Raw genomic sequence first — 225,314 nt, forward strand, 5'->3', positions numbered from 1 at the left:
TGAGGACGTTCGCGACGCGCTTGACCTCGTCGGTGAGCTCCGCGTAGGTGATGCGGCGCTGATCGCCCGGCTCGCCCTCGAAGAAGAGCGCGACGCGGTCACCGTTGCCGGCTTCGACGTGACGGTCGAGGCAGTTGTACGCGACGTTGATCTCGCCGTCGTCGAACCACTTCGCGAAGGGGGGCGTCGACCAGTCGAGCACCTGCGTGAAGGGCGTGTGCCAGTGCAGCAGCTCGCGGGACTGATCGGCCCAGAAGCCTTCGCGGTCAGCCGCTGCGTGCTCGTAGAGAGCGGGCTGTGCGACGGCCTGTGCAGCGAACTCAGCGGACGGGGGGAAGTGACGGGATTCGTCCAGCAGGTGATCGATCTGGCTGCTCATACGAGGACGCGCTCCTTTGCGACGGGTATTTCGGGTCACCACAAGACGGCGACATCGAGAATCTAGTGGTGGGGCCGACGCGCGCATACTGTCGAAAGTTGGTAGTCCGATGCTGAGTTGCGTCCGCAGTTCGGATGCGTACACTCTCGGTCAGCCGATTTCTTCACAGACGGCATGACGCCGCGGTCCCTCCCTTCCGCGGCGTGAGGGCGGCATCCCATTCCCCCCGTGGGGTGCCGCCCGTTCTTCTCCCCGCGTGTCGAGTTGTGCACAGGCGTGACCTGAGCGGTGTTGTCCACTGAGCGCGTATCGCGGCGTGAGGCGCAGTCGCAACCTTTCTAGCGTCGAGGCATGCCTGAGCCCTTCGTCATCACGCCGCGCACTTCTCCCGCGCCACGGCCTGTCGGCGCGCCCGACGCGACCACGGCGGAGATGGCCGGTGAGTCGTTCGTGGCGACGGGTGCCGGCCAGCATCGAGAGCGGTCGGATGCGGCGCTGCCGCAGCATCCGCTGTTCATCCGACACCCCCTTCTGGCGGACGCCTGGAGCGATGAGCAGGTGACCGATCTCTTTGTCAACGGCGGCACCGGAATGTTCGTCGACCGCGGCGCTGGTCCCGAGCGCGTCGAGCGCTGGTCGGCGGCCGAACGCGAGGTGCGCGAGATCGCCGTGGAGCTCGTCGGTCTCGGCGGACGGCACCTCGACGATCAGGCGCCCTGCGTCGATGTGCGGTTGGGAGCAGGCGTCCGTGTGCATGCGGTTCTCGCGCCGGTCGCGACCTCCGGCACAGCGGTGTCGGTGCGCATCCCACGCGTGCGGGCGGGCGACCTGGAGGGGCTTCAGGCCCGGGGGCTCTGCGACGACCGACAGCGGTCATGGATCGCGCGCATGGTCGCAGCTCGGCGGAACATCCTGATCACGGGAGGAACCGGCAGCGGCAAGACGACCCTGTTGTCGGCGCTGCTGACCGCGGTGCCCCCGGCGGAGCGGATCGTGACGATCGAGGATGTCGCCGAACTGCATCCGCTGCATCCGCACCACGTGTCGCTGGAGGCGCGCCAGCCCAATCTCGAAGGAGCCGGAGGGATCTCGGTCGCGCGCCTGGTGCGCGAGTCGCTGCGGATGCGTCCCGATCGCCTCGTCGTGGGGGAGTGTCGCGGAGAAGAGGTTCGTGATCTGCTGACCGCGCTGAACACCGGTCACGATGGTGGCGCAGGCACCCTGCATGCCAGCAGCCTCGCCGACGTCCCCGCTCGTCTGGAGGCGTTGGGTGCGCTCGCGGGAATGGATGCGCCCGCACTCGCACGGCAGTGTGTCAGCGCGTTCGACGTCGTGCTGCATCTGGCGCGAGATCGCGACGGCGTGCGCCGGCTGCAGGACGTGGGGCGGTTGCGGCTCGCGGACGACCGGCTCGCAATCGAATCCGTGCGCCCCTGGGATGAGCCGGGGCTGGACGGAGCTGGCACATGGTGAGCCTGCTCCGGCGAACGCCCCCGCCCGCCTCCGCGCGCCCGGAGCTCGTGCGAACGCTGGCCGTGCTCTTGCAGGCGGGTGCCCGGCCGGTCGTCGCGTGGCGACATGTGGCCGAGGGCGGCGATGCCGATGCGCAGGCGGTCGTCGCCGCGAGTGAGACCGGGCAGGCACTGCCGGATGCGATTCGTGCGCGGGGCGTGGGGTGGGCTGAGGTCTCGGCCGCCTGGGGGATCGCGGCGACGGTCGGTGCTCCGCTCGGAGACGTGCTGCGCGGCATCGCCGACGCGCTGCAGGATGCGGAGGCGACGTCGGATGATGTGCGCATCGCGCTCGCGGAACCGGCGAGCACCGCCCGTCTGATGCTCTGGCTGCCGCTCGTCGGGGTGCTCCTCGGTATCGCGCTCGGCTTCGACACGCTGGCTGTGCTCACGACCTCGCCGCTCGGCATCGCCTGTCTCGTCGCAGGAGTGCTGCTGACGGCGCTCGCGCGCATCTGGACATCCGCCCTCGTTCGTCGTGCGCAGCCGGCCCCCGGCATCCCGGGGATGGACGCCGAACTGCTCGCCGTGGCGCTCACAGGAGGCGCGTCGATCGCCCGGGCGCGCCAGCTCGTCGCGGACGAGCAGCTCGGCGACGCCGTTGACGGGGGCGGGTGCGAGCGAGTCCTGCGGCTGTCGCAGGTGGCCGGCGTTCCTGCCGTCGAACTTCTCCGGGCGCATGCTGCCGAGAGTCGTCGCTCCGCGCGCGTACACGGCAGAGTCGCCGCCGCGCGGCTCGGCTCGCGACTTCTCCTTCCTCTCGGCGCGTGCACGCTGCCCGCCTTCCTCCTGCTGGGTGTCGCACCGCTCATCCTGAGCGTCTTCCTGTCGACGCCACTCCCACTGGGGCCCTGACCGGGACCCTCCCACAAAGAAAAGGAACCACCATGCTCATCTCTCGACTCACCCGCACCTCCCGCTCCGCCGCGCTTCCGCCGCTGACCCGCGGCCGCGCCGTCGACCTCTTCGCCGACGACACGGGCGCGGCGACGGCCGAGTACGCCGTGGCCACGATGGCGGCGGTCGCGTTCGCGGGCCTTCTGGTCGTCATCATGAGGTCGGATGAGGTCCGCGGCATCCTCACCGATCTCGTCCGCCGCGCACTCACGGTCTCGTGACGTGAGGGGTCGAGGTCTCTCCCGGCGCCTGCGAGACGATCGGGGCGCCGCGACCGCGGAACTTGCCGTCGCGCTTCCCGTGGTCGTGCTCACGCTGCTGCTCGGCGGCGGTGCACTCGCCGCGGGAACACGGCAGGTCGCGATGCAGGATGCGGTTGCTGATGCGGCGCGTCTGCTGGCCCGCGGCGAAGGAGATGCGGCGGCCTCCCGCACCGTGCATCGCGCGGTCGCGGGGGCGCAGACGAGCGTCGGACGGCACGACGGTCTCATCTGCGTCTCCGCGGAGGCGGTCGTGCCGATCGCCGGAGCCCTCACGCTGCCGATCCGCACCTCCAGCTGCGCACTCGACGGGGGACTGTAGCGCTGTGGCGAGCGTGACCCTCACCGTCGGAGCGGCGGCCACAGCGGCAACCCTCGCGATCGCCGCCGCTCTGATCGGAGGTGCCGCCACGGCATCCCAGCGTCTGGCGAGCGGGGCGGACGCCGCCGCACTCGCGGCCGCCGACGTCGCATCTGGCGCCGTGGCCTCTGCGGGCAGCCCCTGCGAGGTTGCGGCCGCGGTAGCCGCTGCATCCGGAACGCGCCTCGATGACTGTCGCTTTGACGGCTTCGTGGCGATCGTGCAGGTCTCCGCGGCGTACGCTGGAATCACTGCCGTCGCCCGATCCCGAGCTGGACCACCCGAGGTCGCCGCGGACGACGGATAACCTCCGCATGGGAATCCCTCCCGAATGTGGTGTGTATGGTGTGCTTCGAAGAAAGGACGCACCCGTGGCGCAAGGCAAGAAGCTGGTCATCGTCGAGTCCCCGACCAAGATGAAGTCGATTCAGGGGTACCTCGGCGACGGCTATGAGGTGCTCAGCTCGGTCGGTCACATCCGTGACCTCGCCGACAAGAAAGACATCCCGGCCGCCGACAAAGCCGCCTACGGCAAGTACTCGATCGACGTCGAGAACGACTTCGACCCGTACTACGTGGTCAGCGACCGCAAGACCAAGACGGTCGCAGAGCTCAAGCGCGCGCTGAAGACGGCCGACGAGGTCCTGCTCGCCACCGATGAAGACCGCGAGGGCGAAGCCATCGCGTGGCATCTTCTCGAGACGCTCAAGCCGAAGGTCCCGGTCAAGCGCATGGTGTTCCACGAGATCACCAAGGACGCCATCCAGGCGGCCGTCGGCAACACTCGCGAACTCGACGTCGCTCTCGTCGACGCCCAGGAGACCCGGCGCATCCTCGACCGCCTCTACGGGTGGGATGTCTCGCCTGTGCTCTGGTACAAGGTCAAGAGCGGCCTGTCCGCAGGGCGCGTGCAGTCCGCTGCGACGCGCATGATCGTCGAGCGCGAGCGCGAGCGCATGGCGTTCGTCTCCGCGGAGTACTGGGACGTCGAAGCCGCCGCATCCAGCACCGGATTCACCGTCCGCCTGGTGCGCGTGGACGGCGGCCAGCTCGCCCGCGGCACCGACTTCGACGACACCGGAAAGCTCAAGAAGGCCGTCGTCATCCTGGACGAGCGCGCGGCCACGGCGCTCGCCGAGGCGGTCGACGCCGCCGGCACAGGAGAGGTCACCAAGGTCGAGGCGAAACCGGGCAAGCGCAGCCCGTACGCCCCCTTCACGACCTCCACGATGCAGCAGGAGGCCGGACGCAAGCTCTCCATGAGCGCGAAACAGGCGATGAGCGTCGCCCAGCGTCTGTACGAAAAGGGTTACATCACCTATATGCGTACGGACTCGATCTCGCTGAGCACCCAGGCTGTGCAGGCGGCACGCTCACAGGCCGTCGCGCTCTACGGCGACCAGGCGGTGCCGCTCAACCCGCGCGTCTACAAGTCCAAGTCGAAGAACGCGCAGGAGGCGCACGAGGCCATCCGTCCCTCGGGCGAGGAGTTCCGCACCCCGGCATCCGTCGCGAACGAGCTCGACCGTGAAGAGCAGCGCCTCTACGACCTGATCTGGAAGCGCACCGTCGCGAGCCAGATGTCCGACGCGAAGTACGAGACCACGACCGTCACGATCGCCGTCGACGCCGGCGGACAGAAGGCGGAGTTCACGGCGTCCGGCACGGTCTACACGTTCAAGGGCTTCCTCGAGGCCTACGAAGAAGGACGCGACGAGAAGCGCAGCGACGCGGATGCCGCCGAGAACCAGTCGCTTCCGGCTGTCGCCGTCGGCGACGCCCTCGCGATGAAGGACGCTGTCGCGAAGGGGCACAAGACCACCCCGAAGCCGCGCTTCACCGAAGCATCCCTCGTCAAGGCCCTCGAAGAGCACGGGATCGGACGCCCGTCGACCTTCGCCAGCATCATCGGCACCGTGATCGACCGCGGCTATGCAACCAAGCGCGGCCAGGCGCTCGTTCCGACCTGGCTGGCATTCAGCGTGGTGCGTCTCATGGAGGAGCACTTCGCCGAGCTGATCGACTACGACTTCACGGCATCTCTCGAAGATGACCTCGATGCGATCGCGCGCGGAGAGCAGAACCGCGTCGAATGGCTGCGCTCCTTCTACTACGGGTCCGAGGCGCAGGTGGGTCTGCGTCAGGTCGTCGACAACCTCGGCGAGATCGACGCGCGTGCACTGAACTCCACCCCGATCACCGACACGGCGACCCTCCGCTTCGGCAAATACGGTCCCTACCTGGAGGTTGTGGACCCGGCGAACCCTGAGGCGAAGCCGCGCATCGTCAACGTCCCTGAAGACCTCGCGCCGGACGAGCTCACCGCGGCCAAGGCGCAGGAGCTCATCGACGCGCCCGTCGCGGGAGACCGCGTCCTGGGCGAGAACCCCGCCAACGGCAAGATCATCGTCGTCAAGGACGGTCGCTTCGGCCCGTACGTGCAAGAGAACGAGCCCGAGGCTGAGGTCGTCGACGAGGCGACGGGCGAGGTGCTTCCGGCGGATGAGAAGCCCAAGAAGAAGAGCGCGAAGAAGGATGCGGCGCCCAAGCCGCGCACCGGATCCCTGTTCCGCTCCATGTCGGTCGACACGATCGACCTCGAGACCGCGCTTCGGCTGCTCGACCTGCCGCGGGTCGTCGGCACCGACCCCGAGAGCGGTGACGAGATCACCGCCCAGAACGGCCGCTTCGGACCGTATCTGAAGAAGGGCACCGACTCGCGTTCGCTGGAGAACGAGCAGCAGATCTTCGACATCACCCTCGAACAGGCTCTCGAGATCTACGCGCAGCCGAAGTACGGCGCCCGCAAGGCGTCGAGCGCGCTCGTCGAGTTCGAGGCCGACCCCGAGAGCGGCAAGCCGATCCGAATCCGCGACGGGCGTTTCGGCCCGTACGTGACCGACGGTGTCACGAACGTGACGATCCCGAAGGCCGAGAAGCCCGAAGACATCACCTTCGAGCGCGCTGTGCAGATGCTCGCCGACAAGCGGGCGAAGGGACCGGCTCCCAAGCGCGGCGCCAAGAAGGCACCGGCGAAGAAGGCTCCCGCCAAGAAGCCCGCCGCAAAGAAGGCTCCCGCGAAGAAGACGTCTGCGAAGACCGACGACGAGAAGGCTGCGGCGCGCTCGGCGGCGGCGAAGAAGGCCGCGGCGACACGTGCGGCGAACGCGGCGAAGAAGGCTGCCGAGGCGAGTTCGTGACATCCGGTCTCTGGATCACCCTCGAAGGCGGCGATGGTTCGGGCAAGACCACCCAGGCGGAGCTGCTCACGGAACGGCTGCGCGCTGACGGTCGGACGGTGGTGCGCACCCGCGAACCCGGTGGCTCGGAGGTCGGCCAGCTGATCCGCGACATCGTGCTGCACCACCGCGGCGACATCGCTCCCCGCGCGGAGGCGCTGCTGTATGCGGCGGACCGCGCACACCATGTCGCGACGGTGGTGCGCCCCGCGCTCGCCCGCGGCGAGGTCGTGCTGCAGGATCGCTATCTCGATTCGTCGGTCGCCTACCAGGGTGCTGGGCGCGTGCTGGACGCCACTGAGGTGCGCGAGCTGTCACTGTGGGCTGCCGAGGGGGCGCTGCCCGATCTGACCGTGCTTCTGGACCTGGATCCGACGACGGCGCGGGAACGCCTGGACTCGGCCGACAAACCATTCGATCGACTTGAGGCCGAGCGGGAGGAGTTCCACGCGCGCGTGCGGGGCGCGTACCTCGCGCTCGCGGCGGCGGAGCCCGGGCGTTTTCTCGTGGTGGATGCGGCGCAGCCGCCTGCGACGATCGCCGAGCGCATCCACGAGCGCGTCGCCACACTCGTGCAAACGCACGAACTGCGCTGAGACCCTCAGATCCCCTTGTCCGTTCGAGGTGATGTCCGGCACCCCGACTAGGCTGAAAGCATGCCAGACGCCGCGACCGCCCCGTTTCCGTGGACGGACGTCTGGGGGCAGGACGCCGCGGTCGAGATTCTCCGTGGCGCTGCATCCGACCCTGCATCGCTCTCGCACGCCTGGCTGATCACCGGTCCGCCCGGATCCGGCAGATCGACGCTCGCCTATGCGTTCGCGGCAGCGCTGATCGCTCGCGATCCCGGCGATGAGGCGACCATGCGCCAGGTGCTCGCCCGGACGCATCCGGATGTCACGGCGCTGCGCACCGACAAGGTGATCATCACGATCGCCGAGGCGCGCGCGCTTGTGGAACGCTCCTACTTCTCGCCGTCGGCGGGGCGCTATCGGGTGATCGTCGTGGAAGACGCCGACCGCATGGTCGAGCGCACATCGAACGTCCTGCTGAAGGCGCTGGAAGAGCCGCCGGAGCGCACGGTCTGGATTCTCTGCGCGCCGAGTGAGGCCGACCTGCTGCCGACGATCCGCTCACGCGTGCGGTCGCTGCGCCTGCGCGAGCCCGACGTCGATGACGTCGCACGTCTGATCGCGCATCGCACCGGCGTCGACGACGCCACCGCAGAGCAGGCGGCACGGCACGCGCAGCGGCACATCGGCATGGCTCAGCGTCTGGCGACCGATGAGGCGGCACGACGCCGCCGTGACACGACACTGCGCGCCGTTCTGCGCGTGCGCGGTGTGGGCGATGCGGTGACCGTGGCCGGCGAGATCGTCCAGGCGGCGACCGAAGACGCCAAAGCGCTGACCGTCGAACGCGATGCGGCCGAGCGCGCCGCGCTGCTGCGGGCGGTGGGGTTGGCCGAGGGGCAAGCGGTGCCGCAGGCGCTGCGCACGCAGTTCTCCGCGCTCGAAGACGACCAGAAGAAGCGGGCGACGCGCAGCCTCCGCGACGGCATCGACCGCGTCCTCACCGACCTGCAGTCCCTGTTCCGCGATGTCGTGATGCTGCAGTATGGGCGCGGAGACGAATTGATCAACCGAGAACTCACTGACGATCTGCGCGCGCTCGCCGCTGCGTGGGATGTGCCCCGTACGCTGAGAGTTCTTGACCACCTGGCCGAGACACGGGAGTCGTTGGAACGCAACGTCGCCCCGACCCTTGCCCTCGAGAGCTTGCTCGTCACCGTGACGAGCGGGAGGACACCGTGAAGACTCGTATGCGTCGCGTGATCGCGGCCGTGGCCGGCGTGGCCGTGGCATCCCTCACCCTTTCCGGGTGCCTGTACGCGATGATCCCGGAGAGCGGCGGGCCGCTTCCGGAGCGCACGACCGAACCCGACACGTCCGGCGTCTCGCCCGAGCTTCTTCCGTTCTACTCGCAGACTCTTGAGTGGCAGCCCTGCGGGGCGGGCATGGAGTGCACCGACGTCGCCGCTCCGCTCGACTGGGAGAATCCGACAGTCGGAGAGATCTCGCTCTCCGTCGTCCGGTCTCAGGCGACCAACACTCCTCTCGGCTCGCTCCTCACCAACCCCGGCGGCCCTGGTGCGAGTGGTGTCGAGCTGATCCGCGACAGCCTGAGCTTCGCCGTCGGCACCGCCCTCATCGAGAACTACGACGTCATCGGCTTCGACCCGCGCGGTGTCGGAGAGTCGACCGCCGTGACCTGCTTCGACGCAGCCGCGATGGACGAATTCCTCTACAGCCTGCCCAGTGCTCCTCGCGGAACGCCCGAGTGGGAGGCCGAGGGCGAGGCACAGGCGGCCGAGTTCGCCGCGGCCTGCGAGGCGAACAGCGGCGGAATCCTCCCGTACATCACGACCGTCAACTCGGCGCGTGACATGGATCTGCTGCGCGGAGTGCTCGGCGACAAGAAGCTCCACTACCTCGGATACTCGTACGGCACGTTCCTCGGCGCGACCTACGCCGAGCTGTATCCGGATCGTGTCGGACACCTTGTGCTCGACGGCGCCATCGACCCGTCGATCCCGGGGCGCGACGTCGGCACGACGCAGGCGCTCGGGTTCGAGTCTGCGCTTCGGGCCTACATGCAGGACTGCCTCGACACCCGCGGCTGCCCGTTCAACGGCACGGTCGACGAGGCGATGGCAGACCTCGGTGCGCTACTCGCGAGCGTCGACGCGGTGCCGCTGAAGAACGGAGACGGCCGGATGCTCGGCGCGGACTCGCTCATGACAGGGATCATCGCCGCGCTCTACGCGCAGGACAGCTGGCCCTACCTGACCGATGCGCTCGCCGGAGCACTGCAGGGCGATCCGTCGACGGCATTCTTCCTCGCAGACTTCTACAACGGACGCGAGGGCGGACGCTACCTCGACAACTCGACGGAGGCGTTCACGGCATACAACTGCATGGACTACCCGCTCGAAGTCGACGAGGCCGCCGACGAGGCCGCGCGGGCCAAGGTGCGAGAGGGCGCGCCCACGATCGCCCCCTACTGGGATGGCGTCGACGTGTGCGCATCCTGGCCGTACCCGGCGACGGGCACCCGTTCCGCCCTCACGGCGGAGGGCTCCGGCCCGATCCTCGTGATCGGCACGACCAACGACCCTGCGACGCCCTACGAGTGGTCGGTCGCGATGGCGGAGCAGCTCGACGGCGGTGTCCTCATCACCCGTGTGGGTGAAGGCCACACCGGCTACAACAAGGGCAACATGTGCGTGGATGACGCGGTCGAAGCGTTCTTCCTCGATGACGTCGTGCCCGAGAACGGCCTCCGCTGCGAGTGAGTCGCGCTCGATTCGCGGTGGACGCCCAATCAATGTAATATCGTTTCTCGTGCCACTGATGTGACACAGGCCGCTTTAGCTCAGTCGGCAGAGCGTTTCACTCGTAATGAAAAGGTCGTCAGTTCGATTCTGACAAGCGGCTCCGCAAGCCCCGTGATGTGAGAACATCACGGGGCTTTCTCGTGTCCGAGAAGCGTAGGCTCGAAGCATGAGCAGAGCACTCCTGATCATCGATGTGCAGAACGATTTCACCGAGGGCGGGGCACTGGCCGTCGCCGGCGGCGACGCCGTGGCATCCGGAATTACCGCATTCCTCTCAGCCCACGCCACTGATTACACGCTCGTGCTGGCGTCGCGGGACTGGCACGACGCCGACAACGACAATGACGGGCACTTCGCGGCGGGGGAGCCGAACTACGTCGACTCCTGGCCGGTGCACTGCGTGGCCGAGACACCCGGAGCCGCCTACGATCCGCTGTTCGAGACGACGGCAGTGACGCACCATGTGCGCAAGGGGCAGGGGGCGAACGGGTACTCGCTGTTCGAGGGCACCACCGACGACGGCGAACAGCCCGGCGTGGTTCTGGCGCAGGCGGGAATCCTCGACGTGGACGTCGTCGGGATCGCCACCGACTACTGCGTGCGGGCGTCGTCGCTCGACGCGATCGCCCACGGCCTGCGGGTGCGCGTGCTCACGGATCTCATCGCAGGAGTGGACGCGGAGGCCAGCGACGCCGCTCTGGCGGAACTGGCGCACGCCGGAGCGGAGCTCGCCACTTCTGAGCGCAACGCATGACTCGCAGTGCCCTGTTGCTGCGCGCCGTGAACGTGAGCGGACGCAACCGCGTGCCGATGGCGGAGCTGCGTGCCCTGCTCGCGGAGCGGACCGAGCTGGAGGAGATCGCGACCTACATCGCGAGCGGCAACATCGTCTGCGCGACACCGCCGGACGTGACGGCGGTATGCGCGACAGTGCGTGCGCTGATCGCCGAGAGCTTCGGTGTCGACACCCCGGTCATCGCCCGTTCGCATCGCGAGATCGAGCGGATGCTGCAGCGCAACCCTTTCGTGCACTCCGACATCGCCGAGAAGCTGCTGCACGTCATGGTGCTCGAGCGGGCCCCGAAGCCGGGAGCGCTCGACCTCCTGCGGGAGCGCCTCGTCCCGGGCGAAGAAGTGGAACTCGTGGGCGATGATCTCTGGATTCACTACTCCGCGGACGGCGTGCATGCGACCAAGCTCACGACGTCCGTGCTCGACCGGGCGTTGGGCGTCTCCGGGACGGCACGAAATCTCCGGACAATGACGAAGCTCGCGGAACTCACCGCGTGACGCCGCGCCGCGGGCTCAGCGGATCGATGCGAGCGTACGACGCACAGCATCGACGGTGCGCTGCGCCTGGGGCGCATCCGTCCTCCAGTTGCTGACGGAGAAGCGCACGACCGTGCGTCCAGCCCACTGCGAGGTCATCGCGAGCACCTCACCGTCCTCCCACAGCGCCGCGCTCAGCCGCGCGGTGGCCTCGTCGCTCTCGAGGGCGACACACACCTGGGTGAAGACGATCTCGTTGAGCACCTCGACGCCGGGAAGCTCCGCGAGTCCTTCCGCGATCATGCCCGCGGATGCCGCGAGCCGGTCGATCAGAGCGATCACCCCCTCGCGGCCGAGTGCGCGCAGCACCGCCCAGGTCGGCACCCCGCGTGCGCGCCGAGAGAGCTCAGGAGCCTTCTCATGCGGGTCGGCGCCCACCATGGTCGCCTGCAGATAGCTCGCGTGCATGCCGAGCGCGCGGTGCATCGCGGCCGGGTCGCGCACGATCGCGATCCCGCAGTCATAGGGGACGTTGAGGGTCTTGTGCGCGTCGGTTGACCAGGAGTCCGCGCCCTCGAAGCCTGCCGTGAGGTGTCGAAGCGATGGCGACGCGGCCGCCCAGAGCCCGAAGGCGCCGTCGATGTGCACCCAGGCGGATGCAGCGTGCGCGACGGCGATCGCCGCCGCGAAGTCGTCATAGGCGCCGGAGTGGATGTTGCCAGCCTGAAGGGCGACGATCGCGGGCCCTTCACCGGCATCGAGCACATGGCGGAGGGCATTCACGTCGATGCGGCCCTGACCGTCGGCGGGAACGACCAGCGGACGCCCGAGACCCAGATAGCGGGCGGCGAGGTCCATCGTCGCGTGCCGCTCCTCCCCGGCGATGTAGCGGACGCGAGGTGCGCCGGAGAGTCCGTCGACCTCGACGTCCCACCCCACCGCGGCCAGCACCTCGTTGCGGGCGGCGGCAAGGCAGGAGAACTGGGCCATCGTCGCGCCTGTCGTGAAACCGACCTCGCACTCGGCCGGAAGGCCGAGCAGATCGAGGAGCCATTCCCCGGCGAGCTCCTCTGCGGCCGCCGCTCCGGGGGTGATCGCACGCAGCCCTGCATTCTGATCCCAGGCGGACACCAGCCAGTCTGCTGCCAGCGCCACCGGCTGCGTGCCTCCGATCACCCATCCGTAGAAGCGCGGTGAGCCGATTGCGATGAGCCCCGGCTCGACATTCTCGACGAGATGCTCCAGCACAGCAGCATCCGCTGTGCCCTGCACCGGCAGCTCGCGTCCCAGTCGGTTCTTGATGTCATCGGGGGAGGCGTGCGGCGGAATCGGTCGTTCGTCGACCCCGGCGAGCCACGCGAGAGCGTGTCGGTGTGCGAGCGCGAGTGCGCGTTCGTAGATGTCGGCGTTCGGCTCTTCCCTGACCATGGCACACCTGATTCCGTGCGCGACGCGCACATCTCAGATTGTCCGCTTCGTGAGCGGTGAGGTCAACGCCCGGTGCAAGGCGGACAGCTCAGCGTGAGGGAGGAATGGTGGGCCCGGAGGGGCTCGAACCCTCGACCCGCGGATTAAAAGTCCGATGCTCTGCCAACTGAGCTACAGGCCCTACCTCTCTAGTCTATGGGGTCACAAAGGGGCCGCCGACGAGGTGAATCGTCGACGGCCCCTCTGCCCCCTCGCCCCGAAAGCCCCAGCCATGCGCGGCGTGATCGTGCGGGTGCTTACTGTGCAGGAGGCATGAGCACCGAGTCGACCAGGTAGACGACGGCGTTCGCGGTCTGCACGCCACCGCAGATCACCATGGCGTCGTTCACCATCCAGTTGTCACCGCTGCCGGTGACCTCGAGCTCAGCGCCCTGAACGGTCTTGTGCATGCCCGCGATGTCGGCCGGTTCGATCTGGCCGGGAACGACGTGGTAGGTCAGGATCGACGTCAGCGTCGCGGAATCCGTCTTGAGAGCCTCGATGGTTGCGGGATCGATCTTGCCGAAGGCCTCATCGACCGGGGCGAAGACAGTGAACTCGTCGCCGTTGAGCGTGTCGACGAGGTTCACGTCCGGGTTGAGCTGACCGCTCACCGCGGCCACGAGCGTCGTCAGCAGCGGGTTGTTGGACGCGGCGACAGCGACCGGGTCCTGCGACATGCCCTGAATCGAGCCGGCGCCGTCAGGCACCTGGTCCGCGTAGGCGGAACATCCGGGGCCGACGAGGTTCGCCGCCGGATCCATCATGTCCGGTTCGGATGCTGTCGTCTCCGGTGCCTTCGGCGGGGTGGTCGTCGTCTCTGCGGTGCCTCCGCCGCCCATCGTGCACGCCGACAGCGCGAATGCGCTCGCCAGTGTCAGCGTGAGGACTGCGGTGGCCTTCTTCGTGGTGCGGAACATCTCAACCTCCGGGAATCGGTGTCACGGTTTTCCGTGGCGTTGACAGGTGTTCGGCGCACGGCGGAGAACGGATTGGATGAATTTCGCTCCCATCCGAAGCGCGCCCTGCGCCGAAGAACTCGCAACAGAAGCGAGGACACCATGGATCTCATCGTCATCGGCCTGCTGGGCGGCCTCATCACAGGAATCTCGCCGTGCATCCTTCCGGTGCTGCCGGTCATCTTCCTCACGGCGGGCGCGCAGTCCGCCCGGTTCGAGGGCGGCGAAGGCGTCGTTCCCGCGCGACGCAGCCGTCCATATCTGGTGATCGCAGGGCTCGTCCTGAGCTTCACGCTCGTCACGCTGGTGGGGTCCGTGGTGCTGGGGCTGCTGAACCTGCCGCAGGACATCATCCGCTGGGCAGGAATCGTCGTGCTTCTCGTGATCGGCATCAGTCTGCTGATCCCGAGATTCGAGCAGCTGTTGGAGAAGCCCTTCCAGTGGCTTCCGCGCAAGGAAGTCGCCAACAGGGGCAACGGCTTCGGCGTGGGGCTCGCGCTGGGCGCCGTCTTCGTTCCCTGCGCGGGCCCGGTTCTGGCTGCGATCATCGTCGCAGGAGCAACGGGCCAGATCGGTGCAGGGACCGTGCTGCTCACGGTGTCGTTCGCCGTGGGAGTGGCTGTTCCGCTGCTGGTTTTCGCCTTGGCGGGGCGGAGCGTGGTGGAGCGCATCCGCGCCTTCCGTGCCCGTGAGCGTGGGCTGCGCATCGCTGCGGGCATCGCGATGATCGCACTTGCGGTGGGGCTGGTGTTCAACGTTCCGCAGGCGCTCCAGCGGCTTCTGCCCGACTACACGGCAGGACTTCAGACGGAACTCACCGAGAGCGACCAGGCCGAGCGTGCGCTGGGTCTCGGCGGCCTGGTCACCGACGAGAATCGCGACCTCGAGAACTGCACGAACGGCGCGACCGTTCTGGAGTCGTGCGGGACAGCACCGGAGATCCGCGGCATCGATGCCTGGCTCAACACCCCGGACGGTACAGCGGTCACACTCGACGAGCTGCGGGGGAAGGTCGTGCTGATCGATTTCTGGGCGTACTCGTGCATCAACTGCCAGCGTTCCATTCCCCACGTGGTCGCCTGGGATGAGGCCTATCGCGATGCGGGACTGCAGGTGATCGGCATCCACTCGCCGGAGTACGCGTTCGAGAAGGACGCGGGCAACGTCGCCGCGGGTGCCCGTGACTTCGGCATCGAGTACCCGGTGGCGCTGGACAACTCCCTGGCCACCTGGACCGCATACCGCAACAGGTACTGGCCCGCGCACTACCTGATCGATGCGGACGGAACGGTGCGGCACATCTCGTTCGGTGAGGGCAACTACGCGGCGACGGAGAGCATGATCCGCGAGCTGCTGAAGGATGCCGACCCCGACGTCGACCTTCCGTCTGCGACGGAGATCGAAGACGAGACGCCGGACCTCGGGTCGACGACCCGGGAGACCTTCCTCGGCTCGTCCAAGGACGTCAACTACGGCGGGGCAGACGCGTACCGCGCGGGAGAGCGCGACTTCGCGTTTCCCGAGGACCAGCCGGAGGACACCTTCGCGCTCGACGGGCGTTGGAAGGTGGAGACACAGTACGCGACGCCGACGGAGGAGTCCGCCCGCATCCGGCTCAACTACCGCGCGGCGGAGGTGCGCATCGTCGTCTCCGGTTCCGGATCGCTCGTGCTCCGCGCAGACGGCGAATCGCCGCGAACGATCATCGTCGACGGCACCCCGCGCTCCTACAGCCTCCTCGACGCCGCTGAGGTCGGCACAGGAACACTCACCCTCGAGGTGACGCCGGGCGTCAACGTCTACTCGTTCACCTTCGGTTGAGCGTGTCGCGGGCGAAGGCGCGTACGGGAGAGCGGGGATAAGGCATGCTGGAGGCAATGGTCATCGACGGCATCGACACAGCGGAGGACGGCAGCGCGGGTGACCTCGCGGCCGAACTTCTCGCTCGTGTGGCATCCGGCGACCAGGACGCGTTCGCCGAGCTCTACGATCTGCTCTCGGCGCGCGTCTTCGGACTCATCCTCCGCATCGTCGTGAACCGGGCGCAGAGCGAAGAGGTGCTGCAGGAGGTCTTCTTCGAGATCTGGCAATCCGCTACGCGCTTCGCTCCGAACAAGGGACAAGGACGATCCTGGATCCTCACGATCGCCCACCGCCGGGCGGTCGACCGGGTTCGCGCCTCGCAGTCCAGCAACGACCGGGACGTGCGGGTGGGGATGCGGGACATCGAGGTCGCCCACGACTCGGTCGCAGAGCAGGTGCAGCTGTCGATCGAGGGAGAACGAGTCGGTCGCGCGCTGACCCAGCTGCCCGAGGCGCAGCGCGAGGCGATCGTTCTCGCCTATTACGGCGGATACAGTCAGAGCGAGATCTCCGTGCTGACGGGTACTCCACTGGGCACGATCAAGACGAGAATGCGCGATGGGATGTCGCGCCTGAGAACCGCAATGGGGGTGACCGCATGACCGATCAGAACACGAACTCCGCCGAGTTCGCGGAGTTCGAGGAGCTTTCCGCAGGGCACGCCGTGCGGGCGCTCTCGGCGACGGAGGCACAGCGATTCACGGAGCTGCGCGTAGCGCATCCGGAATGGGAGGCGACCGCCCGCGCGGATGCCACTGTCGCCGCGCGGCTGGGCGAGGGCGTCCTGCCTGTCGAGCCGCCAGCGGCCATCCGTGCGCAGCTGCTTGCTCAGATCGCCGGCTCCCTGCAGACGACCTCGCAGGCGGATGACGCGCGAGCCGATGACATCCAGACCGGCGGTGCGGCCTCGGCTGCTGCGCCCTTCTCCGCGGATGCTGCCGCGGCCCCGGAAGAGGCACACCGGCGTCGTTCACGTCGCGGGCGCCTCTTCGCGCTTGCTGCGAGCCTCGTTCTCCTGGGGGGCATCGCGCTGGGAACCGTCGCACTCACGCAGTACCTGACGCGGCCTGCGGCGGTCGTGGCGCTCGATGAGGTGCGGGCGGCTCCGGATGCACAGAGCGCGAGCGTCGATGCGGCAGGGGTGGCCGCCACCGCCTACTGGTCGGCCGAGAAGCAGAAGGCCGTCCTGGTGGCAGAAGACCTTCAGCCCCTGAGCGCGCAGCAGTCCTACGAGCTCTGGTTCGTCCGCGAGGGTGTGCCGATCTCGGCGGGTGTCTTCGAGGTGGAATCGGGGACGACGACCGCCCTGCTCGACGGCGACATGCACAGCGGTGACGTCATCGCCGTCACCGTCGAGGTCGCCGGCGGCTCGCCCACCGGGCAGCCCACGAGCGATCCGGTGATCGCGATTCCGACCGCCTAGATGGGTGCGCGCGAGACGGCGTAGCCTGGAGGGATGCCTGAGCACTTTCCGCGCCCTGTCCGCCTGCCACCGGTGTCGTTCGACCGGGTGATCGGCGCGCATGATCCGGCGGAGGAGACGCGGATCGCGCACGCCACGGCGTCCGGGCTGCTCGCGCGCGTACGCGCGGATGACAGCGGCGTGAGCGCGGAGCGCCTCATCGCCTTCACCGCGGAGCATGGCATCGACGAGATCGCCGAGCTCTGGTCGAAGGCGCCCGCGCGCTCACTTCCGGGCGCGCTCTGGGAGCTGTATCTGCTGCAGCTTGCCATCCACACGGATGCCCCGACGGCGGCGTTCCTCTACGAGCGCGGGCGCGCCGAGCTGGCGACAGCGGACGCGGCGATCGCGGGCGCCCCGGCCCCGGCGAGTCCCGAAGAGCTTGTCGCGCTCATCGACACGATCCTGCGCGGGGTGTTCCGCGGGGACTTCGCCGTGGCGCTGGAGCGCGCGGCCGCCTTCTGCCGCGTGCAGGCATCGGGGGCGACACACGCGGCCGATGACTACGAACTCACCGAGCCGAACCGGGCGAGTGATCTCACCGCGCGGGCACTGCGCCTGTCCACCTACGCGGAAGACCTTGCTCAGTCTGCGGCGCTCTGGCGGCGCGGCGCGCTGGTCTGAGCGCACTCGGGCATGAGAAAGCCGGGCCGCAAAAACGCCTCTCGGCGGAAGGCCGCTCGCAGCGGCGAAAAATGGAGCCCGGGGTTATGCGGCCCGGCCCATCAAGTGTAACGCGTCGACGGTCTGCCTATTCCCGTTCGCCCTATGCTGTGGACATGGCCCAGTGCTTCGCCCTCCTGATCACCCCGGTCGCCGCCGACGACACCCGCTCCGACTACTCCGACACGTTCCGCGCGATCGATGTGACCGCCCCGGCGCTCAGCGTCGGCGAGCTCAGCACGCAGCGCGGCGACGGCGTCTTCGAATCGATCGGTGTGATCGACGGTCACCCGAACGAGGTCGAAGCGCATGTCCAGCGGTTGGCGCACTCTGCGGCGCTCTGCGACCTGCCGGCTCCGAACCTCCCGCAGTGGCGCGAGGCGATCGCCGCTGCCGCGACCCACGCACCCGCCGGCGAAGCCGTCATCAAGCTCATCCTCAGCCGTGGCGTCGAGCATGGTCCCGCGCCGACCGCATGGGCGACGGTCTCGCCGGCTGCGGACAACAGTCTCGTCCGGGAGAAGGGGGTGCGGGTTGTCACGCTGGACCGTGGATACGATCTCGAGGCGGGCGAGCGCGCGCCGTGGCTGCTCCTCGGCGCCAAGACGCTGTCGTACGCCGTGAACATGGCGGCGCTGCGTGAGGCGCGACGACGGGGTGCGGACGACGCGATCTTCGTCACCCGCGATGGCTTCGTGCTGGAAGCGCCGACGGCGTCGCTCGTCATCCGCACGAACGGTCGCTTCCTCACGCCGTCGCCGTCGGGGGGCATCCTGCACGGGACCACGCAGCTGAGTGCTTATGAGTTCCTCACGGCGCGCGGGCATGAGGCCGACTACGCGACGCTGCGGCTGGAAGACCTGCAGTCCGCGGATGCGGCATGGCTGCTGTCCAGCATCCGCCTTGCCGCCCCGATCACCGCGGTCGACGATGTCGAGGTCCCCACGGATGCCGCGCTGACGCGTGAGCTCAACGCTTTCCTGCTGTCGCCGCGCTGAGCGTTCCTTCCTGCGGGAGATCCGTGCGGCAGCTCCAACGACTGTGCGGCGTGTCGAATCCGACACGCCGCACATCAGGGCAGAGCTCCCGCAGGAGCGAACCCGCCGTTATCCGAAACGACCGGAGACGTAGTCCTCCGTGGCCTGCACGGACGGCGTCGTGAAGATCGTCGCGGTGTCGTCGTACTCGATGAGCTTGCCCGGCTTGCCGGTGCCGGCGATGTTGAAGAACGCCGTCTTGTCGCTCACGCGCGACGCCTGCTGCATGTTGTGGGTCACGATCACGATCGTGTACTCGTTCTTGAGCTCGGCGATCAGCTCTTCGATCGCATAGGTGGAGATCGGGTCGAGGGCCGAGCAGGGCTCGTCCATGAGCAGCACCTGCGGCTCGACGGCGATCGCACGCGCGATGCACAGACGCTGCTGCTGGCCACCCGAGAGACCCGAGCCGGGACGGTCCAGGCGATCCTTGACCTCGTTCCAGAGGTTCGCACCGCGCAGCGAGCGCTCGACGAGGTCGTCGGCGTCGGACTTCGCCATGCGCGTGTTGTTGAGGCGCACACCGGCGAGCACGTTCTCACGGATCGACATCGTGGGGAACGGGTTCGGCCGCTGGAACACCATGCCGATCTGGCGGCGCACGAGCACGGGGTCGACACCGGGACCGTACAGGTCGTCGCCGTCGAGCAGGACCTTGCCCTCGACGCGGGCGCCCGGGATGACCTCGTGCATGCGGTTCAGCGTGCGCAGGAACGTCGACTTGCCGCAGCCCGACGGGCCGATGAATGCGGTGACGCTGCGCGGCTCGATGTCGAGGGCGACACCCTCGACGGCCAGGAAGTCGCCGTAGTAGACGTTGAGGTCATTGACTTCGATGCTCTTGGACAATTCGGGTTCCTCAGATCTGTGAGTCGAGAGAAGTGGGCGCTCAGCGGCTCGTGGCCGGAGCGAAGAACTTGGCGATGAGGCGGGCGACGAGGTTCAGCAGCATCACGATGAGGATGAGCACGAGCGCTGCCGCCCAGGCGCGGTTGACGTACGCCTCGGCCGGAAGACCCTGGTTCATGTACTGCGTGTAGACGAACACCGGGAGCGTCATCATTCGGCCGTCGGTGAGGTTGTAGTTCATCGACGCGGTGAATCCGGCGGTGATGAGCAGCGGGGCCGTTTCGCCGATGACGCGGGCGATGGCGAGCATGATGCCCGTCGTGATACCCGCGATCGAGGTGGGGAGCACGACCTTGAGGATCGTCAGCCACTTGGGCACACCGAGCGCGTAGGACGCCTCGCGCAGCTCGTTCGGGACGAGGCGCAGCATCTCTTCGCTGGAGCGCACCACGACCGGGATCATCAGCACGGCGAGCGACAGAGCGCCCATGATGCCCATGCGGACACCGGGGCCGAGCAGCAGCGCGAACAGCGCGTAGATGAAGAGACCGGCGACGATGGAGGGGATGCCGGTCATGACGTCCACGAGGAACGTGATGCCGCGTGCGAGCGGACCGCGACCGTACTCGATGAGGTAGATCGCCGTGAACAGGCCGATCGGGATCGAGATGACCGCGGCGGCCAGGGTGATCAGGACTGTGCCCATGATGGCGTGCAGAGCGCCGCCGCCCTCGCCGACCACGTTGCGCATCGAGCTGCTGAAGAACTCTGCCGTCAGACCCGCGACACCGTTGGAGATGACCGTGAAGCCGACGGAGATCAGCGGTACGAGCGCGATCGCGAAGGCGGAGGTCACCAGGCCCGTGACCAGGCGGTCGGTAGCCTTGCGGCGTCCCTCGACCACACCGGAGATGACCGTGATGAGCACAAGGTAGAGCAGGACGCCGATGACGGTCGCGCCCACGACGTTCGGGCCTTCGCCGGCGGTGGCCCCCAGCAGGGTGAAGACCGCGAAGGAAATCGCGAGCGACAGACCGAGCAGTGCCCAGGGAGACCACTCGGGGAGGCGTCCGCTGGTGAGGCGCGTCGGCGGCGAGAGCACGACGGCCGACGGCGCAGGGGTGAGGTCGGTGAGAGTCATGTCAGTTCGCTCCCGAGAAGTCCTTGCGACGGTTCACGATCATGCGCGCGATGGCGTTGACCAGGAATGTCACGACGAAGAGGATGAGGCCGGTCGCGATCAGCACGTTGACGTTGACGCCGTAGGCCTCAGGGAACGTCTGCGCGATGTTGGCCGGGATCGTGTTGGGGTTCTCAGCAGTGAACAGGCGGAAGTTGATGCCGCCGGACGCCGACAGCACCATGGCGACGGCCATGGTCTCTCCGAGCGCGCGGCCGAGGCCGAGCATAGCGGCCGAGACGATGCCGCCGCGGGCGAAGGGCAGAACCGCCATGCGGATCATCTCCCAGCGCGTGGCACCGAGGGCGAGAGCGGCTTCCTCGTGCAGGCCAGGAGTCTGCAGGAAGATCTCGCGGCAGATGGCGGTCATGATGGGCAGCACCATCACGGCGAGGACGATGGCTGCGGTGAAGATCGTGCGGCCGGTGCCCGAGACCGGGCCGGCGAAGAGCGGGAACCAGCCGGCGTTCTCGACGAGCCAGGAGTATGCAGGCTGGACGGCGGGTGCGAGCACGCCGATGCCCCACAGGCCGAAGACGACCGAGGGGACGGCCGCGAGCAGATCGACGACGTAGCCGAGCGACTGCGAGAGCTTGCGGGGTGCATAGTGCGAGATGAAGAGCGCGACGGCGACCGAGAGCGGCACGGCCATCAGGAGCGCGAGTGCCGCAGCCCAGACGGTGCCGAAGGCGAGAGGGGCGACGTAGTCCCAGAAGTTCCCGTCACGAAGGACGCTGGCGTCCTCGCCCGTCGCGGTCATGCCCGGGATCGACTGGACGACGAGGAAGACGGCGACCGCTGCGAGGGTGACGAGGATCATTGAGCCCGCGAAGAGCGCGGAGCCGGAGAACCAGCGATCGCCGGCGCGCTGCTTCGCCTTGGCGGGGGCCGGGGCCGTGGTTGTCATCTCGGGGCTTTCCCTCATTCAGGTCGGGTGGAGCGGGAGGGTGGTGGTGGGCTCGACAGGATGCCGTCGAGCCCACCGGGTGGCTTACTTCGCCGAGATCAGGTCGATCGCGGTCTGTGCCTTGGTGCGGATCGTGTCCGAGATCGGTGCGCTGCCGGCGGCGGCTGCGGCGGCTTCCTGGCCCTCGGCGCTGATCGCGGTGGTGAAGAAGCCCTTCACCAGGTCAGCCTGCGCTGCGTCGGCGTAGTTCTCGCACGCGATGAGGTAGCTCACCAGGACGATCGGGTACACGCCGGCCTCGGCCGAGGTGCGGTCGAGCTTGACGGCGAGGTCACCCTCGCCGCGGCCCTCTTCGAGCGGCGATGCGTCAACGATGGCTGCTGCGGCCTCGGGGGAGTACGGGACGAACTCGTCGCCGACCTTGATCGAGACGGTGCCGAGCGAACCGGCGCGCGAGGCGTCGGCGTAGCCGATGGTGCCGGCGCCACCCTCGACGGCCTGCACGACGCCCGAGGTGCCCTGCGCGGACTCGCCCGAGGCGATCGGCCACTCTTCGACGGAACCGTGGGTCCAGACGTCGCCTGCGGCAGCCGCGAGGTAGTCGGTGAAGTTGCCCGTGGTGCCCGACTTGTCGGCGCGGTGGACGGGGTTGATCGCGAGGTCGGGGAGCTTCGCGTCGGGGTTCTCCGCCACAATGGCCGGGTCGTTCCACTTCGTGATCGTGCCGGCGAAGATGCCTGCGACGGTCGCCGCGTCGAGGTTGAGCGAGTCGACGCCCTCGACGTTGAAGATGATCGCGATCGGCGAGATGTAGGCGGGGACCTCGACGATGCCCGAGTCTGCTGCGCAGCCCTCGAACGTCAGCTCGTCCAGCTCAGAGGTCTTGAAGGCGCGGTCGGAACCGGCGAATGCGAAGGCACCCGCGGCGAAGGACTCGCGGCCCGTGCCGGATCCGGCCGGGTCGTAGTCGACGGTCACGTCGGGGTTCGCGGTCTGGAAGGACTTCGTCCACGCGGCCACGGCGACTTCCTGCGAGGAAGCGCCACCACCGACGAGGTTGCCGGAAAGCGTGGGGCCCTCGGGGGCGGTGCTGCCCTCGGGGGCTGCCTCGTTCGCGGCACAGCCGGCGAGTGCGAGAGCGGCCACCGCGCCGATGGCGGTGATGCGAGCAATGCGAGAGATCTTCACTGTGGATCCGTTCGATTCAGTGGATGGGTTAGGCCCGGTGCAGGGCACTCACTGACGTTAGAAGCGTGTGTTAACCAGAGTGATCCCCCCGGGTAAACGGAAGGTGAACGGCAGGCGGCGAAGCAGAGACCCCCCGCGGATTCACGCGTTGGGCGCGTGCGTCTCGATCGAGATGATTCCGGATCCGGGGTTCGTCGCCGACAGATGCACGACGCTGAACGCTCCGACGGGAAGGTCGGCGGCGCTGCTCAGGTACGAACCCTGCATGGTGCCGGTGGCGAGGGCGATCTCGCGAAGGATGTCGGGGAGGACCGGGCCGTGGCTGCAGACGACCGCAGCTTTGCCGGATCGAATGCGCTTTCCGATGACGGTGCGGACATCGGATGTGCCGTCCTCCCAGGCATCCTGACTGAGGAGCGCTGTCTGCCGAGGCGTGCGCGAGAGCGCGCGGGCGAGAGGCGCGACGGTCTCGACACAGCGGACGGCGTCACTCGTGACGATCCGTCGCGTGCCGAAGGCACGGAGCGCGCCGACGATGTTCTGGGCCTGTGCCTGCCCGCGGGGCGTCAGAGGACGCGATGCATCCGCGCCGTCCCACTCCGAGCGCGCAACCGCCTTCGCGTGACGCAGCGCGATGATCGGGAAGGTGTGCAGGATGCCGTCGGCGATGAGGCGTTCGAACTCGTCGAGGATCTCGACATCGACGGGGTAGCTGAGCCGGGCGCGCGCCTTCTTGAGACTGACCCACTCGATCGCGGCGATCTCGCGGTTCGGCACGAACGCCGACTGCCGGATCGCCTGATCGGTCGCCTCGGCCGACCAGTAGTGCACGACCTTCGTCTTGCGATTGGTCATCTGGTAGCGCGAGACACCGACCGGAACGCCGAGGATGACGCGGATGCCGGTCTCCTCGAAGATCTCTCGCGCCGCGGTCTGCGCGAGCATCTCCCCGGGGTCGACCTTGCCCTTGGGGAGAGTGACGTCGCGGTACTTCGTGCGGTGGATCAGCAGCAGCCGCAGTTTGCCGTCGATGAGCCGCCAGACCACCCCGCCTGCGGCGTAGACCGCAGATTCGCTCATCGCACCGACCGCGTCCGACGGCGCCGCTGGATCTGCGACATCGTGCGGTTCTGCAGATCGACGAGCGGCTTGCCGGTGGCGCTGACCGTGTGACGTTCCCACACGCCGCCTTCGCCGAGCCGCCAGGCGAGCGTGTTCTCATCGAAAGCGCCGTCGAAGAAGGACAGCAGCTCTTCGACGTGAGCGGGCGCCGAAACGCGCACGAGTGCCTCGATCCGGCGGTCGAGGTTGCGGTGCATCATGTCGGCGCTGCCGATGTAAACCTGCGGGTCGCCGTCGTTGTCGAACGCGAAGATGCGCGAATGCTCGAGGTAGCGGCCGACGATGCTGCGCACCGTGATGTTGTCGCTCACGCCGGGGAGGTCGGTGCGCAGGCTGCAGATGCCGCGTACCCAGACGTCCACGCGCACGCCCGCTTCGCTGGCGCGGTAGAGCGCGTCGATGATCTGCTCGTCGACCATCGAGTTGACCTTGATGCGGATGTGGGCGGGCTTGCCGGCGATGGCGTGCGCCCGCTCGCGGTCGATCAGGCGCAGCAGGCCCTTGCGCAGGTGCAGCGGGGCGACGAGAAGCCGCTTGAACTTCTTCTCGATCGCATAGCCGCTGAGCTCGTTGAACAGACGGGTGAGGTCTTTTCCGACCTGCGGGTCGGCAGTGAAGAGCCCGAGGTCTTCGTACACACGGCTCGTCTTCGGGTTGTAGTTACCCGTGCCGACGTGCGAGTAGTGGCGCAGCATCCCGTCTTCCTGGCGGATGACGAGTGCGAGCTTGCAGTGCGTCTTCAGGCCGACGAGGCCGTAGACGACATGCACGCCCGCCTTCTCGAGCTTGCGCGCCCAGACGATGTTGTTGGCCTCATCGAATCGGGCCTTGACCTCCACGAGTGCGAGGACCTGCTTGCCTGCCTCTGCCGCGTCGATGAGCGCCTGCACGATGGGACTGTCACCGGAGGTGCGGTAGAGCGTCTGCTTGATGGCGAGCACGTGCGGATCACGGGCAGCCTGCTCGAGGAACGCCTGAACGCTCGTCGTGAACGACTCGTACGGGTGGTGCACGAGCACATCCGCCTTGCGCAGCGCGCGGAAGATGTCGCCGCGCTCACGCCCGTCGCCCGGCTGGAACGCGACGGCCGTCGTCGGCACGTGCGGCGGATAGTGGAGATCAGGGCGGTCGATCCGCGCGATGTCGAAGAGCCCGCCGAGATCGAGCGGACCGGGAAGTCGGTAGACCTCCTGGTCGGTGATGTCGAGCTCCTTGATCAGCAGATCGAGGGTGACGTCATCCATGTCATCGGTGATCTCGAGGCGGATCGGTGGACCGAAGCGCCGACGCAGCAGTTCGGCTTCAAGAGCCTGGATCAGGTTCTCGCTCTCGTCCTCTTCGATCTCGACGTCCTCGTTGCGGGTGAGGCGGAAGGCATGGTGGTCGAGCACCTCCATCCCGGGGAAGAGGTCGCCGAGGTGGTTGGCGATGAGCTCTTCCAGGCGGATGAAGCGCAGACCGCCATCACTGCCCGGCACCTGCACGAAGCGGGGGAGCATGGGCGGGACCTTGAGGCGCGCGAACTCCTGGCGACCCGTGCGCGCGTTGCGAATGCGGATCGCGAGGTTGAGCGAGAGACCGGAGATGTAGGGGAACGGATGCGCCGGGTCGACCGCGAGCGGCATGAGCACCGGGAACACCTGCAACTGGAAGTACTCGGTCAGCGCCTCGCGCTCGTCGTCAGCGAGCTCGTTCCACTCGCAGACCTGGATTCCGGCATCGGCGAGGGCCGGGCGCACGAGGTCGGTCCAGGCCGCCGCGTGGCGGAGCTGAAGCTGGTGTGCCTCTGCCGAGATGTCGGCGAGGGCGTCAGCCGGGGCGCGGCCGACATTCGTCGGCACCGCGAGACCCGTGATGATGCGGCGCTTGAGCCCCGCGACGCGCACCATGAAGAACTCGTCGAGGTTGCTCGCGAAAATCGCGAGGAAGTTGGCGCGCTCGAGCACCGGGATCGTCGGGTCCTCGCCGAGTTCGAGCACCCGCTGGTTGAACGCCAGCCAGCTCAGCTCACGATCGAGATAGCGGTTCTCCGGCAGATCCGAATCCGGCGCCTCGAAGGCCACGTCGAAGTCGTCATCCTCAGCGTCGCCGAGGCCGGAATCTGCGAGTGCGGGATCCATCATGTGATTCATCATGGCACCCGTCGGTGACGCGCGAGTGAACTCGGTCGCGTTGTGTCGGTCATGCCACGGCTCAGTCGGCCGCCCGCGCCGTGGCATGACTGTCATCGTCGTAGACATTGAAGCGGTAGCCGACGTTGCGCACCGTGCCGATGACCTGCTCATGGTCGCCGAGCTTGGCTCGCAGACGACGCACATGCACGTCGACCGTGCGTGTGCCGCCGAAGTAGTCGTAGCCCCAGACCTCGCTGAGCAGCTGTTCGCGCGTGAAGACGCGAGACGGATGCGTGGCGAGGAAGTGCAGCAGCTGGAACTCTTTGTAAGTCAGATCGAGTGCGCGGCCGTGTAGCTTCGCCGAGTAGGACTGCTCATCGATCGTGATTCCGGATGCCTGGACGCGCACGGGCTCGTCGTCCGTGGCCGCTTCCCGCGAGAGGGCGAGGCGGATGCGGGCGTCCACCTCCGCGGGGCCCGCGGTGTCGAGGATCATGTCGTCGATTCCCCAGTCACCGTTCACCGCGCTCATACCGCCCTCGGTCACGACCAGGAGCAGCGGTGCACGGTGGCCCGTGGTGCGGATGAGCGTGCAGAGTGACTTCGCGGCGACGAGCGCCGTGCGGGCATCCACGATGACGAGGTCGGCATCCGGTGCCGTGACGAGTTCTGCGGGCTGTGCCGGAATGGTGCGGACCTGGTGGCTCAGGAGTTCGAGCGCGGGCAGGACACTCTCCGTGGTCGGAGATGATGTCAACACCAGCAGGAGAGCCAAGCGAGTCCTTTCGTGCGCCCCATGATAGCGCCGGCATGCCCACGGCCTCGCGCCATGAGTCACAATGGACACATGTCAGAACCGGCTCTCGCTCCGCGCAACGCCCTCGGTGGCATGGCGATCGTCTGGGTCGTGGGCGCTGTTGCGGCTGTCGCGATCGGGCTCTTCGTCCCGGAAGCCCTCGTCATGCCCTGGATGGTGATCGCCTTCGGCGGGTGTCTGCTGCTGTCGTTCGGCGTGCAGCTCGTCTACGGACGCACGCAGGGCTTCATCGTCCGCGTGGCGGGCAGCGCGCTCGGGGCGCTGCTTCTCATGGGGCTGTCCTCGGTGGGTTTCGCGCTCGCGACGATCCTGCACGTCTGAAACCTGCGATCGGCACGTCGCAGGCGCGGGAAAGCGCGGTAGAGTGGCCGTATGGACCTCGTCGCGCTCGAACTCTTCTTCGTTGGCCTGCTCGGCCTCGCCGGCCTCGCCATCGCCTTCGTCTCGGGCGCTGTGCTCGTCAACCTCTTCCGCGGCCAGCGCTGACCGGAGGATCGGCATGATCGACCTTCCGACCGATCTGCCCGCCGATCTGGCTCCTCTCTCGTGGCTCCTCGGTGTCTGGGAGGGCACGGGCGTCATCGAGTACGAGGCGGGCGGACACCATTTCACGGGTGAGTTCACGCACCGCGTGAGCTTCAGCCATGACGGTGGTCCCTTCCTGAACTACGCGGCGACCGCGTGGATGGCCGCCGAAGAGGGCGAGGCATCCGTTCCTCTTGTCGCTGAATCCGGGTTCTGGCGTCTCAGCCGTCCCGCGCTGCCGACCGATCCCGGACCCGCGCTGCTCCCGCCGATCGGCACCGCCCCCGCGCGCACGGTGCACGATGTGGAAGAGCTGCGCAGCGAGCGCGGTGGGTTCCCGATCGAGGTCTCGATCGCGCATTCCGACGGCGGGCTTGAGCTGTACCTCGGCGAGGTGAACGGACCGCGCATCGATATCGCCTCTGACGCGATCGTGCGCGCCGCGACCGCCAAGGTCTACGGAGCGGCCAGCCGTATGTACGGTCTCGTCGACGGTCACCTGCTGTGGGCGTGGGACATCGCGGCGCTCGGCACCGAGATGCGCTCGCACGCCTCGGCACGCCTCGCCCGGATGCCCTGATGTCCGCCTTCTCGCAGATTCCCGGCGCTGTTCTCGACCACGACGTGGTGAGCCACTTCGGCGATCCGACGCGCGAGCAGCGCGCGCTTGATCGCGGCACGGCGCTGTCGCCGCTCGGCGACCGGACGATCGTCGAGGTCGAAGGCGCGGACCGCCTGACGTGGCTTGACTCGATCACGTCGCAGTCGCTGCTTCGCCTGCACCCGGGCGACAGCACCGAGCTTCTCGTGCTAGATCCGCAGGGGCGCGTCGAACACGCGGCCGGCGTCGTCGACGACGGCGTGAGCACCTGGCTGATCGCAGATGCGGGGGATGCCCCTGCGCTCGCCGCGTGGCTGAAGCGGATGGTGTTCCGCGCACGTGCGGTCGTGACGGTGCGCGACGATCTGAGCGCTGTCGGCGTCATCGCCGGAGGCGTGGCGGAGGAGCTCGCGGTGGGCGCGGCCGTCACCCCGCACGAGGTGCCTCTGGTGTGGAGCGACCCCTGGAACGCCGTGCAGCCGGGCGGTCACCAGTACCACCTCGGTGAGGATCACCCCGGTGCGGAGTATGCCTGGCGGATCGCGATCGTCGACGCAGATGCCACTGCCGCGCTGGTCGCGCGCGTCGATGCGCGTGCGGATGCCACGTGGGCGGGTGCTCTCGCCGCGGAAGCGCTGCGTGTGGCCGCCTGGCGTCCGCGCTGGGCGCGTGAGGTCGATGACCGTTCGATCCCGCATGAGACGGACTGGATTCGCAGCGCCGTGCACCTGTCGAAGGGGTGCTACCGCGGGCAGGAGACGGTCGCGAAGGTGCACAATCTCGGGCACCCCCCGCGTCGTCTGACCGCGTTGCACCTCGACGGCAGCGACAGCATCTTCCCCGCGCCCGGTGACGTCGTGCTCGCGGGGGACGACGAGGTCGGGCAGATCACCTCGGTCGCCCGGCACCACGAGCTCGGGCCGATCGCGCTCGCGATCCTCAGCCGGCGTGCACCTGCCGACGCCCTCGTTGTTCGCACCGCACACGGTGATGTCGCGGCCTCGCAGGAGATCATCGTTCCCGCAGAGGCGGGCGCGACCGCGAACGTTCCGCGACTGACGCGACTTTCGCGACGCCCCACCGCACCCGACCCGCGCGACGCCTGACGTCAGGGGAGCGGAGCTACTGCGTCCCACGGCACGGTGAGTTCGCCGAGGCGCCAGCGCGTGCGACCCCCGAGGATTGGCCAGCCCTGTGCGCGTAGCGCGGTCACGACCGCCAGGTAGCGCTGCACCGGTCCGAAGGTGCCGACGCCGGCGGCGCGATTCCACTCGCGGTCGAGGTCGCCCAGCAACGCATGCACGCGCTCGCCGGGCACGTTGCGGTGGATCAGCGCCTTCGGCAGCCGTTCGGCGACGATGCTCGGCTGCTCCAGGCCGCGCAGACGCAGGGAGATCGTGAAGCGCTGCGGCGCCGCATCCGCCCCCACATCCACCCAGCTGGACACCCGGCCGATCTCATCACAGGTGCCCTCGATCAGCAGCCCGTCGGGCGCGAGACGCGAGGCCATCTGCGCCCAGGCACCGGGAACCTCCGCCTCGTCGTACTGCCGGAGCACATTCATCGCGCGGATGATCGCCGGACGCCGTCCGACGGGGGCGGGCACCTCGAAACCGCCCCGCGCGAAGGAGACCGGAAGATCTGGCGGAAACGGCCGTCCGCCCCCGCGGATCTCGGCCAGCTGCTCACGCGCGACGCGGACGCGATCCGGATCGAGCTCCAGCCCGAGCACCTCGGCATCCGGACGCACGCGCACGAGCCGCGCGGCGAGCTCGAACGCGGTCACGCCGCTCGCTCCGTAGCCCAGATCGACGACGAGCGGATCAGCGGCGCGGCGGAAGGCCGCTGAGGCGGCGATCCACCGGTCATTGCGGCGGAGTCGATTCGTGCCCGTCGTCCCTCGCGTGGGGTGACCGAGAGGGGAGGGCGCCATTGCTCCATTCTCCCGCACGGTGCCCGGACGGATCGTCACGGGGGCGTCGCTGGCAGCGGCCGTCGATAAGCTGGAGGCATGACTTCTCCGCGTACCCTCATTCTGCTCCGCCACGGCCGCAGCGAATGGAACGAGCTCAACCTGTTCACCGGCTGGGTCGACGTCCGCCTCAACGAGCAGGGCCGTGCTGAGGCCCAGCGCGGCGGCGAGCTGCTGGCCGAGTCCGGCATCCTGCCCGACGTGCTGCACACCTCCATGCTGAGCCGCGCGATCCAGACCGCGAACATCGCGCTCGACGCGGCCGACCGCCTGTGGATCCCGGTGACCCGCAGCTGGCGCCTCAACGAGCGCCACTACGGTGCGCTGCAGGGCAAGGACAAGGCCCAGACGCTCGAAGAGTTCGGCCCCGAGCAGTTCCAGCTGTGGCGTCGCTCGTTCGACGTTCCGCCGCCCCCGCTCGACGACGACAGCGAGTTCAGCCAGGTGAACGACCCGCGCTACGTCGGCATCGACGGCGAGGTGCCCCGCACCGAGTCGCTCTCGATCGTCATCGATCGTCTGCTGCCGTACTGGAACGACGCGATCGTCCCCGATCTCGAGGCGGGCAAGACCGTCCTGGTCACGGCGCACGGCAACTCGCTGCGCGGTCTCGTCAAGCACCTCGAGAACATCAGCGACGAAGACATCGCCGAGCTCAACATCCCGACCGGCATCCCGCTGGTGTACGAGCTCGACGAGAACAACGTGCCGCTCGCCCCGGGCCGCTACCTCGACCCCGAGGCGGCAGCCGCCGGCGCCGCAGCCGTCGCCTCGCAGGGCAAGAAGTAATCGGCCATACGGCTGAGATGACGAAGGGGCGGATGCTGCAGCATCCGCCCCTTCGTCATCTCTCACGCCGCGGCGCGAGAGATGACGCGTCCTACGCCTGGTCCTTCGTGATCGCGATGTCGATGGCGTCCGTGTCGGCGGCCCAGTCGCCGGTCGCGAGGTAGACGACCTTCTTGGCGACGGAGACCGCGTGGTCGGCGAAGCGCTCGTGGTAACGGCTGGCCAGCGTCGCATCGACGGTCGCGGTCGCCTCGCCACGCCAGTTCTCGCTCAGCACCTTCTCGAAGACGCGGGCGTGCAGCTCGTCGACGGCGTCATCCGCGTTGCGGATCTGGTCGGCCAGGCGAAGGTCCTGCGTGCGCAGCAGCTCCGACAGTGTGCGTGCGATCTCGACGTCGCGCTCGCCCATGCTGACGAACGTGCTCTTCAGGCCCTTCGGAATCGCGCGCTCCGGGAAGCGGTAGCGAGCGAGCTGCGCGATGTGCTCGGCCATGTCGCCCATGCGCTCCAGCGACGCGCTGACACGCAGCGCCGTGACGACGATGCGCAGGTCACGAGCGACCGGCTGCTGGCGGGCGAGGATCTCGATGGCGATCTCGTCGAGTTCCAGAGCGCGCTCGTCGATGTGTGCGTCGTCGGCGATGACCTCCTCGGCCAGAGCGACATCGCTCGTCGCGAAGGCACGGGTGGCCTTGTCGATCGCGACGGCGATGAGGTCGGCGATCTCGACTAGACGGGACTGCACGTCCTCGAGGGACTGATGGAAGACCTGGCGCATGGTGACGAACCTTTCTCGTCTAACGCCTCGCACATGCGCGAGACGCGGCGGATGAGCGGCACTCGACCGCACTCAGCGATTCTGTGCGCCGAAGGTTAACGGATGGTGCCGTGCACGTGAATACTAGGCCTCGACCTGCCTGATCCCGGGGCTACCCGCCGTTCATGTGCCGTTTCGACGCCTACGCTGGAGGCATGAACACCACGCAGCTGGCGCTGCTCGCCCTGATTCTCGGGGTGGCGATCGGGGCAGGGGTCACGGCGATCATCGTGGCCGCGTTGCGCGCCCGCGCACAGGCGCTCGTCCAGACGAGCTCGGAGCTGCCGGACGGACTCGCCGCCGTGCTCTCCGGAATGGATGATGCGGCGTGCGCTGTGGACTCCTCCGGACTCGTGGTTGCGACTTCCGCGGCGGCGTCGCATTTCGGGATCGTCGCGGGAACCACCCTTGAGAACCCCGACCTGCGCGCGCTCATCCGTGCGGTCCGCACCACCGGCGCGACCGACTCGCAGACGCTCCGGCTCGCCCGCGGCGGCATCAGCGTGGACTCGCGTCTCGTGTCTGCCCGTGCCAGCACGCTCGGGCCGCGTCTCAGTCTTCTGATCGTGCGGGATGTCACGGAGCAGGAGCGTCTGGACCAGATGCGCAATGACTTCGTGGCGAACACGAGCCATGAGCTCAAGACGCCGGTGGGCGCGGTCACACTGCTCGCCGAGGCGATCGAGATGGCCGCGGACGATCCCGCTCAGGTGCGCCAGTTCGCCTCCCGCATCACTGCGGAGGCCGGACGCCTCAACCAGCTCACCGGGCGCATCATGAGCCTGTCTCGGCTGCAGGCCGCCGACGGGCTCGGCGAGTTCGGTCCGATCGCGCTCGACGAGGTCATCGCCGCGTCCGTCGAGGCGCATTTCGTGCAGGCCGATGGCGCAGGCGTCGAACTCTCCCGGGGCGGTGACCGCGGTGTGTGGGTACGCGGAGACGCGCAGATCCTCACCGAGGCGGTCGGCAACCTCATCACGAACGCGATCGCCTATTCGCCGCGCGGTTCCCGCGTCGGCGTCGGCGTCCGCTCCGACGGCGACATCGTCGAGATCGCCGTCACCGATCAGGGCATCGGCATCGCCGAGAGTGATCAAGAGCGCATCTTCGAGCGCTTCTACCGCGCCGACGAGGCACGATCGCGCCGGACCGGCGGAACCGGCCTCGGGCTGTCGATCGTGAAGCACGCCACGCAGCGACACGGCGGCGAGGTGCGCGTGTGGTCACGCGCCGGTCGCGGTTCGACCTTCACGATGCGCCTGCCTCAGGTCGACGCTCCCGCAGCCGATCCGCACGACAAGAAGAAGCACAAGCGGAAACGGCGCGACGAGCGCAAGACCGCCAAGGGCGCGAAGGGTGCTGCCGCATCCGCCCGCTCGAACAAGAAGAAGTCCCGCCCCTCTCACGGAGATCAAGAATGACGCGCATCCTCCTCGTCGAAGACGAACCCGACCTCGCCGATCCGCTCGCCTACCTGCTGCGCCGAGAAGGCTACGACGTCGAGATCGCAGAGGACGGGCCGTCCGCGATCGCCGCCTTCCGTGACAACGGCGCGGATGTCGTGCTGCTCGACCTCATGCTCCCGGGCGTTCCCGGGACCGAGGTGTGCCGCCAGATCCGCACCACCTCGAACGTGCCGATCATCATGCTCACTGCGAAGGACACCGAGGTCGACATCGTCGTCGGTCTCGAGCTCGGCGCGGATGACTACATCACCAAGCCGTACTCGTCGCGTGAGCTGCTGGCGCGGATGCGCGCTGTGCTGCGCCGCGTCGTGCAGGCGGATGACGAGGTCGATGAGCGCGTGCTGGAGGCTGGCCGCGTCACCCTCGACATCGACCGTCACACCGTCGCCGTGGACGGCGAGGTCATCAACATGCCACTCAAGGAGTTCGAGCTTCTTGAGGTGCTCATGCGCAACGCGGGGCGTGTACTCACGCGCGGTCAGCTCATCGACCGTGTGTGGGGGAGTGACTACTTCGGTGACACCAAGACGCTCGATGTGCACATCAAGCGCATCCGGTCACGCATCGAGCAGAGCCCGAGTGAGCCCGTGATGCTCGTGACCGTGCGCGGGCTCGGCTACCGCTTCGAGGGCTGAGCGCTCGCGTCAGTCGACGGTGAGGGTGGCGAGAACGGCGAGATGATCGCTGGTGCCGGCGCGGAGCGTGTCGGAGCGGGCCACGGCGAAGCCTCGCTGGAACACGTGGTCGATGCGCACGACCGGGAACGTGGCGGGCCAGGTGAACCCCGTGCCGCCATCGGTCGACCGTGCCCGAGTGAGCTCCGCGGACAGTGGGAGCAGCGCAGGGTCGGTGGTGGCGGCGTTGAAATCGCCGAGAGCGATCACTCGCGGAGCATCGTCGTCGCCGATCGTTGCGGCCAGCTCCGCGAGCATCTCGTCTCGGGCGCCCTGCGCTCCGGGTCGCACCGACGCCGCGTGGACCAGGTAGATGACGGTATCGCCGGTCGGTGCCTGCACGGTGACTCGCAGGGCGCGGTTCCAGCCCAGTCCGAGGTCGAGCGGCTCGCCGTCGGTGAGGGGATGCCTGCTCCACACGCCCACGGTCCCGACCGCGTAGGAGTAGGGGTAGGACTCTTCGAGGACATCGGCGGCAGCGGTGCGGCTCTCCGCGTCGAGCTCGGTGAGGGTCACGACATCCGGATGCTGCGCGATGAGGTCCTGCGCCGATGCGGCACCGCTGCCCGACTGTGCGCGCACGTTCTGGCTCACGATCGAGATCGACGTCGTGCCGGGAGTGGAGGCGAATGCGGGCATCGCCGGAGCTGCGGCGATCAGGAACACGGCGACGGCCGCGGACGCGGGGATCGCCGCGCGACGCACGAGGAGGAGGGTGGCGAGGGTCACGACGATCGCGATGACGCCGAGTCCGGGCAGGAGCACGGCAACGGCCGTGCCGACGGGCCCGGGAATCCACCCGCAGAGCATGAGTGCGGCGAGGGCGAGATTGACGCCGACCAGCACGCGCGCACCGCGGCGGCGCTTCCGGCGAATCGCAGGCGTAGACATGGCTCCCCTCTCAGGCGGGTTTCATCATGGCGCACGGCAGCTGTGCGTCACCCGAGGCGCCGGACACATCGACGAAGGGCCCGTGCGCGATGCACGGGCCCTTCGTCGTGAACTCTGGTGTTACTCGCTCGGAACGAGGTCGGCGTACTGCGCGAGCGATCCGTCGAGCACGGGAACCTGCACGAGCTGACCCTCGGCGTCGCCGGTCTGGAAGTAGACCGCGACCGTCGAGCCGGGCATGACGTCCAGGCCCTCGAGCAGCAGCGGCTCTGCGCCGGCGCCGAGGCTGACCGGGTTGCCGGGCTTGACCTTGACGGTTGCGGGGGCGAGGCCTTCGACCTCGATCGTGATGCTGGCCGTCTCCTGGGTGTCGTTGACGAGAGCCGCGACGAAGTTGCCGACGGTGCCGTCTTCGTTGGCCACGATGAGCGCGTTGCGCACGAGCACGGGGCCGTCACCGGGAACGTTGACGCCGTCCGATGCCGAGTACTGGATCTGAGTCGCCACAGGCGAGATCATGGAGCAGCCGGTTGCGCCGACGATGACGGCAGCGCTGATGGCGAGAGACGCTACAAGGCGCGATTTCACGGGTCCTCCTGAGGTGCGGCGTGACAGTCCTCGACCATTCTAGGCCTTCCGCAGAGCTCGCCTGTGTTGCACCTCCGCGCGATGTGCTCGGCAAACCCTAGTGCATGCCCGCTGTGGTATCCTGGAGATTGCCGAAAGGACACGACTTTATGCTTTTTGAGGTTGGCGAAACAGTCGTCTACCCGCACCACGGGGCCGCCACGATCATCGAGGTCAAAGACCGCGTGATCAAGGGTGAGACGAAGAAGTACCTGAAGCTCAATGTCACCCAGGGCGACCTGATCATTGAGGTTCCCGCCGAGAACGTTGATCTCGTCGGTGTCCGCGATGTCATCGGCCAGGAGGGTCTCGACCGCGTGTTCGAGGTTCTGCGCGCCCCCTTCACCGAAGAGCCGACCAACTGGTCGCGTCGGTACAAGGCGAACCTGGAGAAGCTTGCTTCGGGTGACGTCATCAAGGTGAGCGAGGTCGTCCGCGACCTCTGGCGCCGTGATCAGGATCGCGGTCTCTCCGCAGGTGAGAAGCGCATGCTGGCGAAGGCTCGTCAGATTCTGACGTCCGAACTCGCTCTCGCCGAGAAGACCGACGAAGAGAAGGCCGGAGCGCTTCTCGACGAGGTGCTCGCTTCCTGAGCGACGACACGATTCACGAAAGAGGCGGATGCTCCGGCATCCGCCTCTTTCGCGTTGTGGGCACGGGTCTCGACCGCGGGTAACGTGAGAGCGTGACTCTCCTCGCCGTACCGCAGACCGCGATCATCATCGTCGCCGGGGGCTCCGGCACCCGCCTTGGTGCCGGAGTGCCGAAGGCCTTCGTGGGCATCGATCAGCGCAGCATCCTGCGGCATGCGCTCGACGGCGTCTTCGCCGCTGCGACAGCCCAGGTGATCATCGTCGCGCCCGCCGGCTACGAGGGTGAAGCGGAAGCGGAGGCACAGGCGGCCGCAGGAGACCGGATGCCCCTGGTCCGCGTCGTCACAGGAGGCGCTACGCGACACGATTCGGTCGCGGCAGGACTTGCCGAGGTCTGGGCGGACATCACGACCGTTCTCGTGCACGATGCCGCGCGCGCGCTCACGCCGCCGGAGCTGATCGATGCCGTCGCCGCCGCGGTGACACCCGACTCCGGGGTGATTCCTGCGCTCGCCGTGATCGACACACTCAAGCGGGTAGAGGCCGACAGCGTGACCGCGGCGGTGGACCGCTCGGTGCTGGTCGCCGCACAGACGCCGCAGGGGTTCCCGCGGGCGCTTCTCGTCGCTGCGTTCGCCGCGGCCGAGCCGGGCGTCGAGTACACCGACGACGCGCAGCTGTTCGCCGCGTCCGGCTATCCGGTGCGACGTATCGAGGGCTCCGAGAGGGCGTTCAAGATCACGACGCCTGCTGATCTGGAGCGCGCGCGGATGCTCCTGGCCTCGCGGGGTCCGGCTGCGGCGATTCCTCGGGTGGGCATCGGCACCGATGTGCACGCCTTCGGCGGTGAGGGCTTGCTGTGGCTGGCGGGGCTGGAATGGCCGGGGGAGACGCCGCTGTCCGGGCACTCCGACGGTGACGCCGTGGCGCACGCGATCGTGGACGCGCTTCTCGGCGCGGCAGGGCTCGGTGACATCGGTCAGCACTTCGGCACGGCGCATCCGGAGTTCGCCGGTGCGCATGCCGATGTCTTCCTGCGGCGCACGCGTGAGCTGCTGCACGAGGCAGGATTCACGATCGGCAACGTGTCCGTGCAGTTCCAGGCGAATCGCCCTCGTTTCAGTGCACGTCGGGCAGAAGCCGAAGCCGTGCTCTCAGCCGCGCTCGGTGGCGCACCTGTCGCGGTCGGGGCGACCACGACGGACGGGCTCGGCTTCACGGGGCGCAGCGAAGGCATCTCCGTGACCGCGGTTGCCGTCGTTTTTCCGATCTGATCTGGGTCGCGCGCGACACGCTCAGGGGAAGCGGCGGCGGGCAAAGTAAGCTTGAGCGGTGACTCTCCGCCTCTACGACACCCGCGCGCAGCAACTGCGCGACTTCGTTCCGCTCGACGCCTCGAACGTGACGATGTACGTGTGTGGACCCACGGTGCAGTCCGGCCCGCATATCGGGCATGTGCGCGCGGCGCTCAGCTTCGACATTCTGCGGCGCTGGCTCGACCGCAGCTACGGCCGAGTCACGTTCGTGCGCAACGTCACCGACATCGACGACAAGGTTCTCGCGAACGCGAGTGACACCGAGTCGTGGTGGGCTCTGGCGTACCGGATGGAGCAGGAGTTCAGCGCTGCCTATGCGGCCGTCGGCATCCTCACGCCCACATACGAGCCGCGCGCGACTGCATCGATCCCACAGATGCAGGAGCTCATTCAGACGCTCATCGAGCGCGGACACGCGTACGCGGCCGCGGGAGATGTGTACTTCGACGTGCGCTCATGGGCAGACTACGGTGCCCTCACCCGCCAGTCCGTGGATGCCATGGAAGCCGCCGCCGACGCGGATCCTCGTGGCAAGCGCAATCCGCAGGACTTCGCGCTGTGGAAGGGCGCCAAGGCCGGCGAGCCCGCGGATGCGACCTGGCAGTCGCCGTGGGGTGCGGGGCGCCCCGGCTGGCACATCGAGTGCTCGGCCATGGCCAAGCGCTACCTCGGCGCAGAGTTCGACATCCACGGCGGTGGCCTCGATCTGCGCTTCCCGCATCACGAGAACGAGCTGGCTCAGTCGAGTGCGGCCGGTGACGGCTTCGCCCGGTACTGGGTGCACAACGGCCTGGTGAATGTGAATGGCCAGAAGATGTCGAAGTCGCTCGGCAACTTCCTCCTCGCGGAGGATGTACTGGCGGCACGGGATCCGCTCGTCGTCCGCTACGCGCTCGCGGCCGCCCACTACCGCTCCAGCCTCGATCTCACCGAAGGGTCGTGGCAGGAGGCCGAGGCGGCGCTCGGCCGCATCCGCTCGTTCCTGGAGCGCGTCGCACGCGCTGCGGGGGACAGTGAGCGCGAGGGCTCCGTTCCGGATGCGTTCGCTGCGGCCATGGATGACGACCTCGGCGTCCCGCAGGCACTCGCCGTCGTCCACGAGACCGTGCGCGCCGGCAACTCGGCACTCGACGCCGGAGACAGTGCGACAGCCCTCGGACACGCGGCGTCGGTGTCGCGCATGCTCGGCGTGCTCGGACTCGACCCCGCCGCCCCCGAATGGGCGCACGCACAGGGAGGAGCCGAGGCATCCGCTCTCGACGTCCTCGTGCAGACCATGATCACCCAGCGCGCCCAGGCGCGCGCAGACAAAGACTGGGCCGCAGCGGATCGCATCCGCGATGCGATCGCCGCAGCGGGCATCGTGCTCGAAGACGGCCCCGACGGAACACATTGGAGCATTGATGGCTAAGTTCGGAAACCCCTCTGCGGGCAAGAAGAAGAAGGGCCCGTCGAAGGGCACAGGCGGCCTCGGCCGCAAGGCGCTGGAGGGACGGGGTCCGACCCCGAAGGCCGAGGATCGCGCCTGGCACCCGGCGGGCAAGCGCAAGGCCGCGGCGGAGCGTTTCGCGGCAGCCGGTGGAAAGGGCAAGCCCGGTCAGCGTCCGCAGTCGGGCAGCAACCCGAACCGTCAGGTGCGCGCGAAGGATGCGGCCGCTGACATCGAGACCGTCACCGGACGCAACTCTGTGCTCGAAGCACTGCGCACGAAGATCCCCGCGACGGCACTGTACGTCGCGCAGCGCGTCGAGATGGACGACCGCGTCAAGGAGATGCTCTCGATCGCCACCAACCGGGGTATCCCGGTCATGGAGGTCACGCGCCAGGAGCTCGACCGGATGGCGGGCTTCGACGGCGTGCACCAGGGCGTCGCCATCAAGGTGCCGCCGTATGAGTACGCCCACCCGCAGGACCTGCTCGAGAAGGTCATCGACCGCGGCCAGGTTCCGCTGTTCGTCGCACTCGACGGCATCACCGACCCCCGCAATCTCGGCGCGATCATCCGCTCGACCGCAGCCTTCGGCGGACACGGCATCATCCTGCCGCAGCGCCGCTCCGCCGGCGTCAACTCTGCCGCGTGGAAGACGAGCGCCGGCGCGGCTGCGCGGCTGCCCGTCGCGCTCGCCGCGAACCTGACCACCATGCTGAAGGAGTTCAAGAAGCAGGGCGTCTTCGTGCTCGGCCTCGACGGCGACGGTGACGTGTCCCTGCCCGCGCTCGAGCTCGCCGACCGCCCGGTCGTGATCGTCGTCGGCTCGGAGGGCAAGGGGCTCTCGCGCCTGGTCACCGAGACCTGCGACCAGATCGTCTCGATCCCGATCTCCACCGCGACCGAGTCGCTCAACGCCGGTATCGCGACCTCCGTCGCGCTGTACCAGGTTGCGACGACGCGAGCGGCGAAGTAAGACACGGAAACGTCGTGAGAACGCCGCGGTCGGTTCGGGAATACCCGATTCGAACGCGGCGTTTCGATTGATATTGCGCCCGATCGGAAGGACACCACATGGCTCGCATCGTCGTCATCGGAGGAACCGGCTACGCCGGAGGACACATCGTCGCAGAGGCGGTGCGTCGTGGGCATGAGGTCGTGGCGTTCTCCCGCTCTGCCCCTGAGGCTCCGGTGGAGGGTGCGCGCTACGTGCAGGGCTCGGTGCTCGACCCTGAGGCCGTGCGTCAGGTCGTCGACGGTGCGGATGCGGTCATCTCGTCGCTCTCTCCTCGGGGAGACATGAGCGACCTGGCTGTCGACGCCCTCGGCGGAGTCGCCGCAGCGCTCACCGGCACGTCGACTCGACTGGGCGTCGTGGGTGGTGCGGGCGGAAGCCTGACCGCGCCGGGCGGTCCGCGTCTGTTCGATCTCGAGTTCCCCGAGGAGTACAAGCACGAGGCGCAGGCCGGAATTGACGCACTGGCTCTGCTTGAGGCATCCGACCCGTCGCTGGACTGGTTCTTCGTGCACCCTGCTGAGGTCTTCGGGCCGTGGGCCGAGGGTGAGCGCACCGGGCACTACCGCCGTGGTGACGACGGCGTGCTGATCCGCGACGCGGACGGCACCTCCACGATCTCCGGCGCCGACTTCGCCATGGCGATCGTCGACGAGATCGAGCGCCCCGCGCACCACCGTGCGCGTTTCACCGTCGGCTACTGAGCTCCGTTCAGACCAGATCGCGCCAGTCGACCGCATCCGCGTCGTCGTCGAGATTGATCATCCCGGTGATCACCGGCAGCGACATCGTCTCGGTCGGTGGTCCCATGATCGTCGCCTCGTCTCGACGGTGGCGCAGCACCTGATCGATGTATGACGTGAGCACCTCCGCCAGCGCGACAGAGCGCCCTTGCGCCTGCGAGAGGTACCAGCGGTGCTCCAGCACCTGGTGGAACACCTCCGCCGGTTCGAGCTTCGCCCGCAGATCGTAGGGAATCGCGCGCACCACCGGCTCGAAGACGCGGGTCAGCCACTCGTGCGCGTACATCTCCTCGTCGACCCAGTCCTTGGTGGATCGGGCGCGGAACTCGTCGAGATCGTTCAGCAGGCGGCGCGCCTGGTTCTCCTCGACGTCGAGACCGGTGAGGCGGATGAGGCGTCGCTGGTGGTGTCCGGCATCGACGACCTTCGGCTGGATCTGCACGCGTGTGCCATCCGCCGTCGTCTGAATCGACATCTCGCCGATGTCGAAGCCGAGCGCGTTGAGTTTCTCGACGCGCTCGGTGATGCGCCAGGTCTCACCGGCGGCGAAGGACTCATGCGCAGTGAGCGCTGCCCACAGCGAGTGGTATGAGGAGACGATGCCATCGGCGATCGCGACGGCGTCCACGCCATGCTCCAGCCGTCCGCCCGCCGCCAGATCCATGATCTCCCCGGCGATGTTCGTGCGCGCGACATCCAGGTCGTGCAGGCGCTGTCCGTCGGTGAGTCCGCTCTCATGCAGCTCGCCCGTCTCCGCGTCGACCAGGTAGGCGGCGAATGCGCCGGCGTCGCGGCGGAAGAGGGCATTCGAGAGGGAGACGTCGCCCCAGAAGAACCCGACGTTGTGCAGGCGCACGAGCAGGAGTGCGAGGGCATCGACGAGTCGGGTGGCGGTGTCCGGGCGCAGCACCTGGGTGAACAGGGCGCGATAGGGCATCGAGAAGCGCAGGTGGGTGGTCACGAGAGCCGCGGGCAGGGGAGCGCCCGAGGCATCCGCGCGACCGGCGATCACCGCGACCCGCTCGACGCACGGCACCGCAAGACGCGCGAGGTTGCCGAGCATCTCGTACTCACGCCGGGCCATCTCCTCGGTCGTCTCTTTGACGGCCACGACGCGACCCGACAGATCGGCGAATCGGACCAGATGCCGAGACAGGCCCTTCGGAAGCGACACGATGGTCTGCGATGGCCACTTGGCCAGCGGCGTCGACCACGGCAGCGCCAGCAGCCCGGGATCGACCGTGCTCGCCGTGATGCTCAACGATTTCTGCATCCGAGACCTCTCGTGCTCGCCAGACGAAAAGAGCGCGGCACGGGAGACCGAAGTCTGCCCGTGCCGCGCTCCGCGAGAATTACGCCGAAACGATCGGCGCGGCGTTCAGGCGGCTGCCCGACTCCAGGTCGAACGCGTGCACGTGACCCGGGTTCGCGGCCAGCGTGACCGTCTCGCCCGCGTTCGGGTGGTTACGGCCGTCGACACGTGCGACGATCTCGGTGCGCTTGCCGGCGACCTCTGCGTGACCGTAGAGGTATCCGTCGGCGCCGAGCTCCTCGACGAGGTCGACCGTGACCGAGAGGCCCTTGCCGTCGGCGGGGCCGACCGTGATGTCCTCCGGACGCACACCGATCGTGACCTGCGAACCGCTCGCGCGGCCGACCGTGTCGCGGTCGAGCGGGACGACCTCCGAGCCGAACTGCACGCCGCCGTCGACGAGGTCAGCCGTGAAGAGGTTCATCGCGGGGGAGCCGATGAAGCCGGCGACGAAGACATTCTCCGGCTTCTCGTACAGGTCGCGCGGGGTGCCGACCTGCTGCAGCAGACCGTCCTTGAGCACGGCGATGCGGTCACCCATGGTGAGCGCCTCGGTCTGGTCGTGCGTGACGTAGACCGTGGTGACGCCCAGGCGGCGCTGGAGCGACGCGATCTGCGTACGGGTCTGGACACGGAGCTTCGCGTCGAGGTTCGACAGCGGCTCGTCCATGAGGAACACCTGGGGCTGACGCACGATCGCGCGCCCCATGGCGACGCGCTGACGCTGACCACCCGAGAGGGCCTTCGGCTTGCGGGTCAGGTAGTCCTCGAGGTCGAGGAGCTTCGCGGCCTCGAGCACGCGAGCGGCACGCTCGTCCTTGTTGACGCCGGCGATCTTCAGGGCGAAGCCCATGTTCTCGGCGACCGTCATGTGCGGGTACAGCGCGTAGTTCTGGAAGACCATGGCGATGTCGCGGTCCTTCGGCGGAACGTCCGTGACGTCGCGGTCGCCGATGAGGATGCGTCCGGCGTTGACCTCTTCGAGGCCGGCGAGCATACGCAGCGAGGTGGACTTACCGCAGCCGGAGGGGCCGACCAGGACGAGGAACTCGCCGTCGCCTACTTCGAGGTTCAGCTTGTCGACAGCCGGGCGGGTGCCGCCGGGGTACAGGCGGGTTGCGTCGTCAAAAGTGACAGATGCCATGGCATTTTCTCCTTCACCGGCGGTACGTGCCGGGCGATCCTTCGTGATGGAAGCGGCGGTGCGATCCGCCGTGGCCCGTCTTTGGGCCAGGTTCAGTATGGCATGACCGGCCGTGTCTGGGAATTTCTCAGCCTGTCTCGTTAACATCGATCTATTGCTTCGCGCAATCCACCGGGGGAAACCCATCCCCGCAAACTCTCAAGAGGAACGATGTCGAGCGACGAGACGCCGAACGTCCCCACCACCCGCAATTCGCGCGAGGCGGTCCGGGAAAAGGCCCAGCAGGTGCATGCCCAGCAGTCCAGAGCCCGCGTCATCCGACGCTCGGTGCTCGGGGTCGTGGCGGTGCTCGTTGTCGGTGGCATCGCGGCCGGGGTTGTGTGGGCCGTCAGCTCCTCGGCGTCCAAGCCCGAGCTCACACCTTCAAACATGAAGGACGACGGCGTCGTGCTCCGCGCGGTCAGCGCGGAAGACACGGGTGAGATCCCCGCGACGCCGACTCCGGATGACGCGACTGCCACGCCCGCTCCCACGGCGTTGCCGACGGTGGCCGCGGGTGCGGTCGACATCCACGTGTATGTGGACTACCTCTCGCCGGGTGCCGGTCAGTTCGAGCGCGCCAACGCGCGCCAGCTGGCGAGCTGGATCGACCAGGGCGCGGCGACCGTCGCGTACCACCCGGTCGCTCTCCTGACGGCCAACTCCAGCGGTACCAAGTACTCACTGCGTGCGGCTGCGGCCTCGGCCTGCGTGGCCTCGTTGTCGAACGACAAGTTCGCCGCGTACAACCACGAGCTGCTGCTCAGCCAGCCGGAACTCGACACCGCCGGAAAGAGCGATGAAGAGCTGGCGGACATCGCGGTCGCCGTCGGAGTGGAACGACCGAAGGACGTGCGTGCCTGCATTCAGGGCAAGGACTTCGCCTCCTGGGCGAAGGACGCCACGGCCCGTGCGCTCGAGGGGCCGCTGCCCGGATCAAAGGATCTCGTTCTGAACGGCGCCCCGACGATCGTCGTGAACGGCCGCGCCTACGTGGGCGCGCTCGACGACCCGGCGGAGTTCTCGCAGTTCGTGCAGGACATCGCCAGCGATGCGTACTTCTCCACGCCGACTCCCACGCCGACCCCGACTCCGACCGAGACGGTTCCGGCGAGCTGAATCTGCCCCGTAGACTGGGGACGACCCCGCACCGGAATCGGAGCGGACGGTCTCGCCGACTTGGCGCAATTGGTAGCGCACCGTACTTGTAATACGGGGGTTGCAGGTTCAAGTCCTGTAGTCGGCACCTCAAGGATCTCCCTCGTTCTCTGCGAAGAGCGAGGGAGATTCTCGTCAGAACAGAGTGTGGTTCTGCTGCTGCGGTCGCTGCGGCTGCACTTCGATGCGTGACGCCACGCCGGCGGATGCCCCGGCGGCGGCGCTGATCAGCTCGCCTGCGGGGGCATCGCTGGAGAGCCACTCCTCGGCGAAGCCCGCGGGGATGAGCAGGGGCATCCGGTCATGGATCTCGCGGACGCGGTCTCTGGCGTCTTCCATCACGATGCTGAAGCAGGTGACCTCCAGCCCGTCTGCGGTGCGACCCGGGCGCGTGACGGCGGCGAGGCCGAGCATCTCGTCGCCGGGGAGTGCGAAGTGCTGCCAGATGCGCGAGGGCTTCTGCATCTCACGCCAGTACGACGCGGGAACGATCGCGCGCTCGGGAAGGGCCCCGCGTGCGGATGCCAGTCGCTCGGAGCGCGTGTTGATGGACGCGAAGCCTGCGGGTGCGCCGTTCACGAGGTACCCCCACCAGCCGAGCTCCCAACGATCGGAGCCGCGGATGATCGGATTCAGGTTGCGGCGGTTCTTGCCCGTCGGGAGAAGGACCTCGCCCGCGTTCTCGCGTGACCAGGCACGCAGGCCCTCGAGCATGTTCGCCTCGAGGGCAGCGCGGTACTCCTCGTCGTTGTAGCGGGGATCCAGCCCATAGCTCGCGCACATGACGTCAGAGTACGCGCGGGCGCCGACATCCGACAGGACATGCCGCGACCGGCGGTAGCCTTGGACGAGTGACCGAGAACTCCGCCGCCCGCATGCCCACGATCGTCGCGGTCGGCAGTGCGGTGTCGATCGGCGTGATGACGGCCATACAGGCGCGGATCAATGGCGTCCTGGGCGTCACGCTCGACGATGGGATCCTCGCCGGTTTCGTCTCCTTCAGCGTCGGCCTGATCGCGCTCGTCGTTCTCCTGCCACTCATGCCGCGTGCGCGACGCGGAGTCGCCGCACTGTGGTACGGGTTGCGCACGCGCAGCATCCCGTTCTGGATGCTCCTCGGCGGCGCCTGCGGTGCGCTCACCGTCTCGACGCAGGGGCTGGTTGCCGGCGCTCTCGGCGTCGCGCTCTTCACCGTCGGCGTGGTTGCCGGTCAGACTCTGCACGGCCTCGTGCTCGATCGCATCGGCTTCGGGCCGGCCGGTGTCGTCGCCGTGACACCCGGCCGGGTCATCGGCGGCGCTCTCGTGCTCGTCGCGGTGGGGATCTCGCTCGGCGGCGACGTTCTCTCGCAGGCGCCCCTGTGGATGCTGCTGCTGCCGTTCGTCGCCGGCGTCGGCATCGCCTGGCAGTCCGCCGCCAACGGGCGTCTGGCGCAGCGTGTGCAGTCGCCGATCGTGGCGACCTTCGCCAGTTTCTTCGGCGGTGCGATTCTGCTCGCGGTCGCCGCGATCGTGAACATCGTCGTCACGGGTCCGCCCGCGCCGTTCCCGACGGAGCCATGGCTCTACGTCGGGGGCCTGATCGGTGTCGTGTACATCCTGCTCGGCACGTTCATCGTCGCGAGGATCGGTGTGCTCCTGCTGGGGCTCGGCTCTGTGCTGGGTCAGCTGCTGACGTCCGCGATCATCGACCTCGTCTGGCCTGCGGCGGCAGGTCCCGCCGTATGGCAGATCATCACGATGGTCCTCGTCGGGCTCGCGGCCGTGTTCGTGGCGATGCCCCGTCGTCGCCGCGGCTAGGACTTCTTCTTCGCCTTCTTCTTATTGTTCTTCTTGTCCTTCTTGGCCTTCTTCACGGGCGCCTCGACGTGCGCAGCATCCGCGTCCTTCTTCGGCTTCGGCGCGGGCATCCGCGACATCAGCTCGCGCGCTTTGACCTCTTTGCGTCGGCCGGGCTTTCCCGCGGGCTTTCCGCCCACGTACAGCCAGCCGAGCAGCTGCTCGTTCTTGCCGAGGCCGTGCGCCTTCGCGACAGCCCGCGAGCGGGTGTAGTGGCCTGTGCGCCAGATTACGCCCCAGCCCGCCTCATCAAGCAGCAGGCTGAGCATATGGGCGACGCCGGATGCGACAGCCTCCTGCTCCCACATCGGAACCTTCTCGCTGGGGCGGTAGCTGGCGACCACCGCGATCAGCAGCGGCGCGCGCAGGGGCTTGCTCGAGGGAGACTTGTCGCCCTGCGCTTTCGCGATCGCCGCTCCCAGCGCGAGGCGGTCGTCGCCACGCAGTTCGATCAGACGCCACGGGCGCAGCGAGGAGTGATCCGCGACGCGACCGGCTGCAGCGACCAGAGTGACGAGATCCTCGTGCGAGGGGGCGACATCGGTGACCTTGGACCGGGACTGGCGTGCGCGGATCGCGTCGAGTGCGGTCACGACTCGGGAGCGGCGTCGGGCTGGAAGTTCAGCGCAACCGAGTTCATGCAGTAGCGGTCGCCTGTTGGTGTGCCGAAACCGTCGGGGAAGACGTGGCCGAGGTGTGAACCGCACGCGGCGCAGCGGACTTCGGTGCGCACCATGCCGAGGGTCGTGTCTTCGATGAGCTCGACGGCCTCCGGTCGGATCGACTCGTAGAAGCTCGGCCAGCCGCATCCGGAATCGAACTTCGTGCCGCTGCGGAACAGCTCCGCACCACACGCACCACAGGCGTAGAGGCCTGCGCGCTCTTCGTCGAGAAGTGCGCCGGTCCAGGGACGCTCGGTCGCGGCCTGGCGCAGGACGGCGTAGCTGGACTCGTCCAGCTCGGCGCGCCATTCGCTATCGGTCTTGTTCACGCGGTACGACATGGATCCTCCTGTGTTGCATCTATTCTCAACCCATTTCGGCGTGGTCGGGGCAAGCGGATGCCACGCGAGCGCGCCTGCGGTGATGCGAGACCCGCCCGCCGTAGCCTGGATGCATGACCGAGGAGTTGAGCGAGCGCGAGCGTGAGATCCTCGCGCTGGAGGCGCGCTGGCCGCAGCACAGTGGCGCGAAAGAGCAGGTGATTCGCGTCGATCTGGAGCTTGCGCCCGCCCGCTACTACCAGCTCCTCGGACGTTTGATCCTCACCGAGCGTGCCCTGGCGCACGACCCGATGCTCGTTCGTCGCCTGCGCCGACGCGAGGAGCAGAGCGCCGAGCGTCGCGTCGCCCGAAGCGCCGGATACCGCGGCTGAGAGTCTGATCGTCACGCGTACAGGTCGGTGCGGATAGCATCGAGGGGTGCCAGCACCCGTAGTTCGTGACCGATTCGATGATGTCCCGCGTACGCAGGGACGCGTAGGAGCGCACCGCGCAGAGAACCCCGGCATGAACGGCGCTGTCGTCCTGCTGTGGTCGGCGGTCGCCGTCCTCGTCCTCGTCGTCGCCGGAATCTTCGGAGCGATGATCGTCATGGGGAAGGTCTCGCTGTTCCCGCAGGCGGTCGAGACCATTGCCCCGCAGCCCAAGGAGACCGGTGTCATCGACACGACGTACTCCGTGATGGTGCTGAACGCGACGACGACGCCGAACCTGGCCGCGACCACTCGCGACACGATCGTGAACGCAGGCTGGCCGGCGACTGCGGTTATCGCCGGCGATGCGAACGCCCAGGACTTCGCGACGACGACGATCTACTACGTCGCCGATGCGGACCGCCCCGCGGCGCTCGGACTCGCCGAGGTCCTCGGGGGCGTGCCTGTCGCGCAGAGCGATGTCTATGCGGGCGATGTCGTCGAGGGTGGAAAGCAGCTCACGGTCGTGATCGGACTGGATCGTGCGGGCGAGGCGCCCGCGGAGGCCCCGGAAGAGGCCCCGGAGGATGCCCCTGCGGAGTAGTCCGCGCGCTGTTTCGCCAGGAGCGGAGTTGGCTTGCACTCGGTAGGGTCGAGTGCCAGAATGGCATTAGCACTCGCTATCAGTGAGTGCTAAATCCTCAACTTCCACGTCCAGGAGGGACGACAAGACTCATGGCAAAGATCATCGCTTTCGATGAGGAGGCCCGTCGCGGCCTCGAGCGCGGCCTGAACATTCTGGCTGACGCTGTCAAGGTGACGCTCGGCCCGCGTGGCCGCAACGTCGTTCTCGAGAAGAAGTGGGGCGCCCCCACGATCACGAACGACGGTGTCTCGATCGCCAAGGAGATCGAGCTCGACGACCCGTACGAGAAGATCGGCGCGGAGCTCGTCAAGGAGGTCGCGAAGAAGACCGACGACGTCGCCGGTGACGGTACGACCACCGCGACCGTCCTCGCTCAGGCGCTCGTGCGCGAAGGACTGCGCAACGTCGCAGCCGGCGCCGACCCCATCTCGATCAAGCGCGGAATCGAGAAGGCTGTCGCCGCCATCACCGCCGAGCTCCTCGCCAGCGCGAAGGAGATCGAATCGAAGGAGCAGATCGCCGCGACCGCATCGATCTCGGCAGCAGACGCCGCGATCGGCGAGCTCATCGCCGAGGCGATCGACAAGGTCGGCAAGGAAGGCGTCGTCACCGTCGAGGAGTCGCAGACCTTCGGCACCGAGCTCGAGCTCACCGAGGGCATGCGCTTCGACAAGGGCTACCTGAACCCCTACTTCGTCACCGACCCCGAGCGCCAGGAAGCGGTCTTCGAAGACCCGTACATCCTGATCGCCAACCAGAAGATCTCCAACATCAAGGACCTTCTGCCCGTCGTTGACAAGGTGATCCAGGACGGCAAGGAGCTCGTCATCATCGCCGAGGACGTCGAGGGCGAAGCTCTCGCGACTCTCGTGCTCAACAAGCTCAAGGGCATCTTCAAGTCGGCCGCCGTCAAGGCTCCGGGCTTCGGCGACCGTCGCAAGGCGCAGCTGCAGGACATCGCGATCCTCACGGGCGGCCAGGTCATCACCGAAGAGGTCGGCCTCAAGCTCGAGAACGCCACGCTCGACCTGCTCGGTCGCGCACGCAAGGTCATCATCACGAAGGACGAGACCACCATCGTCGAGGGTGCCGGCGACGCAGAGCAGATCGAGGGTCGCGTGACCCAGATCCGCCGTGAGATCGACAACACCGACAGCGACTACGACCGCGAGAAGCTCCAGGAGCGCCTCGCGAAGCTCGCCGGTGGCGTCGCCGTCATCAAGGCGGGCGCGGCCACCGAGGTCGAGCTCAAGGAGCGCAAGCACCGCATCGAGGACGCCGTTCGCAACGCGAAGGCAGCCGTCGAAGAGGGCATCGTCCCCGGCGGTGGCGTCGCACTCATCCAGTCGGGCACCAAGGCGCTGGATGCGCTGGAGCTCACGGGTGACGAGGCCACGGGCGCGAACATCGTTCGCGTGGGCATCGAGGCTCCGCTCAAGCAGATCGCGCTGAACGCCGGTCTCGAGCCGGGCGTCGTCGCACACAAGGTGGCATCGCTTCCTGCCGGCCACGGCCTCAACGCCGCCACGGGCGAGTACGGTGACCTGTTCGCACAGGGCATCATCGACCCGGCGAAGGTCACGCGTTCGGCTCTGCAGAACGCGGCGTCCATCGCTGCGCTGTTCCTGACGACCGAGGTCGTCGTCGCGGACAAGCCCGAGAAGGCCGCCGCTCCGATGGGCGACCCGACGGGTGGCATGGACTTCTGAGTCTGAACAGACCCACGGTCTGAACACGAGAAGGGCCCCGGCATCGCGCCGGGGCCCTTCTTCGTGCGCGCGGAGAGTGCGCGCTCCATCCCTCAGCGGAAGAGTCCCGCTGAGTACTGATCGGCATCCGCGTACTGCGTGGCCGCGTTCGCCATCGCCACGCTGATCGACGCGAGCGCCTGCTCCAGGTGCGCCTGGGCGCCCCGCCACTCCTCGACGCACGCCTGGAAGGCGTTGGCGGCGGTTCCGGTCCAGGAGCTCTGCAACTGTGTGAGCTGCGCCATCATGGCGGTGGATTCGGCCTGCATCCGGTCGGAGGTGCCTCGCACCGAGTTGGTAGTGGCGATGACGGCATCGGTGTCGACGGTGAAGACGGTCATGGGTACTCCTTTCGCAAGTACCTCGACGCTACGGACGTCCTTCAGCGGCGCGCGCAGTGCGCACGCCAGCCGTGCAGAGCCTCTGCAGAACGCTGGCTGTGCAGGAAACGCTGATCACCGTCAGCGGATGAGCGGGGCCAGCGGCTGGGTGTCCTCGTAGAGATGGCTCGCCGTCGCGAGCGGTGCGAGCGGGAACGAGACCCGGAAGGTCGCACCTCCGCCGGGGGTCTCATCGACCTGCACGGAGCCGTTCAGGGCGTGCACGATCGATGCGACGATCGCCAGGCCCAGACCGGAGCCGCCCGTCTCACGGGCTCGCGAGTTGTCCGCCCGCCAGAAGCGCTGGAAGATCTGCTCACGGATCTGCTCGGGGATGCCCTCGCCGTGGTCGACGACCGAGACCCAGCCGATGCCGGCACGGCGGTCCGCGCCGAGTACGATCTCGATCGGCGACTCCTCGGGGGAGAACCGGCGGGCATTGCCGAGCAGGTTCGCGATCACCTGACGCACCTTGTTCTCCTCGCCGAGGATGATCGGCGGTGTCAGCACCGGTACGACCTCCGCCTCCGAGAAGTCGATCGTCGGAACCGCGGGAGTCTCACGAGGGCGACGCAGGAGACGGCCGAGCGCATTGCCGGGGCGCGTGCGCGGCGGGACCGGGCCGACGGGCCGCTCCGGGCTCAGCACGGGGTCCGAGGGCGGGAGAGGTGCCGTGTCGGCTGTCGTGTCGATCACCGTCACGGTGCGTCCGGGTGAGGCCGCCCGGACATCGAGTGCGGCATCATTGGCCAGCGGCCGCAGATCGAGCGGAGCGATCGTGAGGGGACGCTGTTCGTCGAGACGCGCGAGAGCGAGAAGATCTTCGACGAGGACACCCATTCGCACGGCCTCCTTCTCGATGCGCTCCATCGCTCGGGCCGTGTCCTCCTCGCCGCGAATCGCGCCCATCCGGTACAGCTCTGCATAGCCGCGCACGCTGACGAGCGGAGTGCGCAGTTCGTGGCTGGCGTCACCGATGAATCGACGCATGTGCTGCACGGTCCGCTCGCGTTGCGCGATCGAGCGATCCAGCCTGTCGAGCATCGTGTTGATCGCGGCGTTGAGACGCCCCACCTCTGTGGTGGGTTCAAGGTCGGTCAGGCGCTGGCTGAAGTCGCCCGCTGCGATCGACATCGCGGTGGATTCGACCTGACCCAGACGGCGGAACGTGAGCGTGACGAGCCCGCGCGTGAGCAGAGCGGCTACAAGGATCGTGATGAGCGCGATCGTCGTGAACACCCCGAAGTAGGTGCCGATGATGTGGTCGACCTCGGTCAAGGACATCGCCGACATCTGGGTGTACGTGACGTTGGATCCCAGCGTCTCCCGAACCGCCACTGCCGCGCGGAACTCGGTGCCGTCCGTGCCCTCGAGCACATGGATCTTGCCGCGTTCCGCATCGACGCTCGCCTGCGCGAGCGTGTACGTCGTCGGGAAGATCGGTAGCTCGGCGCCCGCGGGTCCGCCGGCGGTCGCCCGGAGCACGCCCTGCGCGTCGTAGATGGCGACGAAGTCGTCGGCGAACCGCGGAGCGTTCGGCGACGCCGTCGCGGTGAGACCACCAGCGCCGTCACCCTCGATCGTGAAGAAGCGTTCCGCGCGATCACCGGCCGCGATCGACGCGACCTGCGTCTCCACGTTGTTGATCAAAGAGGAGCGCAGGATCGGCACGGTGCCGATTCCCGTGACGATCAACCCGAGGGCGAGAACAGCGACCGTCACACCGGTGACCTTCGCACGGAGGCTGATGCGCCGCCACCAGCGGGTGACGGCATCGGGCTGGGAGGACATGCTCAGGCTGACTTGCCCACCTTGAGCATGTAGCCGAAGCCGCGCTTGGTCTGGATGACCGGCTCTTCCGTGTGCGGGTCGATCTTGCGACGGAGGTAGGAGATGTAGCTCTCGACGATGCCGGCGTCACCGTTGAAGTCGTACTCCCAGACGTGGTCGAGGATCTGCGCCTTCGAAAGCACCCGATTGGGGTTCAGCATCAGGTAGCGCAGCAGCTTGAACTCGGTCGGGCTCAGTTCGATCGACGTCGACCCGACCTGCACGTCGTGCGTGTCCTGATCCATGGAGAGCTCACCGGCGCGGATCATCGACTCTTCGTCGGCCTGCATCGTGCGACGAAGAATCGCCTGCGCGCGGGCGACGATCTCATCGAGGCTGAACGGCTTGGTGACGTAGTCGTCGCCGCCGGCGTTGAGACCCTCGATCTTGTCTTCTGTGTCGTCCTTCGCGGTGAGGAACAGGATGGGGGCGGTGAAGCCCGCGCCGCGGAGACGCTTGGTCACGCTGAAGCCGTTCATGTCGGGCAGCATGACATCGAGGATGATGAGGTCGGGTTCTTCTTCGAGAACGGCCGAGATCGTGGCCGCGCCGTTGCCGACCGTCTTCACCGTGAATCCGGCAAAGCTCAGGCCCGTGGAGAGCAGGTCGCGGATGTTGGGCTCGTCGTCGACGACCAGGATGCGCGCTTCAGTCATGACCCCATTATGGTGACTTCCGCCCTGTAACGGCTGAACTCCGTGTGACGTTGCGCGAATCCATCAGTTCCGGAGGGGCATGCCGGGGCGATGACGGCGAGCCGACACGCCCGCGGGAGTAGCATCCAGCGCATGGATGATGACATCGGCGACTCGGCATGCTGGCTGTCTCGCGTGTGCCCCGAGTGCGGCGCGATGCTCGACGACCGCACCAGCCCGTGCTGGCGGTGCGGGATGAGGCCGGGCGCGGAGGCTACGCCGAGATGAGCTCGTCGGCGTCCATGATCGTGTAGCTGTAGCCCTGCTCCGCGAGGAAGCGCTGTCGGTTCTGTGCGTAGTCCTGGTCCACCGTGTCGCGTGCGATGAGCGTGTAGAAGCTCGCGGTGTGCCCGGACTGCTTGGGACGCAGGAGCCGTCCGAGTCGCTGCGCCTCCTCCTGACGGGACCCGAAGGAACCCGACACCTGGATGGCGACGGATGCCTCGGGAAGGTCGATCGAGAAGTTCGCGACCTTCGACACCACGAGCAGCTCGATCTCGCCGTCACGGAACTGCTGATACAGCTCTTCTCGTTCGTCGACGGGCGTCGCGCCGGTGATCTGCGGTGCGTTCAACGCTTCGGACAGCGCGTCGAGCTGGTCGAGGTACTGGCCGATCACGAGCACCCGCTCACCGGGGTGCTTGGCGATGAGATCGCGCACAGCTCCGATCTTCTGCGGGGCGGATGCGGCGAGGCGATAGCGCTCGTCGTCGGTCGCGGCCGCGTACTCCATGCGCGCGTCCGGCGGCAGATCCACACGCACCTCGAAGCAGGCGGCGGGAGAGATGTACCCCTGTGCCTCGATCTGCTTCCAGGGGGCGTCGAAGCGCTTCGGTCCGATCAGGCTGAAGACGTCGCCCTCGCGGCCGTCCTCGCGCACGAGTGTGGCGGTGAGGCCGACGCGGCGACGTGCCTGCAGGTCTGCGGTGAGCTTGAAGACGGGCGCGGGCAGCAGGTGCACCTCGTCGTACACGATGAGACCCCAGTCGAGTGCATCCAGGAGCGCGAGGTGCGCATAGGCGCCCTTCCTCTTGGCGGTGAGGATCTGGTAGGTCGCGATCGTGACCGGCTTGACCTCTTTCGCCTGACCGGAGTACTCGCCGATCTCCTCGGGGGTGAGCGAGGTGCGCTTGAGGAGTTCGTCGCGCCACTGGCGGGCAGACACGGTGTTCGTGACGAGGATCAGCGTCGTCGTCTTGGTCGCAGCCATGGCGCCCGCACCGACGATGGTCTTGCCGGCGCCGCAGGGGAGCACGACGACACCAGAGCCGTCCTTGGCGAAGGCCTCGACGGCCTGGCGCTGGTACGGGCGCATCTCCCAGCCGGACTCGGCCAGGTCGATGTCGTGCGGCGTGCCGGGGGTGTAGCCGGCGAGGTCTTCCGCGGGCCAGCCGATCTTCAGCAGCTCCTGCTTGATCTGGCCGCGCGCCCACGCGTCGATGACGTAGGTCTCGGGGCTCGGGTGGCCGATGAGCAGGGGCGAGATGCGCTTGTTGTGTGCGACCTGCGTCAGCACCGCCGGGTCGGACGAGCGCAGGATGAGCGTTCCCTCGTCGTCGCGTTCGATCACGAGCCGGCCATAGCGGTCGACGGTCTCGCGGATGTCCATTGAGACGCTCGGCGGCACGGGGAACCGGGACCAGCGATCCAGGGTGTCGAGCATGTCGTCCGCCGTGTGGCCTGCCGCTCGCGCGTTCCACAGACCGAGGCGAGTGACGCGGTAGGTGTGGATGTGCTCGGGTGCCCGTTCGAGCTCGGCGAAGATCGCCAGCTCGTGGCGTGCGGACTCCGCGTCGGAGTGTGCCACTTCGAGCAGCACGGTGCGGTCGCTCTGGACGATCAGGGGGCCATCAGACATAGCCCACCATTCTACGTGCCTCCGTCGGGGAGGGCGTCAGTCTTCAGCAGGTCGTGTGGAGCGGATGCTGCGCACCGGCAGTGTGCGCTCGACATCGGCCGCGCGGTCGCGGCCTCGCAGGCGACCGCCGCCAAGGCCGGTGACTTCGAGCGTGAGTTCGCGCGTGGACCCGTCCGGCATGCCGACTTCGACGATGAGTGCTGCGCGGCGTCGCACGGCGTTCTCGAGTTCGCGATCGAGCCAGGCCGCATCCGCATCCGCACCCTGTGCGGCCCGCAGCCGCGCGATGAGCTCTGCGAAGCGCTCATCGGCGTCGGGTGAGTCGATGGGAGGCGTCTCGGTGATGCGTGTGCGCAGTGCGCGCGTGTCGTTTCCTTCGGCGTCGACCGCGGATGCCGGATAGCGCGCGTCGGTCAGCGCCCAGAAGACTGTGTCACGCCCGACCTTGGTCGTGAGGTGATCGCCCTCGCGGACGAGCCCGAGCGGCCGCAGGCTCTGGTCGACGCCCATCGTGTCGATGAGGTGCGGATCGGAGCTCGCGACCGTGGTGCGTCCTGTGTCGGGATCCGTGGCCACGCGGATGAGCCCGTGGCGCTGCGCGGACTGCGCGACCAGGTAGCGCAGCGGCTGCGGGACGCCGGTGAGCGAGATCTGATCCAGAAACGCCAGCACGCTCTCTTCCGTCTCGCCCTCGGCGAAGGCGAGTGTCAGAGACTCTGCGGTGAAGCGGTACGACGAGGCCTGCGTCGCCGACTCGCGGTGCGCGAGGCGACGCAGGCGGAGGTCCATTGCCGGAACCAGCGGCCCCGGAGCGATCGCCGTCAGATCGTTCTGCAGGAAGATGCGATCGACCTCGACGGGAAGCAGCGTCCGCAGGGCGTCCACGTCGGCGGTGCCCGTGAGGCGCAGGGGGCGTGCCCACGCGGGCTCGCCGGACGCGGTCGTCAGACCGAGGAGCGCGGCGCGATGCTCGAGCTCGGCGCTGACGGCGGGCCAGTTCGGATCCCAGGGATGGGCATCGGCCCACAGCGAGGGGGCGATCCATCCGCCGCTCGACGTGCGAAGGGCGGGAGCGAGGTGCGTGCGGAAGCTCTCGGCGAGAGCGGCCCAGCGTTCGATGCCGGGCAGGCGAAGCCAGGTGTCGCCTCGAGCGGTGAGGGTCAGCGTGCGGCCGGAGGCGTGCAGCAGACCCGCATCGAGCGCGAAGGAGATGAGCGCATCCAGATCGGCCGTATCGTCCAGGATGCTCCGCTCTGCGAGCCGCCGACGCTCCGTCGCGCTGAGTGCGCCGGTGCTGAGCAGGGCAAGTGGTGTCTCCGCGGCCGTGAGCAGGACATCGGCGAGAGCGAGGACCACCGTGAAAGCGCGCTCGGCGGCATGGGCGGCATCGATGTCGGTCGACGGCGCCACCGGATGCTCCGCAGCGGCGGGTTCAAGCTGGCGCGTCGCGAGAGCGTCGGCGACCTCAGGGTAGGGGGTGCCGTCGCTGCGCAGGAGCGCGGTGCGTGCGAGAAGGTCGTCTCCGGCAGCCCGTGAGTCTGCGTCGGCCCGGGAGGACGACGACTCAAGCAGTGCCTGTGCTTCCGCGCGGGTCAGTCGGGGGAGGAACCGCTCGATCGCGGCGGGTTCCAGCAGAGACTCCGCCGCATCGAAGAAGTCATGCCAGGAGACCTGCGCCGAGATGCCGCGACGCGTGAAGAGCACGGCGAGGGCATCATCGCTCTGCGCGGCGAGCCAGTCGGCCAGGGGGCGCGCGTGCGTGCTCATGGAGTGACGTGCTCGACGGGCTCCGTCAGGAGCGTCGCGCCGCGCGTCCTCTCCGGACGAAGCTCGTGATGAGGAGAGTCAGGATCATGACCATGGCCAGCGGGAGGCCCCACAGGGGGATGGCTCCGACGAGCGGCCACATGCCGACCGAGAAGTCCTCCTGTGACATTCCCATCGCGGAGGCGATGATGATCGTGAAGAAGCAGAGCACAGCCGCCGTGGCAAGGCCCAATGCCGTCACAGCCAGGAATCGGTCGAGCCGACGGATCGGAACCTCAGGGGAGTTCTTCGGGGCGCTCATCTCTCCCAGCCTAGCCGCTCCCTGGGCGGTAGGCTGGATGCGCGCATGCCCGGCATCCGCACTCTGTTTTTCCACCTCGACCCTCGGGTCGATTGCACATCCAGCGAGGTTCTCCATGCCCACCGGCAAGGTCAGGTTCTACGACGACGAGAAGGGGTTCGGCTTCATCGCCTCCGATGAAGGCCAGGACGTCTTCCTGCACGCCTCTGCCCTCCCCGCCGGCGCCACTGTCAAGCAGGGCGCTCGGGTGGAATTCGGCGTCGCCGACGGCAAGCGCGGACTCCAGGCACTGTCCGTGCGCGTGCTGGACGCTCCGCCGAGCCTCGCGAAGGCGAAGCGCAAGTCCGCCGATGACATGGCGATCATCATCGAAGATCTCGTGAAGCTCCTCGACACGATCGGCGGCGACATGCGCCGCGGCCGCTACCCCTCGTCGAGTCAGGGACACAAGATCGCAGCCGTGCTGCGGAAGGTTGCTGATGACCTCGACGCCTGACGCCGACGAGCGTCTGATCAACGCGCGTGATCTCGCGCTCGCAGCGCTACACGAGATCACGCCCGCGACGACGGTGGGCCCGCCCGCGGGCTACCTCGTCGAGGACGACGGCTCGGTGTCGCTGCGGTTCGAGAACCGCCTGCCCGGATACCCCGGCTGGTTCTGGACAGTCACGGTCGCGCGCGTCGAGGGCGAAGAGCCGACGGTTCTCGAAGCGGAGCTGCTGCCCGGCGACGGCGCGCTGGTCGCGCCCGAGTGGGTGCCCTGGGCGGAGCGACTCGCCGAGTACCGCGCGCACGCCGCAGAGCTCGCCGCGCAGGCCAAGGCGGCTGAAGTCGACGGTGATTCCGATGACGACGCGGACGACGATGAGGCGGACCTCGATGACGTCGACCTGGGCGACGAGGACTTCCTCGAAGATCGCGACGAGCGGCAGCTGCACGCCGGCGACGTCGACGGTGTCGACATCGATGAGCTCGATGACGAGTCAGACGAAGACGACTCGGATGATGACGACGACTCGGATGACGACGACCGCGACGCCGACGAAGAAGAGTGACAGCACGAAGGCGGCTTCGCTACGCTGAAGCAGCCTTCGAAGAGAACTGCCCCGCACGGATCACCGTGCGGGGCAGTTCTGTGTTCAGGAACCGCTGTTCTCGATCACGTAGTCGAGGGAGCGGATGAGCTGACGCACATCGTCGGGCTCCACCGAGACGAACGTGGCGATCCGCAGCTGATTGCGGCCGAGCTTGCGGTACGGCTCGGTGTCGACGATGCCGTTGGCGCGCAGCGTGGCGGCGATCGCGGCAGCATCCACCGAGTCGTCGAAGTCGATCGTGACAACGACCTGCGAGCGGTGTGCAGGATCTGCGACGAAAGGCGTCGCGATCGACGAGGCCTCAGCCCAGTCGTAGAGCGCCTGGGAGGACTCTGCTGTGCGCGATGCCGCCCAGGACAGTCCGCCGTTGTCGTTGATCCACCGCAGCTGGCTGTCGAGCAGGTGCAGGGTCGTGAGGGCAGGCGTGTTCAATGTCTGGTTGAGTCGCGAGTTGTCGAGCGCCTGCTTCAGGCTGAGGAACTCCGGGATGTAGCGGTCGCTCGCGGCGATGCGCTCGATGCGCTCGATTGCGGCGGGGGAGACGGCCGCGAACCACAGTCCGCCGTCCGAGCCGAGGTTCTTCTGGGGGGCGAAGTAGTAGACGTCGGTCTCGGTGGCGTCGAAGTCGATGCCGCCGGCGGCGCTGGTTGCGTCGATCACCGTCAGCGCGCCGTCTGTGGTCACGCGGCGGATGGGAGCTGCGACACCGGTGGAGGTCTCGTTGTGCGGCCACGCGTACACGTCGACGCCCTCGACGACCTCGGCGTCGATCAGCGAGCCGGGCTCGGCGGAGCGGACATCCGGACCCGTCAGCCACGGGGCAGCAGCCGCCTTCGCGAACTTGCCGCCGAACTCGCCGAACACGAGGTTCTGGCTGCGCTGTTCGATCAGACCGAATGCGGCCGCATCCCAGAACGCCGTCGAGCCGCCGTTGCCGAGCACGACCTCATAGCCGTCGGGAAGTCGGAACAGCGACGAGAACCCCTCCCGCACGCTTCCCACCAGGTTCTTCACCGGCGCCTGCCGGTGCGATGTGCCCAGCAGGGACGAGCCCACGGCGGCCAGCGCTTCGACCTGCGCCGGGCGCACCTTCGAAGGACCGCAGCCGAAACGGCCGTCGACGGGCAGAAGTTCGCGGGGAATCTCGATCGCCATGGCTTGATTCTAGGGGAGCGCGGCGGGCCGTTCCGCCGCGCGCGCCTCCGAGGGTGACACAGAATGTAGGCTTGCCTAAGCCCGTGACTAGGAGAACGCGATGACCGATCTGATCGACACCACGGAGATGTACCTCCGCACCATCCTCGAGCTCGAGGAGGAGAACATCATTCCGCTGCGCGCGCGGATCTCCGAGCGACTCGGTCACTCGGGGCCCACGGTCTCGCAGACGGTCGGCCGCATGGAGCGCGACGGACTCGTCGTCGTGTCCGAGGACCGCACGCTGGAGCTGACGGACGCCGGTCGCCGCAAGGCCGTCGACGTCATGCGCAAGCACCGTCTCGCCGAACGCCTGCTCTCTGACGTCATCGGCCTCGACTGGGCGTTCGTGCATGAAGAGGCCTGCCGCTGGGAGCACGTCATGAGCGAGCAGGTGGAGCTGCGCCTCATCGAGCTGCTCGGCCACCCCACGGAGTCGCCGTACGGCAACCCGATCCCCGGCCTCGACCAGCTGGGCAGCGCCACCGCCCGCACGTTCGATGAGGGTGTCGTCGGTCTCGTGGTGAAGCTGAAGGACGCGGACGGACCCATCGAGGGGACTGTCCGACGCCTCGCCGAGCCGGCGCAGGTCGATCCCGAGCTGCTGCAGCAGCTGCGCGAGGCCGGCGTCGTTCCCGGCGCCCACGGCTCGTACCGCTTCAGCGAGGGCTACGTGCTGATCGAGATGGACGGCCAGGACGAGGGCCTCGAGCTTCCCGTCGAGCTCGCTTCTCACATCTTCCTCGTGGCGATTCCCGACGCCCAATAATCCGCGTGATTCCGCGGCTTTTCGGCGTTCTGCGCGGATTGTCAGGTTCTGAGGGTGACATAAACGTTATCTTCCGGTAACGTCAAACCGTCATCAGCGAGAAGCCAGTTGATGATCACCGTGATGGTTGCCTCACCGGCTCGTCACCATTACGGAGACCAACGCACATCGTGCCCGAAGATCACGCGTGCCCAGAGAAACGAGTGACGAGCCTGCGCAACCCGAGCGCTGAGGTGCTGGAGGACCAGCTTTGGCTGTAGAGATCGCAACGCCCGAGAACGACGACAACCCAAATATCGAGAACACGCAGAACCGCGGAGTCACCCGTCGGAGTCGCGCCAAGGGCGTGGCCATCCTGCGTGAGACGAAGGCGTCGCGTCCCAGCGGTCGTTCGCTGGTCAAGCCCTTGCGCTCGATCGCGATCTTCGGTGCCGTCGGCGCTCTCGTCACGGCCATCGCCCTGCCGGCCTTCGCAGCCAGCAAGCCGAGCGATGCCGCCCCTGCAACGCTGCAGCAGCTCGCGGCGGAGGACGCCCAGTCCATCGTCGTCGCTTCCGAGGCCACGGCCGCTCCCCTCGACATGGGCACGTTCAGCGCCACCACTCCGGAGGAGATCGAGAAGGCGAAGGCAGAAGCGGCCGCTGCCGCCCGTGCGGCCGCAGTGGCCAGCTCCGGCGGGGCCTCGCTGGCCGGCATCGATCTGTCGATGGTCGCTCCCGGCTCGGGTGAGGTTCGGTACCCGCTCGCTCAGGGATCCTTCACGTCCGGAGAGGGCCCGGGTTCGGGCCGCGGCCACCAGGGCTGGGACATGCTCGCCCCGACCGGAACCCCGATGTTCGCTGCCGCTTCCGGCGTCGTCCGCGTGTCCAGCGAGGGCTACTACGGCTACGGCGTCGCGATCGTGATCGACCACGTCATCGGCGGACAGTCGGTCTCGACGCTCTACGGTCACATGGACTACGGCAGCCGCCTTGTCAGCGCCGGAGAGACGGTCTCGGCGGGTCAGCTGATCGGCGTCGTCGGCAACACCGGCAACTCCTACGGTTCGCACCTGCACTTCGAGGTGCACATCGGCGACGGCATCGTCGACCCGGCTTCCTGGCTCGCGGCGAACGCCGGCTGATCCGCCCCGTCGAGGCGGACACGTTCATCTCAGATTCATCCATCTCCCACGAGGATGAGCTAGCCTGATTCCGTCGTCGTCAGGACGGAGGAAGCTGATGGAGCGAATACCGGGCATCCGAACCACGGATGCACTCGGACACTTCGCTCTGCAGCATTGCATGCAGGACTTTCACGGTGTCACCGTGCAGAAAGGCGCTGTCTTAGAGACAGCGCCTTTTTTCGTCCCTGCAGGTCCCTTCGCGCTGCGCGGCGGCAGAGAAGTCGAGAGTGCCGGGAAGCCGTCCCGGCGGATCGAAGGGATGCAGGATGCGCACACTCGTGCTCAACGCGGGCTATGAGCCCCTCGCGATCGTGTCGTTCAAGCGCGCGCTCGTTCTCGTCATGAATGAGAAGGCGTCGGTGATCGAAAGCGTCATCGGCGATCCGGTCTGGACCACGCGCGCGGTGTACGAGCGTCCCGCGGTGATTCTCCTGACCCGCTACGTGCGCATTCCGCAGGCGAGACGGGTCCCGGTGACGCGACGAGGGGTGCTGCGGCGCGACAATCACCGATGCGGGTACTGCGCGAAGCCGGCATCGACCATCGATCATGTGCTGCCGCGCTCGCGCGGCGGGCAGGACTCCTGGGAGAATCTCGTCGCCTGCTGCCTTCGGTGCAACAACACCAAGAGCGACAGGACGCCCCAGGAGATGGGGTGGGAGCTGCGGATGGCGCCGCGTGCCCCGCACGGCGCCGCCTGGACGGTGCGCGGCACCGAGCGTGGTGACCCGCAGTGGGCACCGTACCTGGGGCTCGCAGCCTAGAGACAATCTGGCCAGAAGGCCGATGCTCGGGCCGTGCTGTCCGTCCAAAGGATGACAGGCGAATGGTCCCGTAGGGGGAAGCGCGTCACGCGGGGTGCCGGAAACACTGGAAGGGTCCCTCTTCCCGTCAGTTGACCGCAAAGGCCCCCATGACGTCTCTCACCCGTGCCAGCGTGAAGAATCGCCTTCTCGTCGCGCTCCTCACCGCCGCCGTCGCTCTCTTCGGACTGATCTCGATGGGAGCCCTCAAACAAGAGCTCATGCCATCCATGACGGTGCCGATGGCGGCTGTGTCGTTCACCTCCGACGGGCTGAGTTCCGCCGAGATGTCGCGCAGCGTGACCGAGCCCGCGGAGAAGGCGCTCATGACGGTCCCCGGAGTGAAGAACGTCACCTCGACGACGAGCGCGGGGAGCAGCCTGATCCAGGTCGAATGGGCGTTCGGCAAGGACGACGAGGAGACCCTGCGCACACTGCGAAGCACAGTCGACGCGTTGAAGCCGGTGCTGCCGACCGGCAGCGAATCGCAGGTCCTCTCCGGAGGGATGGACGGCATGCCCGCGATGGTGGTCAGCGTCGCGAGCACGAAGGACGACCCGGCATTCGGCGAGACGATCCAGACCACGGTCGTGCCTGCGCTGCAGGGCGTGGCCGGCGTGCAGCGCGTGGAGGTCGCGGGTCGCGACGAACAGCGGATCGTGATCGCGCTGCGTGCCGCGGATGTCGCCCGCCTCAAGGTGGAACCGGCGGGGATTCCCGCCGCGCTGCAAGCCTTCGGGGCCACCGCCCCGGCCGGCGAGGTCGCCGGCGCGGATGGCAAGGTGTCGGTGACGGTCGGCCAGGGCCTTGCCTCCGTGGAAGACATCCAGGCGCTGCCGATCGCTACCGCGGACGGCGTCGTGGCAGTGGCGGACTTCGCCGATGTGGCCCTTGAGACGGTTCCGCAGGGGAGCCTGTCGCGCGTGAACGGCAAGAGCGCGCTCACGCTGCAGATCCTGCCCGCACAGGGAGCGAACGTCGTCGACATCTCGCACGGCGTCAACGCGGAGCTGGATCGACTCGCACCGACGCTGCGTGCTGACTTCGTGACGGTGTTCGATCAGGCCCCGTACATCGAGCAGTCGATCAAGGACCTTTCGGTGGAGGGCGGGCTCGGCCTCATCTGCGCCGTGCTGGTGATTCTCGCGTTCCTGGGTTCGTGGCGTTCGACGATCATCGCGGCCGTGTCGATTCCGCTCTCGCTGCTGATCACCCTGATCGGGCTGCTGTGGAGCGGCAACACGCTCAACGTGCTCACGCTCGGCGCGCTCACGATCGCGATCGGGCGCGTCGTGGATGACTCGATCGTGGTGATCGAGAACATCACGCGCCGCCGCGGCAGCGGTCCACTCACGATCGAGGGCGTCGTCGCATCCGTGCGCCAGGTCGCCGGAGCGATCACGGCATCCACACTCACGACCGTCGCGGTCTTCGCGCCCATCGCGCTCGTCTCGGGGCTCACCGGTCAGCTCTTCCGGCCGTTCGCCATCACCGTGACGATCGCACTGCTGGCGTCTCTGCTCGTCGCTCTCACCGTGGTTCCCGTGCTCGCGTACTGGTTCCTCCGCAATCGGCCGGCGCATGGTGCGGCGACGGAGGATGCGACGACATCCGCTGAGCACGAGGACGACCTCGCCGAGATCCACACGCGGCCGGATCGTCTGCAGGGGGCGTTGATGCCTGCGCTCGCGGCGACGCGACGCCATCCGATCATCACCGTGGCAGCGGCGAGCGTGATCCTCGTTGCGACCCTCGGTATGAGTTCCCTTCTCCGCACTGACTTCCTCGGCTCGTCGGGGGCGGAGACCCTGCAACTGGTGCAGACGCCGCCGACGGACGCGAAGGCGGATCCGCTGGAGGTCGTCGAGCCCGTCGAGCGTGCGCTTGCGGAGGTGAAGGGTGTGCGTGATGTGATCACCGCCATCCCCGTCGCCAAGTCCGGTGAGCGCATGAACATCACCTACGACGTGATGCTGGCCAAGGGCGCGACGGTCGAGCAGGTCCGAGGTGATGTCGACAAGGCGCTGAAGAGCGTGAAGAATGCGGGCGACGTGCAGGTCGTCACACAGGATTCCTTCGCCGCCGGTGGGGCGATGACACTCCAGATCCGCGGCAATGACGCGGATGCGCTCGCCGCGGCGAGCGACCAGCTGCAGAAGCGCCTCGCGGATGCGGACGGCGTGCAGTCGGTACGCAGCGATGCCAAGGGGGAGCAGACGGTCGTGCGGGTGCAGCTCGACAAGATGCTGGCGGCGCGCCTCGGATTCGATCCGGGCAGCATCGCACAGACCATCCACGCCGCACTCGAAGGCCAGACCGTGGGGCAGATCGTCCTCGATGGGCGCGAGCACGCGATCCTCGTCCGCACGCCGGGCATGGAGAACACCGCGGACGCGCTGAGCACGCTCATGCTGCCGGTCACACCGCAGCAGACCGCGGAGGCGCGAAAGGTCGCCCAGGACCAGCTGACGGCGAAGGCAGAGGCGGAGATGGCGCAGGCGCGCAGCAAAGCCGAATCGCAGCTGAACTCGCAGATCTCGGATGCCGCCGACCAGCGCGCCCAGTTGGTGAGCCAGTCACAGGAGCTGAACGCGCAGTTGCAGGCGCTTGCGGCCGCTCCGATCGTGCCGGCCCCCTATGACGATCTGGATGAGGAGGCTGTGGCTCGCGCGCACCAGGAGCGCGCGGAGCAGCTGGCGGCCCTGCAGGGGGCGATCGCGGGAATGCAGGACGGGATCGCGGGCATCGACACGCAGATGTCGAGCCTGCGTGATGCGCAGCGTGAGGCATCCGATGCCGCCGCGGCGCAGGACGCCGCCACGCAGGAGCAGCGCGCGGCCATGGACATCACTGGCGCACCGATCCCGCTTTCGGCGATCGCCACGGTGACGGAGGAGAAGACCGCGCCCACGATCACGCGGGCCAACGGGGAGCGGCAGGTCGAGCTCACGATCGAACCGAAGAAGGGGGCGTTCGACGCCGCGGATGCCGCGATGCAGGACGCGATCGCGGAGGCCGAGCTTCCCGCGGGAGTCAGCTTCGTCGTCGGTGGCGTCGGCGCTGATCAGGACGAGGCGTTCGCTCAGCTGGGACTCGCGATGCTGGCCGCCATCCTCCTCGTGCTGCTCGTGATGGTGGCGACGTTCCGCAGCTTCCGCGGCCCGCTGGTGCTGCTGATCTCGATCCCGTTCGCCGCCACCGGCGCGTTGCTCGGTCTGCTTCTGACCGATACGGCGCTGGGCCTTCCGGCGATGATCGGTCTGCTCATGCTGATCGGCATCGTGGTCACGAACGCGATCGTGCTCATGGATCTCGTGGGACGCCTGCGAGCGGCCGGAGCCACACTGGACGAGGCGATCGAGCACGGCACGCGTCTGCGCCTGCGCCCGATCCTCATGACGGCAGCCGCGACGATCTTCGCGCTCGTGCCCATGGCCCTGGGGCTTACCGGTGGTGGGGTGTTCATCTCCAAGCCGCTTGCCATCGTGGTGATCGGCGGGCTCATCTCGTCGACGCTGCTGACGCTCATCCTCGTGCCGATTCTCTACGGATTCGTCGAGCGGCGCCATGACCGTGCCGTCGAGCGCCGTCTCGCCCGACGAGAAGCACGGCAGGCGCGGGCGCAGCGCGACAGCGAGGTGCAGATGGAGGAACTGCTCGAGACGTAGCGGTATCGGTGGTGCCCTCGACAGGATTCGAACCTGCGACCTGCCCTTTAGGAGAGGGCTGCTCTATCCTGCTGAGCTACGAGGGCATTGCGTCCGCATGAAACGACGAGGGCGCCCCGCCAGTCTAATCGACCGGTGCGGGGCGCCCTCGTCGCGTCGAGTCAGTGCGCTGCGGCGTACGCAGCCGTGATGTCGGCGGGGATGCGGCCTCGCTCCGAGACCTTGTAACCGTTGTCGAGCGCCCACGCACGGATTGCGGCGATCTCGTTGTTGCGCGGAGCGCGCTTCGCGGGAGTGGATGCTGCACGTGTCGCCGCGCGCGGTGCCCGGCGACCTGCTGAGATGTAGGGCTTCAGCGCATCGCGCAATGCCTGTGCATTGGCGTCGGTCACATCGATCTCATAAGCGGTGCCATCGAGTGAGAAATGTACTGTTTCTCCTTCTCCGGCCTCAAGAACGGTCCCGTCGATATCGTCGACGAGCTGATGAATGATTTTGCGTGCCATTCGGCAACAATACGTGCCGCAATTCGAGACGCGCAACGCGACGCACGGTGAATATCGTGCGCATCGGAGAATTCTGTTTTCGTCAGATACCTGAACAATTGGTTCAGGGGAGGAGTCCGCGCCTGCGCGCTCCCGCGACGGCGGCATGACGGGTGGAAGCCCCGAGCTTTGTCATCGCCGTTCCCAGATAGGCCTTCACCGTTCCTTCGCGAAGGCTCAGTTCTGCAGCGATTTCCGCATTTGTCAGGCCGAGCGCGGCGCAGGCGAGAACGTCGATTTCGCGCGGAGAGAGATGAATTGTCGTGACCGGCTGCGTGGCCGCCGATTCGGTATCGCCGGAGAGGGAGAGCAGACGATTCTCCAGAGAGGCGAGACGTGCTCTCAATGACGCATCTTTCAAAGCGGCCGAAATACTGCGCAATTCGGCGTAGCTCTCGCGCAGTTCTTCGCGCTGCACGGGAGTCAATGCGGGCGGCGCGGTGGCCGGAGTCGGCAGCGTGCGCATCCTCCGCTCGACTTCTTCGCGGACGCGGATCTCCGATGCGAGGAGCTCTGCGACCTGCACGGCTGGGGCTGTGCTGAGATCGCCCACCGGTGTCTCGGCCCACGCCCCCGCGTAGAGGACCCCACGGGAGCGTCCGCCCACGATGACCGGGATGGCCAGCAGTGTGCGCAGTCCCTCGCCGAGGACGAATCCGTCGTAGTCGTGCGTGATGAGCTGGGAGCTGCCGTAGTCGTGGGTCATTCGGGGGCGCAGCTCGGTCATCGCGCGGCCGCCGAGCCCGCGCTGTGGCTGCACACGCAGGCCCTCGAGGCTTCGCGTGCGGTTGCCGATGATGGCTGTGACGGCGACGGAGTTGCCGTCGAGCAGCCCGCCGAAAGCCACAGGAAAGCGGGTACGGCGAGCAAGCTCGCGTACTGCGTATGACAACAGCTGCGCGTCGGTGCCCATAGTTTCCATGGGATACATCGACTACCTACTTTCGGGAGTGTTGACCCGCTCCCCGGATTCGTAGCGTCGACGCTACCACTCGGATGCGCACGATGCACCGGGTGACTTTCCGACCATGTGGCAAGGAGGCCCCATGACCGAAACGACCGGAGAACCTGTGGCGACAGGTATTGATTATGTGGGCGTGCAGGAGTCGCCTCAGTTCCAGAAGCTGAAGCGGAATCAACGCTCGTTCATCTTCCCGCTCACGGCGATCTTCCTCATCTGGTACTTCGCCTACGTGCTGCTCGCGGCATTCGCGCCGGAGTTCATGGCGCAGCGCGTGTGGGGCGATGTCACCATAGGCCTGCTGTTGGGGCTGGGGCAGTTCGTGACCACATTCGCCATCACGATGGGTTATGTCGCTTTCGCGAACCGCACGCTTGACCCGCAGGCGCGGGCAATTCGCGAAGAGCTCGAAGCACAGGAGGCCCGCGCATGATGGTCTCGTCGGCTGCCGGAGGGACTCTCATGGAGAGCAATCCCGTCCTGAACATCTCAGTGTTCCTCGCGTTCGTCGCGGTGACCCTCTTCATCGTGATCCGCGCGAGCCGCAACAACAAGACAGCCGCGGACTACTACGCGGCCGGTCGCTCATTCACCGGCCCCCAGAACGGTTTCGCGATCGCGGGAGACTACCTGTCGGCCGCATCCTTCCTCGGGATCTGCGGAGCGATCGCCGTGAACGGATATGACGGATTCCTCTATTCGATCGGCTTTCTCGTCGCGTGGCTGGTCGCGCTTCTGCTGGTCGCGGAGCTCATGCGCAACACCGGCAAGTTCACCATGGCAGATGTGCTGTCGTTCCGCCTGAAGCAGCGTCCGGTGCGCATGGCGGCGGCGATCACGACGCTCGCGGTCTGCTTCTTCTATCTGCTCGCCCAGATGGCCGGTGCCGGCGGACTCGTGTCGCTGCTGCTCGGCATCGACGACAAGCTGGGCCAGTCGCTCGTCATCGCCATCGTCGGCGTGCTGATGATCCTGTACGTGCTGATCGGCGGCATGAAGGGCACCACCTGGGTGCAGATCGTGAAGGCGTTCCTGCTGATCGGCGGTGCGGCGGCGATGACGATCTGGGTCCTGGCGCTCAACGGATTCAACCTGAACACGCTGCTGGAGAGCGCCGTGGCGGCATCGGTGTCCGATCCGAAGGATGCCATCCTCGGCCCGGGTCTGAAGTACGGCGCCAACCCCTGGGACTTCATCTCCCTCGGACTCGCCCTCGTGCTCGGCACCGCGGGTCTGCCGCACGTGCTGATGCGCTTCTACACGGTCCCGACCGCGAAGGAGGCGCGGCGCTCGGTCGTCTGGGCGATCTGGCTGATCGGCATCTTCTACCTGTTCACGCTCGTGCTGGGCTACGGAGCCGGCGCGCTCGTCGGGCCTGACGTGATCGCAGCGGCACCCGGCGGCGTGAACTCCGCCGCGCCGCTGCTCGCGCTGTATCTCGGCGGACCCGTGCTCATGGGATTCATCTCGGCGGTGGCGTTCGCGACGATCCTCGCGGTCGTCGCCGGACTGACGATCACGGCTGCGGCGTCGTTCGCCCATGACATCTACGCCAACGTGGTGAAGAAGGGCAAGAACGGCGACGGTGTCTCTGATTCGGACGGCGAGGTCAAGGTCGCTCGCCGCACGGTCATCGTGATCGGCGTGCTGGCGATCCTCGGCGGCATCGGTGCGCAGGGTCAGAACATCGCGTTCCTCGTGGCGCTCGCGTTCGCCATCGCGGCGTCGGCGAACCTGCCGACGATCGTGTTCTCGCTGTTCTGGCGTCGATTCACGACGCGCGGCGCGGTGTGGAGCATGTACGGCGGTCTGACGGCGGCGGTCGTGCTCATCATCCTCTCGCCGGTCTTCTCGGGGTCCCCGACGTCGACCCTGCCGAATGTCGACTTCGCGATCTGGCCGTTGGAGAACCCGGGCATCCTCTCGATTCCGCTCGGTTTCTTCCTCGGATGGCTCGGATCCGTCACCGACAGGACCGTCGAGAGCCGCACTCTCGCCGCTGAGATGGAGGTGCGCTCGCTCACCGGCTTCGGTGCCGAGAAGGCCGTCGAGCACTGACGACCGTGTGAGGACGTGCCCGGTGAGCCCCGACCGAGAGGTCGGGGCTCACCGCTGCGAGGCGGGGATGCCGCGCTGGCGGGCAGAGTCGGCTTCAAGGTCGAGAAGGTAGCGCTTGCGCTCGGGGTGAGCGCCGTAGTGACCGGGGGAGCCGTCGCTCCGCACGACGCGGTGCACGGGAACCACGATCGAGAAGGGAGTCAGCCTGCAGGCTGTGCCGACAGCGCGGGCCGCTCCCGGGCTGCCTGCGAGGACGGCGACTTCGCCGTAGCTCGCGGTCTCGGCCCACGGGATCTCGCAGACCTCCTGGAGGGCACGCCTCGTGAAGCCGTCGGTGAGGGACCAATCCAGCGGGATCTCCTCGTCGAATCGCACCGGCTCGCCATCGAAGTAGGCGTCGAGGAGGTCGTTCAATGCCGCCGCATCGCCCGGGGCCGCGACCGGAGTGGAACGCAGCGCCCGACTGGCGCCGTCGAGGAGCCACGTCGCGGGGAAGTCGGACTCGGGAAGGTCGAAGCGAACGAGTCCGGCATCGGAGAACACGGCCAGCGCGTCGCCGAAGGGCGTCGGTGCGAAGTCGTAACGAAATGTCATGGATCCATCCTGCGTCGGCGCCGCACAGGTGGCGCGGTTGTCCGCGCGTCCGGGGAGAAGTCGAGAGAACGCCTCATCGGTGCAGAAAACGGCACGAATCGGGTGAAACTCGCTCACCTTACCGGAAGTCCGGGCAAGTCACGCATACTCTCTAGATGTGTGGCGACGTGACGGAAAGACCGCTGAAGCGGTAGAGGCAGAGTCCTCGACGACGCCAGCCGACGTCGAGATCGTGGAGGTGCCCGCTCCGCGCAGCGTGCACGCGGCTGCGGCCGAGCGACGTCGTCTGCGTGCGGAGGCGAAGGAGCTGGGAGGCTCTTCGCCGCTCATCAGCTACGTCGACACGGCGGAGGCGGGGATCGACATCTCCCGTGCGCACCCGGGCAGTCTGCCCCAGTTCATCACCGGCCGTTCGACGCTCCTCTCCAATCTCTTCCGTGACGAGGTCGGCCTGCGCACGGCCCGCTTGGCCGCTGAGCGGATCACCGCGAAGAACACCGAGCTGCGCACTGTGCGGGGCATCGAAGCCGTGCACCTCGCCGTCGGTCTCGCTGCATGGAAGCTCGGCGGTCGCTCATATGCGGCACCGGTGCTGCTGCGACCGCTGGCGATTCGACGGCACCACTCCGACTTCGAGCTGAAGTTGCACAGCGGCTTCTTCGTGAACCCCGAGCTCGTGCGCATTGCAAGTGAGCACTTCGGCATCACGATCGATCCGGATGCGCTCGCTGCGCTCGCGTACGACGGCGGCATCTTCAAGCCGCAGCCGGCGATTGACCAGCTTCGTGCCGCGACCGAGTCCATCGACACCTTCTCGGTGCAGCCGCGGATCGTCGTCTCGACCTTCGCGGACGTGGGGGCGGCGATGGCACGGGACGCGCACGATCTCGACCACACGCTTCTGAACGCTCTGGCCGGCCACGCCGCCGACCGTGAGGCGGTCACGGCGCCGCGGAAGACACCGACGATCATCAGCCCGGACGATCGCGCACCGGCATCCGACAACCTGCTGCTGGACGCGGATGACGAGCAGGAAGCGGTCCTCGCCAAGATCGCCGCCGGTCACTCTCTGACGATCGCGACGCTGCCCGGCACCGGTGGCACGCAGACTGTGATCAATGCGGCCGGCGAGCTCGTCCGCGCGGGCAAGCGCGTGCTGATCGTCTCGGCTCGCCGTTCGACCCTCGACGGCGTCCGGCATCGGCTCAGCGGCATCGGTCTCGACGGCTTCGCTGTCTCGCCGACGACGGTGCGTCGCGACCTCGTGCGCGCGATCGGCCGCAACGAGAAGGCGAAGGCCCCCAAGCTCGCGGAGATCGACGAGGCGCTCGTGCGTCTGCGCACGGTTCTGCGGGACTATCGCAGTGCGCTGGTCGACCGTGATCCGCAGCTCAAGGCCTCTGTCCTCGACGCCACCCGGGTGCTCACCCGTCTGGCGTCGCTGGAGACGCCGCCCACGACGACCGCGCGCCTCGATCGGCAGGCGCTCGCACGGCTTGCCGGCGACCGCACCCGCGCCGCGGAGGCGCTCGCGCTCGCCGCACGACTGGGCGAGTTCCGCTTCGGACCGGATGACTCGCCCTGGTACGGGGTCACGTTCTCTTCGACGGATGCGGCGCGCGCTGCGCACGCCCTCGCCGAGCGTCTTCACGGCACGAGCGTCCCGACACTGCTGGAGCGCGGCTACGAGATGGTCGCGCAGACGCATATGCGACCGTTCTCGACTATCAGCGAGCTGGGCGACTATCTGCGGCTTCTGCAGGGTATTCGTGACTCACTTGACCGCTTCAGTCCGACCGTCTTCGAGCGCCCTCTGGGGGAGCTGATCCAGGCGCACGGCTCCCGTCGGGATGCGCCGAACATGACGGGCGCGAACAGGCGGCGTCTGCGTCGCCTCGCGAAGGAGTACGTCCGCCCGGGCGCGCACGTCAGTGACATGCATGAGGCGCTGACGCGTCTGCAGATGCAGCGCACGCAGTGGCAGCGTCTGGTCAACGCCGGTGTCGCCCCTGAGGTGCCGCTGGGTCTGGCGGATGTGCAGGTGGCGTGGCAGCACGTGGAGGCGCAGCTCGCCGAACTCGATGCCGCCCTCGGGCGGCGTGAGCCTCTCGCGACGCTTCCGGTCGCGCGCCTCGTCCGCACGCTCGCCGGGCTCGCGGCGAAGTCGGATGTGTTCGACAACCTCGTCGAGCGCGCGCAGATCCGCGATGAACTCGCGGGACTCGGCCTGGAGCCGCTGCTCGTCGATCTGTCGGTGCGGCATGTCGCAGAAGACCGCGTCGGCGAAGAGCTGGAGTTCGCCTGGTGGCAGTCGCTCCTCGAACTCTCGCTGCAGCAGAACCGCGCACTGCTCGGTGCGAACACTGCCGTCGTCGATCGGCTGGAGAAGGACTTCCGACTCGTCGACGACGCCCACACGGCGGAGTCCGGCCCCCTGCTCGCCTGGCAGCTCGCGGGGCAGTGGCGCATCGGAATCGTCGACGAGAAGCAGGAGGCGGCGAACCTCCGGCGCGCGCTGACCGAGGGCAACGCCTCGACGGCAGAGATCGTCAGCGCCGCTCCCACCCTCATGCGTGCGCTGGCGCCGGTCTGGATTTCCTCGCCGTACCACGTCGTCGACATCCCCGACAGCGTCGAGTTCGACACGGTGCTGCTGGTGGATGCCGCAGCGATCAACCTCGCGGAGGCGACGCCGGCGATCCGTCGTGCCCGCCAGGTCGTCGCGATCGGGGACCCGGTCACGCAGCGGCCGACACCGTTCGAGGTCGCCACCGTCGCGTCTCCGGAGTGGGAGAGCGAGACGGCCTTCGATACCGTCTCCGCCTTCGAGCGTCTTGCGGAGCTCCTTCCGATCGTCACACTGACTCGCAGCTATCGCGCCGGTGGCGAAGACCTCGCAGAACTCATCAACGACGCGTTCTACGGCGGCGAGATCGTCTCACTGCCCTGGGCGGGCTCATACCTCGGGCGCGGCAGCCTGACCGTCGACTACGTCGAGGGCGGCACCGGAACTCCTGACCCCGTCTCGGGGGCCGTGGAGAGCCCGGATGCCGAGGTCGCCCGCGTCGTCACGCTTGTCGTCGAGCATGCGGTGCACCGCCCCAACGAGTCGCTCATGGTGATCACGGCGAGCCGCCGGCACTCTGAGCGCGTTCTCGCCGCCGTCACCGAGGCGTTCGCCGGTCGGGCGGACGTCGCAGACTTCGTGGGCCGCGATACGCCCGAGGCGTTCGCCGTCCTGACGCTCGAGGAGTCGGTGGCGGAGAGCCGCGACCGCGTCGTGTTCTCGCTCGGATTCGGTCTCACGAAGCACGGTCGCGTGCTGAGCGACTTCGGCGACCTCTCGACGCCGGACGGGGAGCGTCTGCTCACCGTCGGCATGACGCGCGCGCGTCGCTCGATGGTCATCGTCTCGTCGATCCGCCCCTCGTCGTTCGACGACGGCCGGCTCTCGCACGGGGCGGCCACCCTGATGTCGATCCTCGGGGGACTCGCCGCACGGGCCCGCGAGGCGCGTCTGGAAGATCTCGCCGATCCGCTCACGCTCGCTCTCGCCCGCGAACTGCGTCGCCTCGGCGCGTCCGTCGACGTCGACTACCGGGGTCTGCTGCCACTGGTCGCCCAGCACAAGGGCAAGGCGGTCGTGATCGAAGCGGATCCCGAGTCTCGTGGCGAATCGCTGCGTGAGTCGCTGCGTCTGCGTCCGCAGGTGCTACGCCGACTCGGCTGGCACTACATCCGTGTGCACGCCTTCGACCTGTACAGCGACCCGGCCTCGGTCGCGCGTCGGATCGCCGAGGTCCTCGGCATCTCCGCGTCCGCGCCTCCCGCCGAGACAGACACGCAGCCGATCGCGACGGTGCCGTCGAACGATGACTGAGTCCGAGCCGCGTCAGCGGATCGTGCGTGTCGCAGGCTCTCGTCGAGCGAAGCTGACCCCTGTTGCCGGCTCAGAGCCGGAGCCGGCTGTTGCGCGTGAGAACGACGAAGCGGCTGTATCCTCCGCCGGTGCGAAGGACACAGCCGCTTCCGGGCCGAACGATGCGCGTCTGCGCAATGAGGTTCCGCCCCACTACTGAGCGCGCCGCGCGGGACGTGTTTAGCTGCGGGCCTGGTTCTTCTCGAGCAGGTCGCGGATCTGGATGAGCAGCTCCTGCTCACTCGGGACGACCTCTTCGTCTTCGACGCCGGCCGCGATCTTGGCGGCACGGTGCTCCTTCCACTTGTTCATGGGAAGAACGAAGACGAAGTAGACCACGAGCGCGACCGCGAGGAAGCTGATGATCGCGGAGATCAGGTCGCCCAGCGGGAACGTGACGGGATCGCCGTAGATGTTGGTGATCGTGGGGCCGAACTTGCCCGCCTCATCCGCCTGGAAGAAGAGCGCGACGAGCGGGTTGATGATGCTGGCGACGACCGCGTTCACGATGGCCGTGAATGCACCGCCGATGACCACGGCCACGGCCAGGTCGATGACGTTGCCCTGGGCGATGAACTCCTTGAAACCCTTGAACACGGGTCCTCCTTTGACGTCGAACCTCAGGAAGTCGAGGTGCCGGTCGAGGCAGGCGCCGGGCTGGTGCTGCTCTTCGACTCAGACTTCGATGATGCCGAAGCGACGCTCGAATTGCCACCAGTGCCACGCGAATCGGTGCGATAGAAGCCGGAGCCGTTGAAGGTCACGCCGATGGATCCGTACTCTTTGCGCAGCGCGCCATGGCACTCGGGGCACTCTGTGAGTGCGGCGTCGGAGAAGCTCTGGACGGCGTCGAAGCGGTGCTCGCAGGCGGTGCAGCGGTAGGCATAGGTGGGCATGGTGATTCTCTGCGTTCTGTGCGGGGTGAGTCAGCGCGCGGATGCCGCGAGCGTGAGCGTTCGGGTGGGGGTGACGACACCCGTGACGGGCTGGTCGTGGAGGTCGGCGGGGACGCCGGGCAGGAACTCGGTGTCGTAGATGACCGCATACACCGGGGGAGTGCGCTCCATCGATCCGAGGGTCTTGTCGAAGTAGCCGCGTCCCCACCCCAGGCGCATGCCGGCTTCGTCGACCGCTGCGGCGGGAATGATCATGAGATCGACATCGCCGACCGCGATCGGTCCGAGCACCTCGCCGGTCGGCTCGTCGAGACCGTAGGCGCCGACGATCGTATCGTCGATGCTGCCGGCGACGGCCCAGTCGAGCAGTCCGTCGGCGCGGGTGATCGGTAACAGCACGCGGATGCCACGGGCAACAGCGGTCGCGAGGAACTCACGGGTTCCGGGCTCGGTCATCATCGACAGATAACAGGAGATCGACTGCGCGCCGTGCGCGCTGATCAGCTCATCGAGCTGTGCGGCGATGCCGACAGAGGCCGACTCGCGCTGCGACTCCGAGAGCAGCTGTCGGCGCTCGCGAATCTCCGCGCGGAGCGCACGCTTCTCATTGTCGATGTCATCGGACATGCCAATGAGTCTACGTCGGGCCCACGGGCTAGGCTGAGCGCCATGGGTTCACACAAGATCAAGGCCGTCATCCCCGCTGCAGGGCTCGGAACGCGGTTCCTCCCGGCAACGAAGGCGATGCCGAAAGAGATGCTCCCCGTCGTCGACAAGCCAGCCATCCAGTATGTGGTGGAGGAGGTCGTCGAAGCGGGCATCGAAGACATTCTTGTGATCATCGGGCGCAACAAGAACGCGATCTCCGACCACTTCGACTCCGTGCCTGAGCTCGAGGTCAAGCTGCAGCAGAAGGGCGACACCGGTCGCCTGGAGCGCGTCATGAAGTCCAGCGACCTCGCCGATATCCACTTCGTCCGCCAGGGTGAGCCGAAGGGCCTGGGCCACGCGGTCCTGCGCGCCCGCACCCACGTCGGCGACAGCTCCTTCGCTGTCCTCCTCGGCGACGACCTGATCGACGAGCGCGACCCACTGCTGACCACCATGCTCGACAAGCACGTCGAGACCGGAGCGACGATCATCGCGCTCATGGAGGTCGACCCCTCCAGCATCCACCTGTACGGTGCGGCCGCGGTGGAAGCCACGGGTACGGACGACTTCGTCCGCGTGACCGGGCTCGTCGAGAAGCCCGCCGCCGAAGAGGCGCCCTCGAACCTCGCCGTCATCGGACGCTACGTGCTTCCCCCCGCCGTCTTCGACATCCTCGAGCGCACAGAGCCGGGCAAGGGCGGAGAGATCCAGCTGACCGATGCGCTGCAGGAGCTCGCCGCCGATCCGGCGGGCCCTGGCGTCTACGGCGTGATCTTCCGCGGACGTCGATACGACACCGGCGACCGCGTCGACTACATCAAGGCGATCGTGCAGCTGGCATCCGACCGAGACGACCTCGGTGAAGACCTCCGCCCCTGGCTGAAGGAGTTCGCTCAGACTCTCTGAGAGCCGGAGCGGAGAAAGGCGGACCGTGGACGCTCTTGCACCTCGCCAGCATGGCGCGATCAGCATCCGCCTCGTGCGCACGCGCGACGCGCGGGTGCTGCAGCAGGAGCTGCTGTCGAACCGTGCCTGGCTGCACCGATGGGAGGCGACGCTTCCGGGAGCCCAGGTGGGTTTCGACATGCGGGTCAGCATCCGCCGCCTCCTGCAGCAATACCGTGACGGCGGCGGGTATCCCTTCGTCATGGAGTACGAGGGTGAGGTCGCGGGGCAGCTCAACATCTGGGGCGTCGCGCGGGGCTCCCTCTGCTCTGCGACGATCGGCTACTGGGTCAGCGAGCGTTTCGCCGGCCGGGGGATCACTCCGACAGCGGTCGCGTTGGCGACGGACCTGGCCTTCACCGAGCTGGACCTGCATCGGATGGAGATCTGCATTCGTCCCGAGAATGCCGCGAGCGTGCGAGTCGTGCAGAAGCTCGGCTTCCGCTATGAGGGCGTGCGTCGGCGGTACATCCACATCGACGGTGACTGGCGGGATCACCTTGCCTTCGCGCTCGTGAAGGAAGATGTGCCGCAGGGTGTGCTCGCACGCTGGCTGGCTGGGCAGGTGCCGGCGGATGCTTCCGCTGTTCCGCCCGCGGATCTGCCCCGCTGAGCGCGACACGCGAGGCGCCTGTTGGCAGACGAGGGGTGTTGTCCCATACCGTGGACGTATGGATGGGCCAGTGCTGAGTGGGGGCGTGATCGTCCTCGTCGCTGTGCTCCTCTGGGTGCTGTATTTTCTGCCCTCGTGGCGAGGTCGGCACCAGTTCGAGGCGGCAGAGCGCAATGCGGTGCGCCTGAACCGGGCCCTGCGTGTCCTCGCGGAGACCAGCGAGACTCCGGAGGAGGTTCGCCTGGAGCTCACGGCCCGCACGGCCCTCGCGCAGCAGCGTCTGGCCAAGCGCGTTCAGTCTGAACGTGAAGCCGCCGAGCTTGAGAAGCTACGTCAAGAGCTCGCTGCGACGCGGGCTGATCCGGCGGTGCGACAGGCTCGCGCGCGCCGTCACACGCGCATGACCGCGACCGTCTTCCTCGTTCTCGGGTTGACGGCGGTGGGACTCGGCATCTGGCAGCTCGTCGTCGCCGGAGCATCCGTCGCGCTCTGGGTGGGCGCGGGCGTCACGGTGCTCAGCGCCGTGGTGTTGCAGCGGATGGCATCTGTGGCGTCGAAGATCGCGCGTCGCGCGCATCAGGAGAAGGCAGCACTGCCCGTCGCCGTCGAACGGGTCGCGCCGCCGCTGCATGATCAGGGGCGCCCGGAATGGACGCCTCGCTCGTTGCCGCAGCCCATGGTCTCCGTGGCGGGATCGCGCGCGCAGGCCGCGCGTGCTGCCATCGAAGCACGTGAGGCTGCCGTGCGTGCGGCGCGTGCCGAGGAACTCCAGCGTCGCGCGGCCGAGATGGCCCCGCAGGCGCCTGCCGTGCTGGCTCCCGCGGCAGAAGCGACCTCGCCGTACGCGACGATGGGCTTCGTCGACGACGAAGAGATCGAAGCGCACGTGCGCCAGCTGCTTGAGCGTCGCGTCGCAGGGTGATGGGCGTGATAACCTAACTGAGGTTCACGGGCCTATGGCGCAGTTGGTAGCGCGCCTCGTTCGCATCGAGGAGGTCAGGGGTTCGAATCCCCTTAGGTCCACACTGTGTTGAGACAGTGAAAGAAGCCCCGCATTCGTGCGGGGCTTCTTTTCTTATGGGACGCGCCTCCGCGCCGAGAGTCGAGACGCGCCTTGGGGGCTCGCGGTCTGAGGAACTCGGCTATGGTCAGGTGCCATGAGCGTGCGTGGGTGGCGGATCATCGTCGGCGGAGTGGCGCTTCTGGTCGCAGCGCTCATCATCTGGGTGGACCTCGCAACGGATGTCTGGCAGAAGTACGTCGTCATCTCCGGGCTCGCCGGCGGACTGGTCACTTTCACGTTCACGGCGTTGATCGTGGATCGCTTCATCGCGAGGGCGGCCCACGAGCGCTGGGAGCCGGTGACACGTCTGGCGCTGGGCGATTTCCGTCGCCGACTGAGCGATCCGCACGAGGAGCGGCGTGAGCGTCGACTTCCGGATCCGCGGCGCGACCGCATTGCGCTGCGTGCGTTGCGCGAGGCGTCGGAGCGAGAGCGGGATCGGCTGATCGGGGCATTGGCGCGCTGGTCGTCTTTCCTGTCGTCGAGCGCGGATGTCGAGGACATCATGGATTCGATCGCCCTCGTGGCGACGGAGCTGGATCGTGTGGACGCGGAAGCCCGGATGCTCACGCAGCCGGATGCCTCCGAAGACGGGTGGGCTCGGCTCTCCTCGGCGATCGAGGAGTATCACCGCACCGCTGAGGAACTGATCGCGCACATCGATGCGGCGCTCGCGCGGGTCGAGAGGACTGCCATTCGCTGATCCCCGCTGTCGGAGCACGGCGGAATATACCGATCCCGGCTGGACGGTGCCGACCGTGTGATCTATCATCAATGGAATCGATTCCAGGAATCGATTCCATTCTTGAATTGCTGATTCACTTTCGATGAGGAGAACCATGAACAGCACGGCAGTATCGGCACCCGCGGGACAGAGCTCCGCCCGCACCGCTCGCACAGCGGTCGCCGCGAGCACGATCGGCTCGATTCTCGAGTACTACGACTTCTTCGTGTACGGGACGCTGTCGGCGCTCGTGTTCGGTCAGCTCTTCTTCCCCTCCGACAACGCCGCCGTCTCCACGCTGCTGTCGCTGGCCAGCTTCGCGGTCGGCTTCGTCGCGCGCCCGCTCGGCGGGATCCTGCTCGGCCACTTCGGCGACCGCATCGGGCGCAAGCCGCTGCTGCTGTTCACATTCCTGCTCACCGGCGTCGTCACGGTCCTCATCGGACTGCTGCCGACCTACGCACAGATCGGCCTCGCCGCTCCGCTGCTGCTCGTCTTCCTGCGCATTCTGCAGGGGATCGGCATCGGCGGCGAATGGGGTGGCGCAGCGCTGCTCGCTGTCGAGCACGCACCCGCCCACAAGAAGGGCCTCTACGGAAGCCTGGTTCAGGCCGGTGCGCCGGTCGGTGTGATCCTCTCGTCGGGAAGCGTCGCGCTGCTCACGGCGACGCTCACTCAGGAGCAGCTGCTCAGCTGGGGCTGGCGCATCCCGTTCCTCGCGAGCGCGCTGCTTCTGCTCGTCGGCCTCTTCCTGCGCTTCAAGGTGGCGGAGTCCCCGGAGTTCGACATGATCAAGAAGACCGGCACCAAGGTCAAGCAGCCGGTCTGGCAGGCGATCCGCACGTACCCCAAGCAGATCGTCACCGCGATCCTCATCCACATGAGCGACACGACCCTCGGTCTCATCCAGGGTGTATTCATCCTGGGCTACGCGTCGGGCGTGCTCGGCATGAACCCCACCATCGTGCTGCTGGCCAACATCTTCTCCTCGGTCATGAACCTCATCACCACCCCGCTCGCCGGCATGCTGGGTGATCGCATCGGTCAGAAGCGCGTCGTGATGATGGGTCTGGTCGGGCTCGCGCTCTGGGCTTTCCCCATGTTCCTGCTGATCGGCACGGAGACCGTCGTCGGGCTGTTCATCGCCATGGGCGTGGGCGGCATCCTGGTCGGCTGGCTGTTCTCGGGCCAGGCGACGCTGTTCGCCGCGTTCTTCCCCGCGGAGGTGCGCTACTCGGGCATGTCGCTCGGCTTCCAGATCGGTACGGTCTTCGGTGGCGGCTTCGGCCCCCTGATCGCGCAGGCGCTCACCGGTGCGACCGACGGCGCCACCTGGTCGGTGTCGCTCTACATGCTGATCATCGCGATCGCCGCACTGATCGCCACGAGCACCGTCAAGATGCAGCCGCGCGCCGCGCGCCCGACGATCGGAGCGGATGCCGCATGAGCGCGTCTATTCCGGCTTTCGAAGGCACCGTCCGCACCACCGTCGCGGAGTCGACGCCGTGGTGGCCCTCGACGAACGGCACGAAGAAGCCCAACGTCGTCATGGTCATCCTCGACGACACCGGCTGGAGCGATCTCGGATGCTACGGCTCGGAGATCCACACGCCCACCCTGGATGGCCTGGCGCAGGGCGGCGTGCGCTTCACCCGCTTCCACGTGACCCCGCTGTGCTCACCCACCCGTGCGGCACTGCTGAGCGGTCGGAACCACCACTCGATCGGCATGCGCTTCCTTGCCGACACCGACACCGGCTTCCCGAACTCCCGCGGCAGCATCCGTGACGACGTGCGTCTGCTGCCGCAGATCCTCGGGGAGAACGGCTATGCGTCGTACCTCGTGGGCAAGTGGCACCTCGCACCTCTGCACGAGATCACCCCCGCGGGCCCGCACCACAACTGGCCGCTCGCCCGCGGGTTCGACCGCTACTACGGTTTCCTCGACGGGTGCGTCGACCAGTATGAGCCCGAGCTCTACGCGGACAATCACGCGATTCCGGTTCCTCAGCGTGAGGGGTACCACCTCAGCGAGGATCTCGCCGACCAGGCGATCCGCCTCGTCACCGATCACACGACGTTCCGCCCCGACGCGCCATTCTTCCTCCAGTTCGCGATGGGGGCCACGCACGCACCGTTCCAAGCGCCGCGCGAGTACATCGACAAGTACGTCGAGGTCTTCACGAAGGGCTGGGACCAGACGCGTATCGATCGCCTGCAGCGGCAGATTGACATGGGCATCGTTCCCGAAGGCACGAACCTCGCCGAGCGCAACGACGGCGTGCTGCCCTGGGACGAGCTGGACGACGAGCAGAAGCACGTCTACACCCACCTCCAGGCGGCGTTCGCCGGATTCCTGGAGCACGCGGACGCACAGGTCGGGCGTGTGCTCGCCACCCTCGACGAGCTCGGCGTCGCCGACGACACGATCGTGCTGGTGCTCTCCGACAACGGCGCAAGCCGCGAAGGCGGCCCCACCGGCGATGTCGACACGAACGCCCCCTACAGCGGAGTGCGCCGCACGCCCGCCGAGCAGATCCCGCTGCTCGACGAGCTCGGCTCGCTCACCGGGGGTGCGCACTACCCGGAGGGCTGGGCGATGGCGGGCAACACCCCCTTCCGCCACTACAAGCAGTTCGTCGACCTCGGCGGTGTGCGCTCGCCGCTCATCGTCTCCTGGCCGGGAGCGGGCGAAGCCATGCGCGGCGTGCGGGAGCAGTTCGTGCACGCCGTTGACGTCACCCCCACGCTGCTGGAGATGCTCGGTGTTGCACCGGAGCGCGGTGTTGACGGCGAGAGCGTCGCGGCAGGGATGACCGATCCGGCTGCTGTCGCCGGCCGCGAGACGCAGTACTGGGAGACGCTCGGGCACCGGGCGATCTGGAACGACGGCTGGAAGGCGGTGACCGCGCACGTGGCCGGCGTGCCGTACGAGGCGGATGCCTGGCGCCTGTACGACACGCGGTCAGACTTCTCCGAGTCGCGGGACGTCGCGGCGGAGCATCCTGAACGGCTGCAGATGCTGCAGCAGCTGTGGTGGCGCGAAGCAGGTCGCAACGATGTCTTCCCGCTGGATGATCGTCCCCTACGCGAGCTGATCGAGGAGCGCGGTCCCATCGGGCTGTTCGCGCAGACGCACATCACGCTGCGCCCCGGGCAGTCTCACGTCCCGTATCCGAGTGCGATCACCGGATCCAACCGGAACATCGACGTCACCGCACACGTCTCGCCGCTCGCCCGCTCGGTGAACGGCACGCTGCTCTCCAGTGGAAACGCTCAGGGTGGTTACCTGTTCTCGCTGCAGGACGGCGCCCTGTGCTTCGAGCACGGACATCTCGGCGAGACCGTGCTCGTGCGTGCTGAGCTTCCCGAATCGTCCGTATCGGAGCTGGCCTTCCGGCTTCGCACCGCCGACGACGGCTCCGTGACCGTGCAGCTTTTCATCGACGGTGAGGCCGTCAACGACGCGCGTATCCCGCGGTACTCGAGCCACCTCTCCTTCTGGGGACTCGATGTCGCACACATCCCCAACAGCACATTCAGCTCGCGTGTGGCAGCGCCCTTCGCTCTGCCCGCGCGCATCCTGGACCGGATCGACATGATCGTGCATCCGGCGGCCGACGATGCCGCCGAGTACGCGGAGGTTCTCCTTGCCAGCGAATAGCATCCCCGTCATCCTCGACGTCGACACCGGGATCGACGACGCACTCGCCCTGCTGCTCGCGGTGCGGCACCCGGCACTCGACGTGCGGGCCGTCACCTGTGTCGGCGGCAACGTGCCGCTCGCGCAGGTCGTGGAGAACACCCTGGGCGTGCTCGCGCTGGCAGGTGGGGAGGACATCCCCGTCGCCGCCGGGATGAGCGCGCCGCTCATCGAGCCCGCCCGCGACGCCAGCTATGTTCACGGCGAGAACGGTGTCGCCGATCTCCGGTTCCCTGCGCACACGATGAGTCCCGTGCCCGTGCACGCGGTCGAGCTTCTGCGCCGCACGCTCATGGACGCCGACGAGCCTCTGACGATCATCGCGCTCGCACCGCTGACCAACATCGCCGTGCTGCTGCGGATGCACCCTGAGGTGACGAACAAGATCGAGCGCATCCTCTTCATGGGAGGGGCCGTCGGAGCAGGCAACGCGACGGCCGCGGCCGAGTTCAACATCTGGCACGACCCCGAGGCGGCCGACATCGTCGTGCGCAGCGGAGTGCCGACCACGATGTACGGGCTCGAGCCCTTCTACCGGGTGTGCTGCGACGCCGAGACGATCGCGTCGTTCGACGGCGCAACGGATCCGGTGGGGGCGACGGTGGGAGCGCTGCTTCGGCACCTGGCGCAGGTCACAGAAGACGAGGCGCGCATCGTGCATCCCTCCGGTGCCGCGATCGGCGATGCCGGCGCCGTGTGCGCCGTCATCGACCCCGCAGGCGTCACGGTGCGGCGTGCCCCTGTGTCCGTGGCGCTGCACGATGTCCAGACGCGCGGGCAGACGGTCGTGGATCTCCGCTCCGGGCTCGGAGCGGGCGGCGAGGTCACGAAGGACGCGCAGGGCAACATCGACGTGGTTCTCGAGGTGGATGGCGACCGCTACGCGCGGCTGTTCCTCGACGCGGTGTGCTGATGGGGCGCGTCATCGTCGTCGGCTCGCTCAACATCGACACGGTTCTGCGGGTCGTACGCCACCCTCGGCCGGGCGAGACCGTGCATGCGCTCGGTGCCCAGAGCGTGCCGGGCGGCAAAGGCGGCAACCAGGCCGCTGCCGCGGCGGATGCCGGTGCGGAGACGGTCTTCGTCGGCGCGGTCGGCGACGACGGCGCACGCTACCTGCGGCACCTTCAGGCCGGCGGCGTCGACGTCTCCGGTGTCCAGCGCTGCACGGACATCGGCACAGGGGCGGCATCAGTGGTCGTCGACGATCGCGGTGAGAACTCGATCATCGTCGTCGAGGGTGCCAATGGACGGGTGCGGGCCGCACAGCTCGACGCCCTCGACCTGCGCGAGGGGGATGTGGTCTCGTTGCAGTTCGAGCTGCCGGACGCGGTGAACGCCGAGGTCGCGGCGCGGGCTTCCCGTCGTGGCGCCACGGTGCTGATCAACCCCTCGCCGTGGCGGGAGTCGCGCACGGATGTGCTCGCGCTCGCGGACGTCGTGATCGTCAACGAGATCGAGGCCGAGCAGCTCGGCGATGTCGTCTCCGCGGATGTTCTCTGCATCACTGCGGGGGGAGCCGGGGCGCGATGGGGTGGCCTCAGTGCCGCAGCTCCTCGTATCGAGCCGGTCGACACGACGGGTGCGGGAGATCGCTTCGCCGGCACCCTGGCGGCGATGCTCGCACGCGGGAGCACACGGCAGGAGGCGCTGGAGCACGCCGTCGCCGCGGCGAGTGAGGCCTGTCTGCGTCACGGCGCTCAGCAGTGGCGTTCAGTATGATCACACCGTGAGCAAGCCTTCCGAGAGTGCGACGATCCTCGACGTGGCGCGACGCGCGGGAGTCTCGCGGACGACGGTCTCCCGTGTGCTCAACGAGCCCGATCGCGTCTCACCCGACACCTTGAAGCGTGTGCAGGACGCGGCGGAGGCGTTGAACTACGCGCCGAACAGCTTTGCGCGGGGTCTGCGCAGCGGCCGCACCGGTGTCATCGCGCTCCTCGTCGGCGACATCTCGCAGCCGTTCCATGGCAGTCTCGCCCAGGCGGTTGCGGCAGCCGCAGAGGAGCGCGGGCTCGGAGTCATGCTCTACGACCTCGGGCACAGCACGGCACGGCTGGAGTCGGTGCTGCGCAAGCTGCCGCGACAGGGCGTGGACGGCCTGATCATCGCGACCGCAGATGACATCTCCACCGCGGCTGTGGCAGACGCGGTGGCGGATGCGCGCGCTCAGGGGCTCGCCGTGGTCACGGGCGTCGAGCAGTTCGGCGTCGAGGGGATCGCCTTCGTTCGCACGGAGCACGCAGAGGCACCCCGCCTCGCTCTGGAGAAGCTGGCCGCTGCGGGTGCGCAGCGTCCTGCCCTGCTGCTCGGCGACAAGCATGGACCGATCGGTCGACAGCTCGTCCTCGGGGCGGGGGAGGCCACCGTCATCGAAGCGGGCTACTCCTTCTCGCGCGCGGCCGATGCGGTGCACGCTCTCAGCCCCGAACATGATGCGCTCGTCGTCACGACGATACCGATGGCACTCGGCGCGATGTCGGCACTCGCAGCGATCGGTCGACAACTGCCGATCATCGTCTGCGAAGAGGTGCCGTTGGCGGCCCATGTGACACCGGCCTTCTCGACGGCAGCGGTGCCTCCGGAAGAGACGGGGCGCGAGATGGTGCGGCTCATGGCAGCGCTGCTGGACGGCACGCAGGTCGAACCGCGTGTTCTCCGTCCGGTGTACACCGGGCGGGAGTCCTTCCCGTCATAGTTAGGTAAGCCTGCCCTAACTATGCCATGCTGGTGGCATGGTCAGAGATCGCACCCATTTCCTGCTCGTCGGCGATGAGGGTGACATCGCCATGATCCACACGATCCTGCGCCGTCTGCCGGTCGACGCCTACGGGCAGGTCTACATCGAGGTCGACGGGGCGAAGCCTCTTCCGTCGCTGGCCATGCCGGAGGGCATGGTGCTCACCTGGCTGCGTCGTGATTCGCGGGTGCGCCGCGGGGGGAGTGTCCACGATCACGGGGCCCTGGCTGCGGGAGTCATCGATGTCTGGCTGCAGGAGTGGATGCCGGATGCCGACGCCGCGGAAGAGCCATACGTGATCTGGATCGGATGCACGGCGAGCGGCCGTGTGGACCTGCTCTACCGCGACCTACGTGCGCGCCTGCCGATGCTGCACGTCCATCATCCGCACTACGACAGTCCCCGCTGACGACCGGGCGCGCGGGGCGACGCGTCCGAGCGCAGCCCTACGGCACCCGATCCGATGCTGCGTTCCAGCTCTCGGCCGCGATCTTTCATCTCCGCGACGATCTCCGTCACATCACGGTCGTCCGTCGACGCATCGACGGGGGTCTCCCAGGTCACCGCGATCGCGGCGACGGGCCACCCGGTGTGGTCGTGCACGGCGACTCCGACGGAGGAGAAGCCGTCGGTGACCTCCCCGTCCTCAGAGGCGTACCCCGCGGTGCGCACGGCACGCAGCAGTTCCCGCAGCTCGGAGGGGCGCGTGGGGCCGCGCCCCGTGCGCAGGGTGAACGCCGAAGCATCCGGGTACAGCGCGCGCACCTGTGGGCGGGGGAGTGCTGCGAGCATCGCACGCCCCGTCGCCGTGAGGTGCGCCGGCAGGCGCACTCCGACATCCGTGACCAGCGCCGCGCGGCGCATCGCGCGTTCCTCGACGATGTAGAGCACGTCCCGGCCGCTCATGACCGCGAGGTGCGCGCTCTCGCCGAGTCGGTCGGCGAGCGTTGCGAGAAGCGGTCGGCCCAGGCGGGCGAGGGGTTCTTGTCGCGCGTAGCCTCCGGCCAGTTCGAACGCCGCCGTGCCCAGTCCCCAACGTCGCTCCTGCGTGAGGTGGACGACGAAACCGTGGGATTCCAGCGTCGCGAGGAGGTGATAGACGGTCGAACGCGGGATGTCGAGCTCGCGGGCGAGTGTTGACGCGGCGACGGGGCCCGGGCGGCGTGCGAGATGGCGCAGGATGCGCAGGGTCTGATCCGCCGCCGGTACCTGCGGGCGTCCCGGTGCGCCCTCATCGCTCTTGTCTGGGATCACAGACACAGAATGCCATGGATGCCTGTTGGCGGGAAAGCCGCCACGGTGGAATGAAGCCATGACCGAAGTTGCTCCCGTTCTCGTCGGCGCCGCCCCGCTGCCTCCCGCCGCCGTCGTCGCCGTCGCTCGCCACAACGCCCCTGTCTCGCTCGACGCTGACGCCCTCACTCGCGTCGCACAGGCGCGCGCTGTGATCGAGTCGCTCGCGGTCGATCCCGTGCCGCACTACGGCGTCTCGACCGGATTCGGCGCGCTCGCGACCACCTTCATCGCCCCGGAGCGTCGTCACCAGCTGCAGGCGAGCCTCATCCGCTCGCATGCCGCAGGCACAGGTGCCGAGGTCGAGACCGAGGTCGTACGCGCGCTGCAGCTGCTGCGCCTGCAGACCCTCGCCTCCGGGCACACGGGAGTGCGTCCGCTCGTCGTCGAGACTTACGCGGCCATGCTCAATGCGGGGATCACCCCGGTCGTGCGCGAGTACGGCTCGCTCGGATGCTCGGGTGATCTCGCCCCGCTCGCGCACATCGCACTGGCCGCGATGGGCGAGGGCGACGTGCGCGATGCGTCCGGCGCGCTCGTCCCGGCATCCACCGCTCTCGAGGCCGCGGGCATCGAACCGCTCGTGCTGCTCGAGAAGGAGGGACTCGCCCTCATCAACGGCACCGATGGCATGCTCGGGATGCTCGTGCTGGCACTGCACGATCTGGAGATGCTGCTCACGACCGCTGACCTGGCAGCGGCGATGTCGATCGAGAGCCAGCTCGGCACGGACGCCGTCTTCGCCGCCGACCTCATGGCGCTGCGACCGCAGAGCGGGCAGGGGGAGAGCGCGGCGAACCTGCGCGCCTTCCTCGGCACGTCGCCGATGGTCGCCAGCCACAAGGGGCCGGAAGACGGCCGGGTGCAGGACGCGTACTCGCTGCGCTGCTCGCCCCAGGTGCACGGCGCCGCCCGCGACACGATGGCGCACGCCGCGATGATCGCCGGCCGCGAGCTCGCCTCGGTCATCGACAACCCCGTGGTCACCAGCGACGGTCGCGTCCAGTCGAACGGCAACTTCCACGGAGCGCCCGTCGCGGCGGTCCTCGACTTCCTCGCGATCTCGGTCGCCGACGTGGCATCCGTGGCCGAGCGACGCACCGACCGCGCCATGGACCCGGCTCGCAACCACGGACTGCCGCCGTTCCTCGCGCATGAGATCGGCGTCGACTCCGGTCTCATGATCGCCCAGTACGCCGCAGCCGGGATCGTCTCCGAGCTCAAGCGGCTCGCGACGCCCGCGTCCGTCGACTCGATCCCCTCGTCCGCCATGCAGGAGGACCACGTGTCGATGGGGTGGGCGGCTGCGCGCAAGCTGCGCCGCGCGATCGACGGCCTCGGCCGGGTGCTCGCGATCGAGATCCTGACGGGAGCTCGCGCCCTCGACCTGCGCGCCCCGCTCCTCGCCGGCCCCGCCACGGGAGCGGTGCGCGACCTCGTCCGCACCGTCGCCGAGGGCCCTGGACCCGACCGCTTCCTCTCGCCCGAGATGGAAGCCGTCACCGAACTCGTTCTGTCGGGCGCCGTCGCCCGCGTCGCAAAGGAGCACATCGCATGACCGAGAACGTCGATCGCCGCAGCATCCGCGCCGCCCGCGGCCCCGAGCGCACCGCGAAGAGCTGGGGTGCCGAGGCCGCCAAGCGGATGCTCATGAACAACCTCGACGCCGAGGTCGCCGAGCACCCCGAGGACCTCGTCGTGTACGGCGGCACCGGACGCGCGGCGCGCAGCTGGGAGGCGTACGACGCGATCGTGCGGACGCTCGACGAGCTCGAACCCGACGAGACGCTGCTCGTGCAGTCGGGCAAACCCGTCGGCGTCTTCCGCACGCACGAGTGGGCACCGCGGGTGCTGATCGCGAACTCGAACCTCGTGGGGGACTGGGCCACCTGGCCGGAGTTCCGCAGGCTCGAGGAGCTGGGCCTCATGATGTACGGCCAGATGACCGCGGGCTCGTGGATCTACATCGGCACGCAGGGCATCCTGCAGGGCACGTACGAGACCTTTGCCGCCGTCGCCCGGTCGCTCGGGCGAGAGTCGCTGCGCGGCACGCTGACCCTCACCGGTGGTGCCGGAGGGATGGGCGGTGCCCAGCCACTCGCCGTGACGATGAACGACGGCGCCGTGCTGATCGTCGACGTCGACGAGACCCGCCTCGCCCGCCGCGTCGATCACGGCTACCTCGACGAGTACACGACCTCGCTCGATGACGCGGTGGCACGGGTTATTGCAGCGAAGGATGCCGGGGAAGCGCTCTCGATGGGCGTCGTCGGCAATGCGGCCGAGGTGTTCCCCGAGCTGCTGCGACGGGGCGTCCCGATCGACATCGTGACCGATCAGACCAGCGCCCACGACCCGCTCGCCTACCTGCCGATCGGCATCTCAGTCGCTGACTGGAAGGCGGAAGCCGAGCGCGACCCGGAGGTGTTCACGCGTCGCTCGCGGGAATCGATGGCGGCGCATGTCGCGGCGATGGTCGCTTTTCAGGATGGGGGTGCGGCCGTCTTCGACTACGGCAACTCGATCCGTGCGGAGGCGAAGCTCGGCGGCTTCGAGCGGGCTTTCGCCTTCCCTGGCTTCGTGCCGGCGTACATCCGCCCCCAGTTCGAGGAGGGCCGCGGCCCGTTCCGCTGGGCGGCGCTGTCGGGCGACCCGGAGGACATCTACAAGACCGACCGGGCGATCGCGGAGCTCTTCCCGGAGGACGCCGCCCTGCACCGGTGGCTGGCGAAGGCCGGCGAGAAGGTGCACTTCGAGGGCCTGCCCGCCCGCATCTGCTGGCTCGGCTACAAGGAGCGCCACCTCGCGGGATTGAAGTTCAACGAGATGGTCGCCTCGGGCGAGCTCAAGGCGCCGATCGTGATCGGCCGCGATCACCTCGATTCGGGATCAGTCGCATCCCCGTACCGCGAGACGGAGGCGATGAAGGACGGCTCCGACGCGATCGCCGACTGGCCGTTGCTCAACGCGCTGCTCAACACGGCGTCGGGGGCGTCCTGGGTGTCGCTGCACCACGGCGGTGGCGTCGGCATCGGACGCTCGATCCACGCGGGACAGGTGACCGTGGCGGACGGCACAGCGCTCGCCGCGGAGAAGCTGGAACGGGTGCTCACGAACGACCCGGGCACCGGGGTCATGCGCCACGTGGACGCCGGCTACGAGCACGCCCGCGACATCGCTCGCGAGCGCGGCCTGAAGGTGCCGATGCTATGAGCGTCCTCCTCACGAACATCGGCGAGCTGACGACGAATGTCGCGACCGGCGACGACCTGCTCGGCACGCTGCATGGCGCCGCGGTGCTGATCGACGGCGAGCGGATCGCGTGGGTGGGGCAGGCGTCGGATGCCCCCGCGGCCGACGAGGTCGTGGATGCCGCAGGCCGAGCCGTCCTTCCCGGCTTTGTGGACAGCCACAGTCACATCGTGTTCGGGGGCGATCGTGCCGCCGAGTTCGAAGCGCGCATGGCGGGGCAGAAGTATGCCGCGGGCGGCATCCGCTCGACCGTCGCCGCGACGCGCGCCGCGAGCGATGACGAACTGCGTGCGCGCCTGCGCGGCTTCCTCGCAGAGATGCGCGCGCAGGGCACGACGACCGTCGAGATCAAGAGCGGCTACGGGCTCGATGTCGAGACGGAGGAGCGTCTCGTGCGTCTCGCCGCCGAGGTCACCCCGGAGGTGACGTACCTCGGAGCCCACGTCGTGCCCGCCGAATACGCCGACCGCGCGGACGAGTATGTCGACCTCGTCACCGGCCCCATGCTCGATGCCTGCGCCCCCCACGCCAAGTGGATCGACGTGTTCTGCGAGACCGGCGCTTTCACCGTGCCGCAGTCACGCCGTGTTCTCGAAGCGGGCATGGCCCGCGGGCTCGTGCCCCGCGTGCACGCCAGCCAGCTCGGACCCGGCGAGGGCGTGCAGCTCGCCGTCGAGCTGGGCGCGGCATCGATCGATCACGGCACGTACCTCACCGACGCGGATGTCGCCGCGCTCGCCGCTTCCGACACGGTGCTCACCCTGCTGCCCGGCGTCGAGTTCTCGACGCGCCAGCCGTATCCCGATGCGCGTCGACTGATCGACGCGGGCGTCACCGTCGCGATCGCCTGCGATACGAACCCCGGATCGAGCTTCACCTCGTCGATGCCGTTCTGCATCGCGGTAGCCGTGCGCGATATGGGCATGACGCCGTCCGAAGCCGTCTGGGCGGCGACGGCGGGCGGCGCGCGAGCCCTGCGACGGGACGACATCGGTGTGATCGCTGCGGGGATGCGGGCAGATCTCGCGATGCTGGTGGCACCGAGTCGCGTGCACCTCGCCTACCGTCCCGGTGTGCCGCTCGTCACGAAGGTCTGGAAAGACGGCGTCTGCTCGCGCGGCGCCGCCGGGGGAGGTGCCGCATGAGTCTGTCGCGCGACGAGCTCTGGCCGCGCGCGGGTGGCTGGCCCGCGCATACGCCGGGAGAGCGGGCGGATGCTGTGCTGCTGGGCGTTCCCACGTGGCGTTCGTCGCTCTCGCCGACCGGCGCGCATGCGACGCCCACCGCGATCCGCGAGGCGCTTCCGCGCTACAGCGCGACCCTCATGGGCCCGCCGATCCTCGACCTCACCGAGGCTCTTCGTGTCACGGATGCGGGCGACATCACCGACCCCGACGGGGAGGACGGGATCGCCGAGACCGTTGGCAGAGTGCGCTCTCTCGCGCACGACGCGGGCCTCGTGATCGCCCTCGGCGGTGACAACTCGCTGACCTACCCGGTGGCACGAGGAGCCGGAGCATCCGGTCTCCTCACGATCGATGCGCACTTCGATCTGCGCGACGGCGTCTCCAACGGATCACCCGTGCGCCGCCTCGTGCAGGACGCTCCGGACGGCGAGCGGATCGATCCGACACGGATCGTGCAGATCGGCATCGCGGATTTCGCGAACTCGGCGGCATACGCGCGGCGCGCCGCGGACTGGGGCATCCGCGTCATCACGCTCGACGAACTGCGTCGTCGCGGCGTCACGGATGTCGTGGCCGAAGCCGTCGAGATCGCCGGAGCCGGTGTTGACGCGCGGGTGCACCTCGACATCGATGTGGATGCTGCCGACCGTGCTGTCGCCCCGGGATGCCCGGCAAGCGTACCGGGTGGGCTGCAGGCGTGGGAGCTGCGTGCGCTCGTGCGGGCGATCGCCGAGGATCGGCGGATCGTGAGCGCCGACATCGCCGAGGTCGATGCCACCGCCGATGCCGACGATGCACGCACCGTGCGCCTCGCGGCCCTGTGCGTGCTCGAACTGCTGGCGGGCCTCGCCCGGCGTTGACGCTTCGCGCTCCGGGCGTGGAGCCCCGGGGCCGTGCTCATCGACGTTGCACCGTGCTGATTAGCATGGGGTGATGACGACGCTTGTGTGGTTTCGAGACGATCTGCGACTCAGCGACCACGCGGCGTTGCACGCCGCCGCCGAGAGCGGTGACGACATCGTGGCTCTCTTCGTGCTGGAGGACGAGTCCGCGCACGTGCGCGCCCTCGGAGGTGCCGCGGCGTGGTGGCTGCACCACTCTCTCACCGCACTGCGCGCAGCCCTTGCCGAGCGCGACGTGCCGCTCATACTGCGGCGAGGGGCGGCAGAGCAGATCGTGCCCGAGGTCGTGCGTGAGAGCGGAGCGTCGCGCGTGCTCTGGAACCGCCGCTACGGACAGGCACGCCACCATGACGCCGCGCTCAAGATCGCATTGCGCGAGACCGGCTGCGACGTCGGCTCGTTCGCCGGCGACGTGCTGTTCGAGCCATGGACCATCGCCACCCAGGACGGTGGCGCCTACAAGGTCTACTCCGCCTTCTGGCGGGCCTGCACGGCTGCTCCCGCTCCCGCCCTCCCGCTTCCCGCGCCTTCCGTCCTCGTCGCGGCAGCCACGCAGCCGCGCAGCGAGAACCTCGACTCCTGGGAGCTGCTGCCGACCGCGCCCGACTGGGCAGGCGGACTCGCCGAACGGTGGACGCCGGGCGAGGCGTCCGCTCAGCGCACTCTCGACGAGTTTCTCGAAGAACGTCTGGCCCACTACGGTGAGCGGGATTACCCGGCCGAACAGAACTGCTCAGAGCTTTCGCCCCACCTGCGCTGGGGAGAGATCAGCCCCCGCACCGTCTGGCACCGGACGCTGCGGGCCACGGGAGACGTGGGGCTGTTCCTCTCGGAGCTGGGCTGGCGCGAGTTCGCGAAGCACACCGCTTTCCACGTGGGACCCCTGCATCGCGAGAACATCAACCGCCGGTTCGACGGCTTCCCCTGGCGCACGGACGGCGATGACGCTCTCTCCGCCTGGCAGCAGGGGCGGACCGGATTCGGCCTGGTCGACGCCGGAATGCGCGAGCTCTGGCAGACCGGGGTGATGCACAACCGGGTGCGCATGGTCACTGCGTCATTCCTCACCAAGAATCTGCTGCTCGACTGGCGCATCGGGGAGGCCTGGTTCTGGGACACGCTCGTCGACGCGGACGAGGCGAGCAACCCCTTCAACTGGCAGTGGGTTGCGGGATGCGGCGCGGATGCTGCTCCGTACTTCCGTGTCTTCAACCCCGAACTCCAGCAGAAGAAGTTCGACCCCGAGGGGCGCTATGTCGCGCTGTGGGCACCGGACAGCGCCATGCTGCCGCCGATCGTCGACCTGAGAGCGACCAGAGCGCAGGCACTGGAGGCGTACCACTCGCTGCCTCGGTAGCCCTCTCAGACCGGGATGATCGCGTGGGCGACGGCGAAGATCGCCAGCCCCGCCAGCGCGCCGACGACGGTGCCGTTGAGGCGGATGTACTGCAGGTCGCGGCCGACCATGAGCTCGATCTTCTCTGTGGTCTCGGCCGGGTCCCAGCGCTCGACGGTGTCGGTGATGATCGAGGCGATGTCGTGGCGGTAGCGATCGACGAGGAAGACCGCCGCATCGGACACCCAGGTGTCGACGCGCGTCTGCAACGCGGCATCCGTCGTCAGCCTCTCACCGATCTCCTGAAGCGCCTGCCGCGCCCGCTGGCGCAGACCGCTCTCAGGGTCTGCGAGGGCCGCGAGCAGTCCCGCCTTGGCGGTGTTCCACGCCTCCGCGGCGAGAGCGCCGACGCGAGGGCTGTCGAAGAGTGCGGCTTTCGCGTTCTCGAGCCTCGCGCGCGTGGCGGCGTCGTGCTGCAGGTTGTCCGCGAGGCGCGCGAGATACCCGTCGAGGGCCCTGCGGGCGGGATGGTGCGGATCGGCCTGCACCGCCTGAACGAACTTCACGGCCTCGTGATAGACGGTGTCATCGACGAAGCGGTGCGCCAGCTTCGGCACCCATCCGGGCAGCCGTCGCGACACGAGCCCGGTGAAGGCGGTCGCATTGGCGTCGAGCCAGCGGGCGATCGAGTCGACCGCGAGGTCCACGGCACCGTGGTGGGCGTCCGCGTCGACGATCGTCCGGAGCCACGCACCCGCGGGAGGCCCCCACTCGGGCGTGAGCAGGTGCTCCCGCGCGAGGTCGGAGATGAGATCGCGCACGTCATCGTCGCTGAGTGCGTGCAGCACGGCGGTGGCGATCGTCGCGCCCTCGGCAGCGACCCGCTCCGCGTGCTTCTCCTCCCGCAGCCACTCGCCGGCGCGACGCGCGATGTCGGTCTGCGCGAGCTTCGTGCGCACGACGTCGGATGCGAGGAAGTTCGTCTCGACGAACTCGCCGAGGCTGCGGCCGATCTCATCCTTGCGGGTGGGGATGATGGCCGTGTGCGGAATCGGGAGCCCCAGCGGGCGTCGAAACAGCGCCGTGACGGCGAACCAGTCCGCGAGGGCGCCGACCATGCCGCCTTCGGCTGCGGCGCGCACGTACCCAAGCCACGGATGCTGGCCCTGCAGCCAGAACGCGACGACGAACACGCCCGCCATGACGAGCAGCGCACCCAGGGCGACGGCCTTCATCCGGCGCAGCGCGCGCAGGCGCTCCTGATCGGCGGGAGAGAGCAGTGCCAGAGGAGTGCGCGGCATGCGGCTATCCTCCCATGCTCGTTCTCGGCATTCCTGCCTCCAGGGGGAGTAGCCTCAAGTGGTGATCGAAGACATCAAGAAGCGTGCTCTGCACCGGACGAGCATCCTCGAAGGCCAGCTGCGTGGCATCACGCGCATGATCGAGGGCGAGGAGTACTGCATGGACATCATCACGCAGACCCGCGCGATCCAGAAGTCACTCGAGTCCCTCAACCGCCTGCTGCTGGAGAATCATCTCCGCACGCACGTGACGCACATGATCGAGGCCGGCGGAGACACCCGCGACCAGGCCGTCGCCGAACTCATGAAGGCGTTCGACTTCCAGGGCAAATAGCCGAGACTCAGTCCTCGATCGGTCCCAGCAGGGCGCTCGCGACGGTGGAGTGCGCCGACTCCGGGTCGGAGGGATGGAACGCGCCTGCCAGCACATCGCGGTAGATCCGCGACAGCTCGTGCGCGGAGAAGTATGAGCTTCCGCCGGCGACGAGCATCGCCTCGTCGGCCACCTGCTTGGCCATCACCGTGGCACGGTGCTTGAGCCCGGCGAGCTGCGGGAACCACCGCGTGCCGTGATCGACGAGCTCATCGACATCGCGCGCGAGTGCGGCGATCTGCGGGGGCAGCGCGTCGACGGCGAGGCCCATCTCCGCAATCCGCCAGCGAATGTCGGGGTCCTGTGCATAGCTCTTGCCGGTCTTCTTCGATCGGCGTTTCTGCGCGGTCTCGACCGCCAGCTCCAGCGCACGCTGCGCGATACCGGTGTACACCGAGGCGAGCAGGATCTCGAACACCGAGAAGATCCCGAAGATGATCGGATCAGGCGTGGGGCCCGGATCGATGCGGCGCACGATGCGATCGGCGGGGGCGACCGCGCCGTTGAGGCGCGTCGTGCGGCTCTGCGTGCCGCGCATGCCGAGGGTGTCCCAGTCGTCGCCGGTCACCACCGCGTCGGTGCGGTCGATGAAGGCGAACACGAGTTTCGGGGCATCCGGGCTCGTGGTGTCGAGGCCGTGCAGGCCCAGGCGCGTCCAGACGGGTGCCAGTGAGGTGAAGATCTTCAGGCCCGTGAATGCGTAGGAGCCGTCTGCCTGCGGCACAGCCTCCGTGTCGCTGCCGAAGAGCACGAGGTCGTTGCCGCCCTCGCTGATACCGAAGGCGAAGACCTCGCCGGCGGCCGCGCCGTCCTGCACGAACTCCATCCCAGGGACACCGCGATCGGAGAAGACCTTGGCGACGCCCGTCCACACGAGGTGCATGTTGATCGCCAGCGCCGTGGCGGGCGCGGCGCCAGCGAGGCGCTGCTGGAGGATCGCCGCCTGGGTGAGGCTCAGCCCTGCGCCGCCGCGCTCGGTCGGCACGAGGATGCGAAGGTAGCCGGCGTCGCGCAGTTCATCGAGGTCCTGCTGCGGGAACGTGTTCTCGCGATCGTGGATCGGCGCGCGCTCGCGGATCCGGGCAAGCAGGTCGTCCGGAAGGAAGGCGGTGGGATCGAACGGGGCAGGGGCGGCGACCGAAGCGGACATGCCTCCAGCCTATGACCGTCAGCGCAGGGGAGGCAGGTCGTGCGGCACGACCAGAACCCGCGCGGCGGCGGCGTGGCCGGCGGAGAGACGCTCGGCGTAGGGGAGGTCCTGCAACGTCGCGGTGAGGAAGCCCGATGCGAAGGCGTCGCCGGCGCCGACGGGTTCCACGACCTCGACCGTGGGGGCCGGAACGAACACCGGCGCCTCCGCGCCGACGAACGCCGTCGCGCCCACATCGCCGTCCTTGACGATGAGGACCGCGCAGTCAGGAAGATGGCGGCGGATGTCTTCTGCCGTCGCGGTGCCCCAGAGACGCTCGGCCTCGTCGCGGCCGACGAAGGTGAGGTCGGCGGCGTTGGCGTAGTGCGCGAGTGCGGATGCCGCCTCGTCCAGGGACCACAGTGCGCGGCGGTCGTTCACGTCGAAGGAGACGAGAGCGCCGGCGGCGCGAGCATCCGCGAACAGCTGACCTGTCATCTCGGCGCAGGACGCCGACAGTGCCGGAGTGATGCCCGTCGTGTGCACGATGCGCACGCCCGCGAGCTGCGCGGTCGAGAGGAAGCCGCCGGCCATCCGCGAGGCGGCGGAACCCCGGCGGTAGTAGTAGACATCGGAGCTCTCGGCGCCCGGGTCCTTGAACATGACACCGGTGGGAGCGTCGGAATCGCGCTCCGCCCATGCCTCGACGCCGCGCGCCTCCAGCTCGGACAGCACGCGCGTGCCGAGCGGGTCATCGCCCAGACGAGACGCCCACACCGCGCGGTATCCGTTCGCAGCGACCTGCGCGGCGACGTTCGATTCTGCTCCCGCCAGGCCGACCGTCGCCGTGTGCGCGCTCGAGAGCGGGGCATCGGTGGGGGTGATGAGTGCCATGCACTCGCCAACGCAGATCAGATCGGGGGCAGGAACGGAAGCAGGCGACGACGTCATGATGAAGGAAGAATGACCGGTTCTGTGTCGGGGATCGGACTGGGATCCCGATCGCGAAGATCGGGGAAGGCTCGCACGAAGACTATCGAAACCAGAAGCCCCACGGCGGCGAAGAGCGTCGCGGCGAGATATGCGCCCTGCGCGCCGCCGGTCTGGTCGATGAGGACCCCGGCGGTCGCGGATCCGGCGGCGGCCCCGATGAGCTGTCCGGTGCCCACCCAGCCGAAGGCCTCGGCCGACTCGCTGAACTTCACGCTCGCCGTCGTGATGGCGAAGAGGACGGCGAGAGCGGGGGCCACGCCGAGACCGGCGAGCAGCAGCGATCCACCCAGCCAGAACACGTTGAGGGAGATCATCGTGAGCGCGAGGCCGACCGTCACGATCGCGAAGCGGCGGGCCATCGCCCAGGGGCCGATCGGCACGCGGCCGCTGGCCAGGCCACCGGCGAGGCTGCCGACGGAGAACACTGCCAGGACGAGGCCCGCTTCCAGTCCGCCGTGGTCGAAGGTCGCGACGACGCCGACCTCGACCGAGGCGCAGGCGCCGATCAGGAGGAACCCGATGACGGTCGCCAGCATGACCGGCGGCTTGAGGACGACAGCCCCGAAGCCCCGTCGGCTGCGAGGAATGCGCACGCGTCCGACCTCGCGGGAGAGGATGAACCACGCGCCTCCCAGCACCTGGATCGTCGCGACGAGGAGCAGGCCCTGCACAGTGCCCACCTGCGTGGACACGAAGGTGATCACGACCGGGGCGACGATCCAGATGATCTCCTGCAGCGATGCATCCAGCGAGAAGAGAGGTGTGAGCTGCGAGGAGTTGACCATCTTCGGATAGATGGTGCGCACCGCCGCCTGCACCGGCGGAGTGGAGAGCCCCGCGATGAGCCCGAGTGCCATGTACCCGGCGAGGTGGAGCGGGGCGAGTGCGAGGGTCGTGACGGCGAGAACGCAGATGAGCAGGGTGAGCGTGAGGACACGACGCATGCCCCACCGGCCCATCCAGCGGCTCGTCACGGGGCCGGCGACCGCCTGGCCCACGCTGGTCGCGGCGAGGACCAGACCTGCCGCACCGTACGAGCCCGTCGTGTGCTCGACGTGCAGCAGGATCGCGAGACTCGCCATTCCGCTGGGGAATCGGGCGGTCAGCTGTGCGGCGATGATGCGCCCCACCCCGGGGGTGCGCAGGAGTTCGCGATATCCGGATGCGGCCACCTGACAACGGTACTCGCAGCGACACGCCCACGACACGCCGAACCGCGGATTCCACACCCTGAGGAATGTCCGAAGCCCGCTGTAGCGTCCGATCTGTGGATGGATCCGAATGCGGTCGTTCCGAGGCGCGGGAATCCGCGCTTCGCGACCTCCTTCGGGGTGGTGTCGGCTGTGGATGAAACCGTGGAGAACCTGTGGGGGAACCCGTGGAAAGCGGTGGAAAACTACAGAGATGTAACTACTACCCCTTGTGGTCGCCCCTAATGTCCGTCCCTATATGTAGTATTGAAGTCCTGGTGGGGGGCCTGCCGGGAAACATCAGGTTCAAGGGAAGAAGAGGCGCAATTATGTCGATTACCGTCTACACGAAGCCGTCCTGCGTCCAGTGCAACGCGACCTACCGCGCGCTTGACGCGAAGGGCATCGAGTACGACATTCTCGACCTGTCGGAAGACCCGGCAGCGCTCGAGCAGGTCAAGGCTCTCGGCTACCTGCAGGCACCCGTCGTCATCACCGACGAGGACCACTGGTCGGGCTTCCGTCCCGACAAGATCGACGAGCTCGCATCGCGGCTCGCATAGTCTGCCGGCGGGTGTGCGATGAGTGCGGTCACGACCGCCGTTCCCCTGCTCGTCTACTTCTCGAGCATCTCGGGTAATACCGCGCGCTTCATCGAGAAGCTCGGCCTCCGCGCCGAACGTATTCCGCTGTACCGCACCGACGAAGAGCTCCTCATCGAGGAGCCCTTCGTTCTCGTCACCCCGACATACGGCGGGGGACTGGGGCGAAACGTCGAGACGGGAGCTGTACCCAAGCAGGTCATCCGGTTCCTCAACGATGAGCGCAACCGCCGACACATCCGGGGAGTCATCTCCACCGGAAACACCAACTTCGGCGACTCCTTCTGTCTCGCCGGAGAGATCATCAGCCGCAAGTGCCACGTGCCTCACTTGTATCGGCTTGAAGTATTCGGCACACAGGAAGACGTCGAGCGCGTAGGCGACGGATTGGAACGATGGTGGAATCGACAGTGACAGACCCGGTGGCGTTCAAGATCAACCCCAACTATGAGGGTCTGGACTACCACGCTCTCAACGCGATGCTGAACCTGTACGACGCGAACGGACAGATCCAGTTCGACGCCGACCGTCGTGCCGCGCGGGAGTACTTCCTGCAGCACGTCAACCAGAACACCGTGTTCTTCCACTCGCTCAAGGAGCGGCTCGACTACCTCGTCGAGAAGGAGTATTACGAGGCCGCGGTTCTCGACCAGTACTCGTTCGAGTTCATCCAGAAGCTCAACGACCTCGCCTACTCGAAGAAGTTCCGCTTCGAGACCTTCCTCGGCGCGTTCAAGTACTACACGAGCTACACGCTGAAGACGTTCGACGGCAAGCGCTACCTCGAGCGCTTCGAAGACCGTGTCGTCATGACCGCCCTCGGTCTCGCCTCGGGTGACGAGCAGCTCGCCATCAACCTGGTCGAAGAGATCATCTCCGGTCGTTTCCAGCCGGCGACGCCGACGTTCCTCAACTCCGGCAAGGCGCAGCGCGGCGAGCTCGTCAGCTGCTTCCTGCTGCGCATCGAAGACAACATGGAGTCGATCTCGCGCGGCATCAACTCCTCGCTGCAGCTGTCCAAGCGCGGCGGCGGTGTGGCGCTGCTGCTCTCGAACATCCGCGAGGCGGGTGCGCCGATCAAGCAGATCGAGAACCAGTCGTCGGGCATCATCCCCGTCATGAAGCTCCTCGAAGACAGCTTCAGCTACGCCAACCAGCTCGGCGCACGTCAGGGCGCAGGGGCCGTGTACCTCTCGGCGCACCACCCGGACATCATGAAGTTCCTCGACACCAAGCGCGAGAACGCGGACGAGAAGATCCGCATCAAGACGCTCTCGCTGGGCGTCGTCGTTCCCGACATCACGTTCGAGCTCGCCAAGAAGGGCGAGGACATGTACCTGTTCTCGCCGTACGACGTCGAGAAGGTCTACGGCGTGCCCTTCGGTGACATCTCGGTGACCGAGAAGTACCACGAGATGGTCGACGATGCGCGCATCAAGAAGACCAAGATCAACGCGCGCGAGTTCTTCCAGACGCTCGCCGAGATCCAGTTCGAGTCGGGCTACCCGTACATCATGTTCGAGGACACGGTGAACAAGGCGAACCCGATCAAGGGCCGCATCAACATGTCGAACCTCTGCAGCGAGATCCTGCAGGTGAACACCCCGACGACGTACAACACCGACCTGTCCTACGACCAGATCGGCAAGGACATCTCGTGCAACCTCGGTTCGATGAACATCGCCCTGGCGATGGACGCGCAGAACCTCGGCGCCACGGTCGAGACCGCGATCCGCGGCCTGACCGCGGTCAGCAACCAGAGCCACATCAGCTCGGTGCGCTCGATCGAGGATGGGAACGATCGCACGCACGCGATCGGTCTCGGCCAGATGAACCTGCACGGCTACCTCGCTCGCGAGCGCGTGTTCTACGGTTCGGAAGAGGGCCTGGACTTCACGAACATCTACTTCTACACGGTGCTGTTCCACGCGCTGCGCGCCTCGAACAAGATCGCCATCGAGCGTGGCGTCGCATTCGAGGGCTTCGAGGACTCGACCTACGCGTCGGGGGAGTTCTTCGACAAGTACACCGAGCGGGCATGGGTTCCCGAGACCGAGAAGGTCAAGGAGCTCTTCGCGGGGCACCACATCCCGACCCAGCAGGACTGGGAAGAGCTGAAGGCGTCGATCCAGAAGCACGGCATCTACAACCAGAACTTGCAGGCGGTGCCGCCGACGGGCTCGATCTCGTACATCAACAACTCGACGTCGTCGATCCACCCGATCGCGTCGAAGATCGAGATCCGCAAGGAAGGCAAGCTCGGGCGCGTCTACTACCCGGCGCCGTTCATGACGAACGACAACCTGGAGTACTACCAGGACGCATACGAGATCGGCTACGAGAAGGTCATCGACACGTACGCCGCCGCCACGCAGCACGTCGACCAGGGTCTGTCGCTGACGCTGTTCTTCAAGGACACCGCCACGACGCGCGACATCAACAAGGCGCAGATCTACGCATGGCGCAAGGGCATCAAGACGATCTACTACATCCGTCTGCGCCAGCTCGCCCTTGAGGGCACCGACATGACCGAGTGCGTCAGCTGCATGCTGTGATCGCCGCTCACTGATTGATTCAAGGAACAAACGATGACTCCTACCCCGAAGCTGCCGCTGATCGATCACGTGCAGGCGATCAACTGGAACCGCATCCAGGACGACAAGGACCTTGAGGTCTGGAACCGTCTGGTGAACAACTTCTGGCTGCCCGAGAAGGTGCCGCTGTCGAACGACATCCAGTCGTGGCAGACGCTCACCGAAGACGAGAAGCTCATGACGATGCGCGTCTTCACCGGGCTCACCCTGCTCGACACGATTCAGGGCACGGTCGGTGCGGTGTCGCTGATTCCGGATGCGGTCACCCCGCACGAGGAGGCCGTTCTCACGAACATCGCCTTCATGGAGTCGGTGCACGCGAAGAGCTACTCGTCGATCTTCTCGACGCTGTGCTCGACGAAGGAGATCGACGAGGCGTTCCGCTGGTCGGTAGAGAACCCGTATCTGCAGAAGAAGGCGCAGATCATCGTCGACTACTACCGTGGCGACGATCCACTCAAGCGCAAGGTCGCCTCGACCCTGCTGGAGTCGTTCCTGTTCTACTCGGGCTTCTACCTGCCGATCTACTGGTCGTCGAAGGCGAAGCTCACGAACACGGCCGACCTCATCCGCCTCATCATCCGTGACGAGGCCGTGCACGGCTACTACATCGGGTACAAGTTCCAGCGTGCGCTCGAGAACGAGACCGAAGAGCGTCGCCAGGAGCTGAAGGACTACACCTTCAACCTGCTGTTCGAGCTCTACGACAACGAGGTGCAGTACACGCAGGACCTCTACGACGGCGTCGGGCTGACCGAGGACGTCAAGAAGTTCCTGCACTACAACGCCAACAAGGCGCTCATGAACCTCGGCTACGAGGCCATGTTCCCCTCGACGGTCACGAACGTGAACCCGGCGATCCTGTCGGCGCTCTCGCCGAACGCAGACGAGAACCACGACTTCTTCTCCGGGTCGGGCTCGTCGTACGTCATCGGCAAGGCCGAGGCCACGGAAGACGACGACTGGGACTTCTAAAAGCCCAGATTAGAGGCTAAAAACAGAAACAAGCCCCTGCGGTGCTGAGAATCCTCGCTCAGTGCCGCAGGGGCGTCTTCGTGCGCGCTGACTGTGAGAATGCGAGTGCCTGCGCGTGAGCGGTGCCAACCGGCCGGACGCCTGCGTCAGGTGGCGCTGTCGTGGCCGCCCTGTGGAGTCGATGCCTCGAGCGGTGTGGCGAAGATCGAGGCGACCGGTGGAATCCAGAGCGCCGAGGCGATGGCTGCGGAGACGACGACTGAGATGATCGCCCACACGTCCCAGGCGTCTCCGGCCAGGATGCCGATGATCCCGAGCAGTGCGAGGATCGTGGCGTAGATCGTGATCAGCACCCGCGTCGGACGGCTGCCTCGGAGCACACCTCCGGAGACAGCCACCACGAAGAGTCCGAAGAGGGTGATGCCCGCTCCGACGAGAGAGAGCGCGACCACTTCCGCGTCGTCTGCACCGGAGTATCGGTCGAGGAGGAGCAGCACTCCGAGCAGACTCGTGAGCAGGCCGTGCGCGAGCACCACGAGAGTCACGATCCGTGCCACCGTCGTGGCGACCAGTGACCTGCGTGCTCGCCGTCCCGTCGGGCCCGTTGCGTCGCTCGTCACGGCGGGCGCTGCAGCCATCCCGCGCAGTACTCGCCTGTGAACGAGGCGCACGATCTCGATCCCGCAGACCATCAGAATCGCGATGGCTGCGACGAGCGTCGCGGCGTCGCGGCCGGGGTCGACCAGCGCGAAGAATTGCGTCGACAGGGGGAGGGTGAAGACCCCGATCAGTGCGAGGAACATCGCCCCGACCACAATGATCTTCACGGCGCTGAGCGGCCTCGCCAGCACGCTGAGCACCCAGATGCCGACGACGGCAAGAATGATCGTCGCCCCTGTGCGCAGCTGCTCCTGACTGATCCCCAGATCGCGTGCGGCAAGGGTGTACGCCGTGATCCCGACCGCCACGATGATGCCCGCGGGGATCGCGAAGCTCAGCGATCGTCGGAGGAACCCGGGGACATAGCGCTGCGCGTTCGGCAGGAGCGCGAGGAAGAAGGCCGGGATCCCGATCGTGAGCCCGTCAGTGATGGACAGCTGGCGCGGCAGGAACGGGAACTCGAGGAGGAGCACACCGAAGAGCAGCGCGAGGCCGGTGGCGTACACGGTCTTGGTGAGGAAGAGCATCGAGACGCGTTCGATGTTGGCGATCACCTGGCGCCCCTCGGCCACGACATCGGGGAGGTGGGAGAACTGGCCGTCGAGCAGCACGAGTCGTGCGACGGCCTTGGTCGCCGGCGAACCCGAGTTCATCGCGATCCCGATGTCGGCCGACTTGATCGCGAGCGCATCGTTCACACCGTCGCCCGTCATGGCCACGGTGTGACCAGCCTGCTGCAGCGCGGAGACCATCAGCTTCTTCTGCTCGGGCGTGACTCGGCCAAAGACGGTGTGCTCGTCGAGCACGCGGGCGAGCTCTACGAGATCCTCGGGCAGTTCACGGGCATCGAACCCGTCCGCGGCGTCGAGTCCAACCTCGCGAGCGATGGCCGCAACGGTCCGTGGGCTGTCACCGGAGATGATCCGGACCCCCACGCCCTGTCGCCGGAAGTACTCGAGGGTGCGGGCGGCGTCCGGGCGCACCTGTTCGCGAAAGGTCAGAACCGTGACCGGGCTCAGATCCGCGGGCAGACGCTCCGCCTCGGCATCCCGTTCGTCGAGCGACGCGGGCGCATAGGCGAGGACGAGCGTCCTGCGCCCGGTTTCGGCCAGACGGATGACCTCCGCGCCGAGGGCCGTCGACTCGGAGGTGGCCAGATCTCCGAACACCATCTCCGGGGCGCCGAGAACCCATGTTCCCGAACGCTCGACGAAGGAGACCGCGCTCCACTTTCGCGCGGATGAGAAGGGAACGTACTGGGCGGGTGTGCGCGAGGCGGCGTCACCGACGAACCTCGACCGCAGGGCCCGTGCGGTCGCGTTGGCGTCCGGAGCGCTGCCGTACCATCCCAGCGCGCCCTCCCACCCGTCCTCGGGGCTCGAGAGAGGATGCGCGTCGTCGAAGACGATCTCGCCGAGTGTGAGCGTCCCCGTCTTGTCGAGACAGATGATGTCGACGCGGGCGAGGCCCTCCACCGCCGGCAGCTCATTCACCAGGACCTGCTGTCGGGCGAGCTTGGCAGCCCCGACCGCGAACGCGATGCTGGTCATCAGCACCAGACCCAGCGGAACCATCGCCGTCAGGGCGGCGATCGTGTTGACCACGGCCTGCACCCATGTTCCGGTGGTGAACGCGGCCTCGTATCCTCCGGCCACGATCACCTGCGCGTTGAAGACCAGCAGGCCGATCGGCCCGATGCCCCAGCTCACCCACTTCAGCACCCGGTTGACGGACGAGCGCAGTTCGCTGGCGACGAGCGAGAATTTGCGCGCCTCACCCGCGAAGCGGTTGGCGTAGGAGTCCGCGCCGACGCGCGAAACCCGAGCCACCCCCTCACCTCCGACGACGATCGACCCCGAGAGTGCGAGCTCTCCTGGCCTCTTGTCGACGGGATCGGATTCTCCGGTCAGCATCGACTCGTCGAACTGAAGCCCCCGAGACAAGCTCACCTCCGCGTCCGCAGGCACCTGGTCGCCCGCTCGGAGGATGAGGGTGTCGTCGAGCACGACATCGTTCGGCGGCACCTCGATCTCGGCGCCGTCCCTGCGCACGCGCGCGGGCGCAGCGCTCAGCAGCGCCAGTCTGTCCAGTGCGGCCTTGGCGCGGAACTCTTGGATGCATCCGATGATCGCGTTTCCGAAGGCCGCAAAGCCGAAGAGCGCATCCTGCCACCGCCCGACGAGGAACAGGACGAAGAAGCAGGCGAAGACGATGCCGTTGAACAACGTGAAGACGTTGGAGCGGACGATGTTCCACGCGCTGCGGCTGGTGTCGGCGTCGTAGGCATTCGTCTCGCCGCGGGCGATGCGATCGGCGACATCCGCGGACGTCAGACCGGCGTCTGGGCTCGTCGCAACAGGGGCGCTCATGCGCTCAATGTAGCGTGGCCCGCGACACGGGCGCAGCGCGCCTGCGAGTCGCTCGGCAGATCGGTGGTCCCTCACGCACCCGTTTGCTTGCGCGTTCGTCGAACGCGGCCTAGCTTGTTCACATTCGAGCAGACGGCGTGGAACCGATTTGGCTTGATCGGACCCTCGCTGTCGGCGCACATGCGGAACAAGGAGACGACATGACCAGCGATGATTCCTTCAGCCCGGCTGCCCCGCTTTTCACGAGGCCGGTAGAAGCGGCGGGGGCTCCGCGTCACGTCATCCCGGCGACCGAGACCCTTCCCGCCACGGCGAAGCAGATCATCGAGGACGAGACGATGCTCGACGGCAATGCGCGCCTGAATCTCGCGACGTTCGTCAGCACGTGGATGGACGACGATGCGCGACAGGTCTATGAGGCATCGTTCGACAAGAACATGATCGACAAGGACGAGTATCCGCAGACGGCCGCGATCGAAGACAACTGCTGGCGGATGCTGGCGAATCTCTGGAACGCCCCGGATGCCGCGCGCAGCATCGGCACTTCCACGATCGGCTCATCCGAGGCGTGCATGCTCGGCGGTCTCGCTTTCAAACGGCGCTGGCAGCAGGCCAGGCGTGCGGCAGGCAAGGACACCTCCTCGCCGAATCTCGTGATGTCGTCCGCCGTGCAGGTGTGCTGGGAGAAGTTCTGCAACTACTTCGACGTCGAACCGCGCTACGTGCCGATCAGCGAGGAGCACAAGACGCTCGACGGGCACGACCTGGCGAAGTACATCGACGAGAACACGATCGGCGTCGTGGCGATCATGGGGGTCACCTACACCGGCATGTACGAGCCGGTCGCAGAGATCGCCGCAGCCCTCGACGAGATCCAGAGGACGACGGGCCTCGACATCCCCATCCACGTCGACGGCGCATCCGGAGCGATGATCGCGCCGTTCCTGCAGCCGGACCTGGTCTGGGACTTCCGCCTCGAGCGGGTGCATTCGATCAGCACATCGGGACACAAGTACGGTCTGGTGTACCCGGGACTGGGGTGGGTGATCTGGCGGGACGCGAAGTGGCTGCCGGAGGATCTGGTGTTCAAGGTCAGCTATCTGGGCGGAGAGATGCCCACGTTCGCCTTGAATTTCTCGCGCCCCGGTGCGCAGGTCGTGTTGCAGTACTATCTGTTCCTCCGGCTCGGCTTCGAGGGATACCGTGCCGTGCAGCAGGAATCTCAGGATGTGGCGAAGTTCCTGTCCGCGGGCATCGCGAAGCTCGACGCCTTCGAGCTGTGGAATGACGGCAGCGATATCCCCGTCTTCGCGTGGCGGCTCAAAGACGGGCACACGCACAACTGGACCCTCTACGACCTGCAGGACCGTCTGCGGATGCGCGGCTGGCTGATCCCGGCGTACCCGATGCCCGCTGATCTCGAGCAGATCACTGTGCAGCGCATCGTCGTCCGCAACGGCCTCAGCATGGATCTGGCTCAGTCTCTGCTGCAGGAGATCGAGAACGAGGTCGCCTATCTCGACAACCTCGACGCGCCCATGCCCCGTGAAGCATCCCACGCGGCGTTCCACCACTGAGGCGTGCCGACATGTCCACTTCGAAGACACCGGCTCCTCGCACCCCGTCCGGCACGCCTGGGGCGGTCTCGAATCACCCTCTTGCGCCGCGTTCCGCCGTGACGAGCTTTCTCGGCGTGGGCCAGCTCGCCCTGCTCACCCTCGTCGTCGTCGCGAGTCTGCGGTCGCTTCCGGCGATGGCGGTCTTCGGCCTCGGAAGCGTGACGCTGTACATCATCCCGGCGATCCTGTTCCTCATCCCCACGGCGCTCGTGGCGGCCGAGCTGGCCACCGGGTGGAAGGGCGGTGTGTACATCTGGATCAGAGAGGCGATGGGCAACCGCTGGGGCTTCACCGCCGTCTGGCTGCAGTGGATCCAGAACGTCGTCTGGTACCCGACGCAGCTCGCGTTCATCGCCGGCGCGCTCGCGTTCGTCGTTCTCGATCCCTCCCTGTCGAGTTCCGGCTTCTTCACCGCAGTGGTGATTCTCGTCCTCTACTGGGGCTCCACGCTGATCGCGCTGCGCGGAGGGAACCTCTTCGCGAAGCTCGGCTCCTGGGGTGGCATCCTCGGAACCCTGCTGCCCGCTGCTCTGCTGATCGTCTTCGGAGCGATCTGGGTGTTCAGCGGTGAGAAGACGCAGGTGCCGCTCACTCCGGAGGCGGTGATTCCGCCGTTCACCGGCATCGCGTCGATCGTGCTCATCGTGTCGAACTTCCTCGCCTACGCCGGCATGGAGGTCAACGCTGTGCATGTGAATCAGATGAAGGATCCGGGGCGCGGGTTCCCGCGTTCGATCTTCCTTTCCGCGATCCTCATCCTGCTCGTGTTCATCCTGCCGACGATCGCGATCGCCGTGGCGGTGCCACAGAAGGAGCTCGGCTTGACCAATGGCATCATGCTCGCGTTCCAGGCGTACTTCGGACACTGGGGTGTCGGTCAGTGGGCGACAGCTGTGGTGTCGGCGCTGATCGCCGCCGGCGCGCTGGCCTCGGTGATCACCTGGATCGTCGGTCCGTCGAAGGGCGTGCTCGCTGCGGCGGAGACCGGCCTGCTGCCGCGCTGGCTGCAGAAGAAGAACAAGGCCGGCGTGCAGTCCGGGATCCTGATGCTGCAGGGGACGATCGTCACGCTGCTGGCCGCGATCTTCATCATCGTCCCGAACGTCAGCGCCGCGTTCGTCGCGCTGATCGACATGTCCGCCGCGCTGTATCTCATCATGTACATGATGATGTTCGCGTCTGCGCTCATCCTCCGACGGACGCAGGGGGGAGTGAAGCGCGCGTATCGCGTGCCCGCGCTCGGGCTGGTGGCGGGCGTCGGGTTCCTCGCGAGCGCGACGGCATTCCTGTTCGCCTTCATCCCGCCGCAGGGCTTCACGGCCTTCCCGCCGGCGCTCTACCCGTGGATCGTCGCGGCGGTGATCGTGGTTCTCGGAGGCCCACCGCTTCTCTTCTACGCATTGAGGAAGCCCTCCTGGGATACTCGCAGCGATGCAGAGAAGGCCGCGCACGGCACACACGATGAGGACACCACCTCCACGGCCTGAGATTTCCTGGAGCAGATCACATCGGGCATGGATTGTCGGGTGTGCGCGCTGGCGCGAGGACAGACTCGATCTCGAAGGGGGACACCATGATCTCTGAGCTCAACGGACTCATCGACGAAGTCGGGGTGCGCCTGGCTGAGGATCTTGATGTGCCTGCTCTTGCTCGTCGCCTCGGCACGACGGAGTATCACCTGCGACGGATGTTCTCGTCGCTCGTGGGAATGCCGCTGTCCGAGTATGTGCGGCGGCGTCGGATGACGGTTGCGGCCGCCGATGTCCTGGCGGACGTGCCGTTGCTCGACGTCGCCGTCCGCTACGGGTATGGCTCGACGGAGGCACTCAACAGGGCGTTTCGTGCGGTGCACGGTATCAGCCCTGCAGAACTGCGTCAGCATGGTGGGCCCCTTCGCTCTCAACCGCAGCTCAGGCTCCGCCTGACGATCGAAGGACGCTCCACCATGGACTCTCGCATCACCGACCACCCGCCGTTCCGCCTCGTCGGCCATGCCGTACAGGTGCCGCTCATCCACCAGGGGGTCAACCCGCACATCCAGGCGCACATCGCATCGCTTCCCCTGGCGGAGCATGAGCGACTCAAGCAGCTCAGCGACAGCGAGCCCGCAGGGCTCCTGCAGGTGAGCGCCGACGTCGACCCCGACTTCACCGAGGGCAGCACGCTCACCTATCTGCACGGCGTCGCCATCGATCGCGCCACAGCCGTTCCGGATGACCTCGACGTCATCGACGTTCCGGCCGGATCCTGGGTCGTGTTCCGCTCATCGGGCCCATACCCGGAGGCGTTGCAGGAGACCTATGCGGCATCGGCCGCGGACTGGTTCCCTTCGAACCCCTGGCGTCTGCGCGAGGGGCCGTCGATCGTCGCCGTCATCGACCGCGCTGAGGATTTCCGCACCGCGACGACGGAACTCTGGATGCCGATCGAACGTCAGGCCTGAGATAACGGGGCGGCCGGGTCGGAACTGACATTCCGACCCGGCCGCTTCTTAGGTCAGGCGCGACTCAGTCGTTCCACGACCAGATGTCGTCGCCGCGCAGTGTGGCGTCGGCGCCCCCGTCGACGTAGATCGTCTGGCCGGCCATGTGCGTATTCTCGACGCTCGTGAGCCAGATCAGAAGAGTGGCGATCGACTCGGCGGGCTGATGGTAGTTGAGCGGCATCGGCACGTGGGCGTCGACGAGCGCCAGGCCCTCGGGGTTGTTGAGCAGCTCCTGTGTCATCGGCGTGATGACGGTGCCGGGGGCGACGGCGTTGAGGGGGATGCCCGCGCCGGCCCAGTTCTCGGTGATCGACTCACGGCGCACCCATCGTGAGATGGCGCGCTTCGACGAGGGGTATGCGGCGCGACCCGCACGGGGATCCTGCGCGATGAGGTCTTCGGCCACGGCCAACGTCGCCGCTTCGTCGCCGGAGAGCGCCGCTTCGACCAGACGTGCAGAGTTCGGCTGCAGCGAGGCCATCGACGACACGACGGCCGCTCGCGGAGCATCCGATGCGCGCAGCGCCGGAAGCAGGCCCTCGAGCACCTCGGTGACGCCGAAGTAGTTGACCGACATCGTGATCGGCTTCGGTGCGGAGATGCCGGCGCAGGCGATGACACCGTCGATGACCCCACCCGACGCCTCGATCGCCTGCGCAACCGCCGCGGTTCGACCCTCGGCCGTGGAGAGGTCGGCGTCGATGTCGGCACCGCGCAGGTCGATGCCGATGGTTCGCTCGCCGCGTTCCTGCAGAAGGCGCACGGTGGTGGCGCCGATTCCCGAGGCAGCTCCGGTGACGACGTAGGTGCGGGTCATTGTGATTCCCTTCGGTGCAACAGTGTGTGCACCGAGCCTACGCTCGTGATCTGGTTGCCAGCCGTGCCTCGAGGCCTGCCTTCACTGCCGGCCACTCGGGTTCGATGATCGAGTACTCGACGCTGTCACGCAGTGCGCCGTTGCGGTAACGGCTCACCGCGCGCATGACGCCGTCCTGCTTCGCGCCGAGGCGCTCGATCGCCGCACGGGACTGCTGATTCACCCACTGCGTCGTGAGTCCGACACGGAAGACCCCCAGCGTCTCGAAAGCGTGGCGAAGGAGCAGCAGCTTCGACTCCGCGTTCGTTCCGGTGCCGTGCGCGGAGGGCCGGTTCCACGTGTAACCGATGTGCAGCCGCGGTACCGTCTCTTCGATGTCGTAGTACGAGGTCATCCCGATGATGCGGCCGGTGGCGTCGAAGGTCGTGAAGGGGATCATCTCGCCCTTCTCCAAAAGGCCCAGGCGGCGCTCGATCTCGCCCTCCAGGCCGTCGGCCGTCGGGACCGAGGTGTACCAGGAGCGCGCGCGCAGATCGCCTTCGCCGGAGGCCTCGAGCAGACCGTCGTAGTGCGCGCGCTCGAGCGGGCGAAGCTCGACGAGCGAGCCGGTCAGAGTCAGCGGTGCGGGCGGGGTGCGAAAGGTCATGCGCACATTCAACAGGAGCAGCGCGGGTATCGTGAAACAGGTGAAGACTGTGCCTTTCGCCGGAGCATCCGCCGCTGCCCTGATCGCGGGGATGATGCGGATTCCCGACAAGTCGGATGCCGAGATCCGTGAGCTCTATAACACTGCGCGCGGTGCCGGAATCGACTTCTTCGATCACGCCGACATCTACGGCGGACAGATGCACCTGTGCGAAGAGCGCTTCGGCGCAGCGCTGCGCCTGAGCGCGGCTGAGCGCGCCGAGGTCATGATCCAGACCAAGTGCGGCATCGTGCCGGCGCAGGGCATGTTCGACTTCTCCTACGCGCACATCGTGCGTCAGGTCGAGGACTCGCTGCGCGCCCTGCAGACGGACTACGTCGACGTTCTCCTGCTGCACCGACCCGATGCCCTCGTTGAACCCGAGGAGGTCGCGCGCGCCTTCGACGAGCTCGAAGCGGCCGGAAAGGTGCGCGCCTTCGGCGTCTCGAACCATACGCCGCGCCAGATCGACCTGTTGAAGACAGCCGTACGGCAGCCGATCGTGGCCAACCAGCTGCAGCTGTCGATCACGCACGCCCCGATCATCGCGCAGCCACTGGCGGCGAACATGGAGGGGCTGGCGCAGAGCGCGGTGCTCGACGGCGGCGGCATCGTCGAGTACTGCCGCATCAACGGGATCACGATCCAGGCGTGGTCGCCGTTCCATGCCGGATTCTTCACGGGGGTGTTCCTCGACAACCCGGAGTACCCCGAACTCAACGAGGTCATCGCCCGCCTTGCCGCCTCGTACGGCGTGACGCCCATAGGAATCGCGACGGCCTGGATCACCCGCCACCCCGCGAAGATGCAGGTCGTGCTCGGCACGACCACAGCGCAGCGGATCGAGGACGCTGCGGCGGGTGCCGACATCGAACTCACCCGCGCGGAGTGGTACGAACTCTTCCGTGCGGCCGGACACCTGCTTCCCTAGGCTGAAATCATGTACATTCTGCTCTCGCTGCTGATGCTGGCCCTCATGGTCGGGGCGATCATCGACATCATGCGTCGTGACGACAGCGAGGTGAAATTCCTGCCCAAGATCGCATGGGTGCTCATCGCCGTTCTGATTCCGTTGGGCGGGCTGCTCTGGTTCCTGCTCGGACGCGAATACAACGGATCCGGGGTCTCGCTGCCGCGGATGGCTCGGCGAGAGCGCGCGCCGAGGAGGCCACAGACGCCCTCTGCGCCGGCGCGGCCCACCGACACGCGGTCGACGGAGCAGCAGATCGCGGATCTCGATCGTGAGATCGAGGAGTGGCGGCTGCGCGCGGAGATCGAGAAGCGTCGCCGCGAGGGCGGCGAGAGCGACCCGGTCTAGGCGCGGGCGAAAGCGTCGCGCAGGGCCGGCTCCAGCTCGGGGTAGTGGAACGAGAACCCGGCGGACAGCAGGGTCTCCGGAAGCACCCAGCGGCTTTTGAGGATGAGCTCTGTCTCGGTGCGGATGCCGATGGCGCCGAGCTCGAGCATCCATCGCGGCATGGGCGGACCGAACGGCACGCCCAGCACGTTGCGCACGGTCGCCATGAAGGTGCGGTTGTCGACGGGGTGAGGTGCCGCGGCGTTGATCGGCCCGTGCAGCCAGGGCGTCGACTCGAAGAAGTCGAGCATGCGCGCGACATCGTCGATGTGCACCCAGCTGAAGCGCTGCGTGCCGCGAGGAGCGCCGAAGTCGTGCGCCGTTCCGGCGGCACGCCGCGCGGCGCTGACGGGCCATCGTCCGTCGTGCTGCGCGCCGCCGAGACCGAGCCGTGCAAGGGTGCGCAGAGGGCCGAGGACGCCGCCGTCACCGAGCACGATCGCCGTGCGCAGCGCGATGCGTCGTGTGGCGGGCAAGGGGGCTGCGAAGAGTTCGCGCTCCCAGCTCTTGGCCACATCGACGGAGAAGCCCGTGCCTAGTTCGCCTGTCGACTCCGTCATCGGGCGGTCTTCTGCATGGCGGTAGATGGTCGCCGTCGAGGAGTTCACCCAGAGCGCAGGCGGGGCGGATGCGGACGCGATCGCCGCGCTGAGGGCTGCAGTGGTCGCCTCGCGGGAGCGGAAGATCTCCGCCCGGTTCTCGGGGGTGTAGCGGCAGTTCACGCTCTTGCCGGCCAGCCCCACGACGAGGCTTGCGCCGTCGACAGCCTCCGCGATGCCGACGGAGTCGTCCCAGCTGAGGTCGGCGCCACGGCGAGAGATCGTCACGACCTCGCGACCCGCAGAACGATAGCGCTCTTGCAGCACCCGACCCATGAACCCGGTCGATCCGCCCAGCACGACGCGTCCGTCGGTCATCCGTTCTCCTTCTCGATGCGGTAGTCGAACCAGCCCTCGTATTCGTACACGCGCCCGATGAGCGGCGCGTCGACCGTGAGGGTCACGTGCTGTTGCGCCCGCTCGTCGTCGAAGCGTTCGATGAGGCGGACCGTCGGGGAGAGGAGGCGCGGAAGGCGCACCCGCAGGCGTCCCCATCGCACTCCGACCCGAACGCTCGTGAGCAGCAGTGCGCCGTCGCGGACATCGACATCGAAGGATGCGGCGATCGTGCCGGGTTCGCCGAGCTCGTCGACGATGCGTCCGTAGCGGCCCAGGGCGACGGCATCCTGCATGATCCAGGTACCGGAGGGACGGTGGAACTCGCGCTCGGCGATCGCGCGGAATACGATGGTGCGGTTCAGGACACGGAACGGGACGTCGCGCTCCCATCCGGCGAAGAGCACGCCGCGCTTCTCGAGCGGGCGCAGAAACGGCCACAGCCAGCGGCGGGGTGTGCCGGCGCGAGTGAACACGCCCTCGCCGACGCCGACATGGCCTGCCGGAATCGCAGAGAAGTACAGCCGGAGGCGGGGATGCAGGTCGGCTTCGCGCGCCCCGATCGCCCGCCGATACGGGGATTGCGGGATCGCGGTCACCTCACGAGCGTATCGTCACCGGTCGGCGTGCGCGGCGACGTAGGCGTCGACCCGGGCGGGGGAGAGGATCTCGTTCGCCACCATGATCGCGGCCCCGAACACGGCGGCGCGCTCGCCGCCCTGCGACTGCACGATCGCGAGATGCTGTGTGGCCAGCGGGATCGAACGCCGGTAGACGACCTCGCGCACCCCGGCGAGCAGGTGCTCGCCTGCGCGCGCGATGCTGCCGCCGATCACGATGGTCGACGGATTGAGCATGTTCACCATGGTCGCGAGGACTTCACCGACGTCGCGTCCGGCCTGCCGCGTCGCGGTGATCGCTGCCTGGTCTCCGGCGCGCACGAGCTCGATGACGTCGGCGCTGCGATGCGTGTCGTAGCCCTGGTCGCGAAGCACTGCCGCGATCGCGGGCCCGCTCGCGAGCGCTTCGAGGTCGCGGTCGTCGGCGGGGTCACGCCCGGAGTCCTGCCGGTAGGGGACGTGCACGTGGCCCATGTCGCCCGCCGACCCCTGGGCGCCGCGCTGCAGCTGTCCGCCCGCGATGATCCCCGCGCCGATCCCGGTGGAGACCTTCACGAAGAGGAGGTCATCGACGTCCGACCAGCGCAGTGCGTGCTCGCCGAGCGCCAGGATGTTCACATCGTTGTCGACGAGGACGGGAACGGCGTGCGTGCGCTGCACATAGGACGGCACGTCGAAGCGGTCCCAGCCGGGCATGATCGGCGGGTTCGTCGGACGCCCCGTGGAATGCTCGACAGGGCCAGGAACACCGACGCCCACGCCGAGCAGCGGTCGCTGCGGCGTGATCAGGTCGGCGAGCAGCTCCGCCCCGTCAGTGAGGATCGAGTCGAGGACGCGTTCGGGACCGTCGGCGATGTCGATCGCGCGGGTGCGCGCGTCGAGGATGCGCCCGGAGAGGTCAGCGACGGCGGCGGTGCCGTGGGTTGCGCCCAGATCGAGGGCGAGGACGACGCCGGCCTCGGTGTTGAAGGCGATGCGTGCAGGAGGGCGGCCACCCGTGGACACGGCTTCGCCCGCGGGGTGCAGCAGTCCCGAGGCCACAAGGGCGTCGATGCGCAGAGCCACCGTAGAGCGCGCAAGCCCGGTCATCGCGGCGAGCTCGGCTTTCGTGCGTGCCTGTCCGTCGCGGAGGATCTGGAAGATCTCACCGGCGCCGGAATTGGCGAGAGTCGTCGCAGTCATTCGGTCAGTAAACCACACCCCTTATGGGGAACATCCGTCTTCTTCTGATTGTCGTCAAAATACTTTTGACAAAGAACTAGCAAAAGTTGTCGAAGTTGTGTCAGAATCATCGACATGACAACGGACGTCACAGACACCGGCGTCGGAACGATCCGATCCGGCATCCTCGGTGGGGGCTTCATGGCTCGCGTGCACCGCGCAGCGGTGCGCAACGCGGGCGGCGAGGTCACCTCGCTCGCCACCTCCTCCCTCTCCAGCGCGGAGCGCGTTGCGCGCAGCCTCGGAGTGGAGCGCGCGCAGAGCGCGCCCGATCTGCTGGCCGATCCCGGCATCGATCTCGTCCACGTCTGCACGCCGAACGCCACACACGCGCAACTGGCGCTCGCGGCCATCGCGGCGGGCAAGCACGTCGTCTGTGAGAAGCCCCTGGCAACGACCCCTGCGGATGCCGACCTCCTTGTCGAGGCCGCTGCGCGCGAGGGCGTCGTCGGAGCCGTCCCCTTCGTCTACCGGTATCACCCTATGGTCAGAGAGGCGCGAGCCCGCGTCCTGGCGGGACAGGCCGGCGCGCTGCTCTCCCTGGACTGCGGATACCTGCAGGACTGGATGCTGCACGAGAGCGATGACGACTGGCGCGTGCAGAGCGCCACGGCCGGAGATTCTCGGGCCTTCGCGGACATCGGTTCGCACCTCTGCGACCTCATCGAGTTCGTGACCGGTGAGCGCATCATGCGCCTCACCGCTCGCACGCGCCGCGTCTTTCAGGACCGGGGCGGCAACACCGTGGACACGGAAGACATCGCAGCCGTTCTCGTGGAGATGGAGAGCGGCGCGCTCGGCAGCCTCCTTGTGTCCCAGATGGCGCCGGGGCGCAAGAACGCGCTGACACTGGAGATCCACGGCAGCCGCGAGACCCTTCGCTTCGAGCAGGAGCGTCCCGAAGAGCTCTGGCTCGGCGGACGTGAGAGTTCGGCGCTGCTGCTGCGCGACCCCGCGACGGCGAGCGCCGACTCCGCCCGTCTGCAGACCCTGCCCGCGGGGCATGCGATGGGCTACCAGGACGCGTTCAACGGCTTCATGGCGGATGTGCACGCCGCGATCGCCGGCGCGGAGCCCGAGGGCCTGCCCACCTTCGCGGACGGACGCCGTGCGGCGATCATCACGGATCTCGTGCTGCAGTCGGCGTCGACGAACTCGTGGATCGAGGTACCCGTATGAACGCGCAGATCGGTGACCTGGTGCTGCGGACGCGGGGCGTCGGCAAGTCGTTCTTCGGCGTCCGCGTGCTCTCCGACATCGACCTCGAGGTGCGGCGAGGCGAGGTGCACGGCCTGGTCGGCGAGAACGGCGCGGGCAAGTCCACCCTCATGAAGATCATCGCCGGCGTGCAGCCGGCCGACGAAGGAGTCGTGGAATACCGCGGCGAACCGGTGCGGTACTCACATCCGCGCCAGGCCATGGATGCCGGCATTGTGACGGTGTTCCAGGAGTTCACCCTTCTTCCCGAGCGGACGGTCGCACAGAACGTCTACCTCGGGCGAGAGCCCCGCCGCGGCGGATTCCTCGATCAGAAGGGCATGGTGCAGCGCACCCGCGCGCTTCTGGAGGACCTCGGTGTCTCCTTCATCGACCCGACGGCACGGGTCGGGTCGCTGACGGTCGCCGAGCAGCAGATCGTCGAGATCGTCAAGGCGCTGTCCTTCGACGCGCAGGTGATCTCGATGGACGAGCCGACCGCCGCCCTCAGTGACAACGAGGTCGAGCTTCTCTACGCGATCATCCGCCGGCTCACGGCCCGAGGCGTCGCTGTCATCTACGTCTCCCACCGTCTCAAGGAGATCTTCGACCTCTGCGATCGCATCACGATCCTGAAGGATGGCGCCCACGTCTCCACGGACAATGCCGCCGACCTCACCACCGACGAACTCGTGCGGCGAATGGTCGGACGCTCGATCCAGTCGTTCTTCCCCGATCAGGTTCCCGGAACCGAGCGCGGTGCCGCCCGTCTCGAACTGCGGGGCGGTGGCAACGACTACGTCGACGGTGTCGACCTCACCCTTCATGCCGGAGAGATCGTCGGTCTCGCGGGGCTGCAGGGCTCAGGGCGCACCGAACTTCTCGAAGCCCTCTTCGGCGTGCACGGCTTCACCCGTGGCAGCGTTCGATTGGATGGCGCACCGGTGCGCATCACCAGCCCACGGAAGGCGATCAAGGCAGGTCTCGCCCTGGTCACCGAGGACCGGAAGGCGCAGGGCCTCGCGCTCGGACAGTCCGTCCTCGACAACGCGCTGCTCGTCGTGCGCGGTGTCTTCGCCGGCCGCACGGCGAGCGCGCGGCGCGAGGTGCCCGGCATCCTGAGCACCCTCGAAGTCAGCTCCCGCAGCTCCGACCGCGAGGTGCGGTTCCTCTCCGGCGGAAACCAGCAGAAGGTCGTGCTGACCAAGTGGCTGTTGACGTCGCCGCAGATCGTGCTCTTCGATGAGCCGACTCGCGGCATCGATGTCGGAGCCAAGTACGCCGTCTACGCGCTCATGCGGCAGCTCGCCGCAGACGGGTGCGCTGTGCTCATGGTCTCCAGCGAGCTGCCGGAGGTCATCGGCATGAGCGATCGCATCCTCGTGATGCGGGACGGACGCCTGGCCGGCGAGCTCCCGGCCGGCGCGGAGGAGCACGAGATCCTCGGAGCCGCCACGGGTGCCACATCGCACACGCACACGGAAGGGGACGCGCGATGAAGCGCATCCGGATCGACTCGACGCTCATCGTCCTGGGCATTCTCGTGCTGACCCTCATCGTGGGAGCAGTCCTCGTCGCGAGTGTCGGGCGCAACTTCTTCAGCGACGGCAACATCCGCGACATCCTCACCGGGATGAGCGTGCTGGGCCTCGTCGCCATCGGTCAGACGTTCGTGATCCTCGGGGCGTCGCTGGATCTCTCGGTCACCTACGTGATCAGCCTTGCGAGCCTGCTCGCCGCGACGATCATGAACGGGCAGGCAGCGAACATCCCGCTGGCTGTCGCGATCACGCTGCTCGTCTGCGCCGGCATCGGCCTCGCCAACGGGCTCATCGTGACCGTCCTCAAGGTCAACGGCTTCATCACGACTCTCGGTGTCGGACTCATCCTGCAGGGCATCCTGAACACGAACTTCCAGGGTTCGGCCGGAAGCATCCCGTGGGAGTTCCAGCTCATCGGCGCCACCGGCGTCGGGCCGATCCCGGTATCGACGATCATCATGCTCGCTCTCGCGGCGATCATGTGGTTCCTGCTCAACCGCACCCGCACCGGCGCGCACCTCTTCGCCGTCGGAGGGGACCCCGAGACGGCTCGCCTGTCCGGTGTGCGCACCCGCCCGCCGCTGATCGCGGCACACGTGCTCAGCTCGCTGTTCGCCGGCCTCGCCGGGCTCCTGCTGGCCAGCCGCCTCGGTGTGGGGACACCGACGGTGGGGCAGCAGGGCGGCTACGACCTGCTCTCGATCGCTGCGGTCGTCCTCGGTGGCACGCTGCTGCTGGGTGGTCGTGGCTCGATCTGGGGCTCGATCGGGGGCGTCGCGATCCTTGCGGTCGTCGACAGCGTCATGAGCGTCATGCAGGTCAACCCCTTCCTCAAGGACGTCGTCCGCGGCGTCGTGATCGTCGCCGCGGTGGCCGTCTACAGCCGCCGGACCATCAGCCGCCGCAGGGCGCGCTTCGGAGCCGCCGTCCCGGCATCTGCGCCCGAAGCCAGCCCCGTCACCGCAGGAGCCCGCTCATGAACATCGTGCGCACACTCATCAGCCCCCGTGGCGCGGTCTTCCTCCTGCTTGCGGTGCTGCTCATCGCGGTCATGATCCTGAACCCGAACTTCGCGGATGCGGGGCAGCTCATGCGCTTCATCCAGCGCGTCGCCCCGGTCGCGATCGTCGCGATCGGCCAGTTCTTCGTCATCGTGTCGGGGGAGTTCGACCTCTCGCAGGGCTCACTCATCACGGCACAGGTGATCATCGCCGGCAACGTCGTGGGCCAAGACGATTCCCGCACAGTTCCCGTGCTCATCCTGATGATCGTCTTCGGACTCGTGATCGGGCTCATCAACGGTCTGCTGGTGACGCTGCTCAAAGTGCCGTCGTTCATCGTCACCCTCGGCATGATGCTTGCCCTTCTGGGCGCCGTCATGTGGTGGACCGGGGGAGCGGCCACAGGCAACCCCGCCGACAGCTTCCGCGAGATCGGACGCGGCGGCATCCGCAACGTGCCGGTGCTGGAGTTCATCCCCTGGGCGGCGATCATTCTCGCCGTCTGGCTCACGCTGGCCATCTGGATCACCCGTCGCCCGCTCGGCAAACTGCTGATGGCCACCGGAGACAACGCCCGCGCCGTCGACTTCGCCGGCGCGCGCCGGACGCGTGTGACGATCAGCGCGTTCATGATCTCCTCGGTCTCGGCCACGGTCTCCGCCGTGCTCCTCGTCGGCTACGCCGGCGTGCACCCCTCCGTGGGACGCGGATACGAGTTCGTCGCGATCACCGCCGTCGTCCTCGGTGGGGTCGTGCTCGGTGGCGGACGCGGATGGGTCGTCGCAGCCGTCGCGGGAGCCTTCGCGCTGGAGGCGCTGTTCATGCTCCTCAACATCGCCGGCGTTCCGTCGACCCTCCGCCCCGCGGTCCAGGGCGCCATCATCATCGCGGCCGTCGCCTACTCGGCCGTCGCTCTGCGCAGCCGCCGCGGCCGCGCCCCCACTTCACCCGAACAGGGAACTGCTTCACCCGACCAGGGGAAGGAGCCCGACGCGTCGCCCGACGCCATGGCTCGTACGTCTGCATCACCTGCCCTCGCCGCCGAGGGTTCCACAGAAACCAGAGGAGACTAGCAATGCGACGATCAGTGAAGATCGCCACCGCCGGGGTGGCCCTCTTCGGCCTCATCGCGCTCGCCGGGTGCACGACCGACCCGAGTGTGGCGCCGCCCACGACCGAGGAGTCCGAGGCGCCGGCCGAAACGAGCGAATGGTTCGACCAGGCGCTCTTCGACAAGCAGTTCGCTGAACGGGACGTGACGCCGCAGGGTCCTGCCGACGAACCGTACCTGCAGCACATCAACGCCGAGATGGTCGACACGAGCGGCTTCGCGAGTGCCGGCGCCAAGAAGGCCTGCTTCGCGAACGCATCGATCTCGAACCCGTGGCGCCAGACGGGCTGGATCACGATGAACCAGCAGCTGAAGGTGCTGCAGGAGGCCGGTGCGATCAGCGAGATGGAGACGCGCGACGCGCAGGACTCCGATGATACGCAGATCGCCGACATCGACTACTTCATCGCCGAGGGCAACTGCGACGTGTTCCTCATCTCGCCGAACTCCACGGCGGCGATGACGCCCGCTGTCGAGCGTGCCTGCGCCACCGGCAAGCCGGTCGTGGTCTTCGACCGCGGCGTGAACACGGACTGCCAGGTCACGTTCATCCACCCGATCGGCGGCTTCGCCTGGGGCATCGACACGGCCGAGTTCCTGATCGACAACCTGAAGGAAGGCGACAAGGTCGTGGCCCTGCGCATCCTTCCGGGCGTCGACGTTCTCGAGCACCGCTGGGCGGGCGCGAAGAAGCTGTTCGACGAGGCCGGCATCGAGGCCGTCGACTACTTCACGGGCGCTGACCCCGCAGAGATCAAGAGCATCATCAGCGATGAGCTCGCCAAGGGCGACGTCCAGGGCATCTGGATGGATGCCGGTGACGGTGCCGTCGCGGCGATCGAGGCGTTCGAGGACGCAGGCGCGGACTACCCGGTCATGACCGGTGAGGACGAGATGAGCTTCCTCCGCAAGTGGAAGGACACGGGACTCACGGGTCTTGCTCCGGTGTACTCCAACTTCCAGTGGCGCACGCCGCTGCTGGCCGCACAGATGATCTTCGCGGGCCAGGAGGTTCCGAAGGAGTGGGTGCTGCCGCAGAAGCCGATCACGAAGGATGAGCTCGACGACTACCTCGCAGCGAACGAGGGCATGCCCGACGGTCACTACGCGAAGTTCGGCGGCGAGAACCTGCCGGGCTACCCGGAGGTCTGGCAGAAGCGTCAGATTCCGTAAACCGACACTCGCTCTCACCCTCCCGTCCCGCGCCCGCGGGGTGGGAGGGTGAGAGCATCACGATGCAAGGGAGCAGGATGCTGCGCACGATCGCCGTCAACACGTGGGTGTGGACTTCACCCCTGACCGATGAGACCCTCCCCGCTCTCGCTGTGATGGCACGGGATCTCGGCTACACCGCGCTCGAGCTGCCACTGGAGGGTGTGGGGGACTGGGATCCGTCCCGGGCCCGGCGCGTGCTCGATGACCTGGGAATGGGGGCCATCCTCGTCGGAGCGATGGGGCCGGGACGATCGCTTGTCTCGCAGGCGGGCGACGTCGCGGCCACCCAGGACTACCTGCGCACCTGTGTGGATGCCGCGGAAGTTCTGGGATCGAAGATCGTGGCGGGGCCGTTTTACTCCCCGACCGGGGTGACCTGGCGGATGGACGCCGCCACGCGAGCGGCCGTGATCGCCGAACTGCGCGAAAATCTGGCACCCGTGGCCTCGTACGCGCAGAGCGCTGGCGTCACGCTCGCCGTCGAACCGCTCAACCGCTATGAGACGAGCATCCTGAACACGGTCGAGCAGGCGGTCGAGGCACTCGCGCCGCTGTTCGATGAGGGTGTGGGCCTCGCGCTGGACACGTATCACCTGAACATCGAGGAGAAGAGTCCGCCGGACGCGATCCGTCACGGCGGCTCGGCCGTCGCCCACGTGCAGGTGTGTGGCAGCGACCGCGGTGCCGTCGGCGACGACCACACCGACTGGCCTGCGATCATGCAGGCACTCGATGACATCGGCTACGACGGGATGCTCGGGTTGGAGAGCTTCACGGGGGAGAACGCGACGATCGCCGTCGCCGCGTCCGTCTGGAGGCCGCTCGCCCCGTCGCAGGATGAACTGGCCGCACGAAGCATCCGCGCGCTGCGCGCACTCGGCACGGTCCGCGAAGGGAACCACCAATGAGCACTCGCCCCGTCACCCTGTTCACCGGCCAGTGGGCCGATCTGCCCTTCGAGGAGGTGGCGCGGCTCGCCGCATCCTGGGGGTATGACGGTCTGGAGGTCGCCGCATCCGGGGATCACCTCGACCTGCGTCGCGCGGACGAGGACGACGCCTACCTCGCCTCCCGCAAGGAGATCCTCGACCGCCATGGCCTCAAGATCTTCGCGATCTCGAACCACCTCGCAGGGCAGGCGGTCTGCGATGCGCCGATCGACTTCCGCCATCAGGCGATCCTGCGCGACTACGTCTGGGGAGACGGAGACGCCGAGGGTGTGCGTCAGCGCGCTGCGGACGACATGAAGCGCGCCGCCCGCGTGGCCCGGAAGCTCGACATCGACACGGTCGTGGGATTCACTGGGTCCTCCGTCTGGCCGTACGTCGCGATGTTCCCGCCCGTGCCGGCCGACGTCATCGAGGCGGGCTTCGATGACTTCGCCGCGCGGTGGAACCCGATCCTTGACGTCTTCGACGGGGAGGGCGTGCGCTTCGCGCATGAGGTGCACCCCGGCGAGATCGCCTACGACTACTGGACGAGCGTGCGCTCGCTCGAGGCGATCGATCACCGCAAGGCTTTCGGGTTCAACTGGGACCCGTCCCACATGATGTGGCAGAACATCGACCCGGTCGGATTCATCTGGGACTTCAAGGACCGGATCTACCACGTGGACTGCAAGGACACCCGGATGCGCCCGCAGAACGGCCGCGCGGGAGTTCTGGGCTCGCATCTGCCCTGGGGTGATCCGCGACGGGGCTGGGATTTCGTCTCGACAGGGCACGGCGACGTGCCCTGGGAGGATTCCTTCCGGGCGCTGGAGGCCATCGGCTACTCCGGTCCGATCTCCATCGAGTGGGAGGACGCAGGGATGGATCGTCTGCACGGCGCCGCCCAGGCGGTGGAGTTCGTCCGCTCACTCCTGTGGCCTCTGCCCACCGCCTCCTTCGACGCGGCGTTCAGCAACCAGTAGACGGCAGGTGGCTCAGACCTCGCGCAGCCTCACCAGGCGCTCGTGCCCGGTCTCTTCGAGCTCGGCGATGTCGTCACGCGACTTCAGGAAGTCGGAGAAGGAGCGGTAGCCGAGTGCCTTCTCGCTGAATGACGGGTCCATGCGGCGGATCTGCGTCTTCACTGCGGAGCTGTGCAACCATTCGTCGGCGTCGCTCTTGTCGTGGCCGAGGCGCAGAGCGCGCTCCAGCGTCTTCGTCGCCTGCTCCTGGTCTGTCAGCGCCGGCGCATCCGACGCCGCAGCCTTCTCAGCCCTGGTCTTGGCACGTAACTGCGGCTTGGCCTTGGCTGCTTTCTCGGCCTTCGTGGGTTCCGGGCGCTCGACGCCCGGGAGTGAGTCGTAGGCTTCGAACTCGTCGCATGCGGCTGCCAGAGACTTCGCCGTGGAACCGGCCACCCCGACCCCGATGACGTAGCGGCCGAGGCGCTTGCAGCGCTGGGCGAGCGGCACGTAGTCGGAGTCGCCCGCGACGATCACGACATGCGTCAGATCGGGAAGCCGGAACATGTCCTCGACCGCGTCGACGGCGAGGCGGATGTCGGCGCCGTTCTTCGCGTACGCGGCGGCCGGGAACAGCTGCACCAGATCGACCGCACGGGCCACGAGCTGCGACCGGTAGACGGCGTTCACCGGTGAGGACCAGTCGGCGTAGGCGCGGGTCAGCACGAGCGTGCCGAACGACGAGGCGTAGTCGATGATCGCGCCCACGTCGATCGTGGCGCGGGACAGACGCTCGGCGACCTCCGCATCGTTCGGGTCGTCGGCGATCCGCTGACGGTCTTTGCCGTAGGCGTTGCGGCCGTGCACACGGTCGTACCAGGAGATGACGATGTTGTCGAAGTCCAGGTACACCGCGACGCGAGCAGACTGCGAATCGTTCATACTGCTATTCCTTCGGATAGGAGACGCCGATTTGTGTGCGGATCTCGTCGAGGCATCCCATGATGGCGACGCTTTCGGCGATCGGCAAGCGGTCGCTGTCGAGGGTACCGTCTGCGACGAAGCGCTCGGCGGCCGCCGCCTGCATCTGCATGCCGCGTCCGGCCGTTCCCGCGTCGTAGGTCTCGAGCACGGTTCCGTCGGTCGCGATGACGGTGAAAGAGGTCGGGGCATACCAGACGCGATCGATCTCGATCCGCGCCTCGGTGCCGATGATCGTGGCGGTGTTGCGTCCCGCGGCGCGTGACGAGGACAGCGTTGTGGAGACAGCGCCGCCCGCATGGGTCATGACGGTGGCGACCTCGGTGTCGGCGCCGGTTTCGCCGAGACGGCCCACCGCACGGATGGAGGTCGGAGCGCCCAGGATGTCCCACACGAAGGAGACGGGGTAGATGCCGAGATCGAGGAGTGCTCCGCCGCCCAGCTCGAGTGCATTGAGGCGGTGCGACGGGTCGGTGGGCAGGGACTGCGTGTGATCGGCGGTCACGGCGCGGATCTCGCCCAGGGTGCCTGCGGCGATGATCTCATGCACGCGGGCGATGTGCGGCAGGTAGCGCGTCCACATCGCCTCCATCACGAGCAGCCCGCGCTCCCGACCCAGATCCTGGAGCTCCTTCGCCTCTGCCTGATTGAGCGTGAACGCCTTCTCGACCAGCACGTGCTTTCCTGCGGTGAGCGCAAGGCGTGCGCCGTCGACGTGCATCGGATGCGGCGTCGAGATGTAGATGATGTCGACATCGCTGTCGGCGACGAGATCTTCGTAGCTGCCGTGCGCGTGCGCCGGATCGATGCCGAAGCGCGCAGCGAAGGCATCCGCAGACTCCTGCGTCCGGGAGCCGACCGCCACGAGGTCGTGGCCGGCGGTGCGCAGATCAGTGGCGAAGGCGGTGGCGATGCCACCGGTGGCGAGGATGCCCCAGCGAAGTCCAGTCATGACTCCAGCGTAGGGGTTGAGACAATGGTGCTCATGAGCTTCATGCCGCTGACGACGCCCCTCATCTCCGTCGACCACCTGCGCACCATGATCGACGCGAACGTTCCCCTGCATCTGTTGGACGTGCGCTATCGTCTGGGGCACACGGATGGGCACGATCTCTACCGTGCCGGGCACATTCCGGGGGCCGTCTACGTCGACCTCGACACCGAGCTCGCCGGACACGGTGAGCCGCAGGAGGGGCGACACCCGCTGCCGGCGCACGACGAGCTGCAGGCCGCAGCGCGCCGGTGGGGAATCTCAGCGGGCGACACGGTCATCGTCTACGACGATGCGCGGATGCTCCCCGCGAGCCGTGCCTGGTGGGCGCTGCACCGCACCGGGGTCGATGTGCGCGTGCTCGACGGCGGTCTCGCCGCCTGGCGCGACGCCGGCGGTGAGATCGAGACCGGCGAGGTGCTGCCTGAGCCGGGTGACGTCACCCTGAGCGAGCCCTCCGGTGACGATGTGATCAGCACCGCCGAGGCCGCGCAGTGGCCGGCCCACGGGGTGCTCCTGGATGCGCGCGCGAGCGAGCGCTATCGCGGCGAGACCGAGCCGATCGACCCGATCGCCGGTCACATCCCCGGGGCCCGCAACCTGCCCATCGCGGACCTTCTGACATCCGATGGCCACTTCCGCGACGCGGACGAGATCACCGAGGCGTTCGAGGAGCGCGGTGTCGCCGAGCGGACACGGGTGGCGGCCTACTGCGGCTCAGGGGTCACCGCTGCCCAGCTGGCACTCGCCGGAGCGATCATCGGACGCGACGTGAGTGTGTACGTCGGATCGTGGAGTGCCTGGTCGAACACGCCGGACGCGAAGATCGCGACGGGTGAGGACTCTTAGAGACCCTCGATGACCTCGCGCAGGACATCGGGGTCGTACCAGGCGATGTCGCCGCCGGCGAGGGCGTGATAGCGCTCGTGGCCCTTGCCGAGAACGACCACAGTGTCTTCGGGGCGGGCCATGCGCACAGCAGCGGCCATCGCCTCGCGGCGGTCGCCGATCTCGATGATCTCGGATGCCGATGAGCGAGCGCCGTCGATGATCATGGCGCGGATCTCAGCCGGATCGTCGTCGTAGGGGTTGTCGTCCGTGACGACGAGCACATCGGCGAACATCGCGGCGAAGCGCCCCATCATGCGTCGCTTGGAGGTGTCGCGGTTGCCGTTCGCGCCCAGCACGGCGATGAGCCGGCCCTCGGGCGACGTGGTGCGGATCGCGCGCAGCGCCGCGTTGATCGCCTCCGGCTTGTGCGCCGAGTCGACGATCGCCGTGAAGGGCTGACCGAAGTCGAAACGCTGGAGGCGTCCCTCGACGCTGGGAAGCGCCGCGATGCCCTCGACAAGCGATTCGAGGGGCTGGCCGATCTCGGCGAGACCTGCGACCGCGGCGAGGATGTTGTTGACGTTGAAGGCGCCGGTGAGCTGGGTCGTGAAACGGACGCGCTCGCCACGCGGCGACAGGACGACGAAGGCGGATCCGTCGGGGCGCAGCTCGATCTGCTCGGCGCGCCAGTCGGCCTCGTTTCCGGCCGCGGACACCGTGCGCACGGGCACTGTGGCCTGCTCGGCCATGACTCGGCCCCAGTGCGAGTCGACGTCGACGATGCCGAGGCCTGAGCGCTCGGGCGTCAGCAGGATCGCCTTCGCGGCGAAGTAGTCGGCCTGCGTGGGGTGGTAGTCGCGGTGATCGTGACCCAGGTTGAGGAAGAGCCCGACGTCGAAGGTGAAGCCCTCCACGCGGCCGAGCATGAGTGCGTGACTTGAGGCCTCGACGGCGACCGTGCCGAGGCCCTGCTCGCGCATGACGGCGAAGAGCGCCTGAAGCTCCGGGGCTTCGGGGGTCGTGAGCTTCGGGGGGAAGAAATCGTCGCCGACGGTCGTGCCGATCGACCCGATCGTGCCGGAGCGCTGCATGCCCATGGCGGCCGCGACGTAGAACGCCGTCGTCGTCTTGCCCTGCGTGCCGGTGATGCCGACCGTCTGGAGGGCGGAGGCCGGGTCACGGTACAGGTGTGCGGACGCGGGGCCGACCGCACGTCGCGGATCGCCGACCACGAGGGCCGGCAGGTCTGCGGGGAGCAGGGCCGCGCCCGCGGCATCCGTGAGCACGGCGCTCGCGCCGCCCTGGCGTGCCTTCTCTGCGAACCGTGCGCCGTGCGCGTTCTCGCCCTGCACGGCGACGAAGAGGTCGCCAGGTCGCACGTCGTCGGTCGCCATCGCGATACCGGTGAAAGCGGCGTCGGGGTGCGGGGGAGTCTGCGTCGGCTGCGCCTCTGCCGCCTCTGCGCGAAGGCGCTCAGCGACGTCGCCGAGGGTCGATCGGAAGATCTCGGTCGGTCGGGCGTCGAGGCGCGGAGTGGGGTACTGCGAAGCGGAAGGCATAGCAGCCCAAGTCTACGTGGACTACCTCGCAGATCCGACGGGAACCGGCACCAGTGCGAGGGCGTTCTCGAAGTCGGCGATGATGTCGCCCGTGTCTTCGATGCCGATCGACACGCGGATCGTGGTCGACGAGATGCCCGCTCCTGCGCGCTGCTCGGCGTTCAGATGCGAGTGCGTCATAGAGGCCGGGTGCGCGACCATCGAGCGGGCGTCGCCGATGTTGGCGATGAGGCGCACGACGCGAAGCGCGTCGATCACGCGCTCGATCTGGTCCTGGTCGGCCTGCTCATCGCCCGTGGAGACGAGGTCGATCGAGAACACCGAGGGCACGCCCCGCGGTAGGTAGCGCTGCGCGAGCGGGTGCCAGCGGTTGTCTTCCAGGCCGGGGTGGTGCACGGCAGTGACGGCCGGATGCTGCTGCAGCCGCTGTGCGACCGCGAGCGCCGATGCGCTCTGCCGAGAGACCCGCAGGTCAAGGGTCTCGATACCCTGCAGGATCTGCCACGCGTTGAACGGAGACAGAGAGGGCCCGAGGTCGTGCACGTACTTCGACTTCACCAGCGCGGCGAAGGCGAAACCCTGACCGAAACGCTCCCAGAGGACGAGTTCGCCGAAGCGGGCGTAGGCGGCGGTGAACTGCGGCCAGCGCTCGGGGTTGCGGCCGAAATCGAACGTGCCCTGGTCGATGGCGACGCCACCGAGCGAGGTGCCGTGGCCGCTCAGGAACTTCGTGGCCGAGTGCACGACGAAGTCCGCGCCGTGCTCGCCGGGGCGGATCAGGTACGGGGTGCCGACGGTGTTGTCGATCACGAGGGGGATGTCGGCGGCGTGCGCGATGTCGGCCACGGCGCGGACGTCGAGCACCTGAGCGATCGGGTTCGCGACCGACTCGGCGAAGAACGCGCGGGTGCGCGGGGTGATGGCCGCACGCCAGGCGTCGAGATCGTCCTGGTCGACGAAGGTGACGTCGATGCCGAAGTCGACGAAGGTCTCCTGCAGCAGGTCGACGGATCCGCCGTACAGCTGCGTGGCCGCGACGATGTGCCCCTGCTGCCCGGCGAGTGCGAGGAGGGTGACGGCGACGGCGGCCTGACCGGAGGCGACAGCCACTGCCGAGACGCCACCCTCAAGGGCGGTGACGCGGTCTTCCAGAACCTGCTGCGTGGGGCTGGCGTTGCGGCTGTACAGGTTGCCTGAGCGGCGCAGCGCGAACAGGTCTCGGGCCTCGCTGAGGGAGGAGAACTCGTAGGCGGCAGTCTGGTAGATCGGCGGCACGGCGCTGTTCTGCGGAAGCCCTGAGACGTAGCCGCCCTGCACCTGGCGGGTGGCGAAGTTCAGAGGCGGACAGTCAGAGGAGTCGTGCGCGGCGGTCATGCCTCCATCATCCGGCCACGGGAAGAAAGTCGGTCGGCATGTGTCGCTCTGTTGCGACGCGGGAATAGGCGTCAGGGACGCAGAATGATCTTGCCCGGCGTGTTCGCCTCGACCAGACGGTGCGCCTCGGCGGCATCCGCGAGCGGCAGCTCGGGGCCGAGCTCGACCGAGAACCTGCCGTCGGCGATCAGCGCGAGCGCACGCGGGAGGGCGTCAGCGCGCAGCTGCTCCTCTTCGTCCGTCAGCGGGTGCGGGCTGCCGCCGCTGAATGCGCGGATGCCGAAGTCGGCCGCGTCCGGACCGCGCACGATCGTGGCGATGCGCTCGCGGTCGGGGACCAGCGCGAGGGAGGCGGCAATCGCCTCATCCGTACCCGCCGCGTCGACAGCGACCGTGAACGGAGCGGGGGCGGCGTCGCGCAGCCGCTGTTCCAGGCCCTCGCCGTAGGTGACGGGGATCGCGCCCAGCGTGCGCAAGCGCTCGTGGCGCGCGAGGCTCGCCGTCGCGACGACGGTCACCCCTTCTGCCACGGCGAACTGGATGAGCGCCTGTCCTACGGCGCCGGAGCCAGCGTGCACGAGGAGCACATCATCGGGCTGCACGTTCAGCGAGCGCAGCACCTGGTAGGCCGTACCTGCGGGGATGCCGAGCGAGGCCCCCAGTGCGTCGCTCACGCCGGCGGGCAGCAGCGCCACGTCGCGAACGCCGACCGCGAGTGCGCTCGCGTAGCTGCCGAAGGTGTCGCGCACGGCGACCCGGTCGCCGACGGCGAAGCCGGTCACCCCCTCGCCGACCGCGGTGATGATGCCCGCGGCGTCGAGTCCGAGACGGTGCGGCTCATCGCTGGGCGGCAGCGGCCGCACGCCGCTGCGCACCTTCACGTCGCGCGGGTTGACCCCCACAGCGGTCAGCTGCACGACGACCTCGCCAGGACCTGCGGTGGGATCGGGGATCTCGACCAGACGCAGAACCTCCGGCGGGCCGACATGCGTGAAGACGATTGCGTGAGCCATGCCTCCAGGCTAGCTGCGCGCGAGCGACCAGGGGTCAGCGGCCGGCCAGCACCTTCTGGATGCGCTGTGGCGACACTGGCTGCGCGGTGCCGAGACGCTGGGCGAACAGGCTCACGCGGTACTCCTCCAGCAGCCACCGCACCTCGACGAGCGCGGGCGGAGCATCCGGCGGGAGCGGAATCGTTCCGCCGGCGTCGGCGAACACCTGCGCCATGCGCTCGAACTCGCTCATGCGACTGCGGTCCTTGCCGGGGGCATCGGCGAGGCTCTTGAGCCGATCCTTCATGCCCTCCAGGTAGCGGGGCAGATGGGCGAGTCGCGCGACCCCCGTCGCCGAGACGAATCCGGGATGAATCAGCCCTGCGAGCTGTGTGCGGATGTCATTCAGGGGACCGAGCAATGACAGCGAGTTCTGCGATTTGATGCCGCGCTCGACATCGCGCACGGTCGTGAGCACGCGTGCCACGAGGGAGACGGTCGCGAAGAGCTGATCCACGAGCCCCGCCGAGACGATGTCGCGGATGCGCATGAACTCGGCCTCGGTGCGGATGACGCCGCTCGGCACCTCGCTCTCGACGATGCCGCGGATCACAGCGGCACGGCAGTCCTCGATGAGCGCCGCTGCCGACGGGTAGGGGGAGGCGGCCAGGGCGAGCTTCTCTGCCGAGGTCAGGTGCCCCTGGACGTAGGTGGCGGGCGAAGGGATCGCGAGCAGGAGCAGCCGCAGGATGCCGTCGCGGGTGGCGGATGCTGCGGCCTCCGCCGTCGCCTCCACGCGCACGGCAACGGTCTTGCCCTGGTCGACCACGGCGGGGTACCCGCGGACGATACCGCCGGCGACCTTCGTGTCGAGCACCTCGGGAAGGTCGCCGAAGGTCCAGCTCGTCAGGCCGTCCTGTTCGATCGGTCCGCGTGCGGATGCGGCGGCGACGCGCTCGGCGGGTGCGGGCCCGCGCCCGGGCTTTTCGGGGCGGGCGATGGAGCGGGCCACCGAGGCGCGTGAGCGGTCGGAGAGTTCTTCCTGGAGCCTGGCGAGCTCACGGTGCGATCCCGCGATGCGCCCGCGCTCGTCGACCGCGCGGAAGTTCATCTGCAGATGGCCGGGGACGCGCTCCATATCGAAGTCGGACGCGGAGACCTTCTGATTCGCGAGCGGCTGGATGAGACGGGCGAGCGCCTCGCGCAGTGAGCGCTCAGGGATCCCGCCATGAGACTCCGGTCCGCTGCCGGTGAGCTCTGCGCCGAACTTGTCCGCCCAGTCCGCGGCGGGCACGACGTGTCGGCGGATGGCCTTGGGCAGGGCGCGCAGAAGCCCCGTGATGAGTTCCGCACGCAGCCCAGGCACCTGCCAGTCGAAGCCGGTGTCCTGGATCTGCTGCAGCAGCGGAAGCGGAATCACGACGCTCACGCCGTCATCCGGCGCGCCGGGCTCGAAGCGATAGGCGAGGCCGAGAACCTGGTCGCCCTGCGTCCAGCGCGTGGGGAAGTCGTTCTGGTCGGCGCGGTCATCGCGGTCGATCAGGTCGTCCTCGCGCATCACGAGGAGCTTGGGCGTGCGCTCCAGCGCCTCGCGCCACCACTTCTCGAAGGAGCGCACGTCGAACACCTCTGCGGGGACGCGCTCGTCGTAGAAGCGGAACACTGCCTCATCCCCGGCGAGGATGTCGCGGCGTCGCTCGCGCTCTTCGAGCTTCTCGAGGCGCCGACGCAGCTCGGTGTTGCTGCGCCAGAAGGCTGAGACGCGCTTGTCGATGCGGCTCGGATCCCATTCGCCTTCGACGAGTGCGTGGCGCAGGAACATCTCGCGGGATGCCGCGCGGTCGATCCGCGCGAACTGCACCCGGCGACGGGGGATGATCTCCAGCCCGAAGAGCGTCACCTTCTCGTAGGCGACCGCGGCACCGGCATCCTTCGACCAGTGTGGCTCCGAGATCTGACGCTTGGCGAGATCGCCCGCGAGCGGCTCTGCCCAGGCCGGGTCGATTTGCGCCACCGTGCGGGCGAAGGTGCGTGAGGTCTCGACGATCTCTGCGGCGATCACCGCGCGCGGGGCCTTCTTGCGCAGGGCGGACCCGGGGAAGATCGAGAACCGGATGCCCCGGGCGCCGCGGTACTCGGCGGCGCGGCGCTGGGCGTTCGTGACCTTCGCGCCCGCCTTGGTCTCGCGCTCGTCGAGGAGGCCGATCTGCGAGAGGAGGCCGGCGAGGAGCGCGCGGTGAATTGCGTCGGGATCGGGCTCGCCGGTAGCATGCGGAGCCTGCAGCTTGGCGCCCGACAGCAGCGAGCGCAGCTGGCGGTGCACGTCGAACCACTCGCGCACACGCACGTAATTGAGGTACTCGGCGCGGCAGAGTCGGCGGAAGGCGCTGGAGCCGAGCTCGCGCTGTTTCTCGCGCAGGTAGTTCCACAGGGCGAGCAGCGAGAGGAAGTCGCTCGTCGGGTCGGTGAAGCGCGCGTGCTGCCGGTCGGCATCCTCGCGGCGCTCCTCGGGGCGTTCGCGCACATCCTGGATCGTGAGGCCCGCGACGATCGCGAGCACGTCGCGCGTCACGATCGTGCCGCCGGGTGTCGATGGGCGGCCCGCTTCGATGAGCATGCGGGCGAAGCGCGGATCGATCGGCATGCGGGCGATGTCGCGGCCGATGCGCGTGAGTCGGGTGCCGTCGACGGCGCCGATCTCGGTCAGCAGGTCGAACGCCGCCTTCACGCCGCGAGAATCCGGCGGGGTGAGGAACGGGAAGGCAGCGAGATCGCCGAAGCCGAGAGACAGCATCTGCAGCGTCACGGATGCGAGCGACGTGCGAAGGATCTCCGGCTCGGTGAACTCCGGACGCTTCTCGAAGTCCTCCTCGCTGTAGAGGCGGATCGCGATGCCGGGGCTCGTGCGGCCCGCGCGCCCGGAGCGCTGGTTCGCCGATGCCTGCGAGATGGCTTCGATCGGCAGGCGCTGCACCTTCGAGCGCGTGCTGTAGCGCGAGATGCGGGCGGTTCCGGTGTCGATGACGTAGCGGATGCCGGGAACCGTGAGGCTCGTCTCGGCGACGTTCGTTGCGAGGATCACCCGACGGCGGATGCCGGCGACGCGACTGGTCTCGAAGACGCGATGCTGCTCGGCGGAGGAGAGACGACCGTAGAGCGGAAGCACCTCGGTGGGGGAGGCGTCCTTCGCGTATGCGCCGCGGATCGCGTCGGCGGCGTCTTTGATCTCGGCCTCGCCGGGGAAGAACACCAGGACATCGCCGCGCTCTTCTCGATCGAGTTCGCGCAGCGCCGTGACGACGGCCGAGACCTCGTCGGCGGGGTCGGCGGCGGCATCCTCGTCTTCGTCATCGACCAGCGGGCGATAGCGGATCTCGACCGGGTAGGTGCGGCCGGAGACCTCGATGATCGGCGCCGGGGTGCCGTCTGCCGCCGCGAAGTGCTTCGCGAAGCTCTCCGGGTCGATCGTGGCCGAGGTGATGATGACTTTGAGATCCGGGCGTTCCGGAAGGATGCGGGCCAGATAGCCGAGCAGGAAGTCGACATTGAGCGAGCGCTCGTGCGCCTCGTCGATGATGATCGTGTCGTAGCGGCGCAGCAGACGATCGCGGTGGATCTCGTTGAGGAGGATGCCATCGGTCATCAGGGCGATCGCCGTGGAATCCGACACCTGATCGGTGAAGCGCACCTTGTAGCCGACGAGCCCGCCGAGCTCGACGTTCAGCTCTTCTGCGACGCGCTCGGCGATCGTGCGTGCGGCGAGCCGGCGCGGCTGCGTGTGTGCGATCTTCTCTCGACCGAGTTCGAGGCAGATCTTCGGCAGCTGCGTCGTCTTGCCCGAGCCTGTGGCGCCTGCGACGATCACGACCTGGTGGTCGCGGATGGCGTCGGCGATCTCCTCCCGCGCCGCGCTGACGGGCAGCTCGGGCGGATACGTGATCACAGGCAGGGCGGAAGACATAGCCCTCCATCGTATGACGCCCGGGCGCGGCGGGCATACCGATCGTAGGATCGGCCTGTGACGACCCTCAGCCCCGCGCCCAGCCCGGCATCTCTCACCCTCGCGCAGCGCCCGGCGCACTGGTGGCGCACATTCGGGCGACCCCCGCGGCTCATGGGTCTTGATGTGGCGCGTGGCCTCGCGATCCTCGGGATGGTGGGCGCGCACATCGGTGGCGTCGGCGACCTGGTGATCTTCGACGCGAGCACCTGGGCGGGGATCGTGCACGGGCGCCCTTCGATCCTCTTCGCCGTGCTGGCGGGCGTGTCCATCGCGCTGATGACCGGTCGCACGCAGCCGCCGTCCGTCGACGCGCTGCCGCGCATTCGCCTGCAGCTCGTCGGTCGCGGCGCGGTGATCTTTCTGATCGGACTGTTCCTGGAGCTTCTGCACTCACCGGTCGCGGTCATCCTCACCCTTTACGGTCTGCTCTACGTCGTGGCGATCCCTTTTCTGCGCTGGCGCATCCGAAGTCTGCTTCTTTTGGCGGGCGCGCTCGCACTCATCGGACCCGCCCTGCTGGCGGGTCTGCACGCGCTCATGCTCGTGCCGACGGGCCCCGGGCTCGGTCTCACCCTCTACGGGATGTACCCGCTGACCGTCTGGGCGACGCTGATGTTCGCAGGGCTCGCCCTGGGGCGGATGCCGCTGGGACGCGCGCGCGTCCAGGTCGGATGTCTGGTCTCGGGGGCACTGCTCGCGATTGCCGGCGGCGTGCTCGGCGCGTGGGGGCACGCGGCGGCCGCGGAGATCGGCTGGATGACGGAGCCCTCCGGCATCACGACGACCTGGGAGGACTACGGAGAGCGCCTCGCGTCGCTGGATCCGTGGTCGATGGTGATCGGTGCGATCACAGCGGGTGCTCCGCACTCGGCGGGTACCGCAGAGATCATCGGCTCCGGGGGATTCGCGATTCTTGTCATCGGAGCCTGCCTTCTGATCAGCGGACCACTGCGGTGGGTCCTGCTCCCACTCGCCGCGCTCGGGTCGATGCCGCTGACGGCCTACACCGCGCACGTCATCTCGATCGTGGTGGTCGGCAGCCCCGGCGGGTTCCCCGTCGATCCGGCGTTCTGGGGAGCGACGACGGTGGCTCTGCTGGTCGGGGCGACGGCATGGTCGATGTTCGTCGGACGAGGTCCTCTCGAGCGTCTCACCGGGGCAGCGGCTCAGGCCATGGCAGGACGAAGCCATTGACCGGGCCCAACGGCATGCAGCCGTCATAGGCTGATGTCATGACGATTCCTACGGTTGAACTCAATGACGGTCACCTCATCCCGCAGCTGGGCTACGGAGTCTTCAAGGTTCCGGCCGCCGACGCCGAGCGCGCGGTGAGCGACGCGCTGGAGGTGGGCTACCGTCACATCGACACGGCGGCGATCTACGGCAACGAAGAGGGCGTCGGTGCGGCCATCGCGAAGAGCGGCATCGCGCGCGACGAGCTGTTCATCACGACGAAGCTGTGGAACGACCGTCACGACGGCGACGACCCGCATGCGGCGATCGCAGAGAGCCTCGAGAAGCTGGGCCTCGAGCAGGTCGACCTCTACCTCGTGCACTGGCCGACGCCCGCCAACGACAACTACCTCAACGCCTGGCAGAAGCTCATCGAGATCCGCGACGCTGGCCAGGCCCGCAGTATCGGCGTCTCGAACTTCCTCGTGCCGCACCTGGAGCGCATCATCATCGAGACCGGCGTGACGCCGGCAGTCAACCAGATCGAGCTGCACCCGGCATACGCGCAGCACGAGACGGTCGAGTATGCGACCTCGCGGGGCATCCGCATCGAGTCCTGGGGGCCGCTCGGCCAGGGCAAGTACGACCTGTTCTCCGTCCCCGCCGTTGCCGAGGCGGCGGAGGCCACGGGCAAGACGCCCGCGCAGGTCGTCCTGCGCTGGCACCTGCAAAAGGGCTTCATCGTCTTCCCGAAGTCGGTGCGCATCGAGCGTCTGCGCGAGAACCTCGACGTCTTCGACTTCACTCTCAGCGATGCGCAGATGGCGGCGATCGATGAGATCGACCCGGGTGACGGCTCGGGTCGTGTCGGCACGCACCCGAACGATCTGAACTAGTGCGAGAGAGGTAGGGGCATGACGAACCGGCTCGCTGACACGCTCAGCCCCTACCTGCGCGCGCATGCCGACAACCCCGTCGACTGGTACCCGTGGGGTGAGGAGGCGTTCGCCGAGGCGCAGCGCCGCGACGTGCCGCTGCTCATCTCGATCGGCTATTCGACGTGCCACTGGTGTCATGTGATGGCGCGTGAGTCCTTCGCCGATCCCGTGACGGCAGCGGCCATCAACGCGGGCTTCGTCGCGGTGAAGGTCGATCGCGAGGAGCATCCGGATGTCGACAGTGCCTTCATGGCAGCCGCATCCGCTTTCACACAGAATCTCGGCTGGCCGCTGACGGTCTTCGCGACACCCGCAGGACGCGCGTTTTACGCCGGCACCTACTGGCCGCCGGTTGCGCGGGCATCCCTTCCCGCGTTTCGTGACGTGCTTGCGGCGGTGCGCGAGGCGTGGACGGTACGACGCGCGGCGGCGGAGGAGTCCGCGGACGCCGTCGCTGACGTCTTGCGGTCCGCTGCCGCATCCGCCCCCAGCGACCTGCCGACGGCTGCGCAGCTTGCCGATGCGGCACGGACGATCGCCGCACGCGAGGACTCCACGTTCGGCGGGTTCGGCGGCGCGCCGAAGTTCCCCGTCGCGACGACCCTGCGCTTCCTGCAGGCACCGTTGGTCCGTCGGGAGGCCCCGGATGCAGCCGCGAGCGCCGCGCGTGCGCTCGCCGCGATGGCCTCGTCCGAGCTGCGTGATGAGATCGACGGCGGCTTCTTCCGGTACGCGACGCAGCGCGATTGGAGCGTTCCCCACTACGAGCGGATGCTGATCGACAACGCGCAGCTGCTCGATGTCGCCCGTGATGAGCGGGATACACCCACCGCGCGGGGCATCGCCTCGTTCCTGCTGGCCGTGCTGCCGCGCGCAGGAGGGGGCTTCGGCGCCGCGCAGGATTCGGAGTCGTGGATCGACGGGGAGCGCAGCGAAGGCGGCTACTACGCCCGCGGAGCCGCCGCGCGGGCGCTGCTCGATGCGCCCGCGGTCGACGGCAAGGTCATCACCGGCTGGAACGGCCTGGCGATCGCCGCGCTCGCGCGCGCGGGTGCAGCCCTCTCCGAGCCCGGATGGATTGCGGCCGCCGCCACCGCGGCCCAGGCGGTGCTGCGCGACAACACCGTCTCCGGCGTGCTCGTGCGGGCCTCTCTCGACGGCCATGCTGGCGACGCCCCTGCCACGCCCGCCGATCACGGCCAGTTCGCTGAGGCGCTCTTCGAACTGGCCGTCGCCACCGGAGACGCGCAGTGGGCGGTGACGGCGCGCACGCTCTTGGATGAGGCGCTCGCGCGCGCCGCTGTCGGTGCCGAGGAGATGTCGCTCGTCGTCGACCCCGTGCTGCAATCCCAGGGGATCGTCGCCTCGCCCGACGTCAGCGACGGCGACCTGCCCTCAGGGTTGTCCTCGCTCGCCTCCGCGGCGCTGGCCGCCTGGCGGTTGGGGGCGGGGGAGCGCTACCGCGACGCATCCGCCCACCTCGTCCGGCAGCACGCGGATGCTGCGCAGAAGCAGCCCTTCGCGCACGGCGCACTTCTGCGGATCGCGGCGGCGCTCGTCGATCCGCCGCGGCAGATCGTCGTGGTGACGGACCACCCGAATGCGCCGCTCGCGCAGGCCGCACGCGACGCCGATGCGGACATCTTGACGATCGTCTCTCCTGCGCAGGCGCGTGCCTTCGCGGATGCCGGATTCGAGCTCTTCGACGGCAAGGACGCTCGCACCGGCCTCGCGTACGACTGCCGCGCGTTCGTCTGCCGGCTGCCCGTCGGTGACCCTGCACAGCTGCACCCATCACGGGAGGGACGCAGCACATGAGTGAGGTGCCGACGACCACGACAACGACGACGGGGTTGCACGCAGGACTCACACGCCGACAGATCTCGATGATGGGTCTCGGCGGAGCGATCGGCGCCGGGCTCTTCGTCGGATCCGGGCAGGCGATCGGCATCGCCGGCCCCGCCGTGCTCGTGTCGTACCTGGTCGCGGGCGGCATCGTCGTGCTCGTCATGGCGATGCTCGCCGAGATGGTGGCGGCGAATCCCAGCTCGGGCGCCTTCAGCTCGTACGCGCAGAAAGCGATGGGGCGCAGCGCCGGCAGCGCGGTCGGCTGGCTCTACTGGCTGCAGCTCATCGTGGTGATCGCCGCCGAGGCGACCGGGGCCGCGCTCATCACCGAGGAATGGGTGCCGATGGTACCCGCGTGGGTATGGGTGCTGATCTTCATCACGGTGTTCACGGCGGTCAACCTCTTCGGCGTGCGCAACTACGGCCGCTTCGAGTTCTGGTTCGCGGCGATCAAGGTCGCCGCGATCATCGCGTTCCTCGTGATCGGGGTGTGCGCGATTCTCGGGCTGTTCCCCGGAGTGCCCGCCACGGGCATCAGCAACCTCTTCGACAACGGCGGCTTCGCCCCGAACGGCATCGACGGCATTGCCGCAGCCCTCCTGATCGTCGCCTTCGCGTTCGGCGGCACCGAGGTCGTCGCGATCGCGGCCGCGGAATCCGACGACCCCGCCCGCAACATCCGCCGCATCGTGCGCGAAGTGCTCGTGCGCATCATGATCTTCTACGTCGGTTCGATCTTCGTGATCGTGGCGGTGCTGCCATGGAACGACGAAGACGTGCAGGAGGGGCCGTTCTCGGCCGTGCTCGCGACGCTCGGCCTGCCGGGAGTCGACCTGGTGATGTCGCTCATCGTGATCATCGCGCTGCTCTCGGCCATGAACGCCAACATCTACGGGGCCTCGCGCATGGCCTTCTCGCTCGGCGAGCGTCGGCTCGCGCCGCAGGCCATCACCCGCACGAGCGTCAGAGGTGTGCCCTTCGTCGCGGTGCTCTCCTCGGTGTCGTTCGGCTTCGTCGCGGTCGCACTCAATTGGGCATTCCCTGACCTCGTGATGCCGATCCTGCTGAACATCGTCGGGTCGACCGTGCTGGTGATCTGGGCGGCGACGGCGATCTCGCAGCTGATCCTGCGCCGTCGCGCCGACCGCGCCGGAACGCCGATGCCGATGCGCATGTGGGGATTCCCGTGGCTGTCGTGGCTGTGCCTCGTGCTCCTCGCGGGGATGTTCGTTCTCTCGTTCACCAACAGTGTCGCGGGCACGCAGCTGCTGCTCACCCTCGGCCTCACCGCCGTGCTGCTGCTGATTGCGCGCCTCACCCGGGGCACGGCTCGCTGAGCGTCAGCGTCCGCGAGAGGAGCCGCCATTGCGCGGATGCTGCGCGGCCGCGCGTTCATTGCCGCGTCGGTAGTTTCCGGTGAGCCGTGCCATGAGGAGCTGGGCGTCCTCCGTCTCGACGCGGGTGAGGAAATCCGCGGCACGGGCGCCGCGCAGTGTCGCCGCGGGGCGCCCGTGATGCAGGAGGATGACGTCCTCGCCATGCGTCTCGTAAGTGAAGCCAGCGGGCCCGCCCATCACACCCACCCCGGCAGCCAGTTGTGAATGAGCCAGAAGTCGTAGGGAACGGTCATGCCGACCCACGACGGGTAGAAGAACACGGACACGGCGAGGATGACACCGACGACGACCGCGACGACGCGCTGCCCGGATTGTCTGCGCGAGAGGGGGGCATCCGCACGCCCTGCGAGCTCGCGCAACGCCAGCACGAGCGCCAGCACCAGGAACGGGACCATCGCCACCGTGTAGAACTGGAACACCGTGCGATTCGGGATGAGCAGCCACGGAATCCAGGTCGCAGCGAGTCCGACGAGGGGGATCGCGTACGTCCACGACATCGGGCGCCGCTCGATGAGGCCGAGGGCGAACCGGTACAGCAGCCATACGGCTGCGGCGACGCCCAGGTACCACAGCACCGGGTTCGGCACGGTCGAGATCACCGCGATGCAGTGATCGGAGCCGAAACAGGTCTCGTCGCCGCCGACCCAGACGGCCGTGGGCCGCAGCAGGAGCGGCCATTCCCACGCCGCGCTCGCGTAGGGGTGGCCGCTGGTGAGGCCGGAGTGGAAGCCGAGGATCGACTCGTGGTACTTCCACAGCGCCACCAGAGGATTGTCGGAGGCGGCGCGATCGTAGCCGCCGGCCGTCACGAACCATCCGGTCCAGGACGCGAGATAGGTGAGGAGCGCTGCGGGAACGAGCAGCAGGAATGAGACGGGCCCCTGACGGAAGGCGGCATCCGTAGGCCACAGCAGCACCCCGGCGCGGCGGCGTGCGAGTGCATCGGTCACGACCAGGTACAGCCCGAGCGCCGCGAGCGCATAGAGTCCTGACCACTTCACCGCCGCGGCTGCGCCGAGTGCGACTCCGGCCGCCACGACCCATGGTCTGCGCCACAGCACGCGCCCCCACATCGGGAGTGGGCCGTCGTCGGTCAGGCCATGGGTCGCAGGGTCCTCCAGCAACGGCATCGTGCGTCGACGGTCGAGGAGGATGAACCAGAACCCGAGCAGAATGAAGAAGGTGAGTGTCGCGTCGAGCAGCGCGATGCGGCTCATGACGATGCTGAGTCCGTCGACGGCGAGGAACAGTCCTGCGAGAGTCGCGAGCGTCGTCGAGCGCGTGAGCGTGCGCGTCACGAGGTACAGAAGGAGCACCGTCGCGGTGCCGATGAGCGCCGTCGTGAGGCGCCATCCGACGCTCGATCCGGGGCCGAGCAGCCCCATGCCGAGCGCGATGATCCACTTGCCGAGGGGCGGATGCACGACGAAGCTGCCGGTGGCTGTCAGCGCGCTCGTGTCGCCGTCCGCGAACATCTCATTGGCCCCAGAGTCCCAGGTCCCCTCGTAGCCGAGCGTCCACAGCGACCACGCGTCTTTGACGTAGTAGGTCTCGTCGAAGGCGAGTGTGCCGGGGTGTCCGAGATTCGTCAGGCGCAGGATGCCCGCGAACACCGTCAGCAGCAGCGGAATCAGCCAGGATGCCGCACGCGAACGGCGGATGCTGTCGCGCAGTCGCTCCGCAGCGGTCGAACGCTGCTCGACAGGCGGTAACAGGGGCGCGGTCACCGCACCAGCCTATGCTGGGCGGGTGATCATCCTCGCGGCGACCCCGATCGGAAATCTTGGCGATGCGTCGAAGCGGCTCATCGAGGTGCTGGAGAACGCCGAGGTGATCGCGGCAGAGGACACCCGCACAACCCAGCGCCTGCTGCAGGCGCTGCACGTCGAGAACCGTCCGCGTCTGATCGCGCTGCACGATCACAACGAGAAGCACAAGGCCGCAGAGCTCGCCGCCCTCGCGCTCGACAGCGACCTTGTGGTGCTGAGCGATGCGGGCATGCCGACTGTGAGCGATCCCGGGTACGGGCTTGTCGCGGAGGCTGTCGCGCAGGGTGTGACGGTCACTGCGATCCCGGGGCCGAGCGCCGTTCTGACGGCGCTCGCGATCTCCGGATTGCCCACCGACCGCTTCTCCTTCGAGGGGTTCCTGCCACGCAAGCCGGGCGAACGCCGTTCGACGTTGCGGACACTCGCCTCCGAGCAGCGCACGATGGTGTTCTTCGAATCCCCATCCCGGCTGGCAGGCACGCTCGCAGACATGGGCGCCGCCTTCGGCGAAGATCGCCGCATCGCCGTGTGCCGCGAACTCACCAAGTTCTACGAAGAGGTGCGTCGGGGCACCTCCGCGGAACTCGTCGCGTGGGCCGAGGGCGGTGTCAAGGGTGAGATCGTCGTCGTCGTCGAGGGGGCGACCGCCCGAGACGTCACCCCGGAGGATGCGCTCAGCCAGGTGCAGGCGCTCGTCGCCGACGGCATGCGCTTGAAGGAGGCCGCCGCAGAGGTGGCCGCACAGACCGGGCACTCCTCGCGTGAGCTGTACCAGGCGGCCCTCGCGGCGCGATGAGCCTCGACGCGAACGAGCGCGCCGTCGAGAGCGCCTACGATGCACGGGCGGCCGAGTACATCGACGTCCTCGGCGACATCTCGCAGATGGCGGACGCAGACCGTGCGCTGATCGCCGAGTGGCGGGCGATGACGACGGGACCACTGGTGGATGCCGGCTGCGGCCCCGGGCACTGGACCCAGTACCTCTGGGAGATGGCGCCCGCCGGAACGGACCCGAGCGTGCTCGGCGTCGATCTCTCGGCGGAGTTCATCGCGCACGCCAGGAGCCGCTATCCCGAGGCTACATTCCGGCAGGGAACGATCGCACAGCTGCCCTGTGGAGACGAGGCGCTCGGTGGCATCCTCGCCTGGTACTCGCTGATTCACGTGCCGCCCGAGGAGGTGCCGAGGATCCTGCGTGAGTTCGCCCGGGTCATCCGCTCGGGGGGAAGCATCCTCGTGGCATTCTTCGACGGCCCCTCACGCGTGCCGTTCGCGCACGCGGTGACTCCTGCGTACTTCTGGTCTCCCGAAGACCTCGCCGACCTGCTGGGCGACGCGGGATTCGCCTGTGACCCGCCGCTGCGCCGTTCCCGCGAAGAGGGCGAGGCCAGCGTACGTCCGCACGCCTCGTTCATCGCACGGCGGAGGTGATTCCGCCCGCGGCATCCGCTCCGCGTCACTCGGCAGCCCACGTTCCCGCTTCGGCCTAGAATCGAAGCCATGCCCGCAGGCGAATCTTTCTACATCACCACTCCGATCTACTACCCCTCGGATGTGCCGCACATCGGCCACGGCTACACGACCGTCGCCGTCGACACCCTTGCCCGCTGGCACCGCCAGGCGGGTGACCCGACGTGGATGCTCACCGGCACCGATGAGCACGGTCAGAAGATGCTCCGCGCGGCCGCAGCGAACAATGTCACGCCGCAGGAGTGGGTCGACAAGCTCGTCACCGAGGCATGGTTCCCGCTGCTCAAGACGCTTGACGTCGCGAACGACGACTTCATCCGCACGACGCAGGAGCGTCACGAAGAGCGTGTGAAGAAGTTCGTGCAGGCGATCTACGACCGCGGCTACATCTACGCCGGCGAGTACGAGGCGCTGTACTGCGTGGGCTGCGAGGAGTTCAAGCCCGACAGCGAGATCGTCGACGGCACAGGTCCCTTCGAGGGGCTGAAGGTCTGCGCGATCCACTCCAAGCCGCTGGAGCTGCTGCAGGAGAAGAACTACTTCTTCAAGCTCAGCGAGTTCCAGGACCGTCTGCTCGAGCTCTACCGTGATGAGCCGGATTTCGTGCGCCCGGAGTCGGCGCGCAACGAGGTCGTCTCGTTCGTCAAGCAGGGACTGAAAGACCTCTCGATCTCGCGCTCCGCGTTCGACTGGGGCATCGAGGTTCCCTGGGACGACGCGCACGTCATCTACGTGTGGGTCGACGCTCTGCTGAACTACGCGACGGCGGTCGGCTACGGTGACGACACCGACGAGTTCGACAGCCGCTGGCCCGCGTACCACGTGGTCGGCAAAGACATCCTGCGCTTCCACGCCGTCATCTGGCCGGCGATGCTCATGGCTGCGGGCGTCGACGTGCCCAAGGGCGTCTTCGCGCACGGCTGGCTGCTCGTCGGCGGCGAGAAGATGTCGAAGTCGAAGCTCACCGGCATCGCGCCGACGGAGATCACGGATGTCTTCGGCTCGGACGCGTACCGCTACTACTTCCTGTCGGCGATCGCCTTCGGTCAGGACGGCTCGTTCTCCTGGGAAGACCTCGCGGCCCGCTATCAGGCAGAGCTCGCGAACGGCTTCGGCAACCTTGCCTCGCGCACCGTCGCGATGATCGAGCGCTACTTCGACGGCGTGGTTCCCACCGCCTCCGAGTACACGGAGCAGGACCTCGAGATCCAGCGCATCGTCGCGAAGGCCGCGTCGCAGGCGGATGCTGCCATGGAGCGCTTCCGCATCGACGAGGCCATCGAGTCGATCTGGACGATCGTCGATGCGCTCAACGGCTACATCACCGAGAACGAGCCGTGGGCTCTCGCGAAGGATGAGACGCAGCGCGACCGCCTCTCGACGGTGCTGTACACGTGTGCAGACGGTCTGCGTGCGCTCACGGTGCTGCTGTCGCCGGTGATGCCGCAGTCGACGGCCACGCTCTGGGCTGCTCTCGGTGCGGCGGATTCGCTGGGTGCGCTGGACGCGCAGCCGCTGCGTGAGGCCGGCGCCTGGGGTGTTCTTCCCGCGGGGGCGAAGGTCAGCACGCTGGCACCGCTGTTCCCGCGCGTGGAGACCTCGGCCTGATCCGAGCGGCACGATGAGCCAGCATCCCGAGACCTACGTGCGCGAGCGCGCGACGGAGGGACGAAAGAATCTGCTCTATCCGTCGGCGCCCGCGCCGCTCGCGGTACCGGTCTACGACAACCACGCCCATCTGGAGATCACTGACGGCGACGACCCGCTGACGCTCGCCGAGCAGCTCGACCGCGCGCAGGAGGCCGGTGTGATCGGCGTCGTGCAGGCCTCCGGAGACCTGGAATCCTCGCGCTGGGCGGTCGCCGCAGCCGAGAGCGACCAGCGCGTGCTCGCGGCCGTCGCGATCCATCCGAACGACGCCCCGACGTACGCGGCGGCCGGTCTTCTCGATGACGCGATCACGGAGATCGATGAGCTCGCCGCGCACCCGCGCACGCGTGCGATCGGTGAGACGGGGTTGGATTTCTTCCGCACCGGGCCCGAGGGACGTGAGGCCCAGTTCGTCTCCTTCGAGGCGCACATCGCACTGGCGAAGAAACACGGCATCGCGATGCAGATCCACGACCGCGACGCGCATGATGACGTCCTCAAGACGCTCGTGCGCGTCGGTGCCCCCGAGACGACCGTGTTCCACTGCTTCTCGGGTGATGAAGCGATGGCGCGGATCGCCGCTGACGCGGGCTACTACCTGTCCTTCGCCGGCAACGTCACCTTCAAGAACGCGCAGAACCTGCGCGATGCGCTGGCGGTCACACCGCTCGATCGCATCCTCGTTGAGACGGACGCGCCCTTCCTGACTCCCGTGCCGCTCCGCGGCCGGCCGAACGCGCCCTACCTCATCCCGATCACGCTGCGCTTCATGGCCGAAGAGCTCGGCATCGACGTCGATGAACTGGGCGCGCAGGTCGCCGCGAACACGCTGCGCGTCTACGGCTCGTTCGACGACTGAACCTCAGCCGTCTCGTCGAGCACGGGCTTCGCGCTCACGATCTGCGAGATCGGACGCCACACGAGCACAAGGGTCAGCGCCGCACCGGCGAAGGCGAACCACCAGGGCGCCGTCAGTCCCCAGGTCTCCGCGATCACACCACCGAGTGCCTGCCCGATGACCATGCCGCCGAAGACGCCCACCATGTTGACCGAGGCGACACGGCCCTGCAGTTCGGCGGGCACGAGCCGCTGTCGCACGGTCGTCGAGATCGTGCCCCATACGAACGCGTAGGCGCCGAAGAAGAACATGATCACGAGCGCGACCCAGCCGATCGAGGTGAGCGCGAAGGCAAGATGCATGAGCACCTCCATCGTGAGCACGATGCGCATGAGTGCGGCGAAGGAGATGTGGCGCTCCAGCCAGCCGAAGCTGAACGTCGCGAGCAGTCCACCAGCAGCGGATGCGGTCGTCAGCATGCCGTAGCCGACAGCGCCGAGGTCCAGATGCTCGGTCGCATACAGCACGAGCACGCCCCAGGGGGCTGCCCAGGTGATGTTGAACGCGAGGATGATGATCACGAGCATCCGTACGGGTGGATTTCGCCACAGCCAGCGGATGCCCTCAGCGATGTCGGTGTGCACGGCCGTCCGCTCGCCCGTCTCGCCCCGCGACGGAACGGGGGTGCGCGCCATGCGCGAGATCAGCACGACGGCGAGGCTGACGCAGACGATCTCCAGCAGGAAGGGCCAGGCCGTGCCGGCAGCGAAGAGGAACGCGCCCAGCGGGGGACCGGCGAACTGGTTCGCGACAAGGTAGCCGGCCTGCAGTCGCGCATTCCCGGTGCCGAGGTCCGCGGGCTGCACGATCATCGGCAGCAGCGTGCTTCCGGCGGTGTCGACGAAGACCTCGGCGGTGCCGTAGAGGAAGGCCACCGCGAGCACGATGCCGATGTTCGACGTTCCCGTCACAAGGAACACGCAGAGAGCGGCGAGCACGACGGCGCGGGCGGCATTGGCGAACATCACCAGTCGGCGCCGATCGAAGCGGTCGGCGATCGCTCCGGCGTGCAATCCGAACAGCAGCCAGGGCAGGAACTGCAGGATGGCTCCGGATGCCACCAGGATCGGCGACGACGTGATCGACGCGATCAGCAGTGGCGCGGCCGCGAGGGCGACGCCGTCGCCGACGTTGCTCGTCCAGGAAGAGGCGAGAAGCCAGCGGAAATCACGACCCATACGGCGGGGCGCGATGAGTTCACCAGGGGAGGGCACCCGAAGATCCTACGGAGATTAGGGAAGAATGGGGGGATGACCGTGACCCTGCTCGGCGCCACCGAGATCCGCCGTCTTGCCGCTGAGCTCGATGTGACCCCGACCAAGAAGCTCGGCCAGAACTTCGTCGTCGACGCCAACACGGTGCGCAAGATCGTGCACGCCGCCGCCGTGCAGCCGGGAGAGCGAGTGGTCGAGGTCGGCCCAGGGCTCGGGTCGCTGACCCTCGCGATCCTCGAAGCCGGGGCATCCGTCACCGCTGTCGAGATCGACCATCGTCTGGCTGCGCGTCTGCCGCAGACCGCCGCGGAGCACGGTGTGCCAGAGGGGGCTCTGACCGTGGTGGATGCCGATGCCCTGCGCGTGACAGAGCTGCCGGGCGAGCCGACGTTGCTCGTCGCGAACCTTCCGTACAACGTGTCGGTGCCGGTTCTCCTGCACTTCCTCGAGAACTTCACCTACCTCCAGCGAGGTGTCGTCATGGTGCAGGCCGAGGTCGCTGAGCGCCTCGCCGCGAAGCCGCACTCCAAGATCTACGGCACCCCCAGCGTGAAGGCCGCCTGGTACGGCGAGTGGAAGCTCTGCGGCACGGTCTCGCGCCAGGTCTTCTGGCCGGTGCCGAACGTCGACAGTCTGCTCGTCGGGTTCGATCGGGCCGCTGACGTGCGCGGTTCCGAGGAGGAGCGCGTGGCGACGTTCGCAATCGTCGACGCCGCATTCAACCAGCGCCGCAAGATGCTGCGCCAGGCGCTGTCTGGCCTGTTCGGCGGTTCGTCCGCGGCATCCGAGATCCTCACCAGGGCCGGCGTCGCTCCGACCGCGCGCGGCGAAGATCTCACGGTCGACGACTACCACCGCATCGCCCTCGCGGCCGCTAGCCTGGACGAGTGACCGCACCCCGCTTCAAGCCCCACGTCCCCGAGATCCACCGGCCGTACTCGGCTGCTGCGGATCGCTACCAGCGCTTCGAGTATCGCCAGGTCGGAGCATCCGGACTCTACCTGCCGCCGATCTCGCTCGGACTCTGGTGGAACTTCGGCGACAACATCCCGCTCGACAACCAGCGGGCACTGCTGCGGCACGCCTTCGACATCGGCATCACGCACTTCGATCTGGCGAACAACTACGGCCCGCCCTACGGCTCGGCCGAGAAGAACTTTGGGCGGATCTTCGCGGAAGATCTGCGTCCCTACCGTGACGAGCTCATCATCTCGTCGAAGGCGGGATGGGACATGTGGCCGGGGCCGTACGGAGACCTCGGGTCGCGCAAGTACATCCTGGCGAGCGCGGAGCAGTCCCTGACGCGCATGGGGCTCGACTACGTCGACATCTTCTACTCGCACCGTGTCGACCCGGTCGCCCCCATCGAAGAGACGATCGGCGCACTCGACACCCTCGTGCGGCAGGGCAAGGCCCTTTACGTGGGCATCTCGTCATATAGCGCGGAGCGCTCGGCTGAGGCAGCGAAGGTCGCCCGCGAGCTGGGCACGCCCCTCGTGATCCACCAGCCCTCGTACTCGATGCTCAACCGCTGGGTCGAAGACGGCCTCACGGATCAGCTGCGCGGCGACGGGATGGGAGCCATCGCCTTCACTCCGCTCGCACAGGGCCTGCTCACCGGCAAGTACCTGGGCGACGGCACAGCACAGCGCGCGCAGAAGCGCGGTTCGCTGCCGGATGCTCCGGTGTCGGAGGAGGGTCTGGCGATCCTGCGTCAACTCAATGACATCGCCGCCTCCCGCGGCCAGTCCCTCGCACAGCTCGCCATCCAGTGGGTGCTGCGTGACCCGGTGGTTGCCTCGGCGCTGATCGGCGCATCGCGGGTCGAGCAGCTGGATGAGAACGTCGCCGCCGTCACCGCGGCGCCGCTGACGGCAGAAGAGATCGCCCAGATCGACGCGATCGCCGGTTCCATCGACGTCAACCTCTGGGCGGTGTCATCGGACCTGTGAGCGCACGATGAGATCTGCGGCCGCTCCGGCGTCGGTGCACGTGCGCGCCCCGGGGAAGATCAACGTCTTCCTCGCGGTCGGCGATGTGCACGACGACGGCTACCACTCGCTCGCGACGGTCTTCCAGGCAGTATCCCTGTACGAGGATGTCATCGCGACCGCGTCGCCAGACTTCACGGTGAGCGTCAGCGGACCGGACGTCGATCCGGCGACCGTGCCGTTGGATGATCGCAACCTCGCGGTGCGCGCGGCCAAGATCCTCGCCATGGCGACGGGATATCCGGGCGGCGTGCATCTCGAGATTCGTAAGAGTGTTCCCGTGGCGGGAGGGATGGGTGGGGGATCCGCGGATGCTGCTGCTGCCCTCGTCGCGTGTGATGCGCTCTGGGGGACGGGCCTCTCTTCGCAGCGGATGCACGAGCTCGCGGCGCGACTGGGAGCGGACGTGCCGTTCGCGCTGCACGGCGGCACCGCCGTCGGGACGGGGCGCGGCGACCACCTCACCCCGGCGCTCGCCCCGGGACGCTTCGACTGGGTGCTTGTGCTGAGCGATCAGGGGCTGTCGACGCCGCAGATCTACCGTCAGCTCGATGAGTACCGTCTCGAGCACGGTGCGCTCGCGGATGATCCGCCAGAGTCTCTGGATGTTCCACCCGCCGTGCTGCAGGCCCTGCGATCCGGTGATGCCCGCGCGCTCGCGGAGGTCGTGTTCAACGACCTGCAGGTGGCGGCGCTGCAGGACCGCCCGGACCTGGAACGTGTGCTCGCCGCAGGAGCGGAAGCCGGCGCGCTGGCGGGACTCGTCTCGGGATCCGGCCCGACGATCGCACTGCTGTGCGCGTCGGCGGATGATGCGCGGCGTGTGCAGGATGAGTGCGAAGAGCGGGGCCTGCGGGCGCTGCACGTCCACAGCGCTGTACCTGGCGCGCGCATCATCGCCTGAGCTGCCGCGGACGAAGCGCGAGGCGATCTCTCCTGCGACTGCGCCCAGCAATCTGCCGTAGCCTGGATCAGACATGGCACATCTTCTCGGGGCCGAGGGCCTCCACCTTGAGTACCCCACAAAAGTCGTCTTCGATGCGATCACGGTCGGCGTCGAAGAGGGTGACCGCATCGGCATCGTCGGACGCAACGGCGATGGAAAGTCGAGCCTGCTGGCGATGCTCGCAGGCCGCAAGGAGCCCGACGGCGGTCGCGTCACGGTGCGCAGCGGCATCACGATCGGCGTGCTCGACCAGGCGGACACTCTCGATGATTCGCTGACGGTCGGCACCGCCGTGGTGGGCGATCTCGAGGAGTACGAGTGGGCAGGGGATGCTCGCATCCGCGACATCATCGGCGGCCTGCTCGACGGTCTCGACTGGAATGCGCCCGTCACCGCGCTCAGCGGCGGGCAGCGTCGACGCGTCGCGCTCGCCAAGCTGCTTACGGGGGACTGGGACATCATCGCCCTCGATGAGCCCACGAACCACCTCGATGTCGAAGCGGTCACCTGGCTGGCCGGACACCTCAAGAAGCGCTGGTCGCCGAACGCGGGGGCGCTCCTGGTCGTCACCCACGACCGGTGGTTCCTTGACGAGATCTGCACCGAGACGTGGGAGGTTCACGATCGCATCGTCGAGCCCTTCGAAGGCGGCTACGCGGCGTACATCCTGCAGCGCGTCGAGCGAGACCGCATGGCAGCCGCGACTGAAGCGAAGCGTCAGAACCTGGCGCGCAAGGAGCTCGCCTGGCTGCGTCGAGGCGCACCCGCCCGTACGGCGAAGCCGAAGTTCCGCATCGATGCGGCGAACGCGCTGATCGCAGATGTTCCGGAGATCCGCGATCCTGTGTCGTTGCAGTCGCTGGCGGTGTCGCGCCTGGGCAAGGATGTCGTCGACATTCTTGATGTGAGCGTCACCTACCCCGCCACCGACACGTCGCCGGAGCGAGAGGTGCTGCGCGACGTGGAATGGCGCATCGCGCCGGGTGAGCGCACGGGCATCCTCGGCGTCAACGGCGCAGGAAAGTCGACCCTTCTCGGCCTCGTCTCGGGCACGGTGCAGCCGACCACGGGGCGGGTGAAGCACGGCAAGACGGTGAAGGTGCGCACGCTCACTCAGCAGCTGGACGAGCTGGTCGAGTTCTGGAACGATCCCGTCCGGGTGGTGATCTCCGGCCTGCGCACCTCGTACACGATGGGCACGGGGTCGAAGGCGCAGGACCTGACGCCTGGCCAGCTGCTGGAGCGGCTCGGGTTCTCGTCCGCGCAGCTCTCGACGCCGGTGAAGGACCTGTCGGGTGGGCAGCAGCGCCGCCTGCAGCTTCTGCTCGTCCTGCTCGACCAGCCCAACGTGCTGATCCTCGACGAGCCGACGAACGACATGGACACCGACATGCTCGCGGCGATCGAGGACCTTCTGGACACGTGGCCGGGCACCCTCCTCGTCGTCAGCCACGACCGGTACTTCCTGGAGCGGGTCACCGACCAGCAGTACGCCGTCATGGGCGGGCGTCTTCGCCACCTGCCCGGGGGCGTCGATGAGTATCTGCGGCTTCGCCAGCATGAGATGGATGCTCCCGCGCCGACTCCCGCGAAGACGAGTGCTCCCACGACTCTCCGGCTGGAGGGGGCAGAGCTGCGGGCAGCGCAGAAGGAGATCTCGGCGCTGGAGCGACGGATCCAGAAGCTCACGCAGCAGATCGACGCCGCGAAGCACGCCCTCGTCGAACACGATCAGTCCGACTACACGGGCCTCGGCGAGAAGATGACGAAGATCGGCGCGCTCGAGGCTGAGGTCGAAGAGAGTGAGCTGCGCTGGTTCGAGCTCACCGAGCAGATCGGCTGAGGCTCTGAGCGCTCAGGCGTTCAGCGAGCTGGCCGCGACGATCAGGTCATCCATCGCGCGCAGTGAATGGATACCTGCGCGTGCCGTCACCCCGAGCACGTCGTCGAGCTCACCGCTGACGACGCGCACATTGCGGGCGACGAGCGGAAGCGCGGCACCCGTCAGCACTGCGGCAGCGTGCTCGACGAATCCGGGCACCTCTCGGGCGACCTTGCCGCTGATCACGATGATCTCCGGATCGATGGTGTGACAGACGTTCGTGAGCATGCGTCCGAGTACCGTCGCCGCGTTGCGCGCGATCGACGCGGCGACGGCATCATCCGCCGCGCAGCGTGTGCGGAACTGCTCCCAGTCTTCGGATCCTTCGTTGAGCATCCGGAAGTCTCGAAGAATCGCCGGAATCGAGGTGTATTGCATCAGGCACCCGGGGTTGCCGCAGCTGCAGAGGGGGCCGTCCCAGTCGTAGACGGTGTGACCGAGCTCACCGGACCCGCCGCGCGCGCCTGACTGGATCACACCGTCCATGACGTGGCCTGACGTGATGCCGTAGCTCACATCGACATAAAGCATGTTGGCGCAGCCTCGCCCTGCCCCCCAGAGATACTCTGCCAGTCCTTCCAGCCGCGCAGAGTTCTGCACGCGCACGGGAACCCTGAAGCGCTCGGCGAAGTAGTTCTTCGGATTCACTCCGAACCAGCGGCTCGAAGCCCGCTGCGCGTAGATGTCGCCGGAGCGCGCGTCCATCTGCGTGTCTACCGCCAGGTGCACGGCGCGCAGCGTCTCGGTCGTGCCGGGCAGATCCTTCAGCAACTCTTCCAGCAGCTGTGCGGCCGTGGCGAGCCGGTCACTCGCGGTCACGTCGTCGGGGCACGATGCTGTCAATTCTCCGAACACTCTGCCGTCGAGTGTTGCGACGGTGACGGCGCAGGCGTCGACGAGGAACATCACCGAGGCGAGGACCCCGAGCTGAGGTGTCGTTCCCATCAGGTTCTTGAGGGAGCCCGGTTCGGGGTCTGTCTCCTCGATCCAGCCCGCGGCCTGAAGGCGGGCCGTGAGATTCGTGACCGTCGCCCGGGAGACGTCGAGGGAGCGCGCGAGGTCGGCGCGATAGGTGGGCCCTTGGGCGATCAGCGTGCGCAGGAGGCGCTGCGCGTTCGGCGTCGGCGTCGACACGAGGTTCCCTTCATCCGGTTCTCCAGAGAGATTATCGGTGTTTTGCGGAGGTTCGCGGCGGCGCGCGCGAACCTGAGGCGACAAAAGTGTTTAGGAAATTGACACTATCGCGAAACTCGTGCATCCTGAATCCTGGCTCGCGAGAGTCGAGCCATACCCATCCCCGCGGGTTCGTCGGACGCGGGGCACGATTCCATCGGAGTAATCATGAAGCTACGCATCCTCTTCGCCGGTGCGGCCTGCGCCTCGCTCGCTCTCTCGCTCGCGGCCTGCAGCACCCCGAGTGCTCCCGCTGCGGACAGCGGTGACGTCGAGAGCGGAACCGTCCGCCTGTGGGTCATGGAGGGATCCCTCACCCCCGAATCCCAGGAATACCTCGCGGAGGAGTTCGCCGCCGCGAACCCGGGCAGCGAACTGAAGATCGAGGTCCAGCAGTGGGACGGCATCGTCGCCAAGCTGCAGACCTCGCTCGCCTCGAAGAACGAGAGCCCCGACCTCGTCGAGATCGGCAACACCCAGACCACGACCTTCACCACGGTCGGCGCCTTTGCCGACGTGACCGACATGAAGGAGACCCTCGGCGGCGACGGTCTGATCCCGTCGTTCGTGGACTCGTCGACGGTCGACGGCAAGATCTACGCCTACCCCTTCTACGCCGGTGCGCGTGGCGTCTACTACCGCACCGACCTGTTCGCACAGGCGGGGCTCGAAGTTCCCCAGACGATCGACGAGTTCAACGAGTCCGTCGTCGCGCTGCAGGCGGCGAACCCCGAGGCCATCGAAGACTTCTCCGGCATGTACCTGGCTGCGGTCGACACCCACGGTGTCGGCTCCTACCTCTTCTCGCAGGGCTTCGAGTACGCGAAGAAGGACGGCGACGCTTGGGTCGGCCAGGCCTCGACGCCGACCTCGATCGCCGCACTGACGGCGCTGCAGAACATGTTCCAGAACGGCACCCGCTACGCGGACGACTCGCAGGCGGGTCAGAAGGCGTTCGAGCGCTACTTCAACGAGGGCAAGACCGGCGTTCTGATCGGAACCGGAAACATCGGCACCAAGATCGACGCCGCGCTGTGGGATGCAGACAAGGTGGGCGTCATCGCTCTGCCGTCGGACAAGCCGGGCGTCCCCGGTGCGACGTTCGCGGGTGGTTCGAACATCGGACTCGCGACCAACTCGAAGAACCCTGCACTGGCCAAGAAGGCTCTGGAGACGATCTTCAGCGAGGGCTTCCAGAAGCGTCTCGGCGAAGAGGGCTGGGTTCCCGGCAACACCGACTTCAGCGCAGACGTGACCGGCCCGTTCGGTCCGCTTGCCGGCGAGATCATCGCCAACTCGAAGCTGACCCCGAACAGCCCGGAGTGGGGCGTCGCCTTCGGCAGCGCGCAGCTGAACGAGGTCTTCACGCGCATCGCGAAGGGCGAGGACGTCGCGAAGGTCGCCGCGTCTCTCGACGCGCAGATCGAAACCGAACTGAACAAGTAAGACCGAGAGTTCGCACACGACAATGACACAGACGATGACCCGGCCCACGCGCGCGTCACAGCGCCGACCGTTGAGCCGACAGGCACGGCAGCGGCGCAGCCGCCTTGCCCCCTGGATGCTGCTGGCCCCCGCGACCGTCATGGTCCTGGTGGCGCTCGGCTACCCGTTGCTGCGACAGGCGATCATGTCCTTCCAGCACTTCGGGCTCGCCCAGCAGTTCGGCCAGCCGGCCGAGTGGGCCGGGTTGTCGAACTACGTCACGATCCTCTCCGACCCGTACTTCTGGAGCGTCTTCATCAAGTCGGTGCTCTTCTGCCTGTGGACGGCAGGGGTCACCATGATCATCGGCGTCGGATTCGCGGTGCTGATGCTGCGCATGAGCGCCGTCGTCCGCACGATCTTCAACACCACCCTCATCGTCGTGTGGGCGATGCCCGCGCTCGCCTCGCTCACGGTCTGGCAGTGGTTGGTCGACCCGCGCTCCGGCCTGTTGAACTGGGTGCTCACCTCGGTGGGGCTGGAGGGCTTCAAAAACTTCAACTGGCTCGGCGAGAACTTCTGGACGTTCTACCTGATCGCATCCGCGGTCATCATCTGGGCGTCCATCCCGCTCGTCGCCATCACGATCTACGCCGCGCTGGCGCAGGTGCCCACCGAGGTGCTCGAAGCGTCGGAGCTCGACGGTGCCACGAACTTCCAGCAGATCCGCCGGATCATGCTCCCCATGATCGGACCGGTCATCTCGCTCATCGGTGTGCTCCAGGTCATCTGGGATCTGCGCGTCTTCACGCAGATCTATGTGCTCCAGCAGGCCGGCGGCATCGCCAGCGAGACCAACCTGCTCGGCACCTATGTCTATGAGACTGGCATCGCCAAGGGCGACTACGGGGTGGCCTCGGCGCTGGCCATGGTCATCCTCGGTCTCACTCTCGTTCTCACCGGGCGCTACATCCGGATGCTCTACCGCCAGGGAGGGATGGCCTGATGTCCATCGACACCACCTCGACACGTGCCATCGTGTCGCCGTCTCGAACCAGCGCCCGCGGTGCGCAGGCGCCACGGACTGCTGCGCGTCCGCGCCGCATCCGCCTGGGGAAGAACCCCGTGGCCAATGTCTCGGGCGTGATCTTCGCCCTCCTCTGGCTGATCCCGGTGTACTGGATGGTCAACTCGGCCTTCCAGTCGGAGTCCGAGCTCATGTCCTGGCCGCCGCACCTGCTGCCGCAGGAGTTCACCTGGGACAATTTCGCCTCGGCGATCACCCAGGCGAACTTCTGGGGAGCGCTGCAGGCATCACTGATCGCGGCGGCGCTGACGGTGCTCTTCGCATCGAGTGGTGCGCTGCTGGCGGCCTTCGCGCTCTCGCGTTTCCGCTTCCGCGGTCGCACCACCATGATCATCACGATCCTGATCGTGCAGATGATCCCCGCAGAGGCACTGTTCATCTCCCAGTACCGGATGCTGGACGGCTGGAACCTGCTGAACTCCGTCGTGGGGCTGTCGATTCTCTACATCGGCACGATCGTGCCGTTCATCGCGTGGATGATGCGCGGATTCGTCGACGGCGTGCCGATCGAGCTCGAAGAGGCGGCGATGGTGGACGGATGCTCGCGCGTCGGCGCTTTCTGCCGCGTCACCCTGCCGCTGCTCGCCCCGGGCATCGTCTCGACCTCGGTGTTCGGGTTCCTCTTCGCGTGGAATGAGTACACGCTCGCGTTGATCGTGCTGTCGAAGGACTCTTCTGTCACCCTGCCGATCTGGCTGCAGTCCTTCCAGCAGGGGCTGAAGGCGACGGACTGGGGCGGCGTGATGGCAGGGGCGACCCTGATCTCGATCCCCGTGATCATCATCTTCATGATCGTGCAGAACAAGATCTCCAGTGGCATGGTCGCGGGAGCGGTCAAGGGATGATCTTCTCTGCTCTTCCTGCTCCTGAGGTCGGTCCTGCCATCGGTCGCGAGCCGCGGTTCGGCTGGCGTGGACTGCTCCTCGACTCCGCCCGCACTCGTTTTCCGGTGGCGACGATCTGCCACGTCATCAGCCTTGCCGCGCGCTACGGCTTCAATCGCCTGCACTGGCATCTGACCGACGATCAGGGATGGCGCTTCGAGGTGCCGGAGTACCCCCTCCTGACCGGACCCGCCGCGGACCTTCCCCGCGGACGGTTCGACGACTACGGCTCCCTGCATGGCGACACGCGTGAGCGTGCCGTGATCGAGGCGGAGGAGCGCTGGACCAACGGCTTCTATTCGGACGATGAGATCCGCGAGGTCGTCGCGCACGCGACGGCTCTCGGCGTGGAGATCGTTCCGGAGGTGGATGTGCCTGGGCACATGGCCGCGGCGATCCTCGCGTACCCCGAGCTCGGGCGTCCTCTCGGGCTGCCGCTCCCGGAAGGCTCCATGCGCGAGCACATGTGGTGGCCCGCGCGGAACGACCTTCTGTGGCCGACGGACGCCGCGCGCACATTCGTTGCCGCGGTGATGCGTCGCGTCGCCGAGCTCTTCCCTGGGCCGTACGTGCACATCGGTGGCGACGAGTGCGCGTTCCTGCAGTGGTCTTCTGACCCGGAGATCGATCGCTGGCTGGAGCTGCGCGGCGTCGACCGCGTGGAGAAGCTGCAGGAGTGGTTCATGGACGATGCATCCCGTGTGCTGCGCGAGAACGGCAAGTCCGTCGCCGCCTGGGATGAGGCCACAGAGATCACGGACGCGGAAGACCTGCTGATCATCGCGTGGGATGAGCAACGCGGGATGGAACGGATCGCGCAGGCGACCCAGCCCTACGTCTTCGCGGACGCGCGCACCCTCTATCTGAACAGGGTCGATCCGGACGGTGCTGAATCGCAGAAGGGCATGACTCCCGCGATCTCGATCCGGGACATTCTCGGTGCTTCCTGGCCGGAGATCGACGACGAACGGTGCGTGGGCATTCAGGCCTGCGTCTGGTCGGAGTTCGTCCTCGACGGGAACGACCTGCTGACGATGCTGTTTCCTCGGCTGCTCGCAGTCGCGGAACGACTGTGGAATCCCGACGTCGACGTGGCAGAAGCCGGCGGACGGATCGCTCGCGAGTACGAGCTTCTGCACACGGCGGGGTTGCTCGACGACCCCGTCATCCTCCTCCAGAAATGACGGTGTGTGATGAGAACGAAGATGTTCGCGGTGGTCACAGCATGGGTGCTGGCGATCACCGGACTTGCGATGGTGCCCCTTATGGCGGCGCCGTCGGCGGCGCAGGCCGCGACAGAGCGGACGCTGTTTGAAGACGATTTCGAGGCCGGCGACGGCGCGAAGTGGGTGACGACGGGCTCCGCTGTGAGCTTCGCCGACGGAATGCTGGGCATCCGCGGCGGCGGACCGGAGAACCGAGCGCTCTCTCGTGCTGACATCCTGGCCGACGAGTTCACGCTGACCGCAGACCTGTTCATCAACGCGGGCAACACGAACAGCGCGCTCAAGATCGGCTTCGTCTCCACGGAGTCGGCCGCGGCACGCTTCCAGCTCACGTATGACGGGCCGAACAAGCGGTTGAGCCTGGAGAAGGTCACTTCGTCCGGAACGGCGAAGGTCGCGGGTCCGGTGACGCTCGACCTTCCGGTTAACACGGGCGGCGCTCCGCATCGTGTCGCCATCCACGTGGATGGTGATCGCGTGCAGGCCGCCGTGGACGACGTCGTTCACATCGATGTCGCGGAGAGTGGCATCGCCGCCTTCGATCAGGGACGTGTGCTGATCGCCGGGCAGTTCCCGCAGCAGGACTTCCACATCGACAACCTGCGGGTCGTCACGAGCGAGCCGGAGAAGACCGGCGCGTACACGCTCGAGCTCCGCACAAAGACCGACGGTGTCGTCGATGTCGACCCGTCGAGCGCGGGCGGTTCCGTCACCGCGAACCGTGCATCGGGAGATCCGGGAGATGTCGTGACGCTGGCGCCGATCACTCGGCCCGGCTTTCTCTTCGATGGCTACGAGTCGCTCCGCGCCGACACCGAGACGAGCACCGACGGACTGCTGACGATCACCGACGATCGGTTCTCGTTCAACGACAAGACCGGAAGCGTCATCGTCATCGCGAAGTTCGTGACCGCGCCGGTCGATCCGAACCTCCTTTTCGAGGATTCCTTCGCCGGCGCGTTCAACGAGCACGGTCTCTACGCGGTGAACGATCCCGCATCTGCCCAGGTCGTCGATGGAGCGCTGCAGATCGCGCCCACCAGCGGACCCGCCGTCGCCTTCGTCGATGCCACGGCATGGAACAACCCGGGCGACTACGAGATCACGGTCGCCGCGCGTAAGGTCAACGCTGCCGCAGGCACGGCGCAGATCGCCTTCCGCGGCGCGGCCTTCGACGACCGCTACGTGCTGGCGCTCAACGGCTCCAAGGCGCTGCTGCGCCGCTTCGACGCGCAGGGTGCGAACGTCGAACTTGCCGCCGCGCCCTACTCCTTCACACAGACCTCGCGGAGACTCACCATCGCGGTCTCCGGTGACACCGTCTCGGTCTCATCGAACGGCACTCCCGTGCTGTCGTACGTGAACACGGACGATGTGCCCCGCGACGTCGCCGACTGGGCCGGGCTTCCTGCCGGACTGGCGCTCATCAACATGACGCCCGGCGCACCCGTGGCGTTCGACGACGTCGCGGTGTCCCGCGTGCCGGTGCGTGTCGCCGTCACAGCGACCATCACGGAGGACGGTCAGCCGGACGTCGCGCTGCAGAGCGGAGCAGTCGTGCTCTCGGCGCACTCCGCAACCGAGGGAGACACCCTCACCTGGAGCGTGTTCCCGAAGGGCGGATACGCGCTTGCGGGGGTCACGATCGACGGCGTCGCGCTCAGCGAGAACCGCTTCGTGGTGCCGCAGGGTCGCACGCAGCCGATCGCGCTCGTGGCGGACTTCGTTCCCGCAGCACGTGCAGCACAGACCTTCCATGTCGACCCCGATGGGGGAGACGATGCGAACGACGGAACCGCTCCGGCCTCGGCATGGCGCACGCTCGACGCGCTGAGCACCGTCGTCTTCCACCCGGGTGACAGCATCCTGCTCAAGCGCGGCAGCGTGTTCACGGGCGCGGCGGCGGCACTGCGCTTCTCCGGCTCGGGAACCAGCGACGCCCCGATCGTGGTCGGCGCATACGGCGAGGGCGCACGCCCACAGTTGAACGCCGCGGGCGCAGTGGAGAACGTCATCACCCTCTACAACCAGGAGCACATCACGGTCACCGGGTTGGAGATCACCAACCTCGACCCGGCGTTCGCGACCGGCTTCGCGCTCAACGGCAATGACAACAGGCAGAAGAACCTTCGCGCCGTGAACGTCATCGCCCGCGACTTCGGAGTCGTGACCGGCATCCGGATCACCGATCTGTACATCCACGATGTCAACGGCAACCTCAACGCCAAGTGGAACGGCGGCATCTTCTTCGACATCGGTGCCGCAGTCGAGAACGGTGAACTTCGCGGAGTGCCCACGAAGTACCACGACGTGCTCATCGAGGGGAACGTCTTGGAGCGCGTTGACCGGTCCGGTATCAAGCTGGTCAGCTCGGGCTGGGCCAACCAGTCGCTGCAGAACGCTCCGGGAACGCCGCTGCACTGGTACCCCTCGACGGGTGTCGTCGTGCGCGACAACCAGCTGCGCTACATGGGCGGTGACGCCATCACCGTGCGGGACACGGACGGTGCGCTGATCGAGTACAACCTCGCTCGGCACGCGCGCTATCAGAACACGGGCTACAACGCCGGGATCTGGCCGTTCCAGGCCACGAACACGGTGGTGCAGTACAACGAGGTCTCGCACACGCACGGCGTGCAGGACGGCCAGGGCCTGGACACCGACCATGTCTCGTCGTACACGGTCATGCAGTACAACTACTCGCACGACAACGAGGGCGGGTTCATGCTGATCATGAACGGGTTCCCGCACACCGCACCGACGATCCGCTACAACGTCAGCCAGAACGACGCGGACAAGACGTTCGAGTTCGCGCGTGGCACGGCCGCCGGCACGATGATCTACAACAACACGATCTCGTCCGACAGCCTGCTGCAGGGTCCGCGCGGCGGTGTGCTCGACCTGGCGAACTCCGCGGCAGGAACAGGCAACCGCGAGGTCTTCCTCTTCAACAACGTGTTCCACTACCCCGAGGGGCAGAAGTTCTACGTCGGTGAGGCCGCGACGATGAAGACGCGCGCGAAGCTCTTCAACAACTCCTACTCGGGCGGCATCGCTGTCCCCGAAGAGGAGGAGCGACCGCTCACAGCGGATCCCGGCCTCATCTGGGGAAGCGCGCCGAACGACACTGATGCGACCGTGCCGCTGACCGGTGCCGCCGCAGAGGGGCACTTCGACGGATACACCCCGGGTGAGACCTCGCCGCTGCGCGGTGCCGGAGTTACGCTCGACGAGGCCGTGGCGCACTTCGGTGGCACGATCACGGATCGTCGCGCGCTCTCGCCGACCGAGATCCACGCGCTCGCGCTGCAGGGGGAGAGCATCGACTTCGCGGCGGGGCGGTTCCTGCCGGACGTCGCCGGTGTCGGATACGGCACCGACTTCCTCGGAACCGCGCTGCCGGGATCCGACAGCGCCGAGGGAATCACCATGGGTGCGATCCAGTACGCCGACCCGAGCAGCACCGGCCCTGATGGTGGCGGTGACGGCGGTGGCGACCCTGATGAGGGTGGCGGCGGCGACGGCGGCGGCGACCTGGGTAACGGCAACGGCAACGGCACGGGTGGCGGCACCGACGGAGAGAACGAGGGATCGGGTGGCGACACCGGCTCCGCCGGGGGATCCGGTCAGGGCGCCGCGGACGCCGAGGGCGAGGCCGCCTCGGGTGCGCCCCTCGCCGTGACCGGTGCGGAGGTCCCGCTCGGGATGCTCCTGCTCGGCGCCTTTGCGATCGTGATCGGGCTGGGCCTGCGTGTCACCCGGAGGCGCGTGCGGTGACCTCGAAGACTCTCGCCGCCGCGGCGGCTGCCCTCGTGGTGTTCCTCGGTGGACTCCTCTCGGGGTGCGCGGCGGGGCAGGGGACGGTCGCCGACGCGGTCGAGACGCTGTACGCCTCGGCATCGGTCTCCGATGTCGAGGCGGCCACCCGCCAGGCCCGAGATGCAGCGATCCTGGAGTGGGGCGCGGAGGAGCAGGTCATCGCGCCCTTCTCCGCGCCCGCACTGCAATCTGCCTATGACGCGGACGCCGCAGAGGGGGCACGCTACGGTGCGCAGACCCTCAGCTTCTGGAACTACTACACCGAGTTCGTCGACACCGTCGCGCAGCAGCTGCGGGACGGCCTCCGTCAGGAGCTGACGGAGGCAGATGCGCGCGCCTACTACGACGCGCATCCCGCAGACTTCGCGCGGCAGGACACAATGACCGTGCGGATCACGGAGTGGGAAGGCACCCGCGCCGTCGGCGCATCCGAGCTGGACATCGACGCAGACACGGTGCGGATGCTGCAGGAAGCCCACGATCTGGCGATCTCGGCGGCGCTCGCGCTGCGCGCGGGGGAGCAGGTCACCGTCGATCGCGGCGACGGCCGTCAGGCGTTGATCGAGTGCCTGACGCGCGAGAGCGGTGGCACCTATCCCTTCGACGATGTGATGCAGGCGGCCGCCGTGCGCGCCGCATCCGACATCTTCGAGTCCGAGCTGCGGCGTCGCATCGCGGCCGCGCACCCCTGACGAACCCTACGAATGAGAAAGAGGACCGCCGCATGAGCGCACCTGCACCGAAGCGACCGAATGTCGTGTTGATTTTGACGGACGATCATGCGTCGCATGCGATCGGTGCGTATGGTTCGGTGGTGAATGTGACGCCGCGGATTGATGAGATCGCCGCGGCGGGTGTGCGATTGGACAACTGTTTCTGCACGAACGCGTTGTGCACCCCGAGTCGGGCATCCATCCTGACCGGGACATACAGTCACATCAATGGGGTGACGACGTTGGAGACGCCGATCGATGCGTCGCAGCCGACGTTCGTGTCGCAGCTGCAGCAGGCGGGGTATCGCACCGCGATCGTCGGGAAGTGGCACATGGGTGAGGGGCCCGGTCATGACCCGGAGGGGTTTGATTATTGGGCGGTGCTGCGGGATCAGGGTGAGTACTTCGACCCGCAGATCCTCACCGAGACCGGTGTGCAGGTCGTGCCGGGGTATGCGACGGATGTGATCACCGACCTGTCGCTGAACTGGCTGGAATCGTTGGACGGGGACGAACCGTGGTGTCTGCTGATTCACCACAAGGCCCCGCACCGGCCGTGGGAGCCGGATGAGAAGCACAAGGGCATGTATGCGCAGCCGATCCCGGTGCCGGCGACGTTCGACGACGACTATGCGACGCGTTCCTCGGCCGCGCACCGGGCGGCGATGCGGATCGCGGACCACCTCACCCTCACCGACCTGAAGCAGATGCCGCCGGAGGGTCTCACCTACGAGCAGGCCGCGCTGTGGAAGTACCAGCGGTACATGGAGGACTACCTCGCCTGCGTCGCGTCCGTCGACGACAACGTCGGCCGGGTCATCGACTGGCTCCGTGAGCGGGACCTGTTCGACGACACCATGATGATGTACACCTCCGACCAGGGGTTCTTCCTCGGAGATCACGGCTGGTTCGACAAACGGTTCATGTACGACGAATCCCTGCGCATGCCGCTGGTGATCTCCTACCCGGCCCGCATCCCCGCAACAGAGAAGCCGATCGAGCAGATCGTCACGAACGTCGACTTCGCGCAGACCATCCTCGACGCCGCCGGCCTCCCCGCCCACCCGCGCATGCAGGGCCTGAGCATCTGGCCCCACCTCACCACCACCCCCGACGCCCCCACCCGTGAGGCGATGTACTACCGGTACTTCGAGAACGACGACATCAACCACCACGCCCTCGCCCACTACGGCATCCGCACCGACACCCACAAACTCATCTACTTCTACAACGACGGCCTCGGCCTGCCCGGATCCTCCCCACACACCTACCCACCCGAATGGGAAATGTACGACCTCGCCACCGACCCCGAAGAAATGCACAACGTGTACCACGACCCCAGCTATGCGAGCATCCGGGAAGAACTGAAGGCCATGCTGTGGCAGTTGCAGGCGGAGCTCGAAGACACCCCGCACCACTCTCAGCCTGTACCGGAGCGGCTCACGGCACAGACCCGCTGAAGAAGATCCGGCGGCGGGCAGAGCCCGGACACGGCGATCAACTCACACAGGTGACGCTCTGTGACGACTCGATTCGGATGACATCGAGTGTCCTGAATAACGTTACGGAGTCCCCCAAGAGAGGAACCCGAATCCATGTCCCGCCGCCGCACCACCTCCGTCATCGCCGCACTCGCGGCGGTGCCCCTGTTCTTCAGCCTCGCCGCCTGTGCCACCCCTGCGGCCGATGCCGGCTCCTCCGCATCGACCGCAGATGAGGTCGTCAAGATCGGCGTCGTCGGCAAGTCCGACCCGCAGTGGCCCGCGTTCATCGACGCGGCCGCCGCCGAGGGCATCACCGTCGAGATCGTCGACTTCGGCTCCTACGAGCAGCCGAACCCGGCCCTGACCGCGGGTGACCTCGACCTCAACCAGTTCCAGCACATCGTCTACCTCGCGGGGTACAACGTCGCCGCAGGCGAAGACCTGACGGTCATCGGCTCGACGGCCATCTACCCGCTCGGCCTGTACTCGAAGAAGTACGAAGACGTGAAGAGCATCCCCGCCGGCGAGACCGTCGCAGTTCCGGATGACGCCTCCAACCAGGCTCGTGCGCTGCTCGTGCTGCAGTCGGCAGGACTCATCGAGCTCAAGAGCGGCGGCACGATCTTCTCCGATCTGAGCGACGTCGACACCGACAAGTCGAAGGTGCAGGTGACGGCGCTGGAGGCGGCGCTGATCCCCACCGCCCTTCCCGATGTCGCCGCGGCGATCATCAACAACGACTTCGTCCAGGACGCCGGGCTCACGTTCGAAGACGCGATCGCGCAGGACGACCCGAACGACCCGAACGCGCTTCCGTACGTGAACATCTTCGCGGCGCGGGCTGATGACGCCGACAACGCCACGTACAAGAAGCTCGTCGAGATCTTCCAGACGAACGACGACGTGCGCAAGGGCCTCGCCGAGGCATCCGGCTTCACGGGCGTCTCGCTGCAGGTCCCGGTCGCCGACCTCAACGCCTCGCTCAAGAAGGTCGAAGCAGACACCAAGGCACACAAGGGCTGAGTCGCTCTCAGCCAAGTACGAGAGAATCGGGCGGTGTCATTTCTGGCACTGCCCGATTCCCCTTTTCTCTTCATCGGAGCACCCGCATGCCCATCGTGACTCTCACGAACGTGTCGAAGACCTATCCGCCCACCCAGAAGGGCGGCGCCGAGGTCACCGCCGTCGACGATGTCTCGCTCGAGATCGAACGCGGCGACGTCTTCGGCATCATCGGCTACTCCGGCGCCGGCAAGTCGACGCTCGTCCGTCTGATCAACGCGCTGGAACCGGCATCCGCAGGGACGATCGAAGTCGACGGCACCGACATCACCACGCTCTCCGAGAAGCAGCTGCGCGCGGTGCGCAGCGGCATCGGCATGATCTTCCAGCAGTTCAATCTCTTCTCCGCGAAGACCGTGCGCGCGAACATCGCCTACCCGCTGAAGCTCGCGGGGTGGTCGAAGGCCGACATCGACGCCCGTGTTGATGAGCTGCTTGCGTTTGTCGGGCTGAGCGACAAGGCGCGCGCGTACCCCGAGCAGCTCTCGGGCGGGCAGAAGCAGCGTGTCGGCATCGCCCGCGCTCTCGCGACGCGACCGGCGATCCTGCTGGCCGATGAGGCCACGAGTGCACTCGACCCCCAGACCACGCACGAGGTGCTGGATCTGCTGAAGCGCGTCAACGTCGAGCAGAACGTCACCATCGTGATCATCACGCACGAGATGGACGTCATCCAGACGATCGCGACGAAAGTCGCTGTCATGGAGAACGGGCGCGTCATCGAGCAGGGCGACGTGTTCGAGGTCTTCTCCGCACCGCAGAACCCGGCGTCGCAGCGCTTCGTCGCCACCGTCGTCAAGGGGATTCCCTCTCCGGCGGAGAGCGCGGCGCTGCGTGAGCGCCACGATGGTCGACTCGTCACGTTCTCGTTCCGCGACGGCGACTCTTCGCAGGCGCAGGTCTTCGTCGATCTCGCCGACGCCGGACTCGACTTCGAGCTCGTCTACGGCGGCATCAACGACATCCGCGGTCGCGCGTTCGGTCATCTGACGCTGGCGATTCGCGGATCGGATGCGGCGATCGATGCGGCGCTCGTGAAGATCGGCGCCTCTGTCGAAGTCACGGAGATCGAGCGAGAGGGGGCACGCTGATGGATCGTCTGATCGAACTCGGTCCTGACTTCTGGAAGGCAGCGCTCGAGACGCTGTACATGACCACCTACGCGCTCGTGCTGGGTGGGGTTCTGGGAACGCTCATCGGTCTCGGGCTGTACACGACGCGCCAAGGTGGCCTGCTCGCGAACCGGTTCGCGAATGGGCTTCTCAGCTTCGTCGTGAACTTCTTCCGACCGATTCCGTTCGTGATCTTTCTCGCGGTGCTGATGCCGTTCACGCGCGCGGTGATCGGCACCGGCATCGGCGTGAACGCCGGAGCCTTCGCGATCGGCATCGCCGCAGCATTCGCGATCGGCCGCATCGTCGAGCAGCATCTGGTGTCGGTGTCGCCCGGTGTGATCGAGGCGGCGCGGGCGATGGGTGCGGGCCCCCTGCGCATCCTCTTCACGGTCGTCGTGCCCGAGGCGCTCGGACCGTTGATTCTCGGCTACACGTTCGTCATCGTCGCACTGATCGACATGACAGCGATGGCCGGTGCCATCGGCGGCGGTGGCCTTGGCGCGTTCGCGCTGGTCTACGGTCACCGCCAGTTCGAGCCGGTGGTCATGTGGGCGGCGATCATCCTGATCGTCGTGTTCGTGCAGATCGTCCAGACGCTCGGCACGCGCCTCGCGCGCAAGGCGATGCGTCGCTGACGTCCGGCTAGGGCGTTTCGCCACCCGGTGCATCCTGCAGGGTGCGCCGGGTGCGGAACTCGCGCGGCTTGCCGCTGAGCGGGTCGATGAAGCGCAGTTCGCGCGCGAGCAGCTGAAGAGGACGGTCGTAGTCGTCGGGCATCTCATCCAGGAGATCTGGATAGAACGAGTCATTGCGGATGCCGGCGCCGAGCGCGGCGAGATGCACGCGGAGCTGGTGCATCTTTCCGCTGTGCGGGCGCAGCAGCGTGTGCAGGACGTGCTCATCGAATCCGAGCAGCTCGATGAGAGTCTCGGTGTTCGGCTCGCGCTCATCGTCGACAGTGACCCGCACGGTGCCGCGCAGCTTCTCGATGTGATTGCGGTAGATGAGCGGGAACGCGCGCCCGGCCAGAGCCGGAGCATCCGGATCCCACGCCTCAGGAAGGTCAGAGACCGCCTCGTACACCTTCTCGACCTGTCGGTTCTCGAAGAGCAGCTGGTAGGCGCCGCGGGTCACCGGGCGCGCAGAGAACAGCAGAAGGCCGGCGGTGGGGCGGTCGAGTCGATGGATCGGCGCGATATCCGGATTGTCGAGCCGATTGCGCAGCCGCACGAGCGCCGAATTCTGCAGGTAGCGACCCCCGGGGGTCGTCGGCAGGAAGTGCGGCTTGTCGAGAACGATCAGATCGTCGTCGATGTGGAGGATCTCCTCCACGACAGGCAGGGGCGTCTCCACCGGCGGCTCCCGGTAGTACCAGACGAACTCCTCGGCCCCCAGCGGGGTGTCACGCGCGAGCGCGGCACCCGTGATCGAGACGATCTCGCCCCGGTCGAAGCGCTCGCGTAGCACATCGGCGTCCAGGTGGAAGAAGCGCTCGACCATGTAGTCGGCGATCGTCGCCCAGGGGCCGGTGCGCGGCACGTGCAGGCGGGTGGCCCCGACGCCGTCGCGCACGGGGAGCGGGGAACGCATGGCCATCAGCGTGCCGCCATCATGAGTCGAAGCTCAGGCTGAGCTTTCGCAGCAGCGCAGCGAGCCGTTCGCGGTCGCCGCGGGGGAGTGCGGCGAGCAGCTCGGCCTCGGCGTCGACCAGGCGAGTGATGGCGGCATCCACCCGGATGCGCCCGTCATCGCTGAGTGTGACCAGCACGCTGCGGCCGTCGGCCGGATCGGCTTCGCGCTTGACCAGTCGGCGGCCCACGAGACGGTCGATCCGGTTGGTCATCGTGCCGCTGGACACGAGCGTCTGCTGGAGCAGCTGCTTGGGGGAGAGCTGGAAGGGGGAGCCAGCACGACGCAGGGCGGACAGCACATCCCACTCCCACGACTCCAGGTCGCTGCGCCGGAACACCTCGCGACGAGCGCGGTCGAGGTGGCGGGAGAGGCGATCGACACGGGAGAGCACTTCCAGGGGCGAGAAATCCAGGTCGGGGCGCTGGGTGACCCACGCCGCGACGATGCGGTCGACTTCGTCGCTTGAGCTCATGAGGCCATTATCGCGGTCTCTCGATGGCGTCGCTGTCCGCGAGGAGTGCGCGTGGCGTGGCAGACTTGTCAGGCGGCCTGAGCGCCGCGGTCCGCCGTGGTGTAATGGCAGCACGACAGCCTTTGGAGCTGTGAGGTCTAGGTTCGAGTCCTGGCGGCGGAGCATGACTGGGAACACTCTCGCAATCGTCATCCTCGCTGCAGGCCAGGGAACGCGCATGAAGTCGCGCCTCCCCAAGGTGCTGCATCCCATCGGCGGGCGCCCGCTGGTCGGCCACGTGCTGACCACCGCGGGCCGCCTGGGCGCCGATCACATCGAGGTCGTGGTCCGACACGAGCGCGACACGGTCGTCGCGACGCTGAGCGAGGCCTACCCCGACGCGATCTTCGTCGACCAGGATGAGATCCCCGGCACCGGACGCGCGGTCCAGGTGGCTCTCGACGCCCTTCCCGGCGACTTCGACGGCGACGTGCTCGTGCTCTCCGGCGACGTGCCGCTGCTTGACGCCGACGCGCTGCAGGCACTGCTCGACGGTCACCGCGCAGCGTCCGCGGCCGCCACCGTCTTGACCGCACGCGTCCCCGACCCCAGCGGCTACGGTCGCATCGTCCGCGACGACAGCGGGGCCGTGCTCCGCATCGTCGAGCAGAAGGACGCGTCGGCAGAGGAAGCCGCGATCGACGAGATCAACTCCGGCGTGTACGTGTTCCGTGCTCCGCAGCTGCGTACCTACCTCGCGCGGGTCGACCAGAACAACGCCCAGGGCGAGATGTACCTGACGGATGTGATCGGCCTTCTGCGCGAAGCGAAGGAAGCGGTCGCCGCAGAGATCACCGCCGACGCCGTGGCCACCTTCGGCATCAACGACCGCGTGCAGCTCGCCGAGGTCGGGCGAGAGCTCAACGCTCGCATCGTGCGCCGCTGGCAGCGTGAGGGCGTCACCGTCGTCGACCCCGCGACCACGTGGATCGACGACGATGCGACGCTCGCCCCCGACGTCACGATCCTGCCCAACACGCACATCCTGCGCGCCACGACGATCGGCGAGGGGGCCATCGTGGGTCCGGACACCTCGCTCGTCGACTGCGAGGTCGGCGAGGGGGCGATCGTCCGCCGCACGGACGCGACGCTCGCCGTGATCGGCGCCGGTGCGACCGTCGGCCCGTTCTCGTTCCTGCGCCCCGGCACGGTTCTCGGCGCGAAGGGCAAGATCGGCGCGTTTGTCGAGACGAAGAACTCGACCATCGGCGAGGGCAGCAAGGTTCCGCACCTGTCGTACATCGGGGACGCGAACATCGGCACGGGCGTCAACCTGGGCGCCGGTGCGATCACCGCGAACTACGACGACATCACCAAGCACCGCACCGAGATCGGCGATGAGGTCCACACCGGGTCGCACAACGTGTTCGTGGCTCCCGTTAGACTGGGCGCAGGCGCGAAAACCGGGGCAGGAGCGGTCATCCGCAAGGATGTGCCCGCCGGTGCCCTGGCTCTGAGTGTCGCCCCCCAGCGCAATGTCGATGGATGGGTCGAGAAGAACAGGGCAGGCACGGAAGCTGCGAACGCGGCAACCCGAGCACGATCGGCGGAGTAACCAGACCATGGGTCAGAAGAAGAAGAAGACCGATCTCGATCGGGCGAAGAGCGTCGCTCCGAGTCTCGTCGCGAAGACCAAGAAGCGACTCGTCGTCGCCGGCGGGCGCTCGCACCCCGAGCTCGCAAAGGCCGTCGCCGCGGCGCTCGGCACGGAGCTCGCTCCCACCGAGCACCGCACTTTCGCCTCGGGCGAGATCTACTCGCGTTTCGATGTGTCGATCCGCGGGTGCGACCTCTTCCTGATCCAGTCCTTCGGCGAGCCCGTCAACGAGTGGCTCATGGAGACGCTGATCATGATCGACGCCGCGAAGCGCGCGTCGGCCAAGCGCATCACGGTCGTCGCCCCGTACTACCCCTACTCGCGTCAGGACAAGAAGGGCCGCGGCCGTGAGCCGATCAGCGCCCGACTCGTCGCCGACCTGCTCAAGACGGCCGGCGCCGATCGGGTCATGAGCGTCGACCTGCACGCTGCACAGATTCAGGGCTTCTTCGACGGCCCCGTCGACCACCTGTTCGCGAAGCCCGTGCTGCTGGACTACTTCGAGCGCACGCTCAGCGAGGAAGACCGGGAGACGCTGACGATCGTCTCGCCCGACATGGGTCGTGTGCGCGTCGCCGACACCTGGTCCGACAGCCTGGGCGCACCTCTCGCGATCATCCACAAGCGTCGTGATCCCAAGGTCGCCAACCAGGTCACCGTGCACGAGATCGTCGGCACCGTCGACGGTCGCACCTGCCTCCTCGTCGATGACATGATCGACACGGGTGGCACGATCGTCAAGGCCGCGCAGGCTCTCAAGGCGAACGGCGCACGCAAGGTCATCGTGGCGGCGACGCACGCGATCTTCAGCGACCCGGCAGCGGTGCGGCTGCAGGACGAGGCCGTCGACTCGGTCGTCGTCACAGACACGGTCCCTCTGGCCGCAGACCGCAACTTCCCGGGTCTCGTGATCCTCCCGATCGCCCCGCTGCTGGCTCGCGCGATCCACGAGGTCTTCGAGGATGGTTCGGTGACGAGCATGTTCGGCGGCGAAGCGTAACCTCCCGCCACATCACAGCGCGTCCACAGTCGTGGCGCGTAGCGTCAGCGCGTGCGCGGAAGCATCCACGTGCAGAGGACGCCACGGCCGTGGCATCCGCTCTCACCGAGCAGGAGGAACGCATGATCCGTACACCCCTGACCCCGTCTCGCACCCCGGCGCTGCGGATGGCGGCGGCGCTCATCGGCGTCGCCGGTGCCACCGCTCTCGCGGGCTGCGCGGCGCCCGCGACGCCCGATGCGGGCGCGGACGGCAGCGCTCCGGCATCGACCGACAGCGCGAGCGGCTCCTACAAGGACGGCACGTACACGGCCGAGGGAACCTATCGCACGCCCGAAGGCATGCCCGAGACCATCTCTGTGACGTTGACCCTTGCGGACGGAGTCGTCGAGGGCGTCGAGGTGACGGGCGACCCGCAGGCGCGCGAGACCGTCCAGTACCAGGGCCAGTTCATCGACGGGATCGCAGCCGTCGTGACGGGCGTGCCGATCGACGAGCTGAAGGTCGATCGCGTGGCAGGCTCGTCGCTCACGAGCGGCGGCTTCAATCAGGCCGTCGAAGAGATCAAGGCGCAGGCCGCGGAGTAGGCGCCATGCCCGTCTGGCCGTTCGAGGCGATCGGCACGCACTGGGAGATCGAGACCGACGAGGTGCTCAGCCCGCGGCTGCGCGCGAGCGTTCGTGAGGAGATCACCGCGTTCGATCAGGCGTGGTCCCGTTTTCGCGCTGATTCGCAGATGTCGGCGCTCGCTGTGGCCGGTGGCGAGATCGCGGCGCCGCCGGACGCCGTGCGGCTGCTCGACATGTACCGTGCGCTGTCGCAGGCCACCGAAGGTGCTGTGAATCCGCTCATCGGCGACAGCCTGGCAGCGCTGGGCTACGACGCGGCGGTATCGCTGCGGGCGGACGCACCCCGCGCAGCGCCGTCGGACTGGGAGCAGCGCCTGCGGTGGTCAGAACAGTCCGTCTCGCTGGATGGGCCCGGAACCATCGATGTCGGCGCCATCGGAAAAGGTCGTCTCGTCGACCGCGTGCTCGCCGCGCTCGCGCCTGTGGACGGACGCGTGATCGTCGACGCGAGCGGTGACCTCGCGACGCGCGGAGCGCCGGTGCGGGTCGCGTTGGAGCATCCGTATGATCCGAGATCGGCGATCGGAGTCGTGACGATTCAGGATGCGGCGCTCTGCGCATCCGCGATCAATCGGCGTGCCTGGGGAGACGGTCTGCACCATGTGCTCGACGGCCGCACGGGACGGCCGGTGCGCACCTGGGCGGCGACCTGGGCGATGGCCCCCGACGCGATGACGGCGGATACGATCGCGACGGCGCTGTTCTTCGAGGGCGGCACGGATCTCGCCGCGCGCTGGGGTGTGTCCTGGGTGCGCATGGGGACGGATGGACGTGTGGAGCAGTCTTCGGATGGCGTCGCCACGCTGTTTCTTGCCGACACGGCGCACGGACGGAGGGAGGGGCAGTCGTGATCACATCGCTCATCGCTGTGCGACAGCGGGTTCTTTCGCTTCTCGGGATGCTGTCGATGTACCGGACGGTGCTGCTCGCACTCCTTGCGCTCGCGGTGATCGCCCTCGTGCTGTCGTTCACCGGGCTCGTCGGGGTGAATCCCTTGGCGCTCATGTCGTCCCTCCTGGTACTGGCCGCGGCGGTCGCGGTCGTGGATGCGATCGGCCAACGCGTGGTGCGCCGAGCCTGGCGGGTGGAATCGTCGCTCATCACCGCGCTCATCCTCCTGTTCGTGCTGCAACCCGGGATGTCCCTCGCTGAACTCGGCTCCCTCGCGGTGGCGGGTGCCGTCGCTGCACTGTCGAAGTACGTGATCGTCTGGCGCGGGCGTCACTTCCTCAATCCGGCGGCCGTGGGGGCGACCGTCGTGACCCTGGCGGGCATCGGCACCTTCTCGTCGTGGTGGGTGGGCACACCGGCGCTCGTCGTCCCCGTGGTGCTCCTCGGACTCGTCGTGCTGTGGCGCACCTCACGCGTCCGCATCGTCGCGTTCTTCGTCCTCGTCGCCGTCGCCACGGCGCTCGTGCGCGATGTCACGATCTCCGCGCAGTTCGGCCTGGCCTTCTCCGCGGGAGAGTCGCTCACGCTCGCGCTGCTGCAGTCGCCGGTGCTGTTCCTGGGCGCCTTCATGCTCTCCGAACCGCTGACCCTGCCGCCTCGCCGTTGGCAGCAGTTCACGGTCGCGACCGTCGTGGGTGTGCTCGTGGGCTGGCCCATCCTCGTGGGTGGTTTCGTGACTCTCGGGCAGGAGCGCGCACTGCTCATCGGCAACCTCCTGGCGTTCGCCCTGGCGTTGCGCGGAGGACTGCGTCTCACGCTCGCCGGGCGTCGGCTCGTCACCCCCACGGTGCACGAGCTGACCTTCCAGGTGGAGGGACGTCCGCGAGTCGTCGCCGGGCAGTATGTGGAGCTCGAGGTCCCGCATGCGCGCCCCGACGTCCGGGGTACACGCCGCGAGTTCAGCATCCTCTCCTCCCCGAGCGATCTTCCGGAGCTTCGTGTGGCGTACCGGGACGGCACACAGCAGCATCCGTCCAGTTACAAGCGCGCACTCCGGGACGTCCGGGTGGGGCAGACGCTGCGCGCGACGGGCGTCTGGGGTGACTTCGTGCTTCCTCGGGGAGAAGCGCCGGTTCTTCTCGTCGCGGCGGGGATCGGCGTCACTCCCTTCGTGTCCCAGCTGCGGGAGCTTCGGGCGCAGGGCGGTGACCGCGACATCGTCCTCGTGTACGTCACCGCGGAATCCGCCGAGCTGGCGTTCCGAGATGAGCTCGAGCGCTGCGGCGTGCGCGTCATCGTGTTCACGCGCGACGAACCGCAGGAGCTGCCGGCGAGCTGGATGTGGGCGGCGGGTGCGCGCCTCGACGGCCCTCAGCTCGCGCGTCTGGTGCCCGACCTGGCCGAGAGGCATGTGCTTCTCTCCGGGCCGCCGCGACTGATCGCCGACCTCTCGCCGGAGCTCCGGACCGCGCGCAGCGTGCGAACTGACGCCTTCGCCGGCTACTGATCCGCCGCGGGATGCGGCGTCGCCTCCGCGTCTGACGTCTCCACCGGGGCCAGCGGCAGCCGTACCGTGAAGGTCGTATCGCCCGGCTCGCTGTCGACGCGGATGGTGCCGCTGTGGCCCTCCACGATCGCCTTGACGATCGCAAGGCCGAGACCGCTGCCGCCGGTCTGCCGCGCGCGGGAGACATCGCCGCGCGCGAAGCGGGCGAACAGCTCCTCGCGGTGCTCCGGGGCGATCCCCGGCCCGTCATCATGCACGCGCAGCACGGCCGTGTTCTTGTCACGTTCCAGCCGGAGAGTGACCTGTGTGCCCGCAGGCGTGTGCGTGCGCGCGTTCGCCAGGAGGTTCACGATCACCTGGCTCAGGCGGCCGGAGTCACCCGTCACGATGACGGGTTCATCGGGCAGCTCGATGTTCCAGGAGTGATCAGGCGCCGTGGGCCGGGCATCCGCCACGGCTTCGACGGCCAGTCGGGACAGGTCGACGGCGCTGTGCACGAGTTCGCGGCCCTCATCCAGGCGCGCGAGCAGCAGCAGGTCCTCGACGAGGCGCGTCATGCGCAGCGACTGCGCCTGGATGCGCTCCAGCGCCGTGTGGGTCGTCTCGGGGAGAGTCGTGTCGCGCAGCGAGAGCTCGGAGTAGCCGCGGATCGACGTCAGTGGGGTGCGCAGTTCGTGACTTGCGTCGGCGACGAAGCGCCGCATCCGCTCCTCATTCTTCTGTCGCGCGGCCAGCGAGGCGTCGACGTGATCGAGGAGCTTGTTGAGCGCCGCGCCCACGAGCCCTGTCTCGGTGCGCGGATCGGCCTCCGTGAGGGGAACGCGCTCCTGGATCTGCACGGCACCGCGGTCCAGCGGCTGGTTCGCGACACGAGTGGCGGTCGCCGCCACCGCACGCAGCGGACGCAGGCCGAGGCGGATCGTGATCGCTGTCGTGAGCGCGAGCAGGATGAGTCCGCCGAAGGTCGTCAGCGCGATCGTCGTGAACAGGGCGCCGATGTTGCGCTGGATCTGCTCGCGAGGAAGACCCACGACGATGTTCACATCGCCGCCGAGCAGCTGCGTCGTCTGCAGCACATCGTGGGTCACCTGGTAGGAGCCGAGTGAGCTGATCGCCGTGGTTCCGCGGTTCTCAGTGATCGCAAGGCCCGCCTGCTGCATCTGCTGGGTCGTGAGCTCTGTCGTCGTGCCGTCGTCGCCGACGACGGCACCGGTGGCGGTGCGATCGGGCGCGATGATGATGAGCAGGATGCCCGGGGGGACCGAACGCCCGATCAGCAGATTCGTCGCGGTCGGCACGGTGTGTGAGAGCAGCGCCTGCTCGGTCGTGATCTGCGCGACGCGGTCGCGGTTCGTGAGCAGCTGCTGGCGCAGACCCTCTTCCAGGGTCTGGCCGAGCGTCGCGCTCGTGATGATCGCGATGATCACGACAATCAGCGAGACGAAGCCGATGACGGCGGCCATGAGTCGCGCCTGCAGCGTCAGCGGACGACGCGGCGAGGGCGCGGTGAAGACGGCGGCGGGTGCGGGAGAGGCGCTCACGGTACTCAGCTGTCGGCGGATGCTACTGCGGCGACTTGATCATGTAGCCGACGCCTCGGACGGTGTGGATCAGCGGGGTGCGTCCGGCGTCGATCTTCTTGCGGAGGTACGAGATGTACAGCTCGACGACGCTGGAGCGACCGCCGAAGTCGTAGCTCCACACGCGATCGAGGATCTGCGCCTTCGACAGGACGCGGCGCTCATTGCGCATGAGGTAGCGGAGCAGTTCGAACTCCGTCGCGGTGAGTTCGATCTCGGTGCCGTCTCGCAGCACCTCGTGGCTGTCCTCGTTGAGGCTGAGATCGCCGACCTGCAGAATCGCGTCAGCGCCGTCGGATGCCGCACCGCCGCTTCGTCGGATCACCGCGCGCAGGCGGGCGACGACCTCTTCCAGGCTGAACGGCTTGGTGACGTAGTCATCGCCGCCCGCGGTGAGACCGGCGATGCGGTCGCCCACCGCATCCTTCGCGGTGAGGAAGAGCACGGGAACGAGGTTGCCGGCCTCGCGTAGGCGCTTGAGGACGCCGAGTCCGTCGAGGTCGGGCATCATGACGTCGAGAACGAGGGCGTCCGGCCCGAAATCGCGCACGACCTGAAGGGCCTCGGTGCCCGATGCCGCGGTACGCACCTCCCAGCCCTCCATGCGCAGAGCCATGGCGAGCAGGTCGGTCAGCATTGGTTCGTCGTCAACGGCGAGGATGCGCAGAGGGGAACCATCCGGACGGCGAAGCTCAGGAGCAGGCAGATCGTTCATGCTTCTATTGTCCTCGCTCGCCTATGAGTTTCCTATGAGGACTTTCGGGGATCGTCACTACGCGAGAAACCACCCCCTGCCCGAGACGCACGTGCTGACGTGGTTTCTCGCGCGGGAAGTGGTTTCTCGGCAGGGGAGAGCGACCGCGGGGCGTTAGCCGGGGTAGACGATCGGGGTGGCGTGCACGCGGGCGCAGGCATCCGTGAGAACGCCGAGCAGGTCACCATCCGCCGCGCTGAACGACTTGCCGTCGATCGCGAGCGGAGCGCCGAACACCACGACCGGGGCCCCGATCGCGGGGCATCCGACGGCCTGCTCGATCGAGAGTCCGCCGACAGCCTGCACCGGCACGGTCGTCGCCGCCACGATGCCCGGAAGGTCGGTCAGCGGGGTGAGGCCCAGATGCGGGTTGGCGTTGCGGTGGTCGTACCCGATGTGGTGGATGACCATGCCGACACCGAGCGCCTCGAGTCGTGCGCATTCGGCGACGCGATCCGCGGCACCGAGGTCGTCACCCATCACGAGCATCCCGAATCGGTCTCCCGCTTCGATGACCGCGGCGATCGTGGCGTCGTGGGCCTGACCCATGACGATCACGGCGTCGGCGCCGGCGTCACCCATCATCTCGGCCTCGAGGTAGCCGCCGTCCATCGTCTTCAGGTCGACGATGATCGGCTTGTCCGCGAACTCCTTGCGCAGTGCGCGCACCGCGTGCAGGCCCTCGGCCAGCACGAGCGGCGTACCCACCTCGATCCAGTCCGCACCCGCCTCGACCGCGATCGCGGCCGTGCGCAGCGCTTCGGTGTTGTTGGTGAGATCGAGAGAGATCTGCACAAGCGGGCGGGTGAGGGATTCGCGGGTGATACCACGGATCGACGTCGACATGCGGTTCAGGCCTTTCGTGTGGGGTGTACGACATTGCGCAGCGCTTCGCCGCGCAGATGAGCAGAGAGGTTGTGAGCGATCAGATCGGCCGCACCCAGGGGCCGGCCGCCCGCGGCGTGCGGGGTGAGGATCAGGTTGGGCAGGTCCCAGAGTGCGGAGTCCACGGGCAGCGGCTCGACGGTCGTCACGTCGAGCGCCGCGCCGCCGATCCGCTTGTCGCGCAGCGCATCGATGAGTGCGCCTTCATCGATCGTCGTGCCGCGGCCGACGTTGATGACCCAGGCGTGACGGGGGAGTGCCGCGAGCAGTTCCGCGCTCATCGCACCATCGGTCGCGGCCGACGCCGGCAGGATCATGATCACGACGTCGGTCTCGGGGAAGAGCGCGGGGAGGTCCTGTGAGGTGACGACGGTGACATCACCTTCAACGCGGGCCGTGGTGCCGACACCGGTGACCTGCGCCCCGAGGGCCGCAAGGTGAGGGGCGAGGGTCGAGCCGATGCTGCCGTAACCCCAGATGACCACGCGCGCACCGCGCAGTGTTGAGAACACCCCGGGGCTCGGCTCTGGCTGGATGCCGCCGATCTCCTCCGCCCAGCGGTGGCCGATCTGCGCGCGCCCGAGGGTGTGCAGGCGACGCGCGGCCGCGAGGGTCAGTGCGAGCGCGTGCTCGGCGACGGGGGCATCGTGCAGCGAGCGGCCGCTCGTGATCACGATGTCGTCGCGGAAGCCTGCGGCGAGGGCCGCGTCGCTGCCGGCCGAGAGCAGCTGCACCCATTTCAGGCGCGGCAGGTTTGCAACCGCGTCCTGAAGCAGCGAGGCGCCCGCACCCCAGACGACCAGCGCTTCGGCGTCCCTGTGCTCCGCGGGAATCGCGGCGGTGGGGTCGAAATGCACGACCTCGACTCCCTCGAGGGTGGTCTCGAAAGCGATCAGGTTCGGGACGAGCAGCTTCATCGGATGTCTCCTTCGGGGAACGGCACCTCGGACGCGACGCCGAGGAGGGTGAGTTCTTCGATTGTCGCCGCAGGCAGGTCGATGCCAGCGCTCAGGCGCGCGGCCTTCGTGCGCTCCTCGGGTTCGCCGGGCACCAGGACCTGGCTGTTCCCCGGCGCGGGGGCGATGGCGTGCGCGTCGGCCGCGAGGCCATCCATGCGCTGTGTGAACTGCCCGAACGGAAGGAACCGCTCGACGTCGAGTGCGAGCATCCAGTGGCCGACATCCTGCGGGCGGGAGAAGTCGGAGTACATGTTTCCGATTCCGGAGGCGATGGCGGCGCCCGAGAGCACACCGCCCAGCACTTCGGTCAGATAGGCGAGACCGTAGCCCTTGGGGCCGCCCGCGGGCAGCAGTGCCTTCACGGCCTGCGGGTCGGTGGTCGGGCGGCCCTCGGCATCGACTCCCCAGTCGGCAGGAATCGGTTTACCGGCCGCCTGAGCCACCATCACGCGCCCCATCGCGCTCGTGCTGGTCGCCATGTCGAGGCTGATCGGGTCGCCGCCGGTGGGCGCGGCGAAGGCGAACGGGTTGGTGCCGAGGAAGGCATCTCGTCCGCCGAACGGGACGACCGCCGGCTCGGAGTTCGAGACGACGATGCCGATCTTGCCCTGCGCAGCCAGTGCGCGGGCGTAGTAGCCGGCTGTGCCGAAGTGCGTGCTGCCGTGGATGACGGCGCTCGCGACACCGAGTTCGCCGCTCGCCTCGACGAGGGCTGCGACGGCCGCCCTGGCGGCGAGCTGCCCGGGAGCGCCGGCGGCGTCCACGCGGATGACACCACCCTCGCGGGTCACGACCGGCCGTGCGGTGGGAACGACGAGTCCGGCGTCGATGCGCGCGTGGTAGGCCGGCAGCCGGATCACGCCGTGCGAATCGACTCCGCGGAGGTTCGCGTCGACGAGTGTGTCGGCGATGTAGGCCGCGTCATCGTCGCTGTAGCCCCACGAGACGAGAAGCCTCGCTGCCCAGGACTGGAGCGCTGTGCTGTCGAACGTCATGTCGATTCCCTTTCGCATCTTTGCGTGGTGTGCGGGTGTGTCGTGCAGATGCACTCTCGCATAATAATCTTATTCGTAATACTTTTATACCCGACCCCCCGAAAATCAGAGCGAGGAATCAATGAGGATCAGCGTTTTCCCCAAGGGCGATCTCACCGCCTTGGCGGTCGACCGCACCATGACGGTGTTCGACTGGATCGAAAAGGCCCGGGTGCTCCCGGCCGAAGGGCTGGAGCTGTACAGCGGAATGTTCTGGCAGACCGACGATGATCACATCGATCAGGTCGGCGAGCATCTCGCGGCCGCCGGATTCGAGATGCCGATGCTGTGCGTCTCTCCCGACTTCACCAACCCGGATCCCGAGGTGCGCAAAGCGGAGTTCGATCGTGAGATCGAGATGATGCGCATCACAGCTCGACTGGGTGGGCGGGGCGCGAGCACGCGCGTGCTCTCCGGGCAGAAGCATCCCGAGGTCTCCCGCGAGCAGGGCGTGGAGTGGGTCGTCGATGCGATCACCCGGCTGCTCCCGATCGCGCGGGAACTGGGCGTCACGCTCGGACTGGAGAACCACTACAAGGACGGCTTCTGGCGCTACCCCGAGTTCGCGCAGAAGTCGGATGTGTTCCTGGAGATCCTCAACGCGATCGACGACAGGGCGAGCTTCGGTGTGCAGTTCGACCCCTCGAACGCGATCGTCGCCGGCGATGACTCCGCGGACTTCCTCGAGCAGGTCATCGACCGTGTCGTCACGATGCAGGCATCCGACCGCTCACTTGCTCCCGGAGCATCGCTCGACGATCTGCGCCAGAGCGACGGCACGCTCGGCTATTCGCCCGCGCTTCAGCACGGCGTGATCGGCCAGGGGCTCAATGACTACGACCGCATCTTCCGCACCCTCGCCGACGCCGGCTACGACGGCTGGATCAGCATCGAGGACGGCGTCAACGGCATGGGCGAGATGGCCGAGTCGGTCGAGTTCCTCCGCGAGGCGCGCGACACGTACTTCGGAGGGTCCACCGCGGTGCGCGTGCGCACGCACGAGGCGGCGCTCGCCGCCGCGGGACTCCCGAGCATCGCTCGGGGCGAGATCGAGGAGGTCGCACGATGAAGGCTCTGGTGAAGTTCGGGATGAACGACGGCGACGTCGAGGTGCGCGACGTGCCGGAGCCGGAACTGCTGCCCGGCACGGTGCTCGTCGCCGCGCGCGCCGTCGGCGTGTGCGGCTCCGATATCCACATGTGGCGCAACGGGCAGAGCTGGGAGGTCGCGCTGCCGGTGATCCTCGGGCACGAGACGGCCGGTGTCATCGCCGCCGTCGCGGACGACGTGACCGGCTGGCAGGTCGGCGATCGCGTCGTCTGTGAGACGGCCGCCTCGATATGCGGCACCTGTGCGCTGTGCCGCACGGGGCGTTACAACCTCTGCCCGCACCGTCAGGGGTACGGGGCGATCCGCGACGGTGCCTTCGGCGAGCTGCTGTGTGCCGAACCGCGCGTGCTGCACCGGATTCCGGAGAACGTGACCTTCGAGCAGGCCGCGATGACCGAGCCCTTCGCCGTCGCCTACAACGCGCTCGTGGAGCGTGCCACGGTGACCCCCGGCGACATCGTCGTGATCCAGGGGGCAGGCGCGATCGGCGCGCTTGCGTTGCAGATCGCGCGCCTGCGCGGTGCCGGCACCACGATCGTGCTGGGTACCCCCGTCGATGAGCACCGTCTCGCGAAGCTGCGTGAGCTCGGCGCGGACTACACGATCGACGTCACGAAAGAGGACCCCGCGGAGCTGCTCAAGACGCTCGGCGACGGATTCGGCGCCGACGTGGTCGTTGACGCCACAGGCGTGAGCATCGCGCTCAAGCAGAGCCTCGAACTCGTTCGTCCCTTCGGATCCATCGTCAAGGTCGGCTGGGGACCGCAGCCGCTGAACTTCAGCCTCGACCCGCTCGTGGCGAAGGCGGCGACTCTCTACGGTTCCTTCTCGCACACCTGGACGACGTGGGAACGCGTGCTGTCGCTGTTCTCCACGGGTGCACTCGAGACCGAGAAGGTGCTCGGCGGGGTCTACGAGCTCGCCGACTGGAAGCGTGCGTTCGAAGACATGGAGTCCGGGCGCAACATCAAGTCCGTCATGGTGATGCCGGGCTGATCAACGAAGAGGGGCGGATGCTGCGCAGCATCCGCCCTCTCTGATCTCGGAGATCACACGCCGTAGCGTGCGCTGACCTCTTCGAACTCCTCCAGCGTGCGCTGCACGAGCGTGAGCGCCATCTCCTGCGCGCTGTTCACATCCCGAGCGACGAGTGCCTCCGCGAGGCGGATGTGGTTCGCCACGGATTCGGCGGTGATGTCGTGCATGCCGGGACGGGTGTCGTGGCCGCGGGCGTCGAGCGTCGCACCGATCGTGTCGGCCAGTTGGGCCATCACCGCGTTGTCGGTGCCCTCCAGCAGCAGACGGTGGAAGCCGGCATCCATCTCGAAGAACTTGCGCGCATCATGGTCGAGGAAGGCCTGCTGCATGATCTGCGCGCGCTCGAGGATCTCCGCAGCACTCTCGGCCGAGATGCGCTGCGCCGCGAGCCCCGCGGCGGCATGTTCGATGCCGAGACGGAGTTCGAGCAGCTGCTTCATCTGCAACGCATAGGTCGGACCCTGCCCGCGCCACTTCACGACATAGGGGTTCAGGAGGTCCCACGACGAGGGCGGCAGCACGCGCGTGCCGACCTGAGGGCGCGCTTCGACGAGCCCCATAGAGCTCAGCGTGCGGATGCCCTCGCGCACGACGCTGCGTGAGACGCCGAGGCGGTCGCACAGCTGGTCGGCGTAGACGATGGTGCCCGGCTCGATGACGCCGTCGATGATCTCCTGCCCCAGCACATCGACCACGTGGGCATACAGCCCGCTTCCGATGCGCGCGCGGTAGCGCGCACTGCTGGTATCCGCCACTCGGGCGCCCCCGTTCATCTGCCGTCGGCCGCGAAGTCGTACTCGCCTTCAGCCGCGGCTGCTTCATAGGCGAGTCGGGGGACCTGTGTCGCCAGTTTTCCCCCGCTGATGTCGATGAGTGTACCGGTGATGTAGCCGGCGAGGTCGGAGGCGAGGAAGCAGATCAGGCTCGAGATATCCGACTTGCTGCCCCACTTCCGAAGGCTCAGCGTGTCGAGCAGTCGGGACTGCTCCGGCTGTGGGAGCTCGTCGAAGTGATTGAGCGATGTCGGAACCATCCCGGGGGCGTAGGCGTTCGCCGTGATGTTCCACGGGCCGACCTCTCCGGCGAGGGCGCGCGTGAAGTGCGCGACAGCGATCTTCGAGGAGGCGTAGGCGGCGCTGCCGTAGATGGGGACGAAGGCCGCGAACGATGCGGCGTTGATGATGCGGCCCGCGCGCTGCCGCTTCATGATCGGGAGCACTGCGCGACACATGAGGAACGTGCCCTTGAGGTTGACGTCGTGCGCGAAGTCCCAGGTCTTCTCGTCCAGGCCGTCGATCGGGCCGTTTCCTGCCACTCCCGCATTGTTGACGAGGATGTCGATGCGGCCGTACTGCTGCTCGACAGCGGCGATCACCTCGGCGATCTGCGCGCTGTCGCGGATGTCGCAGACGAACTCGCGATGCGCGGCCCCTGTGGCATCCAGCTCTGCACCGATCGTGGCGAGATCGTCGGCATTGACGTCGATCGACACGGTGGTGACACCTTCTCGGGAGAGCGTCGTGACGATCTCATGGCCGATACCCTTGCCGACGCCTGTGACGACGGCGACCTTTCCTGCGATGTCGATGTGCACCGGGAGTCCTTTCTAATCCTCGCACTTGCGTTACAAGTATGATTTATTAGAATAATGGCACCTTCGGCACCCGACGCCAAGGTTCTTCATCACATCGCGCACCGAAGCGCAGACACAGAGAAGGAGATGCGAAGATGCATCGAGCTGTATTCAGGACCGCCGCCGTCGCGGCAGCGGGAATCCTTGCGGTAGGTACTCTTGCGGCCTGTGCTCCCGGTGGCGACGCCGGCAGCGGAGGAGAGGGTGAGGGCGGTGGCACCGTTCGCGTGACGCTGGCGAACCACGTGTGGACCGACATCATCAAGTCGAAGATCCCCGAGTTCGAGAAGGAGACCGGAATCAAGGTCGAGCTCACCCAGCTCGGCGAAGACCAGCTCTCCGACCAGTACAACGTGAAGCTCAACGCGGGCACCGACGAACTCGACGTCATGATGTACCGCCCGCTGCAGGAGGGCAAGCTCTTCGCCCAGAACGGGTACATGGCCGACCTCACGGATCTCGTCAAGGAAGACGCCGACTGGGACTGGAGCGACTTCCAGTCCGGTCCCGTCGAGACGACGACCTACGAAGGCGCCGTCGTCGGCGTGCCGCTCATCACGGAGTCTCAGGTTCTCTACTACCGCGCCGACCTGCTGGAGGCGGCAGGACTCGAGGTTCCCACGACGCTCGACGAGCTCGCGGCGGCAGCCAAGACCATCTCCGAGGCGAACCCCGGCGTCGCAGGCTTCGTGGCCCGCACCGCCCGCTCGGCGGCGGTCACGCAGTTCTCAAGCTTCCTGTACAGCTTCGGCGGTGACTTCATGGACGACGGCAAGGCCAGCGTCGACACCCCCGAGGCCGTGGAAGCCTACGAGTACTACGGCGGTCTGCTGAACCAGTACGGACCGGCCAACGTCAGCACCGACATGAGCTGGCCCGAGGCCGCGGCGATCTTCGCCCAGGGTCAGGCCGCGTTCTACACCGACGCGAGCAGCCTCTACCAGAACCTCGCGCTGGAAGAGAACTCCACCGTCTTCGACAAGCTCGGCTACGCCGCCTTCCCGGCAGGGCCCGCAGGCTCGAAGCCGTACGCGATCCCGTCCTGGGGCCTCGCGATCAACGAGGGATCGAGCAACCAGGCGAACGCCTGGGCGTTCATCAAGTGGGCGACCAGCTTCGACAGCGTCCTCGCCGTGCAGGAAGAGGGCGTGCCTGGAGCGCGTACCTCTGTGTGGGAGGACCCGAAGGGCACCGCGAGCTTCCCGCCCGCGCTGGCTGACGCCATCGCAGAGAACGCGAAGAACGGCGTCGGCTACGACCGCCCGCTCGTCGTGAACGTCTCCGAGGCGCGCGAGATCGTGGGCGACCCGATCGTCGTCGGCATCACCGGCGGCGACGTCCCCGGTGCGGCGAAGAGCGCGCAGGAGAAGTTCGGCGCCTTCCTCGAAGACGAGAACTAAGCACCTAGATTCATCCACCACCGGCGGGGGCGGCGACGTCCGCCCCCACCGGTACCAACAAAGGAGACGCCGGTGAGCAGTGCCGCACGCCGTGACCTCGGAACCTGGGGACGCTATTCCCGTTGGGTCAACAAGCACCGCAAATGGGTCTTTGCCGCGCCCGCGATGATCTTCATCGCGCTGCTGCTGATCTTCCCCCTCGTTTGGACGCTCTACCTGAGCTTCACCAACTCGAAGGGCTCGGTCAGGGCTCCCTTCGACTTCATCGGATTCGAGAACTACGTCAAGGTCCTCACCGACACCGAGCGCTTCTGGCCCGCCGTCGGGCGCACTGTCTACTTCACCGGCGGCGCGCTGCTGTTCGAGGTCATCCTCGGGATCGCGATCGCCCTCATGCTGTGGAAGCCCTTCCGCGGTGAGAAGCTCGTGCGCGTCGCCATCCTGCTGCCTCTCGTCGCGACACCCGTCGCGATCGGCATGATGTGGCGCCTGATCTTCGAGCCCAACATCGGGTTCGCCAACGAGATGCTCTCGTGGCTCGGCATTCCCGCGCAGCCCTGGCTGAGCAGTCCGGACACCGCGCTGAGCACCCTGATCTTCGTCGACGTCTGGCAATGGACGCCTATGGTGACGCTCATCATCCTCGCGGGCCTGACCGCGCTTCCTGAGGAGCCGGATGAGGCCGCCCGGGTCGATGGAGCCAACTGGTGGCAGCGCCTCTGGTACGTGACGCTCCCGCTGCTCGCGCCGACGATCATCGCTGCGGTGATCCTGCGCGGCATCGATGCGCTCAAGACCTTCGACATCCTCTACGCGACCAAGGGCAAGGGCGGAGGGTCCTTCCACGAGGTGGAGACGCTCAACACCTATGCCTACGGCCTGAGCTTCGACTACAACCGCTACGGCCAGGCGTCGACGGTTCTCATCCTCTTCTTCCTGATGATCATCGGACTCATCTGGATCCTCTCCCTGCGTAAGAAGGCGTTGAACAAATGAGCGCTACGACTCTCCTCGTGCTCCCCGAGGCACGACGCAAGAAGTTCCCCCTGCCGTCGTTCGCACGCTTCCTCGGTCTTGCCCTGGTCGTGTTCGCCCTCGTCGCGCCACTCGTGTGGATGGTGCTGGCGAGCTTCAAGACGAACGTCGACATCTACGATCCGTCGAAGTTCTTCAGCTTCGTCCCGACCCTCGCGAACTACGCGACCGTCTTCGGGCAGGCGAACTACGCCGCCTACATCTGGAACTCGTTCTTCGTCGCATTCGTCGCGACCGTGCTCTCGCTCGTGCTCGCGGTTCCCGCGGCCTACAGCATGAGCCGGTTCGTCATGGGCAAGTCGGCGATGGTCGTGCTGCTGGCCCGTATCATCCCCGGCGTCAGCCTGCTCGTGCCCTGGTACTTCGTGTTCTCCCAGATGCGGCTGGTCGGCTCGTACACGATCCTCATCATGTCGATGATGTTCGTCTCGCTGCCGCTGATCCTGTACATCATGATGTCGTACTTCGACTCGATGCCGGAGGAGCTCGAGGAGGCCGCACAGGTCGACGGTCTCACGCCCATCGGCGCGTTCCTGCGCATCACGCTTCCGCTGTCGATGCCCGGTGTCGCCACCGCCGGCATCCTGTCGTTCATCTTCGCGTGGAACAACTTCATGTTCGCGCTCGTGCTGTCCGGATCGAGCACCAAGACGCTCCCCGTCGCGATCTTCGACTTCGTCGGCTACGCGAGCATCGACTGGGGTGGGCTGATGGCGGCAGCCGTCATCGTGACACTTCCGATCATGCTGATCGCGCTCTTCACGCAGAAGTACATCGTCTCCGGCCTCACCGCCGGCGCCACGAAGGGCTGAGAGATGACGCACACGGCCGCGCACGACGGCGGCCCGAGCCCTGTCGTGCCCACGCGCCCCGTCGCCATCATCGTGATGGGCACGCAGGGCGTGGGCAAGACGACGATCGGCACGCGGCTCGCGAGTCAGCTGGGGGTGCCGTTCATCGACGGCGACCGGCTGCACCCCGCCCGCAACGTCGAGAGGATGGCGTCAGGGCAGCCGTTGAGTGATGAGGACCGCGCGCCATGGCTGCGCATCGTCGGCGAGGCGCTCGCCGAGCATCAGGCCAGCGGGGGAGTCGTGATCGCCTGTTCCGCGCTCAAGCGCAGCTACCGTGATGTCCTGCGTGCGCACGTTCCGACCGCGTATGTCGTCGAACCATGGGGCCCCATCGAGCTCGTGCAGGACCGCGTGCGAGACCGTACGCACGAGTACATGCCTCCGGAGCTCCTGGCCTCGCAGTACGAGACGCTCGAGCCGCTCGCCGACGATGAGCGTGGCATCCGCGTCAACGTCGAACCCACGCCCGAGCGGATCGTCGAGACCGTTCTTGAGCACTATCAGCGCGAGAGCGCGAACCAGGAGCAGCCATGACCATCGCAGATGAGATCACCCGCGTCGAATCGTTCCCCGTCGCGCCGCGCTGGCTGTTCGTGCGCATCGAGACGCGGGAGGGCCTGGTCGGCTGGGGGGAGGGCTCGCTGGAGGGCTACGCCGATGTCGTGCGTGCTGCGGTCGACCAGTTCGGCGAGTATCTCCTCGGCAAGGACCCGTCCCGTATCGAAGACCACTGGCAGGTGCTCACCAAGGGGCAGTTCTACCGCGGTGGTCCGGTGCTCGCGAGTGCGGTCTCGGGCGTGGACCAGGCGCTCTGGGACATCGCCGGCAAGCGCCTGGGCGTCCCCGTGCACGAACTGCTCGGCGGGGCCGTGCGGGATCGGATCCGCGCCTACGGCTGGGTCGGCGGGGATGACCCCTCCGAGGTCGCCGATCACATCGCCGCGCAGATGGCGGTGGGACTCACCGCGGTCAAGATGAACGCCTCAGGCAAGATGAGCCGCAACGGCTCGGTCGCCGAGCTCGACGGCGTGGTCGCGCGTGTCGCGAGCGCGCGGGAGGTGCTCGGACCGGATCGCGACGTCGCCGTCGATCTGCACGGGCGCTTCACACTGGCGACAGCGCGCAGAGTGGTGGGACTGCTGGAACCCCTGCACCCGTTCTTCATGGAGGAGCCGGTCGTGCCGGAGAACTCACACGTGATCGGGCATCTGGTGGATGCCACGACGATCCCGATCGCGACGGGGGAACGGCTGTACTCCCGGCAGGAGTTCCTGCCCGTGCTGAACGCGGGGATCGCCATCGCTCAGCCGGATCTCTCGCACGCGGGCGGGATCTCCGAGGTCCGTCGCATCGCCTCACTCGCCGACACGTTCGACGTGCAGCTCGCCCCGCACTGCCCGCTCGGGCCGCTCGCGCTCGCCGCCTGCCTGCAGGTGGGCTTCTCGACGCCGAACTACCTCATCCAGGAGCAGTCGATCGGCATTCACTACAACAAGGGCGCGGAGGTGCTCGATTACGTCGCCGACACCGCCCCACTCGCGTTCGTCGACGGTGGATTCGAACGCCTGACCGGCCCCGGTCTGGGCATCGAGATCGATGAGTCGGCCGTGCGGATGGCCTCCGCAGGCTGGGAGCGGTGGCAGAACCCGATCTGGCGCCACGCCGACGGGTCGGTGGCAGAGTGGTGACCGTGGACAACGCAGCGCTGCGCGATCGGATCGCCGAGACGCGACTCGTCGCGATCATCCGCGGCACGGACGTCGATCAGACCGTCCAGGCCGCGCTCACGCTGATCGGCGCCGGTGTGACGACGTTGGAGATCACGCTGACGCTGGCCGAGGCTGAGCAGGCGATCGCGCAGGTGGTTCAGGATGCTCCCGCCGGGGCGCTCATCGGTGCCGGCACCGTGCTCAGCGAGAGCGACGTCGACCGCTCGATCACCGCCGGTGCGCAGTTCATCGTCACCCCCACGCTGACGGCGTCGGTGGCCTACGCCGTTCGCTCCGGCATCGGGGTGCTGCCGGGAGTCTTCACCCCGACGGAGGTGCAGCAGGGCATGGACAGCGGCGTCGCCGCGGTGAAGCTCTTCCCTGCCGCCTCCCTCGGTCCCGGATTCCTCCGCGCCGTGCGGGATCCCTTCCCGGATGCACGGATCATCCCGGTCGGGGGAGTGGGCCTCGAGGCGATTCCGTCGTACCTCGCCGCGGGCGCGTTCGGCGTGGGAATCGGCGGGCCGCTCGTCGGCGATGCGGCCCAGCCCGGCGGCGACCTGAAGGCGCTCGCCGTGCGTGCGGCGGCATTCGTCGCGGCGACGGCCGCGGGGGTGCGCTGAAGAGGCGCTCTTTCGGATGTCGGTGCCGGCGTCTAGTGTGCACGCATGGGTGAATCCACGCAGGCAACCGGAGGCAATCGCACGACCGAAGTGATCCGCGCCGCGACGGTTCAGGACGTGACGGAAGCCGTGGTCCAGGCCGCGGCAGAAGCCGTTCCTCTCGTCGTCGTCGGCGGTGGGCACAGCGTGTGGGCGCGCACAGACGTCGGCGGTCTGCGGCTCGAGCTCGCTGACCTCGCCGACGTGCAGGTCGACGGCACGATCGTCCGCGTCGGCGGTGGCGCGACCTGGGGCCAGGTGGCCGCGGAGCTCGCTGATCACGGTCTCGCGATCAGCTCGGGCGACACGTCCACCGTGGGCGTCGGGGGGCTGACGACCGGCGGCGGCATCGGCTGGATGGTCCGGATGTGGGGCCTCGCCGCCGACCAGCTCATCGGCGCGCAGGTCGTCACCGCGACGGGCGAAGTCATCGAGACCTCTGCGCTGCACGAACCGGAGCTGTTCTGGGCGCTGCGCGGTGGCGGAGGCAACTTCGGCGTCGTCACTCGCTTCGATTTCCAGGCCCATCCGCTGCCCGGCATCGCCTTCGCCGAAGGCGTGATCGACGGCGACGCCGCGGAGGTCCTGCGTGCGACGCGAGACCTGATGGAGGGGGCGCCGCGGCAGCTGACGGTCACGTACATGGATGTGCCGCCGATGGACCCGAGTGCGCCGGCCGGGGCGCGTCTGAGTGCGGTGTGGGCGGGTCCCGAGCCGGAGCGGCTGCGGGCGGTACTCGCGCCCGTCGCCGAGCTCTCCGACGTCACGGTCGAGATCACCACCCCTGCGTACCGCGACATCCTGATGGAGATGCCCGCGCCGGACGCCGAGTCTGCGCCTCCGGGCTTCATCGGCGGCAACGGTCTCTTCCGCGAACTCGATGATGCTCTTATCGACCAGTTGGTCGCGTTTCGTCAGGCTCATCCCGCATCCGTCGTGTTTCTGCGCTCGCTCGGCGGCGCGTTCGCGGATGTGGCGCAGGACGACAGCGCGTTTCCCGCGCGAGACGCGACCTGGTTCGTTCTCGCAGGGGGATTTGACATCCCTGGACTCATCGACGACGCCGAGCGCACAGCGCTTGCCCGCGAGTGGGCGGCCATCGCCGCCGGCCGCCGCGCCCAGTATGCGAACTTCGCCGATCAGGAACGCCACGAAGACGTACCCACGCTGTTCGACGGCGCCGCGCTCACTCGGCTGCGTGCGCTCAAGCGGACGTGGGATCCGACGAACGTCTTCCGGCGCAATCACAACATCGGCGCATGACGCAGAACGGGCCGGAGATCCTGTGGTCTCCGGCCCGTTCTCACTCAGACGTGAACGTCAGTGCGTGTCTTCTGCCTCGATCTCGCTGCGGTCGCCCGACCACAGCGTGTGGAAGGTGCCTTCCTTGTCGATGCGCTTGTACGTGTGCGCGCCGAAGAAGTCGCGCTGCCCCTGCACGAGGGCGGCCGGCAGGCGGTCTGCCCGGATGCCGTCGTAGTACGACAGCGACGACGAGAACGCCGGTGCTGGAATGCCCGCCTGCGCTGCAGCGATGACGACACGGCGCCATGCGGCCTGGCCGCGCGAGAGGGCATCGGCGAAGTACGGTGCCGTCAGCAGTGCAGGCAGTTCGGGCTCGGCGGCGTAGGCGTCGGCGATGCGGTTGAGGAACTGGGCGCGGATGATGCATCCCGCGCGCCAGATCTTCGAGACAGCGCCCAGATCGATCTGCCAGTTGTACTCGGCGGCACCGGCGCGGATCTCGTCGAAGCCCTGCGAGTAGGCGACGATCTTCGAGGCGTACAGCGCCTGGCGGACGTCTTCGATGAAGGCGTCCTGGTCGGCGACGGTGAAAGCCTCGTCGGGGCCGGGAAGCGACGCGGCGGCTGCGCGCTGCTCAGGGTGCGACGACAGCGAGCGTGCGAACGTCGCTTCTGCGATGCCGGAGACCGGGACGCCCAGCGACAGCGCGGTCTGGACGGTCCATGCGCCCGTGCCCTTCGCGCCGGCCTGGTCGACGATGACGTCGACGAGCGGCTTGCCGGTCTCGGCGTCGATCTGGCGCAGCACCTCCGCGGTGATCTCGATCAGGTACGACTCGAGTTCGCCACGGTTCCACTCGGCGAAGATCTCCGCGATCTCGGCGGGCGACTTGCCCGTGCCGCGACGGATGAGGTCGTAGGCCTCTGCGATGAGCTGCATGTCGGCGTACTCGATGCCGTTGTGAACCATCTTCACGAAGTGGCCGGCGCCGTCGTGGCCGACGTGCGTGACGCAGGGCTCGCCCTCGGCGACCGCGGCGATGGACTTCAGGATCGGGCCGAGGGTGACCCACGACTCGTCGGATCCGCCGGGCATGATCGAGGGGCCGAGCAGTGCGCCCTCCTCGCCACCGGAGATGCCGGCGCCGACGAAGTTGATTCCGGTCTCGCGCACGGCCTTCTCGCGGCGGATCGTGTCGGGGAAGTAGGCGTTGCCTCCGTCGACGATGATGTCGCCCGGCTCGAAGACCTCCATGAGCGACTCGATGACGGCGTCGGTCGGACGGCCAGCCTTGACCATGATGATCGCGGTGCGCGGCTTCTGCAGCGAGGCGGCGAACTCTTCGTAGGTCTTCGCCGGAATGAAGCCCGCCTCAGGGTGCTCGGTGACCAGGGTCTCGGTCTTCTCGTAGCTGCGGTTGAACACGGCGACCGTGTTGCCCTCGCGGCTGGCGAGGTTGCGGGCGAGGTTCGAGCCCATCACTGCGAGTCCGACGACTCCGATATTTGCCGTGCCGGCAGAGGACATAGAAGCACCTTCCGTAAGCGGGGGAAGCCCGCAATGTCACGAGCGTGATCGCGGGTTCTTCCAGCGTAGTCGGATGCTGTCGCCCGAGGGCGCGCTGTTACCGCATGTGCCTGCGGCGAAGCCGATCAGTCCTTGCGGTAGCCCGAGCGGCCCATGGAGAAGAGCGCGGCGGTTGCGAGAACCGTGGCGCAGACGGTCATGGCACCGATCAGCCAGAAGAGGGCATGGGAAAGGAAGGCGGCGTCAAGCATGTCCTTCATGCTAGCGGCTTTCGGGTACCATGGAGGAGTTCCTCGGCGAGGGATGCTGCGCGTGCGCACGCATCCGTTATCGACGCGGCGAAGCAAGCCCGGTGGCTTTCCTCACGTGTCTGCGTTCGAGAAGACAGATTCCAGACCACCGCGCGACGCCTTCGCCGCGCGTCCTAGAGGAGAACATCATGACTGAAGACACCAAGGTTGTCGCCGAGGTCCGCACCAGCTTCGGCAAGGGCTTCGCCCGCCGCCTTCGCGCTGCCGGCAAGATCCCCGCCGTGATCTACGGCCACGGCACCGAGCCCGTGCACGTGTCGCTGCCCGGCCACCAGGTCTCGCTGATCATCCGTCGCGCCAACGCGCTGCTCGACCTCGACATCGAGGGCACCTCGCAGCTCGCGCTCGTCAAGGACGTGCAGAAGGACCCGGTGCTGCAGATCATCGAGCACATCGACCTGCTGGTCGTCAAGAAGGGCGAGAAGGTCATCGTCGAGGTTCCGCTCGTCGTGACCGGCGAGCCGTTCGGCAGCAACATCGTCACGGTCGAGGTGGCAACGATCAAGGTCGAGGCAGAGGCCACGCACATCCCGCAGAGCATCGAGGTCACGGTCGAGGGCAAGGAAGACGGCACGCACATCACCGCGGGCGACGTCGTTCTGCCGAAGGGCGTCACGCTCGCTGAAGAGGCCGACGTGCTGCTCATCGCCGTCGTCGCTCCTGCCGCGGAAGAGCCGGCAGAAGAGGCTGAGGAAGCCGCTGCCGAGTAATCACTCGCTTCGCAGAAGGGGGTGCGACGAAAGTCGCGCCCCTTTCGTCGTTCCGGAAGGATGGGGTCATGGTGCAGACGTGGCTGGTGGTCGGCCTGGGAAACCCAGGACCGCGGTACGAGGCGACCCGGCACAACGTCGGCCAGCTCGTGGTCGATGAGCTCGCTTCTCGGCGCGGTGAGCGCTTCCGCGAGCACAAGGGCGGCGCCCGGGTCGTCGAGACCTGGGAGCGGCCGGGCGGCGACAAGATCGTGCTCGTGAAGCCGAACACGTTCATGAACGTCTCGGGCACCCCGGTTGCGGCGCTGAGCCGCTTCTACTCGGTTCCCCCGGAGCGCATCGTGCTCGTCCACGACGAACTCGACATCCCGTTCGACACGATCAAGCTCAAGGTCGGCGGCGGGCACGGCGGACACAACGGCATCCGCGATGTCGCTCAGGCACTCACCACCGCCGACTTCCCGCGTGTGCGTGTCGGAATCGGACGCCCTCCGGGTCGTCAGGACCCCGCTGACTGGGTGCTTTCACCTTTCGGTGGTGACGAGCGCGCCAACCTGCCGATCCTGGTCTCGGATGCGGCGGATGCGGTAGAGCAGCTCATCGGCGAGGGACTCGTCGCCGCACAGCAGAAGCACCACGCGCCGCGCGCTTGAGCGCAGCGCCCTCGATCAGCTTCCGGCGATCGCCGCGCCCGCGAAGAATCCGATCCAGACGATCATGGAGTAGATCACGGGGCCGAGCACCGCGAGGATGATCGCGCCGATCCCCATTCCGCGTCCGCGCCGCTTCACGGTCGCGACGATGCCCTGTACGAGCGCCCAGATGCCCAGCACTGTTCCGGCCCAGAACGAGATCTCCAGCCACAGGACGTACTCGCGCACGGGCGAGAGGAACGAGAGCACGTTCGCCGTGTTCGCCGACATCAGCGTCTCGGGCGTCAGCGCGTTGCGACCGATCTCGAGGGCGGCGTACGCGCCGACGAAGGATGTGCCGACGGCGGCGATGAGCGCGATGATCAGCGCGACCGTGCCGAGCGTCCGCGTCTGGGGGCCTTCTGCTGCCGCGGGGGCAGGGTAACCCTGCGTGTATCCGCCGATGGGCGCCGCGTAGGCACCGTTCGGCGGAGCATATCCCGTGGACGACGGGGAGCCGGCAGAGTGCGCGGCACCGGACTGCGGCGCAGCGGGCGCGCCGTAACCGGGAACGGCGTAGCCGGGTGCCCCGTAGGCGGGCGCGGCAGGCTGCGCGGACGTCGGAAGCGCGGGGGCGAGGGGCGCGGCGCTGCCGGGAACGGCGGGCGCGCCCGGGAAGTTCGCGGGAGGAGGCGGAGCCGCTGACCAGTTCGGTGCCGGTGCAGTTACGGCATCGGGCGCAGAGGCCGCGGGAGCAGGAGCCGCGGGCGGGGCCGCGGGAGGATCAAACGTCAGCTCGATCGGCGGTGCCGGCGGCACAGGCGGGGTCTGCGGAACGGGCTGCTGGGCGTCAGTCACGTCCCCATCCTAGAGGCGCGACCGCCGGATGTCGGGGGTGCGCCGTAGACTCGTTCGGTGACTGTGCAGGGGATTGTTCGCGCCTTGGAAGAGGCATCGCCGTTTCGTGATGCGCTGAGTTGGGCGCAGACCGATGCCGAGCTGATCGCTGCCGACGGCATGGACGCTCCGCTGCTCGCAGGACTGCTTCAGCGCCGGGCCGACTCCGGGAAGCCCGCTGCGCTCCTCGTCGTCGTCCCCACCGGTCGGCGCGCTGAGACGCTGGCGAGCGCCCTCGTCTCCTATGTTCCGGACGCGGAGGTGCTGACGTTCCCGGCATGGGAGACGCTGCCGCACGAGCGCTTGAGCCCCAGCCCCGACACGGTAGGGCGCCGCTTGGACGTGCTGGGGCGCATAACCGAGTGGGACGGCACGCATCCGCTCATCGTGGTGGCGTCCGTGCGCGCGGCTCTGCAGCCGCTTGCCCCGGATCTCGGCGGAATCTCCGCGCTCGTGCTGCGCAAGGGCGCCCGCGGTCTCGAACTCGATGAGGTCGCTCGCACGCTCGTCGAGCGTGCGTACTCGCGCGTCGACATGGTCTCCCGTCGCGGCGAGTTCGCCGTGCGCGGCGGCATCCTCGACGTGTTCCCGCCGACTGCCGAGCATCCGGCCCGAGTTGAGTTCTTCGGCGATGAAGTCGACGAGATTCGCTTCTTCTCGGTCGCCGACCAGCGCTCACTGCCGGGTGAGGTCGCAGAGGTGTCGCTTCCTGCGAGCCGCGAGCTGCTGCTGACGCCCGCCGTGCGCGAGAAGGCAGCGTCGCTCGTTGCGGTCTTCCCGGGGATTGCCGCGATGCTGCAGAAGATGGCAGAGGGAATCCCGGTCGAGGGCATGGAGTCGCTGCTGCCGGCGGTCGCAGGGCCGCTCGTGCCGCTCGCCGACTATCTGCCCGCGGGATCCGCCACGGCGCTGGTCGACCCCGAGCGTGCCAGCGCGCGCGCGACGAGCCTGGGCGAGACCAACCGTGAGTTCCTGGAGGCGGCATGGAGCGCCGCAACGGCCGGGGCATCCGCGCCTGTCGACCTCGGCGCCGGAGACTTTCTCTCGCTCGGTGACTTCCGCACGGCCGTGCACGACCGAGACGGCGTCTGGTGGCGGCTGAGCGCCTTCGATCCCGGTTCCGAGAGCGAACATCTCGATGCCGGATCCGACGGACAGACCGCCGTGCCGATCCCGTCGTTCCACGGCAATGTCGACGGCGCCATAGAGTTCGTCTCCGCACGTGTCAGCGACGGCTGGCGCGTCGTGCTCGTCGCTGCAGGCGCAGGACTCATCGACCGTGCGCGCGATGTCCTGTCCGATCGAGGGGTCGCGGCACGAATCGTCCCCGATCTCACCGAGGTTCCCGATGCGGGAGTGGCGACGCTCGTGGTGGGGAGCATCGAGGCCGGATTCCAGGTTCCCGAGGCGGGGCTCGCGGTGCTCACCGAGAACGAGTTCTACGGACGCACGATCGGCGGCGACCAGCGTGTGGTCAAGAAGCTCGCCTCGCGCCGCAAGAACGTCGTCGATCCGATGCAGCTCAAGCCCGGCGACTTCGTCGTGCACGCCACGCACGGCATCGCGCGCTTCGTCGAGATGACCCAGCGCGAGGTGTCCACCGGAGGGCGCAACGCCGTCAAGACGACCCGTGACTACCTGGTTCTCGAGTACGCGCCGTCGAAGCGCGGCTATCCGGGCGACAAGCTCTTCGTGCCGACCGACCAGCTCGACCTGCTGTCGAAGTACGTCGGTGGCGAAGCGCCCACGCTGTCGAAGATGGGCGGCAGCGACTGGGCGGCAGCCAAAGGCAAGGCGCGCAAGGCAGTGCGCGACATCGCGGTCGAGCTCGTCAAGCTGTACTCGGCCCGGATGAGCGCGAAGGGTCACGCCTTCGGCCCTGACACTCCCTGGCAGCGCGAGCTGGAAGAGGCGTTTCCGTTCGCGGAGACCCACGATCAGCTGCAGACGATCGACGAGATCAAGGCCGACATGGAACGGCCGATTCCCATGGACCGTCTGCTCTCGGGCGACGTCGGCTTCGGCAAGACCGAAGTCGCGGTGCGGGCCGCATTCAAGGCGATCCAGGACGGCAAGCAGGTCGCCATGCTCGTGCCGACGACGCTGCTGGTGAAGCAGCACCTCGAGACCTTCACCGAGCGCTTCGCGGGCTTCCCGGTCAAGGTGCGTCCGCTGTCGCGCTTCCAGACCGACAAAGAGGCGCGCCTCGTGCTGCAGGGCCTGCTCGACGGCACGGTCGACATGGTCATCGGAACACACCGCATCCTCACCGACCAGGTCATCTTCAAAGACCTGGGACTCATGATCATCGATGAGGAGCAGCGATTCGGCGTCGAGCACAAGGACGCCCTGAAGAAGATGAAGACGAACGTCGACATCCTGGCGATGAGCGCGACACCCATCCCGCGCACGCTCGAGATGGCCGTGACCGGGATCCGGGAGATGTCGACGCTGGCGACGCCGCCAGAAGACCGGCACCCGATCCTCTCGTTCGTGGGTCCTCGCAACGACAAGCAGGTCGCCGCGGCGATCCGTCGTGAGATCCTCCGCGAAGGACAGGTCTTCTACGTGCACAACCGGGTGCAGTCGATTCAGCGGGTCGCCGCACAGCTCGCCGAGCTCGTTCCCGAGGCGCGCATCGCCGTCGCCCACGGGCAGATGGGGGAGCACCAGCTCGAGCAGGTCGTCGACGACTTCTGGGAGCGCAAGTTCGACGTGCTCGTGTCGACGACGATCATCGAGACCGGTCTCGACATCTCGAACGCGAACACCATCATCATCGATCGAGCCGACCGCTACGGCCTGTCGCAGCTGCACCAGCTGCGCGGGCGCGTCGGACGAGGCCGCGAGCGCGCCTACGCGTATTTCCTCTACGACGAGCTCAAACCGCTCTCCGAGACCGCCGCCGACCGTCTGCAGACCATCGCGGTCAACAACGAGCTCGGGTCGGGCATGCAGGTGGCGCTGAAAGACCTGGAGATCCGCGGTGCCGGCAACATGCTCGGCGCCGAGCAAGCCGGACACATCGCGGGCGTCGGCTTCGACCTGTACCTGCGGATGATCGGAGAGGCCGTGTCGACCTTCCGCGGTGAAGAGACCGAGACCGGCGCCGAGCTGCGACTGGAGCTGCCGATCGACGCGCGCATCCCGGATGCCTACATCGACAGTGAGCGTCTGCGTCTGGAGGCCTACCAGAAGCTCTCGTCGGCCTCCACGGCCACCGCAGCGGATGATGCGATCGGTCTGGTGATCGATGAACTGACCGACCGCTATGGAACGCCCCCGCCGGAGGTCGAAGGACTCGTCGCCGTGGCACGTCTCCGTCGCCGCGCCGCGCGCGCGGGAATCAGCGATGTCGTCGTGATGGGCTCGAACCTGCGCATCGCACCGGCACATCTCGCCGACTCGATGCAGGTGCGTCTGCGCCGCCTGTACCCGACCGCGAAGCTCGTGAGCGGTGGCGATGCTCTCGTCGTCCCGATTCCGCGTCCCGGCGATGAGGCGATGACCGATGAGCAGCTCCTCGACTGGGTCGGACAGCTGCTCACCGCCCTCTTCCCCGAACCGGTCGCGGCGAGCAGCTGATCCGTCCGGGGTGTGCACAGGTGCCGCTGGTACCGTCGGCGCATGAGCCTAGACCGCAGGATGGAGCGTCCCGGTGCTCGTATCCGCTATCGCGTGGGCGAGGGCGACGGTCGCGCCGTGGTATTCACCCACGGCGCGGGGATGGACCACACAAGTTTCACGGCGCTCGCCGAGCGGGTGCAGGAGGCCGGATTCCGCCCGGTGCTCTGGGACCAGCGCGGCCACGGGGAATCCACCCTCGACGCGCACGTGCGTTTCCGTGCCGCTGACACGCTCGCCGATCTCGGCGCGCTGCTCGAGGAGCTGAACCTCGCTCGACCGATCCTCGTCGGACACTCACTGGGCGGCAACCTGTCGCAGGCGTTCGTGCGGGCCGAGCCCGACCGCGTCGCCGCCCTCATCGTGATCGGCGCGACGTGGAACGCCGGGCCGCTGACCTCCGTCGAGCGGGTGGCACTGCGGTTGGCGGCCCCCGCGCTCGCGCTCATTCCTGCACGACGTCTTCCCGGGCTTATGGCGCGCGCGTCGGCGGTGACGCCGGGTGCCATCGCCGCCACCGAAGCCGTCTTCGCTCGCATGCCGAAGGCGCGCTTCCTCGACGTCTGGCGGGCGACCGTGTCTTTCGTCGACCCCGACGACAGCTACCGCACCCCCGTCCCGCTTGCGCTCATGCACGGCGCGGAGGACCGCACCGGCAACATCGTCTCCGCGATGCGGCGCTGGGCGCTCGTTGAGGGGATCGTCGCCTACGTGATCGAGGATGCAGGGCATCTGCCGATGCTGGATGCGCCGGATGAGACGGCGCACGACCTGCTGGAGATCCTTTCTCTGCTTCCGGACACAGCCCCCCACTAGAGCAGCGAGAATCCTCCGTCGCTGGTCAGGGTCTGTCCGACGATCCAGGATGCGGCGTCGGTACACAGCCAGGCGATGAGCTGTGCGGGGTCCTCGGGCCTCCCGAATCGGCCGAACGGCGTCTTCTGCAGGTACTCCGGAATCCAGCTGAGATCACGATCGGTCGTTGCCGGATCCAGATACCCGGTGTCGACGGGGCCGGGGTTCACGGTGTTGAGGACCAGCCCGACCTCCAGCAGCTCGGCGGCGACCGTGCGGGTGACGCCCGCGAGGGCGGCTTTGCTCGTCGCGTATGCCACTTCTCCGCGCATCGGCCCATCAGCCTGCCCGGACGTCATCCAAATCACCCTTCCGGTCGGCGCGGCGAAGGGCTGACCGCCGGTGTTCCGGTCTCCCGGGCGTGCGGGCTTCCCGGACGTCGTCTGCTGCTCCGCTCGGCGGCGCCGCGCGAGCGCCCCTGTCAGCAGGAGCGTCGCACGGGCGTTCGTCTGCCAGTGGGCGTCGAGGGCGTCGGCGGTCAGATCGAAGATGCTGCCGTCACCGCCGCTCATCGCCTGGTTGCACACGAGGATGTCGAGACGACCGGTCAGCGCGGTGGCCGCATCCACGAGGTCGTCGATGGCGGCAGGATCACGCAGATCGGCATTCCTGTCACCCATCCGCGCGCCGGGCGCGAGAGCATCGCGAACGCCGCTGCGCACGGCGTCGAGGTCATCGCCACCCCAGGGCTGATCGACGTCGTGGGGACGGAAATGATGGAGGAACACGTGTGCGCCGAGGTGGGCGAGGGCGAGAGCGACGCCGAATCCGATTCCGGCACGGCGAGAGACGCCGGTGATGAGCGCGGTCTGTCCGCGAAGAGGAAGGTGCATGATGCGGTCTTTCGTTCGGGGCGCGCGTGGAACAACCCGAAGCGCGCGGGGAAGTGCGAGAACGAAGTCAACGGCATTGCATGACGGCGAGCCTAGCAGCGCGCTACGGTGGGCGCATGATCTACGAGCACCTCGGGGCTCGGCCCCGCATCGACGACACCGCAGTCATCGCTCCCACGGCCGTCATCTCCGGCGACGTGCAGATCGGTCCGGGATGTCAGGTCTTGCACGGGGCCGTGATCACCGCGGAGGGTGGGCCGATCACGCTGGGCGCCCACGTCATCGTGATGGAGAACGCGCTCATCCGTGCGACCGCCGCCGATGCCGTCCACATCGGACCCCACTGCCTGGTCGGCACTCTTGCGAGCATCGCGGGAGCCACGGTCGGCGAGGAGGTGTTCTTCGCCTCGGGCGCACGCGTGTTCAATGGTGCACGGGTGGGGGACCGCTGCGAGGTGCGGGTCAACGCGATCGTGCACCGACGCGCGGTTCTGCCAGAAGGAACCGTGGTGCCGATCGGCTGGGTCGCCGTGGGGGATCCGGTGCAGCTCCTGTCTCCGGATCGCGCGGAGGAGATCGCCGCGGCACAGCCGGAACTCGATTTCCCCGGGTACGTGTTCGGCGTCGACCGCGACACACCGGATCTCATGGTGCAGCTCACCGAGCGCTACGGTCAGTCGCTGGCGCGGCACGTCGACGACCGCTCCGTCTGAGCCAGAAACGACCGAAGGCCTCTCCCTGCGGGGGAGAGGCCTTCGGCATGACGCGGATGCTCAGATGACGCCCTGGGCGAGCATGGCGGTCGCGACGCGTTCGAAGCCGGCGCTGTTGGCACCGACGACGTAGTCGCCGGGGGCGCCGTATCGCTCAGCAGCGCGGAACGAGGCGTCGTGAACGTCAGCCATGATGTCGCGCAGCTTCTGCTCGCTGTCGGCGAAGCCCCAGCGCTGACGCGAGGCGTTCTGGCTCATCTCGAGTGCGGAGGTCGCGACACCACCGGCGTTCGCTGCCTTGCCCGGCGCGAACAGCACCTCGGACTGCTGGAAGGCTTCGACGGCCTCGGGCACACAGGGCATGTTCGCGCCCTCGGCGACAGCGCGCACGCCGTTGGCGATGAGGATGCGGGCGGATGCCTCGCTGAGCTCGTTCTGGGTGGCGGAGGGGATCGCGATGTCGACCGGCGTCTCCCAGACGTTGCCGCCTTCGACGAAGCGTGCGCCGGGGCGACGCTTCGCGTACTCGACGATGCGGCCGCGCTCGACCTCCTTGATCTGGCGCAGCAGGCTCAGATCGATGCCGGCGTCGTCGACGATGTAGCCGGAGGAGTCGGAGGCGGTGATCGCCTTGGCGCCCAGCTGCGTGGCCTTCTCGATCGCGTAGATCGCGACGTTGCCCGATCCGGAGACCGCGACGCGCTTGCCCTCGAGAGACTCGCCGTGCACCGCAAGCATCTCCTGCACGAAGAAGACCGCGCCGTAGCCGGTGGCCTCGGTGCGCACCTGCGCACCGCCCCAGCCGATGCCCTTGCCGGTCAGGATGCCGGACTCGTGGCGGTTGGTGATCTTGCGGTACATACCGAACAGGTAGCCGATCTCGCGGCCGCCGACGCCGATGTCACCCGCGGGGACGTCGGTGTGCTCGCCGATGTGGCGGTACAGCTCGCTCATGAACGACTGGCAGAAGCGCATGACCTCGGCCTCGCTGCGGCCGTGCGGGTCGAAGTCCGAGCCGCCCTTGCCGCCGCCGATGCCCTGGCCGGTGAGCGCGTTCTTGAAGATCTGCTCGAAGCCGAGGAACTTGATGATCGACAGGTTCACCGAGGGGTGGAAACGCAGTCCGCCCTTGTACGGGCCGAGCACGGAGGAGAACTGGATGCGGTAGCCGCGGTTCACCTGCAGGCGACCGGCGTCGTCGATCCATGGCACGCGGAACATGATCTGGCGCTCGGGCTCGACGAGCCGCTCGAGGACGCCGTTCTCGACGAACTCAGGGTGCTTCGTCAGCACGGGGGCGATCGAGTGGAGCACCTCGTGAACGGCCTGGTGGAACTCGGGCTCGTGAGGGCTGCGGGCCTGCACGGTGTCGAAGATGGGCTGAACGGAATCAGCGAGAGGGTGGAATTCAGGTGCAAGCGTTGCGGTCTCGGTCACGCGGGGGAAGCTTTCTAGACGAAGAGACGAGGAGCGCGGTCGATCGTGTCACGCGCGAGGGCGCCGGATACGGCGAGGAGATTTCACTTTACCGTGTCAGGCGTGGGACGTTGACACACAGATGCCCGAGGCTGTAATGCCCCGGGCATCTGGGTGTGTCATCCCGTGTTCTGCAGGCCCGCGGCGACGCCGCTGACCGACAGCAGCAGAAGTCGCTGCAGCTCCGGATCCTGCGGGGCGTTCTCCGGGGTGTCGCGCAGCGCACGCAGCGCACGCAGCTGGAGCAGGGAGAGCGCGTCGACGTAGGGGCTGCGCATCTTGACGGCGCGCTGAAGCACGCGCTTGTTCGCGAGCAGCTCGTCGCCGCCGGTCAGGCGGATCACCCATTCCCGGGTCAGCTCCAGCTCGTCGAGGACGAGCTGCGCCAGCTCCGGACGATCGCCGAGCTCGAGGTAGCGGCGTGCGATGCGCGTGTCTGTCTTGGCAAGACTCATCGCGACGTTGTCGATCATCGTCCGCAGCAGCGGCCAGTCACGATATGCGGTCTGCAGGAGCGCGACATCGCCGACGGCGTCGAGGGCGGAGCCCAGGCCGAACCAGCCGGCGAGGTTGATGCGCGCCTGTGTCCAGGCGAACACCCACGGAATGGCGCGGAGATCTTCCAGGGACTCGACGGAGAGGCCTCGGCGGGCAGGGCGCGATCCCAGCGCGAGCAGACCGATCTCCTCCAGCGGGGTGACCGTGGCGAACCAGGGGGCGAAGCCCTCGGCCTTCACAAGCGAGAAGAAGCGCTCACGGGAGGCGGCATCCATCACCGATGCCACCTCGGCGAAGCGCTCCGCAGCCTCGCTCGTGCGCTTCTCGACGCTCGGCGAGGACGCCAGCAGGGTGGCGGCGGCGACCTGATCGATGTGGCGCATCGCGATCGCGGGCTCTCCGTAGCGGGCGAAGATCGTCTCGCCCTGCTCGGTCAGCTTGAAGCGGCCATCGACGGAGTGCGGCGGCTGAGCGAGGATCGCCGAGTTGGCGGGTCCACCACCGCGTCCGAGCGCACCGCCACGGCCATGGAAGAGCGTGAGCTCGATGCCCGACTCCTTCGCCCACCCGGCGATGAGCGCCTGCGCTTCGTAGAGCGCGAGGGTTGCCGCGACGGGCCCGACGTCCTTCGACGAGTCGGAGTAGCCGAGCATGACCTCCATGCGGCGACCGGTCTGCGCGAGACGCGCAGAGACCTCAGGATGCGTGATGACCTCGGCGAGGATGCCGGGGGCCGCCTGCAGGTCGGCGAAGGTCTCGAAGAGCGGGACGACGTCGAGGACGGGCCCGTCGCCGTCGGGGAAGGCGAAGCGCGCGAGACGGTGCACGTTCGCGAGGTCGTCGGCGGACTGCGTGAACGACACCACGTAGCGTCCGGCGGAGCGCGGACCGTACGTGTTCTGGATGTGCGCGACAGCGCGGAAGACCTCAAGGACCTCCTGCGTCTGTTCGCTGATCTCGCCGCCGGCCTGCAGCTCGGCGAGCGCGGTGCGGTGCACCTGGGAGTGCTGGCGCACTTCGAGCTCGGTGAGGTGGAAGCCGTACGTCTCGACCTGCCAGATGAGGTGCTGCACGCCGCCGAAGGCGTGACGGCGCGCCCCGGCAGCCTCGAGCGAGTCCTGCACAGCGCGCAGATCGGCGAGCAGCTCGTCGGGGACGCGGTACCCGCGTGCCCGATCACCGAGGCGGGTCGCCGTGACGCGGCCCGCGATGAGCAGCATGACTCGGCGGTGCGGCTCTTCGGGGGAGCGCTTGGCAATCTCTTCCGCAGTCTCGGGATCTGCGGCGCGCAGCTGGTCCCAGAGTGCCTCGACCGCGGCGGAGGGCGGGGTGCCCTCGGCATCCAGTGTCAGTGTTCGTCCGATGCGGGCGATCGCGCTCTCGAGGCCGCGCAGGACGTGATCGGACGCGATGGCCGCGGCCTCGCGTGTGACGTCTGCCGTGACGAACGGGTTGCCGTCGCGGTCGCCGCCGACCCACGATCCGACGCGCACGAAAGCGGGTGCGATCGGCGCGGAGTTGCCGGAGTCGGACCCGCGCAGCGCATCGTCGATGCGGCGGTACACGTGCGGCACCGTCGTGAAGAGGGTCTCGTCGAACACGGACATGACCGTGCGCACCTCATCGGTGGGCGCGGGCTTCTCCGCACGCAGAGGGGCGGTGCGCCAGAGAGTGTCGACCTCTTCCAGCATCCGGCGCTGCGCGCGCTGCTGTTCGGCACCGCCCTCGCTTGCGACGTCGTGCTGGGTCAGCAGATCGGCCAGACGGCGGATGCTGCTGGAGACCGCGCGACGGCGGGCCTCGGTCGGGTGCGCCGTGAACACGGGGTGGAAGCGCAGCGCGCCCAGGCGCCGCTGCGCCTCCTCGGAGCCGACCTCGCCGACGAGCTGCGCGAACGCGGTCGCGACGGTGTCATTGGCGTCGGGTCGGCCCGGCTGACCCGCCCGATCGCGGAGCACGCGCACGCGCTGGTGCTCTTCCGCGAGGTTCACGAGGTGGAAGTAGGCGGTGAAGGCGCGAGCGACCTCGTCGGCGCGCTGCACCGAGAAGGATTCGGCGATCTCGGTGGCGCGGGCGAAGGCCTCGGCGGAGTCATCGTCGTACGCCTGGATCGTGGCGATGCGCAGTCGCTCCACATCGTCGAAGAGGCCGTCGCTGCCGCATTCGCGCAGAACCTGGCCGAGCAGAGCTCCCAGCATCCGCACATCGGCGCGCATGGCGTCCGGAATCTCGCGGCCGGCCTCGAATCGCCCAATGAGACGGATTGCTTCAGTGTTCGTGGGTTCGGGGGTCACCTTTCGAGCGTAGCCGGGTCAGCAGCGTGCTCCCGCACGGTTACGGCCCGCGACAGGCAGTCGCGTCAGGACTCGGATCCGGATGCCCCGCCAGCGGCGCAACGTACGATGGAATCGATGAGTACTTCGCGCAATCCTCTTCGTTCTCAGCAATTTCCGGCGATTCTTCTGCTGGTCGCAGCGGGGGTGGGTCTCCTTCTCGCCAACACCCCGGCCCATGACGGCATCGCCGGACTCCTCGATGCGCACATCGCGGTCCCCGGCACGATGCTCGACCTGTCGGTCGCGCACTGGGTGTCGGACGGACTGCTCGCGATCTTCTTCTTCGTCGTCGCACTCGAGCTGCAGTACGAACTCACGCGTGGCGACCTCAACAGCGTGCGCAAGGCTCTGCAGCCGGCGATCGCGGCGGCCGGTGGCATCCTGATCCCGGTCGTCGTCTACCTGATGATTGCTGGGGGTGCGGAGACGAGCAGCGGCTGGCCGATCCCGACCGCCACCGACATCGCGTTCGCGCTCGGCGTGCTCGCGGTGTTCGGGCGCGGGCTGCCCTCGGCGGTGCGCGTGTTCCTGCTGGCGCTCGCGATCCTCGACGACATCGTCGGCATCATCTTCATCGCGGTCCTGTTCGCGAAGGACCTCGACTTCGTGATGTTCCTCCTCGGCGTGGTCGCCGTGGCGGTCTTTGCCGTGCTGAGCCGGATGCTCCGGGGCGGCGCCCGCATTCCGGTGGCCATCGCGATGGTGCTGGTCGGTCTCGTGGCCTGGGGTCTCGTGGCCTCGTCGGGCGTCCATGCGACGATCGCAGGTGTCATGCTCGGCCTCGTCATGGCGCCGAAACCCGCAGACCAGACACGGCACGTCCTCGAGCCGTGGGTCAACGGGATCGTGCTGCCGATCTTCGCGTTCGTCGCCGCCTTCGTCGTGATCCCACAGGTGTCGCCGACGGAGCTCTCCCCAGCCTTCTGGGCGATCGTTGTCGCTCTGCCGGTGGGCAAGATCCTGGGTATCGCGCTGTTCGGCTGGGTCGCGATGCGCATCCGTCCGAAGGGGGCTGCTCCTGCACTGCCCTTCGTGGACATCCTCGCGGCAGGCGCCCTGGGCGGCATCGGCTTCACGGTGTCGCTGCTGCTGGCGAACCTGGCCTTCGCAGAGGACGCGGTCATCCGCGACCAGGCGATCCTCGGTGTTCTCCTCGGGTCGCTCATCTCGCTGGTGCTCGCGGCGGTCATCGTGTCGGCCCGTGCTCGCGGCTACCGCAGGGCGATGGCGATCGCATGAGCCCGGACGGACGGCGCGGCACTGAGGAGCGCGTTCCTCTGCAGGACGCGGCCGAGACGATGCGCGCCGTCCGTGAACGCTGCGTGTGGTCGCAGCGGATCACGCATCGGGATCTCGTGCCCTATCTGATCGAGGAATCCCACGAGCTCATCGACGCCATCGAGAACGGCGACCGCGTCGAAATGCGCGAGGAGCTCGGTGACCTGCTCTGGCAGGTGCTCTTCCATGCCGCCGTGGCTGCGGAAGACGAGGACGACCCGTTCACCATCGATGACGTCGCCCGCACTCTGAGCGAGAAGATGGTGAGGCGTCATCCGCACGTGTTCGGCGATGCCGTCGCCCGCACGCCGGAGGAGGTGCTCGTGCACTGGAATGCGGCAAAGGCCGCGGAGAAGCGCGAGCGCCGGAGTGTTCTCGATGGCATCCCCCGGGGGATGCCCGCCCTCGCGCGGGCGCAGAAGGTGCTGGGCCGCGTGGCCGGTCCGACGGTCCCGCCCAGTGATTCGCCGCGAGCGGTCGCGTCCGAAGCCGATCTCGGGGACGCGCTTCTCGCGCTCGTCGCTCAGGCCCGCGCGCAGGGCTGGGACGCGGAGCGCGCACTGCGTGAGCGCCTCGCGGCTCTCGAAGCCGAGGTTCGCGCCGCGGAGCCCGCGGGCGACTGACGGCGCAGGCCCACGGTGCAGACCTGGGAAGATAGTGCTGTGGCTACCGTGAACCCTCCCCGTGGAATGCGCGACATCCTTCCCGCCGACAAGGCGCGGCGAGAGCGCGTGCTGGCGATCATCCGCGAGCGCTATCGTGCGCACGGATTCGACGAGATCGAGACCCCGGCCCTGGAGGAGTACTCCCGGCTGCACGCGGGCATCGGCGGCGACAACGAGAAGCTCGCCTTCAACGTCCTGCGCCGCGGCCTGGAAGCGGAGGCGATCCGTGCGGGTGCCGACGACCCGGCGGCTCTGGCCGATCTGGGTCTGCGCTACGACCTGACGGTGCCCCTCGCGCGCTACTACGCGAGCAACCGCGGGCAACTCCCCGGTGTCTTCCGAGCTATTCAGATCGGCCCGGTGTGGCGCGCTGAGCGTCCGCAGAAGGGGCGTTACCGCCAGTTCATGCAGTGCGACATCGACATCATGGGCGATGACTCCGCACGCGCCGAGGCGGAGCTCATCGCGGCGTCCCTGGATGCGATCGACGCACTCGGACTCGAAGGCGCGACCGTCCGGATCAACGACCGGCGCGCCCTGGACTGGATGCTCGACACCTTCGGGTTCGCTCCGGACGAGCGCGCAGGAGTCCTCATCACGATCGACAAGCTCGACAAGATCGGTCCGGACGGCGTCGCGGCGGAGCTGCGTGAACGCGGTGCTGCCGCATCCGCCGTCGATGCCTTCGAAGCGTTCCTGCGACGTCCGCAGACGCTCGAGTACAACCCGTTCGGCGAGCGTCAGATTCGCAAGGGACTGCCCGAGAACGCGCCGGATGAGATCGTCGCGCACCTCGTCGGGATCGGCGAGGCTGTGGCCGCCTCTCGCGAGCCCGCGCCGGGAATCGACCCTGTCCCGCTCGTCTTCGATCCGTTCCTCGTGCGCGGCATGGGCTACTACACAGGCACGATCTTCGAGCTCGCGCACCCGTCGGTCGACTACTCGCTCGGCGGCGGCGGGCGCTACGACGGCATGATCGGTCGTTTCCTCGGCCAGCAGGTGCCGGCGGTCGGCTTCTCGATCGGATTCGAGCGCATCGTCGATCTGGTGGCAGAGCAGCAGGACGCCACGGCCAACGCTGTCGTGCTCGTGCACGACGCGGATGTTCCGGTGGTCGAGCTGCTCGCGCACAAGAAGGCTCTGATCGATGCGGGCGCGCGGGTGCGTCTGGAGCGTCGCACGAAGAATTTCAAGGCTCTTCTTGAGCGTGCGCAGGGCGACGGCTACACGGCTTTCGCCGCGGTGCGTGCCGGCGATGCCCCGGGAGCGCTCGAGGTTAAGCCGCTGGGCTGACCCCGAGCGCCACGGCGATCACGTGAAGGATGCCGCCCATTCCTCGACGCGGCGGGCGCTCTCTTCATCGGAGATGTCTTCGATGCGGGTCATGATCGACCACCGCACACCGAACGGGTCGCGAACACTCGCGAAACGGTCGCCCGAGACGAATGTCGACGGCGCTTCGCGTACCTGCGCACCTGCGGCGACCGCTGCCTCGAACACCCCGTCGACGTCGGGAACGTAGATCCCGATCGAGTAGCAGTCGTCCTCGCCGGTGGGCGGGGCGACGAGGTGGTACTCGGGGTTGGGTTCGCCGATCTGCATCCCTCCGAACGGGAACACCACATCGGCGTGCACGATCATGCCGCCCATCTCGGTCACGCCCTGCACGCTCGCACCGAAGACGTCGCGGTAGAACTCCAGCGCACCGCGCGCGTCGGGGATCGCGAGGAAGGGGGTGAGGGTGCTGGATCGCAGCGGACGGCCATTGTCTGTGTAGATTCCTGTGGTCATGGGTCCACGCTAGAAAGGCCCCGCGGCGTCTGCTTGGAAATCTGCGACATCCTCGGCGCCCACTCTCTACCCTGGGGGAATGATCGATCAGGAACGCGGAGTGCTCTACCCCGCGCAGATGCCGCAGCTTCACCGAATCCCTGCGCCGGAGGCGGCGTCGGAGCTCATCTCCTGGCTGTGGATCCCGGAGTGGGATCTTCCTGAGGGCGTCACCTCGCGGCAGGAGGTCGTCGCCTTTCCTGCGTTGAACCTCGTCGTGATGGCAGAGGGGATCGTGCTCGCCGGCGCGACGACCAGGAGGAGTCATCGCGATCTGCACGGGTCCGGATGGGCGGTGGGTGCGCTGCTCACCCCGGCGGCTGCCGCGGCGCTGAGCGATGCGCCGGCGGAGCTGGTCGATCGGGAGGTCGCGGTGGATGCGGAAGGGCTGCGGGCTGAGGTGGCGGCGGCGATGTCCGTCGGCGGTGCCGAAGGGCGAACGCGTGCGGCGCAGGAGGTGTCGGCCTGGCTCGTCTCGCGCGTCGGGGAGGTGAGCGAAGCCGCGCGTCAGGCGAATCGCATGGCGGCGCTGCTGATGACGGATGCCACGGTGCGGCGCGCAGATGACGCCGCGGCCCGCCTCGCGGTGTCGCTGCGCACGCTGCAGCGCATGGCGCACCGGTACGTCGGCGTTCCTCCTCTTGCGATGATCCGGCGCCGCCGACTGCAGGAGGCGGCGCAGCGGCTGCGTGATGACCCCGGGGCCGATCTGGCTGGTCTTGCGGCCGAGCTCGGCTATGCAGATCACGCCCACCTGAGTCACGATTTCCGGGCGGTCCTCGGGCTGACGCCGAGCGACTACCGAGGCCGGGTCTCGGACTGAGCCCTGCGGATGCGCAGCCGCAGCATTCGGTACACGACACCGGCGAGCACCACGCCTGTTCCGACCAGCGAGGCCTCGGTGGGCAGCGTGCTGACGAGGAGGATGCAGGCCAAAGCGCCGGCGATCTGCAGCGCGCGCGGGTACCTGCGCGCTTCCGGGCGCTGGCGGAAGGCAGCGACATTGGCGATGAGGTAGTAGAGCAGCACTCCGAAGGAGGAGAAGCCGATCGCCCCGCGCAGGTCGGCGAGCAGGACGATGCCGATCACGAGCACGCCGATCGCGATCTCCGCACGCCGTGGCACCTGCCAGCGTTCGTCGATGCGCGCGAAGAAGCGGGGGATGTCGTTCTCGCGCGCCATGGCGAGACTTGTGCGACCGATGCCGGTGAGCAGCGCCAGAAGGGCCCCGAGCGCGGCGGCCGCGGCGGCCACACGGACGACGGGCGTGGCAGCGGACCAGCCGGCCGCCGCGAGAACGTCGACGAGTGGTGCCGCGGATATCAACACCGATGCGCCGAGGGTGAGCACGACGGTCGCACCGACGAGGACGTAGACGGTGACGGCACCTGCGAGCGCGAGGATGATCGCCCGCGGGATCGTGCGCGCCGGATCGGTGACCTCTTCTCCCATCGTCGCGATGCGCGCATAGCCGGCGAAGGCGAAGAACAGCAGACCCGCTCCCTGCAGGATGCCGTAGGCGGTCGCGGCAGGAAGTGGCTGGGGGGAGGCTCCTGTCGCGACAGCGGTTCCGCCGGCCGCGACGACGACCGCGAGACCAAGCAGCGAGACGAGGACCAGGATCCGCGTGAGGAGGGCTGTACGCGTGACGCCGAAGCAGTTCACGGCTGTGAGCATGGCCACCGCGATGACGGCGACGGGAAGCTGCCACCCTTCCGGAGCGGCATAGGCGGCGAAGGTCATCGCCATCGCGGCGCAGCTGGCGACCTTGCCGACCACGAAACACCAGCCCGCGATGAAGCCCGACCAGGGGCCGATCTCGGCCCGTGCGTAGGCGTAGGTGCCGCCGGCCACCGGGTGCACGGCGGCGAGCTGCGCCGATGAGGTCGCGTTCGCGAACGCGACGAAGGCCGCGACAGCGAGGGCGATGAGGATGCCGGAGCCCGCGGCGCCGAGAGCAGGCGCCCAGACGGCGAAGACTCCGGCCCCGATCATGGAGCCGAGCCCGATGACTGTGGCGTCGCGCAGGCGGAGAACACGAGCAAGGGGCATTCGATCAGGATCCCACTTGCGGGTGAACGGCGGGTGACGTGCTCAGCGTCGCGCGTCGGTGACCCGCTTCTTCTCGCGGATGTAGACCTCGCGACGCACCTTCGCGACGACATCGCCATCGCGGTCGGTGATGACCGTCTCGAACCACTCGCGCACCGGTGCGCCGGCGTGCGCGCGGTCACGGATCTCCTGCGCCTTCGCCGCCGACACCTCGAACTCAGCGGTCAGCACGCCGCGGCCCGGCTTCAGGAACTCGATCTCGCCCTTCGTGTCCCAGACGACGTAGTCGCGCCCGAGCTGGTGCATCACGAGCATGAAGAAGTAGGGATCTGTCATCGCCGACATCGAGCCGCCGAACGCCGTCTTGACGTAGTTGCGCGTGAAGACGTTGACGTGCAACTCCACCGTCGCGTGCGTCCAGTCGTCGCTGAAGCGGCGCACGCGGATGCCGCTGAAGAGGTTGGGAATCCACAGGCTCATGCCGATCGCGAGGCGGCGGGGTGTGATGCGCATGACAGCATCTTCCGCTGACGGAATCGGCTCTTCCGCATCGTTGGTAGGACTGCTATAAATGTTCTAGTTGAACTAGAACTAGCCACGGTGAGGCCGCATGCTACTGACGATGGGTGCTCAGAGCGATCGACCGCTCTTCGAGCAGGTCGCCGCCTCCGTGCGTGCCGCGATCGCCGCAGGGCGCGTACGGCCCGGCGACAGGCTGCCACCGGCCCGCGAGATCGCCGCTGGCCTGGGCGTCAACCTGCATACGGTGCTGCACGCCTTTCAAGAACTGCGAGACGAAGGACTGATCGAGGTCCGTCGCGGGAGAGGGGCGATCGTGACGGCTGCGGCCGCCTCACTCGCCGACCTGCATGCCGACGTTGAGGCCCTCGTCGCACGCGCCCGACGCCTCGGAATCACGCCCGACACCCTGGCCGCATTGATCAAGGAGACATCCGCATGACACACGACCAGCGCCGCGCCCGCACCGCAGCCCTCTGGGTGGGGGTGATCGTGCCGTTGGCGATCCTTGCGCTCGCCGCCGTCGTGGTTCTCGTGTGGCTCCCGGAGGTGCCCAACCCTTCGGCGATCCACTGGGGCACCGACGGCGCGGACGGCTTCGGTCCACCCTGGATGAACCTCGGACCCCTGCTCATCGGCGCCGCACTCGTCATCAGCTTCGCGGTCATGGGTCGTTTCGCCGGGCGGCTTCCGCAGCATCAGGAAGGACCGGCGACGCTGTTGCCCCGTTCCCAGGACCCGTCGTTCACGGCGCGATTCCTCGCCGCGACGAGCTTGGGCCTTGCCAGCATGATGGGCCTGCTGACCCTCGTGATCGTCGGTTCCCAGCGCGGGCTCGAGGACGCGCAGGACGCGCCGGACATCGGCGTGGCGGTTCTGATCGCCTTCGCGGTGCTGGTGGGCGTCACCGCCCTCGGCTGGTTCCTGCAGCCCGCAAGTCCGAAGCCGCAACTGCGCAGCGGTCCCAGTGCGGCGCCGCTTCCCCTGGCGGACGGCGCCAGCGCCGCCTGGTTCGGATCCGCCACGCTGTCGCGAAGCGGAATCATCACCCTCGGCGTACTCCTTTTCATCACTCTCGCCCTCGGCGTCGGCCTCGTCGCCGTCGATGCCGTGGCGGGGTGGATCCTGGTCGCCACGGCAGTCGTGCTGATCCTCCTGATGCTCGCGACCTCCGTCTTCCACGTCCGCGCCGACAGTGCGGGGCTTCACGTTCGCGGTGCCCTCGGCTGGCCTCGCTACGAGATCCCCGCCGCTGAGATCGCCTCGGTGCGAGCGGTCGCCGTGAACCCATTCGGCGAATTCGGCGGATGGGGAATCCGCTGGGGCGTTGACGGACGCTTCGGCGTCGTCCTGCGCACCGGCGAAGGAATCGAAGTGACCTGCAAGAACGGAAAGATCATGGTCGTCACGGTCGATGACGCCACCACCTGCGCGGCCGTGCTCAGCACCGCCGCATCCGCTCGAAAGGACGACGCATGACCGATTCCCCCGCTCACTCTCTTCGGACGGTCCCGTGGGGTGCGGTCGCGCTCTTCGTCGTGACCGCCTGCGCGCTCGCCTGGCTCGTCGCACTGCCCCTCTGGCTGGGCGAGGGCCTGGCGGCACCCATCGCACCGCTGCTGCTGCCTCTCATGATGTGGACCCCTGCGGTCGCGACTCTGATCGTGATGCTCGCGCTCCGCGTTCCCGCGAAGGGGGAGCGGGTGCGGTTCCTGGGGCTGTGGCCCCTGCGCCCCGCCAAGCGCGTGGTCTGGCTCATCGTCGTCGGATGGCTTGCACCTGTCGTGCTGATCGTGCTCATCGTGGCGGTGTCCGCACTGTTCGGGCTGGCGCAGCCGGACTTCACCTTCTCGGCGTACGCTGCGCTCCTCGAATCTGCGACACCGGCGCGCACCCCACTCCCGCCCGTTGAAGCGCTGGTCGTCGCACAGCTGGCCATGGTTCCCCTCGGCGCCCTCATCAACAGCGTTGCCGCCTTCGGAGAGGAGATCGGGTGGCGCGGCTGGCTGCTGCCTGCGCTCCGTCCCCTCGGCACCTGGCCGGCGCTCGTTCTGAGCGGCGCGATCTGGGGGCTGTGGCATGCGCCGATCATCCTGCTCGGCTACAACTTCGGCCGTACCGACATCACGGGAGTGCTGTTCATGATGGGCGGCTGTGTCGCCTGGGGCGTCTTCTTCGGATGGCTGCGCCTGCGTTCGGGATCGGTCTGGCCCGCGGTCGTCGGGCACGGTGCGCTCAACGCCGCGGCCGGACTCATCCTGCTGCTGCAGCCCATCGGAACCCCGTTCGATCTGGCGATCGTCGGGCCGCTGGGCGTTGTCAGCTGGGGCGTCCTCGCCGTCGTCGCGCTCGTCCTCGCACTCACCGGTCAGTTCCGCACGCAGCCCGAGCTCGCTCTGTGTCGCGAGCGCGTGGTGGCGCCGCCTGCCGTGGAGACACCGGCGCCGTGATGCGCCTTTGGCCCCTTGACGGCGATGCGCCCAGCGAGTTGGCTGAGGAGCATGGCGCAACCGACACCGCAGAACTGGGCAGCGGCCGACGAACTGCTCGCTGACCTCCTCGTAGGGCACGACCCGGCGCTGGAGGCGACGCTCGCGGCGCAGCATGCCGCGGGGCTCCCGGCGATCGAGGTCGCTCCCGTCTCGGGCAAGCTCCTGAACCTGCTCGCGCGCCTCGGTGGCGCACGTCGAGTCCTGGAGATCGGAACCCTGGGTGGCTACTCCACGATCTGGCTCGCCCGCGCCGTCGGCGAGGCCGGACGTGTGGTCACGATCGAGGCGGAGGCGCAGAACGCCGCCGTGGCGCGCGCGAACATCGATGCCGCGGGGGTGGGAGAGCGGGTCGACATCCGCATCGGCCGCGGTGCCGAGGTCCTGCCGACCCTCGTGCCGGGCTTCGATCTGATCTTCATCGACGCCGACAAGGAGTCGAACACGCTCTACCTCGACTGGGCCGCGAAACTCGGCCATCCGGGGGCGCTGATCGTCCTCGACAACATTGGTCGCGACGGCGAGATCCTCCACGCCGACAGCACGGACTCCAAAGTGCAGGGCACTCTCGCAGGCCTGCGGATGCTGGGGGAGGACCCGCGATTCGACGCCACAGCCCTGCAGACCGTCGGCCTGAAAGGCTGGGACGGCGTCGCACTCGCCCTGCTCGCCTGAGGGCGTCCGCGCACACGGCTAGACTGACCACGGATCGACGTCGCTCCACCACACCCTTCCCCCTGAGCAAGGAGCACATACGTGGCACAGATCGAGGCTGTAGGCGCTCGCGAGATTCTCGACTCGCGCGGTAACCCGACCGTCGAGGTGGAGGTGCTTCTCGATGACGGCATCGTGCAGCGCGCCGCCGTTCCCTCCGGTGCGTCCACCGGCGCGTTCGAGGCATACGAACTTCGCGACGGCGACAAGAGCCGTTACGGCGGCAAGGGTGTCCTGAAGGCCGTCGAGGCCGTCATCGACGAGCTCGGCCCGGCGATCGAGGGCATGGAAGCCAGCGAGCAGCGCGTCATCGACGAGATCCTCATCGAGGTCGACGGCACCAGCAACAAGGGCCGCGTCGGCGCCAACGCGATCCTCGGCGTGAGCCTCGCCGTCGCCAAGGCGGCCGCAGACTCCTCCGACCTCCCGCTCTTCCGCTACCTCGGCGGTCCGAACGCGCACCTGCTGCCCGTTCCGCTGTTCAACGTCATCAACGGCGGCGAGCACGCCGACAACGGCATCGACATGCAGGAGTTCTTCCTCGCTCCGATCGGCGCCGACACCTATGCAGAGTCGCTCCGCTGGGGCGTGGAGACGTACCACGTGCTCCGCAGCGAGCTGAAGGCCGCCGGCTACGCCACGGGCCTCGGCGACGAGGGTGGCTTCGCCCCCGACCTGCCCAGCAACCGCGAAGGCCTCGAGTTCCTCATCAAGGCGATCGAGAAGGCCGGCTTCACCCCGGGCAAGGACATCGCGCTCGGCCTCGACGTCGCTGCGACCGAGTTCTTCAAGGACGGCGTCTACCGCCTCGACAACAAGGACTGGACCGGCCCCGAGCTGATCGAGTACTACGTCGGTCTCGTCAACGACTTCCCGATCGTCACGATCGAGGACGCACTCGCTGAGGACGACTGGGACAACTGGAGCCTCCTCACCGACGCCCTCGGCAAGAAGGTGCAGCTCGTCGGCGACGACCTGTTCGTCACCAACCCGCAGCGCCTCGCTGACGGCATCAAGCGCGGCGTCGCGAACTCGCTGCTCGTCAAGGTCAACCAGATCGGCACGCTCACCGAGACGTTCGACGCCGTCAGCCTCGCGCAGCGCTCGGGCTACACGGCGATGCTCTCGCACCGTTCGGGTGAGACCGAAGACACGATGATCGCCGACCTCGCCGTCGCCACCAACGCGGGTCAGATCAAGACGGGTGCGCCTGCTCGCAGCGAGCGCGTCGCGAAGTACAATCAGCTTCTGCGCATCGAAGAAGAGCTGGGCGACGCGGCGGTCTTCGCCGGCGCTTCGGCCTTCCCGCGTTTCTCCGCCTGAGGCGAGAAGAACGCGCGAACGCACTGAGTACTGAACGGAGGGGGAGCCATGTCACGACGACCGGCTCCCCCTTCGTCGTCTCCGCGTACGACGGGCCGCACAGCGGACAGGTCTCGTCCTGAGACCGGAACGATCGACGTCCGCGGCTGGGTCAGTGGCATCCGCCTGTCGACCTTCATGGTCATCATGCTCTCGCTGGTCGTCCTCGGCGCCTGGGTGCTGGTGCCCACCCTCGGCACGTACATCGAGCAGCGGCAGAAGATCGCCGCACTGGAGCAGGCCGTCCACGTCAGTGAAGAGCGCATCGCCGAGCTCAAGGCCGAACGCGATCGCTGGAACGACCCGGCGTACATCACGACGCAGGCGCGCGAGCGCCTCTACTACGTCAAGCCCGGCGAGATCGTCTACCTCGTCGACAACGACCTCGACCCCGATGCGCTGCCTCGAGAGCAGGAGCCGGTGAGCGGCGAACTGAAAGAGCGTGAGGCCGATTGGATGCCGCAGATCCTCCGCACGCTCGCCGCATCGGGCCTCGCGCAGACCGCTACCGGGCCCGAGACCGAGGCACCCGCTCCATGATGGGCCGCACGGCGGACGCTTTCTGAGTCATCTCTGAGAATCGTTCCGCGCCCCTCCCGTACCCTGGAGGGGTGACCACGCCTCCCTTCGCCCCGCCCACCGCCCAGGAGATCGCCGTCGTCTCGGCGCAGCTGGGACGAGAGGCCCGCGGCGTGGTGGGAATCGCCGCGCGCTGCGTCTGCGGCAACCCGACGGTCGTCGCGACGACGCCGCGGCTTCCGGACGGCACACCGTTCCCCACCTTCTACTACCTGACCCACCCGGCCGCGACGGCCGCGATGTCGACGCTCGAGGCGACCCAGGTCATGCCTGAGCTCGCCGCGCTGCTGGAGGACGACGAAGAGATCGCCGCCGCCTACCGGCGTGCGCACGAGGCTTTCCTCGCCGATCGTGCGCCCTTCGGCGAGGTCCCCGAGATCGCCGGTGTCTCTTCCGGGGGCATGCCCACGCGGGTCAAGTGCCTGCATGCGCTCGCAGGCCACGCTCTCGCGGCAGGACCCGGTGTCAACCCCATCGGCGATGAGGCGCTGCGCCGCTCACGCTGGAGCCCCGAGCGCTGCGAATGCGTCACACCAGGCGCGGCCCTTGCGGGCGCAGAGACCACGACCACGGGCTGAGCCGGCCGCACTGCCGCAGCGCGCATCGAAGAGCGAGGGGGAGGCATGAGAGCACGACGACTGCACACGCGGTTCTTCGCCGCGCTCGGCGTGCTCACCGTCTCGTTCACGCTGTTCGCCGCGACACCCAGCCCCGCACCGACGATCCCGGACAAGCCGAGCGACCCGACCCGTGCGCAGGAGTACTGGCTCGACGGCGCGCGCATCCGCGAGGCATGGAAGACGACCCGCGGTGCGGGAGTGACGATCGCGGTCATCGACACGGGGATCGCCCGGGGCCCGGCGGCTTTCGCAGGTGCGGTCACGGACGGGACGGATGTCTCGGGCAACGGCTCCGCGGACGGTCGGACGCCACTCGGGCCGATCGACAGCGACCATGGGTCGCGGGTGGCGTCTCTCGCTGCCGGCCGCGGTGCGCCGGATGGCACCGGCATGATCGGTGTCGCTCCGGAGGCCAATCTGCTCTCGATCTCGCTCGGCTTCGGTGCCTCCGCCACCGTGCCCTTCACCACGCAGGTGGCCGAGGCGATCATCTGGGCGGTCGACAACGGCGCCGATGTGATCAACCTCTCGTTCACGATGAACACGCTCGGCTGGGATCCCAGTTGGGACAAGGCGTTCCTGCATGCGTTCGAGAACGACGTGGTCGTCGTTGTCGCCGCCGGGAACCGCGGGAGCGGCACGACTGTGGTCGGCGCGCCCGCCACGATCCCGGGTGTGCTCACCGTGGGCGGCGTCGACCAGCACGGCACCGCGAGCCAGTCGGCGTCGACACAGGGAATCACGATCGCCGTCTCTGCGCCCAGCGAAGGACTGCTGGGCGTGACGGCGGCGGGCACCGTCGAACGCTGGAACGGAACCAGTGGTGCCGCCCCGATCGTGTCGGGCATCGTCGCACTCGTGCGTGCCGCGCACCCCGATATGGACGCCGCGAACGTCATAAACCGCGTTATCTCGACGGCGCGGCCCGCTCCTGCGGCGACCAGCGTGCCTGACCCGCTGTACGGATTCGGTCTCGTCGACGCGGCCGCGGCGGTCAGCGCCGAGGTGCCGACGGTCGAGGAGAATCCGCTGGGAAGTCTCGCTGAATGGGTGCATCTGCACCGTCGGGCCCCCTCGGAACCGGTTCCCGTGCCGACGTCTGCCCCCGTCGCTCTGCCGCCTGTTCCGCAGGCGGACCAGCCGACGAAAGCCGACAGCCCCCTCATTCCCACCCTTGAGACATTGACATATGGCACACTTCCGCTCTTGGCACTCACCGCGGCTGGTATTCTTATAGCGCTTGGCGTCACTGCAGCTGCCCGGCGCATCCGATTGGCGCGCGATCGACGCACGTCTGCCCAATGACGACGAGGAGTTGTCCCCCTGTGCCCAAGATTCTGATTGTCGGTGGCGGCTACGCGGGCTTCTACACGGCTTGGAAGCTCGAGAAGCACCTTCGCAAGGGTGAAGCGGAAGTCACGATGGTTGACCCGCTCCCGTACATGACGTACCAGCCCTTCCTGCCCGAGGTGGCCGCGGGGTCTATCGAGGCTCGCCACGCGGTCGTCGCACACCGTCGTCACCTCAAGCGCACCAACGTCATTACGGCGAAGGTCACCGGCATCGATCACGCCAACAAGGTGGCGACGATCACGCCCGAGCTCGGCGAGCCGTACGAGTTCGCGTACGACCAGATCGTCGTGACCGCCGGTGCTGTTTCCCGCACCTTCCCGATCCCGGGCATCGCAGACAACGCGATCGGTCTCAAGACGATCGAAGAGGCCGTCGCCGTGCGTGACCGTCTCATGTCGAACTTCGACCGCGCAGCGTCCCTGCCGGCCGGCCCCGAGCGCGACCGCCTGCTGACGGTCGTCGTCGTCGGTGGCGGTTTCGCGGGCATCGAGGCGTTCGCCGAGCTGCGCTCGCTCGCTTCGGCACTCGTGTCGAAGTACCCGCAGCTGAGCTTCGATGACACGCACTTCCACCTCATCGAGGCGATGGGGCGCATCATGCCCGAGGTGTCGCTGCCGACGAGCGAGTGGGTTCTCAAGGACCTCGCGAAGCGCGGCGCATTCGTGCACCTCGACACGCAGGTCACGGGAGCGGTCGACGGCAACGTCGAGCTCTCGACCGGCGAGGTCATCCCCACCGATCTCATCGTGTGGACCGCCGGTGTCATGGCGAACCCGACGGTCGTCCGCGGTGGCGACCTTCCCGTGGAAGAGCGTGGTCGCATCGCGACGCGCGCCGACCTGCGTGTCGGTACCGCTGAGGCTCCCGTCGAGGGTGCCTGGGCCGCGGGTGACATCTCGGCTGTTCCCGACCTCACCGGTGGCGGTGTCGGCGGCTACTGCGTTCCGAACGCTCAGCACGCGGTGCGCCAGGCCAAGCTCCTGGCGAAGAACCTCGTCGCCGTCCTTCGCGGTGAGGAGCCCAAGGAGTACTTCCACAAGAACCTCGGTGCTGTCGCAGGCCTCGGTCTCTACAACGGCGTCTTCCAGTCCGGCAAGATCGCGCTCAAGGGCTTCGTCGCCTGGATCGCACACCGCGGCTACCACGGCCTGGCGATGCCGTCGTGGGAGCGCAAGTTCCGCGTGCTGTGGGGCTGGTGGAACAACCTGTGGCTCGGCCGCGACCTCGTGAACCTGCAGACCGTGCAGAACCCGCGTTACGTCTTCGAGGAGTTCGCTGCGCGCCCGCGTCCGGCCGTCACCACCGAGACCGTGAAGACGGTCGAGGCGAAGCCGGTCGAGAAGGCTGCCGCTCCGGTCGCCGACAAGGCGACGAAGAAGCCGGCCGCCAAGGCCGCTGCGGCCAAGCCCGCGACGGCCAAGACCGCCGCTGCGAAGCCCGCGACCGCGAAGGCTCCGGCTGCGAAGAAGCCTGCGGCCAAGAAGGTCGCTGCGAAGTAGCATCCGCTGATGCTGTGAAGGGCTCGCACTCCTCGGAGTGCGAGCCCTTCATCGTCACAGTGCCCCCACTGGGACTCGAACCCAGACTGAAGCGATTTTAAGTCGCCTGCCTCTGCCATTGGGCTATGGGGGCGCACCGGCTAGCCTATCGAGCGATCCGACGGCATCAGGCCGTAGGGTGGGGGAGTGCTCGACCTCACCGCCGACCAGAGCCACACCGATCACGGCCGCTCCGGTGCCCCACGTCCTGACCGACATGCCTGGGATGATCCTGCCCGCTGGTGGCCTCGTCTCACAGCCGCCACGGGGCATCTGCCCGCGCCCGTGGCCGTCATCGATCTCGATGCCCTGCGCTTCAACGCCATGGACATGGTCGTGCGCTCGGGCGGGCTGCCACTGCGGGTGGCGACGAAGTCCGTGCGCGTGCGCAGCGTGATCGACGCGGTGTTGCGCGTTCCCGGATACCAGGGACTGCTCTGCTTCACGCTGGACGAGGCGCTCTGGCTGTCGGAGTGGCACGACGACATCGTGCTCGGATACCCGACGGCCGATCGCGCGGGTCTCGCCCGACTCATGGCGGATGAGCAGGCGGCGAGCCGGATCACGCTGATGATCGACAGCCTGGAGCAGCTGGATTTCATCGACGAGATCGTTCCCCCGCAGCAACGACCGCGATTGCGCGTTGCGATCGACGCGGATGCGTCATGGCGTTCCGCCGCACTCGGTCACATCGGCGTCTACCGCTCGCCTCTGCATTCGGTTGCGGACGTGGCGGCCTTCGCGCGAAAGCTCACCGAGCGTGAGGGCTTCCAACTCGTGGGCGTCCAGATGTACGAGGCGCAGATCGCCGGTCAGGGCGACCAGACCGGAGCATCCGATGCGCTCATCCGTTTCGTGCAGTCGCGCTCGAAAGAGGAACTGCGCGAGCGTCGTGCCGGGATCGTGCAGGCGCTGACCGCGCTCGTGCCGCTGGAGTTCATCAACGGCGGGGGCACCGGCTCGCTCGAGTACACCGGCGCCGACGAGGTGCTGACCGAGGCGAGCGCGGGCAGTGGGCTCCTCGCCGGTCACCTCTTCGACGGATATCGTTCGTTCCAGCCGGCCCCAGCGACGGCGTTCGCCTTCGACGTCGTGCGCCGACCGGCATCCGACATCGCGACCGTGCTGGGAGGCGGTTGGATCGCGTCCGGACCGGCCGAGACATCGCGTCAGCCGAGGCCCGTGTGGCCAGCAGGGCTGCGCACGATGCCGCGGGAAGCGGCCGGAGAGGTGCAGACACCGCTGCAGGGAGCATCGGCGGCGGACCTGAGGGTGGGAGATCGCACCTGGTGGCGGCACGCCAAGAGCGGGGAACCCGCCGAGCGGATCACGCACTACCACCTGATCGACGGTTCGGAGATCGTCGATGAGCTGTTGACGTATCGCGGTGAGGGAAAGGCGTTTCTATGACGCAGATCGGCGGAACCTGGCAGAACTGGGGCCGCTCGGCGTCGGTGCGCCCGCAGCGGGTGGAGCGTCCCCGGAGCCCCGAGGGCGTCCAGCGTGCCGTGGTGGCCGCAGCCGCGCAGGGCCTGCGGATCAAAGCGGTCGGCGCAGGGCACAGCTTCACCGGGATCGCGGTCGCGCCCGACGTGCTGCTGGAACTCGATGAACTGCAGGGGCTGTCGCGGGTTGATGAGCAACGCGGACGGGTCACCCTCCTAGCCGGAACGCGTCTGCATCGCATCCCCGCGCTGCTCGCCCCGTACGGTCTGGCCATGGAGAACCTCGGCGACATCGACCGGCAGTCGATCGCCGGGGCGATCTCGACCGGCACGCACGGCACCGGGGCCGGGTTCGGTGGCATCTCGACGCAGGTCGTCGGGGCGACGCTCATCACGGCGGCGGGCGACTTTCTCACGATCGACGAGACCCAGAACGCCGAACTGCTGCCGGCGGTGGCGCTCGGGCTCGGAGCGCTCGGGATCCTGGTCGACGTCACACTGCAGTGCGTCCCCGCGTTCGTCATGCATGCGATCGATCAGCCGGCGCCGCTCGACGACGTGCTCGCAACGCTGAATGATCGTGTGGCGGCATCTGATCATTTCGAGTTCTACTGGTTCCCGCACACCGAGGTCGCCCTGACCAAGCGTCAGGACCGGCTCCCGGAATCGACTGTTCGCGCACCGCTCCCGGTCGTCGGCAAGTGGGTGGATGAGACGTTGCTGTCCAACGGAATCTACCGCGCGGTCTGCGCAGCAGGGGTGGTGGTCCCCGCCATCACGCCTGCGTTCAGCCGCCTTGCCGTGAAGCTCACAGGAGACCGCGAGTACACCGACCATTCGCATCGGGTTTTCACACAGCACCGGAACGTCCGGTTCCGCGAGATGGAGTACGCGCTGCCGGTGGAGAACGTGGTCCCCGCGTTTCGAGCGGTGCAGGCCCTCATCCGGAAGCACGGATGGCGGATCGAGTTCCCGATCGAAGTTCGCTTCGCGAAGAGCGATGACATCTGGCTGTCGACGGCCCACGGCCGCGAGAGCGCATACATCGCTGTGCACCGCTACTGGCGGCACGATCCCCGGGCGTACTTCGATGCCGTCGAGCAGGTCATGCTCGAGCACGGCGGACGTCCGCACTGGGGCAAGCTGCATTCGATCGGCGCATCTGAACTTCGCGGGCGCTATCCGCGCTTTGATGATTTCGTCGCGCTGCGGGACCGGATGGATCCGGAGCGCCGCTTTGGAAACCGCTACCTCACTCGTGTCCTGGGTGAGTAGCGGGCGGACACTGCAACTTCGCAGACGCCATGCAGGGTGTCCGCATAGGATGAAGCAACTGAGGTGAAAGGGGGGTCGCCCCACATGGAGGCGCTCATTCCGGTAGTCGTCGTCGTCGGCGTTTTGGTAGTTTTGGTCGCCGCACTCGGGATCTACCTGTGGTCGACGTACAACGCACTCGTCCAGCTCAACGTGCGCGTTGACGAAGCATGGAGCGGCATCACGGTGCAGCTGAAGCGCCGTGCCGACCTCATCCCCAACCTCATCGACACCGTCAAGGGCTACGCGGCTCACGAGAAGGCCGTGTTCGAGAACGTCACCCGTGCGCGGGCAGAGACGCTCAACGCAGCAGGTCCCGCAGAGGCGGGCGTTGCTGAGGGGCACCTTCAGCAGGCGATGCGCAGCCTCTTCGCCGTCGCCGAAGCCTACCCGCAGCTCCAGGCGAGCCAGAACTTCCTGCAGTTGCAGCACGCGCTCGTCGACACCGAAGACAAGATCCAGGCTTCGCGTCGGTTCTACAACGGCGGCGTGCGCGAGCTCAACACCAAGATCAAGGTGTTCCCGAACAACCTGTTCGCACGACGCCTCGGCTTCACCGAGCGCGAGTTCTTCGAGGTCGCCGATGCGGCGGCGATCGCAGAGCCGCCTCGCGTGCAGTTCTGAGCGAGATCTTCACTTCACGCGCCCCGTGGCTTCGGCCGCGGGGCGCGTTGCTGTCTCAGGAAGGGCGCGCTCGGCACGCGGATGCTCGTGCCGAGCGAAGGATCCGAGATGCGCGGTGTGGCCGTCCAGCATGCGGGCGAGATCGTCTGCAGCGTCGCCCCACCGCGACACCGACACATGCTCCAGCTGCTGCCAGCGTGCGGCGGTGAGCAGCTCGGTGGCGATCGCGGGCGCGTCCGTGGCGGGTTTCGCGCTCGGCTCCCACCACGCAGACTGCACCTGCAGCGTCGAGGTCGCGCGATCCGCCTTCAGGTCGACGCGGGCGACGATGCGGTCGCCGACGAGAACCGGAAGCGAGTAGTAGCCGTAGCGTCGCAGATGTGCGGGAACGTAGATCTCGATGCGGTAGTCGAGTCCGTAGAGCCGCAGCGCTCGCTCTCGGAACCACACGACGGGGTCGAACGGAGAGAGCACGCTCGCTGCATCGATGCGCCGGGGGAGGGCCGCGTCTCTGTGGCGCCAGGCGGGGAGTGGGCGTCCGCCCTTCTCCCACCCGCGAACGACGGTCGGAATGAGCGTTCCCTCGTCGGTGAGGTCGCGCAGCGCCTGCTGTACCAGCGGACGGTCTTTGATGCGGTAGTAGTCGGCGAGGTCGCTCTGCGTAGCCACCCCCAGGGAGCGCGCGGCACGCTGAACGAGCTCGCGGATCGCGTCAGCGCGGGGCACGGGTGGAGTCTGCGCCGCAGACGGGATCACATCCGCCGCGAGCGCGTAGCGACGTTCGAAACCCTGTCGTCCAGCGATCGCCACCTCGCCGATGCGCCAGAGGTGCTCGAGCGCGTGCTTGACCTCATCCCAGTCCCACCAGGGGCCGCGGTTCTTCGGGGCGTCACCGCGAATGTCGACCGGCCGCGAGGGGCCGCGCGCAGCCAGTTCGTCGCGCACCCACGCGAGCGTGCGTGCGTTGTCGCCTTCGAGCCAGGCGTGGCCGTAGCGCCGCCGATAGTCCTGCATGCGGAAGTCCCAGAGCGCCCAGTCTGCAACGGGAACGAACGTCGCCTCGTGTGCGAGGTACTCGACGTAACGCCCTCCGCCGGACAGGAACGTGCGGTCGAGCAGCGACGGATCGTATGCGCCCAGACGGGCATAGAGCGGCATGTAGTGTGCGCGTGCGAAGACGTTGACCGAGTCGATCTGCAGGACACCGAGCCGGTGCATCGCGGTGTGCAGGTGTCGCACCTGAGGTGCGGGGGGACGGCGGCGGGAGAACCCTTGGGCGCCCAGAGTCATGCGCCGCGCCTCTGCGGCTGAGAGAGAATCCGTCACGTCGTCAGCGTATCGAGTACCTCGGACACCGCTCCGCCGACGACGGATGAAATGTCGCCCTCCTCGCGCCCTAAACTGAGGTGATGACAGAAGAGAATCGTCCTCGCGTGCGTGATCTCTTCCGCATGCGCACCGTCTCCGGCGAAGTCGAGCAGTCGCTTCCTTCAGGGCTTCGCATCGCCACGGCCTACGCCTGGCGGCTCCTGATCATCGCCGCCGCGATCGGCGTCGTCATCTGGCTGGTGATCCAGCTCAAGTATCTGGTGATTCCGCTCCTGATCGGCCTGCTCATCGCCGCACTGCTGTGGCCCGCATTCGAGGCGCTGCAACGTCGACGCGTACCCAAGTGGCTTGCGATCGTGATCGTGGTGGTGGGAACCATCGCCATCGTCGCCGGACTCCTCTGGCTCGTGATCTGGCAGATCGTGCAGCAGGCGGACGACGTGCGCACGCGCACCGTGCAGGCGCTGGATGAGTTCCAGAACTTCCTTGTCACGGGCCCGCTTCAGCTGTCCGCAGAAGAGATCCAGGGCTACATCGAGCAGGGGCTGGCGCTTCTCCAAGAACAGGCGCAGCTGTTGTGGAGCGGGGCCCTTGCGATCGGGTCCACCTTCGGACACGTCGTCACCGGCGGCCTGCTGGCTCTGTTCATTCTGCTCTGCATCCTCGCGGATGGTGCCGGAATCTGGCGGTGGACGGTACGTCTCTTCCCCCGCGACGCGCGCCCCGCGATCGACTCCGCAGCACGCAACGGCTGGCGCACCGTCGTGAACTACGCACGCACCCAGATGCTCGTCGCCACGATCGATGCGGTCGGCATCGGACTCGGCGCGTTCCTTCTCGGAGTCCCGCTGGCGATCCCCGTCGCCGTCCTCGTCTTCCTCGGCTCCTTCGTGCCCATCGTCGGTGCCGTGCTCACCGGAACGCTCGCCGTGTTCCTCGCACTCGTCTACAACGGACCATGGATCGCCCTGTGGATGCTGGTCGTCGTCCTCGGCGTGCAGCAGCTCGAGGGCCACGTCCTGCAGCCCATCCTCATGGGCTCGGCCGTGAAGGTGCACCCACTCGCCGTCGTCCTCGTCGTCGCCGGCGGTGCGATGATCGCCGGTATTCCCGGCGCGCTGTTCGCCGTGCCTCTCGCCGCGTTCGTGAATGTCGTCGCCGTCACCCTCAGCAGTGGCGCCTGGCGTACCGGAGCCCCACCGCCTGGGGACCTCATCTGGAGCACCGTGCCGCGCACGAGAAAGGACGCTCGTTGACCACTGTCACCCCTGCCACCGAAACCCAGACTCCGGATGCGTTCATGATTCCCACGCTCGCCGAGATCGAAGAGGCAGCGAAAGGCCTCGCTCCAGTCATCTCGCACACCCCGGTGCTGCCCTCGCACACCCTGAGCGATCTGCTCGGGTCGCCCGTGCTTCTCAAGATGGAGAATCTGCAGCGCACGGGCTCCTTCAAGGTGCGTGGGGCGACGCACCGGCTCTCGCGTCTGACGCCGGAGGAGCGCGCACGCGGAGTTGTCGCAGCATCCGCCGGCAACCATGCGCAGGGTGTCGCTCTCGCGGCCCAGATGCTCGGAATCCCTGCAACGATCTTCATGCCGCTCGGGGTCCCCGTGCCGAAGCTCCTCGCGACGCGCGGCTACGGCGCTGAGGTCGTCCTCGAGGGTGAGACCGTGACGACGTCGCTGCGTCTCGCCGACGAGTTCGCTGAACGCACCGGCGCCGTGCTGATTCACCCCTTCGATCATCGCGACGTGGTCGTCGGTCAGGCGACGCTCGGACTCGAACTGCTCGAAGACGCACCCGACGTCGACACGATCATCATGGGAATCGGTGGGGGAGGCCTCATCGCCGGCGTCGCGGCCGCTGCGAAGGCTGCTGCCGCTCGCGCCGGACGCACCGTGCGCATCATCGGCGTGCAGGCCGAGAATGCGGCAGCGATGCCGCCGTCGCTTGCCGCAGGCCATCCGGTTGACATCGTGACGCGCCCGACGATCGCCGACGGCATCCTCGTCGCCCGCCCGGGCGCGGTGCCGTTCGAGATCATTCAGGAGCTCGTCGACGAGGTCGTCACCGTGACCGACGACGATATCGCCCGCGCCATCCTCGTGCTCCTCGAACAGTCACGCGTCGTGGTGGAGCCGGCCGGCGCCGTGGGCGTCGCAGCGATCCTCGCGGGCAAGGTGAAAGACACGGGCACCACCCTGGCGGTGCTCTCCGGCGGAAACATCGATCCGCTGCTGCTGCAGCGTGTGGTCTCGCACGGGCTCGCGGCATCCGGTCGTTACCTGACGATCCGCATCCCGCTTCCCGACCGCCCGGGGCAGCTCTCCCGAGTGTCGGAGCTTGTCGCCGAGGCCGGCGCGAATGTGATGGAAGTCATGCACACGCGTCACGGACAGGGGCTGCAGATCAGCGAGGTCATTCTGCAGCTCAGTATCGAAACACGCGGCGCAGAGCACTCGGAGCTCACGCTCGAGACCCTGCGCCGCGCGGGATACAACCCGATCGTCGTACCCGACTGAGCGGGACCTGACGCGGGCTGGGTGCGGACTCAGCCCGCGTAGGTGTCGACCTTCAGCACCTCGACGGCGATCGAACGCCCGTTGGGTGCCTCGTAGGCGGTTTTGTCGCCGACCTTGAGTCCCATAATCGCGGTGCCGAGCGGGCTCGCCTCGCTGTAGACATCGAGATCGTCGCCGGCGGCGATCTCGCGGCTGCCGAGGAGGAATGTCTCTTCGCCACCGGCGACGATCGCCGTGACGACCGTTCCGGGCTCGACGATGCCGCGGCTCTCGGGAGCCTCGCCCACCTTCGCCGTCTTCAGCAGGTGCTCCAGCGTGCGGATGCGCGCCTCCTGCTTGCCCTGCTCGTCTTTCGCGGCATGATAGCCGCCGTTCTCCTTGAGGTCGCCCTCTTCACGGGCAGCCTCGATGCGCTTGGCGATCTCATCGCGACCGGTCGTCGAAAGCATCTCCAACTCGCTGGCGAGTCGGTCGTACGCTTCCTGCGTAAGGAAGGGAACCTGGGCGTCGTTGGACACGGCGCAACTCCTTCATTCGTGGCCCCGCCGTCAGATGCCGCGGGGATATGCCAAGACGCCCCGGAGTGTTCCGGGGCGTCGGGTTTCACGATGATCCTAAGCG

General features: G+C 67.8%; 207 protein-coding genes and 7 tRNA genes (2 of these 214 only partly in view). 137 read left to right on the forward strand and 77 right to left on the reverse strand.

The features are described from left to right. On the reverse strand, positions 1–379 hold the start of the coding sequence (gene acs / locus JOD62_RS10970; RefSeq protein ID WP_204939320.1) for an acetate--CoA ligase. Its footprint begins 1,589 nt before the window's first position; the window shows 379 of its 1,968 coding nt (coding positions 1–379); it begins with the start codon at positions 377–379; the stop codon falls past the left edge of the window. A gap of 351 nt (positions 380–730) precedes the next feature. Here acs and JOD62_RS10975 point away from each other — a divergent pair, with 351 nt between their 5' ends. The 12 genes from JOD62_RS10975 (at position 731) to JOD62_RS11030 (ending at position 11,334) form a co-directional block, all read left to right on the forward strand. Further along, positions 731–1,852 (forward strand): TadA family conjugal transfer-associated ATPase, encoded by a 1,122-nt coding sequence (locus tag JOD62_RS10975; RefSeq protein ID WP_239526647.1) that lies wholly within the window; start codon positions 731–733, stop codon positions 1,850–1,852. Further along, complete coding sequence (locus JOD62_RS10980) at positions 1,846–2,745, forward strand: type II secretion system F family protein (RefSeq protein WP_204939321.1); 900 nt, start codon at positions 1,846–1,848, stop codon at positions 2,743–2,745. The genes JOD62_RS10975 and JOD62_RS10980 overlap by 7 nt, the downstream gene beginning before the upstream one ends. A gap of 32 nt (positions 2,746–2,777) precedes the next feature. Then, positions 2,778–3,008: a DUF4244 domain-containing protein gene (locus JOD62_RS10985; protein ID WP_204939322.1), complete on the forward strand. Its 231-nt coding sequence runs from the start codon at positions 2,778–2,780 to the stop codon at positions 3,006–3,008. A 1-nt stretch (position 3,009) separates the two neighbouring features. Continuing rightward, positions 3,010–3,369: a TadE family type IV pilus minor pilin gene (locus JOD62_RS10990; protein WP_271171515.1), complete on the forward strand. Its 360-nt coding sequence runs from the start codon at positions 3,010–3,012 to the stop codon at positions 3,367–3,369. Positions 3,370–3,373: 4 nt separating this feature from the next. Beyond that, the gene (locus JOD62_RS10995; RefSeq protein ID WP_271171516.1) at positions 3,374–3,715 is read left to right on the forward strand and encodes a helicase; all 342 of its coding nucleotides are present in this window, start codon (positions 3,374–3,376) and stop codon (positions 3,713–3,715) included. Between the two features lie 64 nt (positions 3,716–3,779). Then, positions 3,780–6,608: a type I DNA topoisomerase gene (gene topA / locus JOD62_RS11000; RefSeq protein ID WP_204939323.1), complete on the forward strand. Its 2,829-nt coding sequence runs from the start codon at positions 3,780–3,782 to the stop codon at positions 6,606–6,608. Further along, positions 6,605–7,243 carry a dTMP kinase gene (tmk, locus tag JOD62_RS11005; RefSeq protein WP_204939324.1) on the forward strand — a complete coding sequence of 213 codons (639 nt, stop codon included), beginning with the start codon at positions 6,605–6,607 and terminating at the stop codon, positions 7,241–7,243. The genes topA and tmk overlap by 4 nt, the downstream gene beginning before the upstream one ends. Positions 7,244–7,303: 60 nt before the next feature. Beyond that, positions 7,304–8,461 carry a DNA polymerase III subunit delta' gene (locus tag JOD62_RS11010; protein WP_204939325.1) on the forward strand — a complete coding sequence of 386 codons (1,158 nt, stop codon included), beginning with the start codon at positions 7,304–7,306 and terminating at the stop codon, positions 8,459–8,461. An 8-nt stretch (positions 8,462–8,469) separates the two neighbouring features. Further along, complete coding sequence (locus tag JOD62_RS11015) at positions 8,470–10,002, forward strand: alpha/beta hydrolase (RefSeq protein ID WP_204940177.1); 1,533 nt, start codon at positions 8,470–8,472, stop codon at positions 10,000–10,002. A 69-nt stretch (positions 10,003–10,071) separates the two neighbouring features. Further along, positions 10,072–10,144: transfer RNA gene (locus tag JOD62_RS11020), tRNA-Thr, on the forward strand. A gap of 66 nt (positions 10,145–10,210) precedes the next feature. Further along, positions 10,211–10,798 (forward strand): isochorismatase family protein, encoded by a 588-nt coding sequence (locus JOD62_RS11025; protein WP_204939326.1) that lies wholly within the window; start codon positions 10,211–10,213, stop codon positions 10,796–10,798. After that, a complete protein-coding gene (locus JOD62_RS11030; protein ID WP_204939327.1) occupies positions 10,795–11,334 on the forward strand; it encodes a DUF1697 domain-containing protein in 540 nt (179 codons plus the stop codon). The genes JOD62_RS11025 and JOD62_RS11030 overlap by 4 nt, the downstream gene beginning before the upstream one ends. Before the next feature lie 15 nt (positions 11,335–11,349). Here the strand turns inward: JOD62_RS11030 and JOD62_RS11035 are convergent, their stop codons facing one another. From JOD62_RS11035 to JOD62_RS11045, 3 genes are all read right to left on the reverse strand, one after another. Continuing rightward, positions 11,350–12,741: a pyridoxal phosphate-dependent decarboxylase family protein gene (locus JOD62_RS11035; protein ID WP_204939328.1), complete on the reverse strand. Its 1,392-nt coding sequence runs from the start codon at positions 12,739–12,741 to the stop codon at positions 11,350–11,352. A gap of 105 nt (positions 12,742–12,846) precedes the next feature. Continuing rightward, positions 12,847–12,922, reverse strand: a tRNA-Lys gene (locus tag JOD62_RS11040). Positions 12,923–13,037: 115 nt separating this feature from the next. Continuing rightward, entirely contained in the window at positions 13,038–13,700 is a 663-nt protein-coding gene (locus JOD62_RS11045) for a fasciclin domain-containing protein (protein ID WP_204939329.1), read from the reverse strand. A 141-nt stretch (positions 13,701–13,841) separates the two neighbouring features. Between JOD62_RS11045 and JOD62_RS11050 the strand changes: the two genes are divergently transcribed. The 5 genes from JOD62_RS11050 (at position 13,842) to JOD62_RS11070 (ending at position 18,725) form a co-directional block, all read left to right on the forward strand. Then, the gene (locus JOD62_RS11050) at positions 13,842–15,560 is read left to right on the forward strand and encodes a cytochrome c biogenesis protein DipZ (protein ID WP_204939330.1); all 1,719 of its coding nucleotides are present in this window, start codon (positions 13,842–13,844) and stop codon (positions 15,558–15,560) included. Positions 15,561–15,604: 44 nt separating this feature from the next. Next, positions 15,605–16,204, forward strand: coding sequence for an ECF RNA polymerase sigma factor SigK (gene sigK / locus JOD62_RS11055; protein ID WP_204939331.1), 600 nt, complete (start codon positions 15,605–15,607; stop codon positions 16,202–16,204). After that, positions 16,201–17,025, forward strand: coding sequence for an anti-sigma factor (locus JOD62_RS11060; protein ID WP_204939332.1), 825 nt, complete (start codon positions 16,201–16,203; stop codon positions 17,023–17,025). Before sigK ends, JOD62_RS11060 begins: the two co-directional genes overlap by 4 nt. Before the next feature lie 33 nt (positions 17,026–17,058). Beyond that, positions 17,059–17,688, forward strand: coding sequence for a DNA-directed RNA polymerase subunit beta (locus tag JOD62_RS11065; RefSeq protein ID WP_204939333.1), 630 nt, complete (start codon positions 17,059–17,061; stop codon positions 17,686–17,688). A 155-nt stretch (positions 17,689–17,843) separates the two neighbouring features. Next, entirely contained in the window at positions 17,844–18,725 is an 882-nt protein-coding gene (locus tag JOD62_RS11070) for an aminodeoxychorismate lyase (protein WP_204939334.1), read from the forward strand. Between the two features lie 108 nt (positions 18,726–18,833). Here the strand turns inward: JOD62_RS11070 and pstB are convergent, their stop codons facing one another. From pstB to JOD62_RS11105, 7 genes are all read right to left on the reverse strand, one after another. Then, positions 18,834–19,613: a phosphate ABC transporter ATP-binding protein PstB gene (gene pstB, locus JOD62_RS11075; protein WP_204939335.1), complete on the reverse strand. Its 780-nt coding sequence runs from the start codon at positions 19,611–19,613 to the stop codon at positions 18,834–18,836. A 40-nt stretch (positions 19,614–19,653) separates the two neighbouring features. Beyond that, a complete protein-coding gene (gene pstA / locus JOD62_RS11080) occupies positions 19,654–20,754 on the reverse strand; it encodes a phosphate ABC transporter permease PstA (protein ID WP_204939336.1) in 1,101 nt (366 codons plus the stop codon). 1 nt (position 20,755) lies between these two features. Beyond that, on the reverse strand, positions 20,756–21,700 hold the full coding sequence (gene pstC, locus JOD62_RS11085; protein ID WP_204939337.1) for a phosphate ABC transporter permease subunit PstC: 945 nt from the start codon (positions 21,698–21,700) through the stop codon (positions 20,756–20,758). 84 nt (positions 21,701–21,784) lie between these two features. Further along, positions 21,785–22,888 carry a phosphate ABC transporter substrate-binding protein PstS gene (locus tag JOD62_RS11090; protein WP_204939338.1) on the reverse strand — a complete coding sequence of 368 codons (1,104 nt, stop codon included), beginning with the start codon at positions 22,886–22,888 and terminating at the stop codon, positions 21,785–21,787. A 141-nt stretch (positions 22,889–23,029) separates the two neighbouring features. Beyond that, positions 23,030–23,968, reverse strand: coding sequence for an NUDIX hydrolase (locus tag JOD62_RS11095; RefSeq protein ID WP_204939339.1), 939 nt, complete (start codon positions 23,966–23,968; stop codon positions 23,030–23,032). Next, the gene (locus tag JOD62_RS11100; RefSeq protein ID WP_204939340.1) at positions 23,965–26,133 is read right to left on the reverse strand and encodes an RNA degradosome polyphosphate kinase; all 2,169 of its coding nucleotides are present in this window, start codon (positions 26,131–26,133) and stop codon (positions 23,965–23,967) included. Before JOD62_RS11100 ends, JOD62_RS11095 begins: the two co-directional genes overlap by 4 nt. 70 nt (positions 26,134–26,203) lie before the next feature. After that, entirely contained in the window at positions 26,204–26,899 is a 696-nt protein-coding gene (locus JOD62_RS11105) for a response regulator transcription factor (protein WP_204939341.1), read from the reverse strand. A 72-nt stretch (positions 26,900–26,971) separates the two neighbouring features. On the opposite strand from JOD62_RS11105, the gene JOD62_RS11110 reads away from it, so the two are divergent. From JOD62_RS11110 to ygfZ, 3 genes are all read left to right on the forward strand, one after another. Beyond that, entirely contained in the window at positions 26,972–27,262 is a 291-nt protein-coding gene (locus JOD62_RS11110; RefSeq protein ID WP_204939342.1) for a hypothetical protein, read from the forward strand. A gap of 178 nt (positions 27,263–27,440) precedes the next feature. Further along, positions 27,441–28,046 (forward strand): heme-binding beta-barrel domain-containing protein, encoded by a 606-nt coding sequence (locus tag JOD62_RS11115; RefSeq protein WP_204939343.1) that lies wholly within the window; start codon positions 27,441–27,443, stop codon positions 28,044–28,046. After that, on the forward strand, positions 28,046–29,173 hold the full coding sequence (gene ygfZ / locus JOD62_RS11120) for a CAF17-like 4Fe-4S cluster assembly/insertion protein YgfZ (RefSeq protein ID WP_204939344.1): 1,128 nt from the start codon (positions 28,046–28,048) through the stop codon (positions 29,171–29,173). The genes JOD62_RS11115 and ygfZ overlap by 1 nt, the downstream gene beginning before the upstream one ends. Positions 29,174–29,175: 2 nt before the next feature. Here the strand turns inward: ygfZ and JOD62_RS11125 are convergent, their stop codons facing one another. Next, a complete protein-coding gene (locus tag JOD62_RS11125; RefSeq protein WP_204939345.1) occupies positions 29,176–30,000 on the reverse strand; it encodes a class I SAM-dependent methyltransferase in 825 nt (274 codons plus the stop codon). A 78-nt stretch (positions 30,001–30,078) separates the two neighbouring features. Between JOD62_RS11125 and JOD62_RS11130 the strand changes: the two genes are divergently transcribed. Then, complete coding sequence (locus JOD62_RS11130; protein WP_204939346.1) at positions 30,079–30,828, forward strand: phosphoglyceromutase; 750 nt, start codon at positions 30,079–30,081, stop codon at positions 30,826–30,828. Positions 30,829–30,919: 91 nt separating this feature from the next. Here the strand turns inward: JOD62_RS11130 and phoU are convergent, their stop codons facing one another. Then, positions 30,920–31,606 carry a phosphate signaling complex protein PhoU gene (gene phoU, locus JOD62_RS11135; protein WP_204939347.1) on the reverse strand — a complete coding sequence of 229 codons (687 nt, stop codon included), beginning with the start codon at positions 31,604–31,606 and terminating at the stop codon, positions 30,920–30,922. Positions 31,607–31,800: 194 nt separating this feature from the next. Between phoU and JOD62_RS11140 the strand changes: the two genes are divergently transcribed. Next, positions 31,801–33,066 (forward strand): sensor histidine kinase, encoded by a 1,266-nt coding sequence (locus JOD62_RS11140; RefSeq protein WP_204939348.1) that lies wholly within the window; start codon positions 31,801–31,803, stop codon positions 33,064–33,066. Then, positions 33,063–33,746 carry a response regulator transcription factor gene (locus tag JOD62_RS11145; protein ID WP_204939349.1) on the forward strand — a complete coding sequence of 228 codons (684 nt, stop codon included), beginning with the start codon at positions 33,063–33,065 and terminating at the stop codon, positions 33,744–33,746. Before JOD62_RS11140 ends, JOD62_RS11145 begins: the two co-directional genes overlap by 4 nt. A 9-nt stretch (positions 33,747–33,755) precedes the next feature. On the opposite strand, the gene JOD62_RS11150 is transcribed toward JOD62_RS11145, so the two are convergent. Both JOD62_RS11150 and JOD62_RS11155 read right to left on the reverse strand, forming a co-directional pair. Continuing rightward, entirely contained in the window at positions 33,756–34,676 is a 921-nt protein-coding gene (locus JOD62_RS11150; RefSeq protein WP_204939350.1) for an endonuclease/exonuclease/phosphatase family protein, read from the reverse strand. 120 nt (positions 34,677–34,796) lie between these two features. Next, positions 34,797–35,264: a DNA modification methylase gene (locus tag JOD62_RS11155; protein WP_204939351.1), complete on the reverse strand. Its 468-nt coding sequence runs from the start codon at positions 35,262–35,264 to the stop codon at positions 34,797–34,799. Between the two features lie 149 nt (positions 35,265–35,413). Between JOD62_RS11155 and JOD62_RS11160 the strand changes: the two genes are divergently transcribed. The 5 genes from JOD62_RS11160 to JOD62_RS11180 all read left to right on the forward strand — a co-directional run bounded on the left by JOD62_RS11160 (position 35,414) and on the right by JOD62_RS11180 (position 40,360). Next, on the forward strand, positions 35,414–35,896 hold the full coding sequence (locus JOD62_RS11160; protein WP_045273462.1) for a CarD family transcriptional regulator: 483 nt from the start codon (positions 35,414–35,416) through the stop codon (positions 35,894–35,896). A 92-nt stretch (positions 35,897–35,988) separates the two neighbouring features. Then, entirely contained in the window at positions 35,989–37,170 is a 1,182-nt protein-coding gene (gene ispD / locus JOD62_RS11165; protein WP_204939352.1) for a 2-C-methyl-D-erythritol 4-phosphate cytidylyltransferase, read from the forward strand. Between the two features lie 58 nt (positions 37,171–37,228). Continuing rightward, positions 37,229–38,623 (forward strand): cysteine--tRNA ligase, encoded by a 1,395-nt coding sequence (gene cysS / locus JOD62_RS11170; RefSeq protein ID WP_204939353.1) that lies wholly within the window; start codon positions 37,229–37,231, stop codon positions 38,621–38,623. Continuing rightward, a complete protein-coding gene (gene rlmB / locus JOD62_RS11175) occupies positions 38,616–39,617 on the forward strand; it encodes a 23S rRNA (guanosine(2251)-2'-O)-methyltransferase RlmB (RefSeq protein ID WP_204939354.1) in 1,002 nt (333 codons plus the stop codon). Before cysS ends, rlmB begins: the two co-directional genes overlap by 8 nt. Positions 39,618–39,715: 98 nt before the next feature. Beyond that, the gene (locus tag JOD62_RS11180; RefSeq protein ID WP_204939355.1) at positions 39,716–40,360 is read left to right on the forward strand and encodes an NAD(P)-dependent oxidoreductase; all 645 of its coding nucleotides are present in this window, start codon (positions 39,716–39,718) and stop codon (positions 40,358–40,360) included. 7 nt (positions 40,361–40,367) lie between these two features. On the opposite strand, the gene JOD62_RS11185 is transcribed toward JOD62_RS11180, so the two are convergent. Beyond that, positions 40,368–41,672, reverse strand: a complete 1,305-nt coding sequence (locus tag JOD62_RS11185; protein WP_204939356.1) for a DUF4032 domain-containing protein — start codon at positions 41,670–41,672, stop codon at positions 40,368–40,370. A 79-nt stretch (positions 41,673–41,751) separates the two neighbouring features. Further along, positions 41,752–42,855 (reverse strand): ABC transporter ATP-binding protein, encoded by a 1,104-nt coding sequence (locus tag JOD62_RS11190; RefSeq protein WP_204939357.1) that lies wholly within the window; start codon positions 42,853–42,855, stop codon positions 41,752–41,754. A gap of 210 nt (positions 42,856–43,065) precedes the next feature. Between JOD62_RS11190 and JOD62_RS11195 the strand changes: the two genes are divergently transcribed. Both JOD62_RS11195 and JOD62_RS11200 read left to right on the forward strand, forming a co-directional pair. Then, positions 43,066–44,013, forward strand: coding sequence for a DsbA family protein (locus JOD62_RS11195; protein ID WP_204939358.1), 948 nt, complete (start codon positions 43,066–43,068; stop codon positions 44,011–44,013). A gap of 54 nt (positions 44,014–44,067) precedes the next feature. Beyond that, positions 44,068–44,140: transfer RNA gene (locus JOD62_RS11200), tRNA-Thr, on the forward strand. A 47-nt stretch (positions 44,141–44,187) separates the two neighbouring features. Here JOD62_RS11200 and JOD62_RS11205 read toward each other — a convergent pair. Then, positions 44,188–44,835 carry an SOS response-associated peptidase family protein gene (locus JOD62_RS11205; RefSeq protein WP_204939359.1) on the reverse strand — a complete coding sequence of 216 codons (648 nt, stop codon included), beginning with the start codon at positions 44,833–44,835 and terminating at the stop codon, positions 44,188–44,190. A 68-nt stretch (positions 44,836–44,903) separates the two neighbouring features. On the opposite strand from JOD62_RS11205, the gene JOD62_RS11210 reads away from it, so the two are divergent. Next, positions 44,904–45,851, forward strand: coding sequence for a DMT family transporter (locus JOD62_RS11210; protein ID WP_307818805.1), 948 nt, complete (start codon positions 44,904–44,906; stop codon positions 45,849–45,851). Here JOD62_RS11210 and JOD62_RS11215 read toward each other — a convergent pair. After that, complete coding sequence (locus tag JOD62_RS11215; protein WP_204939360.1) at positions 45,848–46,483, reverse strand: nitroreductase family protein; 636 nt, start codon at positions 46,481–46,483, stop codon at positions 45,848–45,850. The genes JOD62_RS11210 and JOD62_RS11215 overlap by 4 nt on opposite strands. Beyond that, on the reverse strand, positions 46,480–46,893 hold the full coding sequence (gene msrB, locus JOD62_RS11220) for a peptide-methionine (R)-S-oxide reductase MsrB (RefSeq protein WP_204939361.1): 414 nt from the start codon (positions 46,891–46,893) through the stop codon (positions 46,480–46,482). The genes JOD62_RS11215 and msrB overlap by 4 nt, the downstream gene beginning before the upstream one ends. Before the next feature lie 113 nt (positions 46,894–47,006). Between msrB and JOD62_RS11225 the strand changes: the two genes are divergently transcribed. The 3 genes from JOD62_RS11225 (at position 47,007) to groL (ending at position 49,658) form a co-directional block, all read left to right on the forward strand. Beyond that, positions 47,007–47,264 carry a DUF3263 domain-containing protein gene (locus tag JOD62_RS11225; protein WP_204939362.1) on the forward strand — a complete coding sequence of 86 codons (258 nt, stop codon included), beginning with the start codon at positions 47,007–47,009 and terminating at the stop codon, positions 47,262–47,264. Positions 47,265–47,310: 46 nt separating this feature from the next. Then, positions 47,311–47,907: a LytR C-terminal domain-containing protein gene (locus JOD62_RS11230; protein ID WP_271171517.1), complete on the forward strand. Its 597-nt coding sequence runs from the start codon at positions 47,311–47,313 to the stop codon at positions 47,905–47,907. A gap of 131 nt (positions 47,908–48,038) precedes the next feature. Then, positions 48,039–49,658: a chaperonin GroEL gene (gene groL / locus JOD62_RS11235; RefSeq protein WP_204939363.1), complete on the forward strand. Its 1,620-nt coding sequence runs from the start codon at positions 48,039–48,041 to the stop codon at positions 49,656–49,658. A gap of 92 nt (positions 49,659–49,750) precedes the next feature. Here the strand turns inward: groL and JOD62_RS11240 are convergent, their stop codons facing one another. The 6 genes from JOD62_RS11240 to JOD62_RS11265 form a co-directional block, all read right to left on the reverse strand. After that, positions 49,751–50,038 (reverse strand): WXG100 family type VII secretion target, encoded by a 288-nt coding sequence (locus JOD62_RS11240; RefSeq protein WP_204939364.1) that lies wholly within the window; start codon positions 50,036–50,038, stop codon positions 49,751–49,753. Between the two features lie 120 nt (positions 50,039–50,158). Then, a complete protein-coding gene (locus JOD62_RS11245; protein ID WP_204939365.1) occupies positions 50,159–51,868 on the reverse strand; it encodes a sensor histidine kinase in 1,710 nt (569 codons plus the stop codon). Positions 51,869–51,870: 2 nt separating this feature from the next. Further along, positions 51,871–52,563 carry a response regulator transcription factor gene (locus tag JOD62_RS11250; RefSeq protein WP_204939366.1) on the reverse strand — a complete coding sequence of 231 codons (693 nt, stop codon included), beginning with the start codon at positions 52,561–52,563 and terminating at the stop codon, positions 51,871–51,873. A 253-nt stretch (positions 52,564–52,816) separates the two neighbouring features. Then, positions 52,817–54,460 (reverse strand): DNA repair helicase XPB, encoded by a 1,644-nt coding sequence (locus JOD62_RS11255; RefSeq protein ID WP_204939367.1) that lies wholly within the window; start codon positions 54,458–54,460, stop codon positions 52,817–52,819. 36 nt (positions 54,461–54,496) lie between these two features. Continuing rightward, complete coding sequence (locus JOD62_RS11260; RefSeq protein WP_204939368.1) at positions 54,497–56,227, reverse strand: helicase-associated domain-containing protein; 1,731 nt, start codon at positions 56,225–56,227, stop codon at positions 54,497–54,499. 25 nt (positions 56,228–56,252) lie between these two features. Beyond that, positions 56,253–56,528: a multidrug ABC transporter ATPase gene (locus JOD62_RS11265; RefSeq protein WP_204939369.1), complete on the reverse strand. Its 276-nt coding sequence runs from the start codon at positions 56,526–56,528 to the stop codon at positions 56,253–56,255. A gap of 115 nt (positions 56,529–56,643) precedes the next feature. Here JOD62_RS11265 and JOD62_RS11270 point away from each other — a divergent pair, with 115 nt between their 5' ends. Together JOD62_RS11270 and JOD62_RS11275 are read left to right on the forward strand one after the other, a co-directional pair. Then, positions 56,644–57,024, forward strand: a complete 381-nt coding sequence (locus JOD62_RS11270; protein WP_204939370.1) for a cold-shock protein — start codon at positions 56,644–56,646, stop codon at positions 57,022–57,024. After that, the gene (locus JOD62_RS11275) at positions 57,008–57,583 is read left to right on the forward strand and encodes a DUF3027 domain-containing protein (RefSeq protein ID WP_204939371.1); all 576 of its coding nucleotides are present in this window, start codon (positions 57,008–57,010) and stop codon (positions 57,581–57,583) included. Before JOD62_RS11270 ends, JOD62_RS11275 begins: the two co-directional genes overlap by 17 nt. A gap of 84 nt (positions 57,584–57,667) precedes the next feature. On the opposite strand, the gene serC is transcribed toward JOD62_RS11275, so the two are convergent. Beyond that, positions 57,668–58,780 (reverse strand): phosphoserine transaminase, encoded by a 1,113-nt coding sequence (gene serC, locus JOD62_RS11280; RefSeq protein ID WP_204939372.1) that lies wholly within the window; start codon positions 58,778–58,780, stop codon positions 57,668–57,670. Positions 58,781–58,880: 100 nt separating this feature from the next. On the opposite strand from serC, the gene JOD62_RS11285 reads away from it, so the two are divergent. From JOD62_RS11285 to JOD62_RS11300, 4 genes are all read left to right on the forward strand, one after another. Then, a complete protein-coding gene (locus JOD62_RS11285) occupies positions 58,881–59,588 on the forward strand; it encodes a metal-dependent transcriptional regulator (protein WP_204939373.1) in 708 nt (235 codons plus the stop codon). A gap of 250 nt (positions 59,589–59,838) precedes the next feature. Then, complete coding sequence (locus JOD62_RS11290; protein WP_239526649.1) at positions 59,839–60,711, forward strand: M23 family metallopeptidase; 873 nt, start codon at positions 59,839–59,841, stop codon at positions 60,709–60,711. Positions 60,712–61,019: 308 nt separating this feature from the next. Further along, entirely contained in the window at positions 61,020–61,517 is a 498-nt protein-coding gene (locus tag JOD62_RS11295) for an HNH endonuclease (RefSeq protein ID WP_204939374.1), read from the forward strand. Between the two features lie 149 nt (positions 61,518–61,666). Beyond that, complete coding sequence (locus tag JOD62_RS11300; RefSeq protein WP_204939375.1) at positions 61,667–65,224, forward strand: efflux RND transporter permease subunit; 3,558 nt, start codon at positions 61,667–61,669, stop codon at positions 65,222–65,224. A gap of 9 nt (positions 65,225–65,233) precedes the next feature. Here the strand turns inward: JOD62_RS11300 and JOD62_RS11305 are convergent. From JOD62_RS11305 to JOD62_RS11315, 3 genes are all read right to left on the reverse strand, one after another. Beyond that, positions 65,234–65,310: transfer RNA gene (locus JOD62_RS11305), tRNA-Arg, on the reverse strand. 75 nt (positions 65,311–65,385) lie between these two features. After that, complete coding sequence (locus JOD62_RS11310; RefSeq protein WP_204939376.1) at positions 65,386–65,730, reverse strand: histone-like nucleoid-structuring protein Lsr2; 345 nt, start codon at positions 65,728–65,730, stop codon at positions 65,386–65,388. A 103-nt stretch (positions 65,731–65,833) separates the two neighbouring features. Then, entirely contained in the window at positions 65,834–66,682 is an 849-nt protein-coding gene (locus JOD62_RS11315; protein ID WP_239526651.1) for a LuxR C-terminal-related transcriptional regulator, read from the reverse strand. Between the two features lie 133 nt (positions 66,683–66,815). Between JOD62_RS11315 and JOD62_RS11320 the strand changes: the two genes are divergently transcribed. Both JOD62_RS11320 and JOD62_RS11325 read left to right on the forward strand, forming a co-directional pair. Then, a complete protein-coding gene (locus tag JOD62_RS11320) occupies positions 66,816–67,163 on the forward strand; it encodes a DUF485 domain-containing protein (protein ID WP_204939378.1) in 348 nt (115 codons plus the stop codon). Next, positions 67,160–68,788: a solute symporter family protein gene (locus JOD62_RS11325; RefSeq protein ID WP_204939379.1), complete on the forward strand. Its 1,629-nt coding sequence runs from the start codon at positions 67,160–67,162 to the stop codon at positions 68,786–68,788. The genes JOD62_RS11320 and JOD62_RS11325 overlap by 4 nt, the downstream gene beginning before the upstream one ends. Positions 68,789–68,836: 48 nt before the next feature. Here JOD62_RS11325 and JOD62_RS11330 read toward each other — a convergent pair whose 3' ends face one another. Further along, positions 68,837–69,382, reverse strand: coding sequence for a methylated-DNA--[protein]-cysteine S-methyltransferase (locus JOD62_RS11330; RefSeq protein ID WP_204939380.1), 546 nt, complete (start codon positions 69,380–69,382; stop codon positions 68,837–68,839). 157 nt (positions 69,383–69,539) lie between these two features. On the opposite strand from JOD62_RS11330, the gene JOD62_RS11335 reads away from it, so the two are divergent. Continuing rightward, a complete protein-coding gene (locus JOD62_RS11335) occupies positions 69,540–73,262 on the forward strand; it encodes an AAA family ATPase (RefSeq protein ID WP_271171518.1) in 3,723 nt (1,240 codons plus the stop codon). Positions 73,263–73,481: 219 nt separating this feature from the next. Here JOD62_RS11335 and mscL read toward each other — a convergent pair whose 3' ends face one another. From mscL to JOD62_RS11350, 3 genes are read right to left on the reverse strand one after another with little or no spacing between them, the layout of a single operon-like run. Next, positions 73,482–73,898: a large conductance mechanosensitive channel protein MscL gene (gene mscL / locus JOD62_RS11340; RefSeq protein ID WP_204939381.1), complete on the reverse strand. Its 417-nt coding sequence runs from the start codon at positions 73,896–73,898 to the stop codon at positions 73,482–73,484. Positions 73,899–73,921: 23 nt separating this feature from the next. Beyond that, the gene (locus tag JOD62_RS11345) at positions 73,922–74,197 is read right to left on the reverse strand and encodes an FmdB family zinc ribbon protein (protein WP_204939382.1); all 276 of its coding nucleotides are present in this window, start codon (positions 74,195–74,197) and stop codon (positions 73,922–73,924) included. 30 nt (positions 74,198–74,227) lie between these two features. After that, positions 74,228–74,824: a 5-formyltetrahydrofolate cyclo-ligase gene (locus JOD62_RS11350; protein ID WP_204939383.1), complete on the reverse strand. Its 597-nt coding sequence runs from the start codon at positions 74,822–74,824 to the stop codon at positions 74,228–74,230. 42 nt (positions 74,825–74,866) lie between these two features. On the opposite strand from JOD62_RS11350, the gene galU reads away from it, so the two are divergent. The 11 genes from galU (at position 74,867) to JOD62_RS11405 (ending at position 85,044) form a co-directional block, all read left to right on the forward strand. Continuing rightward, the gene (galU, locus tag JOD62_RS11355) at positions 74,867–75,754 is read left to right on the forward strand and encodes a UTP--glucose-1-phosphate uridylyltransferase GalU (protein WP_204939384.1); all 888 of its coding nucleotides are present in this window, start codon (positions 74,867–74,869) and stop codon (positions 75,752–75,754) included. Between the two features lie 25 nt (positions 75,755–75,779). Continuing rightward, positions 75,780–76,406, forward strand: coding sequence for a GNAT family N-acetyltransferase (locus JOD62_RS11360; RefSeq protein WP_204939385.1), 627 nt, complete (start codon positions 75,780–75,782; stop codon positions 76,404–76,406). 58 nt (positions 76,407–76,464) lie between these two features. Further along, the gene (locus JOD62_RS11365) at positions 76,465–77,328 is read left to right on the forward strand and encodes a hypothetical protein (protein WP_204939386.1); all 864 of its coding nucleotides are present in this window, start codon (positions 76,465–76,467) and stop codon (positions 77,326–77,328) included. 28 nt (positions 77,329–77,356) lie between these two features. Further along, a tRNA-Ala gene (locus JOD62_RS11370) sits at positions 77,357–77,429 on the forward strand. 134 nt (positions 77,430–77,563) lie between these two features. Next, positions 77,564–78,172: a hypothetical protein gene (locus JOD62_RS11375; protein ID WP_204939387.1), complete on the forward strand. Its 609-nt coding sequence runs from the start codon at positions 77,564–77,566 to the stop codon at positions 78,170–78,172. A 136-nt stretch (positions 78,173–78,308) separates the two neighbouring features. After that, positions 78,309–79,640, forward strand: a complete 1,332-nt coding sequence (locus tag JOD62_RS11380) for an MFS transporter (protein ID WP_204939388.1) — start codon at positions 78,309–78,311, stop codon at positions 79,638–79,640. Beyond that, positions 79,637–81,856 carry an arylsulfatase gene (locus JOD62_RS11385; protein ID WP_204939389.1) on the forward strand — a complete coding sequence of 740 codons (2,220 nt, stop codon included), beginning with the start codon at positions 79,637–79,639 and terminating at the stop codon, positions 81,854–81,856. Before JOD62_RS11380 ends, JOD62_RS11385 begins: the two co-directional genes overlap by 4 nt. Then, positions 81,843–82,808: a nucleoside hydrolase gene (locus tag JOD62_RS11390; protein ID WP_239526653.1), complete on the forward strand. Its 966-nt coding sequence runs from the start codon at positions 81,843–81,845 to the stop codon at positions 82,806–82,808. Before JOD62_RS11385 ends, JOD62_RS11390 begins: the two co-directional genes overlap by 14 nt. After that, positions 82,808–83,617 (forward strand): PfkB family carbohydrate kinase, encoded by an 810-nt coding sequence (locus tag JOD62_RS11395; protein ID WP_239526656.1) that lies wholly within the window; start codon positions 82,808–82,810, stop codon positions 83,615–83,617. The genes JOD62_RS11390 and JOD62_RS11395 overlap by 1 nt, the downstream gene beginning before the upstream one ends. Before the next feature lie 7 nt (positions 83,618–83,624). Then, a complete protein-coding gene (locus tag JOD62_RS11400; RefSeq protein ID WP_204939392.1) occupies positions 83,625–84,593 on the forward strand; it encodes a LacI family DNA-binding transcriptional regulator in 969 nt (322 codons plus the stop codon). A 37-nt stretch (positions 84,594–84,630) separates the two neighbouring features. Then, complete coding sequence (locus JOD62_RS11405) at positions 84,631–85,044, forward strand: SIP domain-containing protein (protein ID WP_204939393.1); 414 nt, start codon at positions 84,631–84,633, stop codon at positions 85,042–85,044. Here JOD62_RS11405 and JOD62_RS11410 read toward each other — a convergent pair. Beyond that, positions 85,026–85,895 carry an IclR family transcriptional regulator gene (locus JOD62_RS11410; RefSeq protein ID WP_271171519.1) on the reverse strand — a complete coding sequence of 290 codons (870 nt, stop codon included), beginning with the start codon at positions 85,893–85,895 and terminating at the stop codon, positions 85,026–85,028. The two genes, JOD62_RS11405 and JOD62_RS11410, sit on opposite strands and share 19 nt — an antisense overlap. Before the next feature lie 52 nt (positions 85,896–85,947). Here JOD62_RS11410 and hutH point away from each other — a divergent pair, with 52 nt between their 5' ends. The 5 genes from hutH (at position 85,948) to JOD62_RS11435 (ending at position 92,626) form a co-directional block, all read left to right on the forward strand. Further along, positions 85,948–87,486: a histidine ammonia-lyase gene (gene hutH, locus JOD62_RS11415; RefSeq protein ID WP_204939395.1), complete on the forward strand. Its 1,539-nt coding sequence runs from the start codon at positions 85,948–85,950 to the stop codon at positions 87,484–87,486. After that, complete coding sequence (hutU, locus tag JOD62_RS11420; RefSeq protein WP_204939396.1) at positions 87,483–89,141, forward strand: urocanate hydratase; 1,659 nt, start codon at positions 87,483–87,485, stop codon at positions 89,139–89,141. Before hutH ends, hutU begins: the two co-directional genes overlap by 4 nt. Next, the gene (gene hutI / locus JOD62_RS11425) at positions 89,138–90,325 is read left to right on the forward strand and encodes an imidazolonepropionase (protein WP_204939397.1); all 1,188 of its coding nucleotides are present in this window, start codon (positions 89,138–89,140) and stop codon (positions 90,323–90,325) included. The genes hutU and hutI overlap by 4 nt, the downstream gene beginning before the upstream one ends. Beyond that, positions 90,322–91,227 carry an arginase family protein gene (locus tag JOD62_RS11430; RefSeq protein ID WP_204939398.1) on the forward strand — a complete coding sequence of 302 codons (906 nt, stop codon included), beginning with the start codon at positions 90,322–90,324 and terminating at the stop codon, positions 91,225–91,227. Before hutI ends, JOD62_RS11430 begins: the two co-directional genes overlap by 4 nt. Positions 91,228–91,300: 73 nt before the next feature. Further along, a complete protein-coding gene (locus JOD62_RS11435; RefSeq protein ID WP_204939399.1) occupies positions 91,301–92,626 on the forward strand; it encodes a cryptochrome/photolyase family protein in 1,326 nt (441 codons plus the stop codon). A 5-nt stretch (positions 92,627–92,631) separates the two neighbouring features. Here the strand turns inward: JOD62_RS11435 and JOD62_RS11440 are convergent, their stop codons facing one another. Further along, positions 92,632–93,906 carry a DUF445 domain-containing protein gene (locus JOD62_RS11440; protein ID WP_204939400.1) on the reverse strand — a complete coding sequence of 425 codons (1,275 nt, stop codon included), beginning with the start codon at positions 93,904–93,906 and terminating at the stop codon, positions 92,632–92,634. A gap of 61 nt (positions 93,907–93,967) precedes the next feature. Here JOD62_RS11440 and JOD62_RS11445 point away from each other — a divergent pair, with 61 nt between their 5' ends. Then, a complete protein-coding gene (locus JOD62_RS11445; RefSeq protein WP_204939401.1) occupies positions 93,968–94,240 on the forward strand; it encodes a metal-sensitive transcriptional regulator in 273 nt (90 codons plus the stop codon). A 7-nt stretch (positions 94,241–94,247) separates the two neighbouring features. On the opposite strand, the gene JOD62_RS11450 is transcribed toward JOD62_RS11445, so the two are convergent. Genes JOD62_RS11450 through JOD62_RS11460 form a run of 3 tightly spaced genes read right to left on the reverse strand, consistent with a single transcriptional unit; the run spans position 94,248 to position 97,573 of the window. Next, positions 94,248–95,429 carry an acyl-CoA dehydrogenase family protein gene (locus JOD62_RS11450; protein ID WP_204939402.1) on the reverse strand — a complete coding sequence of 394 codons (1,182 nt, stop codon included), beginning with the start codon at positions 95,427–95,429 and terminating at the stop codon, positions 94,248–94,250. 18 nt (positions 95,430–95,447) lie between these two features. Beyond that, the gene (locus JOD62_RS11455) at positions 95,448–96,359 is read right to left on the reverse strand and encodes a sugar kinase (RefSeq protein WP_204939403.1); all 912 of its coding nucleotides are present in this window, start codon (positions 96,357–96,359) and stop codon (positions 95,448–95,450) included. Then, complete coding sequence (locus JOD62_RS11460) at positions 96,356–97,573, reverse strand: MFS transporter (protein WP_271171520.1); 1,218 nt, start codon at positions 97,571–97,573, stop codon at positions 96,356–96,358. The genes JOD62_RS11455 and JOD62_RS11460 overlap by 4 nt, the downstream gene beginning before the upstream one ends. A gap of 347 nt (positions 97,574–97,920) precedes the next feature. Between JOD62_RS11460 and nrdH the strand changes: the two genes are divergently transcribed. The 4 genes from nrdH to nrdF are packed head-to-tail and all read left to right on the forward strand — an operon-like array spanning position 97,921 to position 101,762. Next, entirely contained in the window at positions 97,921–98,154 is a 234-nt protein-coding gene (gene nrdH, locus JOD62_RS11465; protein ID WP_204939404.1) for a glutaredoxin-like protein NrdH, read from the forward strand. 18 nt (positions 98,155–98,172) lie between these two features. After that, positions 98,173–98,607, forward strand: coding sequence for a class Ib ribonucleoside-diphosphate reductase assembly flavoprotein NrdI (nrdI, locus tag JOD62_RS11470; protein ID WP_204939405.1), 435 nt, complete (start codon positions 98,173–98,175; stop codon positions 98,605–98,607). Then, positions 98,589–100,748 carry a class 1b ribonucleoside-diphosphate reductase subunit alpha gene (gene nrdE / locus JOD62_RS11475; protein WP_204939406.1) on the forward strand — a complete coding sequence of 720 codons (2,160 nt, stop codon included), beginning with the start codon at positions 98,589–98,591 and terminating at the stop codon, positions 100,746–100,748. Before nrdI ends, nrdE begins: the two co-directional genes overlap by 19 nt. Positions 100,749–100,781: 33 nt before the next feature. Then, positions 100,782–101,762 carry a class 1b ribonucleoside-diphosphate reductase subunit beta gene (nrdF, locus tag JOD62_RS11480; RefSeq protein ID WP_204939407.1) on the forward strand — a complete coding sequence of 327 codons (981 nt, stop codon included), beginning with the start codon at positions 100,782–100,784 and terminating at the stop codon, positions 101,760–101,762. A 146-nt stretch (positions 101,763–101,908) separates the two neighbouring features. On the opposite strand, the gene JOD62_RS11485 is transcribed toward nrdF, so the two are convergent. Beyond that, positions 101,909–104,791: an HAD-IC family P-type ATPase gene (locus JOD62_RS11485; protein WP_204939408.1), complete on the reverse strand. Its 2,883-nt coding sequence runs from the start codon at positions 104,789–104,791 to the stop codon at positions 101,909–101,911. Between the two features lie 200 nt (positions 104,792–104,991). On the opposite strand from JOD62_RS11485, the gene JOD62_RS11490 reads away from it, so the two are divergent. From JOD62_RS11490 to JOD62_RS11500, 3 genes are all read left to right on the forward strand, one after another. Continuing rightward, positions 104,992–106,368, forward strand: coding sequence for a glutamate decarboxylase (locus JOD62_RS11490; RefSeq protein WP_204939409.1), 1,377 nt, complete (start codon positions 104,992–104,994; stop codon positions 106,366–106,368). A gap of 11 nt (positions 106,369–106,379) precedes the next feature. Beyond that, positions 106,380–107,897, forward strand: coding sequence for an amino acid permease (locus JOD62_RS11495; RefSeq protein WP_204939410.1), 1,518 nt, complete (start codon positions 106,380–106,382; stop codon positions 107,895–107,897). Between the two features lie 86 nt (positions 107,898–107,983). Then, on the forward strand, positions 107,984–108,853 hold the full coding sequence (locus JOD62_RS11500; RefSeq protein WP_204939411.1) for an AraC family transcriptional regulator: 870 nt from the start codon (positions 107,984–107,986) through the stop codon (positions 108,851–108,853). A 64-nt stretch (positions 108,854–108,917) separates the two neighbouring features. On the opposite strand, the gene JOD62_RS11505 is transcribed toward JOD62_RS11500, so the two are convergent. Both JOD62_RS11505 and JOD62_RS11510 read right to left on the reverse strand, forming a co-directional pair. Further along, positions 108,918–109,712: an SDR family oxidoreductase gene (locus JOD62_RS11505; RefSeq protein ID WP_204939412.1), complete on the reverse strand. Its 795-nt coding sequence runs from the start codon at positions 109,710–109,712 to the stop codon at positions 108,918–108,920. Positions 109,713–109,749: 37 nt separating this feature from the next. Continuing rightward, entirely contained in the window at positions 109,750–110,358 is a 609-nt protein-coding gene (locus JOD62_RS11510) for a GNAT family N-acetyltransferase (protein ID WP_204939413.1), read from the reverse strand. 31 nt (positions 110,359–110,389) lie between these two features. On the opposite strand from JOD62_RS11510, the gene JOD62_RS11515 reads away from it, so the two are divergent. Together JOD62_RS11515 and JOD62_RS11520 are read left to right on the forward strand one after the other, a co-directional pair. After that, a complete protein-coding gene (locus JOD62_RS11515) occupies positions 110,390–111,328 on the forward strand; it encodes an aldo/keto reductase (protein ID WP_271171521.1) in 939 nt (312 codons plus the stop codon). A 9-nt stretch (positions 111,329–111,337) separates the two neighbouring features. After that, positions 111,338–111,715, forward strand: a complete 378-nt coding sequence (locus tag JOD62_RS11520; protein ID WP_204939415.1) for a PLDc N-terminal domain-containing protein — start codon at positions 111,338–111,340, stop codon at positions 111,713–111,715. On the opposite strand, the gene JOD62_RS11525 is transcribed toward JOD62_RS11520, so the two are convergent. Genes JOD62_RS11525 through JOD62_RS11535 form a run of 3 tightly spaced genes read right to left on the reverse strand, consistent with a single transcriptional unit; the run spans position 111,712 to position 114,491 of the window. Then, on the reverse strand, positions 111,712–112,671 hold the full coding sequence (locus tag JOD62_RS11525) for an epimerase (RefSeq protein WP_204939416.1): 960 nt from the start codon (positions 112,669–112,671) through the stop codon (positions 111,712–111,714). The two genes, JOD62_RS11520 and JOD62_RS11525, sit on opposite strands and share 4 nt — an antisense overlap. Beyond that, positions 112,668–113,288 carry a DUF4166 domain-containing protein gene (locus JOD62_RS11530; protein ID WP_204939417.1) on the reverse strand — a complete coding sequence of 207 codons (621 nt, stop codon included), beginning with the start codon at positions 113,286–113,288 and terminating at the stop codon, positions 112,668–112,670. Before JOD62_RS11530 ends, JOD62_RS11525 begins: the two co-directional genes overlap by 4 nt. 15 nt (positions 113,289–113,303) lie before the next feature. Then, entirely contained in the window at positions 113,304–114,491 is a 1,188-nt protein-coding gene (locus JOD62_RS11535) for an ROK family transcriptional regulator (protein WP_204939418.1), read from the reverse strand. 114 nt (positions 114,492–114,605) lie between these two features. Here JOD62_RS11535 and JOD62_RS11540 point away from each other — a divergent pair, with 114 nt between their 5' ends. The 7 genes from JOD62_RS11540 to JOD62_RS11570 all read left to right on the forward strand — a co-directional run bounded on the left by JOD62_RS11540 (position 114,606) and on the right by JOD62_RS11570 (position 122,507). Next, positions 114,606–115,709: a Gfo/Idh/MocA family protein gene (locus tag JOD62_RS11540; RefSeq protein ID WP_204939419.1), complete on the forward strand. Its 1,104-nt coding sequence runs from the start codon at positions 114,606–114,608 to the stop codon at positions 115,707–115,709. Beyond that, a complete protein-coding gene (locus tag JOD62_RS11545; RefSeq protein ID WP_204939420.1) occupies positions 115,706–117,226 on the forward strand; it encodes a sugar ABC transporter ATP-binding protein in 1,521 nt (506 codons plus the stop codon). Before JOD62_RS11540 ends, JOD62_RS11545 begins: the two co-directional genes overlap by 4 nt. After that, positions 117,223–118,248 carry an ABC transporter permease gene (locus JOD62_RS11550; protein WP_204939421.1) on the forward strand — a complete coding sequence of 342 codons (1,026 nt, stop codon included), beginning with the start codon at positions 117,223–117,225 and terminating at the stop codon, positions 118,246–118,248. Before JOD62_RS11545 ends, JOD62_RS11550 begins: the two co-directional genes overlap by 4 nt. Next, positions 118,245–119,342 (forward strand): ABC transporter permease, encoded by a 1,098-nt coding sequence (locus JOD62_RS11555; protein ID WP_204939422.1) that lies wholly within the window; start codon positions 118,245–118,247, stop codon positions 119,340–119,342. The genes JOD62_RS11550 and JOD62_RS11555 overlap by 4 nt, the downstream gene beginning before the upstream one ends. 2 nt (positions 119,343–119,344) lie before the next feature. After that, the gene (locus JOD62_RS11560) at positions 119,345–120,553 is read left to right on the forward strand and encodes a substrate-binding domain-containing protein (protein ID WP_204939423.1); all 1,209 of its coding nucleotides are present in this window, start codon (positions 119,345–119,347) and stop codon (positions 120,551–120,553) included. A 77-nt stretch (positions 120,554–120,630) separates the two neighbouring features. Continuing rightward, positions 120,631–121,503, forward strand: a complete 873-nt coding sequence (locus JOD62_RS11565; RefSeq protein WP_204939424.1) for a sugar phosphate isomerase/epimerase family protein — start codon at positions 120,631–120,633, stop codon at positions 121,501–121,503. Further along, positions 121,500–122,507, forward strand: coding sequence for a sugar phosphate isomerase/epimerase family protein (locus tag JOD62_RS11570; protein WP_204939425.1), 1,008 nt, complete (start codon positions 121,500–121,502; stop codon positions 122,505–122,507). The genes JOD62_RS11565 and JOD62_RS11570 overlap by 4 nt, the downstream gene beginning before the upstream one ends. 12 nt (positions 122,508–122,519) lie before the next feature. Here JOD62_RS11570 and JOD62_RS11575 read toward each other — a convergent pair whose 3' ends face one another. Together JOD62_RS11575 and JOD62_RS11580 are read right to left on the reverse strand one after the other, a co-directional pair. After that, on the reverse strand, positions 122,520–123,428 hold the full coding sequence (locus JOD62_RS11575) for an NYN domain-containing protein (RefSeq protein ID WP_204939426.1): 909 nt from the start codon (positions 123,426–123,428) through the stop codon (positions 122,520–122,522). Between the two features lie 4 nt (positions 123,429–123,432). Beyond that, positions 123,433–124,419, reverse strand: a complete 987-nt coding sequence (locus JOD62_RS11580; RefSeq protein WP_204939427.1) for a Gfo/Idh/MocA family protein — start codon at positions 124,417–124,419, stop codon at positions 123,433–123,435. Positions 124,420–124,452: 33 nt separating this feature from the next. Here JOD62_RS11580 and JOD62_RS11585 point away from each other — a divergent pair, with 33 nt between their 5' ends. Next, positions 124,453–125,307 (forward strand): sulfurtransferase, encoded by an 855-nt coding sequence (locus tag JOD62_RS11585; protein WP_239526661.1) that lies wholly within the window; start codon positions 124,453–124,455, stop codon positions 125,305–125,307. On the opposite strand, the gene JOD62_RS11590 is transcribed toward JOD62_RS11585, so the two are convergent. The 4 genes from JOD62_RS11590 to hrpA all read right to left on the reverse strand — a co-directional run bounded on the left by JOD62_RS11590 (position 125,304) and on the right by hrpA (position 133,175). Next, a complete protein-coding gene (locus JOD62_RS11590; protein ID WP_204939429.1) occupies positions 125,304–126,848 on the reverse strand; it encodes a UDP-N-acetylmuramoyl-L-alanyl-D-glutamate--2,6-diaminopimelate ligase in 1,545 nt (514 codons plus the stop codon). The two genes, JOD62_RS11585 and JOD62_RS11590, sit on opposite strands and share 4 nt — an antisense overlap. A 21-nt stretch (positions 126,849–126,869) precedes the next feature. Continuing rightward, complete coding sequence (locus tag JOD62_RS11595) at positions 126,870–128,222, reverse strand: O-acetylhomoserine aminocarboxypropyltransferase/cysteine synthase family protein (protein WP_204939430.1); 1,353 nt, start codon at positions 128,220–128,222, stop codon at positions 126,870–126,872. Between the two features lie 71 nt (positions 128,223–128,293). Next, a complete protein-coding gene (locus JOD62_RS11600) occupies positions 128,294–129,235 on the reverse strand; it encodes a quinone oxidoreductase family protein (RefSeq protein WP_204939431.1) in 942 nt (313 codons plus the stop codon). 34 nt (positions 129,236–129,269) lie between these two features. Beyond that, positions 129,270–133,175, reverse strand: a complete 3,906-nt coding sequence (gene hrpA, locus JOD62_RS11605) for an ATP-dependent RNA helicase HrpA (protein WP_204939432.1) — start codon at positions 133,173–133,175, stop codon at positions 129,270–129,272. Positions 133,176–133,232: 57 nt separating this feature from the next. Here hrpA and JOD62_RS11610 point away from each other — a divergent pair, with 57 nt between their 5' ends. The 4 genes from JOD62_RS11610 to JOD62_RS11625 are packed head-to-tail and all read left to right on the forward strand — an operon-like array spanning position 133,233 to position 138,513. Then, positions 133,233–134,411: a heparan-alpha-glucosaminide N-acetyltransferase domain-containing protein gene (locus JOD62_RS11610; RefSeq protein WP_271171522.1), complete on the forward strand. Its 1,179-nt coding sequence runs from the start codon at positions 133,233–133,235 to the stop codon at positions 134,409–134,411. A 38-nt stretch (positions 134,412–134,449) separates the two neighbouring features. Beyond that, positions 134,450–135,286 carry an aldo/keto reductase gene (locus JOD62_RS11615; protein WP_204939433.1) on the forward strand — a complete coding sequence of 279 codons (837 nt, stop codon included), beginning with the start codon at positions 134,450–134,452 and terminating at the stop codon, positions 135,284–135,286. An 18-nt stretch (positions 135,287–135,304) separates the two neighbouring features. Next, the gene (locus tag JOD62_RS11620; protein WP_204939434.1) at positions 135,305–137,146 is read left to right on the forward strand and encodes a thioredoxin domain-containing protein; all 1,842 of its coding nucleotides are present in this window, start codon (positions 135,305–135,307) and stop codon (positions 137,144–137,146) included. Beyond that, positions 137,143–138,513, forward strand: a complete 1,371-nt coding sequence (locus tag JOD62_RS11625; protein WP_204939435.1) for an amino acid permease — start codon at positions 137,143–137,145, stop codon at positions 138,511–138,513. The genes JOD62_RS11620 and JOD62_RS11625 overlap by 4 nt, the downstream gene beginning before the upstream one ends. A 3-nt stretch (positions 138,514–138,516) precedes the next feature. Here JOD62_RS11625 and JOD62_RS11630 read toward each other — a convergent pair whose 3' ends face one another. Together JOD62_RS11630 and JOD62_RS11635 are read right to left on the reverse strand one after the other, a co-directional pair. After that, on the reverse strand, positions 138,517–138,750 hold the full coding sequence (locus tag JOD62_RS11630; protein WP_204939436.1) for a hypothetical protein: 234 nt from the start codon (positions 138,748–138,750) through the stop codon (positions 138,517–138,519). Next, on the reverse strand, positions 138,750–140,300 hold the full coding sequence (locus JOD62_RS11635; RefSeq protein WP_204939437.1) for a dolichyl-phosphate-mannose--protein mannosyltransferase: 1,551 nt from the start codon (positions 140,298–140,300) through the stop codon (positions 138,750–138,752). The genes JOD62_RS11630 and JOD62_RS11635 overlap by 1 nt, the downstream gene beginning before the upstream one ends. A 22-nt stretch (positions 140,301–140,322) precedes the next feature. Here JOD62_RS11635 and rsmI point away from each other — a divergent pair, with 22 nt between their 5' ends. The 4 genes from rsmI (at position 140,323) to JOD62_RS11655 (ending at position 144,321) form a co-directional block, all read left to right on the forward strand. Then, positions 140,323–141,138 (forward strand): 16S rRNA (cytidine(1402)-2'-O)-methyltransferase, encoded by an 816-nt coding sequence (rsmI, locus tag JOD62_RS11640; protein ID WP_204939438.1) that lies wholly within the window; start codon positions 140,323–140,325, stop codon positions 141,136–141,138. Next, entirely contained in the window at positions 141,135–141,773 is a 639-nt protein-coding gene (locus JOD62_RS11645) for a class I SAM-dependent methyltransferase (protein WP_204939439.1), read from the forward strand. Before rsmI ends, JOD62_RS11645 begins: the two co-directional genes overlap by 4 nt. Before the next feature lie 69 nt (positions 141,774–141,842). Then, on the forward strand, positions 141,843–143,420 hold the full coding sequence (gene metG / locus JOD62_RS11650; protein ID WP_204939440.1) for a methionine--tRNA ligase: 1,578 nt from the start codon (positions 141,843–141,845) through the stop codon (positions 143,418–143,420). Positions 143,421–143,433: 13 nt separating this feature from the next. Then, positions 143,434–144,321, forward strand: coding sequence for a TatD family hydrolase (locus JOD62_RS11655; RefSeq protein ID WP_204939441.1), 888 nt, complete (start codon positions 143,434–143,436; stop codon positions 144,319–144,321). On the opposite strand, the gene JOD62_RS11660 is transcribed toward JOD62_RS11655, so the two are convergent. Then, entirely contained in the window at positions 144,300–145,538 is a 1,239-nt protein-coding gene (locus JOD62_RS11660; RefSeq protein ID WP_204940184.1) for an MFS transporter, read from the reverse strand. The genes JOD62_RS11655 and JOD62_RS11660 overlap by 22 nt on opposite strands. A gap of 72 nt (positions 145,539–145,610) precedes the next feature. Between JOD62_RS11660 and rsmA the strand changes: the two genes are divergently transcribed. From rsmA to JOD62_RS11680, 4 genes are all read left to right on the forward strand, one after another. Then, complete coding sequence (gene rsmA, locus JOD62_RS11665; protein ID WP_204939442.1) at positions 145,611–146,465, forward strand: 16S rRNA (adenine(1518)-N(6)/adenine(1519)-N(6))-dimethyltransferase RsmA; 855 nt, start codon at positions 145,611–145,613, stop codon at positions 146,463–146,465. Further along, complete coding sequence (mgrA, locus tag JOD62_RS11670; RefSeq protein ID WP_271171524.1) at positions 146,462–147,526, forward strand: L-glyceraldehyde 3-phosphate reductase; 1,065 nt, start codon at positions 146,462–146,464, stop codon at positions 147,524–147,526. Before rsmA ends, mgrA begins: the two co-directional genes overlap by 4 nt. Positions 147,527–147,533: 7 nt before the next feature. Further along, positions 147,534–148,469, forward strand: coding sequence for a 4-(cytidine 5'-diphospho)-2-C-methyl-D-erythritol kinase (locus JOD62_RS11675; protein ID WP_204939443.1), 936 nt, complete (start codon positions 147,534–147,536; stop codon positions 148,467–148,469). A gap of 73 nt (positions 148,470–148,542) precedes the next feature. Further along, the gene (locus JOD62_RS11680) at positions 148,543–150,354 is read left to right on the forward strand and encodes an ABC-F family ATP-binding cassette domain-containing protein (protein WP_204939444.1); all 1,812 of its coding nucleotides are present in this window, start codon (positions 148,543–148,545) and stop codon (positions 150,352–150,354) included. Positions 150,355–150,366: 12 nt separating this feature from the next. Here the strand turns inward: JOD62_RS11680 and JOD62_RS11685 are convergent, their stop codons facing one another. Beyond that, positions 150,367–151,527 (reverse strand): ROK family transcriptional regulator, encoded by a 1,161-nt coding sequence (locus JOD62_RS11685; RefSeq protein ID WP_204939445.1) that lies wholly within the window; start codon positions 151,525–151,527, stop codon positions 150,367–150,369. Positions 151,528–151,734: 207 nt separating this feature from the next. Here JOD62_RS11685 and JOD62_RS11690 point away from each other — a divergent pair, with 207 nt between their 5' ends. The 10 genes from JOD62_RS11690 to JOD62_RS11735 all read left to right on the forward strand — a co-directional run bounded on the left by JOD62_RS11690 (position 151,735) and on the right by JOD62_RS11735 (position 165,016). Beyond that, positions 151,735–153,012 carry an extracellular solute-binding protein gene (locus JOD62_RS11690; protein ID WP_239526663.1) on the forward strand — a complete coding sequence of 426 codons (1,278 nt, stop codon included), beginning with the start codon at positions 151,735–151,737 and terminating at the stop codon, positions 153,010–153,012. Positions 153,013–153,046: 34 nt separating this feature from the next. Further along, positions 153,047–153,997, forward strand: coding sequence for a carbohydrate ABC transporter permease (locus tag JOD62_RS11695; protein WP_204939446.1), 951 nt, complete (start codon positions 153,047–153,049; stop codon positions 153,995–153,997). Next, on the forward strand, positions 153,997–154,923 hold the full coding sequence (locus JOD62_RS11700; RefSeq protein ID WP_204939447.1) for a carbohydrate ABC transporter permease: 927 nt from the start codon (positions 153,997–153,999) through the stop codon (positions 154,921–154,923). Before JOD62_RS11695 ends, JOD62_RS11700 begins: the two co-directional genes overlap by 1 nt. Further along, the gene (locus JOD62_RS11705) at positions 154,920–156,146 is read left to right on the forward strand and encodes a family 20 glycosylhydrolase (RefSeq protein WP_204939448.1); all 1,227 of its coding nucleotides are present in this window, start codon (positions 154,920–154,922) and stop codon (positions 156,144–156,146) included. Before JOD62_RS11700 ends, JOD62_RS11705 begins: the two co-directional genes overlap by 4 nt. A gap of 9 nt (positions 156,147–156,155) precedes the next feature. Next, positions 156,156–159,965 (forward strand): right-handed parallel beta-helix repeat-containing protein, encoded by a 3,810-nt coding sequence (locus JOD62_RS11710; RefSeq protein ID WP_204939449.1) that lies wholly within the window; start codon positions 156,156–156,158, stop codon positions 159,963–159,965. After that, positions 159,962–160,699, forward strand: a complete 738-nt coding sequence (locus JOD62_RS11715) for a hypothetical protein (protein WP_204939450.1) — start codon at positions 159,962–159,964, stop codon at positions 160,697–160,699. Before JOD62_RS11710 ends, JOD62_RS11715 begins: the two co-directional genes overlap by 4 nt. Before the next feature lie 32 nt (positions 160,700–160,731). Further along, positions 160,732–162,180 carry a sulfatase family protein gene (locus JOD62_RS11720; RefSeq protein WP_204939451.1) on the forward strand — a complete coding sequence of 483 codons (1,449 nt, stop codon included), beginning with the start codon at positions 160,732–160,734 and terminating at the stop codon, positions 162,178–162,180. A gap of 135 nt (positions 162,181–162,315) precedes the next feature. After that, positions 162,316–163,227: a MetQ/NlpA family ABC transporter substrate-binding protein gene (locus JOD62_RS11725; RefSeq protein WP_204939452.1), complete on the forward strand. Its 912-nt coding sequence runs from the start codon at positions 162,316–162,318 to the stop codon at positions 163,225–163,227. Positions 163,228–163,313: 86 nt separating this feature from the next. Then, positions 163,314–164,357 carry a methionine ABC transporter ATP-binding protein gene (locus tag JOD62_RS11730; protein WP_204939453.1) on the forward strand — a complete coding sequence of 348 codons (1,044 nt, stop codon included), beginning with the start codon at positions 163,314–163,316 and terminating at the stop codon, positions 164,355–164,357. Further along, the gene (locus tag JOD62_RS11735; RefSeq protein WP_204939454.1) at positions 164,357–165,016 is read left to right on the forward strand and encodes a methionine ABC transporter permease; all 660 of its coding nucleotides are present in this window, start codon (positions 164,357–164,359) and stop codon (positions 165,014–165,016) included. Before JOD62_RS11730 ends, JOD62_RS11735 begins: the two co-directional genes overlap by 1 nt. Positions 165,017–165,023: 7 nt before the next feature. Here JOD62_RS11735 and JOD62_RS11740 read toward each other — a convergent pair whose 3' ends face one another. Continuing rightward, the gene (locus JOD62_RS11740) at positions 165,024–165,971 is read right to left on the reverse strand and encodes a pseudouridine synthase (RefSeq protein ID WP_204939455.1); all 948 of its coding nucleotides are present in this window, start codon (positions 165,969–165,971) and stop codon (positions 165,024–165,026) included. Positions 165,972–165,990: 19 nt separating this feature from the next. Beyond that, the gene (locus JOD62_RS11745; protein WP_204939456.1) at positions 165,991–166,485 is read right to left on the reverse strand and encodes a MarR family winged helix-turn-helix transcriptional regulator; all 495 of its coding nucleotides are present in this window, start codon (positions 166,483–166,485) and stop codon (positions 165,991–165,993) included. A gap of 90 nt (positions 166,486–166,575) precedes the next feature. Here JOD62_RS11745 and JOD62_RS11750 point away from each other — a divergent pair. From JOD62_RS11750 to JOD62_RS11775, 6 genes are all read left to right on the forward strand, one after another. Continuing rightward, positions 166,576–166,647 (forward strand) — tRNA-Gln (locus tag JOD62_RS11750). 1 nt (position 166,648) lies between these two features. Then, a complete protein-coding gene (glmU, locus tag JOD62_RS11755; protein WP_204939457.1) occupies positions 166,649–168,079 on the forward strand; it encodes a bifunctional UDP-N-acetylglucosamine diphosphorylase/glucosamine-1-phosphate N-acetyltransferase GlmU in 1,431 nt (476 codons plus the stop codon). Between the two features lie 7 nt (positions 168,080–168,086). Next, on the forward strand, positions 168,087–169,121 hold the full coding sequence (locus tag JOD62_RS11760) for a ribose-phosphate diphosphokinase (protein WP_204939458.1): 1,035 nt from the start codon (positions 168,087–168,089) through the stop codon (positions 169,119–169,121). A gap of 122 nt (positions 169,122–169,243) precedes the next feature. Continuing rightward, on the forward strand, positions 169,244–169,708 hold the full coding sequence (locus JOD62_RS11765) for an FMN-binding protein (RefSeq protein WP_204939459.1): 465 nt from the start codon (positions 169,244–169,246) through the stop codon (positions 169,706–169,708). A gap of 5 nt (positions 169,709–169,713) precedes the next feature. Beyond that, positions 169,714–170,601 carry an FAD:protein FMN transferase gene (locus tag JOD62_RS11770; RefSeq protein WP_204939460.1) on the forward strand — a complete coding sequence of 296 codons (888 nt, stop codon included), beginning with the start codon at positions 169,714–169,716 and terminating at the stop codon, positions 170,599–170,601. Beyond that, the gene (locus JOD62_RS11775) at positions 170,598–172,148 is read left to right on the forward strand and encodes an FAD-dependent oxidoreductase (RefSeq protein ID WP_271171525.1); all 1,551 of its coding nucleotides are present in this window, start codon (positions 170,598–170,600) and stop codon (positions 172,146–172,148) included. The genes JOD62_RS11770 and JOD62_RS11775 overlap by 4 nt, the downstream gene beginning before the upstream one ends. Here the strand turns inward: JOD62_RS11775 and JOD62_RS11780 are convergent. From JOD62_RS11780 to JOD62_RS11800, 5 genes are all read right to left on the reverse strand, one after another. Continuing rightward, complete coding sequence (locus JOD62_RS11780) at positions 172,142–173,689, reverse strand: sensor histidine kinase (RefSeq protein WP_307818816.1); 1,548 nt, start codon at positions 173,687–173,689, stop codon at positions 172,142–172,144. The genes JOD62_RS11775 and JOD62_RS11780 overlap by 7 nt on opposite strands. Positions 173,690–173,711: 22 nt before the next feature. Then, positions 173,712–174,443 (reverse strand): response regulator transcription factor, encoded by a 732-nt coding sequence (locus JOD62_RS11785; protein WP_204939461.1) that lies wholly within the window; start codon positions 174,441–174,443, stop codon positions 173,712–173,714. Between the two features lie 153 nt (positions 174,444–174,596). Next, on the reverse strand, positions 174,597–175,328 hold the full coding sequence (locus JOD62_RS11790; RefSeq protein ID WP_204939462.1) for an orotidine 5'-phosphate decarboxylase / HUMPS family protein: 732 nt from the start codon (positions 175,326–175,328) through the stop codon (positions 174,597–174,599). Positions 175,329–175,333: 5 nt separating this feature from the next. Then, positions 175,334–176,284 (reverse strand): NAD(P)-dependent oxidoreductase, encoded by a 951-nt coding sequence (locus JOD62_RS11795; protein ID WP_204939463.1) that lies wholly within the window; start codon positions 176,282–176,284, stop codon positions 175,334–175,336. Continuing rightward, a complete protein-coding gene (locus JOD62_RS11800; RefSeq protein ID WP_204939464.1) occupies positions 176,281–177,321 on the reverse strand; it encodes an Ldh family oxidoreductase in 1,041 nt (346 codons plus the stop codon). Before JOD62_RS11800 ends, JOD62_RS11795 begins: the two co-directional genes overlap by 4 nt. Before the next feature lie 121 nt (positions 177,322–177,442). On the opposite strand from JOD62_RS11800, the gene JOD62_RS11805 reads away from it, so the two are divergent. Then, positions 177,443–178,429, forward strand: a complete 987-nt coding sequence (locus JOD62_RS11805) for a sugar phosphate isomerase/epimerase family protein (RefSeq protein ID WP_204939465.1) — start codon at positions 177,443–177,445, stop codon at positions 178,427–178,429. Then, the gene (locus tag JOD62_RS11810) at positions 178,426–179,466 is read left to right on the forward strand and encodes a zinc-dependent alcohol dehydrogenase (protein ID WP_204939466.1); all 1,041 of its coding nucleotides are present in this window, start codon (positions 178,426–178,428) and stop codon (positions 179,464–179,466) included. The genes JOD62_RS11805 and JOD62_RS11810 overlap by 4 nt, the downstream gene beginning before the upstream one ends. A 53-nt stretch (positions 179,467–179,519) precedes the next feature. On the opposite strand, the gene JOD62_RS11815 is transcribed toward JOD62_RS11810, so the two are convergent. Then, a complete protein-coding gene (locus tag JOD62_RS11815) occupies positions 179,520–180,263 on the reverse strand; it encodes a FadR/GntR family transcriptional regulator (RefSeq protein ID WP_204939467.1) in 744 nt (247 codons plus the stop codon). Positions 180,264–180,277: 14 nt separating this feature from the next. After that, entirely contained in the window at positions 180,278–181,102 is an 825-nt protein-coding gene (locus JOD62_RS11820; protein WP_204939468.1) for an SDR family NAD(P)-dependent oxidoreductase, read from the reverse strand. A gap of 134 nt (positions 181,103–181,236) precedes the next feature. Between JOD62_RS11820 and JOD62_RS11825 the strand changes: the two genes are divergently transcribed. The 7 genes from JOD62_RS11825 (at position 181,237) to JOD62_RS11855 (ending at position 188,064) form a co-directional block, all read left to right on the forward strand. Next, positions 181,237–182,541 (forward strand): ABC transporter substrate-binding protein, encoded by a 1,305-nt coding sequence (locus JOD62_RS11825; RefSeq protein WP_204939469.1) that lies wholly within the window; start codon positions 181,237–181,239, stop codon positions 182,539–182,541. A gap of 72 nt (positions 182,542–182,613) precedes the next feature. Beyond that, positions 182,614–183,537, forward strand: coding sequence for a carbohydrate ABC transporter permease (locus JOD62_RS11830; RefSeq protein WP_271171526.1), 924 nt, complete (start codon positions 182,614–182,616; stop codon positions 183,535–183,537). Next, positions 183,534–184,388: a carbohydrate ABC transporter permease gene (locus JOD62_RS11835; RefSeq protein WP_204939470.1), complete on the forward strand. Its 855-nt coding sequence runs from the start codon at positions 183,534–183,536 to the stop codon at positions 184,386–184,388. Before JOD62_RS11830 ends, JOD62_RS11835 begins: the two co-directional genes overlap by 4 nt. A 3-nt stretch (positions 184,389–184,391) precedes the next feature. After that, positions 184,392–184,964, forward strand: coding sequence for a gluconokinase (locus JOD62_RS11840; protein WP_239526665.1), 573 nt, complete (start codon positions 184,392–184,394; stop codon positions 184,962–184,964). Continuing rightward, the gene (gene dgoD / locus JOD62_RS11845; protein ID WP_204939471.1) at positions 184,961–186,118 is read left to right on the forward strand and encodes a galactonate dehydratase; all 1,158 of its coding nucleotides are present in this window, start codon (positions 184,961–184,963) and stop codon (positions 186,116–186,118) included. The genes JOD62_RS11840 and dgoD overlap by 4 nt, the downstream gene beginning before the upstream one ends. Positions 186,119–186,120: 2 nt before the next feature. Next, positions 186,121–186,762, forward strand: coding sequence for a bifunctional 4-hydroxy-2-oxoglutarate aldolase/2-dehydro-3-deoxy-phosphogluconate aldolase (locus JOD62_RS11850; RefSeq protein WP_271171527.1), 642 nt, complete (start codon positions 186,121–186,123; stop codon positions 186,760–186,762). 45 nt (positions 186,763–186,807) lie between these two features. Then, positions 186,808–188,064 (forward strand): FAD-binding oxidoreductase, encoded by a 1,257-nt coding sequence (locus tag JOD62_RS11855; protein ID WP_204939472.1) that lies wholly within the window; start codon positions 186,808–186,810, stop codon positions 188,062–188,064. 57 nt (positions 188,065–188,121) lie between these two features. On the opposite strand, the gene gndA is transcribed toward JOD62_RS11855, so the two are convergent. Together gndA and JOD62_RS15040 are read right to left on the reverse strand one after the other, a co-directional pair. Then, complete coding sequence (gene gndA, locus JOD62_RS11860) at positions 188,122–189,573, reverse strand: NADP-dependent phosphogluconate dehydrogenase (protein WP_204939473.1); 1,452 nt, start codon at positions 189,571–189,573, stop codon at positions 188,122–188,124. A gap of 125 nt (positions 189,574–189,698) precedes the next feature. Continuing rightward, on the reverse strand, positions 189,699–189,824 hold the full coding sequence (locus tag JOD62_RS15040) for a hypothetical protein (protein WP_271171528.1): 126 nt from the start codon (positions 189,822–189,824) through the stop codon (positions 189,699–189,701). 185 nt (positions 189,825–190,009) lie between these two features. Between JOD62_RS15040 and JOD62_RS11865 the strand changes: the two genes are divergently transcribed. Further along, positions 190,010–190,594, forward strand: a complete 585-nt coding sequence (locus JOD62_RS11865; RefSeq protein WP_407666015.1) for a 50S ribosomal protein L25/general stress protein Ctc — start codon at positions 190,010–190,012, stop codon at positions 190,592–190,594. Between the two features lie 68 nt (positions 190,595–190,662). After that, positions 190,663–191,247: an aminoacyl-tRNA hydrolase gene (gene pth / locus JOD62_RS11870; RefSeq protein WP_204939475.1), complete on the forward strand. Its 585-nt coding sequence runs from the start codon at positions 190,663–190,665 to the stop codon at positions 191,245–191,247. A gap of 15 nt (positions 191,248–191,262) precedes the next feature. Here the strand turns inward: pth and JOD62_RS11875 are convergent, their stop codons facing one another. Further along, positions 191,263–192,084 carry a hypothetical protein gene (locus tag JOD62_RS11875; protein WP_204939476.1) on the reverse strand — a complete coding sequence of 274 codons (822 nt, stop codon included), beginning with the start codon at positions 192,082–192,084 and terminating at the stop codon, positions 191,263–191,265. Positions 192,085–192,141: 57 nt separating this feature from the next. Between JOD62_RS11875 and mfd the strand changes: the two genes are divergently transcribed. Together mfd and JOD62_RS11885 are read left to right on the forward strand one after the other, a co-directional pair. Beyond that, positions 192,142–195,708: a transcription-repair coupling factor gene (mfd, locus tag JOD62_RS11880; protein ID WP_204939477.1), complete on the forward strand. Its 3,567-nt coding sequence runs from the start codon at positions 192,142–192,144 to the stop codon at positions 195,706–195,708. A gap of 42 nt (positions 195,709–195,750) precedes the next feature. Further along, positions 195,751–196,563, forward strand: a complete 813-nt coding sequence (locus JOD62_RS11885) for an alpha/beta fold hydrolase (protein ID WP_204939478.1) — start codon at positions 195,751–195,753, stop codon at positions 196,561–196,563. On the opposite strand, the gene JOD62_RS11890 is transcribed toward JOD62_RS11885, so the two are convergent. Further along, positions 196,560–197,435 (reverse strand): SDR family oxidoreductase, encoded by an 876-nt coding sequence (locus JOD62_RS11890; protein WP_204939479.1) that lies wholly within the window; start codon positions 197,433–197,435, stop codon positions 196,560–196,562. The two genes, JOD62_RS11885 and JOD62_RS11890, sit on opposite strands and share 4 nt — an antisense overlap. A 116-nt stretch (positions 197,436–197,551) precedes the next feature. Here JOD62_RS11890 and JOD62_RS11895 point away from each other — a divergent pair, with 116 nt between their 5' ends. Next, on the forward strand, positions 197,552–198,148 hold the full coding sequence (locus tag JOD62_RS11895; RefSeq protein WP_204939480.1) for a gamma carbonic anhydrase family protein: 597 nt from the start codon (positions 197,552–197,554) through the stop codon (positions 198,146–198,148). Between the two features lie 60 nt (positions 198,149–198,208). Here the strand turns inward: JOD62_RS11895 and gdhA are convergent, their stop codons facing one another. Together gdhA and JOD62_RS11905 are read right to left on the reverse strand one after the other, a co-directional pair. After that, complete coding sequence (gdhA, locus tag JOD62_RS11900; RefSeq protein ID WP_204939481.1) at positions 198,209–199,585, reverse strand: NADP-specific glutamate dehydrogenase; 1,377 nt, start codon at positions 199,583–199,585, stop codon at positions 198,209–198,211. Positions 199,586–199,743: 158 nt separating this feature from the next. Next, the gene (locus JOD62_RS11905; protein ID WP_239527208.1) at positions 199,744–202,338 is read right to left on the reverse strand and encodes a phosphoenolpyruvate carboxylase; all 2,595 of its coding nucleotides are present in this window, start codon (positions 202,336–202,338) and stop codon (positions 199,744–199,746) included. 195 nt (positions 202,339–202,533) lie between these two features. Between JOD62_RS11905 and nhaA the strand changes: the two genes are divergently transcribed. The 3 genes from nhaA to hisS all read left to right on the forward strand — a co-directional run bounded on the left by nhaA (position 202,534) and on the right by hisS (position 205,694). Beyond that, positions 202,534–203,697, forward strand: coding sequence for a Na+/H+ antiporter NhaA (gene nhaA / locus JOD62_RS11910; protein WP_204939483.1), 1,164 nt, complete (start codon positions 202,534–202,536; stop codon positions 203,695–203,697). Beyond that, complete coding sequence (locus JOD62_RS11915) at positions 203,694–204,359, forward strand: MazG family protein (protein WP_204939484.1); 666 nt, start codon at positions 203,694–203,696, stop codon at positions 204,357–204,359. Before nhaA ends, JOD62_RS11915 begins: the two co-directional genes overlap by 4 nt. Positions 204,360–204,425: 66 nt before the next feature. Continuing rightward, positions 204,426–205,694, forward strand: a complete 1,269-nt coding sequence (gene hisS / locus JOD62_RS11920) for a histidine--tRNA ligase (RefSeq protein WP_239527209.1) — start codon at positions 204,426–204,428, stop codon at positions 205,692–205,694. 18 nt (positions 205,695–205,712) lie between these two features. Here the strand turns inward: hisS and JOD62_RS11925 are convergent, their stop codons facing one another. After that, on the reverse strand, positions 205,713–206,192 hold the full coding sequence (locus JOD62_RS11925) for a VOC family protein (protein WP_204939486.1): 480 nt from the start codon (positions 206,190–206,192) through the stop codon (positions 205,713–205,715). A 79-nt stretch (positions 206,193–206,271) separates the two neighbouring features. Here JOD62_RS11925 and JOD62_RS11930 point away from each other — a divergent pair, with 79 nt between their 5' ends. Beyond that, a complete protein-coding gene (locus JOD62_RS11930) occupies positions 206,272–207,054 on the forward strand; it encodes a helix-turn-helix domain-containing protein (RefSeq protein WP_204939487.1) in 783 nt (260 codons plus the stop codon). Here JOD62_RS11930 and JOD62_RS11935 read toward each other — a convergent pair. Together JOD62_RS11935 and JOD62_RS11940 are read right to left on the reverse strand one after the other, a co-directional pair. Next, positions 207,030–208,283, reverse strand: a complete 1,254-nt coding sequence (locus JOD62_RS11935; RefSeq protein WP_204939488.1) for an APC family permease — start codon at positions 208,281–208,283, stop codon at positions 207,030–207,032. The genes JOD62_RS11930 and JOD62_RS11935 overlap by 25 nt on opposite strands. A 42-nt stretch (positions 208,284–208,325) precedes the next feature. After that, positions 208,326–208,796 carry a PaaI family thioesterase gene (locus tag JOD62_RS11940; protein ID WP_204939489.1) on the reverse strand — a complete coding sequence of 157 codons (471 nt, stop codon included), beginning with the start codon at positions 208,794–208,796 and terminating at the stop codon, positions 208,326–208,328. A gap of 109 nt (positions 208,797–208,905) precedes the next feature. Here JOD62_RS11940 and JOD62_RS11945 point away from each other — a divergent pair, with 109 nt between their 5' ends. From JOD62_RS11945 to JOD62_RS11985, 9 genes are all read left to right on the forward strand, one after another. Next, a complete protein-coding gene (locus JOD62_RS11945) occupies positions 208,906–209,244 on the forward strand; it encodes a GntR family transcriptional regulator (protein WP_378787684.1) in 339 nt (112 codons plus the stop codon). Next, the gene (locus JOD62_RS11950) at positions 209,241–210,281 is read left to right on the forward strand and encodes a hypothetical protein (RefSeq protein WP_204939491.1); all 1,041 of its coding nucleotides are present in this window, start codon (positions 209,241–209,243) and stop codon (positions 210,279–210,281) included. The genes JOD62_RS11945 and JOD62_RS11950 overlap by 4 nt, the downstream gene beginning before the upstream one ends. After that, positions 210,278–211,252: a CPBP family intramembrane glutamic endopeptidase gene (locus JOD62_RS11955; RefSeq protein ID WP_204939492.1), complete on the forward strand. Its 975-nt coding sequence runs from the start codon at positions 210,278–210,280 to the stop codon at positions 211,250–211,252. The genes JOD62_RS11950 and JOD62_RS11955 overlap by 4 nt, the downstream gene beginning before the upstream one ends. Positions 211,253–211,303: 51 nt before the next feature. Then, positions 211,304–211,966 (forward strand): O-methyltransferase, encoded by a 663-nt coding sequence (locus JOD62_RS11960; protein WP_204939493.1) that lies wholly within the window; start codon positions 211,304–211,306, stop codon positions 211,964–211,966. An 81-nt stretch (positions 211,967–212,047) separates the two neighbouring features. After that, positions 212,048–213,328 carry a phosphopyruvate hydratase gene (gene eno, locus JOD62_RS11965; protein ID WP_204939494.1) on the forward strand — a complete coding sequence of 427 codons (1,281 nt, stop codon included), beginning with the start codon at positions 212,048–212,050 and terminating at the stop codon, positions 213,326–213,328. A 48-nt stretch (positions 213,329–213,376) separates the two neighbouring features. Next, on the forward strand, positions 213,377–213,907 hold the full coding sequence (locus JOD62_RS11970; protein WP_204939495.1) for an FtsB family cell division protein: 531 nt from the start codon (positions 213,377–213,379) through the stop codon (positions 213,905–213,907). 71 nt (positions 213,908–213,978) lie between these two features. Beyond that, entirely contained in the window at positions 213,979–214,524 is a 546-nt protein-coding gene (locus JOD62_RS11975; RefSeq protein ID WP_204939496.1) for a DUF501 domain-containing protein, read from the forward strand. 45 nt (positions 214,525–214,569) lie between these two features. Next, entirely contained in the window at positions 214,570–215,871 is a 1,302-nt protein-coding gene (locus JOD62_RS11980; protein WP_204939497.1) for a S8 family serine peptidase, read from the forward strand. Between the two features lie 20 nt (positions 215,872–215,891). After that, complete coding sequence (locus tag JOD62_RS11985; RefSeq protein WP_204939498.1) at positions 215,892–217,418, forward strand: NAD(P)/FAD-dependent oxidoreductase; 1,527 nt, start codon at positions 215,892–215,894, stop codon at positions 217,416–217,418. A gap of 60 nt (positions 217,419–217,478) precedes the next feature. Here the strand turns inward: JOD62_RS11985 and JOD62_RS11990 are convergent. After that, positions 217,479–217,551 (reverse strand) — tRNA-Leu (locus tag JOD62_RS11990). A gap of 53 nt (positions 217,552–217,604) precedes the next feature. On the opposite strand from JOD62_RS11990, the gene JOD62_RS11995 reads away from it, so the two are divergent. From JOD62_RS11995 to JOD62_RS12005, 3 genes are all read left to right on the forward strand, one after another. Beyond that, a complete protein-coding gene (locus tag JOD62_RS11995) occupies positions 217,605–218,867 on the forward strand; it encodes an alanine racemase (protein ID WP_204939499.1) in 1,263 nt (420 codons plus the stop codon). Next, positions 218,864–220,177 carry a D-arabinono-1,4-lactone oxidase gene (locus JOD62_RS12000; RefSeq protein ID WP_204939500.1) on the forward strand — a complete coding sequence of 438 codons (1,314 nt, stop codon included), beginning with the start codon at positions 218,864–218,866 and terminating at the stop codon, positions 220,175–220,177. Before JOD62_RS11995 ends, JOD62_RS12000 begins: the two co-directional genes overlap by 4 nt. Positions 220,178–220,261: 84 nt before the next feature. After that, on the forward strand, positions 220,262–220,840 hold the full coding sequence (locus JOD62_RS12005; protein ID WP_204939501.1) for a LemA family protein: 579 nt from the start codon (positions 220,262–220,264) through the stop codon (positions 220,838–220,840). A gap of 9 nt (positions 220,841–220,849) precedes the next feature. On the opposite strand, the gene JOD62_RS12010 is transcribed toward JOD62_RS12005, so the two are convergent. Beyond that, positions 220,850–222,166 (reverse strand): winged helix-turn-helix domain-containing protein, encoded by a 1,317-nt coding sequence (locus tag JOD62_RS12010; protein WP_204939502.1) that lies wholly within the window; start codon positions 222,164–222,166, stop codon positions 220,850–220,852. A gap of 83 nt (positions 222,167–222,249) precedes the next feature. Here JOD62_RS12010 and JOD62_RS12015 point away from each other — a divergent pair, with 83 nt between their 5' ends. Together JOD62_RS12015 and ilvA are read left to right on the forward strand one after the other, a co-directional pair. Further along, positions 222,250–223,425: an AI-2E family transporter gene (locus tag JOD62_RS12015; protein ID WP_204939503.1), complete on the forward strand. Its 1,176-nt coding sequence runs from the start codon at positions 222,250–222,252 to the stop codon at positions 223,423–223,425. Positions 223,426–223,469: 44 nt separating this feature from the next. Continuing rightward, entirely contained in the window at positions 223,470–224,693 is a 1,224-nt protein-coding gene (ilvA, locus tag JOD62_RS12020) for a threonine ammonia-lyase (protein ID WP_204940192.1), read from the forward strand. Between the two features lie 29 nt (positions 224,694–224,722). On the opposite strand, the gene greA is transcribed toward ilvA, so the two are convergent. Both greA and JOD62_RS12030 read right to left on the reverse strand, forming a co-directional pair. Continuing rightward, positions 224,723–225,211 (reverse strand): transcription elongation factor GreA, encoded by a 489-nt coding sequence (greA, locus tag JOD62_RS12025; protein ID WP_204939504.1) that lies wholly within the window; start codon positions 225,209–225,211, stop codon positions 224,723–224,725. Between the two features lie 96 nt (positions 225,212–225,307). Then, positions 225,308–225,314, reverse strand: partial view of a DUF4307 domain-containing protein gene (locus JOD62_RS12030; RefSeq protein ID WP_204939505.1) — the 3' portion only. Its footprint extends 380 nt past the window's final position; the window shows 7 of its 387 coding nt (coding positions 381–387); the start codon falls outside the window, past its right edge — the gene reads right to left on this strand; the stop codon is at positions 225,308–225,310.

This window comes from Microbacterium keratanolyticum (assembly GCF_016907255.1).
Taxonomy (GTDB): domain Bacteria; phylum Actinomycetota; class Actinomycetes; order Actinomycetales; family Microbacteriaceae; genus Microbacterium; species Microbacterium keratanolyticum.

Excerpts from the sequence above, each read along its gene's own strand:
- JOD62_RS11890 (WP_204939479.1), bottom strand. The coding sequence starts at position 197,435 with ATGCACCTTCCTCTTCGCGGACAGACCGCGCTCATCACCGGCGTCTCT.
- JOD62_RS11325 (WP_204939379.1), top strand. The coding sequence starts at position 67,160 with ATGATGGTCTCGTCGGCTGCCGGAGGGACTCTCATGGAGAGCAATCCC.
- JOD62_RS12005 (WP_204939501.1), top strand. The coding sequence starts at position 220,262 with ATGGAGGCGCTCATTCCGGTAGTCGTCGTCGTCGGCGTTTTGGTAGTT.
- JOD62_RS12015 (WP_204939503.1), top strand. The coding sequence starts at position 222,250 with ATGACAGAAGAGAATCGTCCTCGCGTGCGTGATCTCTTCCGCATGCGC.
- JOD62_RS11905 (WP_239527208.1), bottom strand. The coding sequence starts at position 202,338 with ATGCGCGCCGATGTGCGGATGCTGGGAGCTCTGCTCGGCCAGGTTCTG.
- hutU (WP_204939396.1), top strand. The coding sequence starts at position 87,483 with ATGACCGAGAACGTCGATCGCCGCAGCATCCGCGCCGCCCGCGGCCCC.
- JOD62_RS11365 (WP_204939386.1), top strand. The coding sequence starts at position 76,465 with ATGGATGGGCCAGTGCTGAGTGGGGGCGTGATCGTCCTCGTCGCTGTG.
- JOD62_RS11255 (WP_204939367.1), bottom strand. The coding sequence starts at position 54,460 with ATGTCTGATGGCCCCCTGATCGTCCAGAGCGACCGCACCGTGCTGCTC.
- JOD62_RS11295 (WP_204939374.1), top strand. The coding sequence starts at position 61,020 with ATGCGCACACTCGTGCTCAACGCGGGCTATGAGCCCCTCGCGATCGTG.
- JOD62_RS11600 (WP_204939431.1), bottom strand. The coding sequence starts at position 129,235 with ATGGCTCACGCAATCGTCTTCACGCATGTCGGCCCGCCGGAGGTTCTG.
- JOD62_RS11150 (WP_204939350.1), bottom strand. The coding sequence starts at position 34,676 with ATGTCTACGCCTGCGATTCGCCGGAAGCGCCGCCGCGGTGCGCGCGTG.
- JOD62_RS11245 (WP_204939365.1), bottom strand. The coding sequence starts at position 51,868 with ATGTCCTCCCAGCCCGATGCCGTCACCCGCTGGTGGCGGCGCATCAGC.
- JOD62_RS11590 (WP_204939429.1), bottom strand. The coding sequence starts at position 126,848 with ATGCCTTCCGCTTCGCAGTACCCCACTCCGCGCCTCGACGCCCGACCG.
- JOD62_RS11250 (WP_204939366.1), bottom strand. The coding sequence starts at position 52,563 with ATGACTGAAGCGCGCATCCTGGTCGTCGACGACGAGCCCAACATCCGC.
- JOD62_RS11730 (WP_204939453.1), top strand. The coding sequence starts at position 163,314 with ATGCCCATCGTGACTCTCACGAACGTGTCGAAGACCTATCCGCCCACC.
- JOD62_RS11620 (WP_204939434.1), top strand. The coding sequence starts at position 135,305 with ATGACGAACCGGCTCGCTGACACGCTCAGCCCCTACCTGCGCGCGCAT.
- JOD62_RS11160 (WP_045273462.1), top strand. The coding sequence starts at position 35,414 with ATGCTTTTTGAGGTTGGCGAAACAGTCGTCTACCCGCACCACGGGGCC.
- JOD62_RS11490 (WP_204939409.1), top strand. The coding sequence starts at position 104,992 with ATGACCAGCGATGATTCCTTCAGCCCGGCTGCCCCGCTTTTCACGAGG.
- gndA (WP_204939473.1), bottom strand. The coding sequence starts at position 189,573 with ATGTCCTCTGCCGGCACGGCAAATATCGGAGTCGTCGGACTCGCAGTG.
- JOD62_RS11450 (WP_204939402.1), bottom strand. The coding sequence starts at position 95,429 with ATGTCCGCTTCGGTCGCCGCCCCTGCCCCGTTCGATCCCACCGCCTTC.
- JOD62_RS11495 (WP_204939410.1), top strand. The coding sequence starts at position 106,380 with ATGTCCACTTCGAAGACACCGGCTCCTCGCACCCCGTCCGGCACGCCT.
- JOD62_RS11025 (WP_204939326.1), top strand. The coding sequence starts at position 10,211 with ATGAGCAGAGCACTCCTGATCATCGATGTGCAGAACGATTTCACCGAG.
- hrpA (WP_204939432.1), bottom strand. The coding sequence starts at position 133,175 with ATGTCTTCCGCCCTGCCTGTGATCACGTATCCGCCCGAGCTGCCCGTC.
- JOD62_RS11855 (WP_204939472.1), top strand. The coding sequence starts at position 186,808 with ATGGGTGAATCCACGCAGGCAACCGGAGGCAATCGCACGACCGAAGTG.
- JOD62_RS11345 (WP_204939382.1), bottom strand. The coding sequence starts at position 74,197 with ATGCCCACCTATGCCTACCGCTGCACCGCCTGCGAGCACCGCTTCGAC.
- JOD62_RS11315 (WP_239526651.1), bottom strand. The coding sequence starts at position 66,682 with ATGGGCACCGACGCGCAGCTGTTGTCATACGCAGTACGCGAGCTTGCT.
- JOD62_RS11695 (WP_204939446.1), top strand. The coding sequence starts at position 153,047 with ATGACCCGGCCCACGCGCGCGTCACAGCGCCGACCGTTGAGCCGACAG.
- JOD62_RS11440 (WP_204939400.1), bottom strand. The coding sequence starts at position 93,906 with ATGCCGCGCACTCCTCTGGCACTGCTCTCTCCCGCCGATCAGGAGCGC.
- hisS (WP_239527209.1), top strand. The coding sequence starts at position 204,426 with ATGCGCGACATCCTTCCCGCCGACAAGGCGCGGCGAGAGCGCGTGCTG.
- rlmB (WP_204939354.1), top strand. The coding sequence starts at position 38,616 with ATGGCTAAGTTCGGAAACCCCTCTGCGGGCAAGAAGAAGAAGGGCCCG.
- JOD62_RS11535 (WP_204939418.1), bottom strand. The coding sequence starts at position 114,491 with ATGACTGCGACGACTCTCGCCAATTCCGGCGCCGGTGAGATCTTCCAG.
- JOD62_RS11935 (WP_204939488.1), bottom strand. The coding sequence starts at position 208,283 with ATGCCCCTTGCTCGTGTTCTCCGCCTGCGCGACGCCACAGTCATCGGG.
- JOD62_RS11945 (WP_378787684.1), top strand. The coding sequence starts at position 208,906 with ATGGGTGCTCAGAGCGATCGACCGCTCTTCGAGCAGGTCGCCGCCTCC.
- JOD62_RS11350 (WP_204939383.1), bottom strand. The coding sequence starts at position 74,824 with ATGTCCGATGACATCGACAATGAGAAGCGTGCGCTCCGCGCGGAGATT.
- hutH (WP_204939395.1), top strand. The coding sequence starts at position 85,948 with ATGACCGAAGTTGCTCCCGTTCTCGTCGGCGCCGCCCCGCTGCCTCCC.
- JOD62_RS11435 (WP_204939399.1), top strand. The coding sequence starts at position 91,301 with ATGACGACGCTTGTGTGGTTTCGAGACGATCTGCGACTCAGCGACCAC.
- pstC (WP_204939337.1), bottom strand. The coding sequence starts at position 21,700 with ATGACAACCACGGCCCCGGCCCCCGCCAAGGCGAAGCAGCGCGCCGGC.
- JOD62_RS11795 (WP_204939463.1), bottom strand. The coding sequence starts at position 176,284 with ATGAAGCTGCTCGTCCCGAACCTGATCGCTTTCGAGACCACCCTCGAG.
- JOD62_RS11925 (WP_204939486.1), bottom strand. The coding sequence starts at position 206,192 with ATGACCACAGGAATCTACACAGACAATGGCCGTCCGCTGCGATCCAGC.
- nrdE (WP_204939406.1), top strand. The coding sequence starts at position 98,589 with ATGGTGGAATCGACAGTGACAGACCCGGTGGCGTTCAAGATCAACCCC.
- JOD62_RS11740 (WP_204939455.1), bottom strand. The coding sequence starts at position 165,971 with ATGCGTTCCCCGCTCCCCGTGCGCGACGGCGTCGGGGCCACCCGCCTG.
- JOD62_RS11585 (WP_239526661.1), top strand. The coding sequence starts at position 124,453 with ATGAGCTTCATGCCGCTGACGACGCCCCTCATCTCCGTCGACCACCTG.
- JOD62_RS11110 (WP_204939342.1), top strand. The coding sequence starts at position 26,972 with ATGTCAGAACCGGCTCTCGCTCCGCGCAACGCCCTCGGTGGCATGGCG.
- JOD62_RS11030 (WP_204939327.1), top strand. The coding sequence starts at position 10,795 with ATGACTCGCAGTGCCCTGTTGCTGCGCGCCGTGAACGTGAGCGGACGC.
- JOD62_RS11385 (WP_204939389.1), top strand. The coding sequence starts at position 79,637 with ATGAGCGCGTCTATTCCGGCTTTCGAAGGCACCGTCCGCACCACCGTC.
- JOD62_RS11070 (WP_204939334.1), top strand. The coding sequence starts at position 17,844 with ATGGCCCAGTGCTTCGCCCTCCTGATCACCCCGGTCGCCGCCGACGAC.
- JOD62_RS11225 (WP_204939362.1), top strand. The coding sequence starts at position 47,007 with ATGACCGAGGAGTTGAGCGAGCGCGAGCGTGAGATCCTCGCGCTGGAG.
- JOD62_RS11185 (WP_204939356.1), bottom strand. The coding sequence starts at position 41,672 with ATGCAGAAATCGTTGAGCATCACGGCGAGCACGGTCGATCCCGGGCTG.
- JOD62_RS11840 (WP_239526665.1), top strand. The coding sequence starts at position 184,392 with ATGACGCACACGGCCGCGCACGACGGCGGCCCGAGCCCTGTCGTGCCC.
- JOD62_RS11765 (WP_204939459.1), top strand. The coding sequence starts at position 169,244 with ATGATCCGTACACCCCTGACCCCGTCTCGCACCCCGGCGCTGCGGATG.
- nrdI (WP_204939405.1), top strand. The coding sequence starts at position 98,173 with ATGAGTGCGGTCACGACCGCCGTTCCCCTGCTCGTCTACTTCTCGAGC.
- JOD62_RS11555 (WP_204939422.1), top strand. The coding sequence starts at position 118,245 with ATGAACATCGTGCGCACACTCATCAGCCCCCGTGGCGCGGTCTTCCTC.
- nrdF (WP_204939407.1), top strand. The coding sequence starts at position 100,782 with ATGACTCCTACCCCGAAGCTGCCGCTGATCGATCACGTGCAGGCGATC.
- JOD62_RS11950 (WP_204939491.1), top strand. The coding sequence starts at position 209,241 with ATGACACACGACCAGCGCCGCGCCCGCACCGCAGCCCTCTGGGTGGGG.
- JOD62_RS11095 (WP_204939339.1), bottom strand. The coding sequence starts at position 23,968 with ATGAGCGAATCTGCGGTCTACGCCGCAGGCGGGGTGGTCTGGCGGCTC.
- JOD62_RS11705 (WP_204939448.1), top strand. The coding sequence starts at position 154,920 with ATGATCTTCTCTGCTCTTCCTGCTCCTGAGGTCGGTCCTGCCATCGGT.
- JOD62_RS11710 (WP_204939449.1), top strand. The coding sequence starts at position 156,156 with ATGAGAACGAAGATGTTCGCGGTGGTCACAGCATGGGTGCTGGCGATC.
- JOD62_RS11835 (WP_204939470.1), top strand. The coding sequence starts at position 183,534 with ATGAGCGCTACGACTCTCCTCGTGCTCCCCGAGGCACGACGCAAGAAG.
- JOD62_RS11915 (WP_204939484.1), top strand. The coding sequence starts at position 203,694 with ATGAGCCCGGACGGACGGCGCGGCACTGAGGAGCGCGTTCCTCTGCAG.
- sigK (WP_204939331.1), top strand. The coding sequence starts at position 15,605 with ATGCTGGAGGCAATGGTCATCGACGGCATCGACACAGCGGAGGACGGC.
- JOD62_RS11050 (WP_204939330.1), top strand. The coding sequence starts at position 13,842 with ATGGATCTCATCGTCATCGGCCTGCTGGGCGGCCTCATCACAGGAATC.
- hutI (WP_204939397.1), top strand. The coding sequence starts at position 89,138 with ATGAGCGTCCTCCTCACGAACATCGGCGAGCTGACGACGAATGTCGCG.
- JOD62_RS15040 (WP_271171528.1), bottom strand. The coding sequence starts at position 189,824 with ATGCTTGACGCCGCCTTCCTTTCCCATGCCCTCTTCTGGCTGATCGGT.
- JOD62_RS11380 (WP_204939388.1), top strand. The coding sequence starts at position 78,309 with ATGAACAGCACGGCAGTATCGGCACCCGCGGGACAGAGCTCCGCCCGC.
- JOD62_RS11510 (WP_204939413.1), bottom strand. The coding sequence starts at position 110,358 with ATGACCTTTCGCACCCCGCCCGCACCGCTGACTCTGACCGGCTCGCTC.
- JOD62_RS11800 (WP_204939464.1), bottom strand. The coding sequence starts at position 177,321 with ATGACGTTCGACAGCACAGCGCTCCAGTCCTGGGCAGCGAGGCTTCTC.
- JOD62_RS11395 (WP_239526656.1), top strand. The coding sequence starts at position 82,808 with ATGGGGCGCGTCATCGTCGTCGGCTCGCTCAACATCGACACGGTTCTG.
- JOD62_RS11655 (WP_204939441.1), top strand. The coding sequence starts at position 143,434 with ATGAGCCAGCATCCCGAGACCTACGTGCGCGAGCGCGCGACGGAGGGA.
- JOD62_RS11785 (WP_204939461.1), bottom strand. The coding sequence starts at position 174,443 with ATGAACGATCTGCCTGCTCCTGAGCTTCGCCGTCCGGATGGTTCCCCT.
- JOD62_RS11575 (WP_204939426.1), bottom strand. The coding sequence starts at position 123,428 with ATGAACGATTCGCAGTCTGCTCGCGTCGCGGTGTACCTGGACTTCGAC.
- JOD62_RS11060 (WP_204939332.1), top strand. The coding sequence starts at position 16,201 with ATGACCGATCAGAACACGAACTCCGCCGAGTTCGCGGAGTTCGAGGAG.
- JOD62_RS11300 (WP_204939375.1), top strand. The coding sequence starts at position 61,667 with ATGACGTCTCTCACCCGTGCCAGCGTGAAGAATCGCCTTCTCGTCGCG.
- JOD62_RS11540 (WP_204939419.1), top strand. The coding sequence starts at position 114,606 with ATGACAACGGACGTCACAGACACCGGCGTCGGAACGATCCGATCCGGC.
- msrB (WP_204939361.1), bottom strand. The coding sequence starts at position 46,893 with ATGTCGTACCGCGTGAACAAGACCGATAGCGAATGGCGCGCCGAGCTG.
- JOD62_RS11895 (WP_204939480.1), top strand. The coding sequence starts at position 197,552 with ATGATCTACGAGCACCTCGGGGCTCGGCCCCGCATCGACGACACCGCA.
- JOD62_RS11145 (WP_204939349.1), top strand. The coding sequence starts at position 33,063 with ATGACGCGCATCCTCCTCGTCGAAGACGAACCCGACCTCGCCGATCCG.
- JOD62_RS11595 (WP_204939430.1), bottom strand. The coding sequence starts at position 128,222 with ATGACCGCCGCGCACGACTCCTCTGACTGTCCGCCTCTGAACTTCGCC.
- JOD62_RS11500 (WP_204939411.1), top strand. The coding sequence starts at position 107,984 with ATGATCTCTGAGCTCAACGGACTCATCGACGAAGTCGGGGTGCGCCTG.
- JOD62_RS11505 (WP_204939412.1), bottom strand. The coding sequence starts at position 109,712 with ATGACCCGCACCTACGTCGTCACCGGAGCTGCCTCGGGAATCGGCGCC.
- JOD62_RS11940 (WP_204939489.1), bottom strand. The coding sequence starts at position 208,796 with ATGCGCATCACACCCCGCCGCCTCGCGATCGGCATGAGCCTGTGGATT.
- JOD62_RS11930 (WP_204939487.1), top strand. The coding sequence starts at position 206,272 with ATGATCGATCAGGAACGCGGAGTGCTCTACCCCGCGCAGATGCCGCAG.
- JOD62_RS11265 (WP_204939369.1), bottom strand. The coding sequence starts at position 56,528 with ATGAGCGCCCCGAAGAACTCCCCTGAGGTTCCGATCCGTCGGCTCGAC.
- phoU (WP_204939347.1), bottom strand. The coding sequence starts at position 31,606 with ATGCGCCAGGTCTTCCATCAGTCCCTCGAGGACGTGCAGTCCCGTCTA.
- JOD62_RS11580 (WP_204939427.1), bottom strand. The coding sequence starts at position 124,419 with ATGACTGGACTTCGCTGGGGCATCCTCGCCACCGGTGGCATCGCCACC.
- JOD62_RS11790 (WP_204939462.1), bottom strand. The coding sequence starts at position 175,328 with ATGTCGACGTCGATCCGTGGTATCACCCGCGAATCCCTCACCCGCCCG.
- dgoD (WP_204939471.1), top strand. The coding sequence starts at position 184,961 with ATGACCATCGCAGATGAGATCACCCGCGTCGAATCGTTCCCCGTCGCG.
- JOD62_RS11980 (WP_204939497.1), top strand. The coding sequence starts at position 214,570 with ATGAGAGCACGACGACTGCACACGCGGTTCTTCGCCGCGCTCGGCGTG.
- JOD62_RS11625 (WP_204939435.1), top strand. The coding sequence starts at position 137,143 with ATGAGTGAGGTGCCGACGACCACGACAACGACGACGGGGTTGCACGCA.
- JOD62_RS11035 (WP_204939328.1), bottom strand. The coding sequence starts at position 12,741 with ATGGTCAGGGAAGAGCCGAACGCCGACATCTACGAACGCGCACTCGCG.
- JOD62_RS11630 (WP_204939436.1), bottom strand. The coding sequence starts at position 138,750 with ATGGGCGGGCCCGCTGGCTTCACTTACGAGACGCATGGCGAGGACGTC.
- JOD62_RS11195 (WP_204939358.1), top strand. The coding sequence starts at position 43,066 with ATGTCGAGCGACGAGACGCCGAACGTCCCCACCACCCGCAATTCGCGC.
- JOD62_RS11190 (WP_204939357.1), bottom strand. The coding sequence starts at position 42,855 with ATGGCATCTGTCACTTTTGACGACGCAACCCGCCTGTACCCCGGCGGC.
- groL (WP_204939363.1), top strand. The coding sequence starts at position 48,039 with ATGGCAAAGATCATCGCTTTCGATGAGGAGGCCCGTCGCGGCCTCGAG.
- JOD62_RS11240 (WP_204939364.1), bottom strand. The coding sequence starts at position 50,038 with ATGACCGTCTTCACCGTCGACACCGATGCCGTCATCGCCACTACCAAC.
- JOD62_RS11375 (WP_204939387.1), top strand. The coding sequence starts at position 77,564 with ATGAGCGTGCGTGGGTGGCGGATCATCGTCGGCGGAGTGGCGCTTCTG.
- JOD62_RS11565 (WP_204939424.1), top strand. The coding sequence starts at position 120,631 with ATGCTGCGCACGATCGCCGTCAACACGTGGGTGTGGACTTCACCCCTG.
- JOD62_RS11130 (WP_204939346.1), top strand. The coding sequence starts at position 30,079 with ATGACTTCTCCGCGTACCCTCATTCTGCTCCGCCACGGCCGCAGCGAA.
- JOD62_RS11260 (WP_204939368.1), bottom strand. The coding sequence starts at position 56,227 with ATGAGCACGCACGCGCGCCCCCTGGCCGACTGGCTCGCCGCGCAGAGC.
- nrdH (WP_204939404.1), top strand. The coding sequence starts at position 97,921 with ATGTCGATTACCGTCTACACGAAGCCGTCCTGCGTCCAGTGCAACGCG.
- JOD62_RS11455 (WP_204939403.1), bottom strand. The coding sequence starts at position 96,359 with ATGACGTCGTCGCCTGCTTCCGTTCCTGCCCCCGATCTGATCTGCGTT.
- JOD62_RS11010 (WP_204939325.1), top strand. The coding sequence starts at position 7,304 with ATGCCAGACGCCGCGACCGCCCCGTTTCCGTGGACGGACGTCTGGGGG.
- JOD62_RS11065 (WP_204939333.1), top strand. The coding sequence starts at position 17,059 with ATGCCTGAGCACTTTCCGCGCCCTGTCCGCCTGCCACCGGTGTCGTTC.
- JOD62_RS11320 (WP_204939378.1), top strand. The coding sequence starts at position 66,816 with ATGACCGAAACGACCGGAGAACCTGTGGCGACAGGTATTGATTATGTG.
- metG (WP_204939440.1), top strand. The coding sequence starts at position 141,843 with ATGCCCGCAGGCGAATCTTTCTACATCACCACTCCGATCTACTACCCC.
- JOD62_RS11330 (WP_204939380.1), bottom strand. The coding sequence starts at position 69,382 with ATGACATTTCGTTACGACTTCGCACCGACGCCCTTCGGCGACGCGCTG.
- JOD62_RS11115 (WP_204939343.1), top strand. The coding sequence starts at position 27,441 with ATGATCGACCTTCCGACCGATCTGCCCGCCGATCTGGCTCCTCTCTCG.
- JOD62_RS11015 (WP_204940177.1), top strand. The coding sequence starts at position 8,470 with ATGCGTCGCGTGATCGCGGCCGTGGCCGGCGTGGCCGTGGCATCCCTC.
- JOD62_RS11560 (WP_204939423.1), top strand. The coding sequence starts at position 119,345 with ATGCGACGATCAGTGAAGATCGCCACCGCCGGGGTGGCCCTCTTCGGC.
- JOD62_RS11825 (WP_204939469.1), top strand. The coding sequence starts at position 181,237 with ATGCATCGAGCTGTATTCAGGACCGCCGCCGTCGCGGCAGCGGGAATC.
- JOD62_RS11690 (WP_239526663.1), top strand. The coding sequence starts at position 151,735 with ATGAAGCTACGCATCCTCTTCGCCGGTGCGGCCTGCGCCTCGCTCGCT.
- JOD62_RS11485 (WP_204939408.1), bottom strand. The coding sequence starts at position 104,791 with ATGAGCGCCCCTGTTGCGACGAGCCCAGACGCCGGTCTGACGTCCGCG.
- JOD62_RS11140 (WP_204939348.1), top strand. The coding sequence starts at position 31,801 with ATGAACACCACGCAGCTGGCGCTGCTCGCCCTGATTCTCGGGGTGGCG.
- ilvA (WP_204940192.1), top strand. The coding sequence starts at position 223,470 with ATGATTCCCACGCTCGCCGAGATCGAAGAGGCAGCGAAAGGCCTCGCT.
- JOD62_RS11645 (WP_204939439.1), top strand. The coding sequence starts at position 141,135 with ATGAGCCTCGACGCGAACGAGCGCGCCGTCGAGAGCGCCTACGATGCA.
- JOD62_RS11205 (WP_204939359.1), bottom strand. The coding sequence starts at position 44,835 with ATGTGCGCGAGCTATGGGCTGGATCCCCGCTACAACGACGAGGAGTAC.
- JOD62_RS11770 (WP_204939460.1), top strand. The coding sequence starts at position 169,714 with ATGCCCGTCTGGCCGTTCGAGGCGATCGGCACGCACTGGGAGATCGAG.
- JOD62_RS11745 (WP_204939456.1), bottom strand. The coding sequence starts at position 166,485 with ATGAGCTCAAGCGACGAAGTCGACCGCATCGTCGCGGCGTGGGTCACC.
- JOD62_RS11885 (WP_204939478.1), top strand. The coding sequence starts at position 195,751 with ATGAGCCTAGACCGCAGGATGGAGCGTCCCGGTGCTCGTATCCGCTAT.
- serC (WP_204939372.1), bottom strand. The coding sequence starts at position 58,780 with ATGGCGATCGAGATTCCCCGCGAACTTCTGCCCGTCGACGGCCGTTTC.
- JOD62_RS11735 (WP_204939454.1), top strand. The coding sequence starts at position 164,357 with ATGGATCGTCTGATCGAACTCGGTCCTGACTTCTGGAAGGCAGCGCTC.
- JOD62_RS10985 (WP_204939322.1), top strand. The coding sequence starts at position 2,778 with ATGCTCATCTCTCGACTCACCCGCACCTCCCGCTCCGCCGCGCTTCCG.
- JOD62_RS11615 (WP_204939433.1), top strand. The coding sequence starts at position 134,450 with ATGACGATTCCTACGGTTGAACTCAATGACGGTCACCTCATCCCGCAG.
- JOD62_RS11100 (WP_204939340.1), bottom strand. The coding sequence starts at position 26,133 with ATGATGGATCCCGCACTCGCAGATTCCGGCCTCGGCGACGCTGAGGAT.
- JOD62_RS11805 (WP_204939465.1), top strand. The coding sequence starts at position 177,443 with ATGAGGATCAGCGTTTTCCCCAAGGGCGATCTCACCGCCTTGGCGGTC.
- JOD62_RS11570 (WP_204939425.1), top strand. The coding sequence starts at position 121,500 with ATGAGCACTCGCCCCGTCACCCTGTTCACCGGCCAGTGGGCCGATCTG.
- galU (WP_204939384.1), top strand. The coding sequence starts at position 74,867 with ATGGGTTCACACAAGATCAAGGCCGTCATCCCCGCTGCAGGGCTCGGA.
- JOD62_RS11725 (WP_204939452.1), top strand. The coding sequence starts at position 162,316 with ATGTCCCGCCGCCGCACCACCTCCGTCATCGCCGCACTCGCGGCGGTG.
- JOD62_RS11180 (WP_204939355.1), top strand. The coding sequence starts at position 39,716 with ATGGCTCGCATCGTCGTCATCGGAGGAACCGGCTACGCCGGAGGACAC.
- JOD62_RS11310 (WP_204939376.1), bottom strand. The coding sequence starts at position 65,730 with ATGGCACGCAAAATCATTCATCAGCTCGTCGACGATATCGACGGGACC.
- JOD62_RS12000 (WP_204939500.1), top strand. The coding sequence starts at position 218,864 with ATGACGCAGATCGGCGGAACCTGGCAGAACTGGGGCCGCTCGGCGTCG.
- rsmA (WP_204939442.1), top strand. The coding sequence starts at position 145,611 with ATGACCGTGACCCTGCTCGGCGCCACCGAGATCCGCCGTCTTGCCGCT.
- glmU (WP_204939457.1), top strand. The coding sequence starts at position 166,649 with ATGACTGGGAACACTCTCGCAATCGTCATCCTCGCTGCAGGCCAGGGA.
- JOD62_RS11680 (WP_204939444.1), top strand. The coding sequence starts at position 148,543 with ATGGCACATCTTCTCGGGGCCGAGGGCCTCCACCTTGAGTACCCCACA.
- pth (WP_204939475.1), top strand. The coding sequence starts at position 190,663 with ATGGTGCAGACGTGGCTGGTGGTCGGCCTGGGAAACCCAGGACCGCGG.
- JOD62_RS11675 (WP_204939443.1), top strand. The coding sequence starts at position 147,534 with ATGAGATCTGCGGCCGCTCCGGCGTCGGTGCACGTGCGCGCCCCGGGG.
- JOD62_RS11545 (WP_204939420.1), top strand. The coding sequence starts at position 115,706 with ATGAACGCGCAGATCGGTGACCTGGTGCTGCGGACGCGGGGCGTCGGC.
- JOD62_RS11525 (WP_204939416.1), bottom strand. The coding sequence starts at position 112,671 with ATGACCGACGGACGCGTCGTGCTGGGCGGATCGACCGGGTTCATGGGT.
- JOD62_RS11660 (WP_204940184.1), bottom strand. The coding sequence starts at position 145,538 with ATGGGTCGTGATTTCCGCTGGCTTCTCGCCTCTTCCTGGACGAGCAAC.
- pstA (WP_204939336.1), bottom strand. The coding sequence starts at position 20,754 with ATGACTCTCACCGACCTCACCCCTGCGCCGTCGGCCGTCGTGCTCTCG.
- JOD62_RS11810 (WP_204939466.1), top strand. The coding sequence starts at position 178,426 with ATGAAGGCTCTGGTGAAGTTCGGGATGAACGACGGCGACGTCGAGGTG.
- JOD62_RS11275 (WP_204939371.1), top strand. The coding sequence starts at position 57,008 with ATGACCTCGACGCCTGACGCCGACGAGCGTCTGATCAACGCGCGTGAT.
- JOD62_RS11520 (WP_204939415.1), top strand. The coding sequence starts at position 111,338 with ATGTACATTCTGCTCTCGCTGCTGATGCTGGCCCTCATGGTCGGGGCG.
- JOD62_RS11960 (WP_204939493.1), top strand. The coding sequence starts at position 211,304 with ATGGCGCAACCGACACCGCAGAACTGGGCAGCGGCCGACGAACTGCTC.
- JOD62_RS10980 (WP_204939321.1), top strand. The coding sequence starts at position 1,846 with ATGGTGAGCCTGCTCCGGCGAACGCCCCCGCCCGCCTCCGCGCGCCCG.
- JOD62_RS11700 (WP_204939447.1), top strand. The coding sequence starts at position 153,997 with ATGTCCATCGACACCACCTCGACACGTGCCATCGTGTCGCCGTCTCGA.
- ygfZ (WP_204939344.1), top strand. The coding sequence starts at position 28,046 with ATGTCCGCCTTCTCGCAGATTCCCGGCGCTGTTCTCGACCACGACGTG.
- JOD62_RS11285 (WP_204939373.1), top strand. The coding sequence starts at position 58,881 with ATGACCGATCTGATCGACACCACGGAGATGTACCTCCGCACCATCCTC.
- JOD62_RS11045 (WP_204939329.1), bottom strand. The coding sequence starts at position 13,700 with ATGTTCCGCACCACGAAGAAGGCCACCGCAGTCCTCACGCTGACACTG.
- JOD62_RS11955 (WP_204939492.1), top strand. The coding sequence starts at position 210,278 with ATGACCGATTCCCCCGCTCACTCTCTTCGGACGGTCCCGTGGGGTGCG.
- JOD62_RS11430 (WP_204939398.1), top strand. The coding sequence starts at position 90,322 with ATGAGTCTGTCGCGCGACGAGCTCTGGCCGCGCGCGGGTGGCTGGCCC.
- JOD62_RS11125 (WP_204939345.1), bottom strand. The coding sequence starts at position 30,000 with ATGGCGCCCTCCCCTCTCGGTCACCCCACGCGAGGGACGACGGGCACG.
- JOD62_RS11970 (WP_204939495.1), top strand. The coding sequence starts at position 213,377 with ATGTCACGACGACCGGCTCCCCCTTCGTCGTCTCCGCGTACGACGGGC.
- JOD62_RS11405 (WP_204939393.1), top strand. The coding sequence starts at position 84,631 with ATGGTCAGAGATCGCACCCATTTCCTGCTCGTCGGCGATGAGGGTGAC.
- JOD62_RS11720 (WP_204939451.1), top strand. The coding sequence starts at position 160,732 with ATGAGCGCACCTGCACCGAAGCGACCGAATGTCGTGTTGATTTTGACG.
- JOD62_RS10975 (WP_239526647.1), top strand. The coding sequence starts at position 731 with ATGCCTGAGCCCTTCGTCATCACGCCGCGCACTTCTCCCGCGCCACGG.
- JOD62_RS11760 (WP_204939458.1), top strand. The coding sequence starts at position 168,087 with ATGGGTCAGAAGAAGAAGAAGACCGATCTCGATCGGGCGAAGAGCGTC.
- JOD62_RS11550 (WP_204939421.1), top strand. The coding sequence starts at position 117,223 with ATGAAGCGCATCCGGATCGACTCGACGCTCATCGTCCTGGGCATTCTC.
- nhaA (WP_204939483.1), top strand. The coding sequence starts at position 202,534 with ATGAGTACTTCGCGCAATCCTCTTCGTTCTCAGCAATTTCCGGCGATT.
- JOD62_RS11270 (WP_204939370.1), top strand. The coding sequence starts at position 56,644 with ATGCCCACCGGCAAGGTCAGGTTCTACGACGACGAGAAGGGGTTCGGC.